The organism is Paeniglutamicibacter gangotriensis Lz1y (genome assembly GCF_000348945.1).
GTDB classification, from domain to species: domain Bacteria; phylum Actinomycetota; class Actinomycetes; order Actinomycetales; family Micrococcaceae; genus Paeniglutamicibacter; species Paeniglutamicibacter gangotriensis.
Genome location: NZ_AOCK01000008.1, coordinates 1 through 230,152, shown reverse-complemented (window position 1 = coordinate 230,152; position 230,152 = coordinate 1). Strand labels below are relative to the sequence as shown.

212 protein-coding genes, 4 tRNA genes, 3 pseudogenes and 4 riboswitches (1 of these 223 cut by a window edge) are annotated in these 230,152 nt (G+C 62.6%); of the genes and pseudogenes, 100 read left to right on the top strand and 119 right to left on the bottom strand.

The window, feature by feature from the left end; translation table 11 throughout:
• From ADIAG_RS14120 to ADIAG_RS14090, 7 genes are all read right to left on the bottom strand, one after another.
• On the bottom strand, positions 1-841 hold the 5' portion of the coding sequence (locus ADIAG_RS14120; protein WP_007272070.1) for a cell division protein PerM. The gene continues 488 nt to the left of window position 1, outside the view; only the first 841 of its 1,329 coding nucleotides appear in the window; it begins with the start codon at positions 839-841; the stop codon falls past the left edge of the window.
• 62 nt (positions 842-903) lie between these two features.
• Entirely contained in the window at positions 904-1,650 is a 747-nt protein-coding gene (locus tag ADIAG_RS14115; protein WP_007272069.1) for a sulfite exporter TauE/SafE family protein, read from the bottom strand.
• A gap of 182 nt (positions 1,651-1,832) precedes the next feature.
• Positions 1,833-2,648 carry an HpcH/HpaI aldolase family protein gene (locus tag ADIAG_RS14110; RefSeq protein WP_007272068.1) on the bottom strand — a complete coding sequence of 272 codons (816 nt, stop codon included), beginning with the start codon at positions 2,646-2,648 and terminating at the stop codon, positions 1,833-1,835.
• Positions 2,633-3,418, bottom strand: coding sequence for a 2-oxo-hept-4-ene-1,7-dioate hydratase (gene hpaH / locus ADIAG_RS14105; protein WP_007272067.1), 786 nt, complete (start codon positions 3,416-3,418; stop codon positions 2,633-2,635). The genes ADIAG_RS14110 and hpaH overlap by 16 nt, the downstream gene beginning before the upstream one ends.
• A 207-nt stretch (positions 3,419-3,625) precedes the next feature.
• Complete coding sequence (locus ADIAG_RS14100; RefSeq protein WP_007272066.1) at positions 3,626-4,357, bottom strand: copper homeostasis protein CutC; 732 nt, start codon at positions 4,355-4,357, stop codon at positions 3,626-3,628.
• A gap of 4 nt (positions 4,358-4,361) precedes the next feature.
• Positions 4,362-5,900, bottom strand: a complete 1,539-nt coding sequence (locus ADIAG_RS14095; protein WP_007272065.1) for a M81 family metallopeptidase — start codon at positions 5,898-5,900, stop codon at positions 4,362-4,364.
• A gap of 57 nt (positions 5,901-5,957) precedes the next feature.
• Positions 5,958-7,115, bottom strand: a complete 1,158-nt coding sequence (locus ADIAG_RS14090; RefSeq protein WP_007272064.1) for an ROK family transcriptional regulator — start codon at positions 7,113-7,115, stop codon at positions 5,958-5,960.
• 226 nt (positions 7,116-7,341) lie between these two features.
• Between ADIAG_RS14090 and ADIAG_RS14085 the strand changes: the two genes are divergently transcribed.
• Genes ADIAG_RS14085 through ADIAG_RS14065 form a run of 5 tightly spaced genes read left to right on the top strand, consistent with a single transcriptional unit; the run spans position 7,342 to position 13,754 of the window.
• Complete coding sequence (locus tag ADIAG_RS14085; RefSeq protein WP_007272063.1) at positions 7,342-9,183, top strand: peptide ABC transporter substrate-binding protein; 1,842 nt, start codon at positions 7,342-7,344, stop codon at positions 9,181-9,183.
• 59 nt (positions 9,184-9,242) lie between these two features.
• Positions 9,243-10,244, top strand: a complete 1,002-nt coding sequence (locus tag ADIAG_RS14080; protein ID WP_007272062.1) for an ABC transporter permease — start codon at positions 9,243-9,245, stop codon at positions 10,242-10,244.
• Entirely contained in the window at positions 10,241-11,122 is an 882-nt protein-coding gene (locus tag ADIAG_RS14075; protein ID WP_007272061.1) for an ABC transporter permease, read from the top strand. Before ADIAG_RS14080 ends, ADIAG_RS14075 begins: the two co-directional genes overlap by 4 nt.
• Positions 11,119-12,852 (top strand): ABC transporter ATP-binding protein, encoded by a 1,734-nt coding sequence (locus ADIAG_RS14070; protein WP_007272060.1) that lies wholly within the window; start codon positions 11,119-11,121, stop codon positions 12,850-12,852. The genes ADIAG_RS14075 and ADIAG_RS14070 overlap by 4 nt, the downstream gene beginning before the upstream one ends.
• 2 nt (positions 12,853-12,854) lie before the next feature.
• Positions 12,855-13,754 (top strand): ROK family protein, encoded by a 900-nt coding sequence (locus tag ADIAG_RS14065; protein ID WP_007272059.1) that lies wholly within the window; start codon positions 12,855-12,857, stop codon positions 13,752-13,754.
• Positions 13,755-13,800: 46 nt separating this feature from the next.
• Here the strand turns inward: ADIAG_RS14065 and ADIAG_RS14060 are convergent, their stop codons facing one another.
• Positions 13,801-14,292 carry a DUF6328 family protein gene (locus ADIAG_RS14060; protein ID WP_007272058.1) on the bottom strand — a complete coding sequence of 164 codons (492 nt, stop codon included), beginning with the start codon at positions 14,290-14,292 and terminating at the stop codon, positions 13,801-13,803.
• Positions 14,293-14,467: 175 nt separating this feature from the next.
• Here ADIAG_RS14060 and ADIAG_RS14055 point away from each other — a divergent pair, with 175 nt between their 5' ends.
• On the top strand, positions 14,468-15,673 hold the full coding sequence (locus tag ADIAG_RS14055) for a MalY/PatB family protein (protein WP_007272057.1): 1,206 nt from the start codon (positions 14,468-14,470) through the stop codon (positions 15,671-15,673).
• A 27-nt stretch (positions 15,674-15,700) separates the two neighbouring features.
• Here the strand turns inward: ADIAG_RS14055 and ADIAG_RS14050 are convergent, their stop codons facing one another.
• The 7 genes from ADIAG_RS14050 to ADIAG_RS21890 form a co-directional block, all read right to left on the bottom strand.
• On the bottom strand, positions 15,701-16,381 hold the full coding sequence (locus tag ADIAG_RS14050; RefSeq protein WP_007272056.1) for a CE1759 family FMN reductase: 681 nt from the start codon (positions 16,379-16,381) through the stop codon (positions 15,701-15,703).
• 62 nt (positions 16,382-16,443) lie between these two features.
• Positions 16,444-16,662: a hypothetical protein gene (locus ADIAG_RS14045; protein WP_043475077.1), complete on the bottom strand. Its 219-nt coding sequence runs from the start codon at positions 16,660-16,662 to the stop codon at positions 16,444-16,446.
• An 82-nt stretch (positions 16,663-16,744) separates the two neighbouring features.
• Positions 16,745-17,410 carry a Pr6Pr family membrane protein gene (locus ADIAG_RS14040; RefSeq protein WP_007272054.1) on the bottom strand — a complete coding sequence of 222 codons (666 nt, stop codon included), beginning with the start codon at positions 17,408-17,410 and terminating at the stop codon, positions 16,745-16,747.
• Between the two features lie 177 nt (positions 17,411-17,587).
• A complete protein-coding gene (locus tag ADIAG_RS14035) occupies positions 17,588-17,830 on the bottom strand; it encodes a hypothetical protein (protein WP_043475075.1) in 243 nt (80 codons plus the stop codon).
• 175 nt (positions 17,831-18,005) lie between these two features.
• Entirely contained in the window at positions 18,006-18,161 is a 156-nt protein-coding gene (locus ADIAG_RS21640) for a hypothetical protein (protein WP_007272052.1), read from the bottom strand.
• A 346-nt stretch (positions 18,162-18,507) separates the two neighbouring features.
• Positions 18,508-20,052 (bottom strand): molybdopterin-dependent oxidoreductase, encoded by a 1,545-nt coding sequence (locus ADIAG_RS14030; protein WP_043475072.1) that lies wholly within the window; start codon positions 20,050-20,052, stop codon positions 18,508-18,510.
• A gap of 209 nt (positions 20,053-20,261) precedes the next feature.
• Entirely contained in the window at positions 20,262-20,399 is a 138-nt protein-coding gene (locus ADIAG_RS21890) for a hypothetical protein (RefSeq protein ID WP_007272050.1), read from the bottom strand.
• Between the two features lie 169 nt (positions 20,400-20,568).
• On the opposite strand from ADIAG_RS21890, the gene ADIAG_RS14025 reads away from it, so the two are divergent.
• From ADIAG_RS14025 to ADIAG_RS14015, 3 genes are read left to right on the top strand one after another with little or no spacing between them, the layout of a single operon-like run.
• Positions 20,569-21,708 carry a type III polyketide synthase gene (locus tag ADIAG_RS14025; RefSeq protein WP_007272049.1) on the top strand — a complete coding sequence of 380 codons (1,140 nt, stop codon included), beginning with the start codon at positions 20,569-20,571 and terminating at the stop codon, positions 21,706-21,708.
• A gap of 6 nt (positions 21,709-21,714) precedes the next feature.
• On the top strand, positions 21,715-22,425 hold the full coding sequence (locus ADIAG_RS14020; protein ID WP_007272048.1) for a methyltransferase domain-containing protein: 711 nt from the start codon (positions 21,715-21,717) through the stop codon (positions 22,423-22,425).
• Positions 22,422-23,579 (top strand): FAD-dependent oxidoreductase, encoded by a 1,158-nt coding sequence (locus ADIAG_RS14015; RefSeq protein ID WP_007272047.1) that lies wholly within the window; start codon positions 22,422-22,424, stop codon positions 23,577-23,579. Before ADIAG_RS14020 ends, ADIAG_RS14015 begins: the two co-directional genes overlap by 4 nt.
• An 80-nt stretch (positions 23,580-23,659) precedes the next feature.
• Here the strand turns inward: ADIAG_RS14015 and ADIAG_RS14010 are convergent, their stop codons facing one another.
• On the bottom strand, positions 23,660-25,129 hold the full coding sequence (locus ADIAG_RS14010; RefSeq protein WP_007272046.1) for an MFS transporter: 1,470 nt from the start codon (positions 25,127-25,129) through the stop codon (positions 23,660-23,662).
• Complete coding sequence (locus ADIAG_RS14005; RefSeq protein WP_007272045.1) at positions 25,126-26,193, bottom strand: MBL fold metallo-hydrolase; 1,068 nt, start codon at positions 26,191-26,193, stop codon at positions 25,126-25,128. The genes ADIAG_RS14010 and ADIAG_RS14005 overlap by 4 nt, the downstream gene beginning before the upstream one ends.
• A gap of 218 nt (positions 26,194-26,411) precedes the next feature.
• Here ADIAG_RS14005 and ADIAG_RS14000 point away from each other — a divergent pair, with 218 nt between their 5' ends.
• Together ADIAG_RS14000 and ADIAG_RS20975 are read left to right on the top strand one after the other, a co-directional pair.
• On the top strand, positions 26,412-26,897 hold the full coding sequence (locus ADIAG_RS14000) for a cupin domain-containing protein (RefSeq protein ID WP_007272044.1): 486 nt from the start codon (positions 26,412-26,414) through the stop codon (positions 26,895-26,897).
• Positions 26,898-26,971: 74 nt separating this feature from the next.
• Positions 26,972-27,739 (top strand): alpha/beta hydrolase, encoded by a 768-nt coding sequence (locus ADIAG_RS20975; protein ID WP_007272043.1) that lies wholly within the window; start codon positions 26,972-26,974, stop codon positions 27,737-27,739.
• Here ADIAG_RS20975 and ADIAG_RS13995 read toward each other — a convergent pair.
• Entirely contained in the window at positions 27,631-28,578 is a 948-nt protein-coding gene (locus tag ADIAG_RS13995) for a PaaX family transcriptional regulator (RefSeq protein WP_007272042.1), read from the bottom strand. The two genes, ADIAG_RS20975 and ADIAG_RS13995, sit on opposite strands and share 109 nt — an antisense overlap.
• Before the next feature lie 231 nt (positions 28,579-28,809).
• On the opposite strand from ADIAG_RS13995, the gene ADIAG_RS13990 reads away from it, so the two are divergent.
• The gene (locus ADIAG_RS13990; RefSeq protein WP_007272041.1) at positions 28,810-29,769 is read left to right on the top strand and encodes a ribonuclease HI; all 960 of its coding nucleotides are present in this window, start codon (positions 28,810-28,812) and stop codon (positions 29,767-29,769) included.
• Positions 29,770-29,822: 53 nt separating this feature from the next.
• Here the strand turns inward: ADIAG_RS13990 and ADIAG_RS13985 are convergent, their stop codons facing one another.
• Together ADIAG_RS13985 and ADIAG_RS13980 are read right to left on the bottom strand one after the other, a co-directional pair.
• Positions 29,823-30,839: an HNH endonuclease family protein gene (locus tag ADIAG_RS13985; RefSeq protein ID WP_007272040.1), complete on the bottom strand. Its 1,017-nt coding sequence runs from the start codon at positions 30,837-30,839 to the stop codon at positions 29,823-29,825.
• A 113-nt stretch (positions 30,840-30,952) separates the two neighbouring features.
• Positions 30,953-31,552 carry a sunset domain-containing protein gene (locus ADIAG_RS13980; RefSeq protein WP_007272039.1) on the bottom strand — a complete coding sequence of 200 codons (600 nt, stop codon included), beginning with the start codon at positions 31,550-31,552 and terminating at the stop codon, positions 30,953-30,955.
• A gap of 558 nt (positions 31,553-32,110) precedes the next feature.
• Here ADIAG_RS13980 and kynA point away from each other — a divergent pair.
• From kynA to ADIAG_RS22180, 9 genes and pseudogenes are all read left to right on the top strand, one after another.
• Complete coding sequence (gene kynA / locus ADIAG_RS13975; RefSeq protein WP_007272038.1) at positions 32,111-32,980, top strand: tryptophan 2,3-dioxygenase; 870 nt, start codon at positions 32,111-32,113, stop codon at positions 32,978-32,980.
• 9 nt (positions 32,981-32,989) lie between these two features.
• A complete protein-coding gene (locus ADIAG_RS13970; RefSeq protein WP_043475069.1) occupies positions 32,990-33,823 on the top strand; it encodes a PaaX family transcriptional regulator in 834 nt (277 codons plus the stop codon).
• Positions 33,824-34,002: 179 nt separating this feature from the next.
• The gene (locus ADIAG_RS13965; protein WP_007272036.1) at positions 34,003-34,302 is read left to right on the top strand and encodes an ArsR/SmtB family transcription factor; all 300 of its coding nucleotides are present in this window, start codon (positions 34,003-34,005) and stop codon (positions 34,300-34,302) included.
• Positions 34,303-34,321: 19 nt separating this feature from the next.
• Positions 34,322-34,795 carry an SRPBCC family protein gene (locus ADIAG_RS13960; RefSeq protein WP_007272035.1) on the top strand — a complete coding sequence of 158 codons (474 nt, stop codon included), beginning with the start codon at positions 34,322-34,324 and terminating at the stop codon, positions 34,793-34,795.
• A gap of 587 nt (positions 34,796-35,382) precedes the next feature.
• Positions 35,383-36,792, top strand: coding sequence for an NAD(P)-binding domain-containing protein (locus ADIAG_RS13955; RefSeq protein WP_083874143.1), 1,410 nt, complete (start codon positions 35,383-35,385; stop codon positions 36,790-36,792).
• Between the two features lie 174 nt (positions 36,793-36,966).
• Positions 36,967-37,329: a PadR family transcriptional regulator gene (locus tag ADIAG_RS13950; RefSeq protein ID WP_007272033.1), complete on the top strand. Its 363-nt coding sequence runs from the start codon at positions 36,967-36,969 to the stop codon at positions 37,327-37,329.
• A pseudogene (locus tag ADIAG_RS22190) lies at positions 37,320-37,469 on the top strand (hypothetical protein); the annotation flags it as partial. The gene ADIAG_RS13950 and the pseudogene ADIAG_RS22190, both read left to right, overlap by 10 nt.
• A 7-nt stretch (positions 37,470-37,476) precedes the next feature.
• Complete coding sequence (locus ADIAG_RS22185; RefSeq protein ID WP_007272032.1) at positions 37,477-37,857, top strand: hypothetical protein; 381 nt, start codon at positions 37,477-37,479, stop codon at positions 37,855-37,857.
• 105 nt (positions 37,858-37,962) lie between these two features.
• Positions 37,963-38,433: a hypothetical protein gene (locus tag ADIAG_RS22180; protein ID WP_007272031.1), complete on the top strand. Its 471-nt coding sequence runs from the start codon at positions 37,963-37,965 to the stop codon at positions 38,431-38,433.
• A gap of 282 nt (positions 38,434-38,715) precedes the next feature.
• On the opposite strand, the gene ADIAG_RS13940 is transcribed toward ADIAG_RS22180, so the two are convergent.
• Positions 38,716-39,459: a LysM peptidoglycan-binding domain-containing protein gene (locus tag ADIAG_RS13940; RefSeq protein ID WP_043475063.1), complete on the bottom strand. Its 744-nt coding sequence runs from the start codon at positions 39,457-39,459 to the stop codon at positions 38,716-38,718.
• Between the two features lie 320 nt (positions 39,460-39,779).
• Positions 39,780-39,995: an HAD hydrolase-like protein gene (locus ADIAG_RS13935; RefSeq protein ID WP_051059942.1), complete on the bottom strand. Its 216-nt coding sequence runs from the start codon at positions 39,993-39,995 to the stop codon at positions 39,780-39,782.
• Positions 39,996-40,001: 6 nt separating this feature from the next.
• Here ADIAG_RS13935 and ADIAG_RS13930 point away from each other — a divergent pair, with 6 nt between their 5' ends.
• From ADIAG_RS13930 to ADIAG_RS13920, 3 genes are all read left to right on the top strand, one after another.
• Positions 40,002-40,256 carry a PhnE/PtxC family ABC transporter permease gene (locus ADIAG_RS13930; protein WP_043475061.1) on the top strand — a complete coding sequence of 85 codons (255 nt, stop codon included), beginning with the start codon at positions 40,002-40,004 and terminating at the stop codon, positions 40,254-40,256.
• An 80-nt stretch (positions 40,257-40,336) separates the two neighbouring features.
• Positions 40,337-41,197, top strand: a complete 861-nt coding sequence (rarD, locus tag ADIAG_RS13925; protein ID WP_007272028.1) for an EamA family transporter RarD — start codon at positions 40,337-40,339, stop codon at positions 41,195-41,197.
• A gap of 64 nt (positions 41,198-41,261) precedes the next feature.
• On the top strand, positions 41,262-42,374 hold the full coding sequence (locus tag ADIAG_RS13920; protein WP_007272027.1) for a YihY/virulence factor BrkB family protein: 1,113 nt from the start codon (positions 41,262-41,264) through the stop codon (positions 42,372-42,374).
• A 14-nt stretch (positions 42,375-42,388) separates the two neighbouring features.
• On the opposite strand, the gene ADIAG_RS13915 is transcribed toward ADIAG_RS13920, so the two are convergent.
• The gene (locus tag ADIAG_RS13915; protein WP_007272026.1) at positions 42,389-43,879 is read right to left on the bottom strand and encodes a TIGR01777 family oxidoreductase; all 1,491 of its coding nucleotides are present in this window, start codon (positions 43,877-43,879) and stop codon (positions 42,389-42,391) included.
• A 164-nt stretch (positions 43,880-44,043) separates the two neighbouring features.
• On the opposite strand from ADIAG_RS13915, the gene ADIAG_RS13910 reads away from it, so the two are divergent.
• Complete coding sequence (locus tag ADIAG_RS13910; RefSeq protein WP_007272025.1) at positions 44,044-44,253, top strand: hypothetical protein; 210 nt, start codon at positions 44,044-44,046, stop codon at positions 44,251-44,253.
• 39 nt (positions 44,254-44,292) lie between these two features.
• Here the strand turns inward: ADIAG_RS13910 and ADIAG_RS13905 are convergent, their stop codons facing one another.
• Positions 44,293-45,024, bottom strand: a complete 732-nt coding sequence (locus tag ADIAG_RS13905) for a M50 family metallopeptidase (RefSeq protein ID WP_007272024.1) — start codon at positions 45,022-45,024, stop codon at positions 44,293-44,295.
• Between the two features lie 150 nt (positions 45,025-45,174).
• Between ADIAG_RS13905 and ADIAG_RS13900 the strand changes: the two genes are divergently transcribed.
• The 13 genes from ADIAG_RS13900 to ADIAG_RS13840 all read left to right on the top strand — a co-directional run bounded on the left by ADIAG_RS13900 (position 45,175) and on the right by ADIAG_RS13840 (position 59,717).
• Complete coding sequence (locus tag ADIAG_RS13900; protein WP_043475058.1) at positions 45,175-45,516, top strand: hypothetical protein; 342 nt, start codon at positions 45,175-45,177, stop codon at positions 45,514-45,516.
• A 75-nt stretch (positions 45,517-45,591) separates the two neighbouring features.
• A complete protein-coding gene (locus ADIAG_RS13895; RefSeq protein ID WP_007272022.1) occupies positions 45,592-46,236 on the top strand; it encodes a DUF305 domain-containing protein in 645 nt (214 codons plus the stop codon).
• A gap of 12 nt (positions 46,237-46,248) precedes the next feature.
• Positions 46,249-46,857: a DUF3105 domain-containing protein gene (locus ADIAG_RS13890; protein ID WP_007272021.1), complete on the top strand. Its 609-nt coding sequence runs from the start codon at positions 46,249-46,251 to the stop codon at positions 46,855-46,857.
• Between the two features lie 28 nt (positions 46,858-46,885).
• Entirely contained in the window at positions 46,886-47,182 is a 297-nt protein-coding gene (locus tag ADIAG_RS13885) for a hypothetical protein (protein WP_007272020.1), read from the top strand.
• Between the two features lie 101 nt (positions 47,183-47,283).
• Complete coding sequence (locus ADIAG_RS13880) at positions 47,284-48,855, top strand: AMP-binding protein (protein ID WP_007272019.1); 1,572 nt, start codon at positions 47,284-47,286, stop codon at positions 48,853-48,855.
• 65 nt (positions 48,856-48,920) lie between these two features.
• The gene (locus ADIAG_RS13875) at positions 48,921-49,640 is read left to right on the top strand and encodes an SGNH/GDSL hydrolase family protein (protein ID WP_007272018.1); all 720 of its coding nucleotides are present in this window, start codon (positions 48,921-48,923) and stop codon (positions 49,638-49,640) included.
• Between the two features lie 5 nt (positions 49,641-49,645).
• Positions 49,646-51,433 carry a glutaminase A gene (glsA, locus tag ADIAG_RS13870; protein WP_007272017.1) on the top strand — a complete coding sequence of 596 codons (1,788 nt, stop codon included), beginning with the start codon at positions 49,646-49,648 and terminating at the stop codon, positions 51,431-51,433.
• 274 nt (positions 51,434-51,707) lie between these two features.
• Positions 51,708-52,616: a hypothetical protein gene (locus ADIAG_RS13865; protein ID WP_007272016.1), complete on the top strand. Its 909-nt coding sequence runs from the start codon at positions 51,708-51,710 to the stop codon at positions 52,614-52,616.
• 157 nt (positions 52,617-52,773) lie between these two features.
• On the top strand, positions 52,774-53,442 hold the full coding sequence (locus tag ADIAG_RS13860; RefSeq protein WP_007272015.1) for an alpha/beta family hydrolase: 669 nt from the start codon (positions 52,774-52,776) through the stop codon (positions 53,440-53,442).
• Between the two features lie 121 nt (positions 53,443-53,563).
• The gene (locus tag ADIAG_RS13855) at positions 53,564-54,787 is read left to right on the top strand and encodes a multidrug effflux MFS transporter (protein ID WP_007272014.1); all 1,224 of its coding nucleotides are present in this window, start codon (positions 53,564-53,566) and stop codon (positions 54,785-54,787) included.
• Positions 54,788-54,906: 119 nt separating this feature from the next.
• Positions 54,907-58,374 carry a TM0106 family RecB-like putative nuclease gene (locus ADIAG_RS13850; RefSeq protein WP_007272013.1) on the top strand — a complete coding sequence of 1,156 codons (3,468 nt, stop codon included), beginning with the start codon at positions 54,907-54,909 and terminating at the stop codon, positions 58,372-58,374.
• Positions 58,375-58,437: 63 nt separating this feature from the next.
• The gene (locus ADIAG_RS13845) at positions 58,438-58,662 is read left to right on the top strand and encodes a hypothetical protein (RefSeq protein ID WP_007272012.1); all 225 of its coding nucleotides are present in this window, start codon (positions 58,438-58,440) and stop codon (positions 58,660-58,662) included.
• Between the two features lie 56 nt (positions 58,663-58,718).
• The gene (locus tag ADIAG_RS13840; protein WP_043475052.1) at positions 58,719-59,717 is read left to right on the top strand and encodes an aldo/keto reductase; all 999 of its coding nucleotides are present in this window, start codon (positions 58,719-58,721) and stop codon (positions 59,715-59,717) included.
• 8 nt (positions 59,718-59,725) lie between these two features.
• On the opposite strand, the gene ADIAG_RS13835 is transcribed toward ADIAG_RS13840, so the two are convergent.
• Positions 59,726-61,033, bottom strand: a complete 1,308-nt coding sequence (locus ADIAG_RS13835; protein WP_007272010.1) for a polysaccharide deacetylase family protein — start codon at positions 61,031-61,033, stop codon at positions 59,726-59,728.
• A gap of 155 nt (positions 61,034-61,188) precedes the next feature.
• Between ADIAG_RS13835 and ADIAG_RS13830 the strand changes: the two genes are divergently transcribed.
• The 5 genes from ADIAG_RS13830 to ADIAG_RS13810 all read left to right on the top strand — a co-directional run bounded on the left by ADIAG_RS13830 (position 61,189) and on the right by ADIAG_RS13810 (position 67,903).
• Entirely contained in the window at positions 61,189-62,646 is a 1,458-nt protein-coding gene (locus ADIAG_RS13830; protein WP_007272009.1) for a DUF3375 domain-containing protein, read from the top strand.
• Positions 62,643-63,302 (top strand): DUF4194 domain-containing protein, encoded by a 660-nt coding sequence (locus ADIAG_RS13825; RefSeq protein ID WP_007272008.1) that lies wholly within the window; start codon positions 62,643-62,645, stop codon positions 63,300-63,302. The genes ADIAG_RS13830 and ADIAG_RS13825 overlap by 4 nt, the downstream gene beginning before the upstream one ends.
• Positions 63,299-66,622: an ATP-binding protein gene (locus ADIAG_RS13820; RefSeq protein ID WP_007272007.1), complete on the top strand. Its 3,324-nt coding sequence runs from the start codon at positions 63,299-63,301 to the stop codon at positions 66,620-66,622. The genes ADIAG_RS13825 and ADIAG_RS13820 overlap by 4 nt, the downstream gene beginning before the upstream one ends.
• 220 nt (positions 66,623-66,842) lie before the next feature.
• The gene (locus ADIAG_RS13815; protein ID WP_152426169.1) at positions 66,843-67,322 is read left to right on the top strand and encodes an RNA polymerase sigma factor; all 480 of its coding nucleotides are present in this window, start codon (positions 66,843-66,845) and stop codon (positions 67,320-67,322) included.
• Complete coding sequence (locus tag ADIAG_RS13810; RefSeq protein ID WP_007272005.1) at positions 67,319-67,903, top strand: methylated-DNA--[protein]-cysteine S-methyltransferase; 585 nt, start codon at positions 67,319-67,321, stop codon at positions 67,901-67,903. Before ADIAG_RS13815 ends, ADIAG_RS13810 begins: the two co-directional genes overlap by 4 nt.
• A 13-nt stretch (positions 67,904-67,916) precedes the next feature.
• Here the strand turns inward: ADIAG_RS13810 and ADIAG_RS13805 are convergent, their stop codons facing one another.
• Both ADIAG_RS13805 and ADIAG_RS13800 read right to left on the bottom strand, forming a co-directional pair.
• The gene (locus ADIAG_RS13805; RefSeq protein ID WP_007272004.1) at positions 67,917-70,478 is read right to left on the bottom strand and encodes an ABC transporter permease; all 2,562 of its coding nucleotides are present in this window, start codon (positions 70,476-70,478) and stop codon (positions 67,917-67,919) included.
• Complete coding sequence (locus tag ADIAG_RS13800) at positions 70,471-71,223, bottom strand: ABC transporter ATP-binding protein (protein ID WP_007272003.1); 753 nt, start codon at positions 71,221-71,223, stop codon at positions 70,471-70,473. Before ADIAG_RS13800 ends, ADIAG_RS13805 begins: the two co-directional genes overlap by 8 nt.
• Before the next feature lie 106 nt (positions 71,224-71,329).
• On the opposite strand from ADIAG_RS13800, the gene ADIAG_RS13795 reads away from it, so the two are divergent.
• From ADIAG_RS13795 to ADIAG_RS13785, 3 genes are all read left to right on the top strand, one after another.
• A complete protein-coding gene (locus tag ADIAG_RS13795) occupies positions 71,330-71,908 on the top strand; it encodes a VanZ family protein (RefSeq protein WP_007272002.1) in 579 nt (192 codons plus the stop codon).
• 582 nt (positions 71,909-72,490) lie between these two features.
• Entirely contained in the window at positions 72,491-73,240 is a 750-nt protein-coding gene (locus ADIAG_RS13790; protein WP_007272001.1) for a FadR/GntR family transcriptional regulator, read from the top strand.
• Positions 73,237-73,941 carry a cache domain-containing protein gene (locus ADIAG_RS13785; RefSeq protein ID WP_007272000.1) on the top strand — a complete coding sequence of 235 codons (705 nt, stop codon included), beginning with the start codon at positions 73,237-73,239 and terminating at the stop codon, positions 73,939-73,941. Before ADIAG_RS13790 ends, ADIAG_RS13785 begins: the two co-directional genes overlap by 4 nt.
• 49 nt (positions 73,942-73,990) lie before the next feature.
• On the opposite strand, the gene ADIAG_RS13780 is transcribed toward ADIAG_RS13785, so the two are convergent.
• The 10 genes from ADIAG_RS13780 to ADIAG_RS13735 form a co-directional block, all read right to left on the bottom strand.
• A complete protein-coding gene (locus ADIAG_RS13780) occupies positions 73,991-74,815 on the bottom strand; it encodes a gamma-glutamyl-gamma-aminobutyrate hydrolase family protein (RefSeq protein WP_007271999.1) in 825 nt (274 codons plus the stop codon).
• The gene (locus ADIAG_RS13775; protein ID WP_007271998.1) at positions 74,812-75,582 is read right to left on the bottom strand and encodes a gamma-glutamyl-gamma-aminobutyrate hydrolase family protein; all 771 of its coding nucleotides are present in this window, start codon (positions 75,580-75,582) and stop codon (positions 74,812-74,814) included. Before ADIAG_RS13775 ends, ADIAG_RS13780 begins: the two co-directional genes overlap by 4 nt.
• Entirely contained in the window at positions 75,579-76,301 is a 723-nt protein-coding gene (locus ADIAG_RS13770; RefSeq protein WP_007271997.1) for an ABC transporter substrate-binding protein, read from the bottom strand. The genes ADIAG_RS13775 and ADIAG_RS13770 overlap by 4 nt, the downstream gene beginning before the upstream one ends.
• Positions 76,301-77,716: a glutamine synthetase family protein gene (locus ADIAG_RS13765; RefSeq protein ID WP_007271996.1), complete on the bottom strand. Its 1,416-nt coding sequence runs from the start codon at positions 77,714-77,716 to the stop codon at positions 76,301-76,303. Before ADIAG_RS13765 ends, ADIAG_RS13770 begins: the two co-directional genes overlap by 1 nt.
• 28 nt (positions 77,717-77,744) lie before the next feature.
• Positions 77,745-78,974, bottom strand: a complete 1,230-nt coding sequence (locus ADIAG_RS13760; RefSeq protein WP_007271995.1) for an NAD(P)/FAD-dependent oxidoreductase — start codon at positions 78,972-78,974, stop codon at positions 77,745-77,747.
• 2 nt (positions 78,975-78,976) lie between these two features.
• Positions 78,977-79,168 (bottom strand): ferredoxin, encoded by a 192-nt coding sequence (locus ADIAG_RS13755; RefSeq protein WP_007271994.1) that lies wholly within the window; start codon positions 79,166-79,168, stop codon positions 78,977-78,979.
• Between the two features lie 52 nt (positions 79,169-79,220).
• Positions 79,221-80,432: a cytochrome P450 gene (locus tag ADIAG_RS13750; RefSeq protein WP_007271993.1), complete on the bottom strand. Its 1,212-nt coding sequence runs from the start codon at positions 80,430-80,432 to the stop codon at positions 79,221-79,223.
• A 75-nt stretch (positions 80,433-80,507) separates the two neighbouring features.
• Positions 80,508-82,025: an APC family permease gene (locus ADIAG_RS13745; RefSeq protein ID WP_007271992.1), complete on the bottom strand. Its 1,518-nt coding sequence runs from the start codon at positions 82,023-82,025 to the stop codon at positions 80,508-80,510.
• Positions 82,026-82,500: 475 nt separating this feature from the next.
• Positions 82,501-83,415 carry a cation diffusion facilitator family transporter gene (locus tag ADIAG_RS13740; protein ID WP_007271991.1) on the bottom strand — a complete coding sequence of 305 codons (915 nt, stop codon included), beginning with the start codon at positions 83,413-83,415 and terminating at the stop codon, positions 82,501-82,503.
• The gene (locus tag ADIAG_RS13735) at positions 83,412-83,810 is read right to left on the bottom strand and encodes an ArsR/SmtB family transcription factor (RefSeq protein WP_007271990.1); all 399 of its coding nucleotides are present in this window, start codon (positions 83,808-83,810) and stop codon (positions 83,412-83,414) included. The genes ADIAG_RS13740 and ADIAG_RS13735 overlap by 4 nt, the downstream gene beginning before the upstream one ends.
• Before the next feature lie 63 nt (positions 83,811-83,873).
• On the opposite strand from ADIAG_RS13735, the gene ADIAG_RS13730 reads away from it, so the two are divergent.
• Both ADIAG_RS13730 and ADIAG_RS13725 read left to right on the top strand, forming a co-directional pair.
• Positions 83,874-84,470, top strand: coding sequence for a DNA-3-methyladenine glycosylase I (locus ADIAG_RS13730; protein ID WP_007271989.1), 597 nt, complete (start codon positions 83,874-83,876; stop codon positions 84,468-84,470).
• On the top strand, positions 84,467-85,318 hold the full coding sequence (locus tag ADIAG_RS13725) for a DNA-3-methyladenine glycosylase family protein (protein WP_007271988.1): 852 nt from the start codon (positions 84,467-84,469) through the stop codon (positions 85,316-85,318). Before ADIAG_RS13730 ends, ADIAG_RS13725 begins: the two co-directional genes overlap by 4 nt.
• Positions 85,319-85,398: 80 nt before the next feature.
• Here ADIAG_RS13725 and ADIAG_RS13720 read toward each other — a convergent pair whose 3' ends face one another.
• Positions 85,399-86,067, bottom strand: coding sequence for a biliverdin-producing heme oxygenase (locus ADIAG_RS13720; RefSeq protein ID WP_007271987.1), 669 nt, complete (start codon positions 86,065-86,067; stop codon positions 85,399-85,401).
• Between the two features lie 167 nt (positions 86,068-86,234).
• Between ADIAG_RS13720 and ADIAG_RS21215 the strand changes: the two genes are divergently transcribed.
• The 4 genes from ADIAG_RS21215 to ADIAG_RS13700 all read left to right on the top strand — a co-directional run bounded on the left by ADIAG_RS21215 (position 86,235) and on the right by ADIAG_RS13700 (position 91,523).
• The gene (locus ADIAG_RS21215; protein ID WP_007271986.1) at positions 86,235-88,481 is read left to right on the top strand and encodes an HtaA domain-containing protein; all 2,247 of its coding nucleotides are present in this window, start codon (positions 86,235-86,237) and stop codon (positions 88,479-88,481) included.
• A 77-nt stretch (positions 88,482-88,558) separates the two neighbouring features.
• On the top strand, positions 88,559-89,650 hold the full coding sequence (locus ADIAG_RS13710; protein WP_043475048.1) for a heme/hemin ABC transporter substrate-binding protein: 1,092 nt from the start codon (positions 88,559-88,561) through the stop codon (positions 89,648-89,650).
• On the top strand, positions 89,647-90,741 hold the full coding sequence (locus ADIAG_RS13705) for a FecCD family ABC transporter permease (RefSeq protein ID WP_007271984.1): 1,095 nt from the start codon (positions 89,647-89,649) through the stop codon (positions 90,739-90,741). Before ADIAG_RS13710 ends, ADIAG_RS13705 begins: the two co-directional genes overlap by 4 nt.
• A complete protein-coding gene (locus ADIAG_RS13700) occupies positions 90,738-91,523 on the top strand; it encodes a heme ABC transporter ATP-binding protein (RefSeq protein WP_007271983.1) in 786 nt (261 codons plus the stop codon). The genes ADIAG_RS13705 and ADIAG_RS13700 overlap by 4 nt, the downstream gene beginning before the upstream one ends.
• Here ADIAG_RS13700 and ADIAG_RS13695 read toward each other — a convergent pair.
• Complete coding sequence (locus tag ADIAG_RS13695; RefSeq protein ID WP_043475045.1) at positions 91,513-92,361, bottom strand: siderophore-interacting protein; 849 nt, start codon at positions 92,359-92,361, stop codon at positions 91,513-91,515. The genes ADIAG_RS13700 and ADIAG_RS13695 overlap by 11 nt on opposite strands.
• Positions 92,362-92,494: 133 nt before the next feature.
• Complete coding sequence (locus tag ADIAG_RS13690) at positions 92,495-93,100, bottom strand: histidine phosphatase family protein (RefSeq protein WP_007271981.1); 606 nt, start codon at positions 93,098-93,100, stop codon at positions 92,495-92,497.
• A gap of 46 nt (positions 93,101-93,146) precedes the next feature.
• Positions 93,147-93,272, top strand: a riboswitch (SAM riboswitch).
• Between the two features lie 14 nt (positions 93,273-93,286).
• On the opposite strand from ADIAG_RS13690, the gene ADIAG_RS13685 reads away from it, so the two are divergent.
• Positions 93,287-93,721, top strand: a complete 435-nt coding sequence (locus ADIAG_RS13685; protein ID WP_043475041.1) for a hypothetical protein — start codon at positions 93,287-93,289, stop codon at positions 93,719-93,721.
• Here ADIAG_RS13685 and ADIAG_RS13680 read toward each other — a convergent pair.
• Both ADIAG_RS13680 and ADIAG_RS13675 read right to left on the bottom strand, forming a co-directional pair.
• Positions 93,718-94,182, bottom strand: a complete 465-nt coding sequence (locus ADIAG_RS13680) for an acyl-CoA thioesterase (RefSeq protein WP_007271979.1) — start codon at positions 94,180-94,182, stop codon at positions 93,718-93,720. The genes ADIAG_RS13685 and ADIAG_RS13680 overlap by 4 nt on opposite strands.
• A complete protein-coding gene (locus ADIAG_RS13675; protein ID WP_007271978.1) occupies positions 94,183-95,262 on the bottom strand; it encodes an App1 family protein in 1,080 nt (359 codons plus the stop codon). It lies immediately after the preceding gene.
• Positions 95,263-95,390: 128 nt separating this feature from the next.
• On the opposite strand from ADIAG_RS13675, the gene ADIAG_RS13670 reads away from it, so the two are divergent.
• Entirely contained in the window at positions 95,391-95,822 is a 432-nt protein-coding gene (locus tag ADIAG_RS13670; protein WP_043475035.1) for a pyridoxamine 5'-phosphate oxidase family protein, read from the top strand.
• Positions 95,823-95,834: 12 nt separating this feature from the next.
• Here the strand turns inward: ADIAG_RS13670 and ADIAG_RS13665 are convergent, their stop codons facing one another.
• From ADIAG_RS13665 to ADIAG_RS13650, 4 genes are all read right to left on the bottom strand, one after another.
• Positions 95,835-96,719 (bottom strand): 3-hydroxyacyl-CoA dehydrogenase family protein, encoded by an 885-nt coding sequence (locus tag ADIAG_RS13665; RefSeq protein WP_007271976.1) that lies wholly within the window; start codon positions 96,717-96,719, stop codon positions 95,835-95,837.
• 137 nt (positions 96,720-96,856) lie between these two features.
• Positions 96,857-98,317: an aldehyde dehydrogenase family protein gene (locus tag ADIAG_RS13660; RefSeq protein ID WP_007271975.1), complete on the bottom strand. Its 1,461-nt coding sequence runs from the start codon at positions 98,315-98,317 to the stop codon at positions 96,857-96,859.
• Between the two features lie 30 nt (positions 98,318-98,347).
• The gene (locus ADIAG_RS13655; protein ID WP_007271974.1) at positions 98,348-99,541 is read right to left on the bottom strand and encodes an acyl-CoA dehydrogenase family protein; all 1,194 of its coding nucleotides are present in this window, start codon (positions 99,539-99,541) and stop codon (positions 98,348-98,350) included.
• Positions 99,542-99,589: 48 nt separating this feature from the next.
• On the bottom strand, positions 99,590-100,951 hold the full coding sequence (locus ADIAG_RS13650) for an aminotransferase class III-fold pyridoxal phosphate-dependent enzyme (protein WP_007271973.1): 1,362 nt from the start codon (positions 100,949-100,951) through the stop codon (positions 99,590-99,592).
• An 81-nt stretch (positions 100,952-101,032) separates the two neighbouring features.
• On the opposite strand from ADIAG_RS13650, the gene ADIAG_RS13645 reads away from it, so the two are divergent.
• Entirely contained in the window at positions 101,033-102,583 is a 1,551-nt protein-coding gene (locus ADIAG_RS13645) for a PucR family transcriptional regulator (RefSeq protein WP_007271972.1), read from the top strand.
• On the opposite strand, the gene ADIAG_RS13640 is transcribed toward ADIAG_RS13645, so the two are convergent.
• Together ADIAG_RS13640 and ADIAG_RS13635 are read right to left on the bottom strand one after the other, a co-directional pair.
• Positions 102,563-103,762: a CaiB/BaiF CoA transferase family protein gene (locus ADIAG_RS13640; protein WP_007271971.1), complete on the bottom strand. Its 1,200-nt coding sequence runs from the start codon at positions 103,760-103,762 to the stop codon at positions 102,563-102,565. The genes ADIAG_RS13645 and ADIAG_RS13640 overlap by 21 nt on opposite strands.
• A complete protein-coding gene (locus ADIAG_RS13635) occupies positions 103,759-105,282 on the bottom strand; it encodes an APC family permease (RefSeq protein ID WP_007271970.1) in 1,524 nt (507 codons plus the stop codon). The genes ADIAG_RS13640 and ADIAG_RS13635 overlap by 4 nt, the downstream gene beginning before the upstream one ends.
• 544 nt (positions 105,283-105,826) lie before the next feature.
• Between ADIAG_RS13635 and ADIAG_RS22675 the strand changes: the two genes are divergently transcribed.
• The gene (locus ADIAG_RS22675; RefSeq protein WP_161623961.1) at positions 105,827-106,300 is read left to right on the top strand and encodes a GNAT family N-acetyltransferase; all 474 of its coding nucleotides are present in this window, start codon (positions 105,827-105,829) and stop codon (positions 106,298-106,300) included.
• A gap of 184 nt (positions 106,301-106,484) precedes the next feature.
• Here ADIAG_RS22675 and ADIAG_RS20955 read toward each other — a convergent pair whose 3' ends face one another.
• The 3 genes from ADIAG_RS20955 to ADIAG_RS13620 form a co-directional block, all read right to left on the bottom strand.
• A complete protein-coding gene (locus ADIAG_RS20955) occupies positions 106,485-107,021 on the bottom strand; it encodes a GNAT family N-acetyltransferase (RefSeq protein ID WP_083874131.1) in 537 nt (178 codons plus the stop codon).
• Between the two features lie 317 nt (positions 107,022-107,338).
• Positions 107,339-108,898 (bottom strand): MFS transporter, encoded by a 1,560-nt coding sequence (locus ADIAG_RS13625; RefSeq protein WP_007271968.1) that lies wholly within the window; start codon positions 108,896-108,898, stop codon positions 107,339-107,341.
• Positions 108,895-109,383: a MarR family winged helix-turn-helix transcriptional regulator gene (locus tag ADIAG_RS13620; RefSeq protein WP_007271967.1), complete on the bottom strand. Its 489-nt coding sequence runs from the start codon at positions 109,381-109,383 to the stop codon at positions 108,895-108,897. The genes ADIAG_RS13625 and ADIAG_RS13620 overlap by 4 nt, the downstream gene beginning before the upstream one ends.
• Before the next feature lie 126 nt (positions 109,384-109,509).
• On the opposite strand from ADIAG_RS13620, the gene ADIAG_RS13615 reads away from it, so the two are divergent.
• Positions 109,510-110,370: an inositol monophosphatase family protein gene (locus tag ADIAG_RS13615; protein WP_007271966.1), complete on the top strand. Its 861-nt coding sequence runs from the start codon at positions 109,510-109,512 to the stop codon at positions 110,368-110,370.
• Position 110,371: 1 nt separating this feature from the next.
• On the opposite strand, the gene ADIAG_RS20365 is transcribed toward ADIAG_RS13615, so the two are convergent.
• The 4 genes from ADIAG_RS20365 to ADIAG_RS13595 form a co-directional block, all read right to left on the bottom strand.
• Positions 110,372-111,139 carry a DUF4190 domain-containing protein gene (locus tag ADIAG_RS20365; protein ID WP_007271965.1) on the bottom strand — a complete coding sequence of 256 codons (768 nt, stop codon included), beginning with the start codon at positions 111,137-111,139 and terminating at the stop codon, positions 110,372-110,374.
• A gap of 97 nt (positions 111,140-111,236) precedes the next feature.
• Positions 111,237-111,740 (bottom strand): DUF2087 domain-containing protein, encoded by a 504-nt coding sequence (locus ADIAG_RS20360; RefSeq protein ID WP_007271964.1) that lies wholly within the window; start codon positions 111,738-111,740, stop codon positions 111,237-111,239.
• A gap of 54 nt (positions 111,741-111,794) precedes the next feature.
• A complete protein-coding gene (locus ADIAG_RS13600) occupies positions 111,795-111,995 on the bottom strand; it encodes a hypothetical protein (RefSeq protein ID WP_043475029.1) in 201 nt (66 codons plus the stop codon).
• 82 nt (positions 111,996-112,077) lie between these two features.
• Positions 112,078-113,754, bottom strand: coding sequence for an FAD-binding dehydrogenase (locus ADIAG_RS13595; RefSeq protein WP_007271963.1), 1,677 nt, complete (start codon positions 113,752-113,754; stop codon positions 112,078-112,080).
• 88 nt (positions 113,755-113,842) lie between these two features.
• Here ADIAG_RS13595 and ADIAG_RS13590 point away from each other — a divergent pair, with 88 nt between their 5' ends.
• Positions 113,843-114,637 (top strand): alpha/beta fold hydrolase, encoded by a 795-nt coding sequence (locus ADIAG_RS13590; protein ID WP_043475027.1) that lies wholly within the window; start codon positions 113,843-113,845, stop codon positions 114,635-114,637.
• On the opposite strand, the gene ADIAG_RS13585 is transcribed toward ADIAG_RS13590, so the two are convergent.
• The 9 genes from ADIAG_RS13585 to ADIAG_RS13545 form a co-directional block, all read right to left on the bottom strand.
• Complete coding sequence (locus ADIAG_RS13585) at positions 114,638-115,063, bottom strand: cupin domain-containing protein (RefSeq protein ID WP_007271961.1); 426 nt, start codon at positions 115,061-115,063, stop codon at positions 114,638-114,640.
• A gap of 19 nt (positions 115,064-115,082) precedes the next feature.
• The gene (locus tag ADIAG_RS13580; protein WP_007271960.1) at positions 115,083-115,877 is read right to left on the bottom strand and encodes an IclR family transcriptional regulator; all 795 of its coding nucleotides are present in this window, start codon (positions 115,875-115,877) and stop codon (positions 115,083-115,085) included.
• Between the two features lie 71 nt (positions 115,878-115,948).
• A complete protein-coding gene (locus tag ADIAG_RS13575; protein WP_007271959.1) occupies positions 115,949-116,407 on the bottom strand; it encodes a nucleoside deaminase in 459 nt (152 codons plus the stop codon).
• 108 nt (positions 116,408-116,515) lie between these two features.
• Positions 116,516-117,772, bottom strand: a complete 1,257-nt coding sequence (locus ADIAG_RS13570; RefSeq protein WP_007271958.1) for an aminopeptidase P family protein — start codon at positions 117,770-117,772, stop codon at positions 116,516-116,518.
• Between the two features lie 305 nt (positions 117,773-118,077).
• On the bottom strand, positions 118,078-119,835 hold the full coding sequence (locus ADIAG_RS13565; RefSeq protein ID WP_235045910.1) for a BCCT family transporter: 1,758 nt from the start codon (positions 119,833-119,835) through the stop codon (positions 118,078-118,080).
• A 1-nt stretch (position 119,836) separates the two neighbouring features.
• Positions 119,837-120,631: a creatininase gene (locus ADIAG_RS13560; RefSeq protein WP_007271956.1), complete on the bottom strand. Its 795-nt coding sequence runs from the start codon at positions 120,629-120,631 to the stop codon at positions 119,837-119,839.
• Positions 120,632-121,082: 451 nt separating this feature from the next.
• Positions 121,083-122,483 carry an MFS transporter gene (locus tag ADIAG_RS13555; RefSeq protein ID WP_152426168.1) on the bottom strand — a complete coding sequence of 467 codons (1,401 nt, stop codon included), beginning with the start codon at positions 122,481-122,483 and terminating at the stop codon, positions 121,083-121,085.
• A 559-nt stretch (positions 122,484-123,042) separates the two neighbouring features.
• Positions 123,043-123,726: a DUF4166 domain-containing protein gene (locus ADIAG_RS13550; protein WP_007271954.1), complete on the bottom strand. Its 684-nt coding sequence runs from the start codon at positions 123,724-123,726 to the stop codon at positions 123,043-123,045.
• A gap of 224 nt (positions 123,727-123,950) precedes the next feature.
• The gene (locus ADIAG_RS13545; RefSeq protein WP_007271952.1) at positions 123,951-124,622 is read right to left on the bottom strand and encodes a GntR family transcriptional regulator; all 672 of its coding nucleotides are present in this window, start codon (positions 124,620-124,622) and stop codon (positions 123,951-123,953) included.
• 166 nt (positions 124,623-124,788) lie between these two features.
• Here ADIAG_RS13545 and glyA point away from each other — a divergent pair, with 166 nt between their 5' ends.
• The 8 genes from glyA to ADIAG_RS13505 all read left to right on the top strand — a co-directional run bounded on the left by glyA (position 124,789) and on the right by ADIAG_RS13505 (position 135,358).
• Complete coding sequence (gene glyA, locus ADIAG_RS13540; RefSeq protein ID WP_007271951.1) at positions 124,789-126,111, top strand: serine hydroxymethyltransferase; 1,323 nt, start codon at positions 124,789-124,791, stop codon at positions 126,109-126,111.
• 4 nt (positions 126,112-126,115) lie between these two features.
• Entirely contained in the window at positions 126,116-127,333 is a 1,218-nt protein-coding gene (locus tag ADIAG_RS13535) for a sarcosine oxidase subunit beta family protein (protein ID WP_007271950.1), read from the top strand.
• An 18-nt stretch (positions 127,334-127,351) separates the two neighbouring features.
• Positions 127,352-127,660 (top strand): sarcosine oxidase subunit delta, encoded by a 309-nt coding sequence (locus tag ADIAG_RS13530; RefSeq protein ID WP_007271949.1) that lies wholly within the window; start codon positions 127,352-127,354, stop codon positions 127,658-127,660.
• A complete protein-coding gene (locus ADIAG_RS13525; protein ID WP_007271948.1) occupies positions 127,657-130,569 on the top strand; it encodes a sarcosine oxidase subunit alpha family protein in 2,913 nt (970 codons plus the stop codon). The genes ADIAG_RS13530 and ADIAG_RS13525 overlap by 4 nt, the downstream gene beginning before the upstream one ends.
• Positions 130,562-131,179: a sarcosine oxidase subunit gamma gene (locus ADIAG_RS13520; RefSeq protein ID WP_007271947.1), complete on the top strand. Its 618-nt coding sequence runs from the start codon at positions 130,562-130,564 to the stop codon at positions 131,177-131,179. The genes ADIAG_RS13525 and ADIAG_RS13520 overlap by 8 nt, the downstream gene beginning before the upstream one ends.
• A 195-nt stretch (positions 131,180-131,374) precedes the next feature.
• Positions 131,375-132,241 carry a formyltetrahydrofolate deformylase gene (gene purU, locus ADIAG_RS13515; protein WP_007271946.1) on the top strand — a complete coding sequence of 289 codons (867 nt, stop codon included), beginning with the start codon at positions 131,375-131,377 and terminating at the stop codon, positions 132,239-132,241.
• Between the two features lie 149 nt (positions 132,242-132,390).
• Positions 132,391-134,484, top strand: a complete 2,094-nt coding sequence (locus ADIAG_RS13510; RefSeq protein ID WP_007271945.1) for a heavy metal translocating P-type ATPase — start codon at positions 132,391-132,393, stop codon at positions 134,482-134,484.
• 112 nt (positions 134,485-134,596) lie between these two features.
• Positions 134,597-135,358: a MerR family transcriptional regulator gene (locus ADIAG_RS13505; RefSeq protein WP_007271944.1), complete on the top strand. Its 762-nt coding sequence runs from the start codon at positions 134,597-134,599 to the stop codon at positions 135,356-135,358.
• Positions 135,359-135,777: 419 nt separating this feature from the next.
• Here ADIAG_RS13505 and ADIAG_RS13495 read toward each other — a convergent pair whose 3' ends face one another.
• The 9 genes from ADIAG_RS13495 to ADIAG_RS13465 form a co-directional block, all read right to left on the bottom strand.
• Positions 135,778-136,245 (bottom strand): GNAT family N-acetyltransferase, encoded by a 468-nt coding sequence (locus tag ADIAG_RS13495; protein WP_043475117.1) that lies wholly within the window; start codon positions 136,243-136,245, stop codon positions 135,778-135,780.
• A 381-nt stretch (positions 136,246-136,626) separates the two neighbouring features.
• Positions 136,627-138,171 (bottom strand): hypothetical protein, encoded by a 1,545-nt coding sequence (locus ADIAG_RS21445; RefSeq protein ID WP_007271942.1) that lies wholly within the window; start codon positions 138,169-138,171, stop codon positions 136,627-136,629.
• Between the two features lie 368 nt (positions 138,172-138,539).
• The gene (locus tag ADIAG_RS20950) at positions 138,540-138,692 is read right to left on the bottom strand and encodes a hypothetical protein (RefSeq protein WP_007271941.1); all 153 of its coding nucleotides are present in this window, start codon (positions 138,690-138,692) and stop codon (positions 138,540-138,542) included.
• 353 nt (positions 138,693-139,045) lie between these two features.
• On the bottom strand, positions 139,046-139,210 hold the full coding sequence (locus ADIAG_RS13490) for a hypothetical protein (protein ID WP_235045909.1): 165 nt from the start codon (positions 139,208-139,210) through the stop codon (positions 139,046-139,048).
• A 214-nt stretch (positions 139,211-139,424) separates the two neighbouring features.
• The gene (locus ADIAG_RS13485; protein WP_007271940.1) at positions 139,425-141,107 is read right to left on the bottom strand and encodes a thiamine pyrophosphate-binding protein; all 1,683 of its coding nucleotides are present in this window, start codon (positions 141,105-141,107) and stop codon (positions 139,425-139,427) included.
• Complete coding sequence (gene speB, locus ADIAG_RS13480) at positions 141,104-142,093, bottom strand: agmatinase (RefSeq protein ID WP_007271939.1); 990 nt, start codon at positions 142,091-142,093, stop codon at positions 141,104-141,106. Before speB ends, ADIAG_RS13485 begins: the two co-directional genes overlap by 4 nt.
• Positions 142,094-142,224: 131 nt before the next feature.
• Positions 142,225-142,530 carry a transcriptional regulator gene (locus ADIAG_RS13475; protein ID WP_007271938.1) on the bottom strand — a complete coding sequence of 102 codons (306 nt, stop codon included), beginning with the start codon at positions 142,528-142,530 and terminating at the stop codon, positions 142,225-142,227.
• Positions 142,514-142,978, bottom strand: a complete 465-nt coding sequence (locus tag ADIAG_RS13470; RefSeq protein ID WP_007271937.1) for a hypothetical protein — start codon at positions 142,976-142,978, stop codon at positions 142,514-142,516. Before ADIAG_RS13470 ends, ADIAG_RS13475 begins: the two co-directional genes overlap by 17 nt.
• A 51-nt stretch (positions 142,979-143,029) precedes the next feature.
• Positions 143,030-143,473, bottom strand: coding sequence for a hypothetical protein (locus tag ADIAG_RS13465; RefSeq protein ID WP_007271936.1), 444 nt, complete (start codon positions 143,471-143,473; stop codon positions 143,030-143,032).
• A 333-nt stretch (positions 143,474-143,806) separates the two neighbouring features.
• Here ADIAG_RS13465 and ADIAG_RS13460 point away from each other — a divergent pair, with 333 nt between their 5' ends.
• Positions 143,807-145,618 (top strand): amino acid permease, encoded by a 1,812-nt coding sequence (locus ADIAG_RS13460; RefSeq protein WP_007271935.1) that lies wholly within the window; start codon positions 143,807-143,809, stop codon positions 145,616-145,618.
• On the opposite strand, the gene ADIAG_RS13455 is transcribed toward ADIAG_RS13460, so the two are convergent.
• A complete protein-coding gene (locus ADIAG_RS13455; RefSeq protein WP_007271934.1) occupies positions 145,615-146,190 on the bottom strand; it encodes a cupin domain-containing protein in 576 nt (191 codons plus the stop codon). The genes ADIAG_RS13460 and ADIAG_RS13455 overlap by 4 nt on opposite strands.
• 165 nt (positions 146,191-146,355) lie before the next feature.
• Here ADIAG_RS13455 and ADIAG_RS13450 point away from each other — a divergent pair, with 165 nt between their 5' ends.
• From ADIAG_RS13450 to ADIAG_RS20350, 5 genes and pseudogenes are all read left to right on the top strand, one after another.
• Positions 146,356-147,882, top strand: coding sequence for a sodium:solute symporter (locus ADIAG_RS13450; protein WP_007271933.1), 1,527 nt, complete (start codon positions 146,356-146,358; stop codon positions 147,880-147,882).
• Between the two features lie 123 nt (positions 147,883-148,005).
• A pseudogene (locus tag ADIAG_RS20355) lies at positions 148,006-148,584 on the top strand (DinB family protein).
• Positions 148,585-148,595: 11 nt separating this feature from the next.
• Positions 148,596-148,706, top strand: a riboswitch (SAM riboswitch).
• Positions 148,707-148,726: 20 nt separating this feature from the next.
• On the top strand, positions 148,727-148,999 hold the full coding sequence (locus ADIAG_RS13440; protein WP_007271930.1) for a hypothetical protein: 273 nt from the start codon (positions 148,727-148,729) through the stop codon (positions 148,997-148,999).
• A 237-nt stretch (positions 149,000-149,236) separates the two neighbouring features.
• The gene (locus tag ADIAG_RS13435; protein ID WP_007271929.1) at positions 149,237-150,340 is read left to right on the top strand and encodes a VIT1/CCC1 transporter family protein; all 1,104 of its coding nucleotides are present in this window, start codon (positions 149,237-149,239) and stop codon (positions 150,338-150,340) included.
• A gap of 152 nt (positions 150,341-150,492) precedes the next feature.
• The gene (locus ADIAG_RS20350; RefSeq protein ID WP_007271928.1) at positions 150,493-151,929 is read left to right on the top strand and encodes an HNH endonuclease; all 1,437 of its coding nucleotides are present in this window, start codon (positions 150,493-150,495) and stop codon (positions 151,927-151,929) included.
• A 74-nt stretch (positions 151,930-152,003) separates the two neighbouring features.
• On the opposite strand, the gene ADIAG_RS13425 is transcribed toward ADIAG_RS20350, so the two are convergent.
• Together ADIAG_RS13425 and ADIAG_RS13420 are read right to left on the bottom strand one after the other, a co-directional pair.
• Positions 152,004-152,966 carry an ROK family protein gene (locus tag ADIAG_RS13425; protein WP_007271927.1) on the bottom strand — a complete coding sequence of 321 codons (963 nt, stop codon included), beginning with the start codon at positions 152,964-152,966 and terminating at the stop codon, positions 152,004-152,006.
• A gap of 143 nt (positions 152,967-153,109) precedes the next feature.
• On the bottom strand, positions 153,110-154,315 hold the full coding sequence (locus ADIAG_RS13420; RefSeq protein WP_007271926.1) for an LOG family protein: 1,206 nt from the start codon (positions 154,313-154,315) through the stop codon (positions 153,110-153,112).
• Between the two features lie 101 nt (positions 154,316-154,416).
• Here ADIAG_RS13420 and ADIAG_RS22525 point away from each other — a divergent pair.
• The 3 genes and pseudogenes from ADIAG_RS22525 to ADIAG_RS13410 form a co-directional block, all read left to right on the top strand.
• Positions 154,417-157,133 (top strand): annotated as a pseudogene (locus tag ADIAG_RS22525) (SNF2-related protein); the annotation flags it as partial.
• A 12-nt stretch (positions 157,134-157,145) separates the two neighbouring features.
• On the top strand, positions 157,146-157,748 hold the full coding sequence (locus tag ADIAG_RS22170; RefSeq protein WP_321162827.1) for a DEAD/DEAH box helicase: 603 nt from the start codon (positions 157,146-157,148) through the stop codon (positions 157,746-157,748).
• A gap of 596 nt (positions 157,749-158,344) precedes the next feature.
• A complete protein-coding gene (locus ADIAG_RS13410; protein WP_007271923.1) occupies positions 158,345-158,629 on the top strand; it encodes a hypothetical protein in 285 nt (94 codons plus the stop codon).
• Positions 158,630-158,731: 102 nt separating this feature from the next.
• Here the strand turns inward: ADIAG_RS13410 and sucD are convergent, their stop codons facing one another.
• The 3 genes from sucD to pcrA all read right to left on the bottom strand — a co-directional run bounded on the left by sucD (position 158,732) and on the right by pcrA (position 163,472).
• Complete coding sequence (sucD, locus tag ADIAG_RS13405; protein ID WP_007271922.1) at positions 158,732-159,634, bottom strand: succinate--CoA ligase subunit alpha; 903 nt, start codon at positions 159,632-159,634, stop codon at positions 158,732-158,734.
• 14 nt (positions 159,635-159,648) lie between these two features.
• Entirely contained in the window at positions 159,649-160,821 is a 1,173-nt protein-coding gene (gene sucC, locus ADIAG_RS13400; protein WP_007271921.1) for an ADP-forming succinate--CoA ligase subunit beta, read from the bottom strand.
• A 239-nt stretch (positions 160,822-161,060) separates the two neighbouring features.
• Positions 161,061-163,472 carry a DNA helicase PcrA gene (pcrA, locus tag ADIAG_RS13395; RefSeq protein WP_007271920.1) on the bottom strand — a complete coding sequence of 804 codons (2,412 nt, stop codon included), beginning with the start codon at positions 163,470-163,472 and terminating at the stop codon, positions 161,061-161,063.
• A gap of 73 nt (positions 163,473-163,545) precedes the next feature.
• Here pcrA and ADIAG_RS13390 point away from each other — a divergent pair, with 73 nt between their 5' ends.
• Both ADIAG_RS13390 and ADIAG_RS13385 read left to right on the top strand, forming a co-directional pair.
• Positions 163,546-164,181, top strand: coding sequence for a hypothetical protein (locus ADIAG_RS13390; protein ID WP_200859399.1), 636 nt, complete (start codon positions 163,546-163,548; stop codon positions 164,179-164,181).
• A 106-nt stretch (positions 164,182-164,287) separates the two neighbouring features.
• Positions 164,288-164,364: transfer RNA gene (locus ADIAG_RS13385), tRNA-Arg, on the top strand.
• A gap of 515 nt (positions 164,365-164,879) precedes the next feature.
• On the opposite strand, the gene ADIAG_RS13375 is transcribed toward ADIAG_RS13385, so the two are convergent.
• On the bottom strand, positions 164,880-166,109 hold the full coding sequence (locus ADIAG_RS13375; protein ID WP_007271918.1) for an ROK family transcriptional regulator: 1,230 nt from the start codon (positions 166,107-166,109) through the stop codon (positions 164,880-164,882).
• 208 nt (positions 166,110-166,317) lie between these two features.
• Here ADIAG_RS13375 and ADIAG_RS13370 point away from each other — a divergent pair, with 208 nt between their 5' ends.
• Entirely contained in the window at positions 166,318-166,719 is a 402-nt protein-coding gene (locus tag ADIAG_RS13370) for an NUDIX hydrolase (protein ID WP_043475016.1), read from the top strand.
• Positions 166,720-166,732: 13 nt separating this feature from the next.
• On the opposite strand, the gene ADIAG_RS13365 is transcribed toward ADIAG_RS13370, so the two are convergent.
• The 11 genes from ADIAG_RS13365 to ADIAG_RS13315 all read right to left on the bottom strand — a co-directional run bounded on the left by ADIAG_RS13365 (position 166,733) and on the right by ADIAG_RS13315 (position 179,431).
• A complete protein-coding gene (locus ADIAG_RS13365) occupies positions 166,733-168,586 on the bottom strand; it encodes an ABC transporter ATP-binding protein (RefSeq protein WP_007271916.1) in 1,854 nt (617 codons plus the stop codon).
• Positions 168,587-168,660: 74 nt separating this feature from the next.
• A complete protein-coding gene (locus ADIAG_RS13360) occupies positions 168,661-169,707 on the bottom strand; it encodes a DMT family transporter (protein WP_007271915.1) in 1,047 nt (348 codons plus the stop codon).
• A 131-nt stretch (positions 169,708-169,838) separates the two neighbouring features.
• The gene (locus ADIAG_RS13355; protein ID WP_007271914.1) at positions 169,839-172,184 is read right to left on the bottom strand and encodes an FdhF/YdeP family oxidoreductase; all 2,346 of its coding nucleotides are present in this window, start codon (positions 172,182-172,184) and stop codon (positions 169,839-169,841) included.
• Positions 172,185-172,263: 79 nt separating this feature from the next.
• On the bottom strand, positions 172,264-173,097 hold the full coding sequence (fdhD, locus tag ADIAG_RS13350) for a formate dehydrogenase accessory sulfurtransferase FdhD (RefSeq protein ID WP_007271913.1): 834 nt from the start codon (positions 173,095-173,097) through the stop codon (positions 172,264-172,266).
• A gap of 55 nt (positions 173,098-173,152) precedes the next feature.
• Positions 173,153-174,346, bottom strand: a complete 1,194-nt coding sequence (locus tag ADIAG_RS13345; RefSeq protein WP_007271912.1) for a molybdopterin molybdotransferase MoeA — start codon at positions 174,344-174,346, stop codon at positions 173,153-173,155.
• 11 nt (positions 174,347-174,357) lie between these two features.
• On the bottom strand, positions 174,358-174,636 hold the full coding sequence (locus ADIAG_RS13340; RefSeq protein WP_007271911.1) for a DUF6457 domain-containing protein: 279 nt from the start codon (positions 174,634-174,636) through the stop codon (positions 174,358-174,360).
• A gap of 15 nt (positions 174,637-174,651) precedes the next feature.
• Positions 174,652-175,320, bottom strand: coding sequence for a molybdenum cofactor guanylyltransferase (mobA, locus tag ADIAG_RS13335; RefSeq protein ID WP_007271910.1), 669 nt, complete (start codon positions 175,318-175,320; stop codon positions 174,652-174,654).
• Positions 175,317-175,814 carry an HNH endonuclease gene (locus tag ADIAG_RS13330; protein WP_007271909.1) on the bottom strand — a complete coding sequence of 166 codons (498 nt, stop codon included), beginning with the start codon at positions 175,812-175,814 and terminating at the stop codon, positions 175,317-175,319. The genes mobA and ADIAG_RS13330 overlap by 4 nt, the downstream gene beginning before the upstream one ends.
• 445 nt (positions 175,815-176,259) lie before the next feature.
• Positions 176,260-177,159 (bottom strand): C40 family peptidase, encoded by a 900-nt coding sequence (locus tag ADIAG_RS13325; protein ID WP_007271908.1) that lies wholly within the window; start codon positions 177,157-177,159, stop codon positions 176,260-176,262.
• A 5-nt stretch (positions 177,160-177,164) separates the two neighbouring features.
• Positions 177,165-177,319, bottom strand: a riboswitch (cyclic di-AMP (ydaO/yuaA leader).
• A 128-nt stretch (positions 177,320-177,447) separates the two neighbouring features.
• On the bottom strand, positions 177,448-178,380 hold the full coding sequence (locus tag ADIAG_RS20345; protein WP_235045908.1) for a M23 family metallopeptidase: 933 nt from the start codon (positions 178,378-178,380) through the stop codon (positions 177,448-177,450).
• A gap of 87 nt (positions 178,381-178,467) precedes the next feature.
• Positions 178,468-178,634, bottom strand: a riboswitch (cyclic di-AMP (ydaO/yuaA leader).
• A gap of 101 nt (positions 178,635-178,735) precedes the next feature.
• Complete coding sequence (locus tag ADIAG_RS13315; protein ID WP_007271906.1) at positions 178,736-179,431, bottom strand: metal-dependent transcriptional regulator; 696 nt, start codon at positions 179,429-179,431, stop codon at positions 178,736-178,738.
• A gap of 187 nt (positions 179,432-179,618) precedes the next feature.
• On the opposite strand from ADIAG_RS13315, the gene serC reads away from it, so the two are divergent.
• On the top strand, positions 179,619-180,740 hold the full coding sequence (gene serC, locus ADIAG_RS13310; RefSeq protein WP_007271905.1) for a phosphoserine transaminase: 1,122 nt from the start codon (positions 179,619-179,621) through the stop codon (positions 180,738-180,740).
• Positions 180,741-180,928: 188 nt separating this feature from the next.
• Here serC and ADIAG_RS13305 read toward each other — a convergent pair whose 3' ends face one another.
• Positions 180,929-181,417, bottom strand: a complete 489-nt coding sequence (locus tag ADIAG_RS13305) for a DUF3027 domain-containing protein (RefSeq protein WP_007271904.1) — start codon at positions 181,415-181,417, stop codon at positions 180,929-180,931.
• Between the two features lie 5 nt (positions 181,418-181,422).
• Positions 181,423-181,806: a cold-shock protein gene (locus ADIAG_RS13300; RefSeq protein ID WP_007271903.1), complete on the bottom strand. Its 384-nt coding sequence runs from the start codon at positions 181,804-181,806 to the stop codon at positions 181,423-181,425.
• Between the two features lie 251 nt (positions 181,807-182,057).
• On the opposite strand from ADIAG_RS13300, the gene ADIAG_RS13295 reads away from it, so the two are divergent.
• The 5 genes from ADIAG_RS13295 (at position 182,058) to ADIAG_RS13275 (ending at position 186,057) form a co-directional block, all read left to right on the top strand.
• Positions 182,058-182,288 carry a hypothetical protein gene (locus ADIAG_RS13295; protein WP_007271902.1) on the top strand — a complete coding sequence of 77 codons (231 nt, stop codon included), beginning with the start codon at positions 182,058-182,060 and terminating at the stop codon, positions 182,286-182,288.
• A 133-nt stretch (positions 182,289-182,421) separates the two neighbouring features.
• Entirely contained in the window at positions 182,422-183,132 is a 711-nt protein-coding gene (locus ADIAG_RS13290) for a response regulator transcription factor (protein ID WP_007271901.1), read from the top strand.
• 82 nt (positions 183,133-183,214) lie between these two features.
• Positions 183,215-184,660, top strand: coding sequence for a sensor histidine kinase (locus ADIAG_RS13285; RefSeq protein WP_149618816.1), 1,446 nt, complete (start codon positions 183,215-183,217; stop codon positions 184,658-184,660).
• A 172-nt stretch (positions 184,661-184,832) separates the two neighbouring features.
• Positions 184,833-185,123 (top strand): WXG100 family type VII secretion target, encoded by a 291-nt coding sequence (locus tag ADIAG_RS13280; RefSeq protein WP_007271899.1) that lies wholly within the window; start codon positions 184,833-184,835, stop codon positions 185,121-185,123.
• Positions 185,124-185,160: 37 nt separating this feature from the next.
• Complete coding sequence (locus ADIAG_RS13275) at positions 185,161-186,057, top strand: DUF4031 domain-containing protein (protein WP_043475013.1); 897 nt, start codon at positions 185,161-185,163, stop codon at positions 186,055-186,057.
• Between the two features lie 11 nt (positions 186,058-186,068).
• Here the strand turns inward: ADIAG_RS13275 and ADIAG_RS20340 are convergent, their stop codons facing one another.
• The 4 genes from ADIAG_RS20340 to ADIAG_RS13255 form a co-directional block, all read right to left on the bottom strand.
• Complete coding sequence (locus ADIAG_RS20340; protein ID WP_149618819.1) at positions 186,069-186,251, bottom strand: hypothetical protein; 183 nt, start codon at positions 186,249-186,251, stop codon at positions 186,069-186,071.
• Between the two features lie 737 nt (positions 186,252-186,988).
• On the bottom strand, positions 186,989-188,626 hold the full coding sequence (gene groL / locus ADIAG_RS13265) for a chaperonin GroEL (RefSeq protein WP_007271896.1): 1,638 nt from the start codon (positions 188,624-188,626) through the stop codon (positions 186,989-186,991).
• 273 nt (positions 188,627-188,899) lie between these two features.
• Positions 188,900-189,592, bottom strand: a complete 693-nt coding sequence (locus ADIAG_RS13260; RefSeq protein ID WP_007271895.1) for a LytR C-terminal domain-containing protein — start codon at positions 189,590-189,592, stop codon at positions 188,900-188,902.
• Positions 189,593-189,686: 94 nt separating this feature from the next.
• Entirely contained in the window at positions 189,687-189,983 is a 297-nt protein-coding gene (locus tag ADIAG_RS13255) for a DUF3263 domain-containing protein (RefSeq protein WP_007271894.1), read from the bottom strand.
• Positions 189,984-190,119: 136 nt separating this feature from the next.
• Between ADIAG_RS13255 and ADIAG_RS13250 the strand changes: the two genes are divergently transcribed.
• Positions 190,120-190,893 (top strand): uracil-DNA glycosylase, encoded by a 774-nt coding sequence (locus ADIAG_RS13250; RefSeq protein WP_007271893.1) that lies wholly within the window; start codon positions 190,120-190,122, stop codon positions 190,891-190,893.
• Here the strand turns inward: ADIAG_RS13250 and ADIAG_RS13245 are convergent.
• Positions 190,890-192,719 carry a threonine/serine exporter family protein gene (locus ADIAG_RS13245; protein WP_007271892.1) on the bottom strand — a complete coding sequence of 610 codons (1,830 nt, stop codon included), beginning with the start codon at positions 192,717-192,719 and terminating at the stop codon, positions 190,890-190,892. The two genes, ADIAG_RS13250 and ADIAG_RS13245, sit on opposite strands and share 4 nt — an antisense overlap.
• Positions 192,720-192,919: 200 nt before the next feature.
• Here ADIAG_RS13245 and ADIAG_RS13240 point away from each other — a divergent pair, with 200 nt between their 5' ends.
• A complete protein-coding gene (locus tag ADIAG_RS13240; protein ID WP_007271891.1) occupies positions 192,920-193,978 on the top strand; it encodes an LLM class flavin-dependent oxidoreductase in 1,059 nt (352 codons plus the stop codon).
• A gap of 82 nt (positions 193,979-194,060) precedes the next feature.
• On the opposite strand, the gene ADIAG_RS13235 is transcribed toward ADIAG_RS13240, so the two are convergent.
• A tRNA-Val gene (locus ADIAG_RS13235) sits at positions 194,061-194,137 on the bottom strand.
• A gap of 488 nt (positions 194,138-194,625) precedes the next feature.
• Here ADIAG_RS13235 and ADIAG_RS13230 point away from each other — a divergent pair.
• On the top strand, positions 194,626-195,207 hold the full coding sequence (locus ADIAG_RS13230) for a GNAT family N-acetyltransferase (protein ID WP_007271890.1): 582 nt from the start codon (positions 194,626-194,628) through the stop codon (positions 195,205-195,207).
• A gap of 98 nt (positions 195,208-195,305) precedes the next feature.
• On the opposite strand, the gene ADIAG_RS13225 is transcribed toward ADIAG_RS13230, so the two are convergent.
• Positions 195,306-196,832: an acetyl-CoA hydrolase/transferase family protein gene (locus ADIAG_RS13225; protein WP_043475008.1), complete on the bottom strand. Its 1,527-nt coding sequence runs from the start codon at positions 196,830-196,832 to the stop codon at positions 195,306-195,308.
• A 322-nt stretch (positions 196,833-197,154) separates the two neighbouring features.
• On the opposite strand from ADIAG_RS13225, the gene ADIAG_RS13220 reads away from it, so the two are divergent.
• The gene (locus ADIAG_RS13220; RefSeq protein WP_007271887.1) at positions 197,155-197,883 is read left to right on the top strand and encodes a transglutaminase domain-containing protein; all 729 of its coding nucleotides are present in this window, start codon (positions 197,155-197,157) and stop codon (positions 197,881-197,883) included.
• A 39-nt stretch (positions 197,884-197,922) separates the two neighbouring features.
• On the opposite strand, the gene ADIAG_RS13215 is transcribed toward ADIAG_RS13220, so the two are convergent.
• The 3 genes from ADIAG_RS13215 to ADIAG_RS21885 all read right to left on the bottom strand — a co-directional run bounded on the left by ADIAG_RS13215 (position 197,923) and on the right by ADIAG_RS21885 (position 199,528).
• Complete coding sequence (locus ADIAG_RS13215; protein ID WP_007271886.1) at positions 197,923-198,480, bottom strand: GNAT family N-acetyltransferase; 558 nt, start codon at positions 198,478-198,480, stop codon at positions 197,923-197,925.
• Between the two features lie 237 nt (positions 198,481-198,717).
• Positions 198,718-199,053, bottom strand: a complete 336-nt coding sequence (locus ADIAG_RS13210) for a hypothetical protein (protein WP_007271885.1) — start codon at positions 199,051-199,053, stop codon at positions 198,718-198,720.
• 214 nt (positions 199,054-199,267) lie between these two features.
• Positions 199,268-199,528 (bottom strand): hypothetical protein, encoded by a 261-nt coding sequence (locus ADIAG_RS21885; protein ID WP_007271884.1) that lies wholly within the window; start codon positions 199,526-199,528, stop codon positions 199,268-199,270.
• Between the two features lie 92 nt (positions 199,529-199,620).
• Here ADIAG_RS21885 and ADIAG_RS22165 point away from each other — a divergent pair, with 92 nt between their 5' ends.
• Positions 199,621-200,238, top strand: a complete 618-nt coding sequence (locus tag ADIAG_RS22165) for a hypothetical protein (protein ID WP_007271883.1) — start codon at positions 199,621-199,623, stop codon at positions 200,236-200,238.
• Positions 200,239-200,264: 26 nt separating this feature from the next.
• Positions 200,265-200,696, top strand: a complete 432-nt coding sequence (locus tag ADIAG_RS13195) for a hypothetical protein (RefSeq protein WP_007271882.1) — start codon at positions 200,265-200,267, stop codon at positions 200,694-200,696.
• A 279-nt stretch (positions 200,697-200,975) separates the two neighbouring features.
• Here ADIAG_RS13195 and uriT read toward each other — a convergent pair whose 3' ends face one another.
• Entirely contained in the window at positions 200,976-202,397 is a 1,422-nt protein-coding gene (gene uriT, locus ADIAG_RS13190) for a uridine transporter UriT (RefSeq protein WP_007271880.1), read from the bottom strand.
• Positions 202,394-203,374, bottom strand: coding sequence for a uridine-preferring nucleoside hydrolase UriH (uriH, locus tag ADIAG_RS13185; RefSeq protein WP_007271879.1), 981 nt, complete (start codon positions 203,372-203,374; stop codon positions 202,394-202,396). The genes uriT and uriH overlap by 4 nt, the downstream gene beginning before the upstream one ends.
• 193 nt (positions 203,375-203,567) lie before the next feature.
• Between uriH and ADIAG_RS13180 the strand changes: the two genes are divergently transcribed.
• The gene (locus ADIAG_RS13180) at positions 203,568-204,611 is read left to right on the top strand and encodes a LacI family DNA-binding transcriptional regulator (RefSeq protein WP_007271878.1); all 1,044 of its coding nucleotides are present in this window, start codon (positions 203,568-203,570) and stop codon (positions 204,609-204,611) included.
• Between the two features lie 207 nt (positions 204,612-204,818).
• Complete coding sequence (locus tag ADIAG_RS13175; RefSeq protein ID WP_043475002.1) at positions 204,819-205,289, top strand: hypothetical protein; 471 nt, start codon at positions 204,819-204,821, stop codon at positions 205,287-205,289.
• A 75-nt stretch (positions 205,290-205,364) separates the two neighbouring features.
• On the opposite strand, the gene ADIAG_RS13170 is transcribed toward ADIAG_RS13175, so the two are convergent.
• From ADIAG_RS13170 to ADIAG_RS13160, 3 genes are all read right to left on the bottom strand, one after another.
• Complete coding sequence (locus tag ADIAG_RS13170) at positions 205,365-206,336, bottom strand: nucleoside hydrolase (protein ID WP_007271876.1); 972 nt, start codon at positions 206,334-206,336, stop codon at positions 205,365-205,367.
• A 282-nt stretch (positions 206,337-206,618) separates the two neighbouring features.
• Positions 206,619-206,695 (bottom strand) — tRNA-Thr (locus ADIAG_RS13165).
• 167 nt (positions 206,696-206,862) lie between these two features.
• Positions 206,863-207,726, bottom strand: a complete 864-nt coding sequence (locus ADIAG_RS13160) for a DsbA family protein (RefSeq protein ID WP_007271875.1) — start codon at positions 207,724-207,726, stop codon at positions 206,863-206,865.
• Positions 207,727-207,878: 152 nt separating this feature from the next.
• Between ADIAG_RS13160 and ADIAG_RS13155 the strand changes: the two genes are divergently transcribed.
• From ADIAG_RS13155 to ADIAG_RS13140, 4 genes are all read left to right on the top strand, one after another.
• The gene (locus tag ADIAG_RS13155; RefSeq protein ID WP_007271874.1) at positions 207,879-209,354 is read left to right on the top strand and encodes an alpha,alpha-trehalose-phosphate synthase (UDP-forming); all 1,476 of its coding nucleotides are present in this window, start codon (positions 207,879-207,881) and stop codon (positions 209,352-209,354) included.
• 171 nt (positions 209,355-209,525) lie between these two features.
• The gene (gene otsB, locus ADIAG_RS13150; RefSeq protein WP_007271873.1) at positions 209,526-210,308 is read left to right on the top strand and encodes a trehalose-phosphatase; all 783 of its coding nucleotides are present in this window, start codon (positions 209,526-209,528) and stop codon (positions 210,306-210,308) included.
• 56 nt (positions 210,309-210,364) lie between these two features.
• Positions 210,365-211,489, top strand: coding sequence for an ABC transporter ATP-binding protein (locus ADIAG_RS13145; RefSeq protein WP_007271872.1), 1,125 nt, complete (start codon positions 210,365-210,367; stop codon positions 211,487-211,489).
• A gap of 140 nt (positions 211,490-211,629) precedes the next feature.
• Entirely contained in the window at positions 211,630-212,961 is a 1,332-nt protein-coding gene (locus ADIAG_RS13140; RefSeq protein WP_007271871.1) for a DUF4032 domain-containing protein, read from the top strand.
• A 29-nt stretch (positions 212,962-212,990) separates the two neighbouring features.
• Here ADIAG_RS13140 and ADIAG_RS13135 read toward each other — a convergent pair whose 3' ends face one another.
• The 5 genes from ADIAG_RS13135 to ADIAG_RS13115 form a co-directional block, all read right to left on the bottom strand.
• Positions 212,991-213,566 carry a thymidine kinase gene (locus ADIAG_RS13135; RefSeq protein ID WP_007271870.1) on the bottom strand — a complete coding sequence of 192 codons (576 nt, stop codon included), beginning with the start codon at positions 213,564-213,566 and terminating at the stop codon, positions 212,991-212,993.
• 50 nt (positions 213,567-213,616) lie between these two features.
• Positions 213,617-215,560, bottom strand: a complete 1,944-nt coding sequence (locus tag ADIAG_RS13130; protein ID WP_007271869.1) for a glycoside hydrolase family 13 protein — start codon at positions 215,558-215,560, stop codon at positions 213,617-213,619.
• 7 nt (positions 215,561-215,567) lie between these two features.
• On the bottom strand, positions 215,568-216,470 hold the full coding sequence (locus ADIAG_RS13125; protein ID WP_007271868.1) for a sugar ABC transporter permease: 903 nt from the start codon (positions 216,468-216,470) through the stop codon (positions 215,568-215,570).
• Complete coding sequence (locus tag ADIAG_RS13120; RefSeq protein ID WP_152426167.1) at positions 216,470-218,083, bottom strand: ABC transporter permease subunit; 1,614 nt, start codon at positions 218,081-218,083, stop codon at positions 216,470-216,472. The genes ADIAG_RS13125 and ADIAG_RS13120 overlap by 1 nt, the downstream gene beginning before the upstream one ends.
• A gap of 136 nt (positions 218,084-218,219) precedes the next feature.
• Complete coding sequence (locus ADIAG_RS13115; protein ID WP_007271866.1) at positions 218,220-219,536, bottom strand: sugar ABC transporter substrate-binding protein; 1,317 nt, start codon at positions 219,534-219,536, stop codon at positions 218,220-218,222.
• 277 nt (positions 219,537-219,813) lie between these two features.
• On the opposite strand from ADIAG_RS13115, the gene ADIAG_RS13110 reads away from it, so the two are divergent.
• The 3 genes from ADIAG_RS13110 to ADIAG_RS13100 all read left to right on the top strand — a co-directional run bounded on the left by ADIAG_RS13110 (position 219,814) and on the right by ADIAG_RS13100 (position 224,440).
• Entirely contained in the window at positions 219,814-221,568 is a 1,755-nt protein-coding gene (locus ADIAG_RS13110) for a glycoside hydrolase family 13 protein (protein WP_007271865.1), read from the top strand.
• Positions 221,569-221,629: 61 nt separating this feature from the next.
• Complete coding sequence (locus tag ADIAG_RS13105) at positions 221,630-222,661, top strand: LacI family DNA-binding transcriptional regulator (protein WP_007271864.1); 1,032 nt, start codon at positions 221,630-221,632, stop codon at positions 222,659-222,661.
• A 51-nt stretch (positions 222,662-222,712) separates the two neighbouring features.
• Positions 222,713-224,440, top strand: a complete 1,728-nt coding sequence (locus ADIAG_RS13100) for a glycoside hydrolase family 13 protein (RefSeq protein WP_007271863.1) — start codon at positions 222,713-222,715, stop codon at positions 224,438-224,440.
• A gap of 11 nt (positions 224,441-224,451) precedes the next feature.
• On the opposite strand, the gene ADIAG_RS13095 is transcribed toward ADIAG_RS13100, so the two are convergent.
• The gene (locus ADIAG_RS13095; protein WP_007271862.1) at positions 224,452-225,495 is read right to left on the bottom strand and encodes a FecCD family ABC transporter permease; all 1,044 of its coding nucleotides are present in this window, start codon (positions 225,493-225,495) and stop codon (positions 224,452-224,454) included.
• Complete coding sequence (locus tag ADIAG_RS13090) at positions 225,492-226,604, bottom strand: iron chelate uptake ABC transporter family permease subunit (protein WP_007271861.1); 1,113 nt, start codon at positions 226,602-226,604, stop codon at positions 225,492-225,494. Before ADIAG_RS13090 ends, ADIAG_RS13095 begins: the two co-directional genes overlap by 4 nt.
• A 104-nt stretch (positions 226,605-226,708) precedes the next feature.
• Between ADIAG_RS13090 and ADIAG_RS13085 the strand changes: the two genes are divergently transcribed.
• Positions 226,709-227,743: an ABC transporter substrate-binding protein gene (locus tag ADIAG_RS13085; protein ID WP_456092176.1), complete on the top strand. Its 1,035-nt coding sequence runs from the start codon at positions 226,709-226,711 to the stop codon at positions 227,741-227,743.
• 78 nt (positions 227,744-227,821) lie between these two features.
• On the opposite strand, the gene ADIAG_RS21635 is transcribed toward ADIAG_RS13085, so the two are convergent.
• The 4 genes from ADIAG_RS21635 to ADIAG_RS13070 all read right to left on the bottom strand — a co-directional run bounded on the left by ADIAG_RS21635 (position 227,822) and on the right by ADIAG_RS13070 (position 230,096).
• Complete coding sequence (locus ADIAG_RS21635; RefSeq protein ID WP_161623960.1) at positions 227,822-227,974, bottom strand: hypothetical protein; 153 nt, start codon at positions 227,972-227,974, stop codon at positions 227,822-227,824.
• Positions 227,975-228,003: 29 nt separating this feature from the next.
• A tRNA-Pro gene (locus tag ADIAG_RS13080) sits at positions 228,004-228,080 on the bottom strand.
• A 71-nt stretch (positions 228,081-228,151) separates the two neighbouring features.
• Positions 228,152-229,534, bottom strand: coding sequence for an FAD-binding oxidoreductase (locus tag ADIAG_RS13075; RefSeq protein WP_007271859.1), 1,383 nt, complete (start codon positions 229,532-229,534; stop codon positions 228,152-228,154).
• Positions 229,535-229,598: 64 nt separating this feature from the next.
• Positions 229,599-230,096 (bottom strand): SRPBCC domain-containing protein, encoded by a 498-nt coding sequence (locus ADIAG_RS13070; protein ID WP_007271858.1) that lies wholly within the window; start codon positions 230,094-230,096, stop codon positions 229,599-229,601.
• Positions 230,097-230,152: the final 56 nt, after the last annotated feature.

Genomic DNA, 230,152 nt, shown 5'->3' with positions numbered 1-230,152 from the left:
ACAGCACCAGGTTGGGCATGATCCCCAGCTGGCCCAGGGTCAGCACGCTTGAGCCAATGGCCCCGGGGCGCAGCTGCTGGTAGACGTTTGAGACATCGACCCAGTGCACGGCCAGGTTGACGGAGAGCAAGGCAGCTGCCAGCGCGAAGGTGAGCAGGTAGGCCAGGGCGCCACCGCAAAGCACCGCCCACACGTAGGAACCGGCCCAGCGCGAGTGCTGGGAGGTCTTGGCGATCCAGGCTGCGGCATCGAAGCCGATCAGCCGGCCCCAGGAACCCGCCTCGCGGCGGGCACCGATCACCACTCCGGCACCGGCCGGGATCAGCGGGATCAACGTCGCGGCCAGCAGCGAGACGTTGGTTTCCTCGTTGTTCACCAGGAACCCGGTGAACAGTCCGCAGAGCAGGTAGATACCCAGTGCACCGACGATGCCCTGCCACAACGAGTCGGTGTAGGAGGCCCGGGCGATGCGGCGTCCAGCCCGCCAACAGAGGAAAAACGGAATCAGGGTGAGACCCAGCGGGATGAAATCCAGCAGTCCGCTGCCCTGCGAGGGGTCCACCCCGGTGCCCACTTGGAGCAGATGCAACGGGACGGCGTGGATCAGCAACCACAGCTGCCCACCCATTTTCAACACCGATTCGATGCTGCGGTTCTCAAAGCCGCCAGTGAACCACACAGCGAACCACGGGATCACCACCAAGAAGGCGGAGAATATCGCCGCTTGCAGGAACTCGAAGGCACCTTGGAGGAACAACGGCATGGGCCACCCGGTGCGCAACCGTTGGCGCGCCGCGTTTATTGCCGTCGCGGCGGGCTGCTGTTTCTTCTTCTCACTCATCGTCTCTAATCGTGCCATTGATGCTGCGGGCAGGCGCGGATTGGCGCGGCCCGCCCGTGAGCTCACAGTCCGCGCAACCCGCTAACCAAGGCGGTGATGGCACCGAAGAAGGCGAAACACAGCACGAAGAAACGCGCGTGCCGGTCGGTAACCACGCGCTGAACCTGCTCACCGATGAGCACTCCGGCCCAGATGAACACCGCAACCGCGATCCAGGCCCACGCCGGAAGCGGGGGAAGCTGATCGGGGGTGACGATGAATTTCATCATGATGGTGACCAGCCCGGTCACCACAAAAAACGGCTGCAAGGTGGCGGCGAAGGACCGTTGTGGCCAGCGGGCCAACACCGCGTAGGCGCTCACCGCAGGTCCCCCGACCCCGGCCAGCGAGTTGGTCAGCCCGGATAAGAACCCCGCGGTTCCCTTGGGGATCTGTCCCTCAACAACCACGTTGGCGCGAACCAGGATCAGTGAGAGCAGCAACGCCGCCAGCACCACCGCGCCGACGACGATCGACAGCGGGGCCTGCGGCAACCCGCCGGCCAGTAGGGCTCCGGCCACGGATCCGAAGACCGAGAAGGAACACAGCCAGCGGAACATCGACCAGTCGATGTCTTTCCAGACCCGCGGCATGATCAGCGCCGAAGAGACCACCCCGCAGATGTTCACCAGGAACACCCCTTGGTGGGCGCCGAGGGCGATGACAAGGAACGGTGAGATGAGCATCGCGAATCCGAGGCCCGCCACACGCTGGGCGATGGCACCGATCACGACCATGCCAAGGACAAGCAAAATGAGGGGAAGTTCCATTCGCACGAGCCTATCTCTTGTGGCCTCGTGCTGCTGACTGCAGGGTCCCGCGCCGGGCATAAACCACGGGTTTACCGGTCCTCGGTGCCGTCCTCGGAGAAAAACCAAGCGGTCCTGTGCGGAGCTCAATGCTCCGGACAAGACCGCTTGTGAGGTGCTGCCGGGATGGGTCCGGCGAGAGGTCAGTAGCTGGTCGGTGTCCCGGTCGGGCCTGCGGCAGTGGGCCTGAACTTGGCTGCCAGCGCCTCGGTGCCCCGGGCCAGCAGCGACACATCGGCGCCGACACCCACATAGTGGGCACCGAGTTCGATGTAGCGTTTGGCCGCGGCCTCAGCGAACGCGTTGACCCCGACGTACTTTCCGGCGGCCTTGCCAGCGGCAATGGATTTTTCCACCGCTGCCACGACGTCAGGGTGGTCCTGCTGCCCGATCACGCCCATGGAGGCGGCGAGGTCCGAGGGACCGATGAAGATGCCGTCGACCCCTTCGGTGGAAACGATCGCCTCGACGTTCTGGACGGCTTGCGCCGATTCGATCTGCACCATCAGGGTCAGCGATTCCCCGGCCCTGGTCAGGTAGTCCGGGACGCGGTTCCAGCGGGCCGAGCGGGCCAGCGCCGAGCCGACGCCACGCACACCCATCGGCGGGTAGTGGCAGGCAGCCACCGCATCGCGGGCGTCCTCGGCGGTGTTGACCATCGGGATGATCAGCGATTGCACGCCCAAATCCAGGTACTGCTTGATGACCACGGTGTCGTTGACCGGCGGACGGACCACCGGGATGACCGGGTATCCGCGCACCGACTGCAGCTGCACCAGGATTGATTCAAGTCCGTTGGGCGAGTGTTCGGCGTCGATGAAGATCCAGTCGAAGCCTGCCCCGGCGCAGATCTCCGCAACCAGCGGGGAGCCGGAGCATACCCAAATGCCCGCAAGGGCGCGGTCTGCGTGGTTCAGTGCGTCCTTGAAGGACGGGTCTGGTTCTATGAGAAATGGCATGTTACTGTCCCCATTCGTCCGTAATCGGCAAAGACTGTGTCGCCCTTATCCACCCACATGGGGCGGGTGAAGGAGCCGGCCAAGATGATTTCCCCGGCGTTGAGCTTGTCGCCGTGGGCGGCGATCTTGTTGGCCAGCCAGTACACCCCGGCCGCCGGGTGGTTCAGTACCCCGGCCGCGACGCCGGTCTCCTCGACGACCTGGTTCTTGAACAGGATGCCCGAGACCCAGCGTAGGTCAAGGTCGGAGGGCTTCATCGGGTTACCGCCGATGACCATGGCGCCCATCGCTGCATTGTCGCTGATGGTGTCGACGATCGTGCGTCCTTCCATCTCGATGCGCGAGTCGAGGATCTCCAGGGCGGGGATGACGTATTCGGTGGCGTTCAGGACGTCGAAAATGTTGGCGTTGGGGCCTTCGATGTCCTTGTTGAGCTTGAACGCCAGTTCCATTTCCACGCGAGGGTGGGTGTACTTGTCCCATTCGATGGTGCAGCCCGAGTCCAACACCATGTCATCGAAGATGATGCCGTAGTCCGGTTCCGTGATGCCCGTGGCCATTTGCATGGCGCGCGAGGTCAACCCGATCTTTCGTCCGGCCAGGATGCGGCCGTTGGCTTCCGAGCGTCGGCGCCAGAGGTTCTGGACCTTGTAGGAGTCATCGACGGTCATCTCGGGGAATCTCGCGGTGAGCCGTTTGACCGGAACCCGGTCGTGGCCCGCCTGAACGAGTTCATCGGCAATTTGGGTGATGGTCTCATCATTGAGCATGCTGGCCGTCGCCCCTTTCTGGAGTACTGGTGGCACGTGGTGCTGTTTCCTGCGCGCAATGCCTGCTGACGACGCAGGTCACACTCTCAACATGTTAGCCAATGCGTAGCACAAGTCACACTTCGCGCGACCACGTGTCAAGGCCGGATAGAGCATAACGATCGTCCAGCTGGCCCTGAAATGTCCTCCACCCGGTCACGCTTAGTGTTACTCGGCCTTGGCTAGGGCAGCAGCGGCAGCCGCAACCTGCTCGGAGCTGGTCACGTCGAAAGTCGATTCCCCGCCACCGGGACCCGAGGCACCCCAAATGGTTTGGGTGCGCGCCGACAGGTGGATTCCGTCCAGGAAGGAAAGGACGGGTATATCCTCGATCGTCACGCCGCCGCCTGCCTGAACCTGCGGGTTGCCCGCCGCCTCGGTTCGTAACCGGTGCAGCACCTCGGCGCCGGCTCCCGAGACCGGTGCACCGCCGGAGGTCAAGATCCTGTGCGCACCGGCGGAACGCAGCTGCGCGATAAGCTCGACAACCGACATTCCGTTTTCCAGCAGCACGTCCACGCAGCGGTGGACGGTGATTTCGATGTCACGGTTCACCGTATGCGCAGCGGCAACCAGGGTGGCGAGCACTTCGATGTCCAGTGCGGCATCGTCCTCGGTCAGTGCACCGATCACGATCCCTGCAACCCCGGCGTGGGCGGCGCGGGAAATATCAACAGCCATGAGCTCGATCTCGGCCGGTGTGTAGGTGTACCCGCCACCGCGTGGACGGATCAGCACGTGCACGCCGATTCCCACGGCAACCGCCGCCTCGATGGTGCCCAGGGTGGGCGTTAGCCCGCCCATGCCCAACGCGGAGCACAATTCGACTCTGTCAGCACCATTCTCCAGGGCAATCCTGGCTCCCACCGCATCCTGGACCGCGATCTCGAGTTTCGTCATGTGGCTAGGCATTTGCAGGGATGGCCGGGAACACCGTGGCGGTGAGGTCCGGCGCGCTCATTTCGGTGTCAAACGGGAACATTGGGCGATCGATATGTTTGTGTCCTAGGCGGATCAGATCTTGGTCCACACCGCCAGGGGTAAGCATCAGCATCCAGTCAGCCGCCAGTTCGAAGAGCTCAGGCTCCAGATAGCCGATCTTCACCACGACGATGTCTGCGTCTGTGACGGTGAGGCCTGCGGCGGCGAAGTCGGAGATCTGGTGGTACGGCTTGCGCCGTTCAGTAACGATGGCCTCGATCGAGCCGATCTTAACCACAGCGACGCGGCCGGAAGTCTCATCCCCCTCGGTCAGTTGCAGCACGATGCCCTTCAGCGTCACAGGCCCGGAATGAACGTGGTCGACTAGCGCGCCGGCTGTGACCTCGATGCCCGATCCCATCCCCGCGTCGAAGCATGCGGCGACAGCTTCCTTGTCGAAGACCGAGGCCACCACGGTACGCGGGCCGCCATCGGAAAAGCGCGGGTCGTTGATCAGTTGCGTAAGAGTCCAGGTGACGTCCCCGGAGCCACCGGCGGTCGGATTGTCGCCTGAGTCCGATAGCAGGTAGGGGCGACTGGCGCCCGGCGCCAGTGCGGCAGCCAGGCAGGCGTCTAGGCTGGCAGCGGGGGCAACGAATTGGAATTCGGCGCGGGCATCCCAGTATCTGGCGGCCAGCTCCGTGGCCTTGGCCGAGGCCAGCTCGGCGTCGTCCCCAGTGACCACGACGGTAGCGTAGCAGCGCGGCTCGTCGGCCCAGGCGTAACCGACCCAGATCGAGGCGTCGACGATGCCTTCGGAAGCCTCGATTGGCAAGATCGCCTCGTAAATTCCTGTGGCAGGTTCCAGCCGGGTGGAGGTCTTTTCGCCGGGAAGCAGCACCGGGACACGCACGTAGGCCTTGGCCGGTGCACCCATACCCCCTACCAAGCGGGCAATCAGGTTAGCCATGGCACGGGTCTTGGTTTCCTGCTCGTCTTCGTGCGGTGCCATGCGGTAGCAGGTTATCAAATCGCACTGCTCGACCAGGTCCGAGGTGACGTTGCCGTGCAGGTCCATGGTCGCTGAAACCAGTGTGCGCGGGCTACCGGCTTTGGCACTGACCTCATCCAGTGCTGTGCGCACGGCACGGGCCAGATCTGCCTCGGCATCTTGGCGTCCCACCACTGTCATAGCGCCGTGGATGTCTAAGAAGAATCCGTCAAATGGGCCCTGCGCGTGGATCATTTCGATCAGCTCGGCCTTCAGGGTCTCGTATACGACCGGCTCGACCATGCCGCCAGGCAGTGAGCGAGCATGAACCAGCGGTACCCAGGTCGCCCCGTCGGCCACCGACGCATCGTGGTTCACGTGGCCGGGCGATAGCACGGTGTAGCGCGAAAGCAGCACATCATCCTTGGTGAAGTTGAAGGCTTCGAAACCCGAGCGGTGCGGGGAGAAGGCCGAGGCTTCGATGGACATGCCACCGGTGCCAATGCGTGGACGGGTTGCTGCTGCGTTCATGGGAATGGGGCTCCTAATTCCGTGCGGGGATGAAAATCGGATGTGTAGTGCTTTGGTTCAGCCAGCTGGTTCGGAAAAACGGGCCGGAAGCGATGGCTGGTTCAACAGATGCAAGATGGCCAGCTCAGCCGCTCCGATGAGTCCGGCCTCGTTGCCCGACTGCGTCGCATCCACGCGCAACCCTGCCGTAGCTAGCGGAAGGCAGCGTTCGTAGACTTGCGAGCGCACGGCCGCGACATACACGCTGGCGGCTGAGAGTGCGCCGGTGAGATAGACATCCCCGGGATTGAAGAAGTTCACCACGGTACTCAATGCGAGGCCCAGCTGGCGCCCGGCCTCGCGCACCACGCCGTTGGCCGTGGGGTCCCCGTCGCGCACCATCTCGAGGACCTCGAAGATGTCTTTCACCTCGATGCCTGCCGCGCCTAAGTCCCGTACGATGGCAGCGCCCGAAGCAATGGTTTCCAAACATCCTCGGTTGCCACAGGAACACATGCGGTCGGCCGCGGCCTCGACCTTGGTGTGAGTGATGTCTCCGGAGGCATATGTGGAACCCCGATAGAGCTCGCCACCGGCGATGATGCCGGTTCCAACGCCGGTACCGGCCAGCACTGTGATGGAATTTGATGCCGCATCCGGACGGCACAGGTATTCGCCTAAAGCCGCAAGGTTTGCGTCGTTGTCTGTAATGGCTGGTACCCCCAACGACTTTTCCAGCAGCGCCCCTACGTCTTGGTTGTGCCAGCCGGGCATGCGTGATGGCGCAATGACGATGCGGCGTTTCACATCGACAGGTCCGGGAATGCAGATGCCCACCGACAACAGCTCTCCCCCGTGACTGGTCAGCAAGGAACGCACCTCCGCGGCGATGAGTTCCACCGTCGCCTCGGGACCCTGGGCCACGTCGATGGTGATTGCCGTGTTGACGTGGATGGTGCGGGCCAGATCGGCGAGAGCGACGTTGGCGTGCTTGGCTCCCATGGAAATCACTGCCACGCGGCCGGTTTGGTAGGTGATGGAAAGCAGCCGTCCGGGGCGCCCTCCGCGCGAGGGCGCTGCCCCGCCTTCCTCGACAAGCCCGGCGGCCATGAGGTCGGTGATCTTTGCCGAAATGGTGGAGGGAGCCAAACCCATCTCCTTGGCCAGCGCCGATCGCGTCACTGGCTCCACGGCGATGCGCCGCAGCACATCCACTGCTAGGTCACCGGTGCTCATTGGCGTGTTCCTTTGTTTCTCATGATTCAGACTTTGACTTGTCAGTGGCGACTTTGTGAGCCCTCGTTCGAAATCGTTACCTTCTCGAGATGCGAAACCCACCACTTGTGCTCTATATTACACATAGTTCGTTCATTGCGAAAGATACTTTGTTCGATGTCGAATTAAAGGTTTTTCGGCTCCACCCTTCGTCACTCACACGTCTAGCTTCAGGAGAGATCACCCAATGTCTAACGATCACAAACGTTTGAAAGTCGGGCTTGCCGCAGGCATGACCGCTTTCGCATTGCTGCTTACTGGTTGTGCCGGCGGCAGCACGGCCAACGAGCCAACCACCTCAGGCAGCGCTGCCACCGTTCCGGCCGGCGTCGACACCGACGCAGTGAACTACGCTCTGCCCCCGAATGCCACCCCCAACTGGATCCTTCCCATTGGTACTGCCGGCAAGATGGCCACCCACAACTCCTCGATCGCCCAGGCACTCTGGTCCCCCATGATGACCTTTGACGGTTCCAAGGGTGAGATGAAGCTGGACCTGGAAACCGGCATAGCCGACAAGATGGACTACGCCGCCGACGGCAAGTCAGTTACATTCCACATGCGCGACATGAACTGGTCAGATGGCGAGCCGATCACCACCCGCGACGTGGAGTTCTGGTTCAACCTGATCAAGGCGAACAAGGAAACCTGGGGCGGCTACAAGGAAGGCCGCCTTCCCGACAACATCACCGACATCAAGTACACCGATGAGAAGACCTTCACGCTGAGCTTCGACAAGGTCTACAACCAGGACTGGATGTCTTCAACGCAGCTGACCAGCATCAAGCCGCTGCCGCAGCACGTCTGGGCCAAGACCTCGGACGACGCAAAAGTCGGCGACGAGGACCGCACCGAGGCTGGCGCCAAAAAAATCTTCGAGTACCTATCCAAGTCCTCCGAGGACATGGCTTCCTATGCCACCAACCCACTGTGGAAGGTCGTCTCCGGTCCGTTCACACTGAGCGCTTTCGACAACTCCGGCAAGGTCACCCTGAGCAAGAACGAGAAGTACGACGGCTCAGACGCCGCCCAGGTCGCCACCGTGAATTTGCTGCCATTCACCTCGGCCGACGCCGAGGTCAACCTCTTGCGTTCCAAGGGCATCGACTACGGCTACATCCCCACTTCGCTGATGGACCAGAAGTCCCAGTTCGAGTCCAACAACTACCAGATTGATCCTTGGGAAGGTTGGGCAGTGACCTACATGCCGTACAACTTCAACAACCCGAAGTTAGGCGACACCTTCAAGCAGCTCTACGTCCGCCAGGCACTGCAGTCAGCAATCGACCAGCCCACCATCTCCAAGGTGATCTGGAAGGACGGAGCAAACCCGGTCTACGGCCCGGTCCCGCAGGACATTTCTTCCCCCTATCTCTCCGACGAGCAGAAGAACAACCCGTACCCGTTCGACATCGAGAAGGCCAAGACCCTCTTCGCCGACCACGGATGGAAGCCGGGCGCCGACGGCGTGCTGGTCTGCGAGGAAGCAGGCACCGCCGAAAACCAGTGCGGCGAGGGAGTCAAGAAGGGCACCAAGATGGACCTGACCATGATGGTCCAGTCAGGGTCCGACGAGGCCGACAAACAGTTCGCTGCGATCCAGTCCTCCTTCCGTGAGGTCGGCGTAGCCGTCACCTTCGACCGCGCACCGCTGAACACCGTGCTCAACCGCACCGCACCTTGCGAGTCCGACTCGGCCGACTGCGCCTGGGAGTTCTCCTACTTCGGTGCCGCGGGGTCTTGGTACTTCCCGGCCTACCCGACCGGCGAACGAATCTTCGCCACCGACGCCTCGGTGAACTTCGGCAACTACTCCAACACAGATGCTGACAAGCTCATGGACGACGCGTTGACCACCAACGATTCGAAAACCATGCAGGAATACTCGGCCCTGCTGGCCGAACAGCTGCCAGTTATGTGGCTGCCGAACCCGGTCTACCAGGTATCGGTCATCCGCGACGGAATGACCGGCACCACCCAGGATCCGACCGCCAACTTCTTCCCGCAGCGCTGGGGCTGGAACAAGTAATTCGGGCCTTCTAGCCCACCAAACGAGCCACAAGGCTCACCAAGAAGGGAGGATCGTCGATGACGACTACCACCACCGCCACTCGCGATAGCTCAGGTCTTCGGCTGTTCAGTTGGTTTTTGGCCAAAAGACTTGTGCAGGCGGCGGTCGTCATCGCGATCGTCTCAGTCATCGTGTTCCTGCTGCTCCAGGCCCTGCCCGGCGGCCCCGCTCGCGGCATCCTGGGGCAGCAGGCAACCGCGGCCCAAATCGCTGCGTTCAACCACGAGCAGGGCTTTGACCTTCCGCTGGTCCAGCAGTACTTCAACTACGTCGGCCAGTGGTTGCAGGGAGACCTTGGCCGTTCGTTCGTCATGAACACCGAGGTCTCCTCGGTCATCATCCAGCGTCTACCCAAGACCCTGATCCTCGCTCTGGCCGCGGTCGGCGGGGCACTGCTGGTGTCCATCCCGTTGGGCATGGCCCAGGCACTTCGCCGGAACAAGGCTTTTGACTACGTCATGACCGGCCTGAACTTCATCGTCTACTCGACGCCCAGCTTCTTCTTGGGCCTGCTGCTGATCATGTTTTTCACTCAACTTCTGGGCTGGCTTCCGGCCAGTGCACCGCAAGGCGACACGGTGGCCGAAATCCTCTCCCAGCCCAAGGAAATGGTCCTCCCCGTGCTGACCAGCGGGCTGGCAGGCGTGGCAACGTTCTCCCGCTACATGCGATCCTCCACGATCGACAACCTGCACGAGGACTACGTCCGCACCGCCCGCGCAAAGGGCACACCGATGAACAAGGTCATTTCCCGCCACGTGCTGCGCAACTCGCTCACCCCCGTGGTGACCATGCTCGGGTACTACCTGCCGGTCATGTTCGGCGGCGCCTTGGTCGTCGAGCAGCTCTTCAACTACCCCGGCATGGGCCTGCTCTTCTGGAACGCTGCGCAGACCAGCGACTTCCCGGTGTTGCTCGGCTGCGTGCTGGTCATCTCCGTGGCCACTGTCATCGGCTCGTTGCTGGCCGACATCACCCAGTTCATTCTCGATCCCCGCGCCCGTGGAGGAGTCAAGTGAGTACCGCAATCCTGAGCCGACAGGCCGCACCCAAATCCCCCGCCGCCCGCGCGGTGCGCGAGTTCTTCTCCAATAAACTTGCCGTTATCGGCGTCTTCATCGTGGTGGCCTTGGTGGTCTTCAGCTTCATCGGTCCCCTGATATATCAAACGGAGCAGGTTTCCACCAACCTCATGCAGGCGGATTTAAAGCCCGGTGAGGACGGGCATCCGCTGGGTACGGATGGACTGGGCTACGACGTGCTCGGCCGGCTGATGATCGCCGGCCGCACCTCCATCCTGGTCGGCCTAGCCGCCGGTGTGCTCGCCACCACATTGGGAACCCTTTGGGGCTCGGTCGCCGGCTACCTTGGCGGCTGGGTCGATGCCACCATGATGCGCATCGTCGATGCAGGTATCGCCATCCCGGGCATCTTTCTGCTGCTTGTCATCTCTGCCATCGTCCGACCAAGTGAGTGGATGATGGTGCTGATCATCGGCGCAGTGTCCTGGCTGGTCCCGGCGCGGCTGACCCGCGCTGAGGCTCTCTCTCTGAAGAGCCGCGACTATGTGCTGGCCATCAAAGCCACCGGTGGCAGCAATTCACGAGCCATTCTGCGCCACATCATTCCCAACACCATCGGTACCGTCGTGGTCAACGCGACCTTCCAGGTCGCCGATGCGATCCTGCTGATCGCCTACGTGAGTTTCCTAGGAATGGGCCTGCAGCCGCCGGCCACCGATTGGGGAGCAATGCTCACCGACGGCATCTCTTCGGTGTACTCCGGAGCCTGGTGGCTCATTTTCCCGGCAGGTATTGCCATAGTTTTGATCGTGAGCGCCTTCAACTTCATTGGTGACGGCCTGCGCGACATGTTTGATGTAAGAGGCCAGTCATGAGCACCACCGCCATCGCAGAAAATCACCCGGTTCCGGCACTCAAGTTCGAAAACCTCGTCGTGGACTTCAAAACCAAGAACGGTACCGTCAATGCCGTGCGCGGAGTTTCCTTCTCCGTAGCACGCGGCGAGGTGCTGGCCGTGGTCGGCGAGTCCGGGTCCGGCAAGACCATTACCTCGCTGACAGCCATGGCGCTGCTGCCCTCCACTGCGCGCACCTCCGGCGTGGTCGAGGTCGATGGCCACGATGTCCTAAACGCTTCCGAATCTGACATGGGTTCGAAGCGCGGCAACGTGGTATCCATGGTCTTCCAGGAGCCAATGACCGCGCTGAACCCATCTATGAAAGTCGGCAAGCAAGTTGCCGAAGCCATCCTGAACCACCGCGGCGTCTCCAAAACAGAGGCCCTCAAACGTGCCGTGGCCCTCTTGGAAAAAGTTGGGATCCCCGACCCCGTCGTCAAAGCACGGAACTACCCACACCAGCTTTCCGGTGGCCAGCGCCAGCGCGTGGTCATCGCCATCGCTCTGGCTTGCGAGCCCACGCTGATTATCGCCGACGAGCCCACCACAGCTCTAGACGTGACGGTCCAGGCTGAGATTCTAGAGCTGCTGCGCAATTTGGTGCAGCAAACCAATACCGCGCTGCTGCTGATCACCCACAACATGGGCGTCGTGGCCGATCTCTCGGACCGTGTGGCCGTCATGAACGCAGGCAAAATCGTTGAAACCGGGACCACAGTGCAGGTCCTCACTGCCCCGACACAGCCCTACACACAGGCCCTGTTGGCGGCCGTACCCACGCTGCCCGAAGCAAAGTGGGACACCGTCATAGCCGAGGAACGCGCCCGCATCTCCTGCCCCGAGGACGCCGTCAAGGAAAGCACGACCGTGGCTCCGGTCCTGGACATGCGCGGGGTCTGCGTCGACTACACCAGCGGCGGGCGCAAACTGCGAGCCGTGGACACCGCGGATTTGAAGATCAACCCCGGCGAGATCGTTGGCTTGGTCGGTGAATCAGGTTCCGGCAAATCGACTCTGGGCCGCGCCCCGCTGGGACTGGTTCCGGTGACCGGCGGATCCATCACGCTCTTTGGCGGGAACGTGCTTAAGGCTTCGACCCGAGAGATCCGCACGCTGCGCTCCCGGATCGGCATCATTTTCCAGGATCCGGGCGGCTCACTGGATCCACGGATGATCGTCGGCGATTCCATTGCCGAGCCCCTGGTAATGCACGGGATCAACGGCAAGCGTCCAAGTCGGTCAGTGCGCGAGACCCGCGTCGCCGAGCTGCTCGAGGCTGTGCGGCTGCCCGCCACCAATGCCCGGCGCTACCCGCATGAGCTTTCCGGGGGCCAGCGCCAACGCATCGGTCTGGCCCGTGCCCTAGCGCTGGCCCCCGAGCTGCTAATCGCCGACGAACCGACCAGCGCCCTGGATGTCTCAGTGCAGGACGAGGTGCTCACCCTCTTGCTGGAACTGCAGAATGAACACGGTTTCGGTTGCCTGTTCATCAGCCACGATCTAGCGGTGGTCCATTCGGTCTCGCAACGAGTGACGGTGATGCAGAGCGGCAAAGTGATCGAGAGCGGGGAAACTTCCCGGGTGCTTCAGTTGCCCGAGGCTTCTTACACCAGGCACCTGCTGGCTTCAGTACCCTCACCGAACCCTCTCCTGCAAAGACAGCGCCGTGAGGCCCGCTTGGCACTACTGTCCTCCAAGGATTCGTGACGGTGCAGCCACGACTTGGAATAGATATCGGCGGAACCGGGATTTCTGCGGTCGTCCTGGACGGCGACGGAATCATACGGGGCCGCGCTTCCACCACCACGCCCGCCGAGCACGGCGGGGATGCAATGGTTGCGGCCTGTTTGAAGGTCGCCGCGCTGGCCAGCAAGGATGCGGACTTGGTCCCAACGGCGGCCGGTGTCGGAGCGGCCGGCGTCATCGACGCCAAGGGCATGGTGCTGGCGGCCAGCGACTCTTTTGTCGGGTGGGAAGGCTATCCCCTCGGCCCACGGCTTAACGATGCGCTGGCCATGCCGGTGCAGGTGGGCAATGACGTTGCCGCCTTCGTGCTGGGCGAGCAGCAATTCGGTGCCGGGCGCGGCATCAAGAACTTCTTTGGCATTGCTCTAGGAACCGGAGTAGGAGGAGGGCTGGTCCTCAACTCCCGGCTGCACAACGGTGAAAATGGTGCGGCTGCAGAGATCGGCCACATCCCGGGTTTCGGAAAGCGCCATTGCACCTGCGGCCGCGTTGGACATCTAGAGACCATCGCTGCAGGACGCTCCATCTCTGCCCTGTACGCGCAGGAAACGGGCAATATGCACAACGCCAAAACCGTTGCCCAGCTGGCGCGTGATGGCGACGAAGTAGCCGCCCGGATTTTCGAACGGGCCGGGGAAGGCGTGGCCAAAGCTGCGTTAATGATCTCGGGAATCTTGGATATCTCCGCACTCGTGGTCGGCGGCGGGGTGGCTAGCGCCTGGGATCTGCTTCTCCCGGCGATGGAGGGCACGCTGCGGAGATCCCCGCCGATCTCCGGAATCCCCATCCGTGTCTTGCGCAGCGAGCTGGGTGGCCACGCGGTGGCTATCGGCGCTTCCCAGTTCATCAACGAGTTGTCCTGAATCTCTTGGATATTCGCCCGATTCGCCACTGAACTGAGTTGGCGAGCTATTGCTCGGTATCTGTGGGCAGGACCGGGACCGAAGAGGTGGGTTTGATGATCCTGGGCAGGAGGACCAGTAGGAACACCACAGCCGCCATCACCACCCCGCCAATGATCGAGCCAAGGACCCAACCGTAAAGGACCTGCACCACGAACCAGACGCACCCAGCCACCAGCACACCCACACCGAGAACCACCACCTTGGAGATGATATGGCCCATGTGCACGGTGGTGACCTTGACCCGTTGCCCAAAGAGATGCCGGTGCACGGCAACGGGAGTCACCAGCAGGACGATCAACAAGGCAGAGAACACTAGCAGGCCCAGGTATAAGATCCGTTCTGGGTGCTGAAGCCTGGTAAAACCGCTTTGGAAAGGAAGGACCACGAGGAATGCTGCCAAGATCTGTGCCCCGGTTTGCATCACCCGCAGCTCCTGCATGAGTTCGTTCCAGTTCCGGTCCAGGCGCTCTTCGACACTTTCGTTGCGACCGTTCATGGCGCTCCTTTCCGGTCGGAGCCGGCTGTCAGGGCAGGGTGCCAGACCGTTGGATTCGGTCCGTCTTTTCCTGATTCTCCCCTGCCTCTCTAACCTATCTAAGACGGGGTCCAATGGGCAGGAAAAATCAGGATCAGCACGAGCATTAGCCGGCGAACGAGTCTAAGCTGGCAAGATGAGCGCCCATCCATTCGACTTGCTGACCGTTGACCAACTGCGCCATAACGGCTCGTTGAAATGGACCGAATACCGTGATTCTCTGGGTGCTTGGGTGGCAGAAATGGACTTTGGCACGGCCCCCGGTGTCATTGCCGCGGCGCAGGAAACCCTAGCCAACGGTTTGATCGGTTACGCGCCTACGCAGCTGGTCCACGACATGCAGCAGGCCACTGCCGGGTGGCTGGATAACAGGTTCGCCTGGAAAATCGACCCCGAGCAGGTGCGTCCCCTGAATTCAGTGGCTACGGCATTGGATGCAGCGATCATGCACTTCTCACCACGGCACCGGCCCGATGCCCCGCTGGTGTTGCTCACCCCTGCCTATATGCCTTTTATCGCCGCGGCTTCCCGCTTTGGACGTGATTCCATCCAAGTGTCCATGCTGGCCACGGACACTGGTTGGGAGATCGAGTGGAGCGCGTTGAGACAGGCGTTGTCTGGAGGCGCATTGCTGGTTCTGGTCAATCCGCACAATCCCATTGGTAAGGTCTACACGGGCACGGAGCTGCTGCGCATTGCCGCACTCGTCGAGGCCACCGGATCGCGGGTGTTCGCCGACGAGGTCCACTCACCGCTGGTCTTTGACGGAGCCACACACATCCCCTATGCCACGGTTTCTCCGGCCGCCGCGGCGCATTCGATCACTGCCGTTGCCGCCACCAAGGCGTTCAATCTGCCCGGTTTGAAGTGCGCGCAGCTGATCCTGACCAACAACCTTGACCGAGCACTGTGGTCCAAGGTCGGCGAGATCCCGGAGCACGGTGCCGCAAACGTGGGTTTGGCGGCCACGACCGCGGCATACCGCACCGGCACTGGCTGGCTCGATTCGGTGATCAGCTACCTGGATGGTTCCCGGATGCTTTTGGCCGAGATCATCGGCGAGCATCTGCCGCAGGTGCGCTACACACCCCCGCAGGGCACGTATCTGGCGTGGCTGGATGTTTCTAGGCTGGTCTTGGAGCCCGGCCCCGCCCAGTTTTTCCTCAAGGAAGCCCAGGTTGCGTTGATCAACGGGAGTTCCTGCGGCAGCGGTGGCAGCGGATATGTCAGGCTGAACTTCGCCACCCCGCGCCCGGTGCTTGGCGGGATGATCCACCGTATGGGGGCGGCCGTTGATGGATGCGACAACAAGGACGCAAGCGATCCGGAGTTCGCGTTGTAGTCCACCTCCGGTCGCCCGACTGGCTGCCTAACCCGCTTGGACGTTGGCCAGCAGTTGCTCGAATGGCAGCGAGGTCATCTCATCGCGCGGGTTGGCGGTTTCGCTGATCCGTGGTGCGATCGATCGGGTGTCACCCAGGTCTTGGGTTCGTGCCGTCGATCCGTGGGATCCACCGATGGCCTGGGCCAGCTCGGTCCCGGCGCGCAGCTCACGTTCGGCCAGTGCTCCGTGGCCCTGGTCCGCTCCCCAGTCCTCGGGCGAGGCGAAGACCGAGGTGGGCATGATGCGCGCACGCAAGTAGGCGAAGATCGGGCGCATCGCGTAGTCGACCACCAGGTTGTGCCGCGGGCTTCCGCCGGTGGCGGCCAGCACCATCGGCTTGTCGTCGAGGGACTTGGGATCAAGCACATCGATGAAGGACTTGAAAAGTCCAGAGACGGACGCAGTGAATACCGGCGAGACAGCGATCAGTCCCGCCGCGCTCGATACGGTCTCGATCGCCTCGGCCAGGCGTGGCGGGGCATAGCCAGTGAGCAGGTTGTTGGTGATATCGGTGGCGTAGTCCCGCAGTTCCAGCACCGTCAGGTCCGCTTGGATTCCCATGGCTGCCAGTTCCCGCACTGTGGATTCGCCTAGTTGGCGCCCCAGCAGACCTGAAGTTGATGGCGTGCCCAGTCCGCCCGAGATGACGACGATGTTATGGCTCATGTTGTTTGGAGTCCCTTCAATGAATACATGTGTTTGCATGTAAAACCTTGAAGGATCGATTCTTATTCCCGGCAGGTCTCCGGCTGGGTGTCGACCGGTTCGGCGGCCGTGATCGGCACCGCGCAGACATCGCCAAAGCAGCGCCCGCGAATGGCGGAGACTGCCGAGTAAGCTGCCAGCGCTCCGGCGCCAAGGGCCGCAACCCATGCATCGGCCCACAACGAAACGGCCATGGCCGTCAGAACCACGGCAACAACGAACCAGATGATCCGCTCAAACATACGATTTTCCTCCGCGAACGTGAACGATTCCTGCAACATCGCACCCAAGCACCATCTCAGGATAGTCCGTCGTTCGGCGAAGTTACCTGTTGCGGCGTCGAGCGCGGCTGACCCACAGCACACCGGCGCCCACCACACCGATCACCATCCCGATCAACACCACGTAAAAACCCACCGAGTAGTAGCCGTTTGCGCTCGTGTCTGGGTTCAGGAAGGGGTAGGGATACCACGGCAGGTCGGTTCGCGGGTCCAGGACCAGGGCGCCACGTGCCAGGGTGTAACCGGCCCACAGAATCGGAAAGGCCACAATTCCCCACAGCGCAGTGGCCCCCAACGGCCGACGCCCCGGCGCAATCAACCAGTCCAGCACCAGAACGACAGGGCCAATGACGTGCAGGACTTCGTTTGACCACGGAACCGTCGCGCCCTGCGGCAGTTCGATGCCACGCAAGAGCAGGTTATAGACCACTCCCGTGGTCGCCATATAGGTGGTCGCCGCGGCCCTGACCAGGCTCCAGCCACGGGATTCATTGCTTCGGGAGAGGGTGAAGATTCCCACGAACAACACCAGAACCGCGACGACATTGGACTCGATGGTGAAAAACGAGAAGAAGTTTTGCGTGACGAAACCTACCTCGCCTTCACCCGAGGCCTCGTTATTGAGGCTGAGGCGCAATTGGGCAGCCACGGCTGCAGCAATGGCGATGCTTCCGCCAATGCGCAAGATGTAGGCCAAAACTCGTCTCATATTCGGTGCAGCTCCCTCAGGTATGTAGCTGCCCCAAAGCCTAGACGGTTCGGGTCCAGCAACAACGCCAAGACACTGTGGCACCTCGAGGGAAATCCTGCTGCCTTCCGGACAGAGGAGGGCTATCGTCCGCTGTATCGTCGGACGATAGCCCTCGTGGTTGGCCGCAGCGCCGGGCTACGGCGTCGGGTGCTTATGTTCGGTGTCGCCCAAGCCGAAGGCGTTGGGTCCGCCTATCAGGCGGAAGACTCCGAGAAGCATGAGCAAGGCGCCAATGATGAAACCAATCCATAGCGGACTCATCACGGTTCCCAACATTGCTCCACCGGTGATGATAAATAGCAAGAAGAACAGCGCCGTGGCGCCGCCGCCAACGATCAATCCGCGGGCGGGATGGCTTTTGTGAATCGTCAGCTTCACGACGGGCTTCTCTCGAGGTGCCGGAATATGTGCATCATGTGACATGAGTTTTCACTCCCTTTATGTTTTCCGGTTCAAATATTCGGTTTTGTCGTATCCGTTTGGCGTTCACTATTCGCTTCCGCGGACCTGACATAGCAGTTACGGCGACGATCAAGGTGACTACTTACCGGGGCTATCCCGCGTCAAAGCGGTTCTCGTCTCCCGCGCCCAATGGCTTGGGAGCATCGTTTCCGGAGCCGTCCGGCAGTTCCTGAACAGTTAACTTCGGCGACGAGAGATCTGCGGTGCCGGCCAGAGGACCGGACTGGGTTTTAGGGTCGTTGCGCATCACACGCTCCTTGGCATGACGTGGGCAAGTGCGATGACTCTCGGGAACAAGTAGGCCATCGAGGCGGACCGCAGATGCTGTGCGAGGCAATCAGCCATCCTCGCCAATGAGCAATCGAAGGTGCTCGATGCGGCAGCCAGCTGCGGCGCACCCACGGCGTCTAAGCCATCGGCTCCGAGTCATTCGCAGGATTCATATGCAGTCCTCGCGTTCCCTATATAGCGGTCACCTTGAGGGTTTTTAGCCATGCGACCTACGTCCGACGCTACGCTGTTATTCTCCACGTTTCTAGAGCTGCGGACCCTGAGGCTTCCCGCATCAGCTGGGAATGGCAATGCGCCGACTACTACTGAACAGTGAAATCAACCCGGTGCCAACCGCTGGATCCGTCGGGTGCCGGTGGCGCATGCTCTGCGGTTTGCACCTCTCCGTTTCCATCGACGGCACGCACGGTAACGGAGTGTTCCCCTCCCGGGGCACCTTCCCAGAGATAGCGCCATTGCCTCCAGGTATCCACCGATGCCTCGGCCCCCAGTTCCGCATCGGCCCATTCTCCGTCATCGATCTGGACTTGGACCTTGGAGATGCCACGGGTCTGCGCCCACGCGGTTCCGCCCATGACCACCTCGCCGGCGGGCACCTTGGCCTGTTCGCGCGGGACATCCACCCGAGAGGCCAGTTTGATGGGGCCGTGGTCGGACCAGCCGCGCGTGCTCCAATAGGCGACCTTGTCCGCGAATCGGGTGACCTCGATGTCCACGACCCACTTGGTCGCCGAGACGTAGCCATACAGTCCGGGGACGACCATCCGCACCGGGAAGCCATGCTGCAGCGGCAAAGGTTCCCTGTTCATGCCCACCGCCAACAATGCCATGCGCCCATCGGTGAGCACCTCAAGCGGTGTGGAGGCGGTGAACCCGTCGCTGGAGGTGGAAAAGACCATGTCGGCATCTGCGGTAGGGCCTGCCCTTTCGAGCAGCAGTCCCAACGGGTAGCCCAGCCATTTGGCTGTCCCCACCAATGGTCCTCCGACGGGGTTTGAGACGCAGGTGAGTGTCACGTAGCTTTCCACCAGGTCTGCGGCCAGCAGCTCGTCGAAGCTCATGGTGAATTCATGCTCGACCATGCCGTGCACGCGCAAGGACCACTGCGCGGGGTTTACCCGGGGCACCGACAGTGCGGTGTCGATCCGGTAGAAGTCCTCATTCGGAGTGATGAAGGGCTCCAGGCCAGCCACATCTAATTGTGTCCCAGGGTCCAGCGGCTTGACCGGCGTCTTGGCTGCGGGCAGCTGAAGTGCCTCGCGGAGCGCTTTGGTGGCATTTCGGGTGGCCGAAAGTGCTTGGCCCGCACCAGCGGCCACTCCCGCGGCGACCACCATCAGCACTGAGCCGCGCAGGAACGCCCGTCGGGTGAGATCGTCGGCAGCGGACTCAGTCGCGACGGCGGCCTTGCGCACCAACCACTTCAACACCAGCAGGGACAGGACGGTACCCACGACGACCGGGACCACATCCGCCGGACCCGATTCGGCCCGTGAAACCACTGCCCAGCCCATGGCAATGCCCAAGGCCACGATGCAAGCGATCGCCGAGGCCTGGCTGCTTCGCGCCAGTAGGCCGACAAAGATTGCCACCACGGCGGCAACCACACCCAGAGACAGGTAGAGCACGAGCTTGTCGTTTGTTCCGAACCACGCGATGACCGTGTCCTTAAGCCATGGCGGGGTCATATCGATGAAGGCCGATCCCATGGCTGTTAGTGGAGAGGAAGATGCGGAAAAGAAGGCCGAAAGCAGGTGTGCCACCGCAAACAGGGCCGTTGCCGCCGCGAACCCGGCGAATCCGAACATTGCGAGGCCACGGTTCGTTGCGGCCCTGTGGTGTTCCATCGGTTCCCTCACCCCGTCCATGGTATTTTCGGCCCTGTTGGCAAACGTGGGACCTGGACTGAGCCTTTCGAACGCTACCACCCTGCATTTCGGTGAACAGCCAGGGGATCGGGTGGTCTAGTGGCGCCCTGGTGCAAGAAATGGAGGAAGCGGAGAAGATGTCTGTTTCTTCTCCGCTTCCGAGGCAAAAACTCCAATCATCAAGTTGCTCAGTGTTTCTTGATGTGGGTGACCTGCTCGGTCTCCATCGTCGGTGCGTTCTTTGAGCGCTTCTCTGCGCGACGCGCCTTGATCGACTTTCCGGCAGGCTTCTTGTGTTCATATTTGTGTGGTGATTTGTCTGGCATCAATTACCTCTCACCCTGGGGCGGGGATCACTTATGACCTTTATTGGTCTCCCGGAACCGAGACTACTCCGCCGAAACGCCGGAATCCAGCGTTTTTTCAAAGTCGTTTGGTCCCCACGGCTTGACCACACCCTTTACCGCGAGGGCGAGGGGCCATAAGCTCGACACTATGCCGGTGATGATGAGAACCATCCAAACAGCACTCCCGCCCACTATCCTCTATCAGGACAAGGCCAGGGACGTCTTTGGTGCTCAACCCGGTCTGACGCGCTTGGGCCAGCGCCTGATCAACACCTCGTTCGACTCCGCCCAGATTTCCACCCGGCACACCGCCGTCACCGAGTTCACCACCGAAACGGTGGCCGAGGACCCGCTGTTCTTTGACGCTGGCTCCGGGCTGTTGTTGCGGCCCAGCACCAAGGAACGCAACCAGGTTTTTGTTGCCACCGCACCCGGTCTCTACATCGAATCGGCACAAAAAGCCCTCGATGCGTGCCCTGATCTGGGTCCCGGGGACGTCACCCACGTGATTACCGTGTCCTGCACCGGCTTCTACAACCCCGGACCCGACTACCAGCTGGTCAGGGCACTGGGGCTGAACCCCGCCACGCAGCGCTACCATCTGGGGTTCATGGGCTGCTATGCCGCTTTCCCTGCGCTGCGGGCGGCCAAGAGTTTCTGCGAAGCGGACCCCGAGGCCGTGGTGCTGGTGGTTTCCGCCGAGCTGTGCTCAATCCACGTGCGCAGCTCAAACGACCCGGACACCATCATGGGTTCGGCACTCTTTGCCGACGGGGCCGCGGCCGCCATCGTCACCGCCAGGGAATTCGATGGGCCGGGAATGCGCCTTGACTACTTCGAGACCGTGCTGACCCCGGTCGGCGAGGAAGCCATGGCCTGGAACATCGGTGACGAGGGCTTTGAAATGGTTCTGGGAACCTACGTCCCGCACATCATCGACGAGCACATCATCGGAGCGCTGGAACCCCTGCTGGCCCGCGATGAAACCCTCGACCGGCACTATGCCGACATCCCACACTGGGGCATCCACCCCGGGGGACGTGCCATCCTCGACCGCGTGCAGAAACGCCTCGAACTGGGCGAGGACCAGTTGCTGCCCGCCCGCCGGATCCTGAACGACTACGGCAACATGTCCAGTGCCACGGTGCTGTTCGTGCTCAAGGACATTATGGATTCCAACCTCACGAGGGAATCAGCCACCGGAGAGCGCGTCTGTTCGATGGCCTTTGGTCCCGGCCTCACGGTGGAAACCGCGCTGATGACCTTGGTGTCCGGGAGAACCGGCTGACCCATCATGCAACGAGATATCAGCGCAGTCGAGGAAATGGACAGGCCCGGGGCCGACCCGGTGCTGCTCGAGCGCACGTATGCGCTTTTCCCGCTGGTGAACCGGTGCGTCTCGGGGTGGCGGGGCGTCTATGTGAAACTCATCCGGCCGGCCCTGCCGCGCCATACCACCGGCACGATCTTGGACATCGGATGCGGCGGCGGGGATATCGCCTTGGCGTTGCTGCGCTGGGCGCGGGCTGACGGCTACAACGTCAAGGTGTTGGGGATCGATCCCGATCCTCGTGCGCACAGCTTCGCCACCCGCGCCGCCGAGGCCGCCGGGATCGGGCGCAGCCAGCTGGAGTTCAGAAAGGCCACCAGCACGGATTTGGTCACCGCGGGGAAAATATTTGATGTGGTGCTCTCCAACCACGTGCTGCACCACCTGGATCCGGCCGAGCTGGCCGACGTCCTGGCCGACAGCCAGGTTTTGGCACGCGTACTGGCGATCCACAGCGATATCAGGCGTCGGCGCTCGGCACTGTGGTTCTTCGGGGCCGCCACCTTGCCGCTGGCCGCCACATCCTTCATCCGGCGTGACGGGCTGACCTCGATCAGGCGCAGCCACAGCTTGACGGAGCTTGCCCGCGCGGTGCCTGTCGGATGGCACGTCCTATCCCCCGGCAGGTACAGGAACCTGGCGATCTGGCGGCCCGAAGTCCGGATCGATCCATGATCGACGCGATCATCATTGGCGGTGGGCCCAGCGGACTGGCCCTGGCCATCCTGTTGACCCAGGCCGGGCACGGTGTGCGAGTCCTGGAACACCGGCAGTCCATCGGTGAGCATTCCCGGGCCATCGGGATCCATCCCCCGGGGGTGGCGGTGCTGGAGAGACTCGGTATCGGGGAGGCCGCGGTGGACGAGGGGGTGAAGATCGGCCGAGGTGTCGGATTATCCCGGGGACGGATCGTGGCCGAATTATCGTTCGCAGCGATTCCGGCCCAACACCGCTTTGTGCTCTCCCTGCCGCAGAACCACACCGTCGCGCTGTTGCGGTGCCGGCTGCATGCCCTTGACCCCACCGCCCTGCAGACGGGCACCACCTACCTGTCGAGCACATCGCGCCCGGGGTCGGTGACGGCGAGCCTCAGGGACGCCCGGGGCAACGAGAACTCGTTGGAGGCCAGGTTCCTGATCGGGGCCGATGGCACACGCTCAGCGGTCCGCCGCGGAACTGGGATCGGGGTCAGCGCACGGGAACTGCCCGATGAATATCTCATGGGCGACTATCCCGAATCCACCGACTTCGGGTCGATTGCCGCGCTCTTCCTCCATGGTGAGGGGATCACCGAGTCCTTCCCGCTGCCGGGGAACAAACGGCGTTGGGTGTCCTGGACGGCACCATCCGAGGACAGGACTCTTGTGGAGCTGATTGAACACCGCACCGGGCACCGGGTGGATGGGAGCCGAAACTCCATGCTCAGCAGCTTCGGAGCCAGGAATCTTGCGGTGTCGTCCATGGCCCACGGGAATCTGGTGCTCATCGGCGATGCGGCCCACGAGGTCAGTCCCATCGGGGGCCAAGGCATGACGCTCGGCCTGCTTGATGCAGCGGAATTGGCGCCGATCCTTGATGCGGCGCTCGCCGGCCGACTCACCGGTCAGGGCCTTGCCGAACAACTGGGCTGCTATTCAACCCGGAGGCTGGCCGCGGCCCGGCGCGCGGGCCGACAGGCCCACGTGAACATGATGTTGGGCCGTCCCTTGTGGGGCCCTGCCGGCCATGCCCGCGATGCCTTGGCCCGGACGGTGTTTGCCTCGGACAAGTTTTCTTTGGCGGTGGCAGCCACATTCAGCATGACCGGCGGGCCGAATGCCCGGAGGTGAGCGGATACCTTCCCGGATCGACGGCTTGGCGATGCGGGGAACACCGGTCCTTGTTCCCCGCATCGTTCCGCCGGTGCCTGCTACCCGTTGAACGCGAAGCGGGTCTGCAGCTTGTCCGCTGTGCGGTCCGGATTCAACAGCAGCACGCAGATGATGCCCACCACGATCAGGTAGATGCCGATCATCGCGAAGGAGGAGTTCATGCCCTGGGCCAGCAGCGAAGCCATCTCGGCGCTGTCGCGCACGCCCTTGGGGCCCGGGACGTAGCCGGCGCGGTCCATGAGCGTGCCCACCATGGCCGGGGCAATGACCCCGCCGATGGACGCGAACCCGGTCAACGTCGCCATAATGGCCGCGCGCTGCTTCGAGCACACGCAGAAGGCAATGGCGGTGGGCGCCAGTGGGTAGATCATCGCCAGCCCCGCCCCCAGGGTCAACGCCGTCACGGCGGCGTAACCATGCAATTGCGGCAGCACGGTGAAGCAGATCCCCGAGGCCAACAGCGAGACCCCGAACAGCGCGCCCATGGCCCAGCGCACGGTGACTCCGCGGCGCATCAACAGCCGCGAGGCGTAGCCGAGCACCAGCAATGCCAAAGCACCGATGACCCACGGGAAGGTCGAGACCAAGCCGATCATTTCCGGGGACAGCGCCACCACGGAGCCAAGGTATTTCGGCGACCAGGTGGTCAGGAAGCCCTGGGCCCAGAAGCAGCCGGCGCCGGCCAGCACCGCGGCCACGAACATCTTCGATCCCAGCACCCGGCGAATGGGCACGATCTTGAGCAGGTCGGCGCGTTCGGTGATACTGCCCGAGCGCATACTTGCGTCAGGTGCCTTCGGCTGCAGCACCTCGCGCTGCGCGAGCGTGGAATCGGTATCGGGCGCTGGCTCCGCACCGGCCGGCTTCTTCGCGGTGTGGGAGTATGGCCCGTCGCGGCCCAGCAGGAACCACAAGACGGACCAAGCTAGCCCGGCGAAGCCCAGGAAACCGAAGGCCCAGCGCCAGCCGAGGTCTGGATGGGCGATGATTCCGGCGAGGATCGGGGCCGCGATAATGGGTCCGAGCGTGGAACCCACGGCAATGATGCTGGAGGGGAATCCGCGCTCCTTGGCCGGGAACCAGCCGTGGACGTGCTGCAGGGAGATGGGTGTCGCCGGGCCCTCCGCCCCACCCAGCAGGATGCGGGTCACCAGCAGCACCGCGGCGCCACCGCCGAAGAGCATCGGGAATTGCAGCACGGCCCAGCTGATGCCCATGGTCAACAGAATCCAGCGGGTGGGGACCTTGCCGGCCAGGAAGCCCACGGCGACCGCAGCAATGGCGAAGAGGAAGAAGAACGCGCTGCCGATGAAGCCGAATTCGCCGGCGGTCAACCCGAGGTCCTTCATCGCCGGATCGGCCACCAGGCCCAGCACCGCTTTGTCGGCGAAGTTAATGATCTGGAAGATGACCAGCAGGAACGTGACAACCCAGGCCCGGCGGTTCATCCTGCCGTGCTTAACGGCCGCGCGCAGGGTATGTGGCGGGATTTGCTCTGAGGTGCTCATGCGTTCGCTCCCACGATTTGGTCTACCACGGTTTCCAAGGGTCCGGAATTATTTCCCCGGGGGTAAAAGACGTCGTTGTCTTCGGCAATGTGTACGGTGCCGGCGAAGTCGCGACGCACCGCCGTCTCCATGGCCGCCAGGTCGGCGGTGCCGGGGGTATTGGGCACGATGTGGTGCAGCACCAGGGTCTTGACCCCCGCGGCGGCGGCGACCTTGCCGACGTCGGCGAAGGGCGTGTGCGATTCGCGCAGGTGCACCTCGATGCCGTCGCGCGTGGGCCCGTCGGGGAAGGTCGCCAGGATCGAGGGCAGGTCGATGACTTCGTGCAGCAGCAGGTCGGCGCCCTTGGCAAGTTTGATGCAGTTCTCCGAATAAGCGGTATCGCCGGAAATGACCACCGAGCCGTAGCGCGATTCGATGCGGAAGCCGAAGGCCGGGAAACAGAGGCGATGGTCGACCAGAATGGCCGATACGACTACCAATTCGTCGCGGTAGATCTCGAAGGGTTCCATGTCCGGGTGCCTGTTGGCCACCGGGTCGGCACCTGCAGTCGAGGGAATCTCGATGTCATGGGCACGTACCCATTCATGCGGTTCCCCGCGCCCCTCGTCGGCCATGCGAATGGCGATGTCGGAAGCGAAGACCGTATCGAGCAGCGCGTCGACGATTTGCGTGGTGCTGGTCATTTCCCGCGTACCCACCCGGGCGTCGATTTCCCTGGCATGCGCTTCGTCCAAGGCTGGGATACGCGCGGGCCGACCCGGCCCGAAGACTTCGATGGGTGCCGCGAAGGATTCGCCGGGCACCTGCCAGCCGGTGACCAGAAAGGAACCGAGGTCGTAGATGTGGTCTGAGTGGTGATGCGTCAGGAAGATGCCGCGCAGCTGGCCCCATTCGCAGTGTGAACGGTAGTTGCGGATGCTGCCCATGCCGGCGTCGAAGACGTAGGTGGCATCGTCGACCCGCACCGCGGTGCTGGTGCCGGCCCTGGAGCTGGAAACGATCGGTCCGCCTCCTGTTCCCAGGGTATGCACACTCATTCCGTTGAATTTCTTGCTGCTCACGCTGGTGCCTCGCTTCATCGGTGAAGGGCAGTCGGATGGTTGCCCGGGGCTTTGTGGGTTTCGCACGCCCCGGCAAGTTGTCCTTGCCACGGCCCACTCCCCAAAGCGTGATCCACATCATATGCAGTGAAACTTGCGATCGCAATACCTATTGCACACTTGGGTGGTCCTCTGCCATGCTGAGGACATCAAGAGACCGTTCGACAAGGAGAGCCACCATGGAAGTTCAAGAAGGCCAGGAAATCATTCTGGGCGATCTGCCCAAGGGAATCACGCTCGCCAGTGAGGCGATGGGCAACAAAACGTGGAACGTGCTAGGACACACCTACCTGTCCAAGGTAGAAAGTTCCTCGTCTTTTGCCTGGCTGTCATTGGATCCGGCTGGTACCGGCGTTCCGCCACATGTGCACCCGACCCAGGATGAGCACCTCCACATCATGGAGGGCGTCTACACGCTTTATCTTGACGGCGAGTGGACCACCGCCGGCCCCGGTGACACCGTACGTATGCCCATGGGTCTACCTCACGCCTATTACAACAAGCATGAGGACGCGGGGAAGGCACTGTTTTGGGTCAGCCCCTCGGGCCAACTCGCAACCCTCTTTGGCGAGCTGCACAACCTGACCGATCCCGAGGAGGTCGTTCGCCGCTCGGCGTTGCGCGACGTGAACTTCCTTCCCCCGGGCTCCGTCCCCGGGGCCTAACCACCGAAACAACACGCGGACGTGCGGAGCCGATTCGCACGTCCGCGCGCATTTTTCGCACAGGAGTCCGCACCATGGCAGCTGCCACACGAGTACCGAAATTCCTTGCTTACGGGCCCGCCGAGGCACAGTACGTTGCCGTTTCATGGCCAAGCCAGCAGGCTCCTCCGCGCGGAATCGTCGCTCTCATCCACGGAGGTTACTGGCGCGCGCATCTCTTTGCGTCGCTGATGGATCCGCTGGCGGCCTCGCTGCGGGAGAACGGTTGGGTCACCGCCAACATCGAATATCGTCGCGGCCCCACCGGCCGATGGCCAGCCCCGCTGAACGACGTGAGCGTGGCCTTGGAAATGCTTTCGGCATTCCGCGAGAAGCACGAGATCGGCGGGCCGCTACTGACGGTGGGCCATTCGGTGGGCGGCCAACTCGCGCTGCTGAACGCCAAGCTCACCGACGGAGTCGTGGCTCTGGCACCTGTCACCGATGTGGCGACGACTTACCGTGAGAAGCTCGGAGATGATGCAGCGGCCGAATACTTCGGCACGTCCCCGGAGCAATCACCCGAGCTCTACCGCGAGGCCTCCCCGCTGTACCAATCCCTAGGCACCACACCTGCACTTCTCCTGCACGGAATTAATGACGACCGAGTGCCCGTGGCACATTCTCGTGCTTTCCTAGCTGCTGGCCGTTCGCAAGGTTCAGCGGTTGAACTTCTCGAATACCAGGCACTGGTTCATTTGGAGGCCATCGATCCCTCGGCCGGCCACTGGCCCGACGCGTTGTCTTGGATGGCGGAAGTTCCGGAAGCAACGCCGCGCGAATCCAACAGCGCGAGCGCGTAAGCCTTGGCCACGGGCGCCAGCTGGGCATCCAAAGCCCAGAACGCGGCTTTGGCGGCCGGCGCCTTCCATCCGTCGGGTAGGAATTCCAACGGCAGGTTCGGGTCGCGGTAGGGGAAGCGCCGCCACACCGTGAGCATCGGGACATAGTAGGCAAACGCGTCCCGGGCCAAGTCACCGGCGGGGTCGATGATTCCCTTGCACGAGTCGAGCCTGGCCGCCCATTCCCGCTCGGCGATCCCGTAGATTTCCAGGAAATCCCGATACTGTCCGTCTAGCTCCTCCAGGTCCCACCACTGGGCCACTTTTGAGGCAATGTCCTGCTCACTGAGATAGTCGGCGCTGAAATATTCGACATACCCATCCAACCCGCGGTCCTTAAGCCTGTGCACTGCTTGGGAAAGCACATTGTTCGGTGCGATGGCTACCCCCGCGCCTACGGCACCGAAGCCAAGACTCGTCAGCTCCGTGCGCAATTCATAGCGACGGTTCCGTTCGGCTTCGGGTACGGAAAAGATCACCAGCGACCAGGGGTCCTCCGGGCGCGATCGCTCCGGGGCATAGATTCGCCGGTCACCTTCTTCAAAGGCGTCGAGCACATCTGCGGAAAGCGAGTATCCGGCGATTCCCGCTTCCTTGCTGCTCACCAACACACCGTTACGCTTCAGCCGGGAAACCGTGGACCGCACCGCGGGGGCGTCGATCCCCAAGGCACCAAACATGCCCACCAGTACCGAGACCGGAAAGATGCCCTGGTTCGCTTGTCCATAAAGTCCGTACAGGGTGACGAGCAGCTGCTGGTGTTGCAGCCTGGACGGCCGCGGTTCCGTACCGGTGCGCATTCGCTAGTCCTCAATCGCTTGTTCTTGGCTCCATCCTAGTCAGGATGCTGCCAAACACCCCGCACAGGACCGCCCAGGTGTAGGAACCGGTTCCCTCCCACAGCCGGACTGCATAGGTTGCCGAGTTCCGGGCCCGGTTTGCCATCCCCACGGCCCGGTATTTTGGGTAGCGTTGGTGGATGAGGGTTTTCGCGAGCGAAAAAACCCGAGCGCCGAACCGAGGAGGAGACCATGCAGGCACCACGCCCCACTCCCCCAACGACGCGTTTGATTCCCGCGGTCGATGCCGTCTCCGCACGCTCGGGAGTTACGGTGGAGGTCCAGCCCCTGAACCAAAATCTATTCTGGGCCGTGGTCCGAACCAGCGCCTACGACATCGTCGGGCAACGCAGCGGCGTCCTGCCCATCCACGAAGCAGGTCCCAGACTCGGGGACCTCATGACGCTCCTCGACAAGGCCATTCGTTCGGTGCGTTGCAACGCCTCTGAGCCCGTGTACTGTGATGACTCGTTACTTGAGGGTTGCATCCGGCTGCCCGAAGCCCTCCTGGAGCGAGGTTTTGAAGTCTCCGACCAGTTCCGACCGCCAGCCGGCGCGCGGGCGGCCATTGCGTTGTTACACGAGTGCATCAATGACTTCCACTCCGAGCTGACGATCACCACTGACGCATCGCGCAGCTGGCACAACCCGTTGACGGGTCACGGGTGGATCCTTGACTACGGCCGGGGGTCCACACCGACCATCAACGCCTTTGCTGCCAAAGGCAAGGAAATCCTCCAAGGTGAGCTGAACTCGATCCACTACGCCCTGTTGGATGCCAGCAGGTATCGAGACCAGCTGTTCGAAGGAGGGGTACGCTTCCATATCCGCTCCGATTCTCTGATGGCCGTCGATCTACTTCGGAATCCCTCAAGCCATCCACGGGCCAGATCGGCCGACGCGAGAGCCGTCGTCCAAAAGATCCATGAGCTGCTCTCCCGGTCCGAGACACAGTACAGCTGGGTCAAGGCCCACGCCGGTGATCCCATGAACGAGTTAGCCGACAGACTCGCCCTGGTGGCCAGGCGTTGCACCGCGGCGAACATTTCGGCCGGTGAACGCCAGCACCTGTTGCTGCAGATTGCCGCCGAGGGCGTGGATCTGGGCACGGTGCTCCCCCTGCGTACCGGTCGATCATTCAAACAACCCTGAGACCGGTAGCCTGATCGCCGCGGCGGATAACCCCGGTGCGCATGAGGTGCTTGCTAGCGCCAGCGCAGACGAGTGTCGGTGTTGCTGGTCTTGCAGGTGTAGCTCTTGCCGTTTTTCTTGCCGGTTCCCTTCTTCCCGCTGTCCGCTCGGGCACAGTACGCGCCGGGTGACACCTTCTTAGCAGGAGCCGTCGCATTGGGCTTCTTTTGAGGAGGAGCAACCTGCGTCTTCTCTACGCGCGGCGCTTTCGAAGCGGGCGGAGCCTTGGCGGCAATCACTTTGATGGGCGAGACTTTGGCGGATTTTTGCTTCGGGCACGATTCGAGCACCTTGCGCATGGCAGCTTTCTCCGCTGCCGTCACCGCAAGCGCATACTTTTTCTTGACGCTGACCTGGGTGGCGATGTATTGGCAACGGAACGCTTTATGCCGTGGCAACCATTCGGCTGCGTTGGCAGCGCCCTTGGAACGGTTGGCGGAGGCTTGGGAAGCCATGAGGTTCAAGGGGTCGTTGGCTACCGCGAGGCGCTGATCCTGTGAGAGTTGTTGTCCCCCGGAAATCCACACATTCCTCAGCGCAACCACATGGTCGATGTCGACCGATCCGCTGTTGACCTTCCAATTGATGGTGGTCCCCGTGTAGGCATCAGCCAAAACGCCCGATGCCAGCTGGCAGTTTTTCGCGTCCTTGAACTTTATCTTCGAAAGGTCGCGTTTCAAGGTGTCCTGTCGTTCGTCACATTTGTTGCCGTCGAAGTCCTTCCACCCGTTACCGAATTTGCCGTTCCTGTCATACCCGGTGGCTGGGGCCTTTCCCTTGACTGCCAAAGTGTTCAACACCGACAATGCGCTCGGCCCATTAAGTTTCGCTCCTGGGCGGACCGCTGACTTTTCGGAGCTTGTTGAAGGCGTCTTCTTCTTCGTCGGAGCGGCGGCGCTTGCCGGTGCGCTGCTTGTGGCCGCAGCTTTTTCATTCGCCGATGGTGCGGCTCCGGCCAAAGCAGCGGTATCCACCACCAACGTTCCAGTGAGGATCAAGACGGAGAGGATGTAGGAAATCAGGTGTTTCAAATGGTTCCTTCAAGGTGACTCAACAAGGCAATACGCCAAAAAGCAGCCAACCACGTTGCACCCACGTTTTGCGTGGGAGCAACGTGATTGGGCTGGCTACTGGAGGTTCAGGTTTAGCGCTTCGATGCCCGGTATCCGGCCTTGCGGGCATCGTCGGTGGATTTGAAGCACTGTTCGGGAACCGTGCGCTTGTAGTATTGGCCGCCCTTAACGTGATACTTCCATTCCTTGTTGCTGCCGGTCTTGTTTCCCTTGACAGGGAAGCTTTCAGGGCAGTTCTTGCCCTTCGGAGCTGCCCACGTTTTCTTGGGAGACACCTTCTTGATGACCAAGGTTTGGGCTTTGGATGCAGTGTGCTTCTTTTTGCCGATCTTGTAGTTGACCTTGGTCGTTACCTTGTATTTTCCGGCCTTCAGCTTGACCGAGGTTTTGTTTTTCGCCAGGGTCTTTTTCCCCTGCTTAACTGTCAGAACCTTGGAAGTGACCTTGACGCCTTTGGCGGCCTTGACAGACGGTCTGATGGTCGCTTTGGCCGATCCCTTAACGGACTTGTTGGCGATCTTGTTGATCGTGACCGCTGGCGCCTTCTTGGCAGCCACGATACTGACCGCTTGGGTGGGTGTCACCGGTGCCGCAGTGGCAACGACGGCACCGGAGAGCGCGATCGATGCAGCTGCCGCGAGCGCGGCAAAAGTCCGAGTAAAAGTCTTCAATTTTCCCCCTGTGCTGCGGGCCCAACTCTTGTGGGCCCTGAAGCTTCTAGTGCAAGTTTCAATCAAATCATATCGGCGCAGTAACGGAGATTTTGCGTCGGCTCGAAGGCCCTCGGGCTACCTTTGGTGACGACTCGGCCATCGGCGGCAAAATAGTCCCGCTTTCTCGGGCACTGTTTTTACGTCTCCAGAGCGTTCCATCGGCGGGCTTGAGCACTTCAGCTGCGAACCGTGAGCAAACCACCTCAATATTCCCGTGCTTCCGTGGCCGGCAGGGGACACCAGCAGATCAGATGAGCAGGACAATCTCCTATTAACATTTGCGTGGTCGGTGTGCGCGCCGGGCGACAGTAATCCAACGGATCCAAACGCTGCATCCATGGGACATCGCGTCCACCACTCCCTCCAACCACGAGACCCACCACTCGTTGCCTCGTCACGACTGGGCCGGCTTGAGGACCCTCACCCACAAAATCTCCTGCGAAGCGAGTTGTTTTCGAAAACCAATCATTAGTTTCACTTACTCGACGCGCGTCGACAAAATGATACGCTTTGGGCATGGCCTGCCCACACGCACAGGTGCCCCAGGGTGCCCGCGAAATAGAAGACACTGTCCGCACCGACTTCAGCAACACGATGTCCTATGGAAGCTATCTCGACCTCGATCGCTTACTCTCCGCGCAGCACCCGGTCAGCGTTCCGGAGCACCACGACGAACTGCTGTTCATCATCCAACATCAGACCAGCGAACTCTGGCTCAAGCTCATGCTCCATGAACTGACCGAGTCACGTCGACTGATGGACAACGACGAGATCGGAAAAGCGCTCAAATGCTTGGCCCGCGTCAAACACATCCAAAAGACCCTAACGGAGCAGTGGGCAGTTCTCGCTACACTCACACCCCGTGAATACGCAGAGTTCCGTGGTTTTCTTGGCTCGTCCTCCGGATTTCAGTCGTTCCAATACCGCGCCGTCGAGTTCATTCTGGGCAACAAGCATGAGGGCATGCTCAAAGTCTTTGAATCCGACCCCGACGCCCACAAACTGCTCTCCAAGCTCCTTCACGAACCAACGGTCTACGACGCGTTTCTCCGGGCCCTGTCCCGTGCCGGCTACGCCGTCTCCGCCGAGATACTCGAACGCGACGTCTCAAAGCCGTGGGTCTTCCAAGAGTCCTTGGTCCCCATCTACAAGGACATCTACGAGTCCGACGAAACGACGTGGAGCCTCTACCAGGCCTGCGAAGACCTCGTAGATCTGGAAGATAACTTCCAAGCCTGGCGATTCCGCCATATGCGCGTGGTGCAGCGGACCATCGGGTTCAAGCAGGGCACCGGAGGATCCTCGGGGGTGGAATTCCTCAAGCGAGCCTTGGATCTGACGTTCTTCCCAGAACTATTCGCGGTTCGTACCGAGATCGGCAAGTAGCCGGGCGACATGCTAACTTCGCTCGACGATCTAGATGCACGTCCAGGGAGCACCACGTCCTTGGTGCGGACCATCGTGGGACTGTACCTACGAGAGCTCGGCGGCTGGATCTCTTCCGCCCACCTGGTTGCGCTGATGAACTCGCTGGGAACAACGCCCCAGGTGACCCGGACGGCGATTTCACGACTGAAGAAAAAGGGGATCCTGGACCAACAGTCCCGGAAGGAAACCCCGGGATTCGCCCTCACCGCCACCGGTGAGCAGATCCTTGCCCGAGGAGACAGGCGCATATTCGAACCCCGCTCCATGGGGTCTACAGATTCTTGGTGTCTGCTTTCGTATTCCATCCCGGAAGCCGAACGCGAACGTCGCCATCAGTTGCGCAAACATCTTCAGGGCATCGGCGGTGGCCTGATAACACCAGGACTATGGATATTCCCGGACTACTTGCGCGCCGAAGTTTGGGAGATCCTGCGCGTCCTTGGCCTGGAGGACCACGCGACCATCATTGTCTCCAACCTCTTGGAATTTACTGGGACAGCGCAGGAAACGGCGTCTGCCTGGTGGGATTTGGGCGCCCTGGCTGAGCTACACGATGCGTTCCTCGAACAGAATCAGGCCGTGACTACAGAGGGGCAGGCAAGTGCCGAAGAGAGTTTTGCGGCTTACGTTCGGGCCATCGACTCTTGGCGGACCATCCCTTACGTTGACCCCGGGCTGCCGGACAGTTTCCTGCCCAAGGATTGGCCCGGCCACCGAAGCGCGGAACTGTTCCTGAGCATCCAGGCAAGCCACGCCGTCGCGGCACACAGTTTTGCGGCCTCGCTGAACGCTGTCGGATAGGGCCGCCGAGCACAAAACCTCGTGGCCGCCGACCGACCGCAGGAATGGCGCCACGATCTTCCCGTGACAACTCTTGACTATCGTCAGTCACCGGCGGATCATGATACCCAACCGAATGGTTGATAAAGAAATGAGTTGAATACTTGACGTTTGACGAGCAGGATCTCAATAGGGCATTCATGGCCCTTGCGGACCAAACACGGCGGCAAATTATCGTCAGGCTCTCCACGGGGCCGGCCACCGTCAACGAACTCGCCGAACCGTTCAAGATGTCGGTACAGGGCATCTCGAAGCACATTCAAGTCCTGGAGCAAGCCCACTTGGTGACCCGCACCCGCGAGGCGCAGACCAGACCAGTCCACCTGAATCCCGCACTCCTCACGGAACTGACACGTTGGATCGACAAGTACCGAATACTTGCCGAACTGAAGTACAACCGCTTGGATGCCGTGCTCAAAAGCCAACTAAAGCACCACTGACAACCGCGAAGGTCTCACGATGAGCAACCAACTAAATGTCACAGTCCCCGAAGGCGCACCCTTCATTGATTTCACCCGGGAATTCGATTTTCCCGTTGCCGCGGTGTTCGAAGCGCACCGAGATCCCGAGATTGTCGCCCAGTGGTTCGGGCCGAACAACATGAAAATGGAAGTTGACCACTACGACTTCCACAGCGGCGGATCCTACAAATACACCCACTCCGACGAGACGGGAAACTATGTTTTCACTGGGGTATTCCACACAGTTCGCGAGAACGAGTTCGCCATCCAGACCTTTGAGTTCGATGGCTACCCCGATGTCGTCGCCATGGACTACATCCGTTTTGAAACGCTGGAGAACAATCGCACCCGTCTGGTGGGGCATTCGGTCTACCCGACCCAGGAAGCCCGTGATGGCATGGCCGCATCCGGAATGGAGGTCGGATTATCTGAGGGGTACGCGCGACTAGACGCCCTCCTCTCCTCCCGCTAATCCCCCTTCTGGCGGGGTGCCTCCTTCCAACGACACCCCGCCACAGACCGCGTACGTTGAGGCATCGGCGACCGGCCAAACCGAATATTGGATATCTTAACGGCATGACAATACGCCAATTTAATAGTCTGATCTAACGACCGCTCTCCCCCACCACGGCGAATGCTTTTGTCCCCAACCATCGGGCCAAGACCTCACAGAAACTATGGCTTTAAAGCACGTTAGCGGCTGGGCCACCGGAAATTTTCGGCACAAAAATTAGAGCACGGGATTTGACTTATTGAGCGATTCCTGTTGCTATTAGGAGAGAACCAGCCCACCCCTAACGGGCCGATACCTGGTTCATTCGGAACCGCAACGACCGCTATCTGCCGGTCTTTTTCTGTATTGCGACGACTCTCCCTTTGCTGGGGATCGAGGCCCGGGAGCAACTGACCTTGCGGCGTACAAAGCGTCGGCAGCTGAATGCGAAGAAGAACATAGGTTCTTCCAGTGGTCGCATTTCCCGATAACGCCTTCATTGGCGCGGTTCCGAATTACCTTAAGCCACGGGTAATTGAATCGGCCCTGGAACAGAGGAGAAAAATTTGAGCTTGCGAGTTGGAATCATTGGTGCAGGACCCAGCGGAATGGCGCAGTTGCGCGCCTTCGAAGCCGCACGCGCAAAGGGTGCAGAGATGCCCGAAATCGTATGCTTTGAAAAGCAGTCCGATTGGGGCGGCCAATGGAACTACACCTGGCACACCGGCATGGACGGAACCGGAGAAACGGCTCACTCCTCGATGTACCGCCACCTCTGGTCCAACGGGCCCAAGGAATGCCTCGAGTTCTCCGACTACACTTTTGACGAGCACTTCGGCCGCCCGATCTCATCGTTCCCGCCGCGTGAAGTTCTCTTCGACTACATCGCCGGTCGTGTCGAGAAATCCGACGTGCGTAAGTACATCCAGTTCAACACCGCCGTTCGCTGGGTTACCTATGACAAATCAAGCGAAGAATTCACGCTCGTCAGCCAGGATGTGAATACCGGGGAGTCCAAGACCTATATCTTCGACAAACTGGTGGTCTCCTCCGGCCACTTCTCGACGCCGAACATCCCGGAATTCGAGGGAATCAATACCTTCCCCGGTGAAGTCCTGCACGCCCACGATTTCCGCGGTGCCGAACGCTTTGGCGGCAAGAAGCTGCTGATGATCGGCTCCTCATACTCTGCGGAGGACATCGGCATGCAGGCCCACAAGATGGGCGCGGCCTCCATCACCATGAGCTACCGCAGCGGACCCATGGGATACGACTGGCCTTCAACTACCGTAGAACGTCCGCTGGTCACCCGCTTCGAGGGGTCCACGGCTCATTTCGCGGACGGAACCAGCGACGAATTCGACGCAGTGATCATGTGCACCGGATACCTCCACAAGTACCCATTCTTGCCCTCCGAGTTGGCTGTGAAGTCCGCCAACGTCCTGTACCCGGGCAACCTCTACAAGGGCGTGGTGTGGCAGCAGAACACCAACCTTTTCTATCTCGGTGCGCAGGACCAGTACTACACCTTCAATATGTTTGACGCTCAGGCATGGTTCGCCCGCGACGTCATGACAGGGAAGATCACCCTGCCCCCTGCCGATCAGCGCTCCGTTGACATCAAGTCGTGGCTCGATGCTCAAGATGCCCTGGCCGATCATGATGCCGAGGCCGACTTCCAGACCGACTACGTCCGCGAACTCATCCAGGCGACCGACTACCCCGAATTTGATCTGGATGCGGTCAGCACCCTGTTCAAGGACTGGATGCGGCACAAGTCCGAGGACATCCTGGGTTACCGCGACAAGGCCCACCGTTCGGTGATCACCGGCACGATGGCCGAGGTCCACCACACGCGCTGGATCAACGCCATGGACGACTCCCTGGAACGCTATCTCAACGGACCGAGCCAGAACGTGGACACCAATGCCATGGCAACGCTGGACCCCAATATAATCTTGACCAAGGAGCGCTAACCCTCCTGCGATCCCTGCCCCTTGAGGGGCACGCCGAGGTCCCGCTTTCCCCGCATATGAGGGAAAGACGGGACCTTTGTCATGTCGCCGGGATCCGACGCACTGCAATCTTGCCCTCGCATCGACACACCAATGGCGGTTCAATACCTAGTACCTCTATGTATAGGATTCATGGTGCACAACGGCAAGTGCCTGGTGGCTGCCTCGGCAACCACTTTGGTGCTCGGGATCTTGGGAGACGGCGATTTGCACGGCTACGCCATCATTAAGCGGGTGGGGGAATTATCCGACGGCGACCTGCGATGGAACGAGGGGATGCTCTATCCGCTGCTTCATAGGCTTGAGCGTCTCGGCTATCTCCAGGCATCATGGGGGCTCTCAAAGGCTGGACGCCGCCGCAAGCAATACTCGATCACCGAGGAGGGCCGGGGAGCGCTTGCCCAACGCCAGAAACAGTGGGCCATCGTGGCCGATGCCTTGCGCCAAGCGTGGGAGACGTCGCGACCGACCACCGAAACGAAACCGGGATGGGCATAGTGGAACCGCACGAAGGGCTGGAAGCGCAGATCGAGCTTTGGCGAGGATACGTGGCCCGGCGTCGCGCAATCTCCGCCGCAGGCCTCGACGAGCTTGAAGACCACCTGCTCGAGCAGATCGACGAGCGACGAGCCTGCGGGCTCGACGATGATGAGGCGTTTCTGGTCGCCATCAAGCGTATGGGCAACCTCGATCCGGTATTCCCGCGAGTTCGCCCGCGAACATTCCGAACGACTGTGGAAGCAGCTGGTACTGAGACCCGGGGCGCCCGGTATCTCCGGCCCCGGCCACGGTGTCGAGCTGGCCGTCGTGCTGTCACTGGCCATCGGTGCGGGACTGACGTTGAAGGCCGGAATCTCTTGGTTGGGCGACGACATGTCCCTGCTAAAGAACGCAAGCCTGCTGGTCATCCCGCTTGTTGCCGCCTACTTTGCCTGGAAACGAAAAGTCTCTTGGAGCCTTGTCGCGGCCTTGGGAGTCGCCTTTGCGGCAGTAGCCGTGGTTTTGAATCTCTACCCCTTTGCCTAGGGCGGAGCGACAGGGCCGCTGGCCGCGCTGTATGCCCCCGTCATCGTCTGGGTCCTGGCGGGAATCGTCTACGCCGGAGGACGTTGGCGGAGCCACGGACGGCGCATGGACTTTGTGCGCTTCACCGGTGAGCTAGCCATCTACTTCACCCTATTGGCCATTGGTGGTGGGGTTCTGGTCGGGCTAACCTTTGCCGTGTTGCAGTCGGCCGGCGTGGATCTGGAACCCGTGCTGGAGTCATGGATCCTGCCCTTTGCCGTGCCCGGTGCGTTGGTCGTCGCCGGCTGGCTGGTGAAAGCCAAGCTGGACGTCATTGAGAACATCGCTCCGCTGCTGACCCGCGTCTTCACTCCGCTGACCATTGTCATGCTCGTGGCGATGTTGGCGGTGCTGTCCACTGCAGGCGGGGTCGCCGGGATTGACCGGGGCCTACTGATCATCAACAACGGTGTTCTGGTGTTGGTGTTGTGCCTGGTCCTCTACTCCCTGTCCGCACGCGAGCCACTGGCCCCGGCGGGTTATTCGACACCTTGCAACTGGTGTTGCTGGCCGCCGCCCTCGCCGTGGATGCGCTGATGCTCGCTGCCATCCTGGTGAGGATCGCCGAGTTCGGGACCAGCCCGAACAAGGTCGCCGCCGCCGAACGCTGGCAGATGCGCTATCTACCGGTATACGGGCTCTGGGCCGCAGTAGTGGTGTTTGTCTTCCCGCCACTTTTCGCTTTTTCCCGAATTTGTCCCACATTCCAAGGGGCCGCAGAGCGGGCTGAAACGCAAAAGGACTGCTCCGTAGCCACTTGGGGGGTGTGGCTACGGAACAGCCCTCTTGGCCGTTCGTCCGCTCGTAAGAGGGACCGGTTTACTTGGTTGGAAGGTCCAGAGACTGTCCAACAAAAATGAGGTCGGCGCTGGGCACGACGTCCTGGTTCAGGGAGAACAGACCCTGCCAGCTATCCAGGCCCTGGGCCTGAGCAATCTTGAACAGGGTATCCCCGGCCTTGACCGTGTAGTCCTTGCCCGAGTCTTTGACGTTCACGTTGACGACCGGAGCCTTAGCCACCGGGGCAGCAGCGCGCTTGCCGGAGGAAGCGTAGCTCTTGGCCGGGACCGACTTGGTCTTGTGCGCCTTGGCAGGAGCTGACTTGTAAGTCTTGGTCGTAGTCGACTTGGGAGTCGAGTTGTTCGAGGTCTTCTGAACAGATTCCTTCTTCGGGGCGGCCTCGTAGCTCTTGTCAACCGAGCCCTTGCCGCCGGAAAGACCCAGCTTGGCGGAGCATGCTGGCCAGGCGCCCCAGCCCTGACCCGCCTTTACCTTCTCGGCAACGCGGATCTGCTCGGACTTGGAAGCATTGCTCGCGCTTCCGCTTCCGCCAAATGCCTGCCAGGTGGAGTTCGAGAACTGCAGTCCACCCTTGTAGCCGTTTCCGGTGTTGATCGACCAGTTTCCACCGGACTCACACTGTGCCAGCGCGTCCCAGGTACTGGTGTTTGCTGCCGAGGCGGGTGCCACCGACATTGCCATGGCTCCCCCGGCCAAAGCGATTGCGGCTGCAGTTGCGGCGCCGCGGCGAATGTTCTTGCTCTTGGTATTCAGCTGGATCATGTTTCTCCAGTGCCATCCTCCGCATAAGTCGTCCAGGACCATCATGGCGGCGTTGTCCGGCGTCGCAATCGACGATTCGAGTGGCTACCGCCGCTATGGACAACGGAGGATATCCGGCGGTAGTTGAGACGGCCCCATAACTTGCTGTTATGAAAACGTTACTCAACGACGGTACGACAGCACCCCCGGGGCACGTCAAGCCAAGGCGTCCATGCAATTACATAACGCCTAGTCAGGTTCAAAAAAAATCTTAATCACACACGTAACGAGGCCTCGAGGAACGCTTCTAGCTTCGAGGCCTCGTTACCAAATCGATATAATTAGGGACTGACTAGTGCAGATTCAAGGATCCCGGGAAGATCCTTGACACCTTCCAAAACCCAGCTGTGAGGGTGCTGCTCCAGTGCTTTGCGGTCAAGCGCGCCGGTGAGTACGCCCAGTCCCTTGACCCCCGCGTGGTGTGCTGCCAAGAGATCAACCACGGTGTCACCTCCGGCCACCACCCGGCGCACATCGACCACACCGGTTGCTTCCATCACTCGATGAATCATGTACGGCGCCGGCCGCCCGGCCGCCAGTTCGTCGGGCTGTTGCTCTACCGCTTCGACGTCAATGTGCGCTCCTCGCTGGTGCTGGTGCTGGGGCTGGTCGGCGCCGGAGGCATCGGCCTGCTGATCAACCAGTCCATCAAGTCATTCCAGTTTGATGCGATGGCCACCCAGATCCTGGTGGTGTTGGTGCTGATCGTGCTGGTCGACCAGCTCTCCTCCTTCATCCGCCGCCGACTGGAGGTCTAGGGGCACATCGGGGAGGCGTAGCGTCGATTAGACTGCAATATTCACCCCCTGATTGACGGCCCGGATCCGGAGCACCACCTATGAATCGCGGCGTTCTTGCCTCTGTTGTTGCCTCTGCGCTGTTCGCCGCGATTTTTCTGGTCTCCGGGTCTCTGAAGGACATCGGGCACGCCGAGGTCTACGGCTGGCGGATCGTGCTGACGTTGCTGGTCATCAGCCCGGTGTACGCGTTGGTCCCCGCCCGCAGGGCCCAAATGGCCACGGTGCTCGGGCGGATCAGGGCCAGGCCCAGCTTGCTGTTTTTTGGTGCCATCGCCAGTGCGCTGGTGGGCGTACAACTGTGGCTGTTCATGTACGCCCCCATGAACGGGTACGCGCTGGCCACCTCGCTGGGCTACTTCCTGCTCCCGCTGGTCATGGTGGTGGTGGGCCGGGCTGCCTTCTCCGAAAGGCTGTCCCAAGCCCAGAAGATCGCTGTCACGCTGGCGATCGTGGGCGTCGGCCACCAAGTAGTCTTCGACGGCGGGCTGGCCTGGCCCACCCTGGTGATCTGCCTGGGCTATCCGCTCTACTTCGCGGCCCGGCGCCGGGCCCGCTTCGAGTCCAATGCCGCCTTCACCCTCGAAATCCTTCTCCTGACCCCGCTGGCGCTCTATTTCATCCTCACGTCGGTGCACGGACCGGGGGCCGAACTACTACCGGTGCTCTCGATCGGCCTCCTGGGAGCCGTGGCCATGTTCTTGTATCTGGGGGCCGCCTCGCTGCTCTCACTGTCGGTGTTCGGACTGCTGAGCTACGTCGAACCCGTCCTGTTGATGGTCGCAGCGGTGATCATGGGCGAGCAGCTGCTCCTCCAGGATGCGTTCACCTATGTGCCGATTCTGCTGGCCCTGGTGCTGCTGGCCGCGGACGGCTTCCGTGCCGCGCGTTCGTTGCGCTGAGCCGTTCACACCGTAAGGTGGGAATGGACCAAAACCGCCCCAGCGATTGAGGATGAATTCGCCCATGGACAAGCCACAACACAAAGAAACCAGCGTACGCAGGGACTCTTGGCTCTATGCCGCCAAACGCACCGTGCGCGAGTTCACCCGTGACGGAGCCACCGACCTGGCAGCGGCGCTGACCTATTACGCGGTGCTTTCCATGGTTCCCGGGCTGCTGGCAATGCTCTCCTTGCTCTCGCTGATCAGCGGTGGTTCCGAGGCCAGGGACTGGATGGTTGACACCATCAGCCAGGTCGGAACCCAGGAGATGGCAGACACCGCGGAGCGGCTCTTGACGCAGCTCGGCGAGCAGACCGGGGCCGGGTGGACCTTGCTGATCGGCCTGCTCGGTGCCTTGTGGTCGGCATCGGCCTATGTCGGGGCGTTCGGTCGGGCCTTGAACCGCACCTACGCCGTCACCGAGGGCCGCCCGCTGTGGAAACTTCGTCCGCAGATGTACCTGCTGACCCTGGTGATCGTCATCCTGGCGGTGCTGGCCATTGCCCTGCTGGTGCTCTCCGGGCCCGTGGCCCAGACCATCGGCGACGTGCTGGGCCTCGGCGAGGCCACGCTGCTGGCCTGGAACATCGCCAAGTGGCCCGTGCTGGTGCTGATTGCCGTGCTCATGATTGCGCTGCTCTACCACTTCACCCCGAACGTCCGGAAGCCGAAGTTCCGCTGGATCAGCGCCGGGTCTTTCGGTGCCTTGTTCGTCCTGGCCCTGGCCACGGCCGGGTTCTTCTTCTACGTCTTGAATTTCGGCAAGTACCAAAGTGCCTACGGAGCGCTGGCCGGGGTGATCATTCTGCTGTTGTGGATCTGGCTGGCGAACATTTCCCTGCTGCTGGGTTCTGAGTTGGATGCCGAACTCGAACGAGCCCGAGAATTGCGCCAGGGCTTGGCTGCCGAGGACGAGCTGGCGCTGCCGCCCCGCGACGACAGTGGGATCGCCAAGGCCAAGTTGGCGATGCTTGATGACCGGGATGAAGCCCGCGAGCTGCGGATGCGCGCCGGAGGCCAGCTGCGCCCCGAATCGAAGCTTCAGGGCCCGGGCATCCCCTGGGGTCTGTTGGCAGGGTCCCTGGGTGCCGTGGCTGCCTATGTGACCGGCAGGCGGCACGGCTCCGGGCGTTAGCTCCTTCCTCGTCCCTAGGAATGTCCCAGGACGTGGCGCAACGCCGATTCCAGCTCCGGCTGCCGAAAGCCGTAGCCGCTGGCCTCGATCTTAGTACTGGCCACCCGTTGGTCGGAGAAGGCCAGTTCCGCTGCTCCTTGGCTGCCCAGCAGAAGCTTGGGAGCGAAGCCGGGAACCGGGATCCGGGCCGGGCGGCGCAGCACCTTGCCTAGGGTCCTTGCATATTCTTCTGACTGCACCGGGTACGGCGCCACGGCGTTGACCGGGCCGGCCAGTGATTCGGTGAGCAGCGCGTGCGCATAGATCCCCACCACATCATCAAGCCCGATCCAGGACTGCCAGGCAGCGGTACCCAGCGGCCCGCCCAGACCCAGTGCGTAGAGGGGCAGCATCTGCGCCAGGATGCCGCCGGCCGGTGTCTGCACCAACCCGGTGCGGACATTGACTACCCGTACCCCTGCCGCGGCAGCTGGCGCGCAGGCCTGCTCCCACGCCGTACAGACCTCGGCAAGGAAATCTGTGCCCGGTGCCGTGTCCTCATCCAGGGGCAGCACCGGGATTCCGGTGTGCGGGGCGGCCCCGTAAATTCCGATGCCCGAGGCCACAATATAGCTGCGCTGTTTACCGTCGGCCGCGAGTGTTGCCAAGGCGCCGGCGAGCAGCTCGGTTCCCAGCACGCGCGAGGATAAGATCTTTTCCTTGGTGTCCGCGGTGAACCTGCCGCCGATGGTATGCCCGGCCAGATTCACCACAGCATCGACATCGCGCAGTTGCTCGGGATCCAACACCCCACGCTCGGGGTCCCAGAAGACCGCATCGTGTCCGTTGGCCTCGCTGCGGTGACGAACCAGCTTGATGATGCGGTGCCCGCCCCCGCCCAAGAGGGCACAGAGCTGGGTGCCGATCACTCCCGAGGCCCCGGCCACGGCAATCACCAGGGGCTCGGAGGCGTAGTTCTCGTGGAAGGCCAGGTCGGCGCGCAGCATCCTTTCCCGGTACCTGAAGACTTGGTTCAGCTCACGCATGAACGCTTTCTCGGCGAGCGCGCGTGCCCGATTGAACGGGGATCTACTGAGCACCGGTAGTTCGAATTCGACCACATCGCGCATCACCGTGCCCGGGCGCGTGTGATGGTCGTCGTCGGCAAAGAAATGTTGGTGTTCCCAGCGGGCCAACGGCCCGGATTCCATGATGTCGGTGAAATCGTGACCCGGGTTCAGCGAAATGTGTTTGGCGCGCCACGGGATCCGCGCGCCGATGCGCGCCGGCAGTCCCAGCGTTCTGGCCCCGAGGTCGGTGGCAGCGGCCAGTGCCGTACCCATGGTGCCAGGGGCGGCCACGTCCAGGACGGCCCGGGAGCCGACGGCCAGGCCCATATCCGGTTCCTGGCTGACTGTCCCAAGGTAAGGGGCCCAAAGCCGGGGCAAGGCCCCGGGGCGGGAGAACCATGCGAAGACCTTTTCCCGTGGGTACGGGAGCTTCGTCGTATATTCAAAGATGGCCATGGTGTGTCTCCTTGTTTCCTGAGGTGTTGTCCCTTAGTCCCACCGTAGGCCAAATCCCCGGCTCTCCCCGTGCCGGCTCGGAACCGAGCTGCCCTGCATCCAAATCGTCCTACCTGTGTGGTTCAGTGTTCTCACGGATCCACACAGAAAAGGAGTTGAGGGCCATGGGAACTCGACTCGGCATGCCGGCCTATCCGACGCTGCAAGAATTGCGCACCGCGGGTTGGACGATGGGCCAGATATCGGAGGCTTATGGCGTCGAGGAGCCGGCGATTCGGGCGGCATTGGCCTCGCATTTTCTGCATCGGAACGCACCGGAACGATCACCATTCGAAGGTGTCGTCGGCGACCAACTTGTGGAGCCCCTCAGGTAGTTTCCAGCTAGTGAATGCGCCGGCCGGATTCACTGCGTGTTAAGCCAAGGTCTCCCACAGCCGCCAGACCGAGAACGCCACTGAACCACCTATCACCACGGTGAAGCCAGCCAACCAGAACCATGCCGGCAACCAGCTGCGGGTGGCCAAGAGGTAAGCATCGGAGGACGCGACCAGTTCGCGCCGGCGGGTGTGCACGCCGATGACCTTGAACAGGTCGCGTACCGAGCCCACCAACAACATCATGCCCAGTCCCAGTACCACCCAGCTGGTCGCCGCCACCGGGGTAAACACCACCAGCAGTTGTGCGGCGAGCGCCGAACACAATGCCACGGCGATGCCCACCGCATTGCGCAGGAACAACAACGAAACCAGTAGCAGCAATGCCCCGATCGACAGGGCCGCTGATCCATGGCCGAAGGACGTTGCGGCTACCAGCCCCGCGCCCACCACTGCGGGAGCGGGGTAGCCCCAGAAACCGCTGAAGACCGCGGAGAAGCCGGGCTTCCCGCTGCTGACCAGTTCGCCCGAGTGGTCTAGGCGGATCTTCAACCCGTGGACGAAGCGCCCGGTCAGCAGCGCGGCAAAGGCGTGGCCCAACTCGTGCACGAAGGTCACATAGAGCCCGAAGATCCGCCAGCAGGCCCGCGGCACGGTCAGCAGCAGGCACAGTGCCAACAAGCCCAGCAGCGGCCACAAGGTGGGAACGAATTGAGCAGAGCCGCCGAATCCGGCCAGCACCGCCTGCCACCACCGGTCAATAATTTCCATCTTCCAACCCTATGTCCGCGGCGCGTCTCGATTGTCATCGCGACGGCCCCGTCCGCACTCCCGCAGGACGCTCACAGGAAATCCACAAGAGACATTTATATTGTTGAGTCCTCAATGAATCTTGGGTTCCGTTATCGAAAGGGTGCAGGAGTGAAGCGACTGCTCGGGTTGATCCTGGCCCTGACCGTGCTGCTTCCGGTGTGCCAGACCCTGGTATCTGCGCCCCTGCAGGTTTCGGCGATCCAGCATTCAAGCGTGGAAACGATCTCGCCGGCCGCCGACCGGACACAGTGCCCGCTCGATACTCCGACCAAGCAGCACTGCGCACCCACCGCGGATCCGCAGCCCCTTATCACCCAGCTCGCCCCGCGCCCGGACTCCTCAGGTGCTTTCGGTGCGATGCCGGCAACCCTGTTCGAGCATTCGAGGGCCACCGCCGCACAGCAATCCCGCGCCCCGGATCTGCACGCACTCTCCATTTCGCGCATTTAGAACACGGCTTCGCCCTCTGCCGTCCGCGCGCCCGTTTGCGGTGCACAGCATTCTTCATTTCCAAGGACTTTTGCCATGTCCGAATCCAAGACCTCACGCGCCCTGGTTGGCGCCGTGGTACTGCTTATGCTTGCCATGGCCGCCGGCGGCTGGATCTTAGGATCCGCCAACCCGCGCAGTGGTTTACCCTCCGAGGCCTCACCCGAAGCAGGGTTTGCCCGCGATATGCAAACGCACCACCAGCAGGCCGTCCAACTCTCGATGATCATCAGGAAGCATTCCACCAACGACGCGGTGCGTTCGATGGCCTATGACATCGCGTTGACCCAGCAACAACAGTCCGGACAGATGTATGCCTGGCTCGAGACCTGGGCCCTGCCGCAGACCGGCGAGTCGATGACGTGGATGGATGGCCTCCTCACCGAGGAGTCCGTCCATGCCGGTCATGGGAACATCTCTCCCGGACAGTCGCACACCATGGCCTCGATGGGCATGGCCAGCGCCGAAGAGATTACCGAGCTCACCGCGGCACGCGGTACCGAGGCCGACCGCCAGTTCCTGACGCTGATGATCGCCCACCACATCGGTGGCGTCGAGATGGCACAGGCCTACCTGCAGCACGGGAACAACCACATGGTCACCGTGTTCGCCAACAAAATCATCATGACCCAACAGGCCGAGATCTCGGCCCTGAACCAGCTGCTCGCGCAGCTGAACTAAAGGATTCCCCCAATGAACAAGCGACAAGAAGCCCAGGAAATCCTCGCCAAGGCCCGGGCCAAGGAAAAACGCGCCAAGGTCCTGACCGTCTCGATCATCGCCGCGGCGGCACTGGCCATCATCGTCCCCACCGCAGTGGTGCTCACCGGCGCCGCCGGGGACAAATCCGCAGCAGCAGCCTTGGCAGCGGCGCCCATCGACGGCGTACAGACCTACAAGGTGGCCTCCGCCAACCATGTCACCACCCAGGTCAGCTACGATCAGGCCCCCGGTGTTGGCGGGGACCACAACCCCGTCTGGCTCAATTGCGGGATCTATGAGGCTCCGGTGCCGGAAAACAATGCGGTGCATTCACTAGAGCACGGCGCGGTCTGGATCAGCTACGACGGAATTTCCGACGCCGAGCTTGCCACGCTGAAACAAGATGTGGGGGAAAAAACCTACATGCTGCTCAGCCCGTACCCGGACCAGGGAGCGAAGATCACAGTTTCTGCCTGGGGCGAGCAGCTCAGCGTCGAATCGCCTGATGACCCGCGCATCGCCGCTTTCGTGACCAAATACCGCCAAGGACCACAGACCCCCGAGCCCGGTGCCCCCTGCACCGGCGGCGTCGGCCTCTAAACTTGAATAAAAAGGAGAACAACACACTATGAAATTTCTGCCCTCGGCCCTGGCCGCAACCGGACTCATCGGCGGATTCGCCACCGCTCGCACCACCAAGAGCCGCCCGGCCGGCGGCGCGGTGCTCGCCGCTGCGGGCACCGGTGCCTTCCTGGGCTGGAAGGCCAACGTCGGGGCACCGCGTGCCGCAGCCTTGACGGGACTTTATCTTGCGGCTTTCGGAGCCTCGCATCCGCTGGCCAAGAAGCTCGGTGCGTGGCCGGCGGTCAACACGGTCACCGCCGCAGTTGTACTCACCTCACTGGTGGCCGGGCGCCGCAGGTAGCTTCACGGTCCATGGTTTTGCTTCCCCGCGCTGGTAGTTTTGGCATCGGGGAAGCAAAACCCCCCGCTTCACCGTCCCCGACATGACAAGGGTCAACGAACATGCAGGCTTTGAACATCCCGGTCCTTTCCACCCTGCCGTGCGACGTGCAGCCAGCGGTTCTCCTGTGCGACAGGCACCCGGCAGACTCTGTGGCCTTCACCGTCATCGACGCGGATTTGGCGTCGGTCGATCTGGATTATGCGACCCTGAAGACCCGCTCCGAGCAGGCCGCCGCGCTATTTGCCGCCCGCGGCATCAAACCCGGGGACCGTGTGGCCACGTTGATGGGCAAGAGCGCCGAGCTGCTCTATGCGCTACTGGGCCTCTGGCGTCTGGGTGCCGTGCATGTTCCACTGTTCACCGCTTTTGCCACCCCCGCCATCGAGGTCAGGCTCAAGGGTGCCAACGCGCGCTTGGTGCTCGCCGACCCGGTGCAACGCCACAAGCTCGACTCCCTGGCTTATCCGGTGCTGGGCACCGACGAACTGGTGGCCGCACTCGATGCCCAACCCACCGGGTTTGTCCCCGCCACCCGCTCGCTGGATGACCCCCTGGTGGAAATCTTCACCTCGGGCACCACCGGAACCCCCAAGGGCGTCCAAGTCCCGGTTCGTGCGCTGGAAGCCTTCGACACCTACTTCCGGTACGGGCTGGATGTCACAGATACCGACACTTTCTGGAATGTCGCAGACCCCGGCTGGGCGTACGGGTTGTACTACGGGATCTTGGCCCCGCTCTTTGCCGGACGCCGGAACCTGTTGCTGGCCACCGGATTCAGCGCCGAACTATGTTGGGCGGTGCTGGAAAAATTCGCTGTCACCAACCTTGCCGCGGCCCCCACCATCATCCGTTCCATGCGGGCATCCCAGCCGCAGGGGGTTCCCGGGCTGAAACTGGCCAAGGCCTCCTCGGCCGGCGAACCGCTCGATGCCACCACCATCGCCTGGTCCCTCGACACCCTGGGGGTCCCGGTGCGCGATCACTACGGGCAAACCGAAATGGGCATGTGCATCGTCAACGGTTGGGCACCCGAAGTCATCGACACGATCAAGGCCGGGTCCATGGGCCGGCCCATGCCCGGATACTCGGCCGCGGTGCTGCTGACCGACACGGACGAATGTGCCCCGGCCGGGACTCGCGGCAGGGTGGCCCTGGAGGTGGCCGGATCCACGATGCTCTGGTTCAACGGCTACTCCGCGGACCCGGTACGCACCGCCGAACGCTACACCGCCGACGGGCGCTGGTACCTCACCGGAGATGCCGGGACCATGGATGAGGACGGCTACATCTTCTTCTCCTCCCGCGACGACGACGTCATCATCATGGCCGGATACCGCATCGGCCCCTTCGAGGTCGAATCGGTGCTGGCCGAACACCCACTGGTGCTCGAGTCGGCCGTCATCGGGGTCCCCGACCAGTTGCGTGGTGAGGTGCTGGTGGCCCACGTAGTGCTCAAGGACGAAGCCACCGGCAGCACGGAACTCACCGCCGAGCTGCAGGCACTGGTCAAGAACCGCTACGCTGCCCACGCCTACCCGCGGCGCATCACCTACGCCACGGAGCTGCCCAAGACCCCCTCGGGGAAGTTGCAGCGCTTCATCCTGCGGGAGCGCGAATCGTTGCAGGAATGAGTCCGTTTCCGCCCAGAGTGCCCAGCCTCGGCCACTAGGCTTGTGGGTAGGAAAGGGGCACTATCTTGGGAACTCGCAAAACCCTGCTCGTACTCGCCTGCCTGACGCTCTTCGCCGGCCTGCTGGGCCTCTCTGGGGGCCCGCGCGCCAACGAACCGGTACCACAGGCCTTTGCGCTGCCCGCCAACGGAGTCCACACCACCTTCATGGTGGCCGGGGATTCCATCACCGCCGCCGGAAGCCACACGGTGGCTGCCGGGAATGTCGGGGAGGCTTCCTGGGTCAACTACGTGAACACGCCCGGGGCTCCGGCAACTTTGGCCTGGACCGGTGGCTGGGCGCTGGGCGGAGCCCAGTCCGGGGACATGGCCGCGGCGTTGCACCACGGATCCGCCGATGCATTGGTGCTCCTAGCCGGCACCAACGATCTGGCCCACGGCACCCCGCATGCGCGGATCGCACAAAACTTGGTTCGGATCACCTCGATCGTGCAGGCCCCGCGGGTGCTGCTGAGCAGTGTCCCGCCGCGCGACGATGCGGTGGAAGCCACCGTTGGGTACAACGACTTTTTGCAGCAGTTGGCCCTCGACCGCGGGTGGTTGTTTATTGACGCCGCCGCCGGGCTGCGCAGCGAAGAAGACACCTTTGCCGAAGGCCTGAGCGAGGATGGGGTGCACCCCAACGTCGCCGGCGCCAGGATCCTGGGTGCGGCCATTGGTCAGGCCCTGACCACCAAACCCATCGTGGCCGATGCAAACACTAACGGGACCGAGCCCCTAGGCTAGGAGCCATGCGCTCCCCCATCGACAACTATCTCGCCGACCTCCACGCCGATCTGCTGGGGCTGGACACCGGGGTCCCCTTCCAGGGCATCCCGGCGATGAAAGACGCGGACAATTCGAAGTTCGCCATCGCCATCGCCACCGTCGATGGCCATGTCTACCAGGTGGGCGACGCCGAGCTGGAATTTTCCATCCAGTCCATCTCCAAACCCTTCTCCTATGCCTTGGCCCTTGACGACATGGGCCTGGAGATCATGGATGAGAAGGTCGACGTGGAACCCAGCGGGGATGCGTTCAACGAGATCTCGTTGGCCAGGGACTCCGGACGCCCGGCCAACGCCATGATCAATGCCGGGGCCATCGCCACGATCTCGATGATCAGGGATCGGGACACCGGCCGGTTCGAACGCCTCCTTGAACACTTTTCCGCCGCCGCCGGCAGATCGCTGGAAGTGAGCGAATCGATCTACGCATCCGAGGCGCTGACCGGGCACCGCAACCGGGCGCTGGCCTACATGCTGCGCTCTTTCGACATCATCGAGACCGACCCGACCCCGGTGCTCGAGGACTACTTCCGTGCCTGCTCGGTTATGGTCAACACCCGCGATTTGGCGATGATGGCCGCGACGCTGGCCAACGGCGGTACCCAGCCGATCACCGGGACCCAGGTGATGGGTCAGGAGGCGGTGCAGCGCACGCTCTCGGTGATGACCACCTGCGGCATGTACGACGATGCAGGCTCCTGGATCGCCGCGGTGGGACTGCCGGCGAAGTCAGGTGTGGGCGGCGGGCTGATCGCCGTGCTGCCCGGGCAGCTGGGCCTGGCCATCTACTCCCCCGCGCTGAACCCGCACGGGTCCTCGGTGCGCGGGGTCGAGGCCAGCGAGCGGATCAGCGCGGACATGGGGTTGCACTTCGTGCGCGCCGCCCGGCTGGGCCGCTCGGTGATCCGCGAAAACTATTCCATCGCCGAGGTGCCCACCCACATCCGGCACACCGATGCCGCCGAAAAGCTGCTGGCCGAATACGGCGAGTGTGCCCGCATCATCGAGCTGGCCGGGGATCTGCTCTTCGCCGGGACCGAATCGTTGGTCAGGGAAGTCAGCTCTCTGGATAACGACGTGGAACTGGTGATCCTGGATTTGCGACGGGTCGACGAGATCGACAAGATCGCGGTGCGCTTGATCCACCAGCTGGCCCGCGAGCTGTCCGACGAATCACGCACCCTGGCGTTGGTCCAGGAACTTGCCTTCGAAGAGCTCTCCTCGCTGCGTTCCTTTCCCAGCCGCAACGAGGCCATCGAATGGGCCCAGAGCACGCTGCTGGCTAGGCATGGGAGCCCTGATATGGTTCCCGAGACCGTGGCGGTGCGCGATTTCTCGGCCTTGGCCCCGTTGGACGCCAGCGACATTGCCAAGCTCGAGTCGCTGATGGAGGAGAGCCAGATCGAGGACGGCCGGATCCTTCGCCGCCCCGGACAGGAATTCGGGGGCGTCTACTTCATCCTGGGCGGCAAGGTGGCCACTTCCACCCTGGAGTCGGGCAAGGCGGTGCGCCGGGCCACGCTCTCGGCAGGGATGACCTTCGGTGAGATCGCGCTGAGTGCGGAGGGCGAACAAATCACCCGGGTCACGGCGTTGGGCAAGCTGCACCTCAAGGTGCTCTCGGCCGCGTCAATCACCCAGCTGGAGGCCGAGGACCCGGCCGCGGCCCTGCGCTTCTGGAAGGCCCTGGCTCGTGATGCCTACACCCGGGTCGAGGCGAACATCAAGGACTCGACCCACCCGCTGAACTGACACCGACGGTTCATCCCCACCGCGCCAAGACCTATGTGGGATCCGCTTCCCTGTTTGGTAGGCACAGGCCAAGAGTGGGCACATGCACTCAGGGATTTCCCTGCGGTGTTCAGTGTCGTGTTGGTGGTGATGCGGCGGGGAGACACTTGCCAATGTTTTTCATCGCAACCGCCGCGCGTCAGTACGATGATTCACAGCGAACCTACCGAAGCGCTGTTTCAATCCACCGGACCGTTTTGCCACAGGTCGGGGACTACACAAGGAATGGCATCAATTGAATTCACTGAAGGGCTCCAGGCGGACTCGTCTCGCCGTCGCCGCAGTTCTGGCGCTACTGGCTCTGTCTGGTTGCTCATCCCCCAATATCGGCACCGGCGAAAGTAGCGGTGCTGTGGCACCTGCGAATGAAAACTTGACGGTGCAGAGCTCCAGTACACCCACGGAGCATCCCGACATACCAGCTGCCAGCCCGACGCCGAGCGGACAGGAATGGGCCGACGAAAAAGTCAACGCCTGGGTCGACAACTCGGGGATCAAGTCCGTCAAAGGTTTTCTTTATCCTTACAATCTCATCAACTCGTGGGATTCGCCCAAGGCCGGACATCTGCGGTTGTTCATTGACGACTCCTATGAATTCAACCGGGATGGAATGTCGCAACACTTTGAAACCGCAACTGACGAGCTGAGAATCATGGGCCTGGTCATGTTCGAAAGCATCGGAGATGATTCACCCGAACTGGAAACCGTTGATATAGCGACCGAGGACGGCTTCCGATCCGGTTCCTATTCCCGCTCCCGGACCGGGGCTGACCCCTCCGATCTGGATGCTTGGGCCGACGAGAAATACGTGCAATGGCTCGATGCCATGAACGACACCTACGAATCCTTCTGCGGATTTACGATCAAGAAGTTGGAACAATACCGCGAGTGTCTCCCCACCGATCCCCATGCCTACGTGGGATCCGTGGAAGCCCCCGCTGAAGGGGAACTCGTTGTCACGTTGAGCCCGGGTGAGTGGCAGGACAACACCTATGACACGGACACAATGCGCGGTGTGGACTTTGTCGCGTCGAACATGATGCTGAAGATCAACAGCAAGGCATTCGCCACCGAAGCAGTCGAGAGCCTCACCGTCGTGGTCGACGGAACAGACGAGTCCGGAACCGAAAAGTGGAGCGAATGAGGTCACCGGGAACGAGACAATCCGTGCATACAATCCAATCGCCCGATCAGGGTGCGACGCGGCGCATGGGAAATAGCCAGAAAGACCAACAAGTCCCGCTCGAAGGCTCACCAGATCGGTTCAAACGCCCTGCCCCATGGGAACTACGCTTGAAGTCATGAATCAGAAACTGAATATCCCGTGGGACAACGGAAGCCTCACTGCTTTGCTTGATGAGGCCGAGCATCCCAGCGCTTTTTTGATCCTGGCCCACGGAGCCGGTGCCGGCAAGGACCACGATTTCATGTCCGGCTATGCCCGGGCCATCGCGCAAAAAGGCATCTCGGTCCTGCGCTTCAACTTCCCCTCTATGGATGCCGGCAAGAAGTTTCCGGACAGGGCTCCTACTGCCATCGCGGTGTGGAAACAGGTCCGTGAGTGGGCCGGAGCAAACCTTTCGGGTGGACTTCCGGTCTTCGCGGCCGGCAAGTCTTTTGGCGGCCGGATGGCATCCATGGCCGTCGCCGACGGCATGGACACCCGGTCGCTGATCTTCCTGGGTTACCCCTTGCATGCTCCCAAGAAAGAAGACAAGCTCCGCGATGAGCATCTTTATCCTCTTCAAGTGCCGATGCTTTTTCTTGAAGGCACCCGCGATCCCTTCGCCAACCGCGAAATCATGACCCAGGTGGTCTCCGGGCTGAACCGCGACAGCGAACTGCTCTGGTTCGAAGGCGGCGATCATTCCTTCAAGGTCGCTCGTTCCGGTCGTACCGTCTCCGAGGACGGCGCCGGGCTCGCCGAAGCCACCGCGGACTTCATTCGCAGGCGACTCTCCACCCACTGATTCGCCGGCTTTAGGCCGTGGAACCGACGATGACGGGCAATGCGCCCGCCCTTTGCCGATGTGAAAGCATGGATATGCCACAGACCTCGCCGTTACTGAGAAAGCGAAACGCTTCCCCTTCATGACGAATACCACCAAGTCCCCGGGCTCGCTCTTGGCCATCCTGGCGCTGCTCAGCGCCATCGCACCCTTCGCCATCGACATGTATCTGCCGGCATTTCCGCAGATGATGACGGACCTAGACACTTCCGCAACTTCCGTGCAACTCACCTTGACCACGTTCATGTTGGGTCTGGCCGTGGGGCAGCTGGTGATCGGACCGCTCTCGGACCAATTCGGCCGCCGCAGGCCGTTGCTGCTGGGCACAGTGGTGTGCCTGGTCGCCAGTGCCTCGTGTGCCCTGGCACCGACCATCGAGTGGCTCATTGCCCTGCGCTTCGTCCAAGGGTTCAGCGGTGCAGCCGGAGTGGTGCTGGCACGGGCCATCATCACGGACATCGCCAGAGGCGTGCAGGCGGCCAAGATGTTCTCGCTCATGATGACAGTCGGCGGCATCGCCCCGGTCCTCGCGCCTCTGGTGGGCAGCGGTGTCATCCACGGTTTTGGCTGGCGCGGGGTTTTCTGGGTCTTGGCGGGGCTGAACCTGCTGATGATCATCGGCGCAATCCTCTTGGTAAAGGAATCGCTGCCACCGGAACGCCGCAGCGCCGGAGGATTCAGGGTGCTGGTGTCGAATGCCGGACAGGTGTTGCGCAACAGGCATTATCTCGGCTTCACGCTCACCTTCGCCTTTTCCATGACCGCGATGTTCGCCTACATTGCTGCTTCCCCCTTCGTCCTGCAGAACATCATCGGGCTGGGGACCACCTCCTACTCACTGGTCTTCGCTGCCATCGCGCTGGGGCTGACCATCACCAGCGTTCTCTCGGCCAGAGTGGTACCCCGGGTCGGACCGATCCGGCTGACCTTCATCGGCGTGGGAACCTTGCTGGCCGGGAGCGCAGGGTTGCTGCTCGTCATCACCCTGGGCGGCACCCCGGCGATCCCGACACTCGTGTTGCTCTTTGTCACGGTCTCCGCTTTGGGGCTCATCTTGGGAAATGCGACGGCCCTGGCCACCGCCCAGGTGACCAAGTACGCGGGCACCGGCTCCGCCATGCTCGGAGCACTGCAGTTCACTCTCGCGGCCGTTGCCTCGCCGTTGGTGGGCGTTGCCGGCGAGCAATCCGCTGTACCCATGGCCGTGACCATGGTGGTTGCCTCCTCAATCGCCGCATTGCTTCTGGGCACCATGACCCGGGGTGCTTCCATGCAGCCGGCCGAGGACGGACCCGAGGCCCTCTGACCGCCCCGCGCCGGCAGCCACATACTCCGGCGGCACCCCAAGGCCTCCACCAAATCCCAATTGTCGGGGGCCAGATGCTAGTTTCAAGGTAACGCCACAGCAAAAGGAGCACCCGCCACGTGTTTTTCCTCGATCAGGACCTGATCTATTCCGCATCCGACCTCGTACTGGCCGCCGGATGTGAATTCGCTTCGCTGTCCAAACTCGACGAACGGCTGGGACGCAGTGCCAAGGCCGACTTTGGCCCCGACGAGATGCTCGAACGCACCGCAGTGCTTGGCGACGCCCACGAGCACAAGGTTCTGCAGGAACTAAGGGAGCAATACGGCGACTACGACCCGGACACCGGCCGCGGCGTCAAAATGCTCGCCGCCGGTGTCCGCGGCGACCGGGCTTCGTTGATTGCTGCCCACGAGGAAACGCACCAGGCGCTGCTCAACGGCGCCGACGTCGTCTTCCAAGCAACGTTCTTCGACGGAGAATTCGTAGGCTTCGCAGACTTCTTGATCCGTGAGGAAGACGGCTCCTACGCGGTCTGGGACACCAAGCTCGCCCGGCATGCCCGTGTCACGGCGCTGCTGCAGCTTGCTGCCTACGGGGATCAGCTGCTCGCCAACGGGATCCCTGTGGCCGAGCAGACCACCTTGGTGCTCGGGGATAAATCGCACTCGGTGCACCAGATGCACGAGCTGCTGCCGGTCTTCAGGGACCGCCGCGCCAGGTTCAAGGCCCTGACGGCCGCCCACCGTACGGCAACTGATCCCGTGAGGTGGGGACAAGACGGCGTTGGCGCGTGTGGACGCTGCGACTACTGCGCCGTGCAGGTCGCCGCGCACCGTGACCTGCTGCTGGTGGCAGGGATGAGCACGCTCAAGCGCAAGAAGCTCATGGAATCGGGTATCACCACCATCGATGAGCTCGCCGCGTCCGAAACCAAGGGACGGGACCCGCACCATAAGCTCGCCGAGCAGGCCCGCATGCAGGTCGGGCTGGCGGCCACCGACGGCACGGTCGGCGGAGTGGCCTACAAGATCAACCGCGCCACGCAAACCATCTCACGGCTCCCGGAACCCGACACCGGAGACATCTTCTTCGACTTCGAGGGAGATCCGCTCTGGCAGGATCCCTTTGACGATTCTTGGGGCCTGGAATATCTCTTCGGTGTCATCGAGATCGACACCGGCGAACCGGTGTTCAAACCCTTCTGGGCGCACTCGAGGGCCGGCGAGCGCAAGGCCTTCACCGATTTCGTCGCCTACGTCGAAGCCCGCCGAGCGCAATACCCGAAGATGAAGATCTACCACTACGCACCGTATGAGAAAAGCGCGCTGCGGAACCTCTCACTGCGCCATGTGGTCGCCGAGGACACCATCGACCAATGGTTGCGCGAGGGGTTGCTGATCGATCTGTACGACACGGTCCGTCATTCTTTGTTGATTTCCGAGCGTTCCTACTCCATCAAGAAACTCGAGCCGCTCTACATGGGCCAGCACCTACGCGGCGGAGACGTGAAAGATGCAGGAGCCTCGGTGGTCGCCTACGCCAAATACTCCGAGCAACTCGAGGTCGATGCGGCCGAGGCCGCCAACATCCTGGAATCCATCCGCGACTACAACGAATACGACTGCCTCTCGACCTTGCGGCTGCGCGACTGGCTGCAGAGCCTGGTCCCGCACGATGACCGCCCCGAATGGGTGGATGAGGCGGCACTGCCGGGGGTCGACGACGTCGAGCCCAGTGCAGAAGAAATCGCGTTGCGTCAATACCTTGAGTCCCTGCCCGCGGACCGGGCCCTGTCCAACGATGAACGAGCCATCGCCATGGTCGCCGCGGCGACCGGCTACCACCGCCGCGAGGCCAAGCAGTTCTGGTGGGAACATTTCGACCGGCTCGACGAGCCGATCGATGTCTGGGCCGATACCCGCAACGTGTTCATTGTCGATGACGCCGAGGTGCTCGAAGACTGGCATAAGGCCAGCACCAGGGCCAGGGTCGAATCCCGGCTCACCGAGCTGCACGGAACCATGGCCGAAGGCTCCGATTTCCGGCCCGGCAGCTCCTGGTTCGCTATGTACGGCGCCCCGCTGCCTCCTGAGCTGGAACCCAGCAACGCCAACCGGGCAGGCCTCTTCAATGCCACGGTGAGCGAAAACGACGAACGCTTCGTCATCACCGAAAAATCCAGTACCATGGTCCCACCGTTCGGCACCCTGCCGATCGCCCTGACCCCCGACCAGCCGATCAACACCACTTCGCTGCGCGAATCCCTTGCGGAGCTGGCCCGCACCGTCGGCGGTGCCCTGCCCTCGCTACCGAAGCACCCGGGAATCGACATCCTGCGCAAGTCACCCCCGCGCTTCAAGACTCTTGGCGCCCCGCCGGCTCCACTGCTCGTGGACGGACACCTCAACATCGTCGGGGCCATCATCGAGGCCCTGCAGGACCTCGACCATTCTTACCTTGCCGTCCAGGGCCCTCCGGGCACCGGCAAGACGTTTGTCGCCTCGCACGTCATCGCGGCCTTGGTAAAAAAGGGGTGGAAGATCGGGGTGGTGGCACAGTCCCATGCCGTGGTCGACAACGTCCTGGCCAAGGCGATCACCGGTGCAGGAGTGCACCCCGAGCAAGTAGCCAAGAAGCCACGTGCCGGGGATAAGACCGTGGTCCCCTGGTCCGGCACCACCGACAACGCCATCGAGGAACTGCTCGATTCCGAGGAGGGTGCGTTGATTGGCGGCACGGCCTGGACCATGACCGGCAAACGGATCCCTGAGGGATCACTCGACCTGTTGGTCATCGACGAGGCCGGACAGTACTCACTGGCCAACACCCTGGCCGTTTCCCGTGCGGCCACCCGCCTGCTGCTGCTAGGAGATCCGCAGCAGCTGCCACAGGTCACCCAGGGCTCACATCCCCAGCCCGTGGATGAGTCTGCGCTGGGCTGGCTCAGCGCCGGGCATCCCACCCTGCCCGAGGAACTGGGCTATTTCTTGGCTGACTCCTGGCGGATGCACCCCGAGCTCTGTGCCAAAGTCTCGGCTCTGAGTTACTCCTCCAAGCTGCATTCGGCAGCGGCGGCCGCCACGCGATCACTTTCCGAGGTCACGGCCGGGGTCGCCACGGTCATGGTCGAACACCACGGCAACACCACCGCTTCCCTCGAGGAAGCCCACGAAATCATCACCCAGGCCCGCACCCACATCGGTTTGTCCTGGGTGGGTGGTGAAGGCCAGGACCCCCGGCCGCTGCTGGCGCAGGACATCTTGGTGGTCGCCGCGTACAACGCGCAGGTGAACCTGCTGCGCACCGAACTCGACGCCGCAGGACTCGAGGACGTGAAGGTCGGCACCGTGGATAAATTCCAAGGTCAGGAAGCCCCGGTAGTGATCGTGTCCATGGCGTGCTCCTCGGCCGACGATGCCGCCCGCGGCATTGACTTCCTGCTGAACCGCAATCGGATCAACGTGGCAGTTTCGCGCGGACAGTGGCGTGCGGTGATCGTCCGCTCCCCCGCACTCACCCACTTCCTGCCGACCACGCCCGCGGCTTTTTCCCAGCTCGGGGCGTTCCTGGCGCTGGGGGCCTGAGGCCACCAGAGGCTTCACATCACGGTCACCGGTCAGACACCTCAAAGGAGGAAGGTTGGGCTCATGATCATCACCAGCAGCCACCTGTTCATCGCCAATGATTTCGCCACCCGCGCGGTGGCCGCCGAGCTGCGCTCCCGTTCGGTGTTCCCCGGGGCAACTCAGGCACGAAAGGCACACACCGCCGAGTGCCTGCAGTCCCCGGGCAAGGACTGTGCAGATTTCCGTCCAGGCGCTTCCTCCGCGGCTGGGCCACGTTCTCTGGGCGCCGCCGACGTGAGTGCGTGACGAAGTGCGGCAACCTGATATTCGCATGCCAGCTCATGCATGCTAAGAATGAAAACATGACAACGCGCGTATTGGCTTCCAAGAAAGTCAACCCTTTGGGCTTCGGCGCCATGAACATCACCCATGGCTACTCCAGCTTCCCCAGCGATGAAGACGCCGGACGTTTGCTGCACGAGGTCCTGGATGCTGGTGTCGATCACATCGACACCGCCACGCTCTACGGCGGGCACCGCAGCGAAAACCTCATCGGGCAGTACTTGAAGAAGCGCCGAGATGAATACTTCTTGGCGTCCAAGGGCGGGCTGGCACTGGTTGCGGGCCGCGGAAAAATCGACGGACGTCCCGAGACCCTGCGCGCGCAGGTCGATGCTTCGCTCACGCGCCTGGGAGCGGAGCACATCGATTTGTATTACCTGCACCGGCTGGACCCCGCGGTACCGGTCCAGGAGTCCGTCGGCGCCCTGGCCGAGTCCGTGGCACAGGGAAAGATCGGCGGGATCGGGCTCTCAGAAATCTCGGCCGCGACGCTGCGCGAGGCCCATGCTGTGCACCCGATTGCCGCGGTGCAAAACGAATACTCGCTGGCCACCCGAAATCCCGAGTTGGGAGTGCTCGAGGCCTGCGCCGAGCTGGGCACCGCGTTCGTTGCTTTCTCGCCCTTGTACCGTGGTTATCTCTCGGGCAACCTGCGCGAGACCGCCTCACTGCCGGCCGGAGACATGCGCCATTCCATGCCGCGCTTTGAAACGGAAAACTACGCGCACAATCTTGAATTGGTGGACCGGCTCGCGGAGCTTGCCGCACGGCTGGGAACCACCGCAGCGGCACTGTCGCTGGCGTGGGTGCTGGCCCAGGGCGAGCACGTCCATGCCATTCCCGGGACCAAGCGCAGCGACCACTTTGCCGAGAACCTCGGGGCCCTGTCCGTCGCGCTGTCCCCGGCGGAGCTTGCCGAGGCCGGGCAGATCATCAACCAGTCGACCATCGCCGGGCCGCGCTACAACGTCCACCAGCAAAAGACCATCGACAGCGAGGAATTTGCGACGGCCTCCTAGAACGGCGGCTACTTCGACTTGGGCCGATCCGGGTCGATGACGTCCTTGACGTCAAAGAAGGTTTTCAGCACCGGCCGGTCCCCGCGCTTCTCCTTGGCAAATTGCAGCCCATCGATGTTGATGCGTGCCTGGCGCAGATAGTCGTCCCCCAGCTGCATCCAGGCCGGGGTGGTCCCGTCCACGCCGTAGAAGAAGTCGAACCCGTCCTTCTTGAGCATGTTGTACTTGGTGCCCGAGTACTCCGGCACCCCGGAAATGTCCGCACCAAAGGGGTAGATGTATTGGTCGGTGTCCCCCAGGATGGGGCGCACCTCCTCATCCCACAGCAACATGTCGTTCTTGATCCGCGGAATCGAGCTTTCGGTCATGTTGATGTGTCCCCAGGCGTGGGAAGCGAAGACCCAGCCGTCCTTCTTCAACGCCGTGGCAACCTTAGTGGCTGTTTCAATATCAGCTTCCAGGGTCTTGGAATCGGCGTATTGGCTCTTGGAAGTGCGGTAGCCCAGAACCCCGTTGTATCCGGTCAAGGCCAAGATGCCCTTGGACCCGCGGTAGGAAAAGTCAGGGTGCTTGGCCACGAACTCGTCGATCACCGGGGGCATGTCGTAGGCGCCGAGGTGTTTTTTGCCCGAGGCGTCCTCGTATTCGTTCTTGACTTTGCCGTCCTTGTCGATCAGCAGCTTGGTGGCGAACCCGTCGCCGTCCATGTACTCGTAGTAGCTGACGTCGTCCTCGGAGAGCACCAGCGGCTTCTTGCCCTTGGGCAGGCGGATGTCCTTGTACTTCATCTTCCCCTTGGCATCCACGCCGGCAATGTCGGCAGGATTCACCAAAACGAAACCGCGCTTGTACAGTTGCGCGATCATTTCCTTGAATTCGTCCAGTGTGACCATGTAATCCGCGTAGCCCTGCTCGCGGTCGTCGCCGTCAAAGGCCCGCTTGGTGTCAACAATCAGTGAGTGGACAAAAAGGTGGGAGATCTTGGAATTGTCTTCCCACACCACTGCCTTGGATGCGGCCTTTTCGATGTCAGCCAGCGCCGCGTCGACGTCATCGCCTTCCAACCCGGCCAAGGCCTTCTTGGCGGTCGCGTAATCGTATCCGGCCGCGAGTTTCTGTGCTTCTTCGATCTTCTCGGCCTGGGTCGGGCCTTGGTCTTCTTCGCTCGGGGAAACCATCGACTGCGGGGCCGAACCAACGGCGGTGGGGTCGTACTCTGTCGGGGGAATGTAGGGCGGAGTGGTGCACCCCGACAGGGCCAGACCCGCGACCGTCAACACGGCAGCAACGACGGCTGGGCGAAAATGTGCATTCATCGGGTGCCTCTCGCTTTCCTCCCGGTCCCGGATTGCATAGCTCCGGCCGGTGTCGACGGTGTGGTTCAACCGACCCTACTCCGTTCCGCGCCGACACTAAACGGGCGCGCCGATGGACTAGGATTGTTGGGTCAATCCCCAGCAAAAGGACCGTGATGCGACCTACCCACCAGGCGAGCCCGCTGTGGAGTCAGACGCAACAATTTAGATCGTCCGCAGCTTGGAAATTGCTTTCCACCGCCCCTTGGGCCGTGGCATTCCTGCGCGCCGAATTCACCAGTGCCAAGCCCCGCGTGGGCTTGGAGGTTTTCCATGCCTCCCTCGAATCATTCCTCAAGGTCGTGCGTTCCGAGGACCCTTCCTTCAACGACTCAATGAGTGCCAGCCAATATGCCGACGCTTGGGTGCGCAACCAGTTTCTGGCCCGCCCGCTGGTCGATGGACACTTCGTCTACGAGCCCACCGCCCAGACCTCGCGTGTGCTCAAGTTCTTGGCTGACTTCTCCGGGGATCGCACCAACCTGAACTCCTCACGACTCAATACGCTGCTGACTTCTCTGGAGTCTCTGGCCCATGAGACGGATCCGGACCCGGAAGCACGCATCCGTGCACTGGAGGCGGAAATCACCCAGCGACAGGAAAAGATCGCTTCCCTGCGCGATGGCACCACCCCGGCGGTGCTGCCTCGCGAAGGTGCTCTTGCGGCAACCCGTTCGGTGCTCGACATGGCTTCTGGGCTGCCCGCTGATTTCAAGCGCATGCGCGACGGCGTCCAGGAAATGCTCCACGCCTTGCGCGGAGAAATCATGGAATCCTCTTCTGTGAAGGGCGTCGCGGTCGGCGCGGTGCTCGAGGGTGACAAGCAACTGCGTAGTACCCCGCAGGGCGAGACCTTCCGTGGTTTTACCGAGTTCTTGAATTCTCCCGAAGCTCAGGTGCGTTTTCGCGAGGCCGTCAACGAGGTGCTCGAACGCGACTTCGTCGATTCCTTGGACGCCCAGGAACGTCACACGCTGGCGAATCTCCTGCGTGAGCTGCGCCGCCAGGCCTCAGAGGTCCACCAGTCCTACGGCCGGCTGTCCGAGTCGCTGCACGCCTACGTGCAATCGGCCGAGTTCAAGGAGGCTGCGATCCTGCGCGAGGCGGTGCGTGCAGCGGAAATCGCTGTCTCCTCCTCCCGGGTCCTGCACTCCCGCACCCCGGTGGCCCCGATCAAGCTCTATGCCCCGCGGTTCACGTCCATTGCTGCCCTGGGTATTTACGATCCGGACGAGCATGTGGCCCCACCGAAGCTTGCCGCGCCTCCCCAATTGTCGGTGGCCGACATCCGCCGTACCCCCTCGACCCCGAGTCCCAACATCCCGGTCCTGCACCGGGCCATCACCGACTCGCGGGCCAAAGCCGGCGGCACGGTGAAGTTGGCGGACACCTACAATTCCCTCGACGCCGAACACCGACACCTGAATACCCTCCGGTACCTGATCGAGACCGCACGCAACGGCGGGGATTCCATCGATGAATCCACTTGCGAGGAAATCAGCTTCACCCAGGTCAACGGCACCACACGCATCGCTTTGGTTCCGGCCATGAGCTTCACAAAGGATCCAGCATGAGCAGCACCCTTCCTACCGGCGCAGTCGATGAGCGCCGCCTTTTTGCGGGCGACACCGGGTCTTTCGAGCTGCCGCTGCGCCAGCTTTTGGTGCGCCTGCTGCGTGGTCCCTATTTGGATGGGGTCGCCGAGCCCCGGCTCTGGCAACTGGTGTTGGACCGGCGTGCGGAGATCTCCGCCTACGTTGCCGAGATCTTCCTGGAACTCGAGGTCGATGCCAACCGCAAGATCGCGTTGTTGTCCCCGGTGGATCTGGAGGCGGCGCACACCACCGCAATCGCTCCGCGCCGCGCCCTGAAGCGAGAAGAAACTCTGTTGGCCCTGCGGTTGCGACTGCTGCTCGAACGCCATGCAGGCTCCGGCACCGATGCGGTGATCAGCCGGGAGGCGGCCCGCGAGATCCTGCTCGAGCACCGCACCCCCGGGGACACCGATGACAAGAAGCTCGAGGAAAACACCGACGCGTCCCTGACCCGGTTGCTGAACCTCAAACTCATCCTGCCCACCGAACTCACCGACGAATACAAGGTATCCGGGGCTTTGGCCCTCGCCCTGCCCTTTGCCGGTATCGAGGAAATTCCCGATTACATCAAGGCCATTGAACGTGTTGGCGTCGATGACACCGAAGAATTCGACTTGGAGACAGAAGAGCTATGAGCATTGAAATGACCCTCCCGCTCTCCGACGCGGTCAATCCCGGACAGCACCGACTCACCCAGATCCAGGTCATCAACTGGGGCACCTTCCACGGCCGGCACACCCTCTACGTGGACCGTTCCGGCACCTTGCTTACCGGGCACCCCGGCGTGGGAAAATCGACCCTTTTCGACGGCATCGGGCACATTTTCCATGCCGCACCGCGACTGAACGAATCCGCGCACGAGGCCTCCACTCGCAAGGACCGCCGCACCACTTATTCCTATATGCGCGGACGCCGCTTCAAGACCGAGGCCGGGACCCTGTACCAGCGCCCCGGCGCCACGTGGAGTGCCTTGGCCCTGGTGTACGAAGACGGGCTTGGCTCCTCGGTGTGCATCGGTGCGATCTTCGATTTGCCGGCCAACGGCCTCGAAGGCCAAGTCGGCAAGCACTATGTGATGGGTGACAGGGTGCTGGACACTGCAGCCCTGGAAGATCACGGAGCCAGACGTTTCACGCCCTCCTCATTGCAGAAATCGCTGCCAGGTTTTGAAGCGTTCGACGTGCACCGTTCCTTTGCCGAGAAGTTCCGCCGCCGCCTAGGCATCGACAACGACAAGGCGTTTTCACTGCTGCGCACCTTGCAGAACGGCAAGGGACTGGACAAGGGCGTGAACCAGTTCTTCCGCTACGAGGTGCTGGAAATACCCGCCACGATGAAGGCTGCCGCCGGGGCCATCGAGGACTTCAGCCACCTTCGCGGCATCCACCGCCAGCTCGAAGAGGCCCGCGCCCAACGCGATGCACTCTCCGACGTACCTGAACAAAAGCTGCGCATCGACGAGCTCAACGGTGAACTGGCAACGCTTAACGCCTTGGTCTCCACCCAGCTGCCGGCCTACGGCGCACAATTGGCGACCCGTGCCCTGCAGGGCCAAACCAGCTCTCTGACTTCGGCGGTGGAAACGAACGCCGCGCTGATCGAGGAAAGTGGCGTCCGCAAGGCAACGCTTGAGACCAAGGTAGCGTCGCTGGCCGAACAGCATGAAGCCGACGGGGGTGCCGGTGTGGCGTTGCTGGAACGCGAGGCCGAGTCCGCACGCAAGCACCTGGCCGACCGCGAAGCGGTGTTGCAGACCCTGCGCGATAATTTCGAAGCGGTGGGCCTGACCTTCACCTTCACTGCCTCCGGGCTTCAGGCCATGCGCCGGCAAGCAGCGGTCAGCGCCGAGAACCTTGCCTCCATTGCCAAAGATGCGCGCACCATGGAATACGAAGCCATGGCCTCGGTGATGAATCTCAAGGACCGGGCCAAGAAGCTGCGGCTTCAGATCGATTCCTATGCCAAACGCGGCTCCAACATCGATGACCGTTCCATCGCCGCCCGGCGTGCCATCGCCGCATCCACCAACCTGGACATCGAAGACCTCCCGTTCGCCGGCGAGCTGATCGATCTTTCCCCGTCCCACGGGCAGTGGCGTCCCTCGGCAGAAAAGGCGCTGCGTTCCCTGGCCACGACACTGCTGGTGCGCGGGGAAGACATCAAATCCGTCACCCGAGCCATCGATTCGCTGTCCGGCTTGGGCCGGATCCGTTGGATGGACATCTCCAGGACCCCGCGCGAGGTAGTTTCCGGTCCCGGAGACCTGGTCGGCAAACTCGACTTCAAGCATTCGGCCGCCGGGACCTGGCTTCGTGCCAAGATCGCCGCCGATTATCCGTTGGCGTGTGTGGAGTCCGACACCGGGCTGCACGTCCATGACAAGGCCATCTCGCTTGCCGGGACCATCAAGACCGGCTCGGGCACTTTCGAACGTGACACCCGCCCGGTCGCCGCCTCGGATTACCTGCTGGGGTTCACCAACGCGGAGAAGATCTCCGAGTTGCAAACCAAACTTGCGGCTCTCGAGGAAGACACCGCCCGCGCCGCCGCGGTGGCCGATGACCGCACCGCGGCCAAGGACCAATTGGCCGCCAAGTTTGCGCTGCTAGGAACCCTGGCCAGCGACAACCGCTCCTTCGCCTCGCTAGATGCCTCCGGAGCCCTGCATACCCTGCAGGACCTGGAAGCGCGCATGGCCGAGGCGCTGTCGAAGTCCGGGGATCTCTCCCACGTCCGCCGTGCACTGGATGCGGCCCGCAAGGAGCTCGAGGAGTGTGTGGGCACCCTGGCCGTAGCAAGAGCCGAGGCCACCACGCTTTCGGCTTCGCTAGACAGAGCCAGCAATGCGTTGCGGGCTTCCTCGGTGCGCGAGGCACTCACCGAAGACTGGGCGGTGGAGAAGCTTTCCGCCAGCGAGCAGTTGGCCCCGCTCATCAAACGTCTGGACGAGGGTTCGGCGGTCGACACCGCCGAATTGGAAGCTGCCTTGAACGCACTGGCGTTGTCACTGTCCGAGTCGGGGGCCGAACTCAAACGCGAGGCCTATACCCTCGAAGCGGCACTGAAGGACACGTTCAAGGCCTTCGCACGCGAATTCGGGAACTCTGCCGCTGCCAGCTACGGCACCGGGATCGAGGCGGCCGAACACTATGTTTCACTGCATCAGGGCATCATCGAACAGGGATTGCCGCAGCACGAAGAGGAGTTCCGCGAGTACTTCTCCAACCGCTCCTACGAACGTTTCTCGGACCTTTTGCAGCTGTTGGAGGAGGAACGCCGCTCAATCGCCGAGCGCATCTCCCCGCTGAACCAGATCCTCGCCGACGTGCCCTTCGAACATGGCTCCAAGCTGGCGCTGGAGGTATCCACAACCGTCCCCGACGAGGCACGGGCCTTCCGCCAAGCCCTGAAAGAGGCCTTGGCCGGTGCGTATTCATCACGCGGGGCAGGAACCTTAAGCGAAAGCTACAAGGCGCTCGAAACTCTGGTGGATGCGCTGGATGATTCGTCGCGTGCCGCCTGGCGCGACACCGTGCTGGATGTGCGCCAGCACGTGACCATTGCCTGCAACGAGCACAAGCCCAACGGGGAGATCGAGACCGGGCTGGAACCCGGCACGCTCTCCGGCGGTGAGGGCCAGCGCTTCACCTCCTTCATCATGGGCGCGGCCCTGGCCTACCAGTTGGGCTTTGCCACTGCTGGGTTCACCGCCTATGGCACCGTGATGATTGACGAGGCGTTCATCCAGGCAAACTCGGAGTATGCCGCGGCAGGCATCAATGCGCTGCAGGAGTTCGGGTTCCAGTTGCTGCTCGCGGCCCCGGAGGACAAGATCGACCTCTCCAGGCACTTGGGTTCGGTGTGCGACATCATCAAACACCCCGAGTCCAACGTCTCCGGATTCGTAGCCTCGGGCCGCTCCCCGGCCGTGGCCACGAGCATCATTTTGCGCTAGCCCGCCAGTAAAGTTGTGAACGCACCATCCACCCACATTTCTGGTTAGACAACCAGAAATGTGGGTGATCGGTTCAAATCAGCGCAAGGATGTGTGCACCGTTGCTCGATGATCTGGGAGCGAGGTGCCGCTTTTTTCATCCGTCCCGTATCGAGACTGCTGGAAACTTTTTGCTCAAACCTCACATAGTGGTCCTCCGGTGCGTTTACATGGTGTGGAGATGACAACGAACCCAGCCTTCGAGATGGTGGTGCGCCGGCACGGCACCGCGGTGCTGCGCATGTGCACCGCCCTGCTGGGTCCCGGATCTAACGCGCAGGATGCTTGGAGTGAAACGTTTTTGGCGGCCCTGCGCGCTTACCCGGCGCTAGCCCCCGGAGCGAACCTCGAGGCGTGGCTGATCACCATTGCCCGGCGCAAGGCCATTGATCTGCTGCGCGCCAACCACCCGGTGCCCGTGGCCGAATTGTCCGAACCCGTGGCATTTCCCGCAGACCTAGGGCAACTGGAACTGATCGAGTCCTTGGCCTCGCTGAGCGAGCTGCAACGCAAGGTGATCGGCTACCATTACCTGCTCGGGTTCCCCTATGCTGACATCCCCGCATTTCTGGGCGGCAACCCCGCCTCACTGCGCCGGGCCGCCTCCGACGGCATCAAGACCCTGCGTAGCCAACACCGAGAAGCGGAGGAAGAATCATGAGCGAACTGGCCATGCATGAAATGGATGCCTTAAGGCAGCGGCTGGCCGAACGTGCCGCGGCCGAGGGGCTGATCGACGTGTCCTACCGATTGATGGATTCACCGGTGGGTCAATTGCTGCTTGCCGCCACCGAACACGGGATCGTGCGCGTTGCCTTTGCCCTCGAAGACTTTGATGCGGTTCTCGGATCCCTGGCCGAGAAGATCGGGGTGCGGGTACTGCATCGGGCCGCACCGTTGGATGTGGCAGCGATGCAGCTCGACGAATACTTCGCGCATTCGCGCACCGGATTCGAGCTGCCACTGGACCATCGGCTGTCCAGCGGCTACCGGTTGGAAGTTCAGCTAGCGCTGCCGGGGATCGCCTACGGGCACACTGCCAGCTACAAGGAGATGGCCGAGGCCACCGGGCGCCCGACGGCTGTGCGTGCCGTGGGCAGTGCCTGCGCCACCAATCCGTTGCCGATCGTGGTGCCCTGCCACCGGGTTTTGCGCAGCGACGGGTCTTTGGGCGGCTACCTCGGCGGGTTGGACGCCAAGAAGGTCCTGCTCGAACTCGAGCAGGACCTTCTTGGGACCTGATTCGCCGCGAGTGTTAGTCGCTGGCCAACCCCTGCACCGGGGCTAGCTTCGCGGCACGGCGTGCCGGGACGATCGAGGCGGCAAGCGCGGCAACCACTGACACCGCGATGACACCGGCCAGTTGCAGCCACGGGATGGACACGCTCATGGCACCGAACGCGCCCATGACCGACTGGGCACCGAGCAGTCCGTAGGCAGATCCGAGCAACACGCCCAGCAGGGCAGCAACCCCACCGATCAACACTGCCTCGGTGGCCAGCATCTTTTTGAGCTGGCCGCGGGTCAGGCCCAGGGCGCGCAACAGCGAGTTCTCCCGGGTCCGCTCGAGCACCGAGAGGCTCAGCGTGTTGGCGACGCCGATCAGCGCGATCAGCACCGCGACGGCCAGCAGGCCCGAGACGATCATCAGCAGCATGTCGATGACGGTGTTGAACATCTGCATTTCCTTCATGCCGCCGCCGATGGCGAATTCCTCGACGCCCAGCGCGACGGCCAGGTCGGTCTGCAGAGTTCGCAGTGCCGCGGCATCCAGGTTGTCATCGGCCTTCAGCCACAGCAGGCTCTCATGCTGGGTCGCTTCGGCCGCCACCGCCGGGGTGATGCCCAGGACCCGTTCTGCGGTGTCCCAGCCCATGACGGGACGGAAGGAGTTGCTGTCGGACACCAGTGCCTTCAGCTCGCCGGAGGCTCCCGTATAGCTGGTGGCCGCAAGCGTGGACGCCTCGTGGGTGGAGCCGGTGAGGATCTCCCCGGAGCCCGGGACCTGTTTGTCGCTGTTGAGCACCCGGGCCAAGAGGGCGGGGTCCGTTGCGTAGAGCTCCCCTTCGGCCGAGGTGCCGACACTGCCCAGTTCGGTGATGACCTCGACCCCGTCCAGGGTCGCGGCCTTGGCAATGGCGTCGGTCGAGAAGCCCTTTTGGTCGTAGTCCAGGATCTGGATGTCGACCAGGTATTCGCTGCCTAGGGCATCACCCAGGGAGGACTTGGCCGTCTGGGCCCCGACCATCATCATGGAGACCAGGGTGACCCCGATCAGCAGCGCGGTGGCGGTGGCGGTGGTGCGGCCGGGGTTGCGCACTGCGTTGAGGCTGGCCAACTTGCCCGGGACGGTGCCCCCGGAGGTCAGGTTGCCGATCGCCGAGACGGTCTTGGGCAGGAAGAGCGAGCCGAGCATCAGGATGCCGGGGAAGGAAAGCATCCCGCCGCCGAAGGCGATGAGGATGTCCCCTTCGATGGCGCCGTAGGCCAGGGCCGCGGCCCCGGCGAACAGCAGCAACAGTCCACAGACGATGCGTACCTTGCCGGCCTTGTTGCCCATCGCCACGTCGTCGGCCGGGCGCAGGGCGGCCAGCGGGGAGACTGACATGGCCTTGCCGGCAGGTACCCAGGCGGCCACCAGGGTGATCAGTGTGCCGGCCAGGATCGGTACGACGATGGCTTGTACCGGTACCGCCAGGATGGCAAAGGACATCGAGGGAACGGTGGCACCCAGGATCGCGATCAGCCCAGCCATGATTCCGGTGGCCAGCAGCACGCCGGCAGCCGAGGCCAGCAGCCCGACCAGCAGCGCCTCAATGAGCACCGAGGAGCGGATCTGGGAGCGCAAGGCACCGAGGGTGCGCATGAGGGCCAGTTCGCGGGTGCGCTGGGCGATGAGCACGGCGAAGGTGTTCATGACCACCAGCCCGGTGACGACCAGGGCGATCAGGGCGAAGACCAGCAGCACGATGGTCAGCTGGTCGTTGCCGCCGGAGAAGTTTGCGACGTCCTTGACGATTTGCTCGTCGGGGGTCAGCACCGTGGTGTATTCGATTCCCTCACTGGCCAGCGCCGAGGTGATGGAAGTTTTCAGGGTGTCCAGATCCACCGAACCGACACTGAGCAAGGCAATGCTCTGGTAGGTGGTTTCCCCGGGGCCGGACAAGGCCTCGAGCAGGGACTGGCTGACGGTCAGAGACATGTTCGCGCCGGTCAGCGGATCGTTGGAGGCTTCGGTGATGCCGGTGACCTTGACCTGCTTGCTGATTTCCTTGCCGTCCTCGGTCGCGCTCGCCACGTCCAGGACGTCTCCGCGGGAGATGTTGTATTCACCGGCGTAGGTGGCGTCGACGGCCACTTGGTCGCTGCTGCTGGGCAGGGCGCCAGATTCCAGGACGGTGCTGGTCAGACGGGGATCCTTGGCAACGGTACTGACCGAGGCGAAGTAGTCCTTGCTTCCGGCATGAACGCTGACGCTGGTTCCTGCGGCACCGTGTGCGGCCGAAACACCTGCTGTGCCTTCAACGGCCTTCAGTGCCTTGGCACCAAGTTGGTAACCGACAGGATCGGGTTCCCCGTCGGTGTCAGCGGCGTCGAGGTTGTCGTAGGCCGCGCTATAGTCCCCGTGGATGACCAAGTCGGAGTTGGCGTAGGAAGAACCGATGCTGTTTTTCAGTGATTCAGTGGCCGACGCGTTGACCATGAGCGTCGCGCCCAGAAAAGCGGTACCGATCATGACCGCCAAGGTCACGGCAATGAACCGCCGTGAATACGTTTTGAGGTTTGCTAGGGCAAGTTGCAGCACGGAGTTATACACCCAACCCGGAAAGAGCCTGGGTGACGGACTCGACGGTCGGATCCTCGAGCTGGCCGACCAGCTCGCCGTCCTTCATCAACAACACGGTATCCGCGTAGGATGCGGCGATGGCATCGTGGGTGACCATGATGATGGTTTGGCCCATTTCGCGGGTGGAGGAGCGCAGCAGCGAGAGGACCTCGGCACCGGTGCGCGAGTCAAGGTTGCCGGTGGGCTCGTCACCGAAGACCACCTCGGGGCGGGTGAGCAGGGCGCGGGCCACGGCGACACGTTGCTGCTGGCCACCGGAAAGCTCGTGGGGCTTGTGGGTCAAGCGGTCCTTCAGGCCCAGCGTTGCCACAATGGTTTCTAGCCAAGCCGCATCGTGCTTCTTACCGGCCAGAGCCAGGGGAAGCAGGATGTTTGCCTCGGCGGTGAGCGTGGGAACGAGGTTGAAGGACTGAAAAACGAATCCGACCTTTTCGCGACGCATCTTGGTCAGCGCATCGTCATTCAACTTCGAGATGTCGGTCCCGCCGATGTAGATCGATCCGCCGCTTGCATCGTCGAGACCGGCCAGGCAGTGCATGAGCGTTGATTTGCCCGAGCCCGAGGGGCCCATAATGGCGGTGAATTTGCCGCGGGCGAAGGAAACCTCGACGCCGCGCAGGGCCTCGACACGGGTGGTTCCTGCCCCGTAGATCTTGCTCAGGTTCGTGGCGTGGACAGCTATGTCGGTGCTGGTGTGTGGTGCAGTAATGGTCATAGTTCAACGTTATGTTGCTGCCGTATGGTTCTGGATCATCCGCAGGGCCCCTTTATACCCACCTTCGGCTCATACTCGGGTATGAGACAGGACCTTCACAGGCAGGGTGGATACGATCGCCTACATCATGCTTTATTTTGCCGTTCCCACCGTTACGCTGCTCATCATCATGGGTCTTGCCGCCAGCTGCGCCGTGCTGGCGCTGTTGCTGTACTTCGATTCGAAGGGCCATCACCGTGCCATCCGGCGGATCTTGGCGGTGGTTATCCCGGTGTGGGCGCTGGGGCTGGCCGTTGCGGTTCTACCCTCTGCCCCGCAGCCGGATCCTTCGATCCCCTCGGGCACCTTCAACTGGATTCCGTTCATGGCGCACCGTGAACGCGCCCTGGGCGTGGAGATGCTGGCCAACCTCGGACTTTTTGCCCCGTTGACGTTGATGTTGGCTTTTGCTTGGCGTCGCTACTCGGTACTCAAATCAACCGCCTTGGTGCTGGGGATCTCCCTGTGCGTCGAAACGACCCAGCTGCTGCTACGCAATAATCGGGCTTCCGATATCACCGACATCATCACCAACACCACCGGCGGATTCCTTGCGGCCGTGGCCGGGTGGGCACTGTTGTCCGTGGCCAGAAGCCGGCGCACCCCGGCCATCGCCGTCGCCCCCGCAGCATTGCTCCAGCGGTAGCACGACGCGGTCCATGTCCACCGGGTTCTTCACCTGCTGGGCCAAGACCCCGACGAAGAGCCGCAGCTGCGCCCTGCTTGCGGGGTCATCGACCACGCCATATACCGAAGAACCACCGGGTATTCAGTCGTGCCCTTCGTGCTCCGGAGCTTGGTGGCTGGATGACTCGATCTGGAAGGTGGAGTGTTCGATGCTCACCTCTCCGCTATTGACGCGAGACGAATATTTTGGGTACGGGCCTCGGCTTTTCAGGTAGCCTACCGAAACACGAAGATTTGGTCCGTCGCTGGCCGGCCACGGGGCCTCGGATAGGCGGAGCCGGTACCCAAGATACCGTAGTCGTCCCCCACCGATTCACGTTGAAATACGATGCGGCAGACCCACAGTCTCCGGGCAATGCAACGGATGGTAGTGCCTCAACGCTGCGTACGATTTTCCAACCATCTTGAACCGCCGGTAACGGAGCGTGGCCCCACGGGCTACTCAATATGCGCTCGTTCCCCAATGTCAAGCCCAATTTTGCCGGTAGACTGAGCAGAATTCCCGAATGTTTGGCTTGGAGTATCCGGTTTGGCTTTGAACATGTCCTTCCAGTCGCAGATCTATCGCTCCTTGCCCGAGCTGGAGCGCTCCGACGCCATTGTCAATCGCATCTCCAAGGCGATTACACTCGGCATGTTGCGCGTCGGAGAACGCCTGCCCAACGAACTCGAGATGTCCGAGATGTTCGGGGTTGCCGTTGCGACTCTTCGAGATGCCCTAGCCGTCTTGCGCGAGCACGGGATCGTGGAAACGAGACGTGGTCGCAATGGTGGAACGTTCATCCTGAAACAACCACAATTCCAGCTGGAAGCCATGCGGGCTTGGCTGATGTCCACGTCGATTGCCGAGATCAGGGATCTGGGCGACGAACAGTCAGCCGTTGCCGCTGCCACTGTTCGGTTGGCGTGCGACCGGGCCGAGTCTCATGAATTGGAAAGGTTGCAGGACATGGCTCGCGCATTGGTGCTGGCAGCCGACGCGCAGTCGAAGGCTCGTGCCGACAGCCGCTTTCATATAGAACTGGCGGTGACAGCGCAATCGACTCGGTTGGCCAACGCAGAGATTCGTTTGCAGGCCGAAACGGTTGAAGTCTTGTGGTCGCCGTTGGCGGGCAACTTTGACTCAGAACGGGCCACCGCGGAACATCTTGCCTTGGTGCGGGCTATCGCAGAGAACCGTAGCCAGCAAGGTCAACAACTGGTGATTGAGCATATCCGGCGCAATACGCACCATCTCATCGACACGAAGCTGGCACTTAGCTACTCGACCGAAACAAAGGAGACCGTATGAGCCCCTCCCAACCGGCAGTTGTGGCCTTGAGGTCCATCGCGAAATGGTTCAATGATGCATCGGCGGACACCTATGCGTTGGCTTCCGCGGTCAGCGATCTTTTCACGCTCGGTCAGGCTGCCGGTGCACCCGTTGGAAAAAACGATCTCGCCCGTTTAAAGCTCCTTGCCTGCGAGTTCCTAAAGGATCACCCGTTCACAGTGGGTTCCGGAGCAACATTCGCCTCTGCACGCATCGGTGAAGGCCACGGCCTGCTCGAATGGTGGTCGCCGGGGTCACAGGGAGCCGAGAAGTTGCAGTTTGACCTTGACCCGGACGGCGAACGGTTCTACGACTACGAACGGCTTCCCTTTTTCACCACCGCTGAACGAACCGGCGAGGAGACTATTTGGGGTCCGTATGTCGATTACCTGGGTTCGGACGAATACATCCTCACCCACACAGCTCCGTTCTATATCCACGGAGAATTTGCGGGTGTGGCGGGCTACGACGTCACGGTGCGGGTCCTGGAGGATATTTTTCTGCCGATGATGCGTTCGATTCCCGGGGACGCGGCGCTATTGAACGCCAGCAACCGGGTCATCATCGGCAATTCGGGCGCGTACCTTGTTGGAGAGAGAATCAAAATCGTTCCCGACGGAAGCGACATAGTTCCCATGGACGTAACGCACCTGGGCTTCTCCATGTTGGTCCCGGCGTAGTGGGATGGCTGGTCGATTGTTCATCGACCAGCCATCCGAAGGAAGCGGTCTACATGTGCCGGGCCAGCTGCCGGCGCCGAAGAACGGCTTGCGCAACGAGGGCACCGAAGATAGCCCGACGGTCCTCGTCGGATCCATCGCGGTCTTCCGGATGCCATTGCACCGCTACAGCCCAGGTGTACCCCGGATGTTCGACGCCTTCGATGATCCCGTCATCAGCCACTGCGCTGACTACAAGCCCCGGAGCCACTTTGTCCACGGCCTGATGGTGTCCTGAGCGTACGGTGACCCGTTCACTTCCCAAGATGGCCCTGATCTTGCTGCCTCCGGCCAGAGTCACCGATTCGTCGAGGAACATCGGCTGCCCAGCCTGCCCTTGGTGCAGGGCCGATGGAACGATGTCCGGCACCAGGGTTCCCCCGAGCGCAACATTGAAAAGTTGGGATCCCCGGCATATTGCAAGCAGCGGTTGGTCCTTCCCAAGGGTTCGATGGATCATGTCGATGCAGAACTCATCGGCTTTGCGATCCACGCCGTAGGCCTTGGGGATGGGACCCCGGAGCCCGTACAGTGCCCCGTCCACGTCCCCACCGCCGAGGAAGAGCACGGCATCGGCTTCCCCAGCAGCAATGGCCGAGTGCGGGCTTGCCGCTGAGCTGTCGATCAAGATGGCCCTCGCACCGTTTTCCAGGAGTTGGTCGAAGGCACTGCGTGTGAAGTCACGCATGATCTCGTAACTTTCGCCGGTCATGCCGGGGAACGTCAGCGAGACCACCACCGCAACCAATGGTGCTTCGGGGGAAAGCGACTCAAAACCCTCCGGGATGATCTCTTCCAGTCCCAGCATCAAGTCTCCGGGTATCTCCGTGTTCATGGGTTTACGGCCTCCAATGTTTTCGTTCGATCGGTTGCGAAGACTTCGTTCCTGCGGGTCCGGGATGCTTCGACCACCCAGGCGAACAGTGCATGGTCGGTCGATGAGGTCGCTGCCAGATCCTCGGGATGCCATTGGACGGCCAGCAGGGGGGCACCCTCAACCTCGAGTCCCTCGATGACCCCATCAGAGGCCATTGCGGAAACCTTCAGCCCTTCACCGACCAAGTCCACTGCTTGATGATGGTACGAGGATGTATTCACGGGGGTAACCCCTAACACCGAGGCAAGGAGCGTGCCCGGTTCACAGACCACAGGATGTTCGGCACCGCGGTGTTCGACCGTGCCGGATGCCAGATGCCCCACCAACGTTCCACCGTGAACAACGTTGAGCAGTTGCAAGCCCCGGCAAATCGCCAATGTCGGGGTTCCCGTATCCAGGCAGGCCCGAAGGATCCCTGCCTCGTAATCGTCCTGCCCCGCAAAGTCTGCCGGCCAGTAGTGCTCGTCGGGTTCGCTTCCATAGCGGCGTGGATCGATGTCGGCACCGCCGGGAATGACCACACCGTCAAGCCGCGAAACCTGTTCGACCCCCGATCCATGGCTCCCCGGGAACAGGGCTACGGGCTCTCCTCCTGCCCTGTCGATCGACCGCAGGACTTCCACGGCAACGGCGGTCCCGGCAAAGCGCATCCCCTGGACCTTTCCCGACCACATGCCAGGGACACCGATCAACGGGCGTCGGCCCTCCGTTGCCCCGCTACTCATGCCAGCATGCCTAGGGCTGCCTTTGCCCTGTGATCCATCGGGAAGGTAAGCCCGGGCATCCACGTAGTCCAGACCTCGCGCAGGCTGCCGTCAGCGATCACGTCCCCCAGCGCAGCGTTGAATTCCTCGCGCAGGTTCGGATTGTCCTTGGCAACCCCGATCCCCCATGGGTTGCGCGTGGCCACGGTGAAGGCCAAGTCATAGCGCGGGTCCGCTCCCAGAGGCACCAGCACCACGTCGTCGTCGACCATGGCGTCAACGCTCGAGTCTGCGACGGCCGCGAGCATGTCTTCGTAGACAGTGTCCCCTTTGAAAGGGACGATGACCGCACCGTCGAAAGTTCGGGCCAGGGCCATATTGGCGCTGCCCTCGATGGCGGCTACCCGGTATCCGACCATGTCGGCCGGGGTGCGTGCAGGATCCCCCTTGCGGACCAGGACCGTTTCGTCGAAGACTGCATACGGGCGGGTGAAATCCACAATCTTTTGGCGCTCGGGAATGATGCCTTGACCGCACCAGACAGCATCCACCCGGCGGTCTCGCACTGCGGGCAGCATCTCGTCCCAACCCATGACGACCCATTCGATCGTGCGGCCCATGCGTGCTGCCACAAGCTCAGCGGCGGCCGGTTCGAAGCCGGTGCGTTGGCCATCGTCGTCAAGCAGCGAGAAGAGCGGTGGCGCATCGGCATCGATGCAGGCCAGCTTCAGCGTTGTCATTACGGCATCGTCTCCCAGTACATTTCGCGGTCCCATTCGGTGATTGAGCCACAGTAGCGGGCCCACTCCTCTTCCTTGAGCTTGGTGTAGATGGACACCAGGTCCGCGGGAAGCTGCGAGGTCAGGTAGGTGTCCGAGACGAACGCCCCGATGGCGTCGCCGAGGGTCAGCGGAAGTTGCGCCCCGAGTGCGGGTGCGCTATCGCACCCCTCGTCAGGTGCGCCGGGCTCGAGCTTCCGGTTGATTCCGTCCTCCATTGAGGCGATGAGCAGAGTGTGGGACAAGTAGGGATTTACCGCGGCGTCAGGCACCCGGTATTCCATCCGCCCGTTGGCGGAGATTCGAATCAGGCAGCCGCGCGAGTCAAGGCCCCAGTTGGCGGTTGAAGGCGCGAACTGACCCGCGTCCCAAAAGCGCTTGTATGAGTTCACTGTCGAGGCCATCACGGCCATGGATCCTTGGGCGTGGGCTAGCATGCCGCCAATGGCGTGCCTAGCGGTTTCCGAGACGTGTAGTTCCACGCGATCGGCGTCCTCGATGACGTTGGTGTCCCCGTCCCAGAGGCTGAGGTTGTGGTGGCAGCCGTTGCCCATCTGGCCGTTGTAGGGCTTGGGCATGAACGAGGCCGTGACCCCGAACTCGCGAGCGACCTGCTTGCAAATCTGTCGGTAGGTAACCAACCGGTCGGCGGTGTTTTCCACACGGTCGTACATCCAGTTCAGTTCGAGCTGACCGTCGTCTTCGTAGTCGCCCTCGATCATGTCCAGGCCCATGGCCTTGGAGTAGGTGACGAGCTTCTTGTAGATCGGGCGCATGCGCTCGAGGTTCTCCACCTGGTAGGCAGGGCTGGAGCCGGGACGCTTGACGACCTCGAGACCGGGTCCTTCCCATGTCATTTCGGGCTCGGTGCCTGAGCGCACTTCGAACCCGGTACGTTCGGTGAACGCGGCGTGAGTGCGGGCCAGCAGAGAGCGCGTGTCGATGGCCAGCGGGCGGCCGCCGACATCCGGCAGGTGCGGGGGCTCGTAGGCGGTGCAGAAGATCCGGGCCACCGAGGTGTCCCAAGGCAGGACAACGAAGGAGTCCGGCTCCGGGAGGGCCCAGAACTCGCGGGCCTCTATGCCTCCGCCGATCAGGTTTCCATGGCGGTCGTTCTGCAGGTCGGAGAGCGCCGTGCGGTGGAAGCAGATGCCCTTTTCCAGGTTGCGGCGAAAGTGGTTGGCGGGAACCATCTTGGCCACGACTCGCGAGCCGATGGTTGGCAGCGCGTAGTAGATGTACTCGACTCCGGCAGCCTCGATCTTCGCCGCTAGGTCCTTGACGACCTGAGGCTCGAGGTTGCTGGCCTGGTGACGGAAGAAGGCTTCGCGGTCCATCATGGCGTTAGTTTCGGTGCGGATTGCTTGCAAGGTCATGGAACTCAACTCTTTTCTGTTGGAAGTCTTAGATGGTGACAAGCGCGCCGGCGTCGAGCACCAGCTGGCGGTAATGGAGATGCTTCGATGCCGGAAGGCCAGCATCGACGACGCCGATGAGGGTGTCGCCGCGGTAGTAGCCCACTGCCACTCCTGCGTGGAGCCGGCCCGGGTCGCCTTCCAGAATCCGGGTTTCCTCGGCTGAGGCAGGTGAACCGACGCCGTTGATCCGGGTCCCGAAGATGTCGGTCCAGAATGACGGGAGCGGAGCGGTGGCCTCTGCAGGAGGCCGCCCGACGAGCCCGGCGACCAATGCGGGGGCAGCGATCTTGGCGGTGTCGGTGGGGGTCGCCCAATGTTCCACGCGCCGGGCGGGGAGCCCGTTGCGATCGTCCGGGTACCTCGCAATGTCTCCGACCGCGACGAGGCCGGGAACCGGTTGCCCGTCTTCTCCTAGGACCCGTAAGTGGCTGTCGCATTCCACTCCGTCGACAAGGTCAAGTCCGTTGCCCTGCAACCATTCGACGTTGGCACGGGAGCCGACGGCTTCGACGACGACATCGACGTCGATCACACCGCCGTCGGAAAGCTCCACACCGGTGCAGGATTCGGCGCCCCGGTAGGCGACCACGGACACTGCTTGTCGGCAGTCCACACCGCGTTGCGTGAGCATGTCCCGTACTCCGGCGGAGAGCGCACGGCCCAGCGGGCGTTCCATGGGGCCCGTACGCCCTTCCACCAGCGTCACCGAGCATCCCAGCAATGCTGCGGTGGCTGCACTTTCGCATCCGATGAACCCCGAGCCGATGACGCCCACCCGGGTTCCCGGCCGCAGTGCTTCGTGCAGGGCCAACGCATCGTCGATGCTGCGCAGCAAGTGGCGCCCGGCCTGCGGGCCAGGTGCCGCCACCCGTGCAGGACGCAGGCCTGTCGCAATGACCAATCCGTCAAAGCCGAGAACCTCCCCGCCATCAAGGGTGATGGTGCGTGCCGCGAGGTTGGACGCGGTGATCCGGGTTCCCAACCGCCACTGGATTCCGGTGGCGCTGCGCCGAGGACGGAAGGCCAGTTTGGCCAGGGCTTCCTCCGGGGTGCCGGGGGCCGCCAGGACGTCCTTGGATAGCGGTGGCCGGTTGTAAGGCGGGTGCTCTTCCTCGCCAATCACCAGAATTTCTCCTGTCCAGCCGGCTACCCGCAACTGTTCCGCTGCGCGCAGTCCTCCGAGCGAGGCGCCTGCGACGATGATCCGCTGGACCACGGCTAGTCCTTCAGGAATATGGCTTGGACCGGGCATACATCGATGGCTTCCTCGACCTCGTCTAGCAGCGCGTCGTCGAAAGTTTCCGCGTATTCAAGGATCCCCTCATCGTTCATCGAAAAGACCTTTGGAGCCGCAATGGCGCATTGGCCATGGTTGTCGCAAAGCGTGCGGTCGACGGTGATCTGTGCCATGGAAGTACTCGTTTCTGTGGTGCTGGTGGTGACGTAAGGCGTTGGGCGGGGCTTAGCCGCGTTGGGTGAATCCAATGGGCAACCGGATGGGGCCGGTGTTGCCCGAGTCGGGGAGCCATTCGTCCCCGCCAGTCAGGTGTGGATTTGCAAGGCGGTTGGCCAGAAGCGGCAGGGCCTCGCTCATGTCGGCGCGGGCCACGAAGTGGCCCAGGCAGTGGTGGACTCCGCCACCAAACCCGTAATGGACCGGGTGCTCTCCCAACAGATCCAGTTCGGGGTTGGGGAACGCGAGCGGGTCGGTGCCGGAGGCCTGGGTGAACAGGTGCACAGTGGTGCCCGCGGCGATCTCGAGTCCCTGGTAGGTGAAGTCCTCGACGGCCTCGCGGGTCACCCATGTGACGGTCGGGTTGGTGCGCATGACCTCTTCGACGGCCTTAGGTCCGAGCTCGGGGCGTTCTGCCAGCAGTTCCCACTGATCCGGGTTGCGCATGAACGACTGCATGGCTAGGCCCAGCTGGTTGCGGGTGGTGTCCATGCCGCCGAAGATCAGCAGTACCAGTGCATTGCGGAGCTCCTCGTCGTTGAGCTTGTCGCCGTCCCTGCTCGCCAGCACCAGTCGAGAGACGAAGTCCTCGCCCGGGTTCGCTTGGCGGTCCTTGATAAGGTCCTCCGCGTAGGCGTAGAGCTCGGCCACTGCCGCGTCGACTTTGTCCAGGTCCTGCTTGAAGGTGACACCCAGGGCCAGTCCGATGGTGGAGGCCAACCGGGCGATGGTGGGCCATTCGCTTTCGTCGATGCCCAACAGGATGGTCAGCACGCGAGTGGCGTACGGCTCGGCAAAGTCGCCGATGAATTCGCATTCTCCCTTTTCGATAAAGTCGTCGATCAGTTCGTTTGCCAGCTCTTGGAAACGCGGGACGAGGTCCTTGATTAGTCGTGGGGAGAATGCCGGGTTGAGCAGCCGCCGGATCCGGTGGTGGTCCTCGCCCTCCAACACGAGCAGGTTCTTGGTCCACCAGTCGAAAAACAACCCGCCATGCACGCCGTTGTGTGCCGGCCACTTGGCGCTGCCTTGGATGAGCTTGGGGCTCTTCAGCAGTTTGCTCACTTCTTCATAGCGCAGCACGGCGATGCCGTAATTGGTTCTTGCGTACCAGCTGGCTTCTCGAGCGTTGCGCAGCTCCTCCGATTGCATGGCGAAGCTCGGATCGGAAATGTCCAGGTAGGGTACGGCAAACTGGTTCGGGACGATGTCGACACTCATGATGCGATCCTCTCGTTTTGTGTTGTTGGCCTTGACCGATCGGTCCGGCTGGCCGTTTTCAATTGATGCGAAGTTCTAATTGCCGGTGGTGGATGGCTGTCCCTTGATGGCGTCCGCGGCCGGGGCATCGCCCTTGAGATGTGGCTTGCGAAGGACCAGATACAAAAGACCGATGCCCAGCACGACGATCGAGGAAATCAAGACGATGTAGTTGGCGAACCAGCCGGCTTCCGGTGTGCGCGGCCAGGCCATATTGATCATGCCCAGTACGCCCCAGAGCATGGCCATCACGTTCACGGGAATGCCCCAGCGTCCGAGTTGGTACTTGCCGGCTGGCTTCCAGCCCTTGAGCCGGGCACGCAGGGATGCTAATACGACCATCTGGAAGCCCAGGTACATGCCCATAGCGGCGAAGGAGATGATGGCGACCAGCGCGTCTTCAGAAATCTTGGAACCGATTACAACGAGCGCGGGAAATATGCCGGCGATCAGCAGCGCATACGGCGGTACGTGGCGTTTCTGACTGAATCGTGCGAGCAATCCGCTGAACGGCAGAATACCGTCGCGGGCCATTGAATAGGTCAGGCGGCTTGCGGCGGCCTGCAGGCTCAAGACGCAGGAGACAAATGAAATCAGGACGACTCCGAGGACGACTTTGTATCCGACCGGGCCGAAGGCAGCCATCAGTACGCCAACGAGCGGGTCGGAGTCAGCGCCCGAAATCACGGCGCCGAAATCGGGGACTGCGAGGATCAGAGAGAGGCAGACGAACATTGCTGCGGCTCCCCCGATGTAGATGGTCATGCGCATTGCTTTGGGGATGGTGCTGCCGGGATTGGGGACTTCCTCGGCAACGTCGCCGCATGCTTCGAATCCGTAGTACTGGAAAATTCCGATGAGTCCGGCAGCGGCGAATGCCACGAAGTAGTCGGATCCTTCACCGGCGCCGAAAGAGTCGAAGAGTACTGACAGGTCGTGGTTGCGGTGGCCAATGATCAGCCAGAGGCCCACCACGATGGCACCGCCGAGTTCCGCGATCAGGCCGAGCATGGCGACCTTGTTCAGTACTCCGGTGCCAAGAAGGTTCAGGCAAGTTGCTAGAGCGATGATCACCAGCGCTGCCAGAATTGTTGCGTTGACGCTGCTTTCCAGGCCGAGGAATGCTGCGAGGTACGGGCCTGCGCCGTAGGCAACGGAGGCGATGGTGGTCAGTAGCGCGGCGAGGTAAACCCAACCATTCATCCAGCCCCATTTGCGGCCCCACAGTCGTCTTGACCATGGGTAGACGCCTCCTGCAACAGGATAGTTCGACACCACTTCACCAAAGATCATTGCGACAAAGAGCTGTCCGGCGCCAACAATGACCAATGACCAGATCATCGGTGGCCCGGCGGTGCCCAAGGCAATTGCGAACAGGGAATAAATCCCTACGACGGGCGAGAGATAGGTGAATCCCAGCGAGACGTTTCCCCAGAACGTCATTTCACGCTTGAACTGAGCTTCATACTTGTAACCGAGCGACGCCAGATGCGCCGCATCCTCATCAAGATCTTGGGTCTTGGCCTCGGGTGCTTCACGTGACTCTACGAACACGACGACTCCTTGCTGGGTTGCGGTGAGGGATCGAGAGATCAGAGCCACAGGACCTCGTGATGCTCGTCACGTGCGCTCTCGAAAAACTGTAACAGTGAATGATTTATAAGACAAGGGTTTACGAACGTACTCTTGTCGGCGCCAGCATTGAACTACGCGACCATCGGAAAACCCGACTTTGTGCGCGAAATTCTCCTGAAAATCGAACGTTTTCACCAAACTCGCACCAAAGTGCCTGTCGAGCACACCGGAGGTAGGCTGGATTGAAGGAACATTACATTCGTTTTCAAATGTTATCCATGGCACAAAAGCGTCATCAAAAGACTGAGATAGCTCCGCAACCTGGACGATACTCGCACTCCAAGCCGCTTCAAACGCGGGTTTGCTGGAGCAACTTCCGCCACAAGACAAGAAACCCGTGGGGCAGTCCTTTCGACTGCACCACGGGCATGATTTGCTTACGGCACCACGCTTGTCAGTCGTGCCCTTCGTGCTCCGGTGCCTGGTGGCTGGATGACTCGATCTGGAAGGTGGAGTGTTCGATGCTCACCACGAAGTGCTCGGCCACGCAGGACTGCAGTTCACCGAGCAGTGTGGCCGCTGCCCCGGTGTGGAACGCTTCATCCTCCACCACCACATGCGCGGAGAGGATCGGCAGATTCGTGGCGATCTGGCTGGCATGCAGATCGTGGATAGCAAGCACCTGCGGGTGCGCGACCAAGTGGGCGCGTACCTCTTCGAGGTCAAGGCCCTTGGGCGTGGACTCCAGCAGGATATGGGTGGTCTCCCCCAGCAGCTTCAAGGCCCGTGGAATGATCAGGATCGCGATGAGCATTGCGGCAAGTGAGTCTGCGCGCATCCACCCCGTGGTGGAAATGACGATGGCCGAGATAATCACGGCCACCGAACCCAGGGCGTCGTTGACGACCTCGAGGAACGCTGCGCGCATGTTCAGGTTGTCGTCCCTGCCCGAGGCCAGGATGGCCATGGAGGCGACATTTCCCAGCAGGCCGATGATGCCGAATATCAGCAGCCCACTCCCGGCAATTTCCGTCGGTTCGAAGAGCCGGCGAATGCCATCGACGAGCGCATAGATGCCCACCCCGAGCAACAGCGTGGACTGCAGGGTGGCCGAGAGGACTTCTGCCCGGCGGAATCCCCAGGTGCGCTTGGACGTGGGCTTGCGCATGATCAAGGTGGCAGCGGTGAGCGCCAACAGCAGGCCGGTGGAGTCGGTGAGCATGTGCGCCGCATCAACCAACAAGGCCAAGGAGTTGGTGAGGAACGCACCAATGACTTCGGCCACCAGGATCGTAACGGTGATGCCGAAGGCCCAGGCCAGCTTCTTTCTGTTGGTCGTCGCCGAACCGTGGTCGTGATCGTGGCTCATGGGCGGACCACGTGCTGCGCGCGACCCGGTCCGTGGACCTCGGTGAAGTCGTGGGTGTCCAGTTCGTGCTCGTCGCTGATGCCGATGTAGTGGTTTGCATCCCCGAGCAGGGCGAGCAACAATCGAGGGTTTGCCAACGAATACATGCTGGCGCGCCCCTGCGCGCGGGAGGTCACCAGTCCGCAGTCCCGCAGACAGGACAGGTGGGCGCTGACGGTGCTTTGGGCCAGCCCCAGGTGTTCGGTGAGATCCTTGACCTTGTGTTCCCCGGTGCGCAGGTGCGCCAGGATCATCAGCCGTGTGGGGTCCGCAAGCCCGTGAAAAAGCGCCGCAGCGGCCCCATGGCCTTCGACGGCGTCGTGCCGCTCGCGGTCAACCCGATTTATCATCGTCATATTACGATGATAGCGAATTCTGACGATAACTCAAATGCATCTCACCCGTGGCAGGATTGCACTATGGGCACCGGAATAATTCTTGGCGAAGACAACCTGGCCCGCCCGCTCTGGGCGGCCACCGATCCGATGCTGCGCAACTATTACGACACCGAGTGGGGCATGCCGGTCCGCGATGAGCATGGGGTCTTCGAACGCCTGAGCCTGGAGGCCTTCCAAGCCGGCCTTTCCTGGGCCACGATCCTGCGCAAGCGCGAAAACTTCCGCGAGGCCTTCGCTGGCTTCGACCCCGAGGTCATCGAGCGCTTCGGCGAGGCAAAAGTCGAAGAACTTCTGGGCAATGCGGGGATCATCCGCAACCGCGCCAAGATCCTTGCGACCATCAAGAATGCCAAGGCCACCGTTGCCCTGCGCGAGGACGGCGGGCTGGCCGAGTTCATCTGGTCGTTTCGCCCTGCGTCCACCCCGGCACCGCAAATCTTCGAGGACATCCCCACCATGAGCCCGGAATCAACGGCCATGTCCAAGGCGCTGAAGAAGCGCGGCTTCGCCTTCGTGGGACCGACCACCATGTTTGCGCTCATGGAAGCACTGGGCATTGTGGACACCCACCTTCTGGACTCGCATCGCCGCGGCACCTCGGGGATCTGGCCCGCATGAGGCCCCGCTTCCTGAAGCCCAATGGATCCTTGGACCCCGAGCACATGATGCGCACGCTGGGTATCCACTCGATCCCCACCCTCGATATCCACGAGTCCGCCGCACTTCGGCATACCCGGGTGATCTCCGTCGAATCCGGACCGAAGGCCGTGGAGTTGGAGTTTGCCTCGGATGGCGTGCAGCTGTCTTGTTTGGAGGCCGCCGCATCCGATATCGACCAGTTGGAAGCAGCGGTGCGTGCATGGTTGGATTTGGATTCCGATCTCGCCGGCATCCAGGCCCATTTCGACTTGGACGTACGGCTTGGCCCTTTGATTAGGACACGTCCATGGTTGCGTCTGGTCGGCTATCTCAATGGATTCGAGGCCGCTGCCACGACCATCTTGGGCCAGCAGGTCTCTTTGGCCGCCGGCAGGACCTTTGGTGGGCGCTTCGTTGACGCCTACGGCACCGACGGCCCCGGTGGCTTGCGTATATTCCCGACACCCGGGGCAGTGGTTGCCCTCGGCGTCGGCACCCTGCGCGAAACCATTGGCTTGACCAATAGTCGCGCCGCCACCCTGTTTCTCATGGCAGAAAAATTTGCTGCCAAGAATTTCACCGGCACCTCTGGCATTCCGTTGGATCGCGATGAACTGCTGGCGTTGCGCGGGGTCGGGCCTTGGACCGCTGACTACCTGCAGATGCGTGGCCGCAGCGATCCAGATGCCTTCGTGCCAGGGGATCTGGTCGCCCGTCGGGCCCTGGAACGGATTAGTGAACGCGAAGCTGCGGCGCTGGCAAGATCGTGGGCACCGTACAGGTCTTACGCCATGGTCCATCTCTGGGCTTCGGACGCCGCGAGTTAACGGAAGAAGGGTCCGCGAGGAGTTACCAAAACCCGCGGACCCGTCTTCCCGCCGACGGAATTGGAGTCCGCCGGCGGCTGCTACGCCGACAGCAACGTCGACAGCTGTGATTGGGTGAGCAAATCCCTAAACAGCGCCTTGTTAAGCGTGAATCCCTTCGCCGCTTCTTCAAGCAGGGCCTCGGCCCGCTCGGGTGTCACCGCGTAGTCATTGAGCCTTGCGCGGTATTCGTCCTTGTATGTCTTGCGCTTGTCGATCCCCTCGAAACGCCACATGGTGAGCGCCTCCTGAGCGACGCCGTAATGCCGCCCCACGAGGCTGCCAATGATCTGGCCACCGGAAAGATCCCCGAGATAACGCAGATAGTGGTGGGCAACCAGTCGCGCAGGCTCCTGCGCTGCGTAGCGGATGTGCCGGACATAGTCGACGGTCGCTTCCACCGGGGCGGGGACGTCGGTGAAACCGTGGGCCGGAAGCAACAAATCGAGGTCATGGTGCAGGTGCGAGGCGCGTTCCAGTCGCAGGTCAAAAATTGGTGAAAGTTCCGGGTCGGCCGACAGTGCGCGGACCTCGGATTCCAGCGCGGCATATAAGTACGTATATTGCGACAGCAACAGCACATAGTCCCGTGAGGTCCTAGACCCGGCCATCAGGGTGGTGATGAATTCACTGGTTTCCGCCTCGCTATGGTCCTTCTGAGTCACTTCGCGTAGCCGGGTGGCAAAAGTCTGTTCGTGTTCGCCGGGCATCTGATGCCACCTTTCGTCGGTACATGAAACACAACCTAACCATATTTTTGGTAATAAGAACACGCCACCATGCTCATTTGCCAATAGTCGAGGTTAGGCATACCTTAACTAGAGTTGCACTTCAGGTCATCGTCCGTATTGCCTGCCACCCGAAAGAGGTTTCAACCATGCACCACCCTGTCCGGCACCGATTGCGCGCGCTCCTCGCCGCCGCCGGCGTCATAGTCTTGTCTTCGATCGGATTGACAGCCTTGCCCGCCAGCGCGGCGCCTGTCCCGACTATTTCCGTAACCCAGGCACCTGACGGTGGAGGTTCGATCACTATCAAGGGTTCCGGATTCAATGGCGATCCAGGTATCTATCTGGGTATCGGACCACAGGGGCTGCCCGGGTTCTACGCTGGCGCCGGAAGCCTCATCGATGGCCTCACACACTTCATTGGCGACGGACTGGAGGTCGGGAATTCTGATATGGGCAAGACCGTGCCCATGACCGATGGTGGCTTCTCGGTTACCGTCAGCCTGCCAAAGAAGCCGGAGTCAGGGCTGGCCATCTATACCTCCAAGGCACACGGCCAAGGCTTCAGCGATCCGTCGCAGAACACCGTAACCAGGGTTTCCTACGCCGAGCCAACACCCGCTGCCGACCCGAAGCTGGTATCCACCAAAATCCCGGCTGCTGGCGGTAAGATCACCATTTCGGGAAGCGGATACCTCGCCGAGGAGCCGGGGATCTACATCGGTGTCGGACCAGTTACTGCGCGTAGTTTCTATGCCGCTTTCGAGTCTGGACACATTGACCGTGCGGATGTAATTTGGGTTTCACCCAGCCGTACAGCCGACAGCGGCACTGCCCCGATGAAGGCCGATGGCTCGTTCACCGTCACGTTCACTATTCCAGCGGGAACCGAGGATCTGGCCGTATTCACCTCCAAGGCCCACAACCAGGGCAAGAGCGATTCCAGCCTCGACGCCAAGCTTTCCGTCGGATCCGTACCCGCGCCGAGCGCGGAACCAACCGAAGAACCCACCACCGAACCAACTCACGAACCGACCATGGCACCCACCAAGCCAACCAAACCAACCAAAGCACCGTCCGAAGAACCCACCACCGAACCAACTCCCGAACCGACTAAGGCACCCACCACCAAGCCAACCAAAGCACCGACAAAGGTCGTCACGTCCCCCAAACTCAGTACGTCCAAGGTGCCGGCTAAGGGCGGCAAGATCACCGTCACCGGTTCTGGCTTCTCCACCGCCGGTCCGGGAATCTACCTGGGCATGGGCCCTGCGGGCCTGCCCGATTTCTACAAGGCCTCGGAGCAGCTCGTTGAGGGAACAACCGTCTATATCTCCCGCACCAACACTGAAGGATCCACCGCAATTGGTCGCACCGCACGGCTGAACGCCGACGGCAGTTTCAGCGTCACCATCGATGTCCCCTCACCTTCGAAGACGGCGCTGGCGCTCTACACTTCCAAGGCCCACGGCCAGGGCGTGAACGACTCCTCACAAAACGTCCAGCTTAAGCTCGCCTACGGTCAGTCCCAGACGGGCACCGCACCCCAAACCACACCGGGCAGCAAACCAGATACCGACACCAGTGCCACGGCCGGGCCCACCACACAGGCAACCAAGCCTGCGCCCAGCTCCTCGGCAAGCCCAACAACCGTGTCCAAGAAGCCGGTCTACAAGGAAATCTGCACGACCAACCAGATCTCCGGTGCAACCCTGGACTGGGGGCTGAAGTCCTCCTTCAGGAACTACATCCGTTCCGGTGTCGCCAAGGGCGGATGGACATTGGGTTCTGTTTCCTATTCGGGCTCGAGGTTCGGCTTCACCTCGGGTTCGGGCATCTTTGACAAGACAAAGCGCACCGGGAGTGTGGGCTTCCCCGGTTCGATTCACTTCACCGGGCATGAGGGCACCTTGGATCTGAAGCTCTCCAAGGTCCGCATCGTCCAAAGCGGCCCGTCGACCGGGACGTTGTATGCGAACGTCGCCTCGAGTGACACCAACGGAAAAAAGACCAACCGCAGTAACGTCGCCTTCGCCACGCTGAATCTCTCCGGCCTATCGGTTTCGTCAAACTCTGTCTCGGTTTCGGGAGCCCCTGCCACGTTGACAGCAGCCGGAGCCGCCGCTTTCGCCGGGTTCTACAACGCGGGTGCGACTCTTGACCCTGTCAGTTTCTCCTTCCCAGTAGGCAAGGCTAGTGGATGCTCCTCGGTGCTACTCAGCGCCGGCACCGGCATCTACGCAGGAACAGAAATCGGCCAGGCATCCGGAGCTGGCGCCCTTGCCAGCACCGGCACCGAATCGGCCATCGTGCTCTCGGTCGGCGGCGTCCTGTTGCTCGCCTCCGGCGCCAGCTTGCTGATGTTGCGCCGCCCGCGCTTCATACGCTCGCACTAGGACAGCACCCCGGGGTGGTGGGTGGGGGCGCGCCCCCACCCACCACCGTTCAATTCCACTTCTCCAAAGGTTTTCAAGTGAATCGTCGAACCGTTCTGGCCTTCTTGTGCGTCGGCGCCCTATCACTGGCCGGCTGCACAGCGAGCGCCGGGCCCGAGCCCCTGCCCGCGCCGGAACCCGTCGCGGCCTCCCCCACAAGCTCAGCCTCGTCATCGACCCCGGCCGTGGACGCCTCGACATTACGCGGACCGGCCACGGCACCGCTGGTTCCGGACATCGTGCCGCTCTCGGAGTCGTTCACTCAAACGTTGCCGACAACCGTGACTGACTACGAAAATAAGTCCGTGACCATTCCCTCGGCCCATCGCATCCTCGCCCTGGATATCTATGGCACGCTAGCCGACACCGTGGTTGGTCTGGGCCTGGGCGACAAGCTCGCCGGACGAACGGCCTCGAACACCGGAGCCTCGCTCAAGGACCTGCCGCTGGTCACGGCCGGCGCCCATGAACTGAATGCCGAGGCAATCCTGGCCATGCGTCCGGATGTGGTGCTGGCCGACTCCACCATCGGTCCCCCGGAAGTTCTGGCGCAGATCGCCGCGGCAGGCATACCTGTTGTGTCCTTCACCCCTGACCGCTCCGTGGCCGGCATTACGCAGATGGTCACCGATGTGGCCTTGGCCCTGGGCGTGCCGGAAGCCGGTGTCGCACTCAACAAGCAGATTGCCGGTGAGCTGGCCAGCACCCGAACGGCCATCGCCGGGCTGTCCTCAGGCACCAGGTCCCCGCTGCGTACAGCGGTGCTTTATGTCCGCGGCACCGCCGGGGTTTTCTTCATTATGGGGCCGGGCACCGGGGCCGAAGATCTCCTGCATGAGCTGGGGCTCCACGATGTGGCCGCTGACGCCGGGCTGAAGGGATCCCGGCCCGCCAATGCGGAGTCCTTGGCGGCCTTGGACCCCCAGGTGTACCTGATGATGAGCGACGGATTGGAATCCACCGGAGGCATCGACGGATTGTTCAAACGCCCCGGAGTGGCCAACACCGCGGCCGGGCAGCACCGGCGGATCATCGACGCACCGGATGGTCAGCTGCTCTCCTACGGGCCCAACACCCCCGCCGCGTTGCTGGCGCTGGCGAAGACCGTCTACACCCAGGGCAGCAAGTGAGCCAACAAACCCTGTCCGATGTCCGGACCCCGTCGGCAAGCCCATCCGCCCACCGGATATTCCCACGCCGCGGACGTGTCTGGGCCACGGGAGTCGCGCTGTCGGCCGCGTTGCTAGCGGTCTCGGTGCTGTCGGCCGGATCCGGGCAGTTTCCAGCCTCGCCGGGCGAGGTACTCACCGGGTTCTGGCACGGGGTCACCGGCACCGGTACCCAAGAATCGGCACTGCTGGATGCCACGTTGTGGACCGTGCGCTTCCCGCGCCTGGTCCTGGGCCTGCTGATCGGTTGTGCTCTGGGCCTCGGCGGAGCACTCATGCAGGGTGTCTTCGCCAACCCGCTGGCAGAGCCCGGGGTCATCGGTATCGGCTCGGGTGCCGCGGTAGGCGCTTGCACGGTGATCGTGCTGGGCGTTGGCAGCGCGTCACCGTTTATCCTCCCGGCGGCTGCCTTCGCCTCGGGGTTAGCCGTGACGCTGCTGGTGTATTGGTTGGCCCGCGGGTCCGGAGCTTCGGCGGTGCTCACCCTGGTGCTCACCGGCATCGCCGTGAACGCCGTCGCCGGGGCCGTGATCTCGTTCCTGGTCTTTGTTGCCGACACCTCCAGCCGTGAACAGGTCATCTTCTGGCAAATGGGCTCACTCAACGGCGCCAGCTGGTCGGCGGTTGCCACTACCGCCTTGATCGTCGTACCGGCAGCCCTTGCGGTGCTGCTGTTGGCCGGGCGGCTGGATCTGTTGGCTTTGGGCGATTCCGCAGCCTCCCACAGCGGGGTCAACGTGCCCCGGCTCCGGGTTCTGTCGATCATCGCGGTGGCGCTGCTGACCAGTGCTGCAGTCGCCCACGCGGGAATGATCGGGTTCGTGGGGCTGATCGTTCCGCACGCTCTGCGTCTGTTCACCGGGCCCTCGCACCGCTCGCTGCTGCCGCTCTCGGCACTTGGCGGCTCGTTGCTGCTGGCCGTCGCCGATCTGGTCTCCCGCACCGCGATCCCCTACGCGGATTTGCCCATCGGCATCTTCACCGCGCTCGTCGGCGGCCCGGTGTTCTTCATCCTCTTGCGGACCACGCTCAAGAAACAAGGTGTCCTGTGAATCCCCTGCTTCAGGCCGAGAATCTTTCCTATTCCATCAAGGGCAAGCCTGTCATCCATCCCTTGGATGTGCGCCTGCGCGCCGGGGAACTCTGCGTGGTCATCGGGCCGAACGGGGCCGGAAAGTCCACGCTGCTCTCGCTACTGGCAGGCTCGGTACGCCCGGATGCCGGAAGCATCGAACTGGCAGGAAAGCCGTTGCGTTCTTGGGGTGCGGCCCAGGCCGGGCGGCTGCGTTCGGTCATGGACCAGGACTCCCACGTCGCCTTCGGATTCAGTGTCGCCGAGGTCGTCCGTTTCGGGCGCACCCCCTGGCGTCATACGCCGCAGGGCGCGGACGACGAGCATATTATCAATGCTGTCCTGGCTCGCACGGGGCTGCACGGATTGGCCGGGCGCACCGTCACCACGCTCTCCGGGGGCGAGCGCCAGCGCACGGCATTTGCCCGGGTGTTGGCCCAGCAAACCCGGGTGGTGATGCTCGATGAACCAGTGGCGGCGATGGATATCAAGCACGCCGAATCCACCTTGGGAATTGCCCGTGATTTGGCCCGCGAGGGCCGTGCGGTGGTGGCAGTGCTGCACGACCTGGATGCGGCAGCGGCCTACGCCGACCGGCTCATCTTGCTCGATGCCGGCCGCATCGTGGCCCAAGGCGCGGTTGCGGAGGTGGCCCGCAGCGCGCTGCTCTCGGAGGTCTACGGCACCCGGATCGACACGTGGATCGATCCGGTCGATGGTCGGGTCAGGGTGGCCCCTGCCCGCAACTTCGCTAGGCGCTAAGCGTCTCGGGGTAGATTTGCCCGATGGGAGATTTTTTCTCGGCCTGGAATTCGTCTTCGGCACGTCCGTAGGCCCAGTAGGCCGAGAGCGACATCGCGCGCCTGTCAACGCCTCGTTCGCCATTGAGGTAGGCACGCAGCGACTTCATGGTTTCCCTCTCGCCGTGGGCAAAGACCTGGAGGGTCCCTTCATGCCACTCGGCGTTGCGTACCGTTTCCTCGAGCTTGGTGTTTTCCGGAGTGTAGTAGCCGCCGCGGTGCAGCCAGTGCACGGTGATCCCTGCCGGCGCATCGAGGCGAACCTCGTCCTCGGGGCCGGAGACTTCCAGGTAGATATCCCCGATCATGTCCTCGGTCATGTCCTCGACTGCCGCGGAAATGGCCGGAAGAGCCGACTCGTCACCGACAAGTAGGTGCCTGTCGAACTCCGGGTTCGGTGTGTAGAGGCCACCGGGGCTGGTGAAGCAGATCTGGTCGCCAAGCTTGGCGTTCAGCGCCCAGGGGCCTGCAATTCCCTGGTCCCCGTGGATGACGAAGTCGATCTGTAGGGTTTGGGCCTCGAGGTCCACGTGGCGCAGCGTGTAAGTCCGGCGCACCGGGAAGTCCTCCGGAGCCAGCTTCTCGCGCAAGTCGTCCAAGTCATAGGGCGGCTGTAGGCCCAATTCGGGCCTGGTGAAGAGGATCTTGACGTAGCGGTCGGAGACGGCTTTATCTTGGAAATTGGCGAAACCCGGTCCTCCGAATGTCAGCCGCATCATGTGCGGGGACAGCCGCTCGCTGGCCAAAACCTCGAGTACCACCTGCGGCCGAACCGGACGTGCGGGGCGTTGCGTGCTCACTAATTACCACTTTCTTGGATTAGGGAAGATAACCCTATCCTAATCGACTTGGCATGGGCTTAGCCAATGTAGTACGTCATGAAACTAGCTTCAGTCAGCAGAAGGCAGGACAACGGGTGGCTGGATCCGAGCTTTAATCTAGTATCCGATCCTGCCAGCTGCGCAATTTCCACCCGGAGGAACCTACTCCTTCGAGGGTCACCACGCCAGTGTTGTTCAGCGGCAGCGGCGAGAGCAGCGTCGGGTCGAAGTTGTTGCTCCGTATGGCCAGCCATGTCACCAGCATTGCCGCGTGGCTGATCACCGCCAGCTTCCCTGTGCCCGAGTTCCTGGCGTCTTGGACCACCGCGTCAAAGCGGTCCAGTGCCGTCTGGGCGTCTTCACCGCCGGGGACCTTGGCTCGTAGATCACCGGATAGCCAGCCGACAAAAGCATCGCTGTAGGCCAGCTGGGACTCCGGGTCGTTACGCATTTCCAGGTCCCCCGCGGAAATTTCGGTGAGCCCGACATGCTCGGCGACCACCAAACCGCGCGCCTGGGCCAACGGGGTGGCAGTCATTTTGGCACGCAGCAGCGTCGAGGAGAACACCGCATCGAGTTCGTCGGCACCTAGCCGCTCCACTAGGGCCTCGGCCTGAGCCATTCCTGTTTCATCCAAGGGTGCCCCGGGGGCCGCCGTATCCAGTGCCTGGGCCAGATTGGAAGCGGTCTGCCCGTGGCGGATCAATATCAGTCTCATGGCTCCACACTAAATCGTCGGAGGGATTTTGGTACGATGAAACCAGCTTCACGAGATGTACGCCGTTTTTGGGCTCCGACCTGGCGCACGCACCAACCCCATGCTTCACGGGTGGTTCGGATGACGAAGCGGTCCTTGTCAGCAGCCGCTGTCTGGAGGACAAGAGCAAACGAAAGGCGCCGTCCCTTGCGCAATCCGGTCATCAACACCGATTCTTGTACGTCCTTCCACCCCGGCCATCGGGCTAATCCGCGTGCCGTCAAGAGCATGATGGCCCGACCCACGCTGTGGTCTGCGGCCGATGTGGAAGTGATGTTGTCCCTCACCGAGGGACTCACGCTGCACCTGTACCACCACGGCACCCACCTCAGGGCCCACGCGCACGATCTGGCGACCATCGCGCACCTGTTGCGCATCACGCCACGCCGTCCCGAGGGGCTCTCGGTGGGCCGGGTGAATTTCCACAATTCCGTGCTGGCGTTGCCGGCGGATCCGCGGCATAGCGCGGGGCGGAGCTATTTCTCGTTCAGCACCGAGCCGTTGGCCCCGTGCAGCTTCGAGCGGGATGAGGAACTGGCCCGGGACTTCGAGTCCCTGACGGCCACTCTGCAGCTTTCCTAACGAAAGAGGGGCGGGGCTTCGTAGCGCGCCATCTCCGACTTGTTCTGCTCCGAGAGCCTCAGCAACCGTTGGGTGTCCACCGAGAAGAACGCCAGGGTGGTGGTGGCACGCACGCACACTCCGCCGTCGACTGGATCGTGAAATTCATAGCAGATATCAAAGCTTGCGGCCTTGACGGTGCTGATCCACACGTCCACGTGGGCCGGCACGTTGCGGTAGTCCAACGGCTTGAGGTAGCGGACCCGGTGTTCGACCACCAGGATCTGCGTGTTCTCCTGAACCGTGGAGAACAGGTCAACCTGCGGGTCGATGCCGGGCTTGCCGGTGCCCCCCGGCACCCCGAAACCTGCGATACGTGCCTCTTCCATCATGCGGACCAGGTTCACGTTGTTGATGTGGCCGTATGCGTCCATGTCCCCCCACCGCATGGGGACCTCGACGCGGATCTTGTTCCCATCCATCTAGGACAATCCTTGCTGTGCTTCGGGGCTGATGATGCCCAGGGATTCCAGTTTCCCGGCGATGCGCGCTCCGTCGGGCTCGTAAACCCAGGGCACCCCGGGGGTGGAGTTCAGGATTCCTTGGCTACGCCCGCCGGCGAGCACCGCCTCGGAGGGGGTGAGCTGGCGGATCACGATGGCCACGACGTGCTCGGGGAAGCGTCGGGCGAACTCGGCATATAGATAGGGGTCATGCTGGCCATCGTCGCCAATCAGCAGCCACTTCATGGTCGGGAATTCTCCGGCCAGACGACGCAACTGGTCGGCCTTGTGTTGCATGCCCGACCGGAACCAGCCACGCTCGGTGGCACCCCAGTCGGTCAGCAGCAGGGGGCCCTGTGGGTAGAGGTTGCGTGAGAGGAAGCGGGTCAGGGTTTGGGCCACGTTCCAGGCACCGGTGGACAAGTAGAAGGTGGGGGCTCCGGGCTTGTCGCGCAGCAGCCGCTCCATCATCACCGGCATCCCCGGGGTGGCCAGTCGGGCGTGCTCGGAGAGCACGAAGGAGTTCCAGGCGGCCAGCAGTGGGCGGGGCAGCGTGGTGACCACGACGGTGTCATCCACATCCGAGAGCACCCCGAATTCCTGCGACCCGTCAACGACCAGGATCGGGGCGGTGACAGCAGTGCCGCCCTCAACATGCAGGCTGATCTCGTTCCAGCCTGGTGCCAGCGAGGCTTTCACCCGGACATCGAGCACCCCGCCGCGATCGGCCTGCACCTCAAAGCGTTCACCGTTGATGTGGACCTCAACCTCGCCGTGGGGCAGGATCGGGGACATGAAGTTCCGCCAGCCACGCACCCCGTCGGCAATGACCTTGGCCCGATGGCGGCCATCTTCGAAGGCGCCGGGCTTGGCCAGCACCACGCGGGCGAAGATGCGCACCCACCCGTCGGTGGGGTCGGAGAGCCCATACCCGATGTATGACAGCACGGTGGGAACCAACCCCCGTTCGCGGGCCTGTTCGGCACGAAGCTCGTAGAGCCGATCCTCGAAGCGTGCGGCAATGTGCCGGGCACGCTCCGCTCCAGTTTCCTTGACCATGAAAGACAGTCTTTCATGGCCCGGTGGCACGGTGTGGATCAAAAGGATGAATTCGCGGTGCCCGCCCGTTTTCGCGCGCGATCGGCGTCACACTAGTATTTTTCTACGCTTCGTAGAATGATGAGAGCATGATGTTTGAACATGATGCAGACGAGCCCGTGCTGGTACTCACCGAGGAGCAGTGCTGGAGTCTGTTGGAAAGAACCAAACACGGCCGGTTGGCCACTGCGGTGGGCGGCGCCGTCGACATCTTCCCGGTGAACTTCGGCTTGCTGGAGAAATGCATTTACCTTCGCACCGCCCCGGGCGAAAAACTAGCGGCACTGACAGTGCACGATTCGGTGGCCTTCGAGGCCGACGGCATCCTCTCCGACGAAGCGTGGTCGGTGGTGGTCCACGGAAATGCGCACCAGCTGCAGACCAGCGCGGAGATCGAGCTGGCACGCAGCTCCGGGGTCTCGCCGTGGATTCCCACGGCGAAGGAATCCTGGGTGAAGATCGAGGTCAAACACATTTCCGGCCGCCATTTCCGCCTCGGGGAACAGCCCGAGACGTACTAGCGGCTCCCTGATCTACTGGTTGCTGTAGTCGTAGAACCCGACTCCGGACTTCCGGCCCAGCTTGCCCTCGGCCACTAGGGACGCAACACGCGGGTTCGGCGCGTCTTCATCGGCACCGGTTTCCGCGTGCGTGGCCTGGGCAATGAAGTCGATAACGTCCAGGCCCACCATGTCCATGAGCGCGAAGGGGCCCATAGGGTGTCCCAGTGCCGTGCGCGCGGTGGTGTCGATGTCTTCGATGCTGGCGATGCCCTGATCTGCCAGGAAGAGCGCTTCGCGCTGGATGGCTCCCATGAGGCGGTTGGCGATGAACCCGGGGACCTCGCGGTTGATCAGCACCGGTTCCTTGCCCAGTCGGCGGGCCAGCTCCATGGTGGTCTCCACCGTGGAGTCGCTGGTGGCCTCGTGGCGGACGACTTCCACGCACTTCATGACCAGCGCCGGGTTGAAGAAGTGCATATTGCAGACCTGCGCCGGACGCCCGGTGGCGTCCGCGACCTTGGAGGATCCCAGCGTTGAGGAGTTGGTGGCCAGGATGGCGTGGGCCGGCGCCAGCACGCCGAGCTTCTCAAAGATCGAAGTTTTAATGTCCAACCGTTCGGTGGCTGCCTCGATCACGAAGTCTGCAGTCGCTGCCGCCGTATCTAAATCGGTGCTGTAGCCCAGTTTTTCCAGCGCCGCGTCGGCTACACCTTGCTCCAGCTTGCCCTTGGCCACCCGTGAGGCGGCCCAGCCTTCGAGCTCGGTGCGGGCTGCTGTCAGGCCGTCGGCGGAAATGTCTTGGATGATGGTCGAGTATCCGGCCAGTGCCGCGCTCATGGCGATCTGCCGGCCCATGGTCCCGGCGCCGATGACCAGAATGGTGGAAATGTTCTCGATGCCTGTCACTGCGCTCATTCTTGGCTCCGCACTTTCGTCAATTGTTTGCTGGCTCACCTTTTCGGCCATGCCCGATGTTTATCCTAGACACCAGACGGGGCGCCAACAGCATCCGGTCTTACCAGATGAGAAGTGGCGCCCCGACGAGGTTCTTGTTAGGCCCCGCGCAAATACACCGTGGTGGTGTGCGTGAAGAATTCCTTGGCCGCGCCGCCTTGCTCCTTCGGCCCGTAGCCGGATTTCTTGGCCCCACCGAAGGGCACATGTGGGTCGGCGCCGGCCGATTCGGAGTTCACGTGCAGGATCCCCACATCGATGGTTTCCATGGCTTCCAGGACTTTGCTCAGGTCCTGGGTGAAGACCGCGCAGCTGAGCCCGTATGCGGAATCGTTGGCCAGTGCAAACGCTTCGGCGGTGCTTGCCGCACGGCGCACTGCGAGCACCGGCCCGAAGAATTCATCTCGCCAGGCGTTGTTCTCTCCGGTCGGCAGCTCAAGGACCGTCGGAGCCACGAAAGCATCACCGAGACCAACGACATCGCCCTCGAAGCGAACTGTTGCACCGGCGGTGATCGATGCTGCAATGCCGGCCCTGATTTCTTCCGCCGCCGATACCGAGACCACTGGCCCCATGTGCACCGAGGGATCCGTAGGGTCCCCGGTCTTCCACTCGGAGAGCCGTTCACGCAACCGTGTCAGGAACACCTCGGCGATCGATTCCTGCAGGATCAGCCTCGAGGTCGCCGTGCACTTCTGCCCGGTGGAGCGGAAGGCGCCGAAGAGCACCTGTTCCACGGCAAGTTCCAGATCAGCGTCCTCGAGCACGACCGAGGCGTTTTTACCACCCATTTCCGCCTGGATCGGGACCCCTGCTTCGGCGGCGGTTGCCGCGAGCTTCCTGCCCACCCGAGTGGAACCGGTGAAGGTCAGTCCATCCAGATCCGGGTGGTTCACGATTCGGTCGCCCAGTGCCCCGGGGCCGATGACCAGATTCATCACACCGTCAGGCAGGCCCGCCTGGACCAAGCCTTGGGCCAGACGCATGGCCAGCAGCGGCACCGTGGAGGCAGGCTTCCACACCACGGTGTTGCCGAAGACCAGCGCCGGGGCGATCTTCCACGCCGGGATCGCGATCGGGAAGTTGAACGGAGTGATCACCCCGAGAACTCCCAGCGGTTTGCGGGTGACCAGGATCCGCTCCCCGCGGCGCGGGGAGGAAAAGACCTCCCCGGCCAGTCTGTCGCTTTCGGCGGAATAATAGGTAAGGATCTGTGCGGCGCGCAGCACCTCGCCCCGACCCTCGACAAAGGTCTTGCCTTCCTCCCGAGCCAGTTCGGATCCCCAGGCATCGGCGTTGGCGGTGATGATCCCTGCCGCGCGGGCCAGATAGGCGCCGCGCTCGGCCATCGGGGTCGCAGCCCAGTTTGCCGCCGCGGTGCGCGCTGCGTCCATGGCGGCGTCCACGTCTTCCACTGTGGCGGTGCCACCTGAGGCAACCACCTTCTCCGGGTCCGCCGGCGAGCTGGAGGCAAGTTCTTTTCCAGCGCCTTGCGCCCATTGCCCGTTGATGAGCAGGCGCAGCTGCACCGTCTCGGTGTGCGTCATGGTTTGAGTCATTTCTCGCCTCTTGGAAACAGAGTAGGGGGCTTAGCGGAAGGCTGGGACGCCGGTGAGCTTATTACCCAGGATCAATGTATGGACCTCGTCGGTGCCCTCATAGGTCCGCACCGATTCCAGGTTGTTGGCGTGGCGCAGCGGCGAATATTCAAGAGTGATCCCGTTGCCGCCCAAGATCGTGCGGGCCTCACGGGCGATCTTGATGGCTTCACGGCAGTTGTTCAGCTTCCCCACCGAGATCTGGTGCAGATCCAGAATCCCGGCATCCTTCATCCGCCCGATATGCAGGGCCAACAGGTAGCCCTTGTTGATCTCCATCGCCATGTCCACCAGCTTCTGCTGGGTCATCTGATAGCCGGCCAACGGCTTGTCGAACTGCATGCGCTGCTGCGAATAGGCCAGTGCGTCCTCGAAGGAATCACGGGCAGCACCCATCGCACCCCAGATGATCCCGTAGCGGGCCTCGTTCAGGCAGGAGAACGGTCCCTTGAGACCCACCACGTTCGGCAGCACCGCGCTGGACGGCAGGCGCACGTCGGTCAATTCGATTTCGCACTGGATCGAGGCACGCATCGAAAGCTTCTGTTCAATTGGGGTCGCCTTGAACCCGGCGCTCTGCGTGGGAACCACAAAGCCACGGATCCCCCCGTCCGTCTGAGCCCAGATCACCGCGACCTGGGCAACATTGGCCAGCCCGATCCAGCGCTTGGTCCCGTTGATAACCCAATCATCGCCATCTCGGCGGGCGAAGGTCTTCATGGCTGAGGGATCCGAGCCCGCCGTCGGCTCGGTCAAACCAAAGCAACCAATCGCCTCGCCCGCCGCCATCTTGGGCAGCCACTCCTGCTTTTGCTCCTCGGAGCCGTGCTTGTAGATCGCGCTCATGGCCAGCGAGCCTTGCACCGAGACAAAGGTGCGTAGCCCCGAGTCACCGGCCTCCAACTCGGAACCTGCCAGCCCGTATTCCACTGCCGTGCCCCCGGCACAGCCATAACCTTTCAAATGCATGCCCAACAGGCCCAGCTTGGCCATCTCCGGGACGATCTCCAGCGGGAAATGCGCGTTGTCGTACCAGGCGGCAATGTTCGGCTTAATGGCCTCGTCCACGAAAGAACGCACCTTCGAACGCAGCGCCAGTTCTTTTTCGCTGAGTAGCGCATCGAAGTTGATCAGATCCGCAGGATCCAACAGGTGGGATTCGTGGTCATTGAGGGTGAGGGTCATGGTGTTCTCCAAGGAAAGTCGTGCGTGTGCGTGTGGGGGTCGGCGCCGCTAGTTGGCGGCGTTGGTGATGGCGTCGGCCAGGACGGTGAGTCCGTCGCGCAGCAGCTCTTCGCCGATGACCAGCGGCGGCAGCAAGCGCACGACGTTGCCGTGCGTGCCGCAGGTCAGCGTGAGTACGCCAGCTGCGTGGCAGGCCGCCGAAATGTCCCTGGCTAGGTCCGCGCGCGGGGCCAGAGAACCGGCATCGGCGAATTCGATGGCGATCATCGCCCCGCGGCCACGGATCTCCGCGACGATGTTTGTGGAGGACAGTAGTGGCTCGAGGACTTCGCGAGCGACCTCTTCGATGCGACGGGCGTGCACCAGCAAGGAACCATCCTCAAATTGTTCGAAGACCGCCAGTGCTGCCTCACAGGCCAGTGGATTGCCGGCGTAGGTGCCGCCTAGTCCTCCGGTGTGCGGTGCGTTCATCAGTTCGACTCGTCCGGTGACGGCGGAAAGCGGGACTCCGTTGGCCAAGGCCTTGGCGGTGAGGATCAGGTCCCCTGCAACTCCCTCGTGTTCGGAGGCGAAGAGTGTGCCGGTGCGTCCCATGCCGGCCTGGATCTCGTCGAGGACCAGCACGATGCCGTACTTGTCGGCCAATGCGCGCAGGCCCAGGATGAACCCGGGCGCCGGGACGATGAAGCCACCCTCGCCCTGGATCGGTTCGATGACCATGGCGGCGAACGTGTCGGCGCCGTGTTCAAGGATGGTGGCCTCCACGGATTCCAGCGCTGCGGCGGCACCAGCGTCGAGGCCTTCGGCGGGGCGCAGCGGGTTCGCGGAGGCTGCCCGGACGACGTCGGTCGGCAACGGGCCGAAGTTCAGCTTGTACGGGTTGACTTTGGCGGTCATGGCCATGGTGAGCAGCGAGCGGCCATGGTAGGCCTCGTCGAAGACCAGCACGCTGGGTCGACCGGTGGCGGCACGGGCGATCTTGATGGCGTTTTCCACGGCTTCGGCGCCAGTGGTGAACAGCCCGGTGCGCTTCTCGAAGTCGCCGGGGGTGTTGGCGTTGAGCCACTTACAGACCTGCGTGAAGGAATCGTATTCGGTGACCATGAAACACGTGTGGGTGAAGGCCTCCAGCTGGGCGGCGACGCGCTCGGCGACCCGCTTGTTACTGGCACCCAACGACGTCACGGCAATGCCGGAGGCGAAATCAATGATCCGGTTTCCATCGACGTCCTCGATGATGCCGCCTTCGGCGCGAGCCACGAAGACCGGCAGCGCGATGCCAAATCCGTTGGTCACTTCCTGCGTACGCTCGGCGTGCAGGGCGGTGGAACGCGGGCCGGGGATCGCGGTGGCAAGGTGGCGGGTCTGGGTCACGGTCGAGGCCTCTGCAGCCAACAAGATTTCAGTCATAGAACCACGTTAGGACAGGAAGTGACACGCGTCATTGGATGATCCGTCCGATTTGGTGACTGTTGTTGGATAATTCAACCCATGATCTCTTTGTTGCAATTGGGTGCTGAGCTCGGACCCGAGCTGGTTCCGGGGCCCGGGGCGGATTTCAGCGCCAAGCCGGTCACTGGCGTACATGTTTCCGAACTGGAGGACCCGACCCCGTATCTCGAGGGCGGCGAACTACTGCTGACTACCGGCATGCCCTTTGCAAAATCGGCCGCTCTCTCGTTCGCTTACATGAAGCGGTTGGGCACCAGGAACGTGCACGCGGTGGGACTGGGCCTGGGGCCCTGGCTCACCGAGGTACCAGATCACGTGCGTGAGGCAGCTGCCGCGGCGGGCATTGAACTGGCAGTAGTCCCTGACTCGGTGCCTTTCCAGCATGTCAGCCGCGCCTACTGGCGTTTGGCGGCCAGAGACGACACCTCAAACCTGATGGACTCCTTGGGCACCCAGACGGCCTTGGCCCGCGCCGCGATGCGCCCCGATGCCACCCTTGCGGTGGTACGCGGGCTGGCCCAAGCACTGGGCGGGTGGGCTGCCTACCTGCCGGCGAACGGCGGGGGCGAGACGGTATGGCCGGCCTCGGCCGGAGCCTTGGTGGGCGATCTGCGCGCAGAATCGATCCGCTTCAACAAGGCGGGCGTGCCCTCGGCTGCGACCTTCGAGGTCCACGGCCAGCCGGTGGTGCTCTACCCGATCCTGGTGGGCACCCGCATCCACGGCTTTTTGTGCATCGGCTCCGGGCGCACCCTGACCAAGGCCGACCGGCAGGTCATCATGACGGTCTCGACGTTGCTGGCCCTGCGAGCGCGGCAGCGCGAGGTCATCACCGGAACCACCACCGCACTGGGCGCGGTGACGGCCAAGTTACTGCTGCATGGTCAGGGCGAGGCCGCACACATGGTGGCCGAAGACGTGGGACTGGGAGAGCTACCCAACCGGGTGCGGTTGCTGGGGATCAGACTCTCCCCCGGGGACGACGCCGGGTTGGCGGCCCGCGCCGCGGCCCGCCTGCTGCCGGATGCGGGCCTGCCCGTCCTGGGTGCGGCGGTGGAAGCATGCGTGTTGCGCCATGCGGAGGAGTCACTGTTGTTCCTCATCCTGCCGGCAGCCGGATTGGGTGCTGGCACCTCGGGCACGGCGGAGACACTGGAGGAAAACGCGTTGCTGGGTTTGGTCGGGGAAGCTGCCACGGAGGTTTCCGGCGACCTCGCCGCGGCCCTGGGCGACCCGGTGGGACTCGGCGAGATCCAGGGGAACCTGGCGGTGCTGCGCCAAGCGACGTTGAAGGCACCGGCCGGACGGCTGGTGGCAGTGGGCGCCAGCGAGGACGCCCGCGCCGCAGGATGGGTCCAGGCACTGGCCGACTACCCGCGTGCGGATCTGCTGGGAACCGTCAGGGCTTACCTGGCCGCGCGCGGCACGTGGGAGGATGCCGCCCGAAACTTGGGCATCCACAGAAATTCCTTGCGGCACCGGATCTCGGTGGCGGGCTCCCTGCTGGGTATCGACTTTGATGATCCGGATGTCGCCGCGCACCTGTGGTTGGCGCTGCGCCGCGAGGAATCAGGGACGCTGCCGCGCTAATCCCCCGAGGTCTTCCGCGGAGTGACTGTCACTACCCAGCCAGGCACGGATCTGCTCGGTGTGTTCTCCCAGTTGCGGCGGTGCCGCGGTCGGCGGGTTAAGCGCCGGGGTCCAGGTGATGGGGTGGCGCACCTGCCGCCCCACGGCGATGCCCTCGGAATTGTGTACCTCGATGACCGGGTCCAATCCCAAGGACTCTGCGTAGGCCAGGCCCTCATCGATGCCGGCGATCTTGCCGGATGGAACACCCCGCAGGGTGAACCTGGCCTGCCAGTTCGCTCCGGTGTCTGCACCCAAGGCTTCCTCAAGGAGCCCGACGAGCACCTCTCGGTTGGCCACGCGGGCCGAGTTAGTGGCGAAGCGGGAATCTGAGGCTAGCTCCGGTTTCCCGATCTCGGCGCAGAGCCGCACGAATTGTCCATCATTGCCGCAGGCCACCGCGACGGAACCGTCGGCGCAGGCCAGCAGCTGGTAGGGCACGATCGAGGGATGATCATTGCCCATCCGCGAAGCGACCTTGCCGGCCCCCAAGTAGGCCTGGCCCTGGTTGGCCAGTGCCCCCTGCAGGCTGGAGAGCAGGTTGACCTCCACGTGCGCCCCGGCCCCGGAAGTCTTCCGGGCGTTCAGCGCTGCCAGCACACCGATGGTGGCATCCTTGGCGGTCAGCACGTCCACCAGCGCCACTCCTGCCTTCATAGGGTCAGCATCCGCCTCACCGGTGATCGACATCAGCCCACCGAGGGCCTGGACGATGAAGTCGTAGCCGGGCAGGTCCGCTCCTGCCGCGGAACCGAAGCCGGAGATCGAGGCGTAGATGAGCCCCGGGTTCATGGCCGATAGCTCCGCGTAGCCCAGCCCGAGCTTGGTCATGCCACCAGGCTTGAAGTTTTCCACCAGCACGTCGGCGCGCAGCGCCAGCTCCTGGGCCAGCCTTCGGTCCGCGGGGTCAGCAAGGTCTAGGGCGACTGATTGCTTGTTGCGGTTCACCGACTCGAAATATGTGGATCCTGTGGCGGAGAACGGTGGACCCCAGCTGCGGGTGTCATCCCCCGTTCCGGGACGCTCGACCTTGATGACGGTGGCACCGAGGTCTGCCAGCGTCATGGTGCACAACGGGCCGGCCAGTACCCGGGAGAAGTCGGCGACGAGGATTCCCTCGAGGGGGCGATTGGTACTCATGCGCGTTCTGATTCCTTGATTGTCTTGGGCGTAGGTGTGTGTTGCGGAGCCGTTGCGGGCAGGGGGCTGACCTTGGCCGCCTTGCGCATGGCCAATCGTGCGAGCAGCTCGTCCTCGGCATTGACCCCGGGCACGATGCCACGCGGGACCCGCACCAGGAAGATGAAGCCCAGGGCCCACCAGGCTCCGAAGAGCAGCCAGGGCTGGATGCCGATGGCAGCGGGCATGCCCGGCAGGTAGAGGCTGATCAGCCCGGCACAGAACAGCACCGAGGTCACGCCGATCGCCTTACCGAAGTTGCCCTTTCCGCCGATGCGCAGCGGACGAATCATCATCGGTTCGCGCTTGCGCAGGATCACGAAGGCGACACCGACCAGCAGGTAGGCGATGACGATGGACGGGGAGCCGGAATCGACCAGCCAACCGAGCATGGCAGATCCGAAGAACGGTGCCAGGACCGAGAGCCCGCCGATGAACAGCAGGGCATTGACCGGGGTGTGGTATTTCGGGTGCAGTTTGGCGAACCAGCCCGGCAGCATCCCCGAGGCGGCCATGGCGTAGAGCAGTCGCGAGGCACCCATGAGCAGGGAGTTCCAGGAGGTGAGGATTCCGGCGATGCCGCCGCAGATCAGCACCTTGGCCATCATCTCCGAGCCAAATAGTGCACCCATGGCATCGGCAGTTGCCAGTTCGGAGCCGCCTAGTGCGCCCGAGCCCAGGCCTGATGAGGTGGCGAGGATGACCATGACGTACCAGGCGGTGGCGATAAGCACGGCGATCACCACGTACTTGCCGATGCGTCGCGGCTCGATGTCGCACTCCTCGGCCGATTGCGGGATCACGTCGAAGCCAACGAACATGAACGGGACGATGATCATCACGCCGAAGAACCCCGCAACACCGTTGCTGAAGAACGGTTCCATGTTTTGGGTGGATCCGCCGGTGAAGGAGCCGAAGAGCAGCACCGCGCCGATGGCGAAGAGGAAGAGCACCACGAAGGTCTGCACAACTCCGGCGGTCTTGATGCCGCGGATGTTGATCGCGGTGATCACCACGCCGCCGAGCACCCCGACCAGCGCCCAGGTCAGATAGACCTCGGAGCCGGCAATATCCCAGAGATGGATCTTGTTCATCTCCGGGAAAAGATAAAGCGCGGTCTTGGGCAACGCCACCGCTTCGAAGGCCACGATGGTGATGTAGCCGCCCACAATGGCCCAGGAACCGGCAAAGGACCAGCGCGCGCCCATGGCCCGCAGCAGGTAGTTGTGTTCCCCTCCGGCCCGCGGCATCGCTGCCACAAGCTCGGCGTAGGTCAACCCGACCACTGCCATGATGCCGCCGCCGACCACCATCGCCAGGGCGGCACCCATCGGGCCCGCGGTGGTGATCCAGCCACCGGTCAGCACCACCCAACCGAAGCCGATCATGGCCCCAACGCCGATGGCGAGGGTGTCCCACCGTCCTAGGACCTTTTTGAGCTGTGGGGTAGGAGTGTTGCCTTGCGTGGGAATGCTGGTCATCGCGGTTCCTTCCGTGGGTACGACGTAGCTCACACTACGGAAGGGGAGTGACGGATGTCTCGGATAGATCATCCAAGGTTCGGGTCACTTCATCCGAACACAACGGTCTTTACTGACCCCTGAAGCCAGAATTCCGGGCACCTGTGCGCGAGAACCCGGCGGCGATTGCCATTTCCCTCAGGCAACTGCAATGGGCGCCCTAGGGCGTCGACACTGCCCCATGATGTCCTTAAGGGGAACGCTCTCCCGGACGTCCGCGCCCACGGTTCTTCTTGAAGTCGGCTTCCGCATACTGCACCGCGGAAACCCATATAAGGCCAAGTAAGCGATTCAGGGCTCGGCGATGGGTGCTGGGGCCCGGCATCTCGCTGTCGGGAGCGGCATCGTGCCTACTACCGCAAGGAGCTCCTCGCCAGGCATGCTCCTGAGGAAACACGACATAGACTGAGCCACGATGAGAGAGATCGACCAAGAAGTTAATTAAGTCCGGTTCGAGCATGATGCCACGGACGAAATTTGGGCTGAGATCGCGAGTCTCTTCGTCTTGAGCTTCGCGGCCCCTCCTTACAATGAATCACCAGACAAACTACAAAGCATTGATCAATGGGGCCCCGGCCAACTTGCTAGTCCTGGCGGACGACTTATCGCGGCTAGACACGATGGACACCTGGTCGGCTTTGCATTGTCTCAGAGGCTTGACCAGGACAGCTCCTGGCTGCGACGACTAAGCGCAATGCTACCAACGCTAGGTGTGGCAATCTCGCCTTCGAGAACCGTTATTGTCCAGGAACTCGCTGTCGACGAAAACTTTCGAGGCCGCGGGATAGCCAAACAGTGCATACGTGAACTCCTCTCGAGCCGAACCGAAAAGGATGCCGTCCTGGGTGTTTTCGGCCAGGCATCCCAGGTCCGAGAGATTTATAGACACTGGGGTTTTTCGGAGCTCGGCACCTCTCCCATTTACGGTGGAACCGTGACCCTGCATGCCTTGCATCATAAACTTCCCTGGACGGGCTAGTCATCTAGCCGCCACCCGTCCCCCCAAAATTCGCTTGGTTTGTTGTCATTTGCCGAAGGCGACTGCACTGACTATTCAAAGTCGCCAGCGCAGCGATTGCGAGTCCGCAAGTTGAACATGGATCGGGCACCGGGAACGCCACCCGAGTTCAGTGACATTCGGAATGTCTCAGTTCGCATTCACCTCATTTGAGGCGAGAGTACATGTACATGTCTTTACGCTGCCCGCCGACTTCCTGCCAACTATGTAGCAACCCCTCCCGCGAGTAGCCGCAGCGCTCGGCGGCTCGCCAAGAACCTTGATTCCAAGGCTCGACGTAAAGTTCCAAACGATGAATCTCTGGCAGGCTTAGCCCCCACCCTGATAAGGCATCCAGGGCGGCAGAGACTATTCCTTTGTTGCGATGACGCGGTCCAATCCAGTGTCCAATGCTGGCGCGGCCTTGACCGGAATTTTTCAGCCACAGTCCGATTTGGCCCAGTGCTTGATCAGAGCTTGCATCCACGATGGCGTATGAATATCCGGATCGATCCACAAGCCGATGGTGCTGCCGGTCGATGAAATTGAGTATTTCCTTATCCGTTCCGTTGCTAGGAACAGTCGTAATCAAAGGAATCAATGGATCGACCGATGCTTCTCGAACCAGCTCAGCATCCTTGGCCTCGAATGGGCGTAGGCGAAATTCCAAGGCATCCAAGACGGGTTGGTTCAAAGGGTCCATTCAGAGAGCCTAACGGTTCTGATCGAGGACTAACTCTGAGAAATCTACGACGTTCGCCAACAGTCCCGGCCGTTCACCGGAACCTGTGCAGAGGATTTTCGAAATTTTCGAAACAGCCTGGTTCCGCAGGTGCCAGATTCCCATATACCGTGCCCGAGAAAAAGCCCAGTGGAGCAGGGGCTAAACGCTGCACTCAAAGCCTTGACGCGACTTCTGATCGGATACGCGCCTTAGGTCAGCGCTCAGCTGTCTTGGCACAATGCTCAGGACTTCGGAATGTTCAGTGCAGTCATCTTCGGAAAACGACGGCGCTTGCCTCAGATGGTTCGGCGCAGCGGGACTTCCTTGATGAACAGGATGCACACCAGTGCGACCACCGCGACGGCGGCCGAGGTCATGAACACCACTCCGGTGGCATCGCCGAAGGAGGATTCATAGATGGCGCGCACTGCCGGCGGCATGTTGCTCAGGTTCAGCGAGGTGCCACCTGCGGCTCCTCCGGAGCCGTCCGGGGAAATCAGGTGGGCCGAGGTCAGGGCATCGGTGACCAGCACACCGACCTTGTCCGAAAGCATCGCACCGAGGACCGCGACGCCGGCGGCGCCGCCGACCGAGCGGAAGAAAGCAACTGACGAACTGGCCGTGCCGATGTCGGTGACCTTGACCGTGTTCTGCACTGCCAGGACCAGGTTCTGCATCATGAAGCCCATGCCCAGGCCGTTGAAGAACATGCCAAGGGCGAGGATCCAATAGTCGGTGTCGTGGGCCATGGTGCCCAGCAGGGCCAGCGCACCCACGTTCGCGATGGATCCGATGACCAGGAAGATCTTCCAGCGCCCGTAGCGGGAGATGAGCTGGCCGGAGAAAACCGATCCGAACAGGTTGCCGGCGATCATCGGCAGGGTCATGATCCCGGCGATGGTCGGGGTCGCATCGCGTGCCACCTGGAAGTATTGGCCAAGGAAGGCGCCGGTGCCGAACATCGCAACACCGATGGAAATGGAGGCGAGGATTGCCAGTGCGGTGGTCCGGGTGGCGATGATGCGCAGCGGGATCACCGGTTCGGGAACCCGGCCCTCGACCCAGATCAACAGGGCGATCAGCACCAGTGAGCCGCCGACCATCACATAGGTTTGCCATGAATTGAATTCAAAGAAGCCTTCTTTGCCCACATAGGAGACCCAGATCAGCAACGTGGAGACGGAAATGGTCACGAGCACCGCACCAGCCCAGTCGATGTAGACCTTGCGGGCGATGTGGGCGATGTACAGGGTCTTGTGGATCAGTACCATCGAGACGATGGCGATGGGAACCCCGATGAAGAAGGTCCAACGCCAGCCCAACGGGGAGTCGACGATCAACCCGCCCAGCAGCGGTCCACCGGCGGTGGCCGCGGCCATGACACCGCCAAAGTAGCCGGAATAGCGGCCGCGCTCACGCGGCGGGATGACGGTGCCGATCACCGCCATTCCCATCGCGGTGAGCCCGCCCATGCCGACGCCCTGGATGACACGGGCTCCCATAAGCATCGGGATATTGATGGCGAAACCGGCCAGCATGGAACCGAACACGAAGATGATGATGCCCAGTTGCAGCAGCTTCTTCTTGTCAAAGAGGTCCGCGAGCTTGCCCCAGATCGGGGTGGTGGCGGCATTGGCCAGCAAGGCTGCGGTGATGACCCAGTTGAAGTCGGTCTGCGTACCATCCAGCGCATCCATGATCGTGGGCAGTGCGATGGCGACGATGGTCGAGGCCAGCATGGCCGCGAAGAAGGAAGCCAACACTCCGGTGATGGAGCGCAGCACTTCCTTCTGGGTCATTTGCGGCTGGTCCCCCGGACGTTCCAGCGGCCTGTCGACGGACTGTTTTTCAGTCATCCGCGTCCCCCTTCGGGGCTGTGGGGGGTCTTCGGGCCGAGGGAGACGCTTCCGGCGCGCAACACCTCTTGGATCTTGTTCACCGTGGTTGTTGCGGCGGCGATGTCCGTTTCATCCCATTCTTCGAGCAGCCCCGCGAGCATGCCGGTTCGTCTGGCGTAGGCCTGTTCAAGTTCCTCGAGTCCCCGGGCAGTCAACGAGATCAGTTGCGCCCGCGCATCGACGGGGCTGGGGGTGCGTTCCAGCAGCCCCGAACCTTCCAGCTCCGCGACTTGCCGGCTCAGTGCCGCGGGCCCGACCCCGACCCACTTGGCGATGTCGGTGGCTCGAGTGGGCTCATTGCGCTGGATGTAGGCCAGCACGCCCAGGGCCGCGAAGCCCAATGAACCGCTCATCTCCCCCACATGCTCCACGCAGCGCAACGTGCGCCGCAGCGCCATGAGACTTTCGACCAGTTCCAGGGTTGATGATTCACCGCGAGGCAACGGAGCCGACTCCTTCACAAATATGGTTGACCTAGGCAAATGTTGCCTAGGTCAACCATATTGGCAATTTAGTTGCCCAGTCAAACTAACTTCACGCATGCCGTAGTCCGGCTAGGGTTGTTGATCGTGAGCACCGACAACTTCAGCATCTCAGATATCGAGTTGGCCGCACGTCTTCGCACCGTCGCCCTGGACGCGGCACGGCAGGCGGCCCCGATCCTGCGCGATGCCTTCCGCCACGGCGTGGAGCGGGAGAACAAGACCAACGCTCACGACCTAGTTACTGCCTTCGACAGGCAAAGCGAGCAGATCATCGGCGAACATCTTTTGGCCGCGGAGCCGGACTCCTGGGTCTTGGGAGAAGAAGGCGGAAGCACCGGGAACGGGAGCATCCAGTGGATCGTGGATCCGATCGACGGCACCAGCAATTTCACCCACGGGGTCGCATTCTTCTGCATCTCGATCGCCGCAGCCCGGGACGGGGTGTTGCTCGCCGCTGTCGTGTTGGATCCGATCGCCAGGCTGGAGTTCACGGCCGACGCCCAACATGCTTACCTCGATGGCCGCATCATCGCTCCGTCGCCGCGGCCCGCGCAGTCCCACGCGAACATCATGACCGACTACCCCTCTGCCGAGGCCCTGGTCACCGACGGGGATCTGGCGTTGGAGACATTCGGTTCTTGGGTCTCAGCGTTTGCCACGGTGCGTCGAAAGGTCTCGGCCGCGCTGGCCCTGGCTCATGTTGCAGCCGGCTGGTGCGATGCAACCATCGGTTTTGATACCAAGCCCTGGGATGTCTCGGCCGGAGCCCTGCTGGTGCGTCGGGCCGGCGGACGCTTTCAGGGTTTCAGCTACGACGGCCGCGACCGCCCGGCCCACGAGGCTCCCTGCTTCATGGCACTGGGACCCGGCGCGGAGTACCCCGTGTTGGAGGCCTCGGTCCAGCGGATTCTTGCCGCGCGCAAGGTCGCGTGGCACGCGAAGTAGATCAGTTCGCTTCGTGTGCGCTGATCTCTTCGGGGAATTCGATGTCTTCGACCTTGCGCAGCAATACGTCACTGAGTTCGCAGCTGGCTGTTGCGTGGGGCCCCTGGTCATCGTCAGCCACCAAGAGGTTGCCGATCGAGTCGTAGATCTCGCACCCCACGGCCCCGCCGGCGGGGTCCATAGCGGTGGCGGTGATGGCGCCATAGAGCGTGGAAGCGTCCACCGTTTGCTTGAACGACCCTTGTCGGTCGCTCGTTTCGGGGCTTTCGCTGGTCGTCGTGACAGCGACTTGGTACTCACTGTCGCCGCTCGCCCTGAACTCGAAGCTTTGGGTGTTGTCGAAGAACGACATCAGGGTGGAAAACAGGACCGCATAGAGGATTGAGACCAGCACCCCGAAGGTTCCTGTCATCAGCGCGGTGACGCTAAAACCTCGACGGGGGATCCGCTTCGCGATGGCCACGATGCCCAACACCATGGCTAGGGGCCCGAGCGCAAAGGCAATGAACCCGAAGAACGGGATCAAGGAAATCACCGCGGCAGCGATTCCGGTGATCATGGCGAATACCGTCACTCCGTGGGTACGGGGAGGGATGTAGCGGCCGTCGTGTCCGTAGTAGCCCTGGGTCGGATCTTGGCCGGGGTAGAACCCCGGGCGATAGCCCTGATATGGCAGCTGTGACTCGGCGTACTGCCCCTGGTACCCACCGTTGGATGGCCACTGTCCGTGGGCGGTATCACCGCCCGGGCGGGCATACGGATCAGTCATGAGGCTCCTGGAACGTACGGGGACGAGATCGGCACACGCCGAATGCCGTACACAAAGAAATTACCTCTTTCACGCCACTTAAGCACAATTCTTGTGCTTAGTCCGACCCATCAGCCAGACGATAGCTGGACCCATCGGGTTGGCGCAGCAGCATGCCATAGTCGACAAGATAGCGGCGCAGAAGCACCGGATCATCACTGTACTGTCCCAGCTTTGCTGTCAGTTCCGCCTCGGCGAGGTGTTCTCCGTGCTTCATGACTTTTGCGGCGACCACACGCAACATCCCCATGCGCTCGTCGAGTTTCTTGGGGTAGCGCTCGATGCGGCCCTCCGCATCGAAATAGCGGTCGGTGCCCACCCGTGGTTGCTTGCGTGCCCCAGAATCCAGAAGCCTGGAAAACAGCTCGGAGTCAACCCGACCACGCTCATCGAGCAGACCGGCCTTGGCTAGGTTGGTCCGAGCCTTGGCCACACGCTCGGGGCGGAGGTCACTGTCGATCTCCAGGATCTGTGCGGCGTAGTAGCGGCGGGTCTCCTCGTTGGCCAGGGCCCCAAACACCTGGCGCCAGTCGCCCGCCGGTTCCTGCAGTGGATCCTTCATGGTTCTTCCCTCGTTTTTCTCGTTTTTTCGGCCTACCCTGAGGATATGGCTACTCTATTTCATCGAAATGCGCAGACTGCCGTACATCACCACGGCGGTGGTTCCCTCATCCTTGGCGGAATCTTGGCGGCGTTGCTCTTCATCACGTACGCCGTTTTCCTGATTGACGCCCAAGGCACGTGGGTACCGATGATCATCGGTTTTTCTTTCAGCATCTCGGCTGTGCTCTTTGGGGTGGTTTACCACTTCACGCACTGACCAAACCCACGCGCACCGGGCCACCATCGTTCCTTCGCGCACCAAAGTGAACCGCGCAAGCAATGGCCGGTGGACCCCTCTATGTCCGCTGCCCCTCACCGGCGGCATGCCTGCCTGCCGCCCTCCCGCTGAACAGGCAACCACCCAGAAACGTACCTTCCAATGCGCGGTAGCCGTGGTAACCACCACCGCCGAATCCGGCCGCCTCCCCCGCCGCATACAGCCCCGGGACGGCGTTCCCTGCCGTGTCCAGCACACGGGAGTCCAAGTCCGTCTGGACCCCACCCAGTGATTTGCGAGTCAGGATCCTCAGGCGCACCGCAACCAGCGGGCCGGCCTTCGCCTCGGTGATCCGATGTGGCTTGACGCTGCGCACCAACTTGTCCCCGAGGTAGTTCCGGGCCATGGTGAGCGCAGAAATCTGCCCGTCCTTGCCAAAGGAGTTGGCCACCGCCGAATCCCTGGCTTCCAGGACCTCGGCTACTTGTGCAGGATCAAGGAGGTCTTCACCGGTGAGCTTGTTCATCTTGGCCACCAATTCGTGGATCGTGGGGGCTTGGAGGAAGTCTTCCCCGTGCTCAAGGAAGGCCTGGACCGGGCCTGGCACATCAACCCGGGCACGCGCCAGCACCGCGCGGACGTCCTTGCCGGTGAGGTCGGGGTTCTGTTCGGAGCCCGAGAGCGCAAACTCCTTGCCGATGATGCGGCGGTTGAGAATGAACCAGCTGTGATCGTGCCCGGTACTGCGCAGGTGCGCCAAGGTGCCCAGGGTGTCGAACCCGGGCCACAGCGGAGCGGGTAATCGCTGTCCTTGGGCATCGATCCACAACGAACTGGGGCCGGGCAGGATGCGGATCCCGTGACGCTCCCAGACCGGGTTCCAGTTGCCGATCCCTTCGGTGTAATGCCACATTCTGTCCCCATTGACCAGTCGGGCACCGGCGCGCGCGGCGATGTCCAGTCCACGCCCATCCACATGCGCAGGCACTCCGGAGACCATGGTTTCGGGTGGGGTGCCTAGGCGTTCGGGCCACGCAGCGCGGACCTTGTCCAGGTTCCCTCCGATGCCGCCGGTGGCCACGACCACGGCCGGGGCAAAGTATTCGAAGTCCCCTGTCGCGTTCCTGTTGCTTGCCACCCCGCGCGGGGCTGCGTCAGGTTCCAAGACGGTGCCGCGTACCCCGGTGACGGCTCCGTCGCGGAGGACCAGCTCATCGAGTTGGTGCCTGAAGAGCATCACCAGTTGCCCCTTGGCTTGGGCGGCCTTGGCCGCCTTGAGGAAGGGTTCGAGCAGTCCCGGACCGGTCCCCCAAGTGATGTGGAAGCGTGGCACGGAGTTTCCCGGACCCTGGGCACCGGCACCGCCGCGTTCGGCCCATCCGACTACTGGGAAGAAGCGGATGCCGCGATCGTGCAGCCATGCGCGCTTGCCTCCTGCCGCCCATTGCACATAGGCGGTGGCCCATTTGCGCGCCCAGTAATCTTCCTCGCGGTCGAAGCCCGCGGTGTTCGCCCAGTCTGCCAGGGCGAGTGCTTCGGAATCTTTGACGCAGAGCCGGCGTTGCTCGGGCGAATCGACCAAAAAGATCCCGCCGAAACTCCAATGGGCCTGGCCTCCGAGGTTGGCCTCGGGTTCTTGGTCCAGTAGTAGGACGCGGGCCCCTGCCTCGGTGGCCTCGGTGGCTGCCACGAGTCCGGCCAAACCGGCACCGACGATGATGACATCGAAGTGTTGTGAATGCGGGAATGTCGACATGGTTCCAGACTAGCGTCGAAGTGGCCCGGGCCACACGAGTCAGGGCCGCAAGACGAGGTGCCGTTCGGTTTGTTGTTAGTCTGCAGGCGTGCACTTTCTTGAACGAGGTTCCGGTACCCCACTGGTGGTAATCCACGGGTTTTGCGTCGATCACCGCTTGCTGTTGGGTCTCGATCCGGTATTGGCCGCCCGTGGTGGTTGGCGGCGGATCTATCTTGATCTTCCGGGAATGGGGCGATCGGTTGCCGGGCCGCAGCTGCGCAGCAGCGATGCCGTGGCGGACGCCCTGGCATCATTCATTCGCGACACCGTGGGCAGCGCGTCCTTTGCACTGCTGGGGAATTCCTACGGCGGGATGCTGGCCCGCCACCTCGCGGCCGAGTTTGGTGGGCAGGTCCTGGGACTGGCGCTGCTCTGTCCGGTGGCGGTGGCCGAGAATTCTCGTCGGGTGTTGCCACCACGCAGCGTCCTGCGCCAGGACCCTGCCCTGCTGGCCTCGCTGGTTCCGGAGGATGCCGAGGCATACGCAGAGATGGCGGTCATCCAGTCGGCGGAGAACTGGGGACTTTTCCGGGATTCGGTACTGCCGGGGCTGCGGTCATTCGACCGTTCGGCAATCGGCCGGATCGCCGGGCGCTACGCGCTGTCCGTGGAACCCGAGGACCGGCATGAGGTCTTCTCCGGTCCCACACTGATCATTACTGGGCGCCAAGACCACGTGGTGGGATTCACCGACCAAGCAGCATTGGCCGAGCGTTACCCGGATAGTGAACTGGTGATCCTCGATCGTGCCGGACACAACGCACATCTGGACCGGCCCGGAGCCGTCGCCGAGCTACTCGATGCATGGCTTCGCCGTATGGATAATCCTCAGGATTCATAGCTACCCGCGCGTGCCATCCGTCCCTTCGGCCCGCGCGGCCAGTGAAGCGGCCAACGAGCCGAAGCCGGAGAAGTCCTTGGACCCGGCTTCGCCCCAGACCACCAGGACGCGCAGCACACCGTCCCCGGTGTTACGTAAATCGTGTTCCACCTCCGCCGGAGCCAGCACGCTGTCCCCGGCGCCCAGCTCATAATGTTCCTGGCCCACCTGCATCTGCGCACTTCCTTCGAGCACCAGGTAGAACTCTTCGACGGCCATCCCGTCGCCGTGGTGGGAGTGCATGCCCTCGTACCCTCCGGGCTCAAGTTCCCAGGTCTGGATGGCCACGGGCATGGCCATGGAATCGGCGAAGTGGAATTGCATGCGGGTGGGACTGCCCTGGTGCAGGGAGTAGTCGAAGGTGTGCGCTCCGCGTGCTTCAAACATCGATGCTTCTTCTCCTCAATCAGATAACCGGGGCTCCCAGACGCAGACTGATCTGCCGGGCGGCCCTGATGCAGGCGGTACATAGTTGGCGTAGCTGTGTTTCGGAGACCCGGTAATAGGGGGCCGCGATCATGACGCTAGCCACCACCGCTCCACGGTGGTCAAAAATCGGGGCGGCCACGCCCACCTCATCTACGGAGGTCTCGCCGTGGTTGGCCGCGTAGCCTGTGCTCCGGACCCTCTCAAGCCGGGTGAGATAATCGGTCCGTGTCGCCTCGGTATTGGCTGGCAGCACCACTGCCCCCGATTCAAGCAGCGTTGCTGTCTTGGCAGGCTCCTCATACGCCAGAAAAACCTGCACCGAGGCGCTGAGTGCGGTGTTGTACCGGCTCCCCATGGCCGAGGTGTGTTTGACCTGGTGGATGCTGGGGATCTGCTCGACCGAGACCGATTCGGCTCCGTCCCAGATGGTGAGCACCGCGGTTTCACCGGTGTCTCGGGCCAACTCGTTCAGGAACGGGAAGGACACCCGCCGCACATTCAGGTTGGCTAGCAGCGGCCCTGCCACGGCGATCAGCCCCAGGCCCAGCGAGTATTTGCGGGTGGCTTCGTCGCGGGCCACGATGCGTTCTTGTTCCAGGGTCGCCAAGATTCGCGAGACGCTGGATTTGTGCAGCCCCACCTGTGCGGCAATCTCGGTGACACCCAGTACCGGGTGCTCGGCGGTGAAGCAGCGCAACACATCGATGACGTTGACAATGACCGAGGCGCCGCGGGGTTCGGCGGCGGGGGTTTCGGTCGTTTGGGCAACCATGGGCAGGGTCCTCCTGTGGGTGGGACGGGGTGTGTCCGAGACGGTGGCGCGGATTTGGGTCCGCGGTGTGGTTAGGACTCCTCCACGCCGATGTCTTCGTTCCACAGTGAGCGGTTTTCGGTGATGAACCGCTCCATGAGTCCGGTGGCCTGCTGGTCGTCGACAACAACGACCTCGACGCCTCGGCTGCGCAGCAGCTCCAGCTCACCGGCAAAGTTCTTGTTCTCTCCCACCACAACGCGGCGGATCCCGAACAGGATGATCGATCCCGCGCACATGGCGCAGGGGGCGAGCGTCGAGTAGAGCGTGGCCCCGGCGTATGAGGTCCGTCGCCCCGCATTGCGCAGCGCATCCATTTCCCCGTGGGCCGTCGGATCCCCTCGTTGCACCCGGCGGTTACGCCCGGCACTGATCAGTTTCCCGTTTTCGAAGATGCTCGAGCCAATCGGGACCCCTCCTTCGCCGCCACCGAGCCGTGCCTGTTCGAGGGCAATGGCATATCCCGCGCGATCGTGTTGGTCCAGGTTCATGGCGTGAGACTCGATTCTTCGTCGTGAGGCGGTCGCCGAGGTGGAACACGGCGGGGTGGGTGGTGTGCACATGTGCATCCCACCCACCCCCATCATGCCAGCTTGGCTTTAGGCATCGATGATGTTGTTCTCCGGACCGAAGCCGAACTTGGTGATGTTCTCCACGCCGCCGTCCTCGCCAATGACCAGGATGTCGTGCTCGCGGTAGCCTCCGGCACCCGGCTCGCCGTCAAGGACGGTGACCATTGGTTCCATGGAAACTACCATGCCCGGCTCGAGGACCGTGTCGATATCCTCGCGCAGTTCCAGGCCCGCCTCGCGGCCGTAGTAGTGCGAAAGCACGCCGAAGGAGTGGCCGTAACCGAAGGTGCGGTTGGGCAGCAGACCGTGGCCGATGAAGATCTCGTTGAGCTCGGCGGCGATGTCCTTGCAGACAGCCCCGGGCTTAATCAATTCCAGGCCGCGCTTGTGCACCTCGACATTGGCGTTCCACACCTGCAGCGAGCGCTCGTCTGGCTCGCCCAGGAACAAGGTGCGTTCCAGGGCGGTGTAGTAGCCACTGGTCATCGGGAAGCAGTTCAGCGAAAGGATGTCCCCACGCTGAAGCTTGCGGGTGGTGGCCCAGTTGTGGGCGCCGTCGGTGTTGATGCCGGACTGGAACCAGACCCAGGTGTCGCGGACTTCGCGGTGCGGGAAGGTCTTGGCGATTTCGTGCACCATGGCCTCGGTACCGATCAGGGCGACCTCGTACTCGGTGATGCCCTCACGGATGGCTGCCTTGATGGCTTCGCCGCCGATGTCGCCGATGCGTGCACCGTGCTTGATGACCTCGATCTCCTCGGCGGACTTGATCATGCGCTGGCGCATGGCATCCTGCGAGACATCCACCAAGGCTGCACCGTCGAACGTGTCCGCGATGGCCTGGCGGGTCATGGTCGGCAGGGCGTCGTCCTCGACACCGAGGCGGGCGGCCTTCACGCCGTTGCGCTTCAGGGCCTCCTGCAGTCCGTAGTAGAAGTTGTCGCGCTTCCAGTCGGTGTAAACAATGTTGTCGCCGTAGCTGGTGCGCCACGGCATGCCGGCGTCGATGTTCGCGGTGATGGTGGTCGAGCTGTCGGCGGTGACCACCAGCGCGTAGTTGCGACCGAAGGTGGTGTAGAGGAAATCGGAGTAGTACTTGATGCCGTGGTAGCTGGTCAGGATGACCGCGTCGAGTTCTTTCGCAGCCATGATGGTGCGAAGGCCGGTCAAGCGGCGCTCGAACTCGGCGTCGGAGAACGTGAGCTGCTGCTTGGTCCCGTTGTGCAGGGTCTTCAGGCGCTCGAGCTCGGAAACATTGGTTGCGCTGTTCGCGGTGGTGGTCAAGGTATTGGCTCCTCAGAAGTAATCAGGTGGCAATGCAGACCGGCCCAATCCTAAGGATTGCGTGGATTCTTGGGAACCGCCGGAGAAGGTTTCGGACTGTTGCATTCACTGCAACACCGTTGCACTCAGACTATGTGTGTCCCACCTCACTGTCAAGTGTTATTTGGTGGACTTTGAATTTTTTCCACTACACGCAGTCGGCTCGCTGGCTCGGAGGGATTTGCGGAGCCAGGCCGTACGCTGCGGTAAAGGACGAAGGCCGTGGCATCCGCAGTTGCGGATGCCACGGCCTTGAGGCGAGATGATTATTCCCGGGCGGCCCGGTCCTCCAGGTCCACCTCTGCCGAGACCAACCGAACCGCGCCCTCCTTCCTGGGGTCGGGAACGACGATCAGTGTCGGATCGGGGTTGTTGATGTCCCTTTCCAGCCGCTTAATCGCCTTGTCGCGCTTAAGCAGGCGCCGGATCAGGTTCACGATCATCAGAAGGATCACAAACGAGAACGGGAAGGCCCCGATGATGGTGCCGGTTTGCACGGTGTCGACTACCGCGGTCCCGCCCAGCGTCAGCAGGACAGTGGTGACAGTACCCACGGAGAGCACCAGCACCACACGGAACACCGGTCCGGACTTGTGCGGCGCCGAGACAAACTCACTCAGCGCATAGATCCCCGAGTCCAGGGAAGTGACGTAGTAGGTGGCGACCAGGATGGTGGCCACCACCAGCAGGATGGTGCCGACCACGGGGACGGCGTCGAGCATCGCGAACAGGCCAGCAGAGGTATCGGCCGCCACCGCCGCACTGATGCCGCGGTCGGACTTGTCGTCGTAGAAAATGGCGGCCGATCCAATCACCGCAACCCAGACCATGACGATCAAGGTCGGGATGACTGTCACACCCAGGACAAACTCACGGATGGTGCGCCCGCGGGAGATCCGGGCAATAAAGCCGGCGACGAAAGGTGAAAAGGCAATGACCCAGCACCAGATGAACACCGTCCACCAGCCATTCCAGCTGTCCTGCCAGCTCGCCAGCGTCGTGGTGGCCAAACCCGAGTCCGTCCACATGCTCATATCCACGAAGTTCGCCATGAAGCTGCCGAAGGTCTGGGACATGTTCGAGATGATAAACAGCGTCGGGCCGAAGATCAGCACGGCCACCACCAGCACGATGCTCAGAATCGAGTTCACACTGCTGATCCGGGCCATGCCCTTGTTGATGCCAACGATGGCCGAGACCGAGGTGATACCGGCGAAAATCAGGATGACCATGAACCACATCACCGGGCTGGCTGCGATACCGGTGAAGGAGGTGATGCCGGAGCTGAACTGCATGGCTGCGAATCCGAAGGACGTGGCCAAGCCGAGCACGGTGGCTATGATGGCCAGCAGTTCGACGACGACGCCTGCTCCGCGGCGCGACCAGCGGGGCAGGATATCGACGGTGGCCTCGCGGAATGTCAGGGTCTTGCCCAGGTTGTGGTGCGAGTAGGCCAGGCATACCGCCACCACGCAATACATAGCCCAGGCGGTCAGGCCCCAGTGGAAGTAGGTCCATACGATTGCGCCTTCGGCCCCGCCGCTGGGTCCGGCCGGGATGACCGGGTTCTCGTCGCGCAGCATGATGGGTTCGGCGACCGACCAGAAGATCAGCCCGATGCCCTGCCCGCAGGCGAAGAGCATCGAGTACCACGCAAATTTGCTGTGCTGCGGTTTCGCGTTGGGTCCGCCCAGTCGGATCTTGCCCACCTTGCTCGTGGCGAGCCAGATGCACACCACCACGGTGAAGACCGAGTACAGGATGAATAGCCAGGTGAACCGGCCGGTCACGAAGGTGCGCATTTCGGAGATCGCTGCCGCCGCGTCGACCGGGTTGGTCAGCACCCAGATAATCACCCCTATGATCAGCACCGGTGGGATGACACGGATCAGCAACCTGTCAATTGGCGGGATGTGCAGTCCCGCGAAACGCGGGACCTCCACCGGGGCTGCAGCCATGGCGTTGGCTCCGGTTTCGGGTTCGGAACGCCGCGGCGTCCGAGGCTTTGCCTTGTCCAATGTCACGCTAAGACACCTCCAGGGTAATTTTTTCAAGCGACAGTTCGCCATCAAGTGCGGCCGCGACCTGGGTGGTCACCGCATCGAGCAGCAGCTGGCCGCGTTCTGCACTCGCGCCCTTTGCGCTGGAAAGGCAGCCACTGGCCGGTGTCCGCGCCGGATCCTCGGGAAAAATGTCGTAGGGGGTCAGCTTGGCCGGCGGGTGGTCCACGACGCGGGACATGTCCACCTTTTCCGGATGAAGCAACAACATCAGGGAGGTTTCCAGCACCCCGCCATGCTCTATGTCCCAGCCCAGGAAGCCATTGGGGAAGACCTGCTCTAAAGTGGCCTCGTCAACGAAGTCCCAGTAGGAAAGCAGTACTGCGCGCGAGGAAGTACTGCTGACACGGGCACGGGAGACTGCGTTGTCCAGGCCCTCGTAGATGAACTGGTAGTTCTCGAAGTGGCCATTGAGGATCACGACATGCGCGAACCCCTGGCTCAGGAACGAGGAAACCACATCGTCCACCATCCCGGTCAACGCCGCGGCACCCAGGCTGGTGGTTCCTACACGGTGGTTTCCGCCGCCCGAGCGTGGCTGGGACTTGTACCCGTAGGCGAAGACCGGGGCAACCACCGCGCCGGTCTTTTCGGCAACCACCCCGGCGATAGCCTTCGAGAGCATTGCGTCCACGCCCAAAGGCATATGCGGACCGTGTTGTTCGGTAGCTCCGGTCGGGATAATAACGGTTGAACCTTCCTCCGCCACGATTGCGGAGTAGGTCTCTGCGTCAAGGTCTTCAAGAAATACTGAGGTCATCGTTGTCTCCTAGAATGGACAGCGGACATGGTGCGTAAGAGTCTGGACGGAACGACCAGGATTCCGGCGAAGGAAAAGATGTTGCGTTCACCACAACCTTGTTGCAGTGAAACCCTCCCAGTGATTCGCCTCACAGTCAATCTTGGTTGCGTGGGATGAACCAGGACGGCCCCGGCCAAGCAGGAGCTGCTGCAGCCGAGGGGTTGCATCCGAAAGCGAACGCCACCCCCGCCTTGCGCCGGCTCGCGGGCGTGACATGGCGAGCCCGCGCGGGGCACGCCAGAAATGTCCCCGCAGCCACCCGCACACTCCCTAGCCGGCCTTTCGACCACAACGGCACGAGCTCACTCCGAAGCAGGGGGCCGGCTCCAGCTACGGGTGCGGCATGAAGCAGCAGGAAATATCGGCCCGATTGAACTGCGCGTCACTTTCATGAACGAAATCCGGACCGTTAGGCCAGCGGTTTCTTGCTGGTTTCCACCGAGCAGGCGACAGCGATCAGCGAGATCACGGCGGCTCCCATCAGGTACCAACCCGGGGCCAGCACACTGCCCGAGGTGGCGATCAAGACGGTGGCCACGAATGGTGCGGTGCCGCCGAACAGGGCGTTGGAGAGGTTGAAGCTGACGGCGAATCCGGAGTAGCGGACCCTGGTGGGGAACATTTCGGCCAGGTAGCTGGGCAGGGTCCCGTCGTTGAGGGTGAGCATGGCACCGAGCAGGATCTGCACCAGGATGATGACCAGGAAGTTGCCGGTGCTCAGCAGCATGAACGCGGGAATCGTGAGGAGGACGAATGAGATCGATGCACACATGAGGATCTTCTTGCGTCCAAATCGGTCCGACAGCATTCCCGTGATGAAGATGAATCCGATGTACGTCACCAGGGCCACGGTGGTGGCAACATAGGATGCCGTTTCATCGAGACCAAGTTCCTGAGACAAATAGGTCGGCATGTAACTGAGGATGACGTAGAAGCCCACTGCGTTGAGCAGCACCGCTCCGACGGCCTGGATCAGCTGGCGCCAGTGGTTCTTGAACAGCGAGGAGACCGGGGCCTTAACTGCGTTGTCTTCCTTGGCCAGCTCGGTGAAGACCGGGGAGTCTTCCAGCTTGGTCCGGATGTAGCGTCCAATCAGGCCCATGGGTGCTGCCAACAGGAACGGCAGGCGCCAGCCCCAGGACTGCATCTGCTCGGGCTCGAGCAATCCCGTCAGCAAGGCCGCCATGAGTGAACCCAACAGCAGGCCGGTGGCGGTGCTGGCCGGTACCACTGCGGCGTAGAGCCCGCGTCGGTTGGCTGGCGCGTACTCGACTAGGAAGGCCGAGGCCCCAGCGTATTCACCGGAAGCCGAGAAGCCTTGGACAACGCGGACGATGAGCAGCAGGATCGGCGCCCAGATGCCGATGGTGTTGTAGGAGGGAATCAGGGCTATGCAGAAGGTCGCGGCAGACATGATCAGGATCGACCAAGCGAGCGCTTCACGTCGGCCGATCTTGTCGCCGAGGTGGCCCCAGACAAAGCCGCCCAGCGGACGAACCAGGAAGGAGACGGCGAAGAGCGCGAAGGTGAGCATCAAGCCGGTTGCCGGGTCGGATTCGGGGAAGAAGACCGCGGTGATGGTTACCGCGAGGTAGCCGTACACTGCGTAGTCGAACCATTCCACGAAGTTGCCGATGAAACTTGCGGCAACGACCTTGCGACGCGTCTTCTTGCCAACCCCCATCGGGTCCGGACGCTCCTGGCCACTGAGCGTCGGACCGAGGCCGGATACCGGGAGATTGGTGAGCGTGCTCGTTGCAGAACGCGCGTTGGCTTCATTGCCAGCCACGGAATTTTTGCGCTGAATCATTTGGGAACCACCATAGGGTCTTGGGAGTTGCAGTCAGTGCAACACTGTTGCATTGACTCTATTTGTGTCACGCGTCACTGTCAAGGGTTGCCCCGCAGGCAATCCTGGCAAAGAGCCCCCGACATTACGCAGCACGGCCCCAAGCCCCACCTACCCTTTGGAACACGCTCTCAATATGAGTTCCCGTCGAGCCTTCTCAAATCGATATTCCATGGAATAGATTGCCCGCCGTCAGTGCATCAACCGATCACGAGCAGGAATCACTGCCAATAGGTCCGGCATATATCTGGATGCCGTGGCAACAGCTGGAATCCACCATCAAGGTATTCCGCCGTCAACCCCAGACTTACTGCCTTTCGCCGATCGCATCGAAGGGACGGAAGGCACAAATGCTCGAAGAGTGGCGATAGCGGGAGTTTTCACCCGCCCGGCCTGAGCAACGACCAGCTCATAACCATGCACGAGGGCATCGTCCACGATCTGCCGGAGCGCAGTTCCGACATTTGACGCACTGCGACGGACGGCTCCTTGTCGACAGCACTTTCCCCTGCATTGGCCGCTATTCGCGAACCTCTTCCCGCACTGGCTTGAGGGCCGATGGTGCGGCAACTTCTGACAGCGATGGATACGTACAGGTGAACTCGCCCCGATACCCGAAGAGGAATCCAAAGACAGGGTTCCGCACTTGCATCTGCATGCTGAACACCCCACGGTCTTCGTCGTAACTTTCATACAGATCCGCGGTACCGGTGATGAAGCCGGGAACGGTGAACGCCAGCGGCCCTTCGTAGAAGCGCAAGTCGCTCGTTTGAAGGTGAAGCGTCCCATTCTCCAGGACCTCCATGATGAGATCGGTGGCAAGATGCTGGTGCGTGCCTAGGTAGTCGACGACTCCTCCGCGCCGCGGGCTGTGCACCATCGTGGCATCAAAACGGCGATTCTTGGCGTCAGGAAGTTCCAGTCTCCGCACGAAGGTGACGGTCGGGCGGCCGAACCCATCAAGGTAGGGGAAGTTCTCGATCGAAAAGGGGATGTTCCTGCCCTGTTCGGGGAACAGGATGTTGCGGTAGGTGCCCAAGTGCAGGAACGGCAGGGTCCACCAGGATCCGCGCCGCACCTCGGAAAATACGCCGCGGCCCACGCACGCATAACCGGCTTCCACATCGACGCCGAAACGCTTCTGGAGCATGGGGTGCAGGCGCTCGAAATCCTGCCCCAGGGCCAGCTCAAAGATCGAAGCCATTACTTTTCCGCATTCCTTGTTAGGGCGACGGATCCACGTCCTTCGATCATCGTCAGCTCGGCACACTTCGATGATGCACGCATCGATCGGGCATCTGGCGCACGCCTCGCGCAGCCCTTCGAAGAGTTGGCCGTGTCCGCTTTTTCGCGCATCCACTCATCATAGAGTCCGATGACTACCCCCTTCGAAAGGGCTTGCAGACGTTCCGGGAACATATTCGATGCCTAGAGGGCGGCGCGAATCGTTTGCTCGAAGCTAGTGATGTGGCCCAGCGCCAGGGCCTCGGCATGGTCCGCCTCGCGGTCGGCAATGGCTTCGAGCAGCTCGACATGCTCAACGATGTGACCGGCGACCGACGGGACCTTGTCTAACACCAAGCACCAGATACGTGTTGCAAGATTGTCCAGACGAATGAGGGTTTCCTCAAGGTGAGGGTTCCCCGCAACACGATAGATCAGCCGGTGGACGCTGAGGTCGTATTCCATCAACCCCCGTTTGTCCACGTTTTTCTCCCCCAGTCGTTCAATATCCCGGGCCAGCTCACGCAACTCGTCGCGCTCGTCCTCGGACGCAGCCAGTGCAGCCTTGCGCGCGGCCAGCGGTTCGAGCGAACGGCGCATTTCCGAGACATCGGCAAGTTCTGTGATATCCACGATCGTGGCGAAGGTGCCTCGGCGCGGATAGGAAACCACCAAATGGTCAATCTCCAAGCGCTTGAGAGCCTCGCGCACGGGAGTGCGTCCCACTCCGAGCTCGGCCGCCAAATGGCCGTCGTTGATCGGTTCACCGGGGCGGATGTCGAGCATGATCAACCTGTCCCGGATATCGCGGTACGACTGCTCGGCCAGGGAAATTGATTCGCCCAGCACCTCCGGGGTGGCGGAGATAGTGCTCATGTAAAGGTCTCCTTGCTGTTGCCGAGAGTATGCCGTAGCTGCATTTCGAACGGCCTGACGTCACATTTCCCGCTGACTGTTGACAGCGTGTGATCCTCATCATAGCATTGCGGTAGTTCTGATATATCAATCATAAACAACTTGTACTTCAAGGAGTGAAAGCTGTATGACGGCCTCGAACACCACGCTTATCGAGTCAACGTTGACCGAAAGCATCGCCACCCTGGATCCGGAGATTGCTCAGCGCATCGACGCGGAACTGGCTCGCCAGCAGCGTGGCCTGGAAATGATTGCCTCGGAGAACCACACGGCCGTGGCCGTGATGCAGGCGCAGGGTTCGGTAGTCACCAACAAGTACGCCGAAGGCTACCCGGGTCGCCGTTACTACGGCGGTTGCGAAGAAGTCGACGTCATTGAGACGCTGGCCATCGAACGGGTCAAGGCCCTGTTCGGTGCGGGTTTCGCTAATGTGCAGCCGCACTCCGGTGCCCAGGCCAACGCCTCGGTGATGCACGCGCTGATCCGTCCGGGCGACACCATCATGGGGTTGAACCTGGCCCACGGCGGGCACCTGACGCACGGGATGAAGATCAACTTCTCCGGGCGCCTCTACAACATCGTTCCGTACGGTGTCGAAGAGGACACCTTGGTGGTGGATATGGACAAGGTCGAGGCCCTGGCCATCGAGCACCAGCCCAAGATGATTGTCGCCGGCTGGTCAGCCTACCCGCGTCAGTTGGACTTCGAACGCTTCCGGGCGATCGCGGACAAGGTCGGGGCGTACCTGTTTGTGGACATGGCGCACTTCGCCGGTCTGGTCGCCGTGGGGTTGCACCCTTCCCCGGTGCCGCACGCCCATGTGGTGTCCTCCACCACGCATAAGACCCTGGCCGGTCCACGTGGCGGGATCATCCTGACCAACGATGCTGACATCGCCAAGAAGATCAACTCCGCGGTGTTCCCCGGGCAGCAAGGTGGCCCGTTGGAGCATGTGATTGCCGGTAAGGCCGTGGCGTTCAAGATCGCCGCGACCGAGGAGTTCAAGGAGCGTCAGGAACGCACGCTGGCCGGTGCACATATCCTGGCGGAGCGTCTAAATGCTCCGGATGTTGCTGCGGCGGGCATCAGCGTGCTCACCGGTGGCACCGATGTGCACCTGGTGCTGGTGGATCTGCGCCATTCGGAACTTGATGGGCAGCAGGGCGAGGATCTGTTGGCGAAGGTGGAGATCACGGTGAACCGCAATGCGGTGCCCTTTGATCCCCGTCCGCCGATGGTCACCTCGGGTCTGCGCATCGGTACCCCGGCGTTGGCGACCCGTGGTTTCTCCGAAGCGGCGTTTGTGGAGGTTGCGGACATCATTGCCGAGACCCTCATCGCCGGCACCCAGGAGAATAACGAGGCAACGCTCGCGGCCCTCAAGGACCGTGTGCATGCCTTGGCTAACGCCCACCCCCTCTACCCAAACCTCGCCCCGATCGGAGCATAAGACCATGGCTGATATTCTTCCCGAGCACCCAGATTTCCTCTGGCGCAACCCGGAACCCAAGTCCTCCTACGACGCAGTCATCGTCGGTGGCGGCGGACACGGACTGGCTACCGCCTACTACCTGGCCAAGAACCACGGCATGACCAACATCGCCGTACTCGAACGCGGCTGGCTGGCCGGCGGCAACATGGCCCGTAACACCACCATCATTCGTTCCAACTACCTCTGGGACGAATCCGCGGGCATGTACGAGAAGTCCCTTAAACTCTGGGAGCAGCTCCCCGAGGAACTGGAATACGACTTCCTCTTCTCCCAGCGCGGGGTCATGAACCTTGCCCACACCCTGGGAGATGTGCGCGAATCCATGCGTCGGGTCGGCGCCAACCAGCTCAACGGCGTGGACGCCGAATGGATCTCCCCCGAGCAGGTCAAGGAACTGTGCCCGATCATCAACATCGAGGACAACATCCGCTACCCAGTTATGGGAGCCACCTACCAGCCGCGCGCAGGCATCGCCAAGCACGACCACGTCGCCTGGGCCTTCGCCCGCAAATGCGATGAGATGGGCGTGGACATCATCCAGAACTGTGAAGTCACCGGCTTCATCAAGGACGGCAACCGGGTCACAGGCGTCAAGACCAACCGCGGCACCATCAACGCCGGCAAGGTCGCCCTGTGCGGTGCCGGACACTCCTCGGTGCTGGCCGAACAGGCCGGCTTCGACCTGCCGATCCAGTCCCACCCGCTGCAGGCCTTGGTCTCCGAGCTGCACGAACCGGTCCACCCGACCGTGGTGATGTCCAACCACGTACACGTCTACGTCTCTCAGGCGCACAAGGGCGAATTGGTCATGGGCGCGGGCATCGACACCTACAACGGCTACGGCCAGCGCGGCGCCTTCCACGTGATCGAGGAACAAATGGCAGCGGCCGTGGAACTCTTCCCGATCTTCGGACGCGCCCACGTGCTGCGCACCTGGGGCGGCATCGTGGACACCACCATGGATGCCTCTCCCATCGTCTCCAAGACCTCGATCGACCAGCTCTACGTGAACTGTGGCTGGGGAACCGGCGGCTTCAAGGGCACCCCGGGTGCAGGTTTCACCTTCGCCCACACCATCGCCAACGACGAACCGCACGAGCTCAATGCCGCTTTCAACATCGAACGCTTCGAAACCGGCCACCTCATCGACGAACACGGCGCCGCAGCCGTGGCCCACTAGAAAGGGACCCACACAACCATGATGCTCATCGAATGCCCCTGGTGCGGGCCCCGAAACGAGACCGAATACGGCTATGGCGGGCAGGCCCATGTGGCCTACCCCGAAGATCCTTCTACCCTGAACGACAACGAATGGGCCAAGTTCCTGTTCTACCGCACAAACCCCAAGGGGCTCTTCGCCGAACGCTGGGTCCATTCGGCAGGCTGCCGCCGCTGGTTCAACGCGGTGCGTGACACCGTGACCTACGAGTTCAAGGCCGTCTACAAGCCAGGCGAACCACAACCCATCACCACCACCAACGCCCCGGCACAGGGAGGAACCAAATGAGCAGCACTTCTTCGCACCGACTTGGCGCCGAAGCATCGGCCTCCGCCCGCATCGACCGCGGGCGGGAAATCACCTTCACCGTGGACGGCCAACAGCTTTCCGGCTTTGCCGGGGATACCGTGGCCTCGGCCATGCTCGGCGCCGGAATCCGCGCCTGCGGCGACTCGCTCTACCTCAAGCGCCCACGCGGCATCGTCGCCGCGGGCGTCGAGGAGTCCAACGCGCTGATCAAGGTGGCCGCCCGCTTCGCCGGCCACGTCAACGAATCGATGCTCCCGGCCACCGCCGTGGAACTGACCGACGGCATGGAGGTCACCCTGCTGCAGGGACTGGGCCAGCTGGACCCGCGCGCCGATGAGGCGGTCTATGACCGCAAGCACGTGCACACCGATGTGCTCATCGTCGGTGCCGGCCCTGCGGGGCTTACCGCGGCACGCGAGGCGGCCAAGTCCGGCGCCCGGGTGATCCTCATCGATGAGCAGCCTGAGGCCGGCGGCTCGCTGCTCTCCGCCTCCACCGAAACCATCGACGGCAAGAGTGCCGCCGACTGGATCGCCGAGACCCGGGCGGCCTTGGACAGGTGCGAGGAGTTCACCTACCTTTCGCGCAGCACCGCCTTTGGCAGCTACGACGCGAACTACTTCGTGGCCGTCCAGCGCCGCACCGACCACCTGGCCGGTCAGTTGGGTGCCGGGGTGTCCCGCGAACGCATCTGGCACATCCGTGCCGCCCAGGTCGTGCTGGCCACCGGGGCGCACGAACGCCCGCTGGTCTTTGAGAACAACGACCGCCCCGGCATCATGCTGGCCGCCGCGGCCCGCTCCTACCTGAACCGCTACGGCGTACAGGTCGGCACGGACGTGGTCGTGGCAACCACCAACGACTCGGCCTACGCACTGGTCGAGGACCTGTTGGCCGCCGGCACCACCGTCTCGGCGGTCGTTGATGCCCGCGAGGAGCCCTCGATCCGCGCCACCGAAGTTTCGGCACGCGGCGTGCGGGTCATTCTCGGCTCGGTCATCGCCGACACTTCCGCCGGATCCGACGGCTCCCTGGCCTCTGTCACGCTCAGCGGCATCGACGCCGCAGGCGCGCTGATCGGGGACACCGAGACCCTCACCGCGGATGTGCTGGCGGTCTCCGGTGGCTGGAACCCGGTGGTGCACCTGCACTCGCAGCGCGAACGTCGCCTGGGCTGGAACGAAGAGCTCTCCGCCTTCGTCCCGGCGCACCCGGTGGCAAACCAGCAGACCGCAGGGGCCATGAATGGGCGCCTCGAACTGGCCTCCGCACTGGCCGAGGGCGCACGCGCCGGCGCAGATGCGGCAACCGCCGCAGGATTTTCCACCACCGCCGCAGTGCCCAGTGCACCGGCAGAGACCTTCGGGGTATCCCGCGCCGTATGGCTGGTGCCCTCGCTGGCAGGAGATGACTCCGCGTACACAACGCACTTCGTGGACTTCCAGCGCGACCAAACCGTGGCGGACGTTTTGCGTTCGGTCGGCGCGGGCATGCGTTCGGTGGAGCACGTGAAGCGCTACACCTCCATCTCCACGGCCAACGACCAGGGCAAGACCAGTGGGGTCAACGCCATCGGCGTGATCGCCGCGGCCCTGAACATCAACGACGTGTCGGGCATCGGCACCACCGCGTTCCGCGCCCCCTACACCCCGGTGGCCTTCGCCGCACTGGCCGGACGCCAGCGCGGGGAACTCTTCGACCCGGCCCGCTTGACCTCCATCCACCCGTGGCATGTGGCCCGCGGTGCGCTCTTCGAGGACGTCGGACAGTGGAAGCGCCCCTGGTACTACCCGCTGGAAGGCGAGGACATGGACACCGCGGTCTACCGCGAGTCCAAGGCCGTGCGCGACTCGGTGGGTTTCATGGATGCTTCCACCCTGGGCAAGATCGAGATCCGCGGCAAGGACGCCGGCGAGTTCCTGAACCGCATGTACACCAACGCGTTCAAGAAGCTCAAGCCCGGCTTGGGCCGCTACGGGCTGATGTGCAAGGCCGACGGGATGATCTTCGATGACGGGGTCACCCTGCGTTTGGACGAGGACAGGTTCTTCATGACCACCACCACCGGCGGCGCCGCGGGCGTGCTGGATTGGCTGGAGGAATGGCTGCAGACCGAATGGCCGGAGCTCGACGTCACCTGCACCTCTGTCACCGAGCAATATTCGACCGTCGCGGTGGTGGGACCCAAGTCCCGCGCCGTGCTGGCCAAGCTGGCCCCCGACCTTGACCTGGATACCGAAGCCTTCAAGTTCATGGCCTTCCAGGAGATCACCCTGGCCTCGGGCATCGAAGCGCGCGTCTGCCGCATCTCCTTCTCCGGCGAGCTGGCCTACGAGATCAACGTGCCTTCCTGGTACGGGCTGAAGATCTGGGAGGATGTGGCAGCAGCAGGGGAAGAATTCAACATCACCCCCTACGGCACCGAGACCATGCACGTGCTGCGCGCCGAGAAGGGCTTCATCATCGTCGGGCAGGACACCGACGGCACGGTGACCCCGCAGGACGCCTCGATGGAATGGGTCGTCTCCAAGGTCAAGGACTTTGTGGGCAAGCGTTCCTTCGACCGGGCGGATAACCAGCGCGAGGACCGCAAGCAGCTGGTCACCGTGCTTCCGGCGGACAAGGAACTGCGGATGCCCGAGGGCACCCAGCTCATCAAGAAGGGAGTTCCCTTGACCTCCCCCGATTCCCCGGTGCCCATGGAGGGCTTCGTAACCTCCAGCTACATCTCCCCGGCGTTGGGGCGCAGCTTCGGCATGGCCTTGATTGCCAACGGCCGGGCGCGCATCGGCGAGGAGCTTTCCGCCTATGTCGAGGGCAAGCTCGTCGACGTCGTCGTTGCCGAAACCGTACTTTTTGATCCCGAAGGGAGCCGTCGAGATGGCTGAGCAGGTATTGACCGACATTTCCGCATTGCGCACCAGCCCGTTGGGGCACCTGAGCGAAACACTGAAACAGGGGGCCGTGGCCGGGGAACGCGGGGTCTCGCTGCGCGAGATCGCCTTCACCACCCAGATCGGCCTGCGCGCCGAACCTGGTTCCGCGGCGCACGCGGCACTCTCCGCCGCTACCGGGGTGCACCTGCCCTCCGCGGCGGGCCAAGTCGTCGGGACCGAGGATGGCACCGCGGTGCTGTGGCTGGGCCCCGATGAGTTCCTGCTGGTGGCCCCGGATGGCAGCGAGCCGTTCTCGAGCCTGGTGGCGGCACTGGGTGACGAGGCGGGACAAGTCGTTGACCTCTCGGCCAACCGCACCGTGATCGAGCTGAGTGGGCCCAGCGCCCGGGCGGTGCTGGAAAAGAGCTGCCCGGCGGACCTGCACCCACGCAGCTTTGAGATCGGCAGCGCCATCACCACGGTCCTGGGACCGGTGCCGGTGCTGTTGTGGAAAACCGGTGAGCAGACATTTAGGGTGCTGCCGCGTGCCTCGTTCGCGGACTACACCGCACGCTGGTTGCTCGATGGCATGGCGGAATTCGCCTCCGAGCCCATCGACTAGGCGCACCTCGGCCTTCGGCGGCACCGCGGGCGGGCGATCCTCATTAGTGGATGATCGCCCGCCCGCGGTGCCGTTGCGGCGAAACCATGCAAGCGGAGCACCTGGCGCATCTAACCGTGCTTACGATGAACCAGCAGCAATAATCGAAGAACATCCTCGCGGCACTGCGGCCGCGCCAGTTACGGAGTACCCACCATGGATCCACAAGCTGAAGTCGAACACATTCTGACCATCGACTGCCCGGAGCGTACCGGCATCGTCCACGCGGTGACGGGGTTCCTGCTGGAGCAGGGCCGCGACATTGTCGAACTCAAACATTTCGGGGACCGCCGTGCCGGGCAGTTCTTCATGCGCGTCGAGGTCGCGGGCGCCGACGCCCCGGATTTGACCGAGCACATGCGCGAAGTCTTTGCGCCGCTGGCCGCCGAATATGGTGCCACCTGGTCGTTGGCGCCCAAGGGCACCAAGATGCGCGTGTTGATCATGGTCTCCAAGTTCGACCACTGCCTCAACGACCTGTTGCACCGTGCCCGCCTCGGCGAGCTGCCCATCGACGTGGTGGCAGTGGTCTCCAACCACACCGACCACCAGAGCCTTGCCGAATGGCACAACATCCCCTTCTTCCATGTTCCTGTCACGCCCGAGTCCAAGCCGGCCGCCGAGGCACGTCTGCTCGAGCTCATCGAGGAGTTCGACGTGGAGCTGGTGGTGTTGGCCCGCTACATGCAGGTGCTCAGCGACGAACTCAGTCGCAAGCTCACCGGCAAGACCATCAACATCCACCACTCATTCCTGCCCTCCTTCAAGGGTGCCAAGCCCTACCACCAGGCCTGGGACCGCGGGGTCAAGACCGTGGGTGCCACCGCGCACTACGTCAACGCCGAGCTGGACGAGGGCCCGATCATCTCCCAGCAGGTTCAGGACGTCGACCACACCTACTCCCCCGCGGATTTGGTGGCGGCCGGCCGCGACACCGAATGCAAGGCGCTGTCCAACGCGGTGAAATGGCATGCCGAGGGACGCGCGTTCCTCTATGGCAACCGCACCGTGGTGCTGCGCTAGCAACGCCTCTTCCAGCTTCGGGTCGGCGGACTCCCCCGTGGGGGATTCCGCTGGCCTGATTTTTTATTGCGGGGCGGGCCACTGGGTCCGGGATGTGAGTCGCGGCCCAACGCCTTGAGATATACCCCCATGGGGTATATGGTGACAGCATGAACGACCACCAGCACCACCCCAATACGATGCGGGCCGAGCCCATGGCACACTCGCATGAGGAACACGACCACGCGGCGATGGACCACGGCGGTCACGACGGACACGGAGGCCACGAGGGCCACGTCGAGGTCTTCCGGAAACTCTTTTGGGTCATGCTGGCCCTGTCGATCCCGGTCCTGGCATTCAACTCCATGTTCACGATGCTCATCGGCATCACCCTCCCGGAGTCCACCTGGATCCCGTGGGTCTCCCCGATCCTGGGCACGGTGATGTACATCTGGGGCGGCCGGCCATTCCTCTCCGGGGCCCGAGATGAGATCAAGGCGCGCAAGCCAGGCATGATGCTGCTGATCACTCTGGGCATCACCGTCGCCTTCCTTTCATCCTGGGGTGCGAGCCTCGGCATCCTGGACCACGGACTGGACTTCTGGTGGGAGCTGGCCCTGCTGGTGGTCATCATGCTGCTGGGCCACTGGATCGAGATGCGCTCGCTGGCCCAGACCACTTCGGCCCTCGATTCCTTGGCCGCGCTGCTGCCCGACACCGCAGAACGCGTCGTAGACGGTGAAATCCAGCAGGTCTCCCCCGAGGTACTGGAGCTGGGCGATATCGTGATGGTGCGCCCCGGCGGGCGGATCCCTGCCGACGGGACCATCACCGAGGGCACTGCCGAGCTCGACGAATCGATGATCACCGGAGAATCCCGCACGGTCTCCCGTGGCCCCGGCGACCCCGTGGTGGCCGGCACCGTCTCCACCGACACCGCTGTGCGTGTGCAGGTCACCGCCATCGGCGCAGACACGGCACTGGCGGGCATCCAGCGACTGGTCGCGGACGCACAATCCTCCAGCTCGCGAGCCCAACGGGTGGCCGACACCGCCGCCGGCTGGCTGTTCTGGTTCGCCTTGGGATCCGCAGTCGTCACGGCAACCATCTGGTCGCTGCTGGGCGATCCCGACGCCGCGGTCATCCGGACCATCACGGTGCTGGTCATTGCCTGTCCGCACGCGTTGGGCCTGGCCATTCCGCTGGTGGTTTCCATCGCCACCGAACGCGCCGCCAAGGGCGGGGTACTCATCAAGGACCGCCTCGCATTGGAGGGCATGCGCCAAGTCAGCTCGGTGCTCTTCGACAAGACCGGAACCCTGACCGTCGGCGAACCAGTCGTGATCGAGGTTTCCGCCGTACCCGGCCACTCCGAAAACCAGGTCCTGGCCCTGGCCGCTGCCGCCGAATCCGACAGCGAGCACCCACTGGCCAAGGCCATCATGCGGGCCGCCGACGAACGCAAGTTGCAGCTTTCTCCGGCCACCGACTTCCGCTCGTCTCCCGCCGAGGGAGTCCAAGCGTCCGTCGACGGGGCCAGCATCGGGGTCGGCGGACCGCACCTCTTGGCCACGCACGGACTCGATCCGCTGGAGGCCAGCGAGGCCTGGAAAGCGCACGGGGCAACGATCCTGCACGTTATTGCCAACGGGCGGGTCATCGGGGCGCTGGCGCTGGCCGATGAAATTCGCCCTGAGTCCCGGGCAGCCGTGGACGCGCTCCACGCCCGGGGCGTCGAGGTCGTCATGATCACCGGGGACGCCGAAGCGGTGGCCGAGTCGGTGGGCCGGGAGCTGGGCATCGACCGGGTCTTTGCCGGGGTGCGCCCGGAGAACAAAGCGGCCAAAGTCGCCGAGCTGCAGGCCGAGGGGCGGAAGGTTGCGATGGTCGGTGACGGCGTCAACGACGCACCAGCGCTGGCGCAGGCAGATGTTGGCATCGCCATCGGCGCGGGCACCGATGTGGCCATCGCCTCCGCCGGGGTCATCTTGGCCAGCGACGATCCACGATCTGTGCTCTCCATCTTGGACCTCTCGCAGGCCAGCTACCGGAAGATGAAGCAGAACCTGTGGTGGGCAGCGGGCTATAACCTGGTTTCGGTGCCGCTGGCCGCCGGGGTGTTGGCCGGGATCGGGTTCATCCTGCCGATGTCCGTCGGCGCCGTGCTGATGTCGATTTCCACCGTCGTGGTGGCGCTGAACGCCCAGCTGCTGCGCCGGCTGGATCTGCGCCCCGGCGCCGGCACCGAAGCGCAGCGCACGTAGGCACCGCCTGCACGGCCCACAACGATGGCGTCCACCCACACCGGGGTGGACGCCATCGCCATTTCAGCGTCCCCTTGACCTTGACGTAGCGTCAAGAATTATCGTTGGTCCCATGGAACGGTCTATACAACAAGTTGCCAAGCTCGCCGGCACCACCAGCCGCACGCTGCGCCACTACGACGACATCGGGTTGCTGCCGCCCAGCCGCATCGGGCACAACGGTTACAGGTACTACGACGAGGCGACATTGATCCGTCTCCAGCGTGTGCTGTTATTGCGCGAGCTGGGGCTTGGTCTGCCACAGATCGCCGAGGTCATCGCGGCCGAGGCAGACGAAGCCGCTGCCCTGAGGACTCATCTATCCCTGTTGCGGCAGGAACAGGATCGTCTGGCACGGCAGATCACCGCGGTGCAACACACCATCAATTCAATTCAAGGAAGCGAAAATCTCATGGCAAAAAACATGTTTGACGGTTTTGACCACACGGTCCACCAAGAAGAAGTTGAACAGCGCTGGGGCAAAGATTCCTACGCACGTTCCGATTCCTGGTGGCGGTCTCTGGGCACAAACGGGCAGGAATCATGGAAGCTTCGGGTCAATGAGCTGAACCACGATTGGATCAGCGCAGCGACGGATCCGAGCGTCGCGCCCGATTCCCCGCAGGCCCAGGAACTGGCCCGGCGCCATGTGCAATGGTTGACCAGCGTTCCCGGGACCCCGGCGGCCGACCAAGAGGCGGATACCAAGGCCTATGTGCTCGGCCTGGCCGAGATGTATGTGGCCGACGAACGCTTCGCGGCCAACTACGGTGGGATCGAGAGCGCCCGGTTCGTGTGCGCCGCACTGAAGACCTATATGCAAGCCACTCCGTAGCACCGCCGAGTGGCCATCCGGCGACCCATGCGGAACTTATCGTCGAGTGGAGCTCGGACACAAGAGTAGGTCATGGAGCCCATCCTCACCGCTAGGCGCCAATCCTGTCAGGGGAGGCTCCGATCCCGGGCACCCCTGGCAGCATGGCCCAAACGCGGTCTATCCCTTCACCAGATGCCGGGATATCACTGCGGCGCTTTGTCTCGTCGAGATGTCGCCGGAAGCCACACCTAGGACCAGCTCAAAGCCTTCGTCGGTCGTGAAGTCATGACGGAAACCGTTGATCCACAGCATCAATACCATCAGGGGTAGCTTGTGAAAAAGTGGAATATCCGACGCTAAGCTTTTGACTGATGAAATGTTGGGAGCGACGCTTGGCGTATTCGTGGCTTTGAGGCTCAGCCGTTCATGATCAAGGTTTAGAGGTGCTTCTTCATTTTCGTGGTCACGGTCTCGTAACCCATCGATTCGTAGAGTCCTCGGGCACCGTGGTTGAATCCGAAGACGCTAAGGCCCAGGGTGTGGGCGCCCTGGGAACGCGCATAGTCCTCTGCTTGCTTCATTGCTTTCCTACCTAGTCCTTTGCCGCGATGCTCCTCGTCAACGACAATGTCCCACACCCACCAAGAGTGGCTATCTTCGGAACTGTCAGTTCCAACCCAGAGGTAGCCAACGATTGCCCCGGTCTCGTCAACAACATCGAACACGGCATTATCTGTGGCTGGACTGTTCTCCGGAAATGAGGCTTCAAGACTCTCGTTAGCGCGCCGATGTGCCTCTTGAAGGGATTCACCTGTCTTAATGAGATCGGATTGGTATTCAGTGCGGCTTCGTTCGATCCAGGCAGGGAATCGTTGTGCGCTGAGCGGGATGAGTTGGATAGTCATCTGTTCATCTTGACAGCAATGCATGGGAGTGCCGAGTGCCGGTGCCAAGTTCCTTACGCAGTGCCTCCCGAACCATCGTTCGCGAAGCACTGCTCCTCCGGTTTCGTGGCCCCCGGGTTCCCGAGGCCGATTTTGTAACGCTGGCCGTGTACGCGGCAATGTAATGGACTCCGGCTTTTGCGATACACAATGTCTGCGAAGGGCGCCCCGAGGTACGAACCGGACAAATTCAAGGTCACCGGCTGCAAACTACGGCGGAAAATCGCGGTAGCGTCGGATATTCGATTTTTTCACAAGCCACCCCAAATAAGCGCTGTTGAAGGCACGCAAAAGTCCGTCACGGCAGTGGGTGACGGGGCAAACAGTATTCCTCGGATCTAGCTACGGGCTTTGGTCTTCAAGCTTAGACAAGCATCTTTCTACTGCTTCCCCCGACTTGGATGAAAGATCACTAATGTATGTACATCGCTCTTTATCGTTGGACGTACGCACCTCTATAACGGAAGAGCCGTCAACAGAGACATAGGCCGCAGCGTCATCAATAGACCAATCGGAAGGTGAGATTCGATCCTTCGCTCCGGTCTTCGAACCACTGAGGTCAATTCGCACAGCTTGGTTCTTGACACACTGCACATTAACTATCTGGGGTTCTTTTGCATCCACGCTAATGTGGCATTTTTCTGCAGCATGTTGTTGTCCTACCCATGGCAAGGACGGAGCCGAGACGGCTAGTGTAAAACCAAGCGCTCCAAAGGAAATCGCTGCCCACAATTGCCTCGTTTTCAGCCTCCACGGCAAAATCTTATCCCTCTTGGCTCCATCAAGTACTTGGAAATCATTGCTGATCCCGATAGTCGCCACCGTGACAAAAAGCGTTATCATCATGCTCAATAAGATAAGCCAATCTTCGGATATTTGACGAGCAAAAAAACCCAGGGAAATCCCAATAATCCCCGCGATAAAAAGCCTTACCCCCCATTTCGACTTATCAGCTCGAGCGGAAGATTGATCCTCATAAGTATGTCGGTCAACAGTGGCGGTTGCAGCTTTTGTATTGATACCTTGAGCCTCGGTTGCAGCTTGTTTAGCAGAAGTTAAGTCACCTTTGACAGCTGCCAACCGGGCGCGGTTGGCAGCAGCCTTAGCTTCAACAACATCTTCATAAGCAGCGGCAGTACGAGCTGCCAATTCTGAGACAGTGCGCGTAGCTTCTGCTCCAGCTCCAGTGGCACTTCTAAACTCTTTTACGGCTACGTGGAGGGCTCCGACGGAAGCAGCAGCAGACGTGGCCGCACTAGCAGCAGAGGTGGCCGCACTAGCAGCAGAGGTGGCCGCACTAGCAGCAGAGGTGGCCGCTTGAGATCTTGCTCTAGATGTCCGGGCATCGTCTTTTTTACCCTCCAGCGCTTTCTCAACGCGTACTTTCTCAGCCTCCGCGTCGTCCCGCTTCTTCTCAGCGGAAACCTTCAACTTTGAAGCATTCTCAATCGCAGAGGTGGCTGTCAAAATGACTGTTGTATCGTTGCCTGCTTCCTTAGCACTCGTGACCGCTTCCTCAGCACTCGTGACCGCTTCCTCAGCACTCGTGACCGCTTCCTCAGCACTCGTGACCGCTTCCTCAGCACTCGTGACCGCTTCCTCAGCACTATGAACAGCAGTCTTAGCCTCAACAGCAGCGACAATAGCTGTAGCAGCAGCACCGATAGCAGTAGCAGTGTCAGCCTCAGCCTCTTGAACCAATTTCTCAGTATCCTGGAAAGTTCTAGTGGCCGATTCTTGAAGTTCGGCAGTGCTGACAGCTACACCATTAGCATTTCTGGCGACGTTTGAGACAGTTTGAGAGTCATCAGCGAGGCTGTGGAGCGCCTCTAAGCTTTCTCCTCTACTTAACGAACCACTTTGATACGTTCCTGATTTGTCACTCAAATTACTAACTTCTCCCAATATTTAGCGGTATCTCTATTTTTCAATGCTACCCATGGCAACGTTTACCCAATGACCGACGTCAGCAGTCCTTCATTGCGGTGAGCGCGTATTTGGCGATCTCTGCGTCAGATTTTATAGCGTCTTTCAGATCGGTGATTGACGTTCAGAATCCAGATACTTGAACAGTCCCGGGAATTATGCCGCCGTCTTTCTTGACCCTTTTATGGATTAATATCCTGCATGGAGCGATCCAGCAACCCATGCAACAGCAAAGCGGCCCCACCGACGATCTGGATATTCAGCGCGACGCCGCCGTTCTAGCTCATCGAGGAGTTCGAGGATGCGTTCGGTGCGGAACTCCGGGGCCCTCACAGCGTTCCCAGGTCACGATCGCGGATCCAGACGTTCAGCTTCGCCATCTCCGGGGAAGTCTCGCGCCTGATGAGCTCTTTCATACGATCCCCGACCGGGTGCAGCTTCTCAGCCAGGAAGAGGGGGTTGAGCCGCAATGGAACGGCCATTCACATTTAGAGCGTTCATCGTCCGTTCTTGGCGTGACTGAGCGTTCAGGGGCCCACGATCAACCAGCTACAGCCGGGACACCGCATGAATACAGACCACTTGAATAGCGGTCCCTACCAGTAAGGCGGCCCTCAAGGTCCGTGCAGGTCGCTTATTGACGTCGAGCAGAGGGTGGAATCTCGCGACAGATTCCAACAGAGTCTAGGCCTTCAGGGCAGCGACCCATAGATTTCCATACCGTTGGTGGTTGTTCTAGGACGTGCCAGTGCCGATGCCAGCAGACCGGCGTCCTGCAGGTGGATCCCGTACCGTCCAAGGGCCTGGAGAGCATCCTCGATTTCGAGGTAGAAAGTCAGGCATCCCCAAGGCGCTCGAGCAACTGAGCGTCGTGGCTCATGACGAAGTCCAAGCCTTCTTCAATGTCACGATGGCGACTATGTCGTTCCAACACCAGCTCAGCACCTTGCAAGAGCAACGCCGATTTCGAAGTGTGCTGCTCGAGCGCCAGCTCATCCAATCGTCGGTCCAACTCTTCAGGTATCCATAAATTCAGGGCAATGTATCCATGGTACGAATTCAGTACCAGAGTCGACTAGGGATGACCGTCGCCGGGCCTGCAAATTCATGGCCTCTCGCCCCGACTAGAACCGCATCCGCGGCTCAGGAGCCAGCATGTTTGGGTGGCGCTTCGTCCCCGTGAAGCGCCACCGTCCCACACCGGACCCGATTTCCTACAAGTGCGTCGGGGCAAACATCTTCAGCAACGTCTGCACCACCACGACGTTTGGCCCCTCGGCGGCGAAGGACTCCTCGAGGGCCTCGCGCACGTTCTCCGGTTCTGCATAGCGGGCCGGAATTCCGAAGGATTCGGCCAGCGCCACGAAGTCCGGGCGGGCCAATTCGGTGGCGGTTGCCTTCCCGAAGGTGCCCTCCATGTATTCGCGCAAGATCCCGTAGCCGCCGTCGTCAACGATCAGCCAGGTGACCGGCGCGTTGTGCTGCTTCGCGGTGGCCAGCTCGGCGATTGAGTACATGGCCGAGCCGTCACCGGAGACCGCAAGTACACGCGCCTGCGCGGGGGTCTTGCCCGCGACTTGCAGGCCCAATGCCCCGCCGATGGCCGAAGGGAAGCCGAAGCCTAGCCCGCCGGCGCCCTGGGCGGAATGAAATTCTCCGCCCTTGGCATCCCAGCAGCTCCAGGCCCAATACGCGGAAATGGTCATGTCCCAGAAGGTCTGCATATCGTCGGGCACCGCGGCTCGGATGTCGGCCATGAACGTGCGTTCCTTGGCCAGGTCCTGGGCGTCGAGCCGGGCGGAGACCTTGTCCAGGGTCTGCGCCACAACGGCCTCGGGACCTTGTCCGTGCCAGTCGGCGCCGACCCCGCCCTTGAGCTTGCCCAACGCCTCACCCAGGTATTCGAGCGCTGCCTTGGCGTCGGCACGGATTCCCAGTGCAGGCCTGTTGGATTCGAGCACGCGCGGCTCGGCATCGATCTGGATCAGGTGTCCGCGCGGTTCCAGGGTGAAGTAGTTGCTGGTGACTTCGCCCAGCGCGGAGCCCACCACGATCAGCACGTCCGCGTCCTCCAGGACCTCGGTGACGTGACGATCCTCAACCCAGGACTGCAGGGACAACGGGTGGATCCAGGGGAAGGCGCCATTGCCGCCCGGCGAGCACACCACCGGTGCGCCCAGGGATTCGGCCACCGCCAGCAGTGCGTCTTGGGCACCGGCCCGGCGTACCCCGCCCCCGGCCACGATCACCGGGCGCGTCGCTTGGGCGAGCCAGCGGACTGCCTCATCGATGAGTTCCACGCGCGGCGGGTGTTCGTAGGCTTCGGCCAGCGCATCGCGGACCGGCGGAACCAGCACCGGGGCGAGCAAAACATCCTGCGGGACTTCGACCCAGACCGGCCCCTGCGGAACGGTGATGGCATCGACCCAGGCATCTTGGATGGCCGAGGGAATCCCCGAGGCATGATGGACCGTGCGCTGGGACTTGGTGACGTTGGCGGCCGAGGCCTTCTGATCATCGAGCTGGTGCAGCATGCCCTTGCGGCGGGCGCCAAGCCCGTCCAAGGGGATCTGGCTGGCCACCACGACCATCGGCACACTGGTGGCGTAGGCCTCCTGCAGCCCGGCCAAGGAGGTCAGCGCCCCGGGCCCGGTGGAGAGGAAGAGCACCCCGACCTCGCCGGTGGCACGGGAGTATCCGTCGGCGGCGAAGGCTGAGTTGTTTTCCACGCGGGAGGAGACAAAGTGCAGCTTCGAGCGTGAGAGTGCATCAAAGAGTCCCAGCGCATGCTGCCCGGGGATGCCGAAGACGGTGTGGGAGCCGAGCGCCTCGAGGGTCTCGATGACCAGGTCTCCGCCGTTGCGGGTGCCCGGATCGGCGATGCTGTTCTCGCTCATTCCTTCTCCGCCTTGTCGCTGGCGCGCTTGTCGGCGATCAGCGAGATCAGGTCGTAGGCCACATGCGAGGCGGCAACGCCGGTCATCTCGGCATGGTCGTAGGCGGGGGCGACTTCCACGATGTCGGCGCCGACGATGTTCATGCCGCGCAGGCCGCGGAGAATCTCAAGCAGTTCGCGGCTGGTGATGCCGCCGGCTTCCGGGGTTCCGGTGCCAGGTGCATGAGCCGGGTCCAGCACGTCAATGTCCACGGAAATATACAGTGGCAGGTTCCCGATCCGGTCGCGCAGCTTGTCCACGACCTCGCGCACGCCCTGGTAGTAGACATCCGAGCTGGTGACGATGCCGAAGCCGAAGCGCTTGTCATCCTCGAGATCCTTCTTCCCATAGAGCGGGCCGCGGGTACCCACGTGGGAGATGGCCTCGGTGTCGAGGATGCCTTCCTCCACGGCGCGACGGAAGGGGGTGCCGTGAGTGTATTCGGCACCGAAGTAGGTGTCCCAGGTATCTAGGTGCGCATCGAAGTGCAGCATCGCCACCGGGGCGCCGGCGCGTTCGGATGCGGCGCGCAACAGCGGTAGGGCGATCGTGTGGTCCCCGCCCAGGGTCACCAGCGTTGAGCCGTCGGCGGTGAGGTCCAGGGCGTTTTGCTGGATGGTTTCGATGGCTTCGTTGATGTTGAACGGGTTCACCGCCATGTCCCCGGCATCGGCGACTTGGGTCAGCGCGAAGGGTGAGACATTCAGCGCCGGGTTGTACGGGCGGATGAGCCGCGACGATTCACGGATGTGGGTGGAGCCGAAGCGAGCACCGGGCCGGTAAGAGACACCGGAGTCGAATGGAACGCCGACGAGCTTGATATCGGCGGACGGGACCTGGTCAACGCGCGGAAGCCTGGCGTAGGTTCCCAGCCCGGCAAAGCGCGGAATTTTCGAAGCATCGATAGGCCCGATGTTTCCGTTGTCTTCAATGCGGATTTCTTCCACGGTCTTCTCCCTCGGGGGTTCCCGGCAGCACCAGCCGCCAGACACGTCTTGTTGTTCAATATGAAACAACCGTTGTCTAGCATGCTATTTGTGGCGTGGCTAACAGTCAAGACGCCAAGGTCGGGATGCTGCTAGGAATCCACCTCGAGCATCGCCCGCAACGCGGCCACGTGCCCCACATAGGCTTTTCGGCCCTCAACCGTGAGCGCCACTCGGGCATGACTCCGACCGCCCTTGGTGAACCGCTCAATATGGGCATAGCGCGCGTGAACCAGTTGCTTGAGTCGCTTACTCAACACCGAGTCCGCGACCCCGAGCGCGTCGCGCAGCTGGGCGAACTCGGCCCACGCAACCGGCGCCAAGGAAGCGCATATGCGCAGGCGCACCGGAGCGTGGATCAATTCGTCGAACACGGCCGGATTAGATGGGGCGCTCATTGGCGTCCTTGAGTCGATTGTTGATCGCGGAAGTCCGCATGCGCGAAAAGGAATACCAACTGACCGCAAATATGACAATCCATTTAGCCACAACCTCCCACCACGATTCCGGCTCCCAGAATCGGCCTCCCTGCATCACCAACATAAGCAGGAGCGCATACAGCATGTAGGGCCCGGAATGACTCAGGATGGGGCGCGGCTTGGGGCGGTTCCGCAGCAAGACCAAGTACCAAACACCCAGCGGGACAAGCAGAGCGCCGATACCCAGAAGAAGTGGCCAGGAAGCAACCCCGAGCAGGGCGATGACGGTCGAAATGATCAACACCAAAGCCAGCGCGAAGCCGCGGGGCGCCTCGGTGGAGTGCACCATGGCACCGGAAGCGCCGTCCACTTCGGCGAGCGCAGCGCGTGGGTCGAAGCCCACTGTCCGAGGGCTTTCGTCAGGCATGTCCAGACTCTCTTTCCGTTATGGAAAATCCTAACTTTTCAGAGTGGAAAATCAAGCGTTAGAGGTTGTCAGCCCGCCCTTGGGACGTGCGAACGCGCCGAACAACGAACGGTCCGCCCCATAGATGCACAGGGCAAGTCCTGCCGACATGACCAATGCCTTGATGGCGATTTCCTGCGGATTCGATGGCAGTAGCATCACCTGCGCTGGCCCCACCAGGGACACCAACAACACCATCCACAACACATACGCCGGCGATATCCGCGGCTCCAATGCCTGGGCATGCTTCTGCCGTCGGGCAATCGTGGCAACGGTGATGAGCATGATGATGGCAGCCATGGCGATCGCTCCAGGGATGACAAACGCCTTGTAGGCAAAGAGGAAAGTCATTGTGACGCCGAGGGCGCAGCCCAACAGCAAAGCCAACCACCACGGCGCCCAGAGCCGCTTGGGTCGGCCATCAACCGGTGCGGACTCTTCGGGCAGGGAACTCACAAGCAATATCCTTAGACAGGCGGGAATGACGCAGGAAGCGGCTTCCCTGCGTATGCCGCTACAAAATGGTTGCTTTTCGCCAGCCGAATGTCAAAGTTGGAGCTATCGGGCAAGTCACTGAAATGATTTGCCTCGTGGTATATCCAGTGGGCAAAACTAGGAGTAGCGTTCCTCCTCGTGAACAGATCTCGTGGTTTTCCCAAGCCTTTTTCGCTTGCGTCTCGAACGCCGCGACCATCACGCTTTTCACTGTGGCTCACGGAGACGGAAAATGCGCCGGGGAATCCGGGGCCAGCCGGAAAAAAGCCGACCGGCCACCGCTGGTGGCAGGTCATGTGTCTTTCCGGGTTGGACTATTTCTCGACGCTTGGTTACCAACCTGCCATTGCCGCATTGGCGGCCGGGGCACTGGCCCCGCTGGCCACGTTGATGCTGGTCGCGGTCACCTTGGGAGCGGCCCTACCGGTGTACCGCAGGGTGGCCAGCGAGTCCCCGCACGGGCAAGGGTCAATTTCCATGCTCGAACGCCTGCTGCCACATTGGAAGGGCAAGCTCTTTGTGTTGGTGCTGTTGGGTTTTGCGGCAACCGACTTCATGATCACTATTACGCTTTCATCCGCCGACGCTTCGGCACACATCATCGAAAACCCCTTCACCCCCGAAGGGTTCCACGGGCAGCAAATCATCATCACACTGGTGTTGATCCTGTTGCTGGGCGCCTTGTTCCTGCGCGGTTTCCACGAAGTCATCTGGCTTGCCGTGGGGTTGGTGGCCACCTACCTGCTACTCAACATCGTGGTCATCGCCGCGGCCGTGGCGTCACTGGTACGCGAGCCCGCCCCGGTGGAGAACTGGTGGCTGAACCTCACCGCCACGCACTCGAACCCGTGGATGATGATCGCCGTCGCCCTGATGGTGTTTCCCAAGCTGGCCCTTGGCCTCTCGGGTTTCGAAACCGGCGTGGCAGTGATGCCGCAGATCCGGCACACTCCCGGGGATACGGAGGCCAATCCGCGAGGACGCATTGCGGGGGCCAAAAAACTGTTGATGACCGCCGCTGTGACCATGAGCGTGTTCCTGGTGTTCTCCTCGGTGGTCACCACGTTGCTGATCCCCGCACCCGAGTTCCAACCCGGGGGCGCAGCCAACGGGCGGGCGTTGTCCTTCCTAGCCCACGCAATGCTCGGCGATGGGTTTGGCAGCGTCTACGATCTGTCCACCATCTTGATCCTGTGGTTTGCCGGCGCCTCAGCGCTGGCCGGAATGCTCAACCTCATCCCCCGGTACCTTCCACGTTTTGGCATGGCACCGGAATGGGCCCGCGCCAACCGGCCACTGGTACTGGTACTCATCGGCATTGCCGTGGTCATCACCATCGCTTTCGAAGCCAGCGTCGATGCACAGGGAGCCGCCTACGCCACCGGCGTACTGGTGCTCATGTGCTCCGCGGCGGTGGCTGTCACGATCTCCGCCAAGCGCCAGGGCCAACGGTGGCGGACCGTGGGCTTCGGGATAGTGTCGGTCATCTTCGTTTACACCACCGGTGCCAATGTCATCGAGCGGCCCGACGGCATCAAGATCGCCGCATTTTTCATCGCCGGGATCATCCTCGTCTCGCTCATTTCACGCACCCGACGTTCCACGGAACTGCGCGCCACTTCGGTCAGCCTCGACGCGGCAGCCCTGGACATCATCAAGACCTCCAGCCGGGATTCGATGGTGCGGCTCATTGCCCACGAACCGATGCGCCTCTCGGCGGCGCGCTACCGGCACAAACTGGCCCATGCCAGGATGGCCAGCCACCTGCCAGCCGAAGCACCTATCATCTTCATCGAAATCAAGGTCTCCGACTTCTCGGATTTCGCCCAGGACATCATGGTCTGCGGAATCACGCGGCATGGTTACAGCATCCTGGTGGCCCAGGCGCCCTCGGTCCCCACGGCTATTGCCGCCATCTGCTTGGAAATCCGTGACACCGCAGGGGTGATGCCACATATCTACTTCCGTTGGACCGAGGGCAAACCGCTGCGCAACCTGCTGCGCTTCTTGTTCCTGGGCCAAGGCGAAATCGCCCCGCTGACCCGGGAGGTGCTGCGCGAGGCCGAACCGGCGATCGGCCGGCGGCCCTGGGTGCACGTGGGCTAGCGGGACGCGGCCGGCACCAGGGTCCAGGTGACTATTGTTTCCTCGGCGGTGGGGTTGAGCCAGCTGTGCGGCTCACGGCCCGGGAAGGTCATGGTGTCCCCTGCTTCGAGGTCGAAACGCTCGTTGGCAAAAATCAGTACGAAGCGCCCGGACAGCACGTGGAGCACTTCGACCTCGCAATCCACGGCGTAGAGTTCTTTTTCGCCTTCGCCGTGCGGGGCGATCACTGCGCGGATGACCTGCAGGCGCTTCTCGGAGCGCGCTGTCACCAGTTGCTCCACGATGCCCTCGCCACCCAGCGAGATCCGTGGGGCCTCAGCAAGGCGCACCACGTGGGTCTCGGGCTGGCTGAACAGCTCTCCGACCTCCATCGAGAGGACCTGGCACAGTGTCACCAGGGAAGCCACCGAGGGGCTGGTCAAATCGCGTTCAACCCGGGAGAGGAAGCCCTTGGTCAAACCTGTGGAGTCGGCAACCTGGTCGATGGTGAGGCGCTGGGAGTGCCGGGCCGCACGGATCCGCGAGCCGATGGCCAGGGCGGCACTGCTGGGCTCGACGGGCAGGGCTTTCATCGGCACGGGTCTCCAAAATGGGTCAAAGAAAGAGGTGGGCCTGTCCAGCTTAAGGCCTATTGACGTGTAAGTAACCTCACATTAGCCTATAGAGCAACAATTGTTTACTTGCAGGCATCGCACGTTGGTGTCTGCATCCGCTCCACGTCAAAGGCTCGCTCCCCCATGGAATTCATCAATGGCACCATCGTCGCCCTCTATCTGGCGGCCATGCTCATCTTCGGCTGGTGGGGCAAGTCCCGCACCAAGAACAGTAGCGACTTCCTGGTGGCCGGGCGCCGGCTAGGCCCGTTCCTCTACACCGGGACCATGGCCGCTGTGGTCTTGGGAGGGGCCTCCACCGTGGGCGGCGTGGGTCTGGGATACAAGTTCGGGATCTCCGGCATGTGGCTGGTCGTGGCGATCGGCACCGGTGTCATCCTGCTTTCATTGCTCTTTGCCCCGACCCTGCAGCGCCTGAAGATCTTCACGGTCTCGCAGATGCTCACCCTGCGCTACGGCAGCAAGTCGGCAACCCACACCTCGGCCATCGTCATGCTTGCCTACACGCTGATGCTCTGCGCCACCTCCACCAGTGCCTACGCGACGATCTTTGTGGTCCTCTTCGGCTGGGAGCGTTGGATAGCCATCGCCATCGGCGGGGTCATCGTGGTCATCTACTCGACCATCGGCGGCATGTGGTCCATCACCCTGGCCGACCAGGTCCAGTTCGTCATCAAAACCATCGGCATCTTTGCCCTAATGCTTCCGTTCGCGCTGAACGCCGCCGGCGGCATGTCCGGGATCCGTGAGCGCGTCGGCGACGAATTCTTCAGCTTCACCGGCATCGGCGTACAAACGATCATCACCTACTTCGTGGTCTACACCCTGGGTCTACTGATCGGACAGGACATCTGGCAGCGCGTGTTCACCGCCAGGACCCCGAAGGTGGCCCGCTGGGGCGGTACCACCGCCGGCATCTACTGCGTGCTCTACGGGGCAGCCGGAGCCATCATCGGCATGGCCGCGAAGGTCGCCCTGCCGGACATCATCGGAGTCGACGCCAACAAGGACGTCGTCTACGCCGAAGTCGCCACCGAGCTGTTGCCCGTCGCCATCGGCGGGCTGGTGCTCGCCGCGGCGGTCGCCGCCATGATGTCCACGGCCTCCGGCGCGCTGATCGCCGCCGCAACGGTGGCTCGCGCCGATGTCACCCCGTTCGTGGCCAGCTGGTTCGGCAAGCAGATGCAGGTGAACACCAACGAGAACCCGGAACACGACATGCGTGCCAACCGCATCTGGGTGCTGCTGCTGGGCATGATCTCCATCGTGCTGGCCATTCTGGTTTCCGACGTGGTCGCGGCCCTGACCATCGCCTACGACATCCTGGTCGGCGGACTGCTGGTGGCCATCATCGGCGGGCTCATCTGGAAGCGCGGAAACGGGCTGGGCGCCGCAGCATCCATGGCAGCAGGAACCATCGTCACCCTGGGCACCATGATCGTCCTGGAGATCCAGGCGGAGCAGCGCTTTGACGGCATCTACGCCAACGAGCCGATCTACTTCGGCCTGATCGCCTCGGCGCTGACCTTCGTCCTGGTCTCACTGTTGACCCGGGCCACCGCCCCGGCAGTTATCACCCGCTGGAACGCCCGGGTAGCCGGCCAAGGCGACACCGAGGGTGCCGACCTGAATGAGATCGCCAGCCGCTAAACCGGACGCAGGTCCGCCTCTACGGCGGTGTCCCCGAGGCTCGATGCGCCCGGGGGCACCGCCGATCCCGTTTGTGCTTTTTCGCCCATTCCACACCCTCAGCACGTCCCCTACGCTGTACCCATGGAGGAACTGAAGAAGCATCTGATGACCTACTTGGACAATGCCCGCGAAGCGGTGCTGTGGAAGGCCGAGGGGCTCAGCGACTCCAACGTCAGCCGGCCCATGGTCGGCTCCGGCACCAACATCCTGGGCGTGATCCAGCACCTGGCCACCGTCGAATACGGTTACTTCGTTGAGTGCCTCGGCCATACCGTTACCGATGAACGCCACCTCACGCTCATGGCCGATGAGGAAGCCAGCGCCGATATGTGGGTCCCTGCCGAGATTCCCCGCACGGAGATCATCGACTTCTACCGCCGTGCCATCGAGACAGCCAACAAAAACATCGCCGCGCTGGACACCGACGTCCCGGCCACGGTTCCCTGGTGGAAGCCGGAAACACGGTAGACCACGCTCGGTAGACTGCTGCTGCACATGAACGTGGAAACCTCTCGCCATTCCGGGCACATCGACATCATCCGAGAATTAATCGACGGATCCACCGGCCTGTACCGGGACAACACCAATATCCCGGCCTACGAGCCGGCCGCATGGGCTGCGTTGCAGGAAAAAATCCGCAACGCCTCACATTCGCGGTAAAGTAGGTAGGGCTTCACGAGATGCGTCGGCAAGCTCCGACTAAGACGCACACCAACCCGCAGTTCATGGGTGGTTCGGATGAAGAAGCGGCCGTGGCCACGAGGCGCCGGCAAGAGCTAGCGAAAGGCCGTCCCGTACCGCCATGGCACCTTCCATCCCCGTTCTTCCCCTGCTCGATATCCAGCGCTCGGTCGCCGAATTGCGCCTCGCCGGCACCTGGCACAGCTACCACGTGTCAGATGCCGCTGCCCTGGCAGCGGCCCTGGCCAATGCCGCCGCTGCCCCACACTGGGACCCCGTGGCCCGGGCACTGACGGTGCGGATTCCACGGACCGGGAACCCCTCCGGACAGGTGCTGATTTTTAGTCTCAGCGAATTTTCTCTTGCCTTCCCGGACGCTACACTCGTGGGTTGAAGGGGAGTAGTTCCCAGGCCCGCCAAACAAGGCGGGACAGCGGTGCGTCGACATACTGGTGACAATGTTGTCACCCGGCAATCCACCCAGGTCCACGGTTAAAACCGCGGGTCCGGGCGAACGAGACCTTCGGTCCACATCATGGTGGCCCGAGGCTCGACGCACCATAAACGATCCTGCTGGGCCTCCCCGTCGCATGGCCGTCACGGCCGTGTACTCCCACCGGAGGATGAGAGCATGACGCAACAAGCGCCAACCCCCACCCCTGCCCAGATCAGACGCTGGCGAAAATATCTGGCCGACGAAATCGCCGAAGGCGCTGTCTACCGCGAGCTAGCCAGTAACCGCCACGGCGAAGAACGCGCGGTGCTGCTGGGACTTGCAGCTGCCGAAACGCGCCACGAACAGCACTGGCGCTCACTGCTTGGCGAGCACGCCACCAAAAAAACCCGACCCTCGATGCGGCGCACCATGCTCCGCTTCCTAGCCCGGCACTTCGGCTCCGTCTTCGTCCTGGCCCTAGCCCAGCGCGCCGAGGGCAACTCCCCCTACGCCGGCGACACCGATGCCAGCCGACGAATGGCGGCCGACGAACTGGTCCACGAAGAGGTCGTGCGCGGCCTGGCCACCCGTGGCCGCAACAGGCTTTCGGGCAATTTCCGCGCCGCGGTCTTCGGCGCCAACGACGGACTGGTCTCCAACCTTGCCTTGGTCATGGGCATCGGAGCCACCGGTGTGGCCACCTCCATGGTTCTATTCGCCGGCGTTGCCGGCCTGTTGGCCGGCGCCCTGTCGATGGCAGCTGGCGAATACGTCTCGGTCCGCTCCCAGCGCGAACTGCTCGACGCCTCCAAGCCCACCCAGATTACATTGGCCGCGGCACCGGATTTGGACCTCGATGCCAACGAACTGGTGCTGGTTTATAAGGCTCGTGGCATGAGCGATGCGGATGCTGCCCACCGCGCCGCAGAACGCATGGGCATTTACTCCTGTGACTGCAACCCCTCAATGTCCCTGCAGCCCGAGCTGAAGGAAACTGCCGAAGCCGAGGAACACGAGGAAATTGGCTCTGCCATGGGTGCGGCGTCATCATCCTTCTGCTTCTTTGCCTCCGGCGCAATCATCCCGATCCTGCCGTTCATTTTCGGCATGGGCGGGACTCCCGCCATCCTGCTTTCCGCGTTATTGGTCGGTGTGGCCTTGCTGGCCACCGGCGGCGTGGTGGGTCTGCTGTCCGGCGCCTCGCCGACCAAGCGCGGTCTGCGCCAGTTGGCCATTGGGCTCGGTGCCGCGGCAGTCACCTACGCGTTGGGACTGCTCTTCGGCGGTTCCGTGGCATAGCCGCGCTACAGCGAGGACAACGTTCCCACTACTTTGCGGAGATTGGCCAGAAGCCCGGGTGGACCCCGACAAGGCACGAAAAAATCGAATCTTTTTTCGTACAGATCGAAACTCGTATCCAAACTGTCGGTGCGACGTTCTAGCATTGAGGTATGGCAAAGAAGTCATCTCGCAAGGCCGCTTCGACCGGGAAAACCCCGGCCGTTCCTGCCGGCGAGGTGACCTACGCGGAGCTTCTAGCCCGCGGCACAAACATTGACGCCTTAATCGTTGAACATGTTACGGCTCAGGGCCCCGCAGGGCTCCTGGGCTTGGCCGCCGCGGTGAACACCTTCGGCGTCCTAGCCGACACCCACGAAGCAATGGCCGTAGTCCGCGCCTGCGAAGCACTGAAATCTGTCGTCACCGCTATGCAGGCCCAACACGCGATCAGCTACCAAGATTCCCTGATCAGCTACCGCAGGGACCTGGGGGTGCGGGAGAAGAACCCCGGATGGGGTTCGAACGCTGATATTGCTTTGGCCATGCATGTCTCCCGGCACCGTGGAGCGCAAACAGCCAACGAATACCGGATCCTGGTCGAGGATCTTCCCCGGACCATTCAAGGCATGCGCAACGGAGAGGTGACGTGGGAGCAGGTGAAGGTGATCATCTCCGGCATTCGCCACCTCAGTGTGGATAGCCGGAGGATGATCGATCAACTGCTTTGGGAAGAGACCCACAATTGCTTCACCGCCGGAACTGCGAAACTTCGTGAGATGGTCACCTACTGGGCGCTGATCTTGGAACCAGCCGTTGAAGAAGACCTCGAGGCGAAAGCCGAGAAGGACCGGCACCTGGATATCTACCAGATCGATAAGTATTCGGTGCGGATCTCCGGCACCGCCCCACTGGAGCAAGGCATCGCGCTCAGGCAGGTGCTCGCCCGCAAGGTCGAAGAAGCCCGGGAGAATCCCGATGATAAACGCAACGCCTCACAGATCGGTATCGATTCGGTGTATGAGGAGATGACTGGGCTGAAGGCCGGTGGAAGTGTCCCGGTGCAGTTGCTGGTGGTCATGGATCATGCGACGCTTGGCGGCGGGTCCGATAATCCGGTGCTGCTACCGGGTGCCGGATACGTTAGTGCGGCGAAGGGTCGCAGTCTTTTGGCAGGGGATCCCAAGGATCCGGTTCAGGCGTGGTGGAGGCGGCTCTTCGTGGCGCCGACTACCGGGGAATTGGTGGCTATGGATTCTAAATCCCGCCGTTTTGGTGGGAATCTGAAGCGTTTTATTTCTTTCCGCGACCAATATTGCCGTACCCCGTATTGCAACGGGGCGATCCGGGATATGGATCATGTGGTGCAGGTGCGAAAGAACGGAAAAACCACCGCAATGAATGCAGCAGCCAGATGCGGCCCGTGCAATCAGAACAAGGAAGCACCCGGATGGGCAGAAATGCCGGTACCGGGGGATCGACATAGCTTCAAAATCATCACCCCGAGCGGACATTCACATATTGCGAAGGCACCACCCCTGCTGGGGATCAACACTCCCGCGAAGGTGACCCCTCCACTGTCCCGGAGGCCGGGACCTCAACGAGAATAAACCCCAGACCCCCTGAGATTACGCGAGCACTTTTGTTGAGGCACGCGTCGTCATCAGGCACGCAATACGTGAGTTCAGCCGGCGAGCGCGATGCGTGCCAGGTCTGCGGCACCCACCATTCCTGCATCGGGACCCAACTCTGCTCGGGCGACTTGGGCAAACGGACGATAGCCCCGCCCACTCAAGTTCTCCTGGTAGGTGGTTTCGGCTGCTGCAATCAGCGACGGGACAGCGGCTCCCAAGCCACCACCGATGACGAAGATTCCTGGGTCAAGCACAGCCGCGAGATTCGCCAGGCCACGTCCCAACCACTGGCCAACTTCAATGATCAATTCTTGGCAGGCGAGGTCTCCGGCTGCGGCCAGCGACGTGACTAATTCACCGGTCACCAGGTGCGGATCGTTGTTGGCAGCGTCTCGCAACGCATGCGCCATCGGCGAATGCACGGCCATCAAGCTTCGGGCCTCACGGGCCAGCGCATTGCCAGAAGCATATTGTTCCCAACAACCGCGATTGCCGCAGGCACAACGTTGTCCACCCGGGACAACGATTTGGTGCCCGAACTCCGAGCCCACGCCGAAACGACCCCGCTGCAGCTTCCCGTCAATCACGATGGAACCGCCAATACCGGTTCCCAAGGTCAAACAGACCACGTGACTCTGTTTTCTTGCTGCACCGAAACGATATTCGGCCCACCCTGCAGCATCCGCGTCGTTGTTCAGCAGGACTCGACGACCTGTGGCGGCCTCGAGTTCTGCGCGCAACGGTTCGTTGCGCCATGCCAGATGTGGGGAGAAAAGAACGGTACTTCCGGTTGGGTCCATCCAGCCAGCGGCGCCCACACCAACCGCGGCAACTGTGATGCCGGCGCCCAGTTCGCTGATCATCGACGTGACGGTGGCAAGAACCGCGGCCGCGTCATGCCCCACGGTGGCCTGCTGAAGACGTCGGGAGATATTGCCGTCTCCGTCAACCAGCCCAGCAGCAATCTTGGTTCCACCAATGTCTATGCCGATGGCAAGTTTTTCCGCGGGCATGGAGCCTCTTAGCTTTAGGGGTGCAACCGCGGGGCCTGCTCCGCCGCGAGATGGCTCACGGGCAGAAATGGTCTCCGGCGGTCGTCGAATTTTACAAATTTATCTTCAATATCTTACTCGCTGCCTGCCCCCGCACACCGAAATCAGGCCAGCCCGCGAACACCGGAGAGCGAACCATCGTTGAGGTCCACCAATATTCGCACTGCTTCAGCAGGGTCGTCCACCAGGAAGATCTTCTCTTCCATGGCTCGACCGCGTGCCAATTCGGCCAGCAACGGATAGGCAGGAAGGGTCTTGGTCCAATACTCGATCCCCACCAGTACCATCGGGCTGATGCTCTCTGCCGCCCCGTAATAGTTTTCGCAGGCATCCTGGAAAACTTCCTGCACCGTCCCTGCGGCCCCGGGAAGGAACACGATCCCGCCGGAACTTTTCTCCAACAGCACCGCCTCGCGGGTGGCATTGGCAAAGTACTTGGCGATATGTGTCGCCAGCATGTTCGGCGGCTCATGCCCATAGAACCAGGTGGGGATCCCCAGCGTGGGAAGGCCCGCAGGCCAGCGTTCGAGCACTGCCGCTGCGGCACGCGCCCAGCGGGTCACCGAGAGCGTGAAGCCGGGCTCGCGGGCCAAGATGTCCAATGCTGCATCCAATGTGTCCGGGCCCGCGGACCCGAGGTAGGCGCCCAGATTCGCGGCTTCCATGGACCCTGGCCCGCCGCCGGTGGCCACGATGAATCCTGCCTCGGACAGCGATTGGCCGAGCCGTGCCGCTTGCTCGTAGCCTGCCGAACCGCGCAGTTGGGCGTGGCCACCCATGACGCCGACCAACGGGGCATGGGACAGCGCCCCGTCCCGGATCTGCGAATCCAGCCTCGCCCCAATGGCGTGGTCATGCAGCGTGGTGGACAGCGCCGCATTCAAGGCGTCGTGGGCACCTGCACCCAAACGGTGCGAGGCCCACGCATAGATCCGCGCATCGGGCACCGACTCATAGGATCCCGCATCCAGACCCGCATAAAGTTCCTGCCCCGAATACAGCTCTCCACGGTAGGGATCGAAGGGCAGCCCGGGAATTTCAGGGAAAACCAGCGCTCCACCGCCGCGCAGCCGCCGCTCGATCTTGCCCTCGATCTCACAGCCCATGAATACCGAGCCTGCCGAACGAAGCTTCTCAAGCACGGGGCCGCGAGCGCGCAGGTCGACGGACTGCACGTGCCAGCCGTGCATCGAAGCAGCCAGTCGCTTATCGGTGAGCGCGAGCGCTGTCGCCGCGTGCCTGTCAAAGTCCGCCAGCGAGGCGATCTCGATGACCCGCGGGAGCGGATGTAGTGCAGGAGTGCTGTTCATGACATCAAAGACTAGTCACTTCCGGGCCTGTGATGCGCTTTACTTCCGGTGCGGCCCGCTTTGGGTTCGTGCTGGGGTGCTGAACGTGAAACGATAGGAGGATGACCAATCCTGTTTTTCCCATGGTCGACGCGCGTGAGATCCTTGGCGTCGTCGGCGGAGGCTCCTTCACCCGCGGCAAGGCTCTCATCGCCGCAGGCGCGCTGGACGGGTTCGCGTGGGATCCGGATTCCCAGGTGCTCTCCGCAACGGTGACCGAAGAGGGGGAAGACCCTCTCGAGGTGACCGTCACGCTGGGCTTCAAAAAGGGTGAGCGCGCCATCGAGGAGATCGATTGCCCCTGCGCGGATGTACCCCAGTGCCGTCATGCCGGCGCGGTGCTGATCCACTCCAACTCCATGCATTTGCGGGCCAAGGACGTGGTCTACCGCAATACCACCGCCACGGTCCCGGCCTGGCAGCAATCCCTGCAAACCTTGCTGAACCCGACCCCTGCAACACCCCGGTCCCTGGGCGGAAGCAATTCGAAGCACCCGGTGCTGCAGATGGGCCTGCAGTTCGAGCTGCAGGACACCACCCTTTCGGCGCACCAGCAATGGGCCCCTGGTTCCGGGGTCGGCCAGCTCAAGGCAGCCTCGCGACGCTGGCGCCTGGCCGTGCGCCCCATGGTCCGTGCCGGTTCCGACCGCTGGGCCCGCGCCAACCTGCGCTGGCACAACCTCAGCTTCAAAACCTACGGGTTGAACCTGGACATCGAACAGCACAGCTGGTTCTGCCACTTCGCCCCGCTGTACCGCGCCAAGGCCGCCATGCAATTTGGTGTCGACAACGACTGGCTCTACCTCGATGAGTTCCATTCCCCGCTGCTGTGGGAAATGCTCACCCAGGCCAAGGCAATGGGCATCGCACTGATCGGCATGCGCACCAACACCCGCATCTTGCTCTCCTCCCCCGCCAAGGTAGCCCTGGGCGCGCAGGTCTCCGAGGGCGGGATCGAGCTGGCCCCCGCCCTGGAGATGGGCGGACACCGCTTCATCCTTGATGCTTCCTCGTCGTCCGGATCCATCGGCAACCACGGTGTCTATGCCGCAACGGCCGACCAGCACGAGATCCTGCTGGGCCAGGTCCCTGGCGGGTTGAACCATGCTGAACTGTTGATGCTGCACCAGCCCGAGGCCTTGAACGTCCCGGAAGCGGAAACCGGCGAGTTCTTCTCCCGCGTCTACCCGCGGCTGGCCCGCAAGCTGCGGGTCACCAGCCCTGATGCTTCGGTGGAACTTCCCGCGGTGCTGCCACCGAAGCTGATCGCCAAGATCCGCTACGGCGACGGGGAAAAGGTCGACGTGGACTGGACCTTCGACTACCAGGGCATGGTGGTGGAGGCCGCGGACCGCGACATCGCGGCCGAATCCGCCCTGGAAAACCAGGTCTTGGAGATCCTCAACATCTATGAGGCCTTCGAGACCACGGTGCTGGGCCCCAGGGTCTTGCACGGGCTCGAAGTCATCGACTTCGTGCGCCGGGTGCTGCCGGCCATTGCCGACATCGAGGGTGTGGTGCTCTCCGAGACCGGCACCCGTCCGGTGTTCCACGAACTGACCGAGGCTCCCGAGCTGGTGATCACCACCGTGGAATCGGACCGCCGTGACTGGTTCGACCTGGGTCTGCTGATTTCCATCGGCGGCCGGCAGATCCCCTACGCCGACATCCTGCGCGCCCTGGCACAGGGCCAGACCAAGCTCCTGATGCCCGACCGCAGCTACTTCTCGCTGGAAGATCCGCTCTTCGACAAGCTCCGTGCCCTGGTCACCGAGGCCGGCGGGCTGCGGGACATGAAGGACAAGGAAGCGGACATCTCGCTGACGCAATACCAGTACGCGATGTGGGAGGAACTGGAAGAACTCGCCACTCACATCGAGGGACCGGACTCCTGGGTAGGCGCCCTGAACTCACTGGTGAATTTGAAGACCACCACTGTCACGGATCTGCCTCCGACCTTGGAAGCCACGCTGCGCCCCTACCAGGTGGAGGGCTTCGGCTGGCTGGCCACGCTGTGGCGCAACGGACTGGGCGGGGTGCTGGCCGATGACATGGGCCTGGGCAAGACCGTGCAGACCCTGGCGCTGATGCTCCATGCCCACCAGGTGTGGGCGAACCCGCAGGACTTCGGCGGAACCACCCAGCACATTGGGACCCGCGCACCCTTCCTGGTGGTGGCTCCGACCTCGGTGGTTTCGAACTGGAAGGACGAGGCCGCGCGCTTCGCCCCCTCGCTGCGGGTCGTAGCGGTCACCGACACCGAAATGCGTGCCACGGCCTCGCTGGCGCAGCTGGCCAAGGACTACGATATCGTGGTGACCTCCTACACGTTGCTGCGTCTGGATGACGATGCGTATGCCGACATCAACTGGGCCGGACTGATCCTCGATGAGGCCCAGTTCGTGAAGAACAAGGCCACCAAGGCACACAGGTGGCCCGGGATATGCCTGCCCGCTTCAAGCTGGCCATCACCGGTACGCCGATGGAAAACAACCTCATGGAGCTGTGGTCGATCTTCGCCATCGTCTCCCCCGGGTTGTTCCCCTCCTCGATGCGCTTTGCCGAGAACTACCAGCGGCCCATCGAACGCCAGGGGCTGCCCGAACCGCTCGAGCGCCTGCGCCGGAGGGTCCGCCCGTTCATGCTCCGGCGGACCAAGGACGCGGTGGTCACCGATCTGCCGCCGAAGCAGGAACAGGTCCTGCACGTGGAGCTGGGCGAGGCACACCGCAAGGTCTACGACACGCACCTGCACCGCGAACGCCAGAAGGTGTTGCGCCTGGTCGATGACATGGACAAGAACCGGTTCACGATCTTCCAGTCGCTGACCCTGCTGCGCATGCTGGCCCTGGACGCCTCCCTGGTCGACCCGGAGTACAGCGATGTGCCCAGCGCCAAGCTCGACGTGCTCTTTGAGCAGCTCGAGGATGTGTTGGCCGAGGGTCACCGCGCGCTGATCTTCTCCCAGTTCACCTCCTTCCTGAAGAAGGCGGCGGACCGGTTGGATGCCGCGGGGGTGCCCTACGCGTACTTGGATGGTTCCACACGCAAGCGCGCCGAGGTCATCGACTCCTTCAAGTCGGGCCAGGCACCGGTGTTCCTGATTTCGCTGAAGGCCGGCGGGTTTGGGTTGAATCTCACCGAGGCCGACTACTGCTTCCTGTTGGATCCCTGGTGGAACCCGGCAGCGGAGTCGCAGGCCGTGGACCGGGCGCACCGCATCGGGCAGACCCGCAATGTGATGGTGTACCGGATGGTCGCCAAGGACACCATCGAGGAGAAGGTGGTGGCGCTGCAGGATTCCAAGCGCCAGCTGATCTCCTCGGTCATGGACGAGGGTGCCGGCTTCGGCAAGGTACTCAACGCGGACGACATCCGCGAGCTGCTGCGCTAATACGGCGCAGCAGCCCCGCGGGGCCGGCCGAACCCAGGCGCGCTGCACGGCCTTGAGGGAACGGCGCACTCAGGGCCCGTCAGGAGGCTTGGACCTGCCCCAGGCCCCAGCCTGTATCACAGACCAAGCCGGGGCCGCTGGCGCGACGGCTAATGGCTTTATGCGGGGCCTTCACGAAGTCGCCGATCCGGTTGATCCTGCGCCAATGCCACGGACCAGCGTCGCACCTGCACGACTCACTCACCCGCACGATGGCTCCGGTGTCGTGCAGCCCGCATCTGCACCGTCTTTGGCCGGCCCGTTGCCGCGCCAGGCCTACTCTCCGTAAAGTTCCTGCTGCATGTGCTCACCGATGAGCAGTCGAGGCAGATGACCCCGTGTTGCTCGGGTGCGGTCCTCGGTGGCTAAACGTCGGCGATTCGACGTAGGCTTGAAACAGCTTCACGAATACTGGCTGCCGCATAGGCAAGGCTCCGACCTCAACCAGTTACCAACCCCATAGTTGCACGGTGGGTGGTTCGGATGACGAAGCGGCCCTGTCGTGCATCCCGTGCGGAGGGCAAGGACAACAAAACCCTTAGGACAAGTGCACGATCATGTACAGCCCCACGCTGAGCGCCCAACCAACCGAAAACCTTGTGCCCCGCTTCGCCGGCGACTGGATTAGCGCCTGGATCAACCGCGATGCCGATACCGGCCTGCTTCATGTGGGCTCCGGTCCACATGAATGGGTCCTCGAAGCACTCGCCCCTCAGAAGCTCACCGAGGCCCTGACGGGCCGTGGACCGGTTGAGGTCCAATTCAATCCGGAGCTGTTCGTCGTGCTGGTGCCCGGCGCACATGCGCTGGTCGGCAACTCGTTCTTCAAGCTGCGCACCTGACCACAAGAGCTCCGGTACCGCCCTGACTTAAACGACCGGTGGCGGTCACCTCGCTGCGTAAGCAACAAGGTGACCGCCACCGAAAAGGTGCGCTCTAAGGGTTTAGAGTGCGGCGTAAACTTCGCGCAGCAGCGTTGCGGTTTCCGATGGGGTCTTGCCGACCTTCACGCCGGCAGCCTCAAGTGCTTCCTTCTTGGCCTGTGCGGTACCCGAGGAGCCGGAGACAATGGCGCCAGCGTGGCCCATGGTCTTGCCTTCGGGAGCGGTGAAGCCTGCCACGTAGCCAACAACGGGCTTGGTGACGTGAGCCTTGATGTACTCGGCTGCACGCTCTTCGGCGTCGCCACCGATTTCACCGATCATGACGATGGCCTTGGTTTCCGGATCCGCTTCGAATGCCTCGAGGGCGTCGATGTGGGTGGTGCCGATCACCGGGTCGCCGCCGATGCCGATGGCCGTGGAGAAGCCAAGGTCGCGCAGTTCGTACATCATCTGGTAGGTCAGGGTGCCGGACTTGGAGACCAAGCCGATCGGGCCCTTCTGGGTGATGTTGGCAGGTGTAATACCAACCAGTGCTTCACCCGGAGTGATGATACCTGGGCAGTTCGGGCCGATCACGCGGGTGATCTGCTTGCCATTGGCATCAACCTTGGACTGGGCAAGTGCCCAGAACTCGGCCGAATCCTGAACCGGCATGCCTTCGGTGATGACTACAACGAGGCCAATTTCGGCTTCGATGGCTTCAACGACTGCATCCTTGGTGAACTTCGGCGGTACGAAGACAATCGAGACGTCCGCACCGGTTTCGGCCTTGGCTTCTGCCACGGTGCCGTAAACCTTGATTTCGTTTTCACCGTGGGTCACGGTGGTGCCGGCCTTGCGGGCGTTAACGCCGCCAACAATGTTGGTGCCAGCCTTGAGCATCAGGGCGGTGTGCTTGGTGCCTTCGCCGCCGGTGATGCCCTGAACGATGACCTTTGAGTCCTTGTTAAGGTAAATGCTCATTTTCGCGTATCCCTCTACTTCGCTGAGTTGGCGAGCTCGGCAGCCTTGTTGGCGCCTTCGTCCATGGTTGCTGCCAGGGTGACCAGCGGGTGGTTGGCTGCTGCCAAGATGCGGCGGCCTTCCTCCACGTTGTTGCCGTCCAAGCGAACGATCAGCGGCTTGTTTGCAGCGTCGCCCAAGGTGTTCAGTGCGCCAACGATGCCGTTTGCCACTGCGTCACACGCGGTGATGCCACCGAAGACGTTAACGAACACGGACTTGACCTGCGGGTCGTTCAAGATGACGTCAAGGCCAGCGGCCATGACCTCGGCGGAAGCTCCGCCACCGATGTCCAGGAAGTTTGCAGGCTTCACGTTGCCGTGGTTTTCGCCAGCGTAGGCGACAACGTCCAAGGTGGACATAACCAGGCCTGCACCGTTGCCGATGACGCCAACTTCGCCGTCAAGCTTGACGTAGTTCAGGCCAGCAGCAGCTGCCTTGGCTTCGAGCGGATCCGTATTGGCCTTGTCGTCGAGCTCTTCGTGGCCCGGGTGGCGGATCTCGGATGCGCTGTCGTCAAGGGTGACCTTGCCGTCAAGAGCAACGATGTCGCCGCCGCCGGTGAGAACCAGCGGGTTGACCTCAACCAGGGTTGCGTCTTCCTTTGTGAAGACGTCCCACAGCTTCAGGATCGCAGCTGCGACCTTTTCGGTCAGTTCCGGAGCGAAACCTGCCGCGGCGACGATCTCGTCGGCCTTGGCCTGGTCGATGCCCACGGCCGGGTCAACGGCAATGCGGGCCAGGGCCTCGGGACGCTCAACAGCGAGTTCCTCGATTTCCATGCCGCCTTCAACCGAGCACATGGCCAGGTAGTTGCGGTTTGCGCGGTCCAACAGCACGGAGAAGTAGAACTCCTCGGCGATGTCTGCACCCTGGGCGATCATAACCTTGTTCACGGTATGGCCCTTGATGTCCATGCCGAGAATGTCGGTTGCGTACTGGAATGCCTCGTCGGCGGTCTTTGCGACCTTTACGCCACCGGCCTTGCCTCGGCCTCCGACCTTGACCTGGGCTTTAACAACCACGACGCCACCGATTTTCTCGGCTGCGGCCTTGGCTTCTTCAGGTGTGTAGGCAACGATACCGGCCAGCACGGGTACACCGTGCGACTCGAACATATCGCGCGCCTGGTATTCATACAGGTCCACGGGCTTGTGTCCTTCTTGTCGAAGTCTATGCTGACTCGAAGGCATGGCATCGCTTACACGGTTCCATGCTTCGAGGGGGTGGGGCCGACCTGAGTACAGGCCAGACTCCTTGCTCAGCCTAACGCCTTAGCGCCCAATGACACAGTTCTACGCTCGGTAGAGCAAAGGGGTCCGTGACGTCCACCACAAGGCGGTTGAGGTGAGGAAATCCACGGGTGCGCCAATAGCTCGCGAAGGGGCTAGTCAACCTTGGATAATGGGGCATATCGGAGCAGCAATCGCTTCTCCGCCTCGGCGAATTTCACCTTGGCTACGGTCTTGTCGCCGGCCCCTTCCAGTGCCAGGACCACACCTTCGCCGAAGCTGCCATGGGCCACCTTGTCTCCCACCGTCAAGGCAATGATTTCCTTGTTTGGTTGCACCCGGCTCTTGGCCCGTGCAGTGGGCGCGGTGCGCAGCGTATGGACCTCCGGTGCACCGGAAAGTCTGCCGCCGCCCGTGGATGCCGATGCCGATCCGGCACCCCAGTAGGAACCCGACTCGTAGCGGCTGGTGGCGAAGTTGTTGCGGCCACCGAAGGATTCAAAGGAGACGCGCTTGGTCCCTTCACGCTTCCAATCCAGCAGGTGCTCGGGGATCTCCTCGAGAAACTGGCTGGCGGGGTTGTATTGCGCTTGGCCCCAGAGGCTGCGGTATTCGGCACGGGTCAGATACAAGCGCTTGCGGGCGCGGGTGAGCCCGACGTAGGCCAGTCGACGTTCCTCGGCCAGTTCCTTTTCGTCGGTGAGGGAGCGCTGGTGCGGGAAGATGCCGTGCTCCATGCCGGTCAGGAAGACCACCGGGAACTCCAGACCCTTGGCGGTGTGCAGGGTCATCAAGGTGACCTGTCCTTCGCGGTCTGCCATGTCCACACCTTCCGCGTCCGAGGGTGCCTCGGGGATGGAATCGGCATCGGCGACCAGTGCCACGCGTTCGAGGAAGTCGGTCAGTGTGCCTTCGGGATTCTCCTTCATGAAGTCCCGCACCACCGCCACCAGCTCGGCGAGGTTTTCCACGCGTGATTCATCCTGCGGGTCGTTGGAGGATCGCAACATCTCCAGGTATCCGGTCTGCTCCAGCACCGCTTCGAGAGCTTCGGCGGGTCCCGAACCGTCGGCGACCACGGCTAGGTCATCGATGATCTTCACGAAGGCGCCGATCATGTTTTGGCCTCGGGTGCCGAGCCCCGGGGCGCGGTCCGCGCTGTGCAGGGCCTCCATGAAGGAGGTCCGTTCGCGTTCGGCCAGCGCAGCCACCGCATACTCGGCCCGGTCCCCGATTCCACGCTTGGGCTCGTTGAGGATCCGGCGCACGTTGACATCGTCTTCCGGGTTCACCAATACCCGCAGGTACGCCAGTGCGTCCTTAACTTCCTTGCGGTCATAAAAGCGGGTGCCGCCAACAACCTTGTATTTCAAGTCCACGCGGATCAGCTGCTCCTCGAGGGAACGAGACTGCGCGTTGGTGCGGTAGAAGATCGCGACGTCACCGGGGCGCACGCCATCCTCGTCGTTGAGGCGAAGGATCTCTTCGGCGATCCAGCGGGCCTCGTCCGACTCGGACTCCCCCACGTAGCCAATGATCTTTTCGCCGTCGCCTTCAGCCGTCCACAGTCGTTTTTCCGGTCGGTCGGGGTTGCGCTTGATGACCTCGTTGGCTGCCGAAAGGATGGTTTGGGTGGAACGGTAGTTCTGTTCGAGCTTGATGGTCGCAGCGTCGGGGTAGTCCTTGGCGAACTCGACGATGTTGCGGATGTCCGCACCGCGGAAGGCATAGATCGATTGGTCGGAGTCGCCCACCACGGTCAGTTCTCCGCCCGGGGTCGGTCCGTCGGGTCCTGTCAGTTCGCGCACCAGCGCGTACTGGGCGTGGTTGGTGTCCTGGTATTCGTCGACCATCACATGGCGGAACCTGCGCCGATAGTTATCTGCCACCGCGGGGAAGGCCCGGAAGATGTTCACCACGTGGCCGATCAGGTCATCGAAGTCCAGGGCGTTGGCCGAGCGGAGCCGTTCGGTGTAGCCCCGGTAGACCTGGGAGACCGCCGAGGCGAACGGGTCGTTGGAAGCAACAGTTGCCGCATACTGTTCGTCATCGATGAGCTCGTTCTTCAACGCGGAGATCTTGTGCATGATGGACTTCGGCGTGAATTTCTTCGGGTCCAGGTCCAATCCCTTGGTCACCAAGGTGATCAACCGCAGCGAGTCAGCGGAGTCGTAGATGGAGAAGCTGGATTTCAGTCCGACCGAAGCGGCCTCGCGGCGCAGGATCCGCACGCATGAGGAGTGGAAGGTCGAGACCCACATCTTCTTGGCTACCTCATCGCCCACCAATGCCGAAATGCGTTCACGCATTTCCGCTGCGGCCTTGTTGGTGAAGGTGATCGCCAGGATCTCGTGCGGGCGCGCCCGTCCAGTGGCCAGCAGGTAAGCCATGCGATGCGAGAGCACACGCGTCTTGCCCGAGCCTGCGCCTGCAACGATGAGCAGCGGTGAGCCGGCGTGCTTGACGGCCTGCTCTTGCTGTGGGTTTAACCCGGCAAGCAGCCCTTGAGCATCTGGGAGGGTCGGGGGCTGTGCGGGTGCGACGAAGTCATCGAAGAGAAAATCCATGATGGGCCCTAGTCTACGGCGGTGGACCAACGCGTTGGTCTGGCCCGACGCATTTGACGGCATAATTGGGGGCATGGCCAAGTCACACAAGAAAAAGAAGCAGTACAACCGTCCGGCCCCGGTAGCGCCGGTTTCCAACCCCTCGACACAGCGCACCCCGGAGAAGGCCGCCAACAACGGCAACCTGATCTTGGTTGCCGGGTTTGTCGTGGTACTTTTCCTCTTTTGGTATTACCACCTGTTGGTGCTGAACCAAATGACAGACCTCTCAAACGAGTTGACCATGCCGGATCAAATGATGGGCGGCTACTCCCCCGAACACATTGAAGCCTTACGTCTGGCCATGAATGAAGACGCCGTGGGCCAGTTGAACTATGTGCACAAGACCGCAGGTCTGCTCTTCCCGCTCTTCTTGGCTTTGATCACCATGCTGGCAGTAAACATCAATATGCCGCGCGGACTGAGCCGCTGGGTCATGTGGGCCGTCCCGATCGCCTTCGCCGTGGTTGACCTATGGGAAAACCGTGCCATTGATGCCCTGTTCACCGGTGCGTTGGACCCGGCCGCGGTATCGCTGGCCTCCACGTTGACTTCCGCCCGGTGGATCCTACTCATCGCTACGGCAGCGATCCTCTTCGGGGTGCTCATCGCTTCGTTCGTGCGGACGTTCCGTGAGAAGTGGGACTTGTCGCAACAGGGTCTGCTCTAAGGAGCCAACCGGCGCGCCGCTCCACGACCCGGCACGGTGCGCCACGTTGCCCACGCTTCGACAAAATACCGTTAGGATTGATCCGGATCGTTTTTTGACGAAGCTGGCCCCTGTAGCTCAGTTGGATAGAGCGACTCTCTCCTAAAGAGTAGGCCGTCGGTTCAATTCCGGCCAGGGGCACCACATCGTGCGCGACTTGCATTCTTGCAGGTCGCGCACTGCTTTAACGTCTTATCCTGACTTCTTGCGTGCATCCGTGCTGGCCAACTTGCGCTATCTGGGCCCTAAAGGGAACCCTTTGTCCGGCGCCCCACACGTGTCATTGGCGGCGTTGATGTTCACGGTGGACCGGAATGCCACGTTACGGGTGCGGGGCCTGACACTCGACCACCAAAGTGCCGTTAACAAAAAGGTGCCGTCGACCGGTGAGACCGTGGGATAACTCCCATTACATCCCACGGCACCGGTCGACGGCGATAAGAGGAGGGTCCCCAGCAACCTACCTGCCGTTCCCCCACGCACTGACTTGCGGCACATCAAGATAGGCACACAAACAGTGGTGGGCAGCTCGGCTGCCACCACCTCTTAATCGTAATCTAAATCCATTAGAGAAAGATTGTCAACTGACTCACCAGTAGCAAGTCAATGGGACGTTAAATGGTCACATTTGTCGTCCCATTGACGCAATAAACGACCGTCTACCGCAACAGCAGGGCTGCTGCCTTGGGCGACAAACTCGCGTCCATGATGGCACATGCCCCGCCGATGGCGCCGACCTCATGACCTAAGGTCGAGGAACGCACCTCGATTGAATGGACATTCTTGGAGCTGAATCGCTCGTTGATAATGTCGCGGACATCCTCCAGGCACCATTCGCCAACCTCGGACCACAGCGGTCCGGTCATGATCACCAAACCTACGTCCAAGGTGTTGCACAACTGTCCGGCAACCTGGCCAACATGTCCCATGCAATCACGGATCAACTGGAGCGCGGCTTCATCTCCCGACTTGGCCAGGCTGACGATCTCGTTCATGCCGGCAGCACGCTGTTCGGCGGTTCCGTCGTCGGGGGCATCGAGGTTCATCCCACCCGCGCGGGCCTTCTGCGCGATCATGCTGAAGGCTAGAGAAGCATGCAAACAATCGTTGCGGCCGCAGATCTCGCATTCCTGGGCAATGACACCCGTCGAGAAATGCCCGATTTCTCCTGCATTACTGCTGATGCCGCGGTGGATTTCCCCGTCGAGAACCATGCCTGCGCCGATTCCGGCGCCCACATACATCGTGATGAAGTTGTCTCGCTCCGCGTCGTTGCCCTTCCACTGCTCGGCAATGGAAGCAGCGATGGTGTCCTTTTCAATGACAACATCGAGCTTGAGCATCCGCTGCAGTGGGTCAACCATGTCGACGTCTTTCCAGCCGTCCAGCAAAGGCGGGTCGATCATGACCCCGCGTTCGGGATCCAAGGGTCCGGGAACAACCACTCCGACTCCGAGCACATTGCTACGCGGCACTCCCGACTCGGAGATGATTGCCTCGACCGTCTGCGCCATGGCCTCGATGGTCTTTTCCGGAACCTCAACGGCGGGGATGTCCAGGCGACGCGAGTGCATGGTTTCACCCCGCAGGTTCAGCATGGCCACGGTGATCATCCCGGGATCGAGGTGGATGCCCACGGCCACCATGCGGTTGGCCTCGAGTTCCAGAACGGTGCGCGGCTTGCCCGGGCCCGAAACGATGGTGCGATCTTCGCGGACGAGCCCCTCGTCCAACAGTCTGCGCACAACGTTTGAAATGGTTTGTGGGGACAGGCCGGTTGAGCCTGCGAGCTCGACGCGGCTGACGCCGTCGACTGCCCGGCGGATCGATTCAAAAATGACCGCCTGATTAAAGTCCCCGAGTCGACCTAAGTTGGTGCCCCGCTGCATCAATTCTCCATATGTAGTTCCGCATTTGCTACCCCGTTGGACATACCAACACCCGCTAGCCCCCAATGACTAGGTTCGATTGTCGGTCCAGGAACTTCGTCCGGATTGTCTCCGGCATCCACTGTTAAATGGAAGAATAGGCCCCAAAGCCGTCCACAAAGCACGCTATCACTCGCACCTGTGCTTTGACCGTAGTTAAGCTTAAGTTGTGCCAAAGATTCTTATCATCGCCGCCCTGCAGTTACTCGACCCCCGTGGACGCATTCTTTTGGTCCGAAAAAAGGGAACAACCATGTTTATGCAGCCGGGAGGAAAACTCGAGCCAGGCGAGAGCCCGCAAGCCGCGGTATTACGCGAAGTCCAAGAGGAAGTGGGCCTAGAATTCGGCGCCGACAAGGTCGTTTCCCTGGGGCTGTGGAAAGGTCCGGCGGCCAATGAAGCCGATACTTTCATCCACGCTCACCTCTTCTCGGCGCAGACATCCGACACGCCGAGTGCCCGCGCCGAGATCGAGGAATTGTTGTGGATCGATCCGGCCGCCGCTCTGACCCGCAGCGACATCGCACCCTTGCTCAGGGACAAGGTGCTGCCCGGATTATTGGGCCGGTAGTCTGCTTCGGCTCTTACTGGGCGAACTGAGTGTCGTGCAGTTCGGCGTAGCGCCCGCGCACGGCCAGCAACTCGGAGTGGGTACCGCGTTCGGCGATGCGCCCATCCTCGATCACCAGGATCAGGTCCGCCGAACGGATGGTGGAAAGCCGGTGGGCAATCACCAGCGCCGTGCGGTTGGCCAGGGCCTCGGCCAGTGCGGCCTGGACGGCAGCCTCGTTGGCAGAATCCAGTGCCGCCGTGGCCTCGTCAAGGATGACAACCTGTGGGGCGGCAAGCAGCAGCCGGGCGATGGTCATGCGCTGTCGTTCCCCACCCGAGAGCCGGTAACCGCGCTCCCCCACCATGGTGTCCAACCCGTCGGGCAATGAGGCGATGGTTGGCCGCAGCCGGGCACGCTCCAGGGCCTGCCAGATTTCCTCGTCGCTGGCCTCGGGCTTGGCCAGTCGCAGGTTCGAGCCGATGGTCTCGTGGAAGAGGTGGCCGTCCTGGGTGACCATGGAAACGGTGGAGGGCAGCGAGTCGAGCCGCAGCTGGCGGATATCAACACCGGCCAGCTCAACGCTGCCAGAATCCACGTCGTAGAGCCGTGCCAGCAGCGAGGCGATGGTCGATTTTCCTGCACCCGAGGAACCGACCAAGGCCACGGTGGAGCCTGCGGGAATTTCGAAGTCGATGCCGTGCAACACGGTTTCCCCGCCACGGGTGTCGAGCACCGAGACATCCTCTAGCGAGGCAAGCGAAACCTTTTCCGCGCTCGGGTAGGCAAAGGAAACGTTGGAGAACTTCACCGGCACCGGGCCGGGATCCAAGACCCGGGCATCGGGTGCGTCGGTGATCAGTGGCTTGAGGTCAAGGATCTCAAAGACACGGTCGAAGCTGACCAGTGCGCTGGTGATTTCCACCCGGGCGTTGGCCAGGGCTGTCAGCGGGGCGTAGAGCCGGGTCAGCAGCATGCCCAGCACCACCACGTCGCCGGCGGCTAACTCCCCGCGGATCGCATAAACACCACCCATGCCGTAGACCAGCGCTAGGGCCAAGGCTGCGACCAGGGTGAGCATCGCAACGAAGAAGAACTGGCGCATGGCCATCTTCACTCCGATGTCGCGCACCCGTCCGGCACGCAGCGCAAATTGTGAGGATTCCTCGGCAGGACGGCCAAAAAGCTTGATCAGGGTGGCTCCCGGAGCGGAGAAGCGCTCGGTCATCTGGGAGCCCATCGAGGCGTTCAGATCGGCCGATTCCTTGCGCATCAGTGCAATGGACTTGCCGAAGTGCCGCGCCGGGAGCAGGAAGACCGGCAGCAGCACCAACGCCACCGCGGTGACTTGCCAGGACGTGGAGAACATCACCCCAGCAGTCAGCACCAAGGCGACACTGTTGGACACCAGCCCCGACAGCGTCCCGGCGAAAGCCGACTGGGCGCCGATTACGTCGTTGTTTAGCCTGCTGACCAGCGCGCCGGTCCTGGTCCGGGTGAAGAAGGCCACGGGCATCTTCTGCACGTGGTCAAAGACCGCCGTGCGCAGATCGAAGATGATCCCCTCGCCCAGCTTCGAGGAAAACCAGCGCACCACCAGCGAGACCCCTGCATCAAGGATCGCCACGATCGCGATGAGCACCGCGATCCGCAGCACCACCTCGATCCCGGATTCCGCCACGATGGCGTCCACGACCCGGCCGGCCAGCACCGGGGTGATCACCGCCAACACTGCGGAGAACACCGAGAAGAGGATGAAAACCAACAGCCGGTTCTTGTAACTCGCGGCAAAAGACAACACCCGTCGCGGGGTGGTGGCGGCATAGGCCTTGCCTTTGTCTCCGGACATCCGCCACAGCGAATGCCAGGCCGCGTTTTCCATGCTCATGTGGTGCTCTTTTCATGCTGCCGGGGCCAGCTCTCACGCAGCAGGGAACCCTGAAGCATGCCACTGGCCGATCATTAGTCGGCAGGCATACCGCCGACTGTGGTTGCAACCGATTCGGTCTCGGTTTTCTTCCCCTGTTCGCCACCGGCACCCGGACGCACCCGCGGCCGACGCGGGCCGACTGCGGCCAGGAACATGGCGGCAAGCACGATCACGATCCCCACCACCGTCTGCACGTAGATGGCCGTGCCTTCGGCGGGGAACAACATATCAAGCGCCAGCGCCCCGATCAGCTGTCCGGCGATCATGCCCAACCCGGTGACCAGGATCCCGATGTGCCGGGTCAGAATGGCGGAGAGGATCAGGTTTCCCGTCCCCAGCGCCCCTGCAGCATACAGCCACGGTTCGCGGGGCAGCACCGGGAGATGCCCGTCAAGGGCCAGCTTCACCAGCCATACCGCCAACAAGACGATCGCCCCGAGGATGTAGTTCACCAGGGTGCCGGGCAGCGGGGATCCCGCGCGCGCGGCCAACGTCCCGTTGAAGCCATGCTGGATGCTCATGATGACGCCCGAGGCAAAAACCGCCAGGATGGGTACCACCAGCGCAACAGGGTCCTCGAGTCCGGACAGGCGCGGGGAGACCGCCACCAGCACCCCGGCGATTGCCAGCACTACCCCGAGTCCCCGGGCCGTGGTGATTTTCCGCCGGCCACCGGGGCCCAGACCGAGCCGGTCCACCATCAGTCCGGACACCGTCTGGCCCGCGACCACGACCACGGTGTAGATGGCCAATCCTACGATCGGTGCGGTGGCTGCCATCACCACCACGAACACTGCACCCATGATCCCGGCCAGGTAGTTCCACCAGCCGATGGATCCGGAACGAGTTTCGGTGCCCAGACGGCTCAGGCCCCGACGTCCGCCGCGGGTGCCGACGGTGGCTGCGAGAATGACCGTCAGGGCCACCACCATGCTCACCAGCGCGGCCGCGACAGCGTCCTGGAGCCGGATCCCCATTTCCCCGTTGATGCGGGCTTGCAGCGGCATTGCGTGGCCCGCCAGCACGGCCAGCAGGACGCCGACAACCACGACCGTTCGTGGAGAAAACCTAGTAATCATGTGTGTTGCCTTCGGCGGTGGGGCTGGACGGTTCAAGCAACCGCCCAGCCTATCCGGCTTCGGCCCCGCACCATCTTCCGATTCTCAATGAATGGGAATCGCTAGGTGTTGCGTTGTCAGCGTCAGCTGGCCTAACGCGCCGTTGCCGCTTCCGTTTCCTCGTCGAAGGTCCGCGAGGCTTCCCGGGTATGCGGCACGAAGCGCACCATCATGGCCTTGAACCCCGGGGTGTTTGATTCGCGGGCCACCAGGTCCCGGTGTACCAAGGCGTTGGCTTCGGGGAAGTAGGCCGCGGCACACCCCTTGGCCGTCGGGTAGGCGACCAAGCGGAAGCGGTTGGCCCGGCGCTCGGTGCCGCCGAAGGTAGAAATGACATCCACCAGTGCCCTGTCCTGAAGTCCCAGCTCCACCAAGTCATCCGGGTTAATCAGGATGACCCGCCGACCGTTCTTGATGCCGCGGTACCTGTCATCAAGCCCGTAGAAGGTGGTGTTGTACTGGTCGTGCGACCGCATGGTCTGCAGGATCAGGTGCCCCTCGGGCGCCTCGAGCGCCTCAAAGTCAGAGACCGTGAACTTACCCTTGCCGATGTCCGTGGCGAAGGAGCGCGTATCGCGCGGCGGGTTGGGCAGCACGAAGCCGTTGCGACCGCGGACCCGCTTGTTGAAGTCTTCAAAGCCCGGCAGCACCCGGGAGATGTGATCGCGGATCACATCGTAGTCATCGGCCATGGCCTTCCAGTCCACCGAGTGGTCCTCACCCAGGATGGCGGTGGCCATCCGCGCCACAATCACCGGCTCGGCCAGCAGGTGCTCGGAGACCGGCTTCAGCCGCCCCTGGGTCGAGTCGATCACGGACATCGAATCTTCCACGGAGAGGAACTGTGGCCCACCGGGGTGCTTGTCGTCGCGGTCGGTGCGACCCAGCGTGGGAAGAATCAGCGAGGTCTGCCCGTGCACCACGTGGGAACGGTTGGGTTTGGTGGAGATGTGCACGGTGAGCTTGGTCCGCTGCATTCCGGCTTCCAGCGCCTCGGTTTCCGAATTCGCCAGAGCAAAGTTGCCACCCATGGAGACGAACACGTCGACGTTGTCCTGTTCGAAGGCGTCCAGGGCGTCGGTGGAGTCATAACCGTGGGCTCGTGGGGACTCGATCTTGAACTCGGTGTCCAAGGCGGCCAGCAGGGCCTCTCCGGGCTTTTCCCAGATGCCCATGGTCCGGTCGCCTTGGACGTTGGAGTGTCCGCGCACCGGGCAGGCACCGGCGCCGGGCTTGCCGAAGTTGCCCTGCAACAGCAACAGGTTGATGATTTCCTTCAGCGTCGGCACCGAGTGCGGCTGCTGGGTCAGGCCCAGCGCCCAGCAGAAGATGGACGCCTTGGATTTGATCAGCAGGTTGGCCACGGTGGTGATTTCCTCCCGGGTCAGCCCGGTGGCTTCCTCGGTGGCTTCCCAGTCCAGGGTGGCACGTGCTTCCTTGTAGGCCGCGTAGCCATCGGTCACCGACTCGATGAAGGCATGGTCGGCTACGGAACCGGGGTTCTTGGCCTCGGCTTCGAGCAGCAGGTGCCCGAAGGCCTGGAAGAGCGCCAAATCACCGCCGACCTTAATCTGCAGGAAATGGCTGCTGATGTCATCGGCCTTGCCCAGCATTCCGCGGACGGCCTGCGGGTCCTTGAAGCCGAAGAAACCGGCCTCGGGCAACGGGTTCACTGCCACGATGTGCGCTCCGCGTTTGCGGGCCTCGGCCAGTGTCGAGAGCATCCGCGGGTGGTTGGTGCCGGGGTTCTGCCCGACGAGGAAGATCAACTCCGCGTGCTCAAAGTCCTCGAGCGAGACGGTGCCCTTGCCGATCCCGATGGTCGGGTTCAGTGCCGATCCGGAGGATTCGTGGCACATGTTCGAGCAGTCCGGCAGGTTGTTGGTGCCCAGCGAGCGGGCCAACAGCTGGTACATGAACGCCGTCTCATTGGCGGTGCGCCCCGAGGTGTAGAAGACGCATTTATCCGGAGTGGTGGCATTGACGTGCTCGCCGATGGTGGCGAAGGCCTGCGCCCAGGAGATGGGCGTGTAGTGGCTCTCTCCGGCGCGGATGATCATGGGTTCGGTAATCCGGCCCTGGGAGCCAAGCCAGTACTCGGTCTTCTCGCGCAGCACGTTGATCGGGTGTTTGGCCCACCATTCGGGGGTCACGGTGCGGGCGCTGGCCTCTTCGGCAACGGCCTTGGCCCCGTTCTCACAGAATTCTGCGGGCTTGCGCGCCCCGGTGATGGATTCGGGCCAGGCGCAGCCCGGGCAGTCGAAGCCGCCGCGCTGGTTGATCCGCAGCATCGAGCGCAGCGTCCGGCTCACGCCGGCCTCGGCGAATCCGCGCTGCATCGAAACCAGCACGGCTTCGACGCCTGCCGCACTGCGTTTGGGCTCCGAGACGACCAGATCGTCTTCGATGATGTCCTGCGTTGGGGCTGGCCGATGCATTTGTCCTCCACGTTCAACATACGGTGTCGCGGACCGCGGCCGCTCGCCTGCCACTGTGCCAGAGTTTCCAGTGCGGATCCTAGGAGCCGCTCGAAACCCTGTCTGCATGCGTGTATATGTTCACCGTACTACCCCGGGAGAACGCCGCAAGGGTCAACTCGGTCTCCTGTGCCAGTTCCACCGCCAGCGAAGAGGGTGCACTGACCGCGGAGAGCACCGGGATACCCGCCATCGCTGCCTTCTGGACCAGTTCGAAGGAGGCCCGCCCGGAAACCTGCAGGACGGTGTCATGAAGCGGTAACTTGTGCTCCCGCAGCGCCGCTCCCACTACCTTGTCCACGGCGTTGTGCCGCCCCACGTCTTCGCGCAGCAGCAACAGTTCCCCGGAGGTGCTGAACAGCCCGGCGGCATGTACTCCTCCGGTGGCGGAGAACAGGAGCTGTTCCTGGCGCAGCGCGGCGGGCAGTCCCAGCAGCACCTTGATATCCACGATGCCGCGCGTCGGATCCAGCGGGTAGGAGGAGTTCTTGGTGACCTCGTCGATGGAGTTGGTGCCGCAGATCCCGCAGGCCGAGGAGGTCACCACGTTCCGGGCAGCGGAGAGGTCAGGGGGTTGGGCTCCTAAGCCGACCTGCACGTCGATGACGTTGAAGGTTTGGTTGCCGTCTTCATCGGTGCCCGCGCAATAGCGCATCGATACCAGGTGCTCGGCGCGGCTGATGATGCCTTCGGCCAGCAGGAATCCTGCCACCATGTCGAAGTCGTCCCCGGGTGTGCGCATCGAGGTGGTGAAGGAGGTGCCGTTGAAGCGTATTTCCAGGGGTTCTTCGACGGCCATCTTTTCCTCGCGGATGGTTCGTATCCCGTCCAGGGTTACCCGCACGACGCGCCTGCGTATTATTCTGCGTCCCATCCGATGTCCTTCCCTTCTGTGCCGATATCCCGCCGGCATCCGCCGCGTATCGCTCTTACCACGGTAGCTCCAAGTAGTGCACCGGAGCTCCTGCTGCGGCGCCCTCGGGACCGATGACCAGGATCGCATCGGCGGCGGCCAAACCGCGCAGCATCGCCGGGGCGATATGTTCAGAAGGGGCCAGCGCGTCGGGCCCGGCCGCATCGCGGGTCCAGCTGGCCGGAACCAGCCGGGTGCGCCCGGGCAACGGCCCGAAGTCTGCGGTACTGACCGCGGCGCGCAGCCTGGCCGGTGCACGTCCGGTGGCCCCGCGCAGGATCGGGTCCACTAGCGTGGCCGCTGCCATGAGTGCGGCCAAGGGATTTCCGGGCAGGGCCACCAGCAGCCTGTTTCCGGGCAGAGAAGAGAGCATCGAGGGGTGCCCCGGGCGCATGGCGATGGAGGAGATGACTTCGCTTCCGCCGAGTTCGTGCACTGCTGCGCGGACGAAGTCGCGGTCGGAGAATCCTGTGCCGCCGGTGGTGACGATGATGTTGGCGTCTCGGGCGGACGCCGAGTCCAGTGCCGCCACGGTGGCTTCGAGGGTGTCGCCGATCCGTGTGGTGCCAGAGGTTTGTCCGCCCAGTGTGGCCACGAGCAGTGGCAGTACCGGGGAGAATCCGTCGCGGACCTGCCCGGGTGCCGGGTACCCGGAGGTGACGACCTCATCACCGGTGAACACCAGATGCACCGAGGGTCTGGCAAAGACGCTGAGTTCGTCGTGACCCGAGACGGCAGCCGTGGCTAGGACTCCGGCGCGCAGCCGGGTTCCGGCGCTGGCCAGTAGCTCACCGGCGGCTGCCTCGGTGCCCGCGGGACGGATATCGGCCCCGGTCCGTGGGGGGCGATCGGCAACCAGCAGTGCGCCGTCTCGATGCGAGTCTTCCACGCGCAGGATCGAGGTGGTGCCGGTCGGGATCAATGAGCCGGTGACCACCGCGATGGCCTGCCCTTCGGCGATCCCCGGCGTTTTGCCTTCGCCGGGGTTTGGTGCCAGGTCGGCCAGCAACTGCCACGGTCCGGGTCCGTTAACCGCGTAGCCGTCCATGGCGGAGGTTTCGCAATGCGGCAGGGGGTAATTGGCTCGTAGCTCCGTGGCAAGGATCCGCCCGGCGGCGTGGTGCAGGTCAATGGATTCGGTCCTGGCGGTGCGCAAGGCGCCCAGTCGATGCGCGTCGGTGCGCGCGGCTTCCCAGCTGTGGTCTCTCAACGGTTGACGGACTAGGCGTTGTCTGCGGAACCGGAGCGTTTTGCCAGGACCGAGCGGGCCAAGGCATCGGCGGAGTCCATGGCCGGCTTCTCGGATGATTGACCGCTGCCTACGGCAAGGCCGGCCGCGTAACCGGCCAGGAAGGTGGTCAGCGGTGCCGCGGGACGCACGATGGTGTGGGCGGCAACACCGGCCAGCGAAAGCACCTGGTCAATGTCGACCCTCGTCCCGGAGAGCTCAAAGGCCCTCAAGAGTTCTGTGACCCAGTCTTCGAGTTGGGCTTCAGGCATGGTGCGTTCTCCTTGTCAGTGCCCGTTGGACACTGCTATCCCGTGCCGCCCGGCGTCCCCGGGCGTATCAACGTCGCTGAAGTCCGCATCGGGAAGCTTCAGCCGTTCCATCTGAACTGTAGCAAGCAGACGCATCATCGAAGCATTCTCGAGACTTCCGTGGGGTTCGGCGGCCTGGCTGATGGCTTCGCGCAGCGGGGTGGTGAGGATGGCGCAGGAAAGTGTCTGCAGCACCCCGGTCGCATCCTGGGGAACCCAGGCTTCGATGCCCGGTGCAGGCCTTTCGGTGGCTGCCAGCAGTGCTGCCACGACCGGGGCGGGGTCCAGCAGATCCGAGGCCAGTACCACGGTGAGTTCGGAGGCCTCGTTTTCGCGTTGTGCCCCTTCGTCGTCCGGCCCGTCATCGAGGGCTGCCCGACCAGCGGCGACCGCCGCGGCGGGGCCGGCAAAGGTGGGGTACTCACGAGTGATCACGACGCGCTGTTCATCCGGTGCGCCATCCATGTATCTGGTCACGGCCTCGGCCAGGGCATGGGCTCCGACGACCGCGATGGCTTGGGCGTCGCGAACGGCGTTGAGCGAATGTTCCAGTAACGTTTCACCCCGATGTTCCAGCAAGGGTTTGCTAACCCCGCCAAGTCGGGAACCACGGCCACCGGCCACGATGATCGCATCGAATTTCATGCTGCACTCCGTAAAAAGGGACTCCAAGCTTCTGCGGGGCGTTCAAGTTCAGTGATGAACCATTGCGCGCCTCGCGGGCGGCTCGGGGCGAACCGCAGCTTCCAACCAAGTTGCGCCAGCGTCCGGTCTCCCTTGGCACTGTTGCACCCTTGGCATGCTGCAACTAGATTCTCCCATGAATCCTCGCCACCGCGGCTTCGCGGCACGATGTGGTCGATCGTGTTGGCACTTCGTCCGCAATAGGCACAGCGGTGTCCATCGCGGCGTAGCACCCCGCGCCGCGAGACATTGATGGACGTGCGGTACGGCAACCGGACATAACGGTTGAGCAGGATCACCGTGGGCCTGGGCATGACGTGATTGACGCCGATCACCGGGTGGCGGTCGTCGTTGGCAAGGACCGTGGCCTTCCCCGTGAGGACAAGCAGAAGTGCCCGGCGGAAGGTGATGACCGCCAGCGGTTCAAATCCTGCATTCAGTACCAGGGTTCGCATGTGCGCCTCCGTTGATCCTGACCCGGCGCAACTAAGGGACCCGTCCACGACGGAAGTCCCTCACGGTGGCGCTCACGGCACTCGGCTTTGGCTCCTGCGCACTAGCCTAGGACAAGAAAGCGCTGTTTTCCTCGTTTTGGGCTCAAACGGCTTAAATTTCCATCATCATTTCAGCGTCCGTTCACCGGCCGGGGCGACCACTGCGTGGCGGCTGTCTGCCCTGCGCAATTCTCCGTTGTGTCGGCAGCAGGTAGCCGATGGGCTTAGGCCGGGGTGGCACACCGGTGCCACCCGGCGGAGCATCTCCGGGCTACGAGCAGTCTCAAGGGATTACGGAGCGTGGGTCAAGGCGCGGTCCGGACGACCAACCGTCGAGGTCCCCGTGGTTAAGCACAAGGCCCCGGCGGATCCTTGCGGATCGCCGGGGCCTTTGCCAAGACTAGAACTAGCCCTTGAGGGTGTAGTACCCGTAGAGCGGGTTGCGTGAAACGCTGTGCAGGATGGTGCCGACCGAGGGGTTCTGTGCACCGATCATCTTGCCACCACCGAGGTAGATGCCGACGTGGCCTCCACCGTTCTGGAAGACGAGGTCGCCCGGCTTCGGTGAGGAGGTGCGAACAAACTGGCCCGAACCGCGGATGGCGGAGGTGCCACGGGCGATGTTGATGCCGTGCTGCGCGTAGACGTACTTGACGAAGCCGGAGCAGTCCCAGCCAGAGGGGCTGCTGCCGCCCCAGACGTAGGGGGCGCCGACGTACTTGGCGGCGGTTGCTGCGATGCCTGAGAGGTTGCCGGTGTTGGCCGACTCCTTCTTGGCCTTCGGAGCTTCGGGCGCCTTAGGTGCCTTGGCGGTGGACTGCGGGGCGCCGCCGTTGTTTGAACGGGTCATCGGGGCGCTGGAGTCGTCGTTGTTGTTCGACGAGCGGGTCACCGGGGCGCTGGAGTTATTCGAGTTGTTCGAAGCGCGGGTCTGCGGAGCAGTTGACTGCTCGGTGACCTCATCGGCTACGGCAATCACGACGGGAGCCGGTGCGGGCTTGGAGGTGAACGCTGCGCGCTCGATGTCCAGGTCCTTGGAGCGATCCGCGGAGACCGAAACGGCCTTGACGGCAACGCGCTCTGCGGAAAGGCCTTCAACGGGGGTGGCGCTTGAATCGCGAGCCACGTTGCCCTGGGCTGCGGGTACACCCAAGGTCAATACGAGACCGGATGCTGCAGCGATGACCGCTGCCTGACGGCCAACGGAACCTGCATTCGAGGCAACTGCCTTCGAGATGGATTCGAGCGGGTTAGTCCGAACCGGGGTCGCGCGGTGGCGGCCCAATGCTGCTTGACGTGTAGTCACGTAGTGATGCCTCTCCTGATGCCTGCGGGGTGAGCTGTCGGGTTCGAGTGGGAGTCACTCGGCAATCCGGCTGTAAGGCCGCACTGCTTAACCCCAAGGCTTCCTAGTGTGGAAACCGAAAGTGGGTCCCCCGCCACTGCCAAACGAGTAATTGAACGGACACCGTGGGCTGGCAGTGCTCGGCACTTCCCGCGGCGGTATTCAGAGTTGATCCCTGAACACATCTTTTAGAATATATGAAGCGATTGCAAAAGTCACGTTCTGGTCACGGAACGGTGACAATTGGCGTTATAACCAGCCCTCGGGGTTTACCCATTTGCCGTTGACTATGACTTCGAGGTGCAGGTGAGGGCCTGTTGAGTTGCCGGTGCTGCCGCTCAAAGAGACGACATCGCCGCGGTTGACCTTCTGGCCTACTTTCACCTTCAGGACCGAGTTGTGGTTGTAGCTGGTTTCCAGCCCATTGCCATGGTCAACCTTCACCCGAAACCCGGAGTGCCCGGCCCATTCGGCCTGCACTACGGTACCGGCCGCGCTGGCCTTGATCGGCGTGCCCATCGGGACACCGTAGTCGAGGCCGTTGTGGCTCATAAAGCCAGGACCGGTGGGGTTTTTGCGGTGGCCGAAGCGTGAAGTCAGTCGCACGTTGTCTACCGGCTGGGCCAGAACGCCCTCGCTGGAGATCCTGGTGACGTCTCCGCCGGCGGCCGTCATGACGGTCTCCAGCTTGTCTTCGACGGTGTACTGGCTGGTCACTGATGCGCGATCGATCTTGATGGCGTCACCGGCAGGGGCCTTCACGTCAACAACCACTGACTGTGCCACACGCTGGGTGTCGGCAACTGCGTCTTCGGGTTCCTGCCCGGGCGAGGCGGCAGCGAAGGCGAGGCCGGAAACAGCCGCAACTGCCGCAAGTTTGTGGGTGAAACCCATGCGGGACCGCGGCCCTCGGGCTGCCCGTGGTGCGAGCGTGAGGACATTGTCCAGCTCGTCGGCTTTTGCAGGAGCGGACACCGGGGTGACGGGAGCCGCCAGAGCGACGGGAATCTCGGTGGCGGCGATGGATGCAGCATCCGGGACCGCTCCGTAGCGCAGGCCTGCACCAAAGCGGCGGCCTGTGTACTGAGTTGAGCTCGGGGTACCAGTGACCTCCGGGGCCACGACTAGAGAGCGTCGTCCTGAGCGACGGTTCGTGCCTTCACCGCCCAATGCGGTGTCCACAACCTGCTCTAGTGTGCCTTCTGCAGGCAGAGCATCAACGGGACCGGACGCACGACGGCGCCCAGCGGTGTGCTGCTGGGTCAAATGACTACCTCTCATGTATCGCCTGCGAAGTTAGCTGTCGGATTCGAGTCATGAGATCTACTCGGCCGAGCCCACCTGGGCGGACTCAGCTTCACCCCAAGAACCATGGCCATCGGCCAGGAACGGTTGAGTTGGGTCCTCCGCCCCTACCGGGACTGCTTGCTCCTGAATCCGCCGGTAGGGTTATGCGAACCGGATCAGGACCGGATTGCCTAAGTGCAACCCAACGTGAAACCCTACCGGTGTTTATGCCAAAGTTACAATTCCGTTATCAATCCATGCGACGGACAAATACATGGGCGCTGACTTCGGTCGGAAGCTCCAGCGCCCCCTCGATTCCTTCCACCCGCACCACCACGTAGTCTCCGGCCCTTTCGAGGGTGACTAGGGCTCCCGGGCGGATGCCGCCCTCATCAAGCTGCACCAGCAGCTCAGGCTCGACCTGAATGGTCTCGGCTAGGCGCTCGACACGCACAGGACCCGAATTGCCATCCAGCAGAGCGGAATCGAGATTTTGGACACTCACAGAGATTTCGGACAACGCCGGTCCTCCCAACGTTTCCAGCCCGGGAATGGGATTGCCATACGGGGACGCAGCCGGCTTACCGAGCAGTGCGTACAAACGCTGCTCTACCCGTTCGCTCATCACGTGTTCCCAACGACAGGCTTCCTCGTGGACATATTCCCACTCAAGGCCGATGACATCCGCCAGCAATCGTTCGGCCAAGCGGTGTTTGCGCATCACTCCGGTGGCGACCTCCGCACCGTGTTCGGTCAATTCGAGGTGCCGGTCGGTAGTCACCACGACAAGCCCGTCGCGTTCCATGCGGGCAATCGTCTGCGAAACCGTGGGACCAGAGTGCCCGAGGCGCTCGGCAATACGTGCACGCAGGGCGATGATGCCTTCTTCCTGGAGTTCCAGGATGGTGCGCAGGTACATTTCGGTGGTATCGATCAGATCTGACACGTTTGCAGCTCCCGCATGGGTTGTTTTTTACAAGAGTTCACGACGCCTCCACTCTACCCGCGTTCACATTACGGACTCGTTATTACGCATTGAATGCGAAGGTGCGAGATTATAGAAGACGGCAGGCGTCCCCCGATCCAACGGGTGAGAGGGAGCCAAAGCATACCCCCCCCTAATGAGGAGCAACATGAGCACCGGCATGACTATTCCCCAAGACCTTCTGCCAGTGGACGGCCGCTTCGGCGCTGGTCCGTCCAAGGTCCGCCCGGAACAGCTCCAGGCACTAAGCGATGCGGGCACGCAGCTCTTGGGAACCTCCCACCGTCAGGCGCCGGTCAAGAACTTGGTCCGCGAGATCCAGGAAGGCCTCAAAACCTTCTTCAACGCTCCCGAGGACTACGAAGTGGTCCTCGGCGTAGGCGGATCTACCGCATTCTGGGACGTGGCCACCTTCGGGTTGGTCCGCCACAAGGCCCAGCACCTGTCCTTCGGGGAGTTCGGCTCAAAGTTTGCCGCCGCCACCAACAAGGCCCCGTTCCTCGAGCCCTCCACCATCATCGTCTCCGAACCCGGCACACGCCCCGTTCCTGTCGCCGAGGCCGGGGTGGATGTATACGCTTGGCCCCAGAACGAGACCTCCACGGGCGTGGCCGCTCCTGTGCACCGGGTTGAGGGCGCCGATCAGGATGCACTGATCGTCATCGACGCCACCTCGGCTGCTGGCGGGCTAGACGTAGACGTCTCACAAACCGACGTCTACTACTTTGCCCCGCAGAAAAACTTCGCCTCCGACGGTGGACTGTGGATTGCCTTCTTCTCCCCCGCGGCCATTGCCCGCGCCGAGGAGATCGCTGCCTCGGGTCGCTGGATCCCTGACTTCTTGAACCTGAAGACCGCGATCGACAACTCGCGTCTGAACCAGACCTACAACACCCCAGCCCTCTCCACTCTGGTGACGCTCAACGCCCAGGTCCAGTGGCTCAATGCCAATGGCGGTTTGGCCTTTGCCTCGGGACGAACCGCGGACTCGGCCTCCCGCTTGTACGACTGGGCCGAGGCTTCCGACGTCGCCACCCCGTATGTGGTTGACCCGAAGGACCGCTCCAATGTCATTGCCACGATCGACTTCAACGATTCGATTGACGCCGCGGCCGTTGCTAAGACGCTGCGCGCCAACGGAGTGGTGGATGTCGAGCCGTACCGCAAGCTCGGCCGCAACCAGCTGCGCGTTGCCACCTTCGTGGCCATCGAGCCCGAAGATGTCTCGGCCTTGATCAAGTGCATCGAATACGTGCTGAAGAACAGCTAATTTCCCGGCCCAGTCAGGCGGCGTCATTGCACCGGATTTGAAACCGGAGCGGTGGCGCCGCCTTTCTCATGCCCGGTGACCGGGGTGGGATAGCTCCGATTGCCATAAAAAAGGGTGCATGGGCAACGATTCCCTGATCGTTTCCCATGCACCCTTTTGGTGGACTAGTCCACCGGAAGATTAATCTACTATTGCTTGTCGCTGTCTTCCGCGCCCTCGGCTTCGACCTCGGACTCTGGGTCGGCTTCCGCATCCGCTGCGTCCGTTGCAGAGGGCTCCTGCGCGGCATTCTCTACGGGCAGTTCAATCCCCGCAGCGGCCGCGGCGGCCTCCTCAGCCACACGTCGCTCGGCGTCGATCTCTTCGGGACGCACACGCTCTGCCCATGGCACCCAGGCCGGGGCCAGCAGTGCGTCGTCGCCAGGAAGGATCCCCACTTCACACACCGTGAGGTCCTTGGCCTGGCCGCGAGGAACGCGGGTCAGCGTCGCGAACCAGCACCAGCCCTCGTATCCGGGCAGTAGCGAGGCAAAGCGATGGGTCACCAGACGTTCGCCGTCGTTGACCGCGTCAACATGCTCGCCGATCATCGAAGCATCGGTGATTTCCAGCAATGCGCTGCGGGCGGGCTCGATGGCCTTGGCCAGGGTTGCGTCCAGTATTGGTTTCCGTGCCATATTGATCAGGCGTCCAAATCGTCGGCCACGGCGCGCAGCACTGCTGCGATCTTGGCGCCATGGGCTTTTTCAGGGTAACGGCCGTAGCGCAGGCCGTTGGAGACCGAGTCGAGCACCTTAATGAGGTCTTCGATCAGCACGGCGGTGTCTTCGGCCGGCTTGCGCTTGGCGCGCGATACGGAAGGGATCTCATCCAGCAAGCGTACGCTCAGCGCTTGGGCGCCCTTGCGTCCTTCGGCAATACCAAACTCTAGGCGGGTTCCTGCGCGCAGCTCCGTCACGCCCGCTGGCAGCGCAGAGGCGTTCAAATACACTTCCTGACCCTCATCGGTCACCAAGAATCCGAACCCCTTGGAGGGTTCGTACCATTTCACTTTGCCGGTTGGCACGTCTAACTACCTCGTTCTTGCGTCACAATGGGCCGTCCGCGGGGTCCTTGACCAACCGCGTTCCCCATTTTCTGGCGATCTCCCGGAACGAAACCACGCGGCCCGACACCCGCTTGCGGGGCGTCCGGGTCGGCTCATGCGACCGGGGAAGTCTATATCTTCTAGGGTACGACATCCCGGGCATACCCTCTTCCAGTCCCCGATCCGCACCCCGATATGGCTTCGCGTCCGCTGCACGGTAGTTTTAAGGGGTGAACACCACTGCCTCTACCCCCGCATCCCAGCGCATCCTGACCCTCGTGGCCGGCTCTATTGCCATTGTTTCGTTGGTTGCTCTGGCCATCATCCTCATCCAATACATGATGCAGACAGCCCCGGTCCCGGCCCTGCTTGCCGTGGCGCTCTACGGACTGCCGGTCGCCTTCATCCTGCTGATCGTGATCCTGGCGCTGAATTTCCGCGAACGCCGCCGTTCCCCCTAGCCCGGCCACCGGCATTCCCACTGCACAACCCGGCAAGTGCCGGGTGCCTTGGCTGCTTGCACCGTGTCGACAACCTCTGGGCTCACAATGAACACACAGGATTCATACAGACAACGGTTGCAGACTGGTAACTATGAATGCCAAAACCCCCGAAGCAAAGCTCCTGGTCGTCGACGACGAACCAAACATCCGCGAGTTGCTCTCCACCTCCCTACGCTTCGCAGGCTTCGAGGTGGTTGCGGCAGCCAACGGCCGTGAGGCTCTGGCCGCGGTGGAAGCAGACACCCCGGACCTTGCGGTCCTCGATGTGATGCTCCCCGACATGGACGGGTTCACCATCACCCGACGGCTGCGCGCCGCCGGCAAACACTTCCCGGTACTCTTCCTCACCGCCCGTGACGACACCGAGGACAAAGTCACCGGCCTGACCGTGGGCGGCGACGACTATGTCACCAAGCCCTTCAGCCTCGACGAGGTCGTGGCGCGCATCCGTGCGGTGCTGCGACGCACGCAGCCTGCCGAGGAAGACAGCGCAATCATCCGCGTGGACGACCTCGAACTGGATGACGACGCACACGAGGTCCGTCGCTCCGGGGAAGTCATCGAGCTCTCCCCGACCGAGTTCAAGCTGCTGCGCTACCTGATGATGAACCCCAACCGGGTGCTGTCCAAGGCACAGATCCTTGACCACGTCTGGGAATACGACTTCAACGGCGACGCCTCCATCGTGGAGTCATACATCTCCTACCTTCGTCGAAAGATCGACTCGCACCCCGACTGGCCTTCACTGATCCAGACCAAGCGCGGTGTCGGCTACCTCATGCGGACCGCTGACCGCCGCTAAGACGAAAGGCCGGTTCCCCCACGTGGAAAGCGCCCGCAGGTTTTGGCGACAGGTGTCGCTGCGGACCAAGCTCGTGGCCCTCATGAGCACACTGATGATCGCGGGCATTATGGTCACAGCGGTCGGCTCTGCCCAATCCCTGCGGCTGATGCTAACGGCCCAGGTCGACACCGATCTGAAGTCCAACACCGCCACCGTCACCGCCACGATGCTCAACGATTATGCGGGCATCGCCGCGATCAACCCCAAATCCAGCGGGCTGGCACGTTTCTACGGGGATCTGCGCGACGAATCCGGGACCAAGCTCTACACCATGCCGCGCAAGGCCTCCTCCGACGACAAGCCCCTCGATGCCCCGGACATCGAGGCCGCCGAACTTCAGAAGTTGCGCGAAAATCCTTCCGATTCATTGACGGTCAACGGCAGCAACCTCGGTTCTGCCGGCTGGCGGGTGCGCATCGTGGATCTACCGCGCACCGACTATGATCTGGTCTATGCCCTGCCGATGACCTCCGTGAACGACACCGTCACCAAGGCCACCATGCTGGTGATCTCCACGGGCATGCTGGCAACACTACTGATGTCGATGATCGCCTACGGGATCACCACCCGTGCGCTGCTGCCGCTGTTGCGCGTTGAACGCACCGCCGCGGCCATTGCCGCGGGCGACCTGTCCCGGCGCGTGGAGGATTATCCGCCAGAAACCGAGGTCGGGCGACTCTCGCGTTCCTTGAACGCGATGCTGGCGCACATCGAACACGCCTTCCGTGGACGGGCCGCCTCCGAGCGCAAGATGCGCCGCTTCATCCAGGACGCCTCACACGAGCTGCGCACCCCCTTGGTCACCATCCAGGGGTATTCGGAGTTCTACCGGCAAGGCGGACTGAACGACCCGGAGATGCTGCGCACCGCCATGGGACGGATCGAAGCCGAATCCAAACGCATGGCCCAACTGGTCGAAGACCTACTGACCCTGGCCCGGCTCGACGAGCAGCGCCCGTTGGAGCGCATACCCATTGACCTGCTGATGCTGGCAGGGGATGCCGTCGAGGACCTGCGGGTCAACGACGTGGACCGCAAGGTGCGGCTGGTCGGCCTCGACGGCGGAGCTCCGCAACAGGCGCCCACCAGCGGGGACGAGGCAAGGCTGCGCCAGATCGTCGCCAATCTCATGACCAACGCCCTGCGCTACACCCCTGCGGGAACCGACATCGAGATCGCTGTCGGGGTCAAACCCGTCATCGACGGGAGATCCGACGCAGTGTTGGAGATCCGTGACCACGGTCCTGGCATCTCCGAAGAAGACGCTGGGCGGGTCTTTGAACGGTTCTACCGTGCCGACTCTTCACGTCAGCGAGAAACCGGCGGCACCGGCCTGGGCCTGGCCATCGTCGCGGCGATCGCCGCACAGCACGACGGCTCCATCAGGCTCAGCGACACCGCCGGAGGCGGAGCAACAATGTCGATCCACCTGCCCTACGTCAAGCCGGAGGACTCGCTAGAGGCCGAGGAAGACGTCGAAGTTTAAGCCCTCGAGCCTTCCAGCATTATCCACACCCCGTTGCGGCCTCTGCCCGCAACGGGGTGTGTTGCTTTTAGCCTGTAGTCAGAAGCCTGCGCCGAATCGGCCAGAAGTTTCCCGCCGCGGACCAAATCGGCCCGCGGTGCCACCTGATTACCAGCACGGAAGTGAAAGCAACATGAGTACTTTTGCCGCCAATACCAATGAGATGCAGGTCCGTTCCATGAACCTGCAGGCCACCATCGAGCGCGTCCGGGCCGAGGTGAACTCCTTGACCTCGTCACTGCAAGATCTGCAAGGAACCTGGCAGGGCGCAGCCTCTGGCAATTTCCAGTCCGTGGTCGCCGACTGGCGCACCACCCAGGCTCGCGTCGAGGAATCCCTGTCTTCCATCGGCACCGCTCTGAACCGTGCCTCGGTTCAATACGACGAGGCCGAGGCCGCCAACGCCAGCCTCTTCACGTACTGACCGCCGAAGGCGTGATGGGCGTATTAGTCTAGGGAACGTGTCCATCCTTATTGATCCACCGTTCTGGCCGGCCCACGGAACCCTCTTCTCGCATATGGTCTCCGATGCCTCGCTCGAGGAGCTCCACGCCTTCGCCCGCGCCCAGGACCTCTCTGAGCGCGCCTTCGACCGCGACCACTACGACGTCCCGCAGCAACGCTACGACGCTCTGGTGGCCGCCGGCGCCGTCGCGGTGCCGGCCACCGAGCTGGTGCGCCGGCTGATTGCTTCGGGGTTGCGGGTGCGCGCCAAGGAACGGCCCGAACGCCTGGACGCGGTGTTGCTGGCCCGTTGGGAGTCTCTGGGGCTCTCGGCACCGGAGCTGGGTCGGGAACTACTGGATTGCTGGAGCCAGGAACAGCGGACTTATCACGACAGGGCACACCTGTTAGCGGTCTTGGCAGCCCTTGATACGTTGGGCTCTCCAGCGAGGCTGGGCTCCGAGCATCTGGGGGTGCATTTGGCCGCGTGGTTCCACGATGCGGTGTATCTGGGCCGTGCCACCGATGAGGAGGACTCCGCGGCGTTGGCAGCCGCCCGGCTGCCGGGCATCGGAGTTCGGGAGCAGGTAGTGGCCGAGGTGGTGCGGCTAGTGCGCTTGACCAAGACACATAAGCCGGAGCCCGGCGACAACGCAGGAGCGCTACTTTGCGATGCGGATCTGGAGGTACTGGCCCGAAACCCGGCGGCATACCGTCGCTACACCACCGCGGTGCGGCGCGAATACGCTCACGTTCCGGACCCGGATTTCGCCCGCGGCCGCGCGGTAATCCTGCGCGGGCTGCTGGCGGACGGTTCGTTGTATTCCACTGCCCGTGGCCGGGAACTATGGGAAGAAAAAGCCTTGGCGAATCTCCATCTCGAGCTCATGGAGTTGGAATCCGTGGAACCATAGCTCGTCGCAGCTCACGCGGGTTGCTCATCGCGGTGCAGTGCCCGGACCCAGAGCTCGAGGTGTTCTTCCATAAACCTTGTGGCGCCGACGCAATGCTCTCCGTGGCCATCGAGGAACATCTGTCCCCAGGGCTGGTGGTTTTCCTGGTGTGCGGCGCGCAGAAAGTCGTACATGGCCCGGGTACGTTCGATCATCGTGCTTGGCAGACCCGCACACATCTCGGTGTCCGCCGCGTCCCCCTCCACCGCTAGGCTCCGTAGGCGTACTGCGGCAACGTGGGGGTCCTGGCCGGCGACGAGGAAGGCAAAGGATTGGGCGGCATAGGCTAGAGGCGAGTACTGGGTCCGGCACCGTCACAGTCGATAAAGACCGGTTCATCGCCCAGCACAAGGCTCCATGGCGCCAAGTCGTTGTGACAGATCATCTCCGCATCGGCCACCGGTACCAAGGAAGAACAGGGCTCCCCCGGGGCAGGTGTGAAACCGGCGGCACAATCGTGGATGCTGCGGATCGATCGTCCGACCGTGGACAGGAGGTCCGCGAGCAGGGAACGGTCGTGTGGTGCTGGTGTCCCGGCAACGAATTCCACGACGTGGCGACCTTGCGGATCTTTGCCGTACGTTTGGGGGCCTCGGAGAGGCCCTGATCCCTGAGATGTTCCATGAACCGGTGGACCGCCGGGGTATTTTCCTGCCAAGGCTTGCGTACCGTATTTCCCACACGCATCACCGCGTCGGTCGCGTTACCGCCGCGCAGCTGCTCTTCATTCCGGGGCATGGAAACATCTTAGACCCATGGTTAACGCCGGAGGCCGCCTTCCGGTGCGGCGCTCCGTTCCCTCAGTGAAGAGGGGGTGGAGCACCGCGGGAAAGCGACCTCTGATTTGGCCCTAGGGCCTACACGTCAAACGTGGTGTGAAGCAACAGGGGGATTAGAATCCACCCATGCCACCCATGCCACCCATGTCGTCGCCACCCGGTGCTGCTGCGCCGGCCGGAGCCGGCTTGTCAGCGACAACGGCCTCGGTGGTCAGGAACAGACCGGCAATGGAAGCCGCGTTCTGCAGTGCAGAGCGCGTAACCTTTACCGGGTCGTTCACGCCGGCGGTGAGGAGATCCTCGTAGACGCCGGTCATCGCGTTCAGGCCGTGGCCCGAGGGCAGGGACTTGACCTTGTCGGCGACAACGCCCGGCTCCATGCCAGCGTTGAAGGCGATCTGCTTCAGCGGAGCTTCGATGGCAACGCGAACGATGTTCGCACCGGTTGCCTCGTCACCCGTCAGTTCCAGCTTGGCGAATGCAGCAGCGCCGGCCTGGATGAGGGCTACGCCGCCACCGGCGACAATGCCTTCTTCAACAGCAGCCTTGGCGTTGCGCACTGCATCTTCGATGCGGTGCTTGCGTTCCTTGAGCTCGACCTCTGTAGCGGCACCGGCCTTGATGACGGCAACGCCGCCGGCCAGCTTGGCCAGACGTTCCTGCAGCTTCTCGCGGTCGTAGTCCGAATCGGAGTTCTCGATCTCGGCGCGAATCTGGTTCACGCGACCGGCGATCTCCTCGGCGTCGCCGGCACCTTCGACGATGGTGGTCTCGTCCTTGGTGACAACAACCTTGCGGGCGGAGCCCAGCAGGTCGATGGTGGCGTTTTCGAGCTTCAGGCCGATTTCCTCGGAGATGACCTGGCCACCGGAGAGGATGGCGATGTCGGCCAGCATGGCCTTGCGACGGTCACCGAAGCCCGGTGCCTTGACGGCGACGGACTTGAACAGGCCACGGATCTTGTTCACGATCAGGGTGGCCAGGGCTTCGCCCTCGATGTCTTCGGCGATGATCAGCAGCGGCTTGTTGGACTGCATGACCTTCTCAAGGATCGAAACCATGTCCTTGACGTTGGTGATCTTCGAGTTGACGATCAGGATGTACGGATCCTCAAGGACCGTTTCCTGGCGCTCGTTGTCGGTGACAAAGTAGGCCGAGATGTAGCCCTTGTCGAAGCGCATGCCCTCGGTGAGCTCAAGTTCGAGGCCGAAGGTGTTCGACTCCTCAACGGTGATGACACCTTCCTTGCCGACCTTGTCCAACGCTTCAGCGATTAGTGCGCCGATTTCGTTGTCACCGGCGGAGATCGACGCGGTGGCCGCAATCTGCTCCTTGGTTTCGATTTCCTTGGCGGAGGCCAGCAGTTCGGCGGTAACCGCGTCAACTGCCTTCTCGATGCCGCGCTTGAGGCTCAGCGGGTCGGCGCCGGCTGCAACGTTGCGCAGACCTTCCTTGACCAGGGCCTGTGCCAGGACGGTTGCGGTGGTGGTGCCGTCGCCTGCGACGTCATCAGTCTTCTTGGCAACTTCCTTGACGAGCTCGGCACCGATCTTCTCGTACGGGTCCTCGAGCTCGATCTCCTTGGCAATGGAAACACCATCGTTGGTGATCGTGGGTGCGCCCCACTTCTTTTCCAAAACGACGTTGCGTCCACGCGGGCCAAGGGTGACCTTGACGGCGTCGGCCAAGATGTTCAGGCCGCGCTCAAGGCCGCGGCGTGCTTCCTCGTCAAATGCAATGATTTTGGCCATAGCGGCTTATGTCCTTTCGGGACGTTCATGCGTATCTACGACCTGAGGCAACGCCCGCGACGGACGAAGAATCCGCGATGTCATGGGACGATCGCAAAAGCTTCTCGCTGCCTTGGTCAAGGACTCACTCAAACACCGCCCCGAGACCGCATATATTCGGTCGAAACTTCGATCGAATTAGCAGTCGGGTCGTGCGAGTGCTAATACAAATCTTGGCACTCCGGACCGTGGAGTGCAAGCTGTGGGACTTTGCCCTCAGCGTAGCGCGCTCATCTATTGGTAGGTGTTGCCCAGCACGATGGCGATATTGCCGGGGATGTCGGCACTTTGCATGATTGAGGTCAGCCCGAGTTCCTTGGCCGCGGCCTCTGCGGTGGCGCGGTAGGTCTCGGAACGGTAGTACACCGTTGAGTAGGTAACCTTCTTCGTCCAGTCCGAGGCCACTACGTTGGAGTATCCGGCGTCGAGCAGCGTAGTGCGTGCCGTTCCGGCGACGCCTCCGATGTTGGACCCGTTGTAAACGCCCATGGTCATTGTGGGGTCGACATCCTCTGGGAAGTCACTTTGGCCCGGTGAGCTGGACTGACTCTCGTCCGACGAACCGGTGGTATCGCTTGGTTCCGTGGAGTCGGAGTCCATGGATTCGGATTCTGTGGACGATTCCGATGGCGTCTCCGAGGAGTCAGCGGAAGAATCAACCGTTGGTTCTTCGCTGGCCTTCGTGGAAGCCGAGGAACTGGCAGCCACTGGCGCCGGGTCGTTCGAGGTGCCCATGAGTTTGGGCAGAACCATGAAGGAAAACAGTCCCACGACCAGGGCAAGCGCCCCGAACACCATCAGCCAGCGCAACCCGGATCGGGCCCCGCCCACGGATGCTGCTGCAGCCCAGCCGTTTTCGCGGTGCGATCCGCTACGGTTGCTGAACTCTGGGACGCGATCAAATTCATCGCGCGGATAGTTGGTCATACCCGTCCTCGGTGATGTCTCTTGCAATGTGGGCATGCGCGGGTGCACGATCGCAAGCCTTCACGGGCCAGGAACTGCCCGTTGTGCATTGCTCTCATGCCTCGGATTCGACGCGTTTGGCCGACCGAGCGCGATGCCTAGTCGTTCGTAGTCTACGCAATCGCTTGACCAGCATGGGGTCATGGGCCAACGCCGCGTCCGTGTCGATCAGCGTATTGAGCAACTGATAGTAATTAGTCGGGGAGATGGAAAACATCTCCGTGATGGCCTGTTCCTTGGCTCCGGCGTATTTCCACCACGAGCGTTCCAGCGCGAGAATCCGCTGAGAACGCTCGTCCAGTCCACTGGCCTCATCGAGTTCAAACTCGCTCTCTGGCGTCTCAGATGACATCGCACTTCCCTTAAGATTCCGGTTCGCCGGGGTACGGCGAACCACTGGGCAATCTGCCCCAACTGTAATGATTCTAACGTGCGGCGTGCGCTCTCGGGCTGTCCTTCGGTCCGTGTATCGGCCCACAATGGTTCCTATGGACACGCACGAGACACCTTTGTTTGAATTTGCCGCTCCGCAGGCACAGCCCGCACCGTTTCCGTTTGCTACGGGCTTGAACGACGCGGTGGCTGGAGGTTTCATTGCCCCAGACTGGGCACTGGCACTAGAACCGGTCCAGGGGGTGCTGGTGGACCTGGCGCGTGATCTTGAGGCCAGGCGTGCCGCCGGCGAGCACATCCTGCCCGAGCCCGGGAACATCCTGCGGGCCTTTAGTCGCCCGTTAGCCGAGGCCAGGGTGCTGGTCATGGGTCAGGATCCGTACCCCACCCCGGGGCATTCGATGGGATTGAGCTTCGCGGCGTTGCCACAGGTGCAGCCGCTGCCGCGCAGCCTGAAGAACATCTATACCGAGCTGCATCAGGATACCGGGCTGCCGGTTCCGGGCCACGGAGATTTGTCGGCGTGGGCGAACCAGGGTGTGGTGCTGCTGAACCGAGTTCTCACCGTGGCAGCCGGGGACGCGGGCTCGCATCGGAAGCTTGGCTGGGAGGCCATCACCGACGCTGCGATAGCGGCCCTGGCAGCGCGCGGTGGCCCGCTGGTGGCGATCCTGTGGGGCAAGGACGCCCAAGCGCTTGCCCCGGCACTGGACAGCATTCCGATCATCGCGTCCGCGCACCCCTCACCGCTCTCGGCGCGCCGCGGTTTCTTTGGCTCCAAGCCCTTCACCCGGGCGAATGAGTTGCTCGTCGCCCAGGGTGGTAACCCCATTGACTGGGCTCTGCCGCTGGCACGCCGCAGGGGCTAGCGGCGACGGATGTTGCGGCGCTCGGCCAATACCTCGGCGCCGATGAGCGGGCGGGCGATGGTGTCGCCGAAGACCACGCCTCCGGCGATGGCCATCATGATGGTGAATGCGGTGAACATCTGCACCATCGCACCGGACATGTCCGCGACATCAAAAACGATCCCGTACATGGATCGGAAAATCATGAGTCCCGGCAGCAGGAACACGATTGCTGGCGCTGCCAGCACCAGTTGCGGGGCGCGCAGCTTGTAAGCGGCCCAGCGTCCGGCAAAGCCAACAAAGGTCGCGGCCACCGCCGGTGCCGCCCGGTCCCCCACACCTAACGCCTGGATCCCGAGCAAGATCATGTAGCCCAGCAAAGCGATGGCCCCGATGGGCAGCAATAGCTTGGGCTCGGACTGCTCGGTGACGCCTCCAGCCATGACTGCAAGAACCACCAGCGCCGCCAGTAGCCAGCCGGGGTAGACGATCACGTCGATGGAACTGACGTCGAGCTCCGGGGCTCCTAGCATCCGCCCGGAGACCAACGCGGTCATGATCCCGGTCAGGATCGCGGCGTAGGTCAGCGCGGCGGAGAAGAAGCGCCCGGAGGCCGTGACGGGAAACCCATTGATCGCATCCTGTAACGCCGAGACGAATCTGGACGAGGGTAGTAACAACAGGATGCCACCGGCGACCACGATCGACGGATCCATGGGTGCACGCAACGCGTGGAAGAGGATCGCGATGGCCGTGACGACAAAGGTAGAGGTGGCGATCGAGAAAAATTCGGGCACCCTCCAGCGCGACGCGTATTTGATGACCTGCCCCACGGCTATCGAGGAGACAAAGGCCAGGGCAGCGCCGGTCAGTGAGCCGCCGATGAACACCACGAAGAGCGCGGCAAAGGCACCGGCCGCCGAGGCGACCATCCAGCGCGGGAAGGGTTTGGGCTTGCGCGCGATCGCCCGCAGCCTGTCCACCGACTGCTGGCGGGTGACGCCACCGGAGATGATGTCTGAAACCAACCGGTGCACCTGGGCCAAACCGGCAAAGTTGGTGGTCCAGGAGCGCACCACGCGCAGCATCGAATACGACTCGCCTTCCGGCGGGGAGAAGTTCAGGTGGATCGACTGGTTGGTGATATCCACGTCGGTGTGCCGCAGACCCAGCGCCGCGGTCACCGCGATAACACTGGTTTCCACTTCCAGGGACCCTGCCCCGTAGCGGAACATGGTTTCGGCCAGGTCGAGCGCAAATTCTAGGGTCTTGCGGGCCGAAGCGTCCTGGGCCGCGTTCACCTTCGGATTGGCGTAGGGAGTGCCCCTGAGACGATCGACGATGTTGATGGCTTGGGTGGGCGGGGTATCGGAGGCCAGAAAGCGCGAGATCATCCGCTTGGCCGCCGGGTTAACCCGTGGTGGCATGGCCGGCAGGCCGCTGGAGGTGACTCCGACCAGGCCGGTCTTCGCGTTGATGGCGTCTTGGGCCAGGGTGGTGGGCCGCGACCGCTTAGCAGGTTTGGCGGGTTTGGGGATCTTGGACGCGGCGGGGCGCTTTGCCGCCGGCCTTCCAGAGGGTGTGGGCGAGTTCCCACCCATGGGCTTGGACGCGGGCTTCCGCTGGCCGGTCATGGAGGCTGGTGAAGCCGCCTCCGAGGTCTCTGATTTCAGCACGGCTCGGGGAATCTGGGGAGCATTTTGCGCATACTCGGCAGCATCCTTCAGGGCTTGGGTAATGTTGACCATTTCCCGTGTCTGGACACGGCGCAGCCTGGCCACCTGCGGGTTGGGATCCTCGCCCGGGGACACCGGAATGCCGGTGTCCGGATCCTTGCCTGAAGACACACTTTCTCCTGTCGTTTGCGCTTTCTCCCACTCACCTTACCGCCGCCTTATTGGACTTTGAGCCATGGGCCGCGCAACTCACAGTTGTCGCATTGGACACAGTGGGTATTCGCGTCCCGGGAATATCGCGGAGCGAGCCATAGTTGAGCCAGAGTGAATGCAAACGCATATAAGTTTTGACAGGAGAACCACCGGAAACCATGAGTGAACCCACCACCAACACACAGCAACTTGAGATCGGTGTCGAAACCTTCGGAGACATCACTACCGCTGCCGACGGAACGACGCTGCACCCCGCCCAGGTTTTACGCAATGTCGTTGCAGAGGCCAAAGCCGCCGAGGCCGCAGGACTGGATTTCTTCGGCGTGGGCGAACACCACCGGGACGATTATGCAATCTCGGCACCCGAAGTGGTCCTTGGTGCCATCGCTTCGGTGACCGAGAGCATCAAGCTGGGCACCGCGGTGACGGTATTGAGCTCGGATGATCCGGTACGGGTCTACGAACGCTTCGCCACGGTGGACGGGTTATCCAATGGCCGTGCCGAAGCCATCTTGGGCCGCGGTTCGTTCGTCGAATCCTTCCCGCTTTTTGGCTACGAACTTTCCGACTACGAATTGCTCTTCGAAGAAAAGCTGGCGCTCTTCGCCAAGCTGCGCAAGGGTGAGCCGGTCAGCTGGTCGGGGCAGACCCGTCCGGCACTGCGCAACCAGTCCGTCTACCCACCCATTGAAAACGGCATCTTGAATGCCTGGGTGGGTGTTGGAGGAAGCCCCGAGTCGGTGGTGCGTGCGGCCCGGCACGGGCTGCCGCTATTCCTGGCGATCATCGGTGGACAGCCGATGGCCTTCGAGCCACTGACCCGGCTATACAAGCGATCCTTGGAGGAATTCGGACATCAGCCCCAGCGTATCGGCGCCCACTTCCACGGCTTGGTCGCCGAGACCGACCAAGAAGCCCAGGATCTGTTGTGGCCGCACTACAAGATCACGATGGACCGTTTAGGGGCCGAGCGGGGCTGGCCGCCGGCGAGCCGCATGCGCTTCGAAGCTTCGACCGGCGCCGACGGTTCGATGCTGGCCGGCAGCCCGGAGACAGTTGCCCGCAAGATTGCCCGCTTTGCCACTGGGCTGGGGCTCTCGCGTGTCGACATCAAGTACTCGGCAGGTTCACTGCCGCACGAGACCATGCTGCGCAGCATTGAACTACTGGGAACCAAGGTCAAGCCCCTTGTCCTGGAAATGCTCAGCGACAAGTAGACGCGGAACAAAGTTACAGGTCCGGCCGCAACAAGGCCCGATTAACGAAAGGAACCCCGGAGATCCGGGGTTCCTTTCGTATTGGTGGTTCTTAGCAGACTCGAACTGCTGACCTCTCGCGTGTGAAGCGAGCGCTCTAACCAACTGAGCTAAAGAACCATTTTGCATCTCCCGAAGGAGTACCTAGCAAGATTAGCCGAGCACTGCGGCACACACCAAATCGATGACCGGCCGCAGGACCCGCTGTTCCGTCCGCCACTGCCCCGCCGGCGCCCATCCCAAGGATCATTTCAGCGGCCCGCGCGTTCTGCCTGGCCATAGGTTAAATCTTGATGAACCAGGCTCAGGTTTCCGTTGACTTCCGATACTGAAATCCGCGTAGAACCGGGGAATTTGCAAACTCGGCTGTGCCCGGGGAATGGACCAGCAGGTATCCGTCGGCGAGTCGCTAAACAGCCCGGTTTACAGAGCCATCTTCGACGGATCATAATTTTAATGTCGAGTACTTCCACCACCACACGGGCCTTGCAAGGAGGCCGCCGGGAACCACCGGCGGTGCTCCCCTACCGGCCACGGAACCGGCCCGGTGCAATTCCGGGAACTTTTTCCTTCGTTCACTCTCTTTTCCCGTGAGAGGACCGCTCCCGGTGCTTCCCGTTATTGAGTACTTACTGTCTTATTCCGTACCCGCCGGCCTCGAGCGCCAGGCCCTTTCGGCGCTCACGCTGAACCCCGATCACCGGTGGCACGAACGCATGGACCATGCCTTGTTCGTGGTCACCGCACAGCATGAAGGTAGCCGCGTAGGCGTGGGAATCGTTCATAACGCCGTCACCGCGCCGACGCAGGCTCCGCGCCCCCTGGAACTTGGTGGCATGTTTGTGCACCCGGCATATCGGCGGTTGGGCATCCGCCAACACATGGCCGAGTCTCGGCTGACCTATGCACTGTCCATGGGAGGGACCCCGATCACGGTGATCGCCCACCACAACCAGACTTCCTGGAACTACTACGGGCGTTCGGCCCGGTGGACGCCGGAATGCGAATACCTCAGCGATGTCACCGGCCGACCGATGACCATCTGGGTGTCCACTGAATCCCCGTGGCACCGGACCGGCAGAGGGCTGGTCCCGTTGGTTCCGGCCCAACCGAACACCGCGCTTCCGCACTACACACAGGTGCATCGACCGCCGTTGGGCCCGGGGCAGGACAATGCCGTTCCTGCCTAGGGACCTTGCGTGCAGCCTGGTCCAGCACCATGCACGGAGCCCGTGTCGCAGGCCTCGCGAAAGGCGTGCAAAACGGGCTCCTCTTGGATCTGTGCAGTTTATGCTTGTGCGGCGCCCGGGCGCATGTCTCCGGTGTCGATGAAGCGCTGGTGCCAGGACAGCGATTCACCCAGCAGGTGCGGGGTGTGCTTGCCGTAGCTGGAAACCTTGGCGCGGTCGAAGTAGTCCTGCAGCATCGGGCGGTACTCGGGGGCTGCGCAATTGTCGATGATGACCTGGGCGCGCTGCTTCGGAGAAAGCCCGCGCAGGTCGGCCAGACCGCGCTCGGTAATCAGGATCATGGTGTCGTGCTCGGTGTGGTCCACGTGGCTGGCCATCGGCACGATCCCGGAGATTTTCCCGCCCTTGGCCACCGAGGGAGACATGAACACCGAAAGATATCCGTTGCGCGCGAAGTCGCCCGAGCCGCCGATGCCGTTCATCACGTGCGAACCCACGACGTTGGTGGAGTTCACGTTGCCGTAGATATCCGCCTCGATCATGCCATTCAGCGCGATGCACCCCAGCCGGCGTACCAACTCGGGGTGGTTGGAGATCTCCTGCGGGCGCAGCAGAATGCGTTCGCGGTAGAAGTCCACATGGCGGTTGAACTCTTCGATGCCATCGGAGGAGAGCGAGAAGGATGTGGCCGAGGCGAAACCGATCGTCTCGTCCTTGAGCAGGGACAGCATGCCGTCCTGGATGACCTCGGTGTAGGCCTGCAAGCCCTTGTAGCCGCCGCGGGACAGACCGGCGAGCACGGCGTTGGCGATGTTGCCGACACCAGACTGCAGGGGCAGGAGCTTGTCGGTCAGACGGCCGGCGCGGATCTCATGGTCCAAGAAGTCCAACAGATGGTCGGCGATCTGGCTCGAGGTCTCGTCGACCGGGGCGAAGGGGCTCAGCCGGTCGGGGGCATCGGTTTCCACCACCGCAACGATCTTGGACGGATCCACCCGTAGGTATGGTTCGCCGATCCGCTGGTCTGCGGTGGTCATTTCGATCGGCTGGCGGTGTGGAGGCAGCGCGGTGCCGTAGTAAATGTCGTGCATTCCCTCCAAGGCGGGGGACTGCTGGGTGTTGACCTCGAGAATGACCTTGTCGGCCATGTCCAACCAGGTTTTGTTGTTGCCCACCGATGATGAAGGGATCAGCTGCCCGTCCTCGGTCACACCGACGATCTCGATGATGGCCAAATCGATCTTGCCGTAAAAACCGAACCACGCGTGCTGGGCCACGTGGGAAAGATGGATATCCATGTATTCCATCTCGCCGTCATTGATACGACGACGCAGCTCGGGATCCGACATATATGGCAGCCGCAGGTTCATGCCTCCGGCCCGGGCCAGCACCCCGTCGAGCTCAGGGGCCGTGGAGGCGCCGGTGAGCACGTTGATCTTGAACGGGTTCCCCGCGGCCTGTTCCTTTTCCATGAGTGCGGCAAGCGCGCCCGGGACGGCCTTGGGGTAGCCGGCACCGGTGAACCCGCTCATGGCCACGGTCATGCCGGGCTTGACCAGGTCGGCGGCCTGCTCGGCCGACATACGGAGGTCAAGGAACTTGGAGTAATGGATCCGATCGTGCACGGCTGCCCTTCCGAAAGATGTGTGACACACGTTGCTTCGTGCCATCTGCGACACCTTAGTCGCTGATCGCGTCACATTTACGCCATTTTGGGCCTCCTGCGACACCAATGAGCCCGACATGCTGTGAGGCCGCCCATTTTTGCGGTGACTGGCACCCGAAAGCCGAGCGTCGGATAGCATTGCGGGATGACCGAAAAGCAGAAAATGACCGGGACCATGTCAGCCATCGGAACCCTGGTCGTCGCCGGTTGGGTGTTTATCGGTTCCGGGGGCCTGGCCCTGCTGCTCGATTACTGACCCCTGGCGTGGCAGACTCTGCCCCATGACCTGTGCCCTGACCACGACCGCCCGGCTTCGCCGCGCCGAAGCCGCGCCCGACCCCTTCAGGGCAGGTTCGGCCCGCTTCACGCCAATTCTTGACGGCAGCGACCCGGCATTGCTGGCGATCGGTGCCCGGCTGCGGGACAGCACCGGCAACGACCTGGAGTTCCTGCGTGAGGCCCACCGGTGGATCCAGCAGCGTGTCCGCCCCGTGTATTCACTCAACGAAACCCAGCCGGTTTCGCTCACGCTGGCCAAGGGCCGGGGATCGTGTTCCCAGCGTATTGCCTTGCTGGAGGCGTTGGCGCGCGGAGCGGGAATCGCCACCTGCTCGGAGGCACTGCTGATCCATGGTTCGTTTTGGTATCCCCGGTTCACTTACTTGCGCCGGGCGGTCCCCCAGTGCATCCTCATCGCTTGGCCGGATTTCATGGTCGATTCCGGGTGGTTGAATCTCTCGGATCTCTTCGGGGCGGAGGCCCCCGCCCCGGCTTTCGCAAACCACGGCGCCGAGACCCTCTTCGATGCCATTGCCACCGGGTCCGCGAGCTGGGTGGCCAAGGGCTGCGCTGAAGGCTCTTGTATGCCCGGCGACCTGGCCCAGGTTGATCGGTCACTGGGCAGGTTCGCGGACCGGGACGAGGTCTTTGCCCGCTATGGGCAGAACTTGCCGTTGCCGTTGCGCTGGGTGCTCGAACCCATCTTTGGGCGCTGGGCAGCAACGGGTTAGCTTGTTGAGCTCCGGCCGCGATCCTGCAGAAAACCGGCATCAGCTCACATCTAGGCCCAGCATGTACTGACGGCAAACGTATACCCGTTTGAACATTCCACGCATGCGTTCCTCTTCCTGGATATCGGCGTGCATGAAGGCCATCACCGGCCGAGTCAGTCCCACCGGGCTTTGGAACCCTTCCTGCGGCTCGTCTGCGGCCTTGTACACGTGCAAGTATCGGAAGTGTTCTTGAAAGCCATTGCGTTGGTACCACTGGTTTGCTGCGTTGTCCTCCCGCGTCCAGGCATCCACGGTCCGGATTGTTTGAGGGAGCCGGAGCAATCCCTCGGCCAGTAGGGAGGAGGCGATGCCTTGCTTCCGGGCAGCAGGATGCACGGCAATTGAATCAATGGTTGCGCTCTGGTCGCCCCATTCAATGTCGAGTAGACCCACGATCTTGCCGCCATCTTCGGCAACAAGGCTGATACAGGGTGCTTCGATGTCGCCTCGGTCGGTTCTGACGTCATCGTAGTAGTTGCTATCAAGGAAGCCGAGCAAGCGGCATTCGAGCCAACCACGCTCATCGGACGGCTGGTATTCACGGATGGTGACCATGGGAATTTGACCTGTCGCTGGGAGGTGCGGCTCGAGGTGCGGCCGCGCGGGATGTGTGCGTTGCTGCCAATTCAGGTCATGCTGCCAAGTCAACCATCGTATGAACACCATGTTCAAGGACTAGCAAGCATGCGGTCATTGAGTCAAAGAAAAACGGGCGTGTCTGCCAAGCGGCGGACACACCCGTTTCTTTTTTGTTATTGGACCGGGCCGTTCATTCCCGGGCCAACCACATCCCTATGCGGCCTGTTCGGCGCTTGATTCTTCTAATGCGTTGTGGGACTTGCGGTAGCGAGCGACCATCGAAAAGGTCAATATGCTTAGCAGCCCGATCATTGTGAAGGCCGTAATGATAAGTGTTTCATGACCTGGTGTCATTATGATCCGTCCTTTCATGACAGTGCGACCGAATGACGAGACGTCTCCGTCTGGGTCAATCGTCGCCGGAAGTTCCTGGTCCACGCCGGGGGCGTCGAGCCATCGAAGCTTCCCGATTCCTGCGGTGTTGCTGCCGGCTAGTATCTGCCACGTCGTGGTGGCAAGCCGGTCATTGTTTCGAACAGTCAAGGCCATTTCATCCGGCCTCGTTGCCGGAGGTCCCCTACAGTGGCCCTATTGTTCGTTCGTCTTCCCGGGTTTGCGCTATTGGTTCGAGCGGCGGCACGAACAAGGTCGACCGCTCACGCTCTTCTAGAAACCCGTATAGAAGTCTTTAATTATCGCACGTTTGTACTACATAAGCAACTGATCGTCCCGCCGTGTGCCGGGGAACCGCTAGGGCCCCTGCTCACCACTCAGCGCACCCCAGTAGGGTCGATTGGTCCGCCGCATCCCGGGCGACCGCTCGGCCTAGCTCGCCGGCGGCTTGTTCGGCCATGGAATAGTCGCCTAGCACCACCACGTTGTGTCCGCGGGCAGCGAGCCTGCGTGCGACGCCGATCTCCGGCGGCACCGTGCCGCCCGCGTCCTTGAGTGCAAAAAGGTAGGTACGGCGCATGGTTTCCGCATCGGGTCCGGCGTCCGTGGGCCCGGCAGTGGAGTCGCTCATGGCAGAAACGGTACGCCGCCGGCCCAAGGAGCAACATCCGTTCCAGTACCCAACTTGTTGCGTGTTCACCGGCGCATAGTAGGCTTCGCTTCATGATCGCCGTAGTCGCTTTCGTCGCCCTCCTAGTCCTGTTGGCCCTCTTCCAGATCGCTTTGGTATTCGGCGCCCCGTGGGGCCGGTTTGCCTGGGGCGGGCAGCACCCGGGGACGTTGCCGACTAACTACCGGATCGCTTCGGCGTTCTCCCTGCTGGTCTACGGCTTCATGGTGGTACTTGCCCTGGACCGCGCCGGGCTCATCGACGTGTTACCGCAAAACTTCTCAAGCGTGGGCAGCTGGGTGGTTTTTGCCTACCTCGTCCTCGGGGTGGTGATGAACGCGATTTCCCGGTCCAAGGCCGAACGCTGGGTGATGACACCGGTTAGCCTGGTACTCGCGGTCCTTGCACTGCTTATTGCGTTGTCCCCGGTCACCGAGAGGGCCTTCACCGGCATGGTGCTGGGCAACGGGGCCGGAGAGGTGTTCTGCACATCCGTCATGGAGTCCTACCCGCCGCAATGCGGCGCCGACTCCCCTGCGGTGCCCGGCTGGGACTGGGGCACCGTGGAGCACGAGCAGTCGCAGTCCATCCGCTGGGGCGAGTACAGTTTCGATGGGGTGCGCGGGCATGACACGATCATCCTCGGCGACCGGGCGATTCTGATGCGCTGAGCAGGTCGGAAAGAAGGTATGCACCGATGAAGGCAACGAGGTACGGCGGCTGGTTCGCCGGAATCCTGACTGCAGCAATGTTGCTGTCAGGTTGTTCTGGCCCTGCGAGTGTGGCCGAGCGGGTGGAGCGGGGCCTTCCAACCTCATGGACCGAGGCCCAACGTTCGGCGATCCCTTGGGAGACGATCTCTGCCGTATGGCTCGAGGACGGCAGCCGGTTTGCGCTCATCACGTGGGGCAGCTCTTCCTGCCCGGCGGTGGTGACCTCGTTGGAGGCGATTGCCGCCGACGGCATCGAGTTGCGTCTGGAGCCTTCCGGCGGGTACGGCCCGTGCTCCGCGGACATGGCCGCGACCGCTCACGAACTGGCGGTTCCGGAATCGGTCACGGGGCGCCCGGTCACTCTGACCCTGAGGTACCCGGAAGGTGCTGCCGAGAAGACCTTGGCCCTTCACTGAGGCGCTGGGACAACGCACACGTGCCAGCTCCCTGACGGGGGGTCGAGATCGGGCCGTGGATCAGCCGTTGAGCTTGGCGTACACGGTGCCGGCATCCAAGCCCGAGGCCTGAATGCCCTTCCTGGTCGCGGCCATCGCCGCGCCCACCGAGGTGCTCCCCTCACCGTGCAGGGTCTGCCCCGTCTGCGGCAGGCGTTGGGTGCAGATGGCCGGGTCCGCATTCAGCGAACCGAGAACCGTGATGCGGGACGACCCTTGGGAGGGGCCCGGGTCCGTGCGTTATTCCACCTCTGCGTCAACCGGCTTGGGGATCAGCAGCGAGGCGGCGAAGGCGGCCACGGTGATGAGCAGCCCGACCACTACCACCGTCACGTAGGAGGTGTGGTCCCCCAGCGACGAGGTACCCACCAACACCGCGGGCAGCACCAGGAAGCTCAGCCCGGCGCCCAGGTTGAAGGCTCCGGCGTTCATCCCCGGCAGGAACCCGGGGTTGCCCTTCGGGGAGAGCACCACGCCGAGTCCGTTGAGCATGATGTTGGCGGTCCCGGCGTAGGTGATGCCCAGCAGCGCGGTTCCCGCCACCATCATCGGCAGCGAATCCATGCCGAAGAACACGATGATCAGCAGCGCGACAATCGAGCCGAGCATTCCGAGGCGCAGCACCCTGTTGTAACCCCAGACCGGTGCCAGACGGCCACTGAACGGACCGAAGATCCAGCCCAACAGTGCGTAGGGAGTCAAAATCAGCAGCGCGGTCTGCGTGGCGCCGACCCCGAAACCGGGGCCAGCGGCCTGGACGTAGGCCGGGACAATGCCATTGATCACGGCAAAGATCCCGGTCATGGTCAGCACCGTGGTCAGCAGCGGAGCCCACGTGGCACGCTGGCGCAGATGCTCGATCTGCACCATCGGCTCGGCCACGCGCTTCTCGGTGGCCCAGAAACCGTAGAACGCCGCGGCTGAAACCACCAGCAGCACCGCGGAGAGCAGCACCGTCGAGGAGTCGATGCCGCCGACCAGCTTGGCGGCCTCGTTCAGGGCTGTCAGCAAGGCGCCGACGGCAACGACGATGAAGAACACACCGCGCCAGTCCATGCGGGTACCGGCTTGCGGCTTGGATTCACGGGTGAAGAGTGCAACCCCGAGGGCAGCGATCACTGCCAGCACCACCATCACCCAGAAGATCGAGCGGAAGCCGTGGTTTTCGGCCAGATAGCCGCCCAAGAAGGAGTCCACGCCTGCGACCCCACCGTTCACGGCCAGGATCAACCCCATCAAGGCGCCGTAGCGCTTGGGGTTGGGCACGGCGCTGCGCAGCATCAGCAAGGCCAATGGGACGGTGGGCCCGGAAATGCCCTGGATGATGCGCCCGGCAAAGAGCCATTCGATGTTCGGTGCCAGCGCCGCAACAACGGAACCGAAGGCCGTCATCAGCATCATGAAGACCAGGATCTTCTTGCGGCCCACCACGTCCGAGAGCCGGGGCAGGAACAACGAGAACAGTGCCGCGGTGGTGAAGAACCAGGTCTGTGAGAGCCCGATGGAGCCCTGGTCGGTATTCAGTTCCTCGCCCATGGTGACCAGCGCGGGGCTGAGCATCGAGGCGTTGAGCTGGAAGGCGATGCATGCGGTGAGCAGGGCAGCGGTCAGCGCCGTGGCGCTTCCCCGGGTGCCGGTCGGCTTGTGGGTCAGCGTGCTCACGGGACGAGCACCTTGACCTCGCCGATGCGTACCAACGCGTCGGTGACCAGGTCCCAGAAGCGTTCGTGGTCGAGGTCGACTGCCACCGAGGTGTGGCAGTCAGCCGGTGCCGGGGCACGGAAGTCTGCCACGGTCATGCCCAGGGTCAGGGTGCCGGCGAGCTCGATGTTCACCGGGACCTTGCGGGTTGTGACAATGCTGGGGTCGATGACGTAGGCCACGGCACAGGGGTCGTGGACCGGCGGGAAGTCGAAGCCCTGGGCGTCTTTGTAGGTGGCTTGGAAGAAGTCCATGAGTTCGCGCACGAACTTCGCCGGCCCGGTGCCGATCTCCTCGATCTTCTTGACCACCTCGTCGGTGGCCAGCGCCTGGTGGGTCAAATCCAGCCCAACCATCACCACCGGCCATTTCTCGTTGAAGACAATGTGGGCGGCTTCGGGGTCGATGATGATGTTGAATTCGGCCACGGCGCTCCAGTTGCCCACGTGGTAACCGCCGCCCATCAGCACAACTTCCTTGACCCGCTCAACGATGCGCGGCTCCTTGCGGGCGGCCATGGCAATGTTGGTCAGCCCGCCGGTGGGGACCAAGGTGATGGTGCCCGGGTCATGGGCCATGACGGTGTCGATGATCAGGTCGACCGCGTGGCGGGGATCCAGCTCAATCGCGGACTCTGGCTGTACGGGGCCATCCATGCCCGATTCGCCGTGGATATCGGGGGCATTTTCGATGGTGCGTACCAGCGGGCGGGCGCAGCCGGCGGCGAAGGGAACACCGGTGATACCGGCGATGGTTCCCACCGCAAGGGCGTTTTGGGTGACCTTTTCCAGCGTCTGGTTCCCGACCACTGTGGTGACGGCGAGCAATTCGATCGCGGGGCTGCCGTGCGCCAGCAGGATCGCCACGGCATCGTCATGTCCGGGATCGCAGTCCAGGATGATCTTCCGCGGTTCGGTCGAGGCGATGGGTGCGCCCATGGTGTTCTCCACATCTTCGGGGATAGTCGTCCCGCTGCGCGTGGCATGGGGACGGGAAATGCTCGTTCAACGGAAGTCTGGCACCCTCAACACCCTCGCGTCAAACGCTTAACGCGGAGTATGCGAAGCACCTAGTCAAACGCTTGACCCTCAAGGAGGGGCAGGAAGTGTCTCCTCGACTAGGATTGAAACCATGCATTCGACCCAAGAGCCGCGGCCAACCCCAGTCAGCCGTCGTCGGGTCACCGCAGCCATGGTGGCAGATTTGGCCGGTGTCTCCACCGCCACGGTGTCATTGGTCGCCAACGGCAAGGCCGAGGGCCGGGTCTCCACAGCGAACGAAGCCAAGGTCCGCGCCGCCATCCGAGAGCTTGGCTACGTGGTCGATGGCATCGGCAGCTCACTGGCCCGCGGCGTCAGCAACACCGTGATCATGATTGCCCCGGACATCTCCAACCCCTTCTTTGCCACGGTCATCGCCGGGGTCCGCGCCGCCTTGGGGTCGCAATTCCAATTGCTGTTATCGGTCACCGACGCCGGCCAGCTGCCCAGCGCAGATGACACCCGCCGATTGCTTGGGTTGCGCCCGGCAGGGCTTCTGGTTGATGCCCCGGAGCCCTCGTTCCTCGAAGAGCTCTCGGCCCCCGGTCCGCTGGTGTTGCTCGATGCCCCCGGTTTTGGGCCCGAAGTCCCGGCGGTGAACCTCGACGTGGCCCAGGGCTCACGGCTGTTGGCCGAACACCTGGCCGCGGCAGGCCACAAAAAAGTCGCCTACCTCGATGGCACCACCGGCACCACCACCTTCGAGGTGCGGCGCACCGCATTCCTGGCTGCAGCAGCCGAACTCGGCATGGAAGTCCCCGCCGGTGCCCTGGCCGCCGCCGCCATCAACGTGGGTCTGGCCGCCACGGCCTTCGCCGAGGTCTGGCCACGGTGGAAGCGCGACGGGATCACCGCGGTGGTTTGTGCAACCGACACCCACGCCTACGGCATCTTGCAGGAAGCACGGGCCACCGGAATTTCCATTCCCGGTGAACTCGCCGTAACAGGTTTCGATAACCTGCCTTATTCGATGACCAGCTCCCCGGGTCTGACCAGCATCAACCTGCCCGGTGAACTGTTGGGGCGGCGCGCAGCCGAGCAATTGCTTAAGCTCATCGCTGGGGAACACCTTGAAACGCAGCAAGTGACCTTGGAAAGCTCCCTCATGGTGCGTGGCTCAACTTCCGACATCTGAGGCATTCTTTCGCCCCACGTCGTGTCAGCTCCGCAAGATGCCCTAAACCGATGCTGACTGTGCCTGCTAAAGGTCACGCGAGGTCATGACGCTATGAAGCGGCTTGGCTAGGTAGCCTTGAAGCTCAGTGACGATTCCCCACATCAATGCATAAGAAACGAGGTCAAGGTGTCGGAACACCCCCACCCTCAGGATCCCTCACAAGGCGTGGTTGAACCCCGGGCATTTTGTATCTTGGTGTTTGTCCCCATCTGCGCCCTGGCTCTGGTGGCTGTCCTTGTCCTTTTCCTGATCCCGCTGCTGCCCGAGCACATTGCCATGCACGTGGGACCGGACGGTGTCGGCTACGGGTCGACACCGCTCATGCTCGCAATCACCTGCGCTGCTGCCGCCCTGGCACTTGCCATCGGTAGCATCACGGGCCTGGGTTTCTTCAAGGCAGAACATTGGTACCAGAAGGAAAAGCTTATCTCTATCGGGATTCTGTCGTTGGGCTACGGGGTGCTGGGCATCTCGTTGGCCACTATGGCCAGCACCCTCGGGGTGGAACAGTCAGCGGTCTCCGGCAACTCCGTGGGAACGTCCATGCTCGCCTTCGTGCTCGGTTTCATTGCAGCCCTGTGGTTCCACATCGGGGCCCTGCCAGCAGGAAAAATGGAACAGCTCGGGAGCCAGTAGCCTCGCGGCCCCGAGGCTGTTGTTTGCCCGCAGTCAGTGACCATCCGGCGGGGACACAACACCAAGCAGTGCGGGTCAGTCGGATTCGGTGCGGACACCTAGGGTGGACAAGAACAGGTCCAAGACCTGGGGAACATCGGCGCTGAATACGATGTCGATATCGGGCCACACATCGGCGGTGCCGTGGATGGTGTCCTCGCCAACGTGATTGCGGCGGTCCACCATCGTTTGGCCGCGGCTGGCCCCTGCCGCCAGCTGCACCTGCACCGGACAGGTTTCCCGGTACATGAGCCCGCTGTCGGCCACCAAGGAACACACCGCACCGGCGTCCCCGATCAAGCTCAGCGCAAGTTCTGGCTCGGATTCGGGTCCTTCAGCGCGGAAGGCCAGCAGTCCGCCCAGGACGCGTGAAACTCGATCCTCGGCCGTGACAAGGCTGCTGACCTGCTGGGTGTTCATCCCCACGGTGTTGAACACGTCCAGCCCATACATGGTCAGCGGAATTCCACTGTTAATCACGATGTGCGCGGCTTCCGGGTCATGCCAGATATTGAATTCGGCAACGGCTGTCGCGTTTCCGACCGATGCAGAGCCACCCATGAACAGGATCCTCTCGATCTTCTGCGCGCATTCGGGATACGTACGCAGGAGCAGCGCGACGTTGGTCAAGGGTGCCAAAGCCACCAAGGTGAGCGGCTCTGAAGACTCCGAAAGTACGTGCCGCATCATTTCAACGGCATGCACCGGAAGCGGTGTGCGTGAGGTGGCCGGCAGGTTGACGTTGCCCAGCCCGTCCTCGCCGTGGATGAACGCTGCGCTCCGTGCGTTCTCGATCAACGGCCGCACGGCTCCGCCAGCCACCGGGATCTGAGGTGCATCCATCAGATCCAGGATCTTGAGCGTGTTATCAACGACGGTGTCCAGATCGACGTTGCCCGAAACACAACTGATCGCCTTCACCACAATATCGGGGTGCCTGAGCGCAAACATAATGGCCAAGGCGTCATCGATCCCGGTGTCGACGTCCATCAGAATGGAATGCTTCATGACATGTTCCTTCTTTTCGTGATGCGAGAGGTTTTTCCAGCGCGCGGCCGACCCGTGGGTCGAATCCAATAAGACGGTAAAACAAGCTGGCCACCCATGGCATCGCCATGCGGATCGGGAAATACATTTCCCGGAGTAGACGCCCCATGCCCTACGTCAGGGGCAACCAGCCCCCACGGCAATCCACAAACACCCGGCATTCACCCAAGCGGCAAAGTGCCATGAAACAAGAAATTCCCCGTGATTCTTGGCGGCATGACCGCGGAACCACGGGGAATTCGGTGGAGCCCCCTGCCGGATTCGAACCGGCGACCCTCGCTTTACAAGAGCGATGCTCTGGCCAACTGAGCTAAGGAGGCGCGCTACATGGAAACCGAGATTCTCGGTCCAAGTGCAGGAAACAGCTTATCCGACAATTGCCCGCAGCATGAAACCCGTAGATCTGGCCCTTCCAGGAACTGCGTCCTTGGTTGGGTGGTTCACCGTGAGACGGTCAACCACCCAACCCGCAGAAGGTTTTGTGTTATTACTTGTTTGCCTTGATGGCAGCGTTGACAACGCCGACGAGGTCGGGCTCAGCGTTCGGGTCCCACAGCTCGTTCTGAACGAAGACGCTCGGGGTTCCGCCGATGGAATCCACGCGGGAGGCTTCGTCGGTGAACTTCACAAATGAGCGGAAGGTGCCGTCATTGATGCAGTTTTCAACGTCCGCACCGTTGTCCTTGGCCAAACTGGCCAGTGCCGCGTTCTTCAGTTCACCCTCGGCTGCCTGGGCGAACAAGGCCTTGGAGAAGGGCAGGTACGAGGCCGGTGCCGCGTCAGCGACGCAGGCCAGTGCGTTGGCACCGCGTGAGGAGAAGTTGGTCGGTGATCCCGAATCCAGGTACGCCACATTGCGGTATTCGACCTTGACGTCCCCTGCAGCAAGCCAGGCGCCGATCTGGTCCGCGTATTCGGCTTCGAAGGTTGAACAGTGCGGGCAGTTAACGTCCACATAGATGAGCAGGTTGATCGGTTCACCCTTGGCCGCGGCCTCGGAGTCACGCGGTGACGGCTCGGCAGCTTGGGCCGGCGCGGTACCCACCTTGTTGATGTCAACGGTCAGCCCGGAGGTATCGGCAACGGTCGTATCGGAGGTGAGCGTAATACCGCCGGCTTCGTTGCCGCCCTTCGGTACCGCACCGGAGTCTGCGACCTTGCCCGAGTTGTTCTGCACGACGATTCCGATGATCAACGCCACCACGGCGAGCACAGCCACCACGACGCCCAACTTGATCAAGAGCGACTTGCGCTTGTCAGCAGCCTCTTGCGCCACACGCATCTGCTGGGCTTGCTCACGCGCGCTGGCGGTCCGCTCGGCCTTGCTCGGCCGCTGGCTATTCGATGCCATAGGTCAAAACGTCCTTTGAGATTGGATTGATACTCCCCCGACCAAACCAGTTTAGGGCACAGCGGACACGTAGTTTAGCGCCACCTTGTCGCTTACGTCACGCCCGTGACCTAAGCTCAAGCATGATCTTGAGCTAAAAATGGAGGGTCGTCATGGAAGCGGAGCTGTTGAACGAACACGCATCGGGTAATGAAAAACCGGGCTACGACTTCATTGTGGTGGCCAATAGGCTACCCGTGGACCGCGTGGAGGGCGATGACGGCGAACTGTCGTGGCGCCGTTCACCCGGAGGCTTGGTCACCGCCATTGCCCCGGTGATGCAGGAATCTGATGGCGCCTGGGTCGGCTGGCATGGATCCCCCGGTGAGGAATTGGAGCCGTTCGAGAACGATCGAATCAGTCTCATTCCGGTCCCGCTGGACGAGGAAGACCTGGAACTTTACTACGAAGGGTTCTCCAATTCGACCTTGTGGCCGCTGTACCACGATGTGATTGTGCCTCCTGAGTTCCACCGCACCTGGTGGGACAACTACAAGAAGGTCAACAAGCGCTTCGCCGAAGCAACCGCCAAGGTCGCCGCGCACGGCGCAACGGTCTGGGTGCAGGATTATCAGCTGCAGCTGGTTCCCAAACTTTTGCGTGAGGCCCGCCCTGACCTGCGCATCGGGTTCTTCAACCACATTCCTTTCCCCTCACCGGGGATTTTTTCTCAGCTGCCCTGGCGCAAGCAGATCCTCGAAGGGTTGGCCGGCGCCGACGTGGTGGGATTCCAGCGCACCGCCGATGCCAGCAACTTCCTGCGCTGCATGCGCCGCTACACCGATCGCACGGTCAAGGGCTCGTTGGCGATCCCGCCGGTTTCATCCGAGGGCAACAGCGCCAGTCTCAACATTTGCCGCGCCGAGGCCCACCCGATTTCCATCGATACCCGGCAGGTTGCCGAGATGGCCCACGATCCCGAGATCATGGCGCGTGCCAAACAGATCCGCCACGAACTGGGTGATCCCAAGACCGTCCTGCTGGGCGTGGACCGGCTTGACTACACCAAGGGGATCCGACATCGGCTCAAGGCCTACGGAGAACTGTTGGCCGACGGTGAGATCCATGTCGGCGACGCCTGCCTGGTGCAGGTTGCCAGCCCCAGCCGCGAAAACGTTGAGCGCTACCAACAGCTCAAGGACCAGGTCGAGCTCATGGTCGGCAACCTCAATGGTGAGCACGACACCATGGAACACACCGCCATTCGCTACCTGCACCACTCCTACCCAATGCGGGAAATGATTGCCCTGTACCTGGCCGCGGACATCATGTTGGTGACCTCGCTACGCGACGGCATGAACCTGGTGGCCAAGGAGTTTGTCGCGGCCCACACCGATGACACGGGAATGCTGGTGCTCTCCGAATTCACCGGGGCAGCTGACCAACTCACCCAGTCGTTGCTGGTGAACCCGCACGACATCGACGGGATGAAGTCGGGGATCCTGCGCGCTTTGCGCATGGACCCGACGGACTCGGCTAGACGGATGCGCCGCATGCGCAGACACCTGCGCGAGCACGACGTAGCCAGCTGGTCCAAGGCCTTCCTGGCCTCGCTGGCCCAACCGCTCCCGATCGACTCACTGGTCTAAGGTGAACGATTCCGTGGCGCGGGTGCGGCGGTAAGTGGCACACGCCGCTTCCTGCCGCACCCGCGTCTTGCTTTTCCGTATCTCGTGCCACGGGTCCGCCGTTTGATACAGTCCGCCCCCTGGCAACCGTTCATGAACCGCATACTGCCTGAAAGGATTACCTGCATAGCCATGGATCCCATCACCCCCGATCTCGCCGATGCTATTGAGTCCCTGGTCGACACCCCGATCCTGCTTGTGGCCCTGGATTTCGACGGCACGCTGGCGCCCTTGGTCGATCGCCCCGAGGACGCACGCCCCCTCCCGGCCGCCTCCGAAGCCCTGGCCGAGCTGGCTTCGCTGGAGAACACCGTCACCGCGCTGATCTCCGGACGAGACCTGGCCTCCCTGCGTGCGGTGGCAGAACCTCCGGAACGAACATTGCTGGTCGGCAGCCACGGCACCGAACGCTGGGCTCCTGCCGCCTTTGACGCGCAGGACGAGCACATTGATCTTTCCACCGCGCAAACTACCGCGCTGGCCACGGCAACCAGGATCCTGGAAACTATCAGTGCCGCGAACCCGGGCACCACCTTGGAATACAAACCGGCTTCGATCGTCCTGCACGTGCGCCAGGCCTCCCCCGCCATTGCCACCGCGGCTCTGCATGCCGCACGCCAAGAGCTGGACGGTATCGAGCACCTGCAGACACTGGACGGCAAGGCAGTGCTTGAGGCCAGCGTCCTGGAAGGCACCAAGGGCGAAGGGCTGAATTGGCTGCGTGAGGTAGCGGATGCGACCACCGTCGTTTTTGTCGGCGACGACATCACCGACGAGGATGCTTTTGCCGTCCTGCGCCCCGGAGATATCGGCGTTAAAATCGGTTCGGGGAAAACGCTGGCACAATTCCGCCTTAATGGGCCCGGGGAATTGCCTGCCCTTATGCAATCCATCCTTAATATGAGAAGCTTGTGATTCCATTCACTACGGATCGTCGGGCACGTACCTGCCCGTGAAAGGATTGTTGCCCCATGGCATCAGTAACTTTTGACCAGGCCACCCGCACCTACCCGGGTGCAACCAAGCCCAGCGTCGACAAAATCTCCTTGGACATCGCCGACGGCGAATTCCTGGTTCTTGTTGGACCCTCCGGCTGCGGAAAATCCACGACCCTGCGCATGCTCGCCGGTCTGGAAGACATCAACTCGGGACGCATCTTCATTGGTGACCGCGATGTCACCAATGTTCCGCCCAAGGACCGCGACATCGCGATGGTCTTCCAGAACTACGCGCTCTACCCGCACATGTCCGTGGGCGACAATATGGGCTTCGCCCTGAAGATCGCCGGCGTCGACAAGGAAGAACGCGCCCGCCGCGTGCAGGATGCAGCCAAGCTCCTGGACCTCGAGGACTACCTGGACCGCAAGCCCAAGGCACTTTCCGGCGGTCAACGCCAGCGTGTTGCCATGGGCCGGGCCATCGTACGTAGCCCGCAGGTCTTCCTGATGGATGAGCCGCTGTCGAACCTCGATGCCAAGCTCCGCGTGCAGACCCGCACGCAGATCGCCTCACTGACCCGCCGTCTGGGTGTCACCACCGTCTACGTGACCCACGACCAGGTCGAGGCCCTGACCATGGGCGACCGCGTCGCGGTACTCAAGGACGGATTGCTGCAGCAGGTCGGCACCCCGCGCGATCTCTACGACTACCCGCAGAATGTCTTTGTTGCAGGCTTCATCGGCTCACCCGCCATGAACCTGCTGGAGCTTCCGGTGGCCGACGGTGGAGTCGCCTTCGGCGGAACCATCTACCCGGTTGCCTCGGCAACACTGGAATCAGCCACCGGAAACTCGGTGACCCTGGGTGTACGCCCCGAGGATCTGGATCTGGTCTCGGCCGACAAGGGCCTTGCAGTGAACGTGGACGTCGTCGAGGAACTCGGCGCCGACGCCTACGTCTACGGACACACCACCGTGGGCGGCACCGAATACCAGATGGTCGTGCGCGTCGATGGCCGCAAGCCACCGTTCAAGGGCGACACCATCCATGTGCTGCCCAAGGTCGGCCACGTCCACCTCTTCGACACCGCCTCCGGCGAGCGCCTGGCCGAACCGGCCAACACCGGCGCCCACGCCACGGTGGCCAGCGAGGTCTAACGGCTCCGGTCCCCCGCGTCGGCCACCATGCCCGACGACTAGGCCACAGGCGGCCGCATTCAGCCCAGCGCTGGGTGCGGCCGCCTTCGCTTAAATTCTTCCCCCCCTTCCAACCAGCACCAAGGGACGGCATCCACGCCATGAGTCGCCACACCGCAAACTGGCATGACGAGCCCACCAACCACTCCCAGCCCGGCAAGCTACCCCGGGAGAACACTGAACAGGGGCTCTCTGCGGTCGCCGGATCACTGTCCATCACCGCGGCTACCGCCGATCCCGGGCTGTTGGACCTGCCCTGGCAGATCCAACTGGAGGACTGGCCCGCCGAGACCCTGGCTCCGCTGCCGCGCGGCATCTCCCGCCACGTGGTGCGCTTCGCGATGATGGGCGGGGCAGTCATCGCCATCAAGGAGACCGGCGAACATGTGGCCCGCCACGAATACCACATGCTGCGCAAGCTGCGCCGGCTGGCCGCCCCCTGTGTGGAACCCGTCGCGGTGATCACCGGGCGCAAGGATCTGGACGGAAACGACCTGGATCCGGTGCTGGTCACCCGACACCTGAAATACTCCCTGCCCTACCGCGCACTCTTCTCCCAAAAACTGCGCCGCGAAACCCTCACCCGACTGATCGACGCCCAGGCCTTGCTGCTGGTGCGTCTGCACCTGATCGGTTTCTACTGGGGGGACGTCTCCCTGTCCAACACGCTCTTCAGACGAGATGCCGGCTCCTTCGCCGCTTACCTGGTGGATGCCGAAACCGGCGAGCTCTACCCGGAATTATCTTCCGGACAGCGCGAATACGATTTGGAAATCGCCCGAGTGAACATTGCCGGGGAGCTCATGGATCTGATGGAGGCCGGGCTGATCGAGGACACCGTCGACCCGGTGGCCACCAGCGAGGACATCCTGCACTCCTACCGTGGTTTGTGGGCGGAGCTCAACGAGAAGGAATCCTTCGACCTGGCCGAACGCTGGCGGGTGGACGAACGCATTCGGCGGTTGAACGACCTGGGCTTCGATGTCGAGGAGATCAGCCTCAAGACTTCCCCCGACGGCGGCCAGCTGCTCATCCAGCCGAAGGTCGTTGATGCCGGGCACCATACCCGGCGGTTGTTGCGGCTGACCGGCCTGGATGTCGAGGAGGGTCAGGCCCGCAGGCTGCTCAACGACCTTGACGCTTACCGTGCCAAGAAGCACCCTGACACGGATGAAGAAATCGCCGCGGCCCGCTGGGTGGGAGATGTCTTCGACCGGATCACCGGGGCCATCCCGCGTGAATTCCACGGCAAGCTGGAACCTGCGCAGATTGTCCACGAAGTGCTTGAGCATCGCTGGTATATTTCCGAGGCGCGCGGTTCCAACGTCCCGATGGAGGAGGCCGTGGCCTCCTATGTGGAGGCGGTGCTGCGCCACCGTCGGGACGAAGCCCGACTGGTGTTCGGCCCGGAGGAACAGTCCCCGGGCAACTAAGGGCAGGGCAGGGCAGGACCGTACCCAGGCTAGGGCTGCGGGTGGAAATGCCGCCGGCAGAGGGCCTGGTAGGACTCGGCACCACCGACAAGTTCCGCCGTCACCGCCCCGGCATCGTCGACGACGCTGGGGACCGAACGCTGGTGAAACACCGCACCGGCGCCGCAACGGGAGCACACCGCGGTGAGCTTGGAGACGTCCTCGGCGAGCGCCATGAGCCCGGGAACAGGATCAAAGGGTTCCCCGTCGAATCTCACGCACAGCCCGGCCAGCAGGACAGTGGTCCCCTCCGCCAGCAGGCGGGAAACGGTGGGGACAAGCTCCGGGCCGAAGAACTGCGCCTCGTCGATCGCCAGCAGGTCCAGTGACCGGTTTCCTGCCACTTCCCAGATGTGCCCCACATCGGTGGCGGTCCGTGACTCGATGCTCAGCCCCGCATGGGTGGAGACGATACCGGCGCCCTTGCGCACATCGAGGGCATGGCTGATCACTTCCATGTGCAGCCCTGCTACCTTGGCGCGACGGACCCTGCGCAGCAGTTCTTCGGATTTCCCGGAAAACATGGGCCCGGCGATCACCTGGAGCCTGCCCTGCTGCTGTCTCATGGTGTGTTCCTCCCGTTGCCACCTCCGACGGTGCCGGTGATGCCCCCAGACTACAACGCAGCGACTTCCGGGCCACCGGGAGCCGGCGAAATCCACGGCGCAGATGCCGCGGCGCGTATGAACACCGCGCCGGGGCCCTCGAAGCCGGCCAACAGCTCACCCTCCTCGTTCACCGCCAGTTCTGGCTCGGTGCCCACGCTCATCAGCACGGTGTCCGATTCCATGGCAGCCAGACCCAGCACACCGAGGTTGGTTTCTGCCACCGGTCCCCGGGCCACGAGACACAGCACCGAGCCGGTCGCATGCTCTCTGAGATACACCAGCAGGTTGCCTTCGGCCTGGATGAAGCGCAACGATCCATCCACCAGCGCACGGTTCTCCGTACGCAGCCGAGCCAACGTGGAATAGAGTCCGCGGAGGTCCGCTCCCCATTTTTCCGGCTCGTCCCAGGGTATCGGGGTGCGCGAATCCTCGCCGTTGAATCCGTGTAAACCGAATTCATCTCCGGCAAAGACCAGGGGGATGCCCGGGAAGCTGAATTGCGCGCACGCTGCGAGCTCTTGTCCGCCCGCGATCATATGGCTCGCCGCCCGGGCGGTGTCGTGGGTATCCAAGGCGTTGGCGTTGGCCAGTCGCACCTCCCAATCAAATCCGGCCGACATTTCGCGGTGTGTGGCCACAAAGTCCTCCGCGTCGATGCGCGCGGGACCTGCCTGCGGCAGCCCGAAGAACCAGGCAAAAGCTTCGGGGTCCGGGTCCCTGGCCAACCATTGCCAGAGCGGCCTGGTGAAGTTGCTATAGCTGAGAACGCCCTGCCAGCCGTCCCCCGGAACATCGTGTGCCGCGTCGGAGGTCGACTCGGCCAGCAGCATGGCCCCCGGCTTCACGTCTTCGATGCGTCGGCGCAGCATCCTGGCAACCTCATGGTTCAGATCATCGCTCCCGCGGCGTCCGGTCATGTTGCCCACGTCGATGCGCCAGCCATCGAGGTTGAAGGGCTCCTTGAGCCAACGCACGGCCACCGAGTCCTGAGCCACAATGAAGCGCTCACGCAGGGCCACGGAATTCCAGTTCAGTTTGGGCAGCGAGGAAACACCCAGCCAGGCCTCGTAGCCGCTGTGGTCCTGATTGAAGTAGTAGTACTGACCGGTGGGCGAGGCGGGGTTTTGGTAGGCGTCAACAAACCAGTGGTGTCCGGCCCCGGTGTGGTTGGCTGTCAGGTCCCCCACCACACGCAGACCGCGGGCGTGGGCGGAAGCAACCAGCGAGATCAGTGCGGCATCCCCGCCCAGGAGCGGGTCCACCTCGTCGAAGGATGAGGCGTCGTAGCGGTGGTTGGAGGCCGCGGGGAACACCGGGGTCAGGTACAGCACCGTGGCACCCAGGGCCGCCAGGTGCCCGAGCCGAGATTCGATCCCGGGCAGGTCTCCGCCGTAGAACTGTCGGCTGGTGTCTTCTCCGGTGCCCTGCACCGCGGTGTCCCAGTCGCAGGACACCATCCAACCGGCTTTTGGCTTGGCTGCTCCCGAATTTTCGAACCTGTCCGGGAACACCTGATACATGATCGATTCCTTGACCCAGTCAGGAGTCCCAGCTCCCGTATGGATCCTGAAGTCGAAGGCATCGGGGACATCGCGTCGGTGCCATCCGGCGGCGTTCAGCCACCGGTGGTGTTCGCTTCCGTGGTGTTCCCGGTACTGCACGTACCAGCGGTAGCGCTGCACCGGGTTCACCAGGAGCAGTGGTGCCTCGAAGTAGGCGTGTGATGCGTCCCCCGGAGTGTGGATCGCGGCCTCGAAGTGCGGTTCTCCGTCGCGCAAGGACCGCAGCCACACCGCCACCGGTGCTCCTGCTCCCACCGGGACGCGCAGCCGCACCCGTAATTCGCCGCCCAGCGCAGGTTCTGTGCCCTCGTGGATGTGGACGGCGGATCCGTCGTGGTGCGGTTGCAGCCATAGGCTCGTATCGATGGTGTGCATGTCGGCGGCGGGCATCTTGCTATTATCCCTTGACCCCGCCGGCGGTCAGGCCGGAGGTGATGTAGCGCTGCAGGAAGAGGAACAGTGCCATGACCGGAATCGCCGCAAGCACGGCGCCGGCGGCGAAAACTCCCCAGTTTTCGCTGCGCTGCTGCGCCACATAGGAATACAACCCTACGGCCAAGGTCTGCGAATCGGGGTCGGTAAGCACCACGGAGGCGATCACAAATTCCGAGGAAATTGAGATGAACACCAGCAGCCCCACCACCGCGAGGATCGGGGTGACCAGCGGCATGATGATCTTGAAGAACACTTGCACGTGGCTGGCCCCGTCAATGCGCGCCGACTCGTCCAAGGAGACCGGAACGGTGTTGAAGAAGCCGTACATCAGGTAGGTATTGACGCCCAGCGCCCCACCGAGGTACACCATGATCAGCCCGAGCTGGGATCCTAGGCCCAGGGCCGGGATGATGTCGCCGATGAAGTTCAGCAGCAAAAATATGGCCACCACGGTGAGCAGCTGCGGGAACATTTGTAGCAGCAACAAGGTCAGCAGTCCCACGCGGCGCCCGGAAAAACGCATCCGGGAGAACGCGTAGGCGGCCAGTGCGCCCAGGAAGACCGTGGCCACGGAGGTGATGGTCCCGATGACCAGGGTGTTGACGAACCAGCGACCGAAGGGGCGTTCCTGGTTGGCGAAGAGTTCTTCGAAGTTGCCCAGGCCAAACTCGGTGAACAGCGTGCTGGCCCCGGCCATGGTGCCGGTGGGGTTCAGTGCCGCGGAGAGCACGTAGAGCAGCGGGAAGATGGAGAAGGCCGTGGCCGCGAGGGCAATCAGGTGACGCCAGCCCTTGGTCTTGAACCATCGGGTGAAGCCCTGCTTGTTGGTCTGTAAAGCGGGTGCGGTTGGGGTCCGGGTGCTCATTAGTTCAGGTCCTCCAGTGCCTTGGTCTTCTTGAAGCTCAACGCCGAGACTGCTGCGACGATGAGGAAGATGATGATGGCCAGAGCGCTGGCCAGGCCGTAGTCGCGTCCGGCGCCGGTACCGAAAGCGATCTTGTAGACCATGGTGATCAGGATGTCCGTGGAACCGATGTCGAACGTTGTCCCGTCAAAGCGCGGCCCTCCCCCGGTGAGCATGTAAATGACGTTGAAGTTGTTGAAGTTAAAGGCAAAGGATGAGATCAGCAGCGGAGCCAGGGAGACCAGCAGCAGCGGCAGTTTGATGGCCGTGAAGATCTTGAACACCCCGGCCCCGTCCATCCGTGCCGCCTCGTCCACCTCTTCGGGCAGGGACTGCAGGGCGCCGGTGCAGACTAAGAACATGTAGGGGTAGCCCAACCACAGGTTCACCACGAGCACCGAGATTTTAGCCAGCACCGGATCGGTGAGCCAGGGGATCGCGGCTCCGCCCAACAAGGCGTTGTTGATGAAGCCGAATTCCGGGTTCAGCAGCCCGGACCACACTAGGCCGGAGAGGAAGGCGGGGAAGGCATAGGGCAGGATCATCAGGATCCGGTAGATCTTCTGTCCCTTCAAGTCCGCCCGGTTGAAGGTGATGGCCAGGAACAGGCCCAGGGCGAAGGTGGTGGCCACCGAGAGGATGGCAAACGTGAACGTCCAGGCGATGACCTTCAGCAGTGGGCCCTGCAGGTTCTGATCGGTGAAGGCGCGGACGAAGTTGTCCAGACCCACGTTCACCTTCCAGCCGGTGTTCAGTGCCGTGCCGTCCTCGGCCACGAAGGAACCCCGGCCACCATCGGAGTACACGACGCCGGTGGTGGTGTCGGTGAAGGTATCTGCCGCGGCATCGAATTTCAGCTTGGGTGTGTAGACGTAGGAGGTGGAGCCGTCCGCGGTCTTCAGCGAACCGTCTTCCGGGTTGTCGCTCAGGGGCACGGTGAGCGTGGTGATGGCCTGCTGGTTGGCCAACAGGGCGGTGAAGTCGAGGGTAGTGTAGCCATCCACCCCGGTGGCGGCACCCGTGGGGCCAGTGGTCGAGGGGGTGACGGTTTCCAACGGGGTTTCGGCACCGCCGAGCCGTGCCTCGCCCTCGGGCGTGGTGACCAGCAGGAAGTAGCTGCCGTTCTTCTCCAGCACGGAGGTGGCGAACTGGGGTGAGTCCGGGACGCGTTCGGAGGCCGAGAGCTGGATCGAGGCGATCGCATCGGATTTGGTGGAGTTGTGCCCGTCGCCGTAGTTGGTGAAGGCGATGTAGGTGGAAAAGATCATCACGAACACCTGGAAGATCATCAGGAAAATGACCCCGGGTGCCAGGTACTTCGCCGGCAGGCCCCCGCGGCGCAGGTAGATCCAGTTGATCACCAGTGTGGTGGCCAGGGAGATGACGAAGATCAGCCATTCTCCGGAGAGGACCAGTTGAAAGAGTACGAAGGCCGCCACGGCATCGGTGATGCCCAGCAGGATGATCTTCGCCAGGATACCGCCCAAGGAATCGGGGCCGTGGCCCTTTTTCCCAGGTCGTTCCCGACCCGGGCGCACGGGTGCCGCGCTGGGCTTTTCTTCGATTTCAACCATGGGGTGCAACATCTTTCATCGTGCTCGTCCCGCCGCGCGGCGGTGCTGATCGGTGCCCACACAGGGGCGGGGGCGCACCGGGTTCGGTGCCAGCCCCCGGGCCCCGCATGGGACCAGTTTGTTGGCCGGAGAGCTACTAGTTGTCGGCGATCTTCTTTTCGATGTTGCTTGCCATCTTGCTCCAGGCTGCCGCCGGGTCCGCTTCCTTGCCCTTGATCAGGTTCAGCTCGGTGCCTCCCCAGTCGGCCCAGACCGCGTCCATGGCCGGAACTGCCGGCATGGGCACGCCGTTGGCGCCGATTTCGCCGTAGGCCTTGACCACCGGGTCGCTGGCGGCCTTATCGAATGAGGCGGTCAGTGCCGGCGGTCGTCCGCCGACCTTGAACAGTTCGTCCTGTGCTTCTTCCAGCGAGAGGTAGTTGACGACGAATTCGTTGGCGGCCAGGGCGTTGGTGGACTTAGCCGAAACGAAGAACCCGTTAACACCGATGAAGGGCTGAGCGGGCTTGTCGCCGGTGGTGGGCAGCGGATCAATAGCGAATTTGATGCCCTTGGCCGCGATGTCCGGGACATTCCACGGGCCGGAGAGGAAGTACGGGGATTCCCCGGCCAGGAACTTCTCCTTGGCGATGTCACCGGTGATGTTGGAGTTCAGTACCTTTTCACCCTTGTCACCCAGGTCGTTGAGCAGCTGCGCGAATTCCTTGCCACCTGCGGTGTCGAGGGCCAGCTTGGTGGAGTCGTAGCTTCCGTCGTCGTTCTGCTCAAAGACTTGCGAACCCAGCGAAGTCTGCAGCGGGTAGAGGTGGTACGGGTCCGCTTGCTTGGGATCCAGGCCCACTAGGAACGGGAACTTGGCGTCGCCTGCGGAGACAGCCTTCTTGCCCTCGGCGATGACCTCGTCCAGCGTGGTCTTGGCCTCGGGTGCGAGCTCGGTGTTGCGGATCAGTGCGACGTTTTCGATGGAGTACGGCACACCGTAGGTCTGGCCGTCGTAGGTCATGGCCTTGATGGAGCTCTCGGTGAATGATGCGGCCTTGTCACCGAGCTGTACCGGGGCGACCACACCGTTTTGTACCAGCTTGCCTAGCCAGTCATGCGGGCCGACCAGGATGTCGGGGCCCTTTCCGGTGGGAGCCTGGGTGATGAAGTCATCGCGTACCGCGGCGAAGTCCTTCACAACGAGCTTGACGTCGATACCCTTCTCGGTTTTGAACTTGGCGGCGATGGACTTCAGGGCCGGGGCTCGCTCTGCATCAACCCACATGGTCAGGTTGGTTCCGGTGGCCGGGACGCTGGCGGCGGCGCTGGTGGATGCTGCGGCGCTCGTGCCGGCGGCTGGCGCACTCGTTCCCCCGCACGCGGTCAGTGCCAGAGCCGAGAGCGCCCCAACGGCGCCCAGGGTGAAGCTTCGGCGCGTGAAGCGTGCACCGGCTGTGTTCTTACCCGTCATGATGGTTCCTCTTTCGAGTGTTGTGCGCCTGGTGGAGCCTTCGGCGCTGGAGTCGTAGAATCGAGTGTAAACGCTTCCACTATTGTCGTCCAGATCACAATAACCCAAGTTCCCTCGGAAATGCATCACCTTCGCACAATTTTCCCCACCCTCGGTGCAGATCAAGGGTTCTGGCGGCGAAAATAAAAGCGTTTCACGCTAGACCCGACACCTCGCCGCAAAAACACTTTGTGGAAACGCTTCCCGTTTTTGATCTTTCATCGTTATGATGGAGCGCATGTCACAGACCGAACAGCGCACCGCGATTCCCCAGCACAACATCGAGGCTCGCTTCGAGGAACCCACCCATGGCCCCTCGACAAGCTCCGAGTGGTGGCGCCGCTCGGTCATCTACCAGATCTACCCGCGATCCTTCCGCGACACCACGGGAAACGGCATCGGGGATCTTCCCGGGATCACCGCCGAGTTGCACCACATCGCCGCGCTTGGTGTCGATGCCATCTGGCTTTCCCCATTCTTTGCCTCCCCGCAAAAAGACGCCGGCTACGACGTCTCGGACTACCGCGCGGTCGATCCGATCTTCGGGACCTTAGAGGACTTCGATGCGCTGATAGCCGAGGCAAACCGGCTGGGCGTCAAGATCCTGGTGGATCTGGTCCCCAATCACTGCTCCAACGAACATGCGCTCTTCGTCGAGGCGCTGGCCTCCCCCAAGGGATCCTCCGCGCGGGAGCATTTCATCTTCCGCGACGGGCGCGGGGTCGACTGCCAGTTGCCTCCCAACAACTGGCAGTCCCACTTTGGCGGCCCAGCCTGGACACGCATCACCGAGCCGGACGGCACACCCGGCCAGTACTACCTGCACCTTTTTGACTCCGCGCAGCCGGATTTCAATTGGGACAACCCAGCTGTCGGTGACGAATTCGAATCCGTCCTGCGCTTCTGGCTGGACCGCGGTGCCGGAGGTTTCCGCGTCGATGTGGCCCACGCACTGATCAAGGCCTCGGGGCTACCGGACTGGGACGGCCGGGCCGACGGTGCCGACTCCCCCGGCTACCCCTTCGCAGATGCCCCGATGTTCGGCCAGCCGGCCGTCCATGAGGTCTACCGCCGCTGGCGGTCGATCTGTGAGGAGTACGAGGGCGAACGCGTCTTGTGCGCCGAGGCCAACGTGCACCCGATCGAGTCCATGGCCGACTGGGTGCGTCCGGATGAAATGCACCAGTCCTTCAACTTTCCGTTCCTGCACACCGGCTGGGACCACGCGGCACTCAAGGCCATCATTACCCGCTCACTGAAAGCCTTCGGCGCCGTGAACGCCCCGAGCACCTGGGTACTGTCCAACCACGACGTGCCCCGCCACGCCACCAGACTCGGTGCCACAGCACCCTCCCCGCGCCCCGGCGACGGGCTGGGGCCCCAAGACGAACAACCAGACATCGTCCTGGGACTGGCGCGCGCCCGTGCCGCAACACTGTTCATGCTGGGCCTGCCGGGCGGCGCCTACCTCTACCAGGGCGAGGAACTCGGACTCGGGGACAACACCATGCTTCCCAACGAACACCGCCAGGATCCCTCTTACGCACGCACCAACGGCGAGCGCCTGGGTCGCGACGGTTGCAGGGTCCCGTTGCCCTGGGACGATTCAAGCTCTTCGCTCGGGTTCAGCGACTCCGCTGCCAGCTGGCTGCCGCAGCCCGCCGAATGGGCCAAGCTCACCCGTCAGGCCCAGGAAACGGACCCCGACTCCACGCTGAATTTCTACCGGAACGCCCTGGCACTGCGCTCTTCGAGCCAACTGGGGCTGGGCAACCTAAACTGGCTTGAGGACACTACCAACGGACAGCTGCTCGGATTCGAGAACACCGGGGTGATGGTGGCGCTGAATCTGGGGGTCGAACCCGTGGCGCTTCCCGCCGGGGAGGTACTGTTGGCCAGTTCGTCCGAGGCGCTCTCCCCTGCCGGACCCGAAGGATCGGCGGTGTTGCTGAACCCGAACGCTGCGGTATGGCTGCGCCGGGCCAGCAGCTAGAAGCAGGCGCCGGGGGACGGCACCTATACGCACTACACGACCACCAAGGAGCCCGGAGAACATGGCAAGCATCAAGGACGTCGCCCTGCGCGCCGGGGTCTCCGTTGCTACGGTGTCCCGGGCCCTGTCCGGGAACGGCAAGGTCTCCGTGGCCTCACGCCAGGCGGTGCAGCAGGCAGCCAAGGAACTGGGCTACGTCCTGTCCTACAATGCTTCCTCGCTGGCCTCGGGCCGCAGCCGGAACATCGGCATCGTGATGCCCACGGTCTCGCGCTGGTATTACGCCAACGTCCTACAGGGCGCGACCCAGGAACTCAACGAACGCGGTTACGACCTGACCTTGTATAACACCAGCGGCGAGCAGCGGCACCGTGATGCGGTGTTCCAGGACCTGCTCATGCGCCAGCGCCTGGACGCGGTCATCACCGTCACGCTCAAGTTGACCGCCCCGGAGCTTCACCAGCTGCGCGCAGTGAAAAAACCACTGGTGGCCTTAGGCGGGCTGCTGCCCGAGGTGGACACCATCCGCGTTGACGATTTCAACATCGCATCGTTGGCCACCGAGCACCTGATCTCACTGGGGCATACACGGCTCGCCTTCCTGGGTGGGGCAGATGTGTTCAACGTGGATTTCAATTTGCCCGCCGCTCGGCTTGACGGCTTCGAATATGCCCTGGACCAAGCGGATTTGGCAGTGAATCCGCAATGGCTACTGGATTCCGACTTCACCATGGCCGGGGCCTACCAAAAGGTTCGCAGCCTGCTCTCGAACCCGCGGGGACGGCCCACCGCGTTGCTTTGCGCCTCGGATGAGATGGCTTTTGGTGCGATTATGGCGGCCCGCGATTTGGGTTTGTCGTTGCCCGGGGATTTCTCGGTGATCGGCATCGACGGGCACGAACTTGGCGAGCTCTTCGGATTGACCACCCTGGCCCAATTCCCCGCGGCACAGGGCGAGGCAGCTGTCGCGCGCATCATGGATCTGCTCGGCGAGGGCGGGGCGGATGCTGCTTCCGGCACCCCACCGGCCGATGATTTCTTCCCCACCGAGTTCGTGCTGCGCACCTCCACCGCACCGCCCGCCACCACGTAACCGGTGGGCCGGCATGAGTCGCGGCGCACCTCAGTAGATAGGCTTGAAATCATGTCGCTCCCCACGCCCGCGTCCAACGCCTCGCCCTACGCCCTGCAACCGCTGCTGCACGCACCCTCACCGGATGAGGCGTGGTGGCGTCGCGCGGTGATTTACCAGATCTACCCGCGCTCCTTCAAGGATTCCACCGGCTCCGGCATGGGCGACCTGGCCGGCATCACCGCCGAGCTTCCCCAGATCGCCACCCTGGGTGTTGATGCCATCTGGCTCTCCCCGTTCTTCCCCTCCCCGCAAAAGGACGCTGGCTACGACGTATCCGATTACCGGGGCGTTGATGCGCTCTTTGGCACCATGGACGATGCCCAGATACTCATCAACACCGCCAAGTCATTCGGCATCCGCATCATCATCGACATCGTCCCCAACCACTGCTCCAACGAACACGCGCTGTTCACTGCGGCCTTGGCCGCGGCGCCGGGCTCGGCCGAACGGGAGATGTTCCACTTTGCCGATGGGCTAGGCGAGGGCGGAAACACCCCGCCAAATAACTGGTCCTCGCTGTTCGGTGGCTCGGGCTGGACCCGCGTGCAGAACCCCGACGGCACACCCGGGCAGTACTACTTCCACCTTTTTGACACCACTCAGCCCGATTTCAACTGGCGCAACCCCGCGGTGCAGGAAGAATTCGAAAAGACCCTGCGCTTCTGGCTGGATGCCGGGGCCGGAGGATTCCGAATCGACGTCGCCCATGCGATGTTCAAGAAGGAAGGCCTGCCCGACTGGGGCGGGGCACCGGACGGCACTCCGCGACCAGGCTTCCCCTTCGCCGATGCCCCCATGTTCGCCCAGCCCGAACTGCACCAGGTGTTCGCCCGCTGGCGGGAGATCTGCGATGTCTACCCCGGCGAGCCCGTGCTCTGCTCCGAGGCCAATGTGCGCCCGCTGACCCGGCTGGCCGATTGGGTGGCCCCGGGCCAGATGCACCAGTCCTTCAACTTCGATTTCCTGCGCACGCTCTGGGACCGCGACGCGCTGGCCTCGGTCATCGGCGACTCGTTGAGCGCCTTCGACACCGTCGGTGCGCCGACCACCTGGGTGTTGTCCAACCACGATGTCTCCCGCCATGCCACCCGCTTCGGCCTGGACGGGGTCGCCCTGGACCTGGGTGACGGGATCGGGCCACGCGACCCACAGCCTGACACGGTGCGGGGCCTGGCACGTGCGCGTGCCGCCACGGTGTTCATGCTCGGGCTGCCCGGTGGCGCTTACCTCTATCAGGGCGAGGAGCTGGGTCTGGGTGACCACACGACGCTGGAGGACGGCTTCCGCCAGGACCCCACGTTCCTGCGCAGCAACGGGGAACGCATCGGCCGCGACGGCTGCCGGGTGCCGATCCCCTGGGTGCATGATGCACCGGCCTATGGCTTCTCCCCCACCGGGGAGAGCTGGCTACCCCAGCCCGAAGACTTCGCCGAGCTCTCCCGCGACCTACAGAAGGCGGACCCTGCCTCCACGTTGAACCTGTACCGCAAGGCCCTGGCGCTGCGCAGCGAATTGGGTCTGGGCTTGGGCTCGCTGGCTTTCTATGAGAACCCTGAACTGCCCGAGGTGCTGGCGATCCGCAATGGGGACACCATCAGCGTGCTGAACCTCTCCGACGCCCCGGTCGTCTTGCCGGCAGGCGAGCCACTGCTCTTCTCGGATGCCGACGGCGAGCCGCTGGCCGCCGAGGGCCTACTGGGGGCCAACGCGGCGGCGTGGCTGCGCGCCACCGACTGACCCCCTGGTTTCTAGGCCCGTTTGGCGGCCCGTCCCTCGCGGGAGAGCAGCCAGATCAGGTAGATGCCGCCGATACTGACCGTCACCACGCCCACCGGAAGCTGCACGGGGGCAAAGACGCGTTGGGCCACCAGATCGCTGGCTACCAGCAGCAGTGCGCCCATGCAGGCGGCGGGGGCCAGACGCATGCCCGCCGCCCGGTTCAGCCGTTTGGCCAGTTGCGGGGCCACCAACGCCACGAAGGCGATGGGTCCGGCGACCGCCGTAGCGGCGGAGGTCAGCAGCACCGCCAGCACGATCAAGACCAACCGCGCCGGTTCCACCCGCACGCCCAACGCCGTGGCCGTGTCATCACCGAGCTCCAGCATGCCCAAGTTCCTGCCTCCGGCCAGGGTGAGGCCCAGGACCGGCACAATGGCGATCAACGCGGGAATGAGCACCGGCCAGCCGACCCCGTTGAGCGTGCCTGCGCCCCAGACCGCTGCTGCCATCGCCACCTCGATCTCGGCGCGCAGCACCAGCCATTGGTTCAGCGCGGCAAGCATGGCCGAGACCCCGATGCCCACCAGAATCAGCCTGAAGCCGTGCGAACCGCGCCGCCAGGCCAGGAAGTACACGGTCAGGGCCGTGGCCAGCCCTCCGGCCAGAGCACCCAACGAGGTGGCCAGGAAGCTTCCTCCCACCAAGGTCAGGGCCAACAGCGCACCGGTGTAGGCCCCGGTGGAAAAACCGATGATGTCCGGTGAGCCCAGCGGGTTGCGGGTCAGCGACTGGAAAACCGCACCCGCCACGCCGAGTGCGGCACCGAAGGCCAGGGCCGCGACCGCGCGCGGGGCACGCCATTGGAACACGATGGTGCCCTCAAGTCCCTCCCCGCCGCCGAGGATCACGTTGATGACCTTCCCCAGACCCATCGGGTAGTCGCCGCTGCCGACCACCAGCAGTGCGAACAGCACGGCCAGCGCTGAGAGGACCAGGCAGAGCGCCGTCTCGCGGCCCAGTCGCCGGGCCCTCCCGGGCACCGTGACCGCGGCGCCCGGTGCCTCGGCGCTCATACGGCCACCGGCTTCTTACGGCGCGCCAGCACGATCAGCACCGGTGCGCCGATAAATGCACAGACCACCCCGGCCTCGAGCTCGCCGGGAATGATGACCCGTCCCAGCACATCGGCCAGCAGCAGGATCACCGGGGCCAGCACCGCGGTGTAGGCAAGCATCCAGCGTGCGTCGGGGCCGGAGAAGCGTCGGGCCAGGTGCGGTGCCATCAAACCCAGGAAGCTGATCGCCCCCACCGCGGCGGTTGCGGCTCCTGCCAGCACCGTGACGGCCAGCAGGATCAGCACGCGGGCCCTGCCCACCTTGTATCCCAAGGCCAGGGCGGTGTCGTCTCCCAGGGCTAGGGCGTTCAGCGACCGGCCGGTGAAGGCCGCCAGCACGAAGCCCACCAGCACCGCGGCGGCCAACGGGACCAAGACCTCTCCCGATCGGCCTTCCAAGGAACCAATGGTCCAGGCGCGCAACTGGTCAAAGGCCGAGGGATGCACCAGGGCCAGTGCCGTGCCGATACCCGAGAGCACCGCGCCCAGGGCAACACCGGCCAGCACCAGCCGCACCGGGTCGCTGGACCGGGCCCCTGCCATCCCGACCAGGTAGACGGCACCGGTGGCGAGCACCGCGCCGCCGAAGGCGAACCAAACGTAGGAGTTGAAACCGTTGATCCCGAAGGTGCCCACGGCGATCACGATCGCCAGCGAGGCACCGGCGTTCACGCCCAGGATCCCGGGTTCGGCCAGTGCGTTGCGGGTCATGGATTGGACCAGAGCCCCTGCGATGCCCAGCGCGCTTCCGGCCAGGACACCCAGGATGGCCCGCGGGAGGCGCGAATCGCGGATGATTGCGTGGTCGGCAGAATCGTTGGGCTGCAGTAGCGCGTCGATCACCACCGAGAGTTCAATATGTTTGGATCCCACGGCCAGTGAGAAGAGCGCCAGCAGCCCGAGCAACAATCCGAAACAGAGTAATAGTGCTAGCCGGCGGACCGGTTTGCCCGGATTCTTCGCCGACGCCGTAGAGCCCGTGGCCGGCGGCATGCCCGCATGCGCGTTCATTGCGCCGCTGGCTTGGCTGTTTTCCGGGTTCGCCGCAACAGGAGTGGGACTGGCCACGATTCATCTCCTTTGCTTCGAACCGTTCAACACTACCGCGTCCTCTCTCCCTAGGCTGCAACATCACTTAGGCGTGGGCAACATCAATACGATACATTTACGTCGTGAAATCCTTTTCTTCGAGCCGCAGGCCCCGCTTTGGCGCCGCCCAGGCGGTAGCCGCACTATTCATGATCGCCCTGACCGCGGGATGTGCAGCCGGCGGCACGACCGATTCGGCGCCAGGGAACTCCGACGTGGCAGTGGGCGGCGAACGCTTCTCCACCGCGGACGAGGCCACCGCCAAGTTCGGTGCCAATGTCGCCCCGGGCGTCTTCCCACGCACCTTGGAACACGCCAACGGCGAGACCGAGATCGAGAAGAAGCCCGAACGCGTCGTGGTGCTGGACACCGGCGAACTCGACGCAGTGCTGTCTCTGGGCATCACTCCGGTCGGGATCCCCTCCACCGAGGGCGCCAACTCAATCCCCAGCTACCTGGCCGACGACGTCAAGGACGCACAGACCGTGGGCACCATCCAGGAACTGAACCTGGAGGCCGTTGCCGCGCTGAAACCGGATCTGATCATCGGCTCACAGCTGCGTGCCGACAAGCTCTACCCGCAGCTGTCGCAGATCGCCCCGACGGTCTTCTCCATCCGCCCGGGTTACCCGTGGAAGGAAAACTTCCGTCTGGCCGCAGCAGCGTTGGGCGAGGAAACCAAGGCCGTCGAGGTCCTGAACGCCTATCAGGACAAGGCCACAGCATTGGGCAACGATGTGACCGGCGATCCGAAGATCTCACTGTTGCGTTTCATGCCGGAGAAGATCCGCCTCTACGGCAACGCCTCGCTGATCGGGGTGATCCTCAATGATGCAGGATTCTCCCGGCCCGCCAACCAGGACATCGATGACCTGGCCAAAGAAATCTCCGGGGAGAATCTGGCCGAGGCAGACTCGGACTGGATTTTCTACACCTCCTACGGCACCCCGGAAGCCACCGGCGAAAAGGATGCGCTCGAGGGCCCGATCTGGGACAGGCTCGAGGCAGTCAAGGCCGGAAACGTGCAACGCGTGAACGACGACGTCTGGTTCCTGGGCCTCGGCCCGACGGGCGCCTCAATCGTCCTGGACGAACTGCGAGGCTACCTGGTCAAGTAACCGGCCCGTCTATTGATTCCTGCTTCGTGTGGGGCCCGGCGCAAGCAGGGCCCCACACGCGCTTAACCGGTTGGGGCCTCAGCCAATGGGCTCGGCCATCTGCCGCACGGCGTAGGCAACCTCAATGCTCTGGCCGGTGACTCGAAGCACCGCAGCATTCATGAGTCCCTGCAGACGCGAACCGGCAAGCGCAACATCGAAGAGGGGCCTTAAAAGGGACGAACCCCGCATGAAACCGAAGTTTCTTGCGGGGTTTACATTGGTCGGGATAACAGGATTTGAACCTGCGACCTCGTCGTCCCGAACGACGCGCGCTACCAAGCTGCGCCATATCCCGGTGTTGTACCAACGAATAAAAAGTTTACCGACTTTTCACCCCAGCACCTAATCGGGGTCCACTTCTCTACATCACAGGATGGCTTTTCCGGGGTTCAGGATGCCTTCCGGATCGAAGACAGCCTTGATCTTGCGCTGCAATTCCAGCACCTCGGCCGACTGCTCCCAGGCCAGCCACTCACGTTTCACGGTGCCCACACCGTGTTCGCCGGTGATGGTCCCACCCACGTCCAGCGCGGCGCGGATGGACTCGTCCAGCGCAGCGTCGAGCCGGGCCACGCCTTCGGAGCCGTCGTCAGGATCGACCCAGAAGGTGGGGTGCAGATTTCCGTCCCCGGCATGGGCAACAATGCGCACCATGACGTGGTTGCGAGCAGCGATCATATCCAGCGTTCCCATGTACTCGACCATGGCCGAGCGAGGCACTGCAATATCCTCTCCGACCCGGTATTTGTCATCTTGTCCGTCTCCGCGGCTGGCCCGACGCATCTCGATCAACCGCACAGCCTCCTCGTCCTCCGCGCCGCTCAGCTGCGCTCCGAGGTTCTCCAAGGCCGAGCGGACGATGCCCGCCTCGATCTCAGCGCCATGCCCGTCGGTGCGTACCAACAGCAGTGCGCCGCCGCGGGCACTGAGATCCGAGCCGTAGGTCGCATCCAGCACACGCATGGTCCCGATATCAAGCAGCTCCAGGATTGCCGGCTGCACCCGCACGCCGGCGATGGCCATCACCCCTGCCGCTGCCTGGACGACATCGGTGAACACCGCGGCGATGGAACACGTCTTGGCGCTGAGGTAGCGCAGCCGCACGGTAGCCGAGACAACTACCCCAAGAGTTCCCTCCGAACCCACCAGCAACGAAGTCAGGTCGTAGCCCGCAACGCCTTTGAAGGTGTTGCGCCCGGTCGAAATCAGTGTGCCATCCGCCAAGACGACGTCCAGGCCGAGGACGGAATCGGTGGTGACTCCGTACTTGGCGCAACGTAGTCCACCGGCGTTGGTGGCCACATTCCCACCAATGGTGGATACCTTGTAGCTGGCAGGGTCGGGCGCGTACATCAGTCCGTGCTTGGCGACGGCATGGTTCAACTCGGCATTGATGACGCCGGGCTGGACCACTGCGACTTCGTCCTCCGCACGGATCTCCAAGATCCGGTTCATACGCTCGAGCGAGAGCACGATGCAACGAGGCACTGCATGCGCGCCCCCTGAGACGCCTGTGCCGGCCCCACGAGGCACAACGCTCACACCTGCCGCCGAGGCCAGACGCAAGGTCGCCTGGACGTCCTCCACGCGTTCTGCAAAGACCACGGCCAAGGGCAGCTGGTGGTCAACGATCTTCCCGAAGTCGTGGCTATTAGAGAGCAGCACCTTGGGGTCAATGGACACCGCCTCTTCACCAACATGTTGGACAAGGTCGTCGATCAAGGCCGCATCAGCGGTTTGGAGGTTCATGCCACCCTTTCGAAGCATTGCGGATATAGCGGTGCCGCACGACGCGGCGACGGATCTGTGTGGATTAGAGGGACCGGTGGCCGGCTCCCATGAAGCGGGCATAGTATTCGAGGATTTCCGGCCAGTCAGAATAGAGCTCGTATTGCTCTTGGCCGAGCTCGCCGGCTGCCCAGCCGTCGTGGGTGAGCACTACTTCCGTGCCGCTTCCCTGCTCGTGGAATTCGAGGCTCACATGTGTGGGCGGTGCAGTTTCCATGCCGAGTGTGAAGTCCAAGATGATCGTCTCCGGCGCATCGAGGTGGACAACCTTGCCCCAAAGATGCAGATCTCCGTCCTCCGATTCCTCGATCAGGCTCCCACGATCAAAGGTGAGATGGCTGCCGGGACCGAAGTGCGAGAATTTGTTCACCGGCCACCAAAGGTGAATGTATTCAGAGAAGCCTTCGAAAGCTTGGTCTGCAGCTAACGGGACGTTCACCACATGCCGATGTTCTGGCAGGCGGTAACCCTCTTGAGGGCTGGGATCGTGGGCTGATGCCGCGTGTGAAAAAAGTCCGTCCATCCCCCAACCCTAACGGCTTAGGGTATGAACGACGCTCCGAGTCAAACTCCTGGGCC

Coding starts and splice junctions, on each gene's coding strand:
- ADIAG_RS14115 (WP_007272069.1), bottom strand. CDS start 1,650: ATGGAACTTCCCCTCATTTTGCTTGTCCTTGGCATGGTCGTGATCGGT.
- ADIAG_RS14110 (WP_007272068.1), bottom strand. CDS start 2,648: ATGCCATTTCTCATAGAACCAGACCCGTCCTTCAAGGACGCACTGAAC.
- hpaH (WP_007272067.1), bottom strand. CDS start 3,418: ATGCTCAATGATGAGACCATCACCCAAATTGCCGATGAACTCGTTCAG.
- ADIAG_RS14100 (WP_007272066.1), bottom strand. CDS start 4,357: ATGACGAAACTCGAGATCGCGGTCCAGGATGCGGTGGGAGCCAGGATT.
- ADIAG_RS14095 (WP_007272065.1), bottom strand. CDS start 5,900: ATGAACGCAGCAGCAACCCGTCCACGCATTGGCACCGGTGGCATGTCC.
- ADIAG_RS14090 (WP_007272064.1), bottom strand. CDS start 7,115: ATGAGCACCGGTGACCTAGCAGTGGATGTGCTGCGGCGCATCGCCGTG.
- ADIAG_RS14085 (WP_007272063.1), top strand. CDS start 7,342: ATGTCTAACGATCACAAACGTTTGAAAGTCGGGCTTGCCGCAGGCATG.
- ADIAG_RS14080 (WP_007272062.1), top strand. CDS start 9,243: ATGACGACTACCACCACCGCCACTCGCGATAGCTCAGGTCTTCGGCTG.
- ADIAG_RS14070 (WP_007272060.1), top strand. CDS start 11,119: ATGAGCACCACCGCCATCGCAGAAAATCACCCGGTTCCGGCACTCAAG.
- ADIAG_RS14060 (WP_007272058.1), bottom strand. CDS start 14,292: ATGAACGGTCGCAACGAAAGTGTCGAAGAGCGCCTGGACCGGAACTGG.
- ADIAG_RS14055 (WP_007272057.1), top strand. CDS start 14,468: ATGAGCGCCCATCCATTCGACTTGCTGACCGTTGACCAACTGCGCCAT.
- ADIAG_RS14050 (WP_007272056.1), bottom strand. CDS start 16,381: ATGAGCCATAACATCGTCGTCATCTCGGGCGGACTGGGCACGCCATCA.
- ADIAG_RS14045 (WP_043475077.1), bottom strand. CDS start 16,662: ATGTTTGAGCGGATCATCTGGTTCGTTGTTGCCGTGGTTCTGACGGCC.
- ADIAG_RS14040 (WP_007272054.1), bottom strand. CDS start 17,410: ATGAGACGAGTTTTGGCCTACATCTTGCGCATTGGCGGAAGCATCGCC.
- ADIAG_RS21640 (WP_007272052.1), bottom strand. CDS start 18,161: ATGCGCAACGACCCTAAAACCCAGTCCGGTCCTCTGGCCGGCACCGCA.
- ADIAG_RS14030 (WP_043475072.1), bottom strand. CDS start 20,052: ATGGAACACCACAGGGCCGCAACGAACCGTGGCCTCGCAATGTTCGGA.
- ADIAG_RS21890 (WP_007272050.1), bottom strand. CDS start 20,399: ATGCCAGACAAATCACCACACAAATATGAACACAAGAAGCCTGCCGGA.
- ADIAG_RS14025 (WP_007272049.1), top strand. CDS start 20,569: ATGCCGGTGATGATGAGAACCATCCAAACAGCACTCCCGCCCACTATC.
- ADIAG_RS14020 (WP_007272048.1), top strand. CDS start 21,715: ATGCAACGAGATATCAGCGCAGTCGAGGAAATGGACAGGCCCGGGGCC.
- ADIAG_RS14015 (WP_007272047.1), top strand. CDS start 22,422: ATGATCGACGCGATCATCATTGGCGGTGGGCCCAGCGGACTGGCCCTG.
- ADIAG_RS14010 (WP_007272046.1), bottom strand. CDS start 25,129: ATGAGCACCTCAGAGCAAATCCCGCCACATACCCTGCGCGCGGCCGTT.
- ADIAG_RS14000 (WP_007272044.1), top strand. CDS start 26,412: ATGGAAGTTCAAGAAGGCCAGGAAATCATTCTGGGCGATCTGCCCAAG.
- ADIAG_RS20975 (WP_007272043.1), top strand. CDS start 26,972: ATGGCAGCTGCCACACGAGTACCGAAATTCCTTGCTTACGGGCCCGCC.
- ADIAG_RS13995 (WP_007272042.1), bottom strand. CDS start 28,578: ATGCGCACCGGTACGGAACCGCGGCCGTCCAGGCTGCAACACCAGCAG.
- ADIAG_RS13990 (WP_007272041.1), top strand. CDS start 28,810: ATGCAGGCACCACGCCCCACTCCCCCAACGACGCGTTTGATTCCCGCG.
- kynA (WP_007272038.1), top strand. CDS start 32,111: ATGGCCTGCCCACACGCACAGGTGCCCCAGGGTGCCCGCGAAATAGAA.
- ADIAG_RS13970 (WP_043475069.1), top strand. CDS start 32,990: ATGCTAACTTCGCTCGACGATCTAGATGCACGTCCAGGGAGCACCACG.
- ADIAG_RS13965 (WP_007272036.1), top strand. CDS start 34,003: ATGGCCCTTGCGGACCAAACACGGCGGCAAATTATCGTCAGGCTCTCC.
- ADIAG_RS13960 (WP_007272035.1), top strand. CDS start 34,322: ATGAGCAACCAACTAAATGTCACAGTCCCCGAAGGCGCACCCTTCATT.
- ADIAG_RS22185 (WP_007272032.1), top strand. CDS start 37,477: ATGATGAGGCGTTTCTGGTCGCCATCAAGCGTATGGGCAACCTCGATC.
- ADIAG_RS22180 (WP_007272031.1), top strand. CDS start 37,963: ATGGACTTTGTGCGCTTCACCGGTGAGCTAGCCATCTACTTCACCCTA.
- ADIAG_RS13940 (WP_043475063.1), bottom strand. CDS start 39,459: ATGATCCAGCTGAATACCAAGAGCAAGAACATTCGCCGCGGCGCCGCA.
- ADIAG_RS13935 (WP_051059942.1), bottom strand. CDS start 39,995: ATGGAAGCAACCGGTGTGGTCGATGTGCGCCGGGTGGTGGCCGGAGGT.
- ADIAG_RS13930 (WP_043475061.1), top strand. CDS start 40,002: ATGAATCATGTACGGCGCCGGCCGCCCGGCCGCCAGTTCGTCGGGCTG.
- rarD (WP_007272028.1), top strand. CDS start 40,337: ATGAATCGCGGCGTTCTTGCCTCTGTTGTTGCCTCTGCGCTGTTCGCC.
- ADIAG_RS13920 (WP_007272027.1), top strand. CDS start 41,262: ATGGACAAGCCACAACACAAAGAAACCAGCGTACGCAGGGACTCTTGG.
- ADIAG_RS13915 (WP_007272026.1), bottom strand. CDS start 43,879: ATGGCCATCTTTGAATATACGACGAAGCTCCCGTACCCACGGGAAAAG.
- ADIAG_RS13910 (WP_007272025.1), top strand. CDS start 44,044: ATGGGAACTCGACTCGGCATGCCGGCCTATCCGACGCTGCAAGAATTG.
- ADIAG_RS13905 (WP_007272024.1), bottom strand. CDS start 45,024: ATGGAAATTATTGACCGGTGGTGGCAGGCGGTGCTGGCCGGATTCGGC.
- ADIAG_RS13895 (WP_007272022.1), top strand. CDS start 45,592: ATGTCCGAATCCAAGACCTCACGCGCCCTGGTTGGCGCCGTGGTACTG.
- ADIAG_RS13890 (WP_007272021.1), top strand. CDS start 46,249: ATGAACAAGCGACAAGAAGCCCAGGAAATCCTCGCCAAGGCCCGGGCC.
- ADIAG_RS13885 (WP_007272020.1), top strand. CDS start 46,886: ATGAAATTTCTGCCCTCGGCCCTGGCCGCAACCGGACTCATCGGCGGA.
- ADIAG_RS13880 (WP_007272019.1), top strand. CDS start 47,284: ATGCAGGCTTTGAACATCCCGGTCCTTTCCACCCTGCCGTGCGACGTG.
- glsA (WP_007272017.1), top strand. CDS start 49,646: ATGCGCTCCCCCATCGACAACTATCTCGCCGACCTCCACGCCGATCTG.
- ADIAG_RS13860 (WP_007272015.1), top strand. CDS start 52,774: ATGAATCAGAAACTGAATATCCCGTGGGACAACGGAAGCCTCACTGCT.
- ADIAG_RS13855 (WP_007272014.1), top strand. CDS start 53,564: ATGACGAATACCACCAAGTCCCCGGGCTCGCTCTTGGCCATCCTGGCG.
- ADIAG_RS13845 (WP_007272012.1), top strand. CDS start 58,438: ATGATCATCACCAGCAGCCACCTGTTCATCGCCAATGATTTCGCCACC.
- ADIAG_RS13840 (WP_043475052.1), top strand. CDS start 58,719: ATGACAACGCGCGTATTGGCTTCCAAGAAAGTCAACCCTTTGGGCTTC.
- ADIAG_RS13835 (WP_007272010.1), bottom strand. CDS start 61,033: ATGAATGCACATTTTCGCCCAGCCGTCGTTGCTGCCGTGTTGACGGTC.
- ADIAG_RS13830 (WP_007272009.1), top strand. CDS start 61,189: ATGCGACCTACCCACCAGGCGAGCCCGCTGTGGAGTCAGACGCAACAA.
- ADIAG_RS13825 (WP_007272008.1), top strand. CDS start 62,643: ATGAGCAGCACCCTTCCTACCGGCGCAGTCGATGAGCGCCGCCTTTTT.
- ADIAG_RS13820 (WP_007272007.1), top strand. CDS start 63,299: ATGAGCATTGAAATGACCCTCCCGCTCTCCGACGCGGTCAATCCCGGA.
- ADIAG_RS13815 (WP_152426169.1), top strand. CDS start 66,843: ATGACAACGAACCCAGCCTTCGAGATGGTGGTGCGCCGGCACGGCACC.
- ADIAG_RS13810 (WP_007272005.1), top strand. CDS start 67,319: ATGAGCGAACTGGCCATGCATGAAATGGATGCCTTAAGGCAGCGGCTG.
- ADIAG_RS13800 (WP_007272003.1), bottom strand. CDS start 71,223: ATGACCATTACTGCACCACACACCAGCACCGACATAGCTGTCCACGCC.
- ADIAG_RS13790 (WP_007272001.1), top strand. CDS start 72,491: ATGTCCTTCCAGTCGCAGATCTATCGCTCCTTGCCCGAGCTGGAGCGC.
- ADIAG_RS13785 (WP_007272000.1), top strand. CDS start 73,237: ATGAGCCCCTCCCAACCGGCAGTTGTGGCCTTGAGGTCCATCGCGAAA.
- ADIAG_RS13780 (WP_007271999.1), bottom strand. CDS start 74,815: ATGAACACGGAGATACCCGGAGACTTGATGCTGGGACTGGAAGAGATC.
- ADIAG_RS13775 (WP_007271998.1), bottom strand. CDS start 75,582: ATGAGTAGCGGGGCAACGGAGGGCCGACGCCCGTTGATCGGTGTCCCT.
- ADIAG_RS13770 (WP_007271997.1), bottom strand. CDS start 76,301: ATGACAACGCTGAAGCTGGCCTGCATCGATGCCGATGCGCCACCGCTC.
- ADIAG_RS13765 (WP_007271996.1), bottom strand. CDS start 77,716: ATGACCTTGCAAGCAATCCGCACCGAAACTAACGCCATGATGGACCGC.
- ADIAG_RS13755 (WP_007271994.1), bottom strand. CDS start 79,168: ATGGCACAGATCACCGTCGACCGCACGCTTTGCGACAACCATGGCCAA.
- ADIAG_RS13750 (WP_007271993.1), bottom strand. CDS start 80,432: ATGAGTGTCGACATCGTCCCGAACCAGTTTGCCGTACCCTACCTGGAC.
- ADIAG_RS13740 (WP_007271991.1), bottom strand. CDS start 83,415: ATGAGCCACGATCACGACCACGGTTCGGCGACGACCAACAGAAAGAAG.
- ADIAG_RS13735 (WP_007271990.1), bottom strand. CDS start 83,810: ATGACGATGATAAATCGGGTTGACCGCGAGCGGCACGACGCCGTCGAA.
- ADIAG_RS13730 (WP_007271989.1), top strand. CDS start 83,874: ATGGGCACCGGAATAATTCTTGGCGAAGACAACCTGGCCCGCCCGCTC.
- ADIAG_RS13725 (WP_007271988.1), top strand. CDS start 84,467: ATGAGGCCCCGCTTCCTGAAGCCCAATGGATCCTTGGACCCCGAGCAC.
- ADIAG_RS13720 (WP_007271987.1), bottom strand. CDS start 86,067: ATGCCCGGCGAACACGAACAGACTTTTGCCACCCGGCTACGCGAAGTG.
- ADIAG_RS21215 (WP_007271986.1), top strand. CDS start 86,235: ATGCACCACCCTGTCCGGCACCGATTGCGCGCGCTCCTCGCCGCCGCC.
- ADIAG_RS13690 (WP_007271981.1), bottom strand. CDS start 93,100: ATGAGACTGATATTGATCCGCCACGGGCAGACCGCTTCCAATCTGGCC.
- ADIAG_RS13680 (WP_007271979.1), bottom strand. CDS start 94,182: ATGGATGGGAACAAGATCCGCGTCGAGGTCCCCATGCGGTGGGGGGAC.
- ADIAG_RS13675 (WP_007271978.1), bottom strand. CDS start 95,262: ATGGTCAAGGAAACTGGAGCGGAGCGTGCCCGGCACATTGCCGCACGC.
- ADIAG_RS13670 (WP_043475035.1), top strand. CDS start 95,391: ATGATGTTTGAACATGATGCAGACGAGCCCGTGCTGGTACTCACCGAG.
- ADIAG_RS13665 (WP_007271976.1), bottom strand. CDS start 96,719: ATGAGCGCAGTGACAGGCATCGAGAACATTTCCACCATTCTGGTCATC.
- ADIAG_RS13660 (WP_007271975.1), bottom strand. CDS start 98,317: ATGACTCAAACCATGACGCACACCGAGACGGTGCAGCTGCGCCTGCTC.
- ADIAG_RS13655 (WP_007271974.1), bottom strand. CDS start 99,541: ATGACCCTCACCCTCAATGACCACGAATCCCACCTGTTGGATCCTGCG.
- ADIAG_RS13650 (WP_007271973.1), bottom strand. CDS start 100,951: ATGACTGAAATCTTGTTGGCTGCAGAGGCCTCGACCGTGACCCAGACC.
- ADIAG_RS13645 (WP_007271972.1), top strand. CDS start 101,033: ATGATCTCTTTGTTGCAATTGGGTGCTGAGCTCGGACCCGAGCTGGTT.
- ADIAG_RS13640 (WP_007271971.1), bottom strand. CDS start 103,762: ATGAGTACCAATCGCCCCCTCGAGGGAATCCTCGTCGCCGACTTCTCC.
- ADIAG_RS13635 (WP_007271970.1), bottom strand. CDS start 105,282: ATGACCAGCATTCCCACGCAAGGCAACACTCCTACCCCACAGCTCAAA.
- ADIAG_RS20955 (WP_083874131.1), bottom strand. CDS start 107,021: ATGGACCCTTTGAACCAACCCGTCTTGGATGCCTTGGAATTTCGCCTA.
- ADIAG_RS13625 (WP_007271968.1), bottom strand. CDS start 108,898: ATGACTGAAAAACAGTCCGTCGACAGGCCGCTGGAACGTCCGGGGGAC.
- ADIAG_RS20365 (WP_007271965.1), bottom strand. CDS start 111,139: ATGACTGATCCGTATGCCCGCCCGGGCGGTGATACCGCCCACGGACAG.
- ADIAG_RS20360 (WP_007271964.1), bottom strand. CDS start 111,740: ATGAAGGATCCACTGCAGGAACCGGCGGGCGACTGGCGCCAGGTGTTT.
- ADIAG_RS13595 (WP_007271963.1), bottom strand. CDS start 113,754: ATGTCGACATTCCCGCATTCACAACACTTCGATGTCATCATCGTCGGT.
- ADIAG_RS13585 (WP_007271961.1), bottom strand. CDS start 115,063: ATGTTTGAAGCACGCGGAGCGCACACCTTCGACTACTCCCTGCACCAG.
- ADIAG_RS13580 (WP_007271960.1), bottom strand. CDS start 115,877: ATGGTTGCCCAAACGACCGAAACCCCCGCCGCCGAACCCCGCGGCGCC.
- ADIAG_RS13575 (WP_007271959.1), bottom strand. CDS start 116,407: ATGAACCTGGACCAACACGATCGCGCGGGATATGCCATTGCCCTCGAA.
- ADIAG_RS13560 (WP_007271956.1), bottom strand. CDS start 120,631: ATGACCTCAGTATTTCTTGAAGACCTTGACGCAGAGACCTACTCCGCA.
- ADIAG_RS13555 (WP_152426168.1), bottom strand. CDS start 122,483: ATGATTCAGCGCAAAAATTCCGTGGCTGGCAATGAAGCCAACGCGCGT.
- ADIAG_RS13550 (WP_007271954.1), bottom strand. CDS start 123,726: ATGGCTTCGATCTTTGAGCTGGCCCTGGGGCAGGATTTCGAGCGCCTG.
- ADIAG_RS13545 (WP_007271952.1), bottom strand. CDS start 124,622: ATGAGCACTATCTCCGCCACCCCGGAGGTGCTGGGCGAATCAATTTCC.
- glyA (WP_007271951.1), top strand. CDS start 124,789: ATGACGGCCTCGAACACCACGCTTATCGAGTCAACGTTGACCGAAAGC.
- ADIAG_RS13535 (WP_007271950.1), top strand. CDS start 126,116: ATGGCTGATATTCTTCCCGAGCACCCAGATTTCCTCTGGCGCAACCCG.
- ADIAG_RS13530 (WP_007271949.1), top strand. CDS start 127,352: ATGATGCTCATCGAATGCCCCTGGTGCGGGCCCCGAAACGAGACCGAA.
- ADIAG_RS13525 (WP_007271948.1), top strand. CDS start 127,657: ATGAGCAGCACTTCTTCGCACCGACTTGGCGCCGAAGCATCGGCCTCC.
- ADIAG_RS13520 (WP_007271947.1), top strand. CDS start 130,562: ATGGCTGAGCAGGTATTGACCGACATTTCCGCATTGCGCACCAGCCCG.
- purU (WP_007271946.1), top strand. CDS start 131,375: ATGGATCCACAAGCTGAAGTCGAACACATTCTGACCATCGACTGCCCG.
- ADIAG_RS13510 (WP_007271945.1), top strand. CDS start 132,391: ATGAACGACCACCAGCACCACCCCAATACGATGCGGGCCGAGCCCATG.
- ADIAG_RS13505 (WP_007271944.1), top strand. CDS start 134,597: ATGGAACGGTCTATACAACAAGTTGCCAAGCTCGCCGGCACCACCAGC.
- ADIAG_RS13495 (WP_043475117.1), bottom strand. CDS start 136,245: ATGACTATCCAACTCATCCCGCTCAGCGCACAACGATTCCCTGCCTGG.
- ADIAG_RS20950 (WP_007271941.1), bottom strand. CDS start 138,692: ATGGCCGTTCCATTGCGGCTCAACCCCCTCTTCCTGGCTGAGAAGCTG.
- ADIAG_RS13485 (WP_007271940.1), bottom strand. CDS start 141,107: ATGAGCGAGAACAGCATCGCCGATCCGGGCACCCGCAACGGCGGAGAC.
- ADIAG_RS13475 (WP_007271938.1), bottom strand. CDS start 142,530: ATGAGCGCCCCATCTAATCCGGCCGTGTTCGACGAATTGATCCACGCT.
- ADIAG_RS13470 (WP_007271937.1), bottom strand. CDS start 142,978: ATGCCTGACGAAAGCCCTCGGACAGTGGGCTTCGACCCACGCGCTGCG.
- ADIAG_RS13460 (WP_007271935.1), top strand. CDS start 143,807: ATGTGTCTTTCCGGGTTGGACTATTTCTCGACGCTTGGTTACCAACCT.
- ADIAG_RS13455 (WP_007271934.1), bottom strand. CDS start 146,190: ATGAAAGCCCTGCCCGTCGAGCCCAGCAGTGCCGCCCTGGCCATCGGC.
- ADIAG_RS13450 (WP_007271933.1), top strand. CDS start 146,356: ATGGAATTCATCAATGGCACCATCGTCGCCCTCTATCTGGCGGCCATG.
- ADIAG_RS13440 (WP_007271930.1), top strand. CDS start 148,727: ATGGCACCTTCCATCCCCGTTCTTCCCCTGCTCGATATCCAGCGCTCG.
- ADIAG_RS13435 (WP_007271929.1), top strand. CDS start 149,237: ATGACGCAACAAGCGCCAACCCCCACCCCTGCCCAGATCAGACGCTGG.
- ADIAG_RS20350 (WP_007271928.1), top strand. CDS start 150,493: ATGGCAAAGAAGTCATCTCGCAAGGCCGCTTCGACCGGGAAAACCCCG.
- ADIAG_RS13425 (WP_007271927.1), bottom strand. CDS start 152,966: ATGCCCGCGGAAAAACTTGCCATCGGCATAGACATTGGTGGAACCAAG.
- ADIAG_RS13420 (WP_007271926.1), bottom strand. CDS start 154,315: ATGAACAGCACTCCTGCACTACATCCGCTCCCGCGGGTCATCGAGATC.
- ADIAG_RS22170 (WP_321162827.1), top strand. CDS start 157,146: ATGGACAAGAACCGGTTCACGATCTTCCAGTCGCTGACCCTGCTGCGC.
- ADIAG_RS13410 (WP_007271923.1), top strand. CDS start 158,345: ATGTACAGCCCCACGCTGAGCGCCCAACCAACCGAAAACCTTGTGCCC.
- sucD (WP_007271922.1), bottom strand. CDS start 159,634: ATGAGCATTTACCTTAACAAGGACTCAAAGGTCATCGTTCAGGGCATC.
- pcrA (WP_007271920.1), bottom strand. CDS start 163,472: ATGGATTTTCTCTTCGATGACTTCGTCGCACCCGCACAGCCCCCGACC.
- ADIAG_RS13390 (WP_200859399.1), top strand. CDS start 163,546: ATGGCCAAGTCACACAAGAAAAAGAAGCAGTACAACCGTCCGGCCCCG.
- ADIAG_RS13375 (WP_007271918.1), bottom strand. CDS start 166,109: ATGCAGCGGGGCACCAACTTAGGTCGACTCGGGGACTTTAATCAGGCG.
- ADIAG_RS13365 (WP_007271916.1), bottom strand. CDS start 168,586: ATGAGCATGGAAAACGCGGCCTGGCATTCGCTGTGGCGGATGTCCGGA.
- ADIAG_RS13360 (WP_007271915.1), bottom strand. CDS start 169,707: ATGATTACTAGGTTTTCTCCACGAACGGTCGTGGTTGTCGGCGTCCTG.
- ADIAG_RS13355 (WP_007271914.1), bottom strand. CDS start 172,184: ATGCATCGGCCAGCCCCAACGCAGGACATCATCGAAGACGATCTGGTC.
- fdhD (WP_007271913.1), bottom strand. CDS start 173,097: ATGGGACGCAGAATAATACGCAGGCGCGTCGTGCGGGTAACCCTGGAC.
- ADIAG_RS13340 (WP_007271911.1), bottom strand. CDS start 174,636: ATGCCTGAAGCCCAACTCGAAGACTGGGTCACAGAACTCTTGAGGGCC.
- mobA (WP_007271910.1), bottom strand. CDS start 175,320: ATGAAATTCGATGCGATCATCGTGGCCGGTGGCCGTGGTTCCCGACTT.
- ADIAG_RS13330 (WP_007271909.1), bottom strand. CDS start 175,814: ATGCGAACCCTGGTACTGAATGCAGGATTTGAACCGCTGGCGGTCATC.
- serC (WP_007271905.1), top strand. CDS start 179,619: ATGAGCACCGGCATGACTATTCCCCAAGACCTTCTGCCAGTGGACGGC.
- ADIAG_RS13305 (WP_007271904.1), bottom strand. CDS start 181,417: ATGGCACGGAAACCAATACTGGACGCAACCCTGGCCAAGGCCATCGAG.
- ADIAG_RS13290 (WP_007271901.1), top strand. CDS start 182,422: ATGAATGCCAAAACCCCCGAAGCAAAGCTCCTGGTCGTCGACGACGAA.
- ADIAG_RS13285 (WP_149618816.1), top strand. CDS start 183,215: ATGAGCACACTGATGATCGCGGGCATTATGGTCACAGCGGTCGGCTCT.
- ADIAG_RS13280 (WP_007271899.1), top strand. CDS start 184,833: ATGAGTACTTTTGCCGCCAATACCAATGAGATGCAGGTCCGTTCCATG.
- ADIAG_RS20340 (WP_149618819.1), bottom strand. CDS start 186,251: ATGATCGAACGTACCCGGGCCATGTACGACTTTCTGCGCGCCGCACAC.
- groL (WP_007271896.1), bottom strand. CDS start 188,626: ATGGCCAAAATCATTGCATTTGACGAGGAAGCACGCCGCGGCCTTGAG.
- ADIAG_RS13260 (WP_007271895.1), bottom strand. CDS start 189,592: ATGACCAACTATCCGCGCGATGAATTTGATCGCGTCCCAGAGTTCAGC.
- ADIAG_RS13255 (WP_007271894.1), bottom strand. CDS start 189,983: ATGTCATCTGAGACGCCAGAGAGCGAGTTTGAACTCGATGAGGCCAGT.
- ADIAG_RS13250 (WP_007271893.1), top strand. CDS start 190,120: ATGGACACGCACGAGACACCTTTGTTTGAATTTGCCGCTCCGCAGGCA.
- ADIAG_RS13240 (WP_007271891.1), top strand. CDS start 192,920: ATGAGTGAACCCACCACCAACACACAGCAACTTGAGATCGGTGTCGAA.
- ADIAG_RS13220 (WP_007271887.1), top strand. CDS start 197,155: ATGACCTGTGCCCTGACCACGACCGCCCGGCTTCGCCGCGCCGAAGCC.
- ADIAG_RS13215 (WP_007271886.1), bottom strand. CDS start 198,480: ATGGTCACCATCCGTGAATACCAGCCGTCCGATGAGCGTGGTTGGCTC.
- ADIAG_RS13210 (WP_007271885.1), bottom strand. CDS start 199,053: ATGGCCTTGACTGTTCGAAACAATGACCGGCTTGCCACCACGACGTGG.
- ADIAG_RS21885 (WP_007271884.1), bottom strand. CDS start 199,528: ATGAGCGACTCCACTGCCGGGCCCACGGACGCCGGACCCGATGCGGAA.
- ADIAG_RS22165 (WP_007271883.1), top strand. CDS start 199,621: ATGATCGCCGTAGTCGCTTTCGTCGCCCTCCTAGTCCTGTTGGCCCTC.
- ADIAG_RS13195 (WP_007271882.1), top strand. CDS start 200,265: ATGAAGGCAACGAGGTACGGCGGCTGGTTCGCCGGAATCCTGACTGCA.
- uriH (WP_007271879.1), bottom strand. CDS start 203,374: ATGGGCGCACCCATCGCCTCGACCGAACCGCGGAAGATCATCCTGGAC.
- ADIAG_RS13180 (WP_007271878.1), top strand. CDS start 203,568: ATGCATTCGACCCAAGAGCCGCGGCCAACCCCAGTCAGCCGTCGTCGG.
- ADIAG_RS13170 (WP_007271876.1), bottom strand. CDS start 206,336: ATGAAGCATTCCATTCTGATGGACGTCGACACCGGGATCGATGACGCC.
- ADIAG_RS13160 (WP_007271875.1), bottom strand. CDS start 207,726: ATGGCATCGAATAGCCAGCGGCCGAGCAAGGCCGAGCGGACCGCCAGC.
- ADIAG_RS13155 (WP_007271874.1), top strand. CDS start 207,879: ATGGAAGCGGAGCTGTTGAACGAACACGCATCGGGTAATGAAAAACCG.
- otsB (WP_007271873.1), top strand. CDS start 209,526: ATGGATCCCATCACCCCCGATCTCGCCGATGCTATTGAGTCCCTGGTC.
- ADIAG_RS13145 (WP_007271872.1), top strand. CDS start 210,365: ATGGCATCAGTAACTTTTGACCAGGCCACCCGCACCTACCCGGGTGCA.
- ADIAG_RS13140 (WP_007271871.1), top strand. CDS start 211,630: ATGAGTCGCCACACCGCAAACTGGCATGACGAGCCCACCAACCACTCC.
- ADIAG_RS13135 (WP_007271870.1), bottom strand. CDS start 213,566: ATGAGACAGCAGCAGGGCAGGCTCCAGGTGATCGCCGGGCCCATGTTT.
- ADIAG_RS13130 (WP_007271869.1), bottom strand. CDS start 215,560: ATGCCCGCCGCCGACATGCACACCATCGATACGAGCCTATGGCTGCAA.
- ADIAG_RS13125 (WP_007271868.1), bottom strand. CDS start 216,470: ATGAGCACCCGGACCCCAACCGCACCCGCTTTACAGACCAACAAGCAG.
- ADIAG_RS13120 (WP_152426167.1), bottom strand. CDS start 218,083: ATGGTTGAAATCGAAGAAAAGCCCAGCGCGGCACCCGTGCGCCCGGGT.
- ADIAG_RS13115 (WP_007271866.1), bottom strand. CDS start 219,536: ATGACGGGTAAGAACACAGCCGGTGCACGCTTCACGCGCCGAAGCTTC.
- ADIAG_RS13110 (WP_007271865.1), top strand. CDS start 219,814: ATGTCACAGACCGAACAGCGCACCGCGATTCCCCAGCACAACATCGAG.
- ADIAG_RS13105 (WP_007271864.1), top strand. CDS start 221,630: ATGGCAAGCATCAAGGACGTCGCCCTGCGCGCCGGGGTCTCCGTTGCT.
- ADIAG_RS13100 (WP_007271863.1), top strand. CDS start 222,713: ATGTCGCTCCCCACGCCCGCGTCCAACGCCTCGCCCTACGCCCTGCAA.
- ADIAG_RS13095 (WP_007271862.1), bottom strand. CDS start 225,495: ATGAGCGCCGAGGCACCGGGCGCCGCGGTCACGGTGCCCGGGAGGGCC.
- ADIAG_RS21635 (WP_161623960.1), bottom strand. CDS start 227,974: ATGCGGGGTTCGTCCCTTTTAAGGCCCCTCTTCGATGTTGCGCTTGCC.
- ADIAG_RS13075 (WP_007271859.1), bottom strand. CDS start 229,534: ATGAACCTCCAAACCGCTGATGCGGCCTTGATCGACGACCTTGTCCAA.
- ADIAG_RS13070 (WP_007271858.1), bottom strand. CDS start 230,096: ATGGACGGACTTTTTTCACACGCGGCATCAGCCCACGATCCCAGCCCT.